This is a genomic window from Streptomyces sp. NPDC046303 (assembly GCF_055588085.1).
The window spans coordinates 1-172660 of sequence record NZ_JBVJFA010000018.1 but is presented as its reverse complement, the minus strand read 5'-3'; the positions used below and the strand labels follow the sequence as shown (position 1 = coordinate 172660).

The window sequence follows — 172660 nt, the reverse complement described above, 5'->3', positions numbered from 1 at the left end:
ACAGTGCTGTAGCGAGGGTTTCGAGATCTGTCGTCACAAACAGATCAACGAGACCCTCGCTTCATGCGCCCGAGACTTCGGACTTACTCGTCTAGGGGTGTCGCGACCGCAGGTGGCCCACCGGGCCCTGGTACTAGGAGCCGTCCACCGGCAGGCCGTACCGGCGCTTGGACCGGCCGGTGGCGCCGAGCCGGTCGTAGAAGCGGATCGCGCCCTCGTTCCAGTCGGGGGTCTGCCACTGCACCTCGGTGAGGCCGAGCTCGCGGGCCAGGCCCCGTACGCCGTCCATCAGGGCGGCGCCCAGCCCGTGGCCGCGGGCGGCCTCGGTCAGGTAGAGGCAGTCCATGTGCAGGTAGTGCCCGGCGTCCCAGAAGGAGAACTCGGCGGAGCAGGCGGCGTATCCGGCGGCCTCGCCGCCGGGGGTCTCGGCCAGCAGCACCCACAGCCGCGCGTCCTCGGCGAACAGCTGCGGCCCGAGCCGCTCGGCGAGACCGGGGGCCCGGGGCGCCGACTTCTCGTACGCGATGTGCTCCCGCATGAGCTCGACCAGACGGGGCAGGTCGCCGACGCGTGCGCGGCGCACGACAGGTGTGTGTTCCATGCCCGCCACCCTGCACCACGGCCCGCCGGGCCGGCCCGGCGGGCCGGTCGACCGGAAGGTTCAGCTCGAGGACAGCCGGAAGGTCATCTTCCCGAAGCCGACCTGGTCGCCGTCGCGGACCACGGCGGAGCCGGTCACGCGGCGCCCGTTGACGGTGGTCCCGTTGGTGGAGCCGAGGTCCTTGAGCACCCACACCCCTCCGTGCAGGCTGAGCTCCGCGTGCGCCCGGGAGACGGTCTCGTGGCTGAGCCGCAGCCCGTTGCCGGGGTCGCGGCCGATCCGCAGGCCGCCCGCCCCGGGGTGCGGCAGCAGCAGCTTGGGCAGCTTCTCCGCCGCCCAGGCGCGCCGGACGCCGACCGACACGGCGGACACCCGCCCCACCCAGCCGAACAGCCGACGGGTCCAGGGGCTTTCGGTGCCCTCCCGCGTCTGGAGGTCGGCGGTGAGGACGGCGAGGTCCTCGGAACGGCGCGCCACCAGGGCGAGTTCCATCCGGCGCAGGAACGTGTCGTGGGACAGCTTGCCGAGGGCAGCGCCCTCTCTGAGCTGGCCCAGCGCCCGGTCGCGCTCGGCGTCCGAGAGCCGCGGCACGGGGTAGGCGGGGAACTCAAAACTCGACGTCACAGGGTGATTGTCGGCCCGTCGGGGCCGGAGTGTCCAGAACACCCCCGCCGCGGCCGGAATGATGGGCAGGATACGCATGCTGAACAGCGCCGCAGACGAGGGGAACGTCCGTGCAGTTCGAGGTGTGGGCACCGCTGACAGGTCATGTCGCCATGCGACTCGACGACGCGACGTACGAGATGGCGCGCGACCCGGAGCGCGAGGGCTGGTGGACCGTGCAGGCCCCCGCCTCCGACGGGAGCCGGTACGGCTTCCTGCTGGACGGCGCGTCCGTCCCGCGGCCCGATCCGCGCGGCCGGCGACTGCCGGACGGCCCCGACGGCCTGTCCGCGGTGGTCGACTTCGAAACCCTCCCCGGACCGGGGGCCGTACGGGCCCCGGCGCCGCGCACCCCCCTCCAGGACGCGGTCCTCTACGAGCTGCACATCGGCACCTTCACCCCCGAGGGCACCTTCGACGCCGCCTCGGCCCGCCTGGGCCACCTCACCGGCCTCGGCGTCACACACGTGGAGCTGATGCCCGTCTGCCCCTTCCCCGGCCGGCACGGCTGGGGATACGACGGGGTCGCCCCCTGGGCGGTGCACGAGCCGTACGGCGGACCGGCCGGGCTGGCCCGGTTCGTGGAGGCGGCCCACGCCGCCGGGCTGGGCGTGGTCCTGGACGTGGTCCACAACCACCTCGGCCCCTCCGGCAACCACCTGCCCGCCTACGGCCCGTACTTCACCGACACCCACCACACCCCGTGGGGCGCGGCGGTGAACCTGGACGCACCCGGCTCCGACGAGGTGCGCGCGTACTTCCTGGGCAGCGCGCTGGCCTGGCTGCGCGACTACGGGATCGACGGGCTGCGCCTCGACGCCGTGCACGCGCTCGCCGACGACCGGGCCCTGACCTTCCTGGAGGAACTGGCCGCCGCCGTGGACGAGCTGGCGGCCGAGACCGGCCGGCCGCTGTTCCTGATCGCCGAGTCCGACCGGTGCGACCCGCGCACGATCACCCCGCGCGCCGACGGGGGCCTGGGGCTGCACGCCCAGTGGAACGACGACTTCCACCACGCCCTGCACTGTGCCCTGACCGGTGAATCCCAGGCGTACTACGCCGACTTCGCCCGGGCCCCGCTGGCCGCCCTGGGCAAGACCCTGACCCGCGGCTTCTTCCACGACGGGACCTGGTCCTCCTTCCGGGGCCGCACCCACGGCCGCCCGGTGGACCGCCGCCGGACACCGGCCCACCGCTTCCTCGGCTACACGCAGACCCACGACCAGATCGGCAACCGGGCGCTCGGCGACCGGCTCGCCGCCTCGCTCTCCCCCGGGCTGCTGGCGTGCGCCGCGACCGTCGCGCTCACCGGGCCGTTCGTACCGATGCTGTTCATGGGCGAGGAGTGGGGTGCGGGCACGCCGTGGCAGTACTTCACGGACCATCCCGACCCGGAGCTGGCCGAGGCCGTACGGGCGGGCCGGCGGCGGGAGTTCGCGGCGCACGGCTGGAAGGCCGAAGAGATCCCCGACCCGCAGGACCCGGCGACCCGCGACCGCTCCTGCCTCGACTGGGCGGAGCCGGAGCGGGCGGACCACGCCCGCCTGCTGGCCTGGTACCGCACCCTCGTCGCGCTGCGCCGCTCGCACCCGGACCTGCGCGACCCGGACCTGGCGGCGGTCCGGGTCGCCCACGACGAGGAGCGGCGCTGGCTCACCTTCCGGCGGGGTGACGTACGGGTGGCCGTGAACTTCTCCCCGGAACCGGTGACGATCGCGCTGGGGCGCAACGGGGTACGGGTGCTGGCCGCCTGGGAGCCCCTCGAACACCCGGGCCCGGACGGGCGGATCCGCGTACCGGGCGCATCGGCCGTCGTCCTCGGCCCCTGACCCGGCTACCCGGCTACCCGGCTACCCGCTACTCGACGACCGCGAGCTCGCGCGGGGCGTTGTTGAGGCGGCGCCCGCCGTCCCCGGTGACGGTCACGATGTCCTCGATGCGGACGCCGAACCGGCCGGGCAGGTAGATGCCCGGCTCCACGGAGAAGCACATGCCGGGGACCAGGGGCTGCTCCTCGCCCTCGACCATGTACGGGGGCTCGTGGGTGGTGACGCCGATGCCGTGGCCGGTGCGGTGGATGAAGCGGTCGCCGTAGCCGAACTCCATGATCACCGCGCGGGCCGCGCGGTCCACGTCCTGGCAGGTGGCCCCCGGCCGGACGGCGGCCACCCCGGCCTGCTGGGCCTCGCGGACGATGTCGTGGACGCGCTGCTCCTCGGCGGCCGGCTCGCCCACGTGGACGGTGCGGGAGATGTCGGAGCCGTAGCCGTACCGCAGGCCGCCGAAGTCGAGGACGACCATGTCGCCGTGCCGGATGACGCGTTCACCGGCTTCGTGGTGCGGGTTGGCCCCGTTGGGTCCGGAACCGACGACGGTGAAGTCGACCTGGGAGTGGCCGTGTGCGCGCAGCAGCCCGGCCAGGTCCTCGGCGACCTCGGTCTCCCGGCGGCCCGCGAAGGGGAGGTGGAGGATCTGCGCGTAGGCGGCGTCGGCCGCGGCGCCCGCCGCCGCGAGGCGCTCCAGCTCCCGGTCGTCCTTCACCGCGCGCAGCATGGGCAGCGCGTCGGTGAGCGGAGCGTAGGAGGTGGCGGGCAACTCCCGCTGCAGTCCGAGGAGGTGCAGGGCCCAGGTGTTGTCGCTGACCCCGAACCGTCCGGCCGCGTCCAGCAGCGGGGCGGTGACCGTGTACGGGTTCTTCCCGTCGGTCCAGTCGCGCAGGGTCAGCGCGGCGGCGCCGGGGGCCTTGGCGGCGTCGGGGGCCTCCAGCGCGGGCACCACGAGCACCGGCTCCTGTCCGGCGGCCAGCACCAGCAGGGTGAGCCGCTCGGTTTCGGCGGTGGGACGGTAGCCGGTGAGGTACGTCAGGTCGGGCCCGGGTGCGATCAGCAGCCCGGCCAGTCCGGCGTCGGCGGCGGTCTGCGCGGCGGCGGCCATCCGGGCGGCGTAGTCCTCGGCCGTGAAGGGTGCGGGTTCGTGGGTCATACGGGTGATCCTGCCGTGAGCCGTGCGGCGAGCGCAGCGGCCGCGCCGGTCGGAGTTCCCGGCGAGAGCAGCTCCGTACGGTGCACCAGGCGCGGGACGGACAGCGGTACGGCGACCCCCGCGCCGGCGGCCGCGGCGACCCGGCGCGGCAGCAGGACGAGGCCGTGCCCGGCGGCGGCGAGGGCGCACAGGGCGAGCAGGTCGGTGCCGTCGTAGCGCAGGGCGGAGCGGCCGGCGGTGAGCGGCAGCCCGAGGCCGGGGGCGTCGATCCACCGGGCGTCGGCGAGGTCCTCCAGCCGGACGGCGGCCCGCCCGGCGAAGGGGTGCCCGTCGGGCAGCAGGACGGCCAGGCCCTCCTCGGCCACGCCCGTCACGGTCAGCGGGGCCACGTCGGGCAGCCGCAGCGGGTCGCTGGGCGCGGCGAGGCCGTCGACGAGGCCGAGGTCGCAGCCCCCGGTGGCGACCGCGGCGGGCACCTCCGCCGGGGGCAGCACCCGCAGGGTGACCCCGGTGGCGGGCAGCGCCGCGAGCAGCGCGGGGCCGACGGCCAGCGGGGAGGCGGCGAGCGTGACCCGGCCGGGCGGCGCGGCGGCCAGCCGCAGTACATCGGCCCGCGCGGCATCGAGCCGCAGCAGCAGCGGTCCGGCGTGCTCGAGCAGGCGCGTCCCGGCCGGGGTCGGCGCGACGGGCCGGCGGCTGAGCAGCTCGGTGCGCAGGTCTCCTTCGAGGGCGGCGATGTGCTGGGAGACGGCGGACTGGGTGTAGCCGAGCTCGCGGGCGGCCGCGGAGAAGGACGAGAGCCGGGCCACGGTGACGAAGGTGCGGAGCAGGTGCGGATCCATGGTCATCAGGTTTGCTTATCGAGCAAGCAAGAACAATCGTTGGCGCTGAAGCCGGACCCGCCCCCAGGATGATCCACATGACGACCGCGCAGATCGCCCAAACGACGCAGACGACCCAGACCACCCTGATCCCCCGGACCGCCCGGATCGCACTCGTCGGCGACCGCTCCCCGCACGTGGAGTCCCACGCCCGGATCCCGCTCCTCCTCGACGCCCTGGCTTCCCGCGACGGGCTCGTCCTCGACGCGTACTGGGTCCCCACCGGCGAGGCCGAAGCCGAGGCCGCCGCCGGGACGCTGGCCCGCTTCGACGCCGTGTGGCTGCTGCCCGGAAGCCCGTACGCCAGCGAGGCCGGGGCGCTGGCCGCGGTCCGGGTGGCCCGCGAGGAGGGCATCCCCTTCCTCGGGACCTGCGGCGGCTTCCAGCACGCCCTGCTGGAGTACGCCCGGTCGGTCTGCGGACTGGCGGACGCCGCGCACGCCGAGAACGACCCGGGCGCCGAAGACCTGCTGATCGCGCCGCTCGCCTGCTCGCTCGTCGGACACGAGGGCCTCGTACGGGCCCGGCCCGGCTCGCTCGCCGAGTCCGCGCTCGGCGCCGAGCGGTCGATGGAGCGCTACCACTGCAGCTACGGGCCGGCCCCCCGGCACCTGCCGGAGCTGACCGCGCACGGCCTGCGGCTGTCGGGGCACGACGAGGACGGGCAGGTCCGCATCGCGGAGCTGCCCGGGCACCCCTTCTTCCTGGCGACGCTGTTCCAGCCCGAGCTGCACGGCGACGGGACGCGTCCGCACCCGATCCTCCGGGCGCTCGCCGCGGCCGCCGTCGCCCACGCCGCCCGGCGATAACGCGTCGCGGGACCACCCTTCTGATCGGCTATGCTGTGCTTGCACATCGAACGGGTGGTCCGCCGCCCGTCGTGGTGGGTGTAGCTCAGTTGGTAGAGCACCTGGTTGTGGTCCAGGTGGCCGCGGGTTCAAGTCCCGTCACTCACCCTGTTGGTCCCGTGAGGGGTACGAGGTTTCCTCGTACCCCTCACGGGCTTTTCCGGGGTTCCTACGCGCGCAGGAAGGCCTCGACCTCGGCCGCGAAGGCCACCGGGGTCTCGTGCGGCGGGTAGTGGCCGGCGCCGGGGAGGGGGTGGACGCGGCAGTTCGGGTACGAGACCTGCCAGGTGGCGCGCATCACATCGGCGGTGAGCGCGAGGTCGTACTCGCCGACCACGACCAGCACCGGGACGGTGTTGCCCTTCACGGCCGCGGACAGGTCGAGCGGCTGCCAGCTCGCGAGGTAGCCGGCGAAGGCCTCGGGGCGGGAGGTTTCCAGGGAGTGGGCGACCATCCGGTCCAGCCAGTGGCGGCCGGCCCGGTGACCGGTCACCAGGTCGAGGATGGTCCGGCGCTTGGCCGGGTCCTCCGCGGCGCCGTAGAAGAGGGCGTGGGTCGCGTCGTCCATCTCGTAGGGCCCGGCGGGGACCGGGTTGATCCCGACGAGCTTCTCGATCCGCTCGGGGGCCCGCACGAGCACCTGCTGAGCGGCCTTGCCCCCCATGGAGTGGCCGAGGAGGGAGAAGGTGTCCCAGCCGAGCTCGTCGGCGAGTTCCAGGACGTCGTCGGCGATCTCGGGCAGGCTGTGGCGGCCGGGCACGTCACGGCGCTCCCCGTAGCCTCGGTAGTCGAGGAAGGCGTACGAGAACTCCTCGGGGTCCAAGTAGTCCAGCACGGAGCCCCAGTTGGCGCAGGTGCCGAACCAGTCGTGCAGGACGATGACGCGGACGGGTCCGGTGCCGATCCTGCGGTGGGCGATGGCCATGCGTTCTCCCTCGGTGACGGGCCGTCGAAAACCGACGCCGTACCTCCTGCCCAGCGGGCCTGCCGTCACACCGCCGCCCGCAGGCGAGTCACGCCACGGTGTACTCCGTGTCCCCGAAGTCGGCCACCACCCGGAGCCGTCCGCCGAGCGCCTCGACGTACGAGCGCAGGGTGGCGACCTCCGTCCGGTCGGTCTCACCGTTCTCGATGGCCGACACCCTGGGGGCCGAGACGCCCATGGTTTCCGCGACGTCCTTCTGGGTCAGTGCCTGCTCCTGACGGATCTCGGCCGGCCGGTAGGCGCGCACCTCGGCCATGAGCCGGTCCATCGCGGCCTGCTTCTCCACCGGAGACCGCACCGGCAGTCCGGCCGCCAGTCGGCGCTCGTACACCTGGCGCTTGACTTCGTCCCAGCCTACGGCGCTCATTCGTACTCCCTGGTCTCGAGTTCGGCGACGTGGGCCTGGTAGCGCTTGAGCCATGCCCGCGAAGTTAACGCAAGCGTTAACTTCGCGGGCGGCGGGAGAGGGTGGATTCACCCGTACGGGACCGGGTCAGACGGTTTTGATCGCCGGGTCGGAGATGCCCGGGGCGCCCGTTTCCACGTGGCCGGCGAAGCGGCGCAGGAAGGTGGTGTCGGCGTCGGAGACCACCCGGACGTCGTACCAGCGGCCCGTCGTGCTCAGGTCCACCGTGTACGCGGCGGTGCCGCCGGCCGCGACCCGCAGGGTCTGGGACGCGCCGCCGTAGGCGTTGGTCACCGTGAGGTTGACCGCCGCCGCACCGGAGTTGGTCAGGGTCAGCCTGAGGTTTCCGGTGGTCCCGTCGTGGCGGGCGGTGACCTCGGGGCCGGCCTTCTTCGCCGGCCCCTTCCAGGTGCGCAGGAAGCCGTTGGGGCCCCACACCGAAAGGTTGATCTGGTTGCCGGTGGAGCTGCTGGTGCTCCAGGTGTCCGAGAGGGTCTTGCCCGCCTCGACCGTGTAGGGCCAGGGGCCGTCCGTGCGGTTGCCCGAGGTGCTGTGGAAGTGGGCGCCGAGGGTGGGGCCGGAGGCGAAGGTCAGGGTGAACTTGCCGGTGGAGGGCGTCGCCCGGCCGTCCACGTACGGGCTGTAGCCCAGCGCCCGGGTCGGCTTGGAGCCGGCCTCCTGCCGGGGCAGGGAGCCCGTGGCCGGCACGGTCGGGTAGAACGACGGGTGGCGGTTCTTGTCCGGCGGGACGTACCCGGCCGTGGAGGGCAGCGCGGCGGGCGCGGCGTCCGCCCGGGTGAAGTCGAACGCCGAGGTCAGGTCACCGCAGACGGCGCGGCGCCACGGCGAGATGTTGGGCTCCTGCACGCCGAAGCGCTTCTCCAGGAAGCGGATGATCGACGTGTGGTCGAAGGTCTCGGAGCAGACGTAGCCGCCCTTGCTCCAGGGCGAGACCACGATCATCGGGACGCGCGGGCCGAGCCCGTACGGTCCGGCCGCGTAGCCGCCCCCGCCGTTGTACAGGTCGCCGGTGACGCTCGCGGTGGACAGGCCCCACGCCGAGGAGGCGGGCGGGTACGGGGGCACCACGTGGTCGAAGAAGCCGTCGTTCTCGTCGTAGGTGACGAACAGGGCGGTCTTCGCCCACACCGCGGGGTTCGCGGTGAGCGCGTCCAGGACCTGCGAGATGTACCAGGCGCCGAAGTTCGTCGGCCAGTTGGAGTGCTCGCTGAACGCCTCGGGCGCGGTGATGTACGAGACCTTCGGCAGGGTGCCGTTCAGCACGTCGGCGCGCAGCCGGTCGAAGTACCCGTCGCCCGCCTTGACGTTGGTGCCGGTGCGGGCCTTCTCGTAGAGGGGGCTGCCGGGCTGGGCGTTGCGGTAGGTGTTGAAGTAGAGCAGCGAGTTGTCGCCGTAGTTGCCGCGGAAGGCGTCGTTGATCCAGCCCCAGTGGCCGTTCGCGTCGAGGCCGTCGCCGATGTCCTGGTAGACCTTCCAGGAGATCCCGGCCGCCTCCAGGCGCTCGGGGTAGGTCTTCCAGCCGTAGCCGAGCTCCTGGTTGCCGAGGACCGGGCCGCTGCCGGTTCCGTCGTTGCCCGTGTAGCCCGTCCACATGTAGTAGCGGTTGGGGTCCGTGGCGCCGATGAAGGAGCAGTGGTAGGCGTCGCACACGGTGAAGGCGTCGGCGAGGGCGTAGTGGAACGGAATGTCGTTCCGGGCCATGTACGACATGGTCGTGGCCGTCTTGGCCGGGACCCACTTGTCGTACTTGCCGTTGTTGTACGCCTGGTGGCCCCCGGCCCAGTCGTGGTCCAGGCCCGTCAGGAACTGCATCCCGAGGTCCTCGACCTCCGGGTGGAAGGGCAGGATGTCCTTCGTCCCGTTGGACTGGTGGAAGACGGACTTGCCGTTGTCCTGGAGGACGGGCCGCGGGTCACCGAAGCCCCGGACCCCCTTCATCGCGCCGAAGTAGTGGTCGAAGGACCGGTTCTCCTGCATCAGGACGACGACGTGCTCGATGTCCTGGATCGTGCCGGTGGAGCCCTGCGCCTGGATGGCGGCGGCCCGCGCGATGCTGTCGTTCAGCATCGTCAGCGCGGCGGTGCCGCCGGCTATCTGCAGGAACCTGCGGCGGTTGAGTTCAGCCATGGGGTGACGACCTCTGCGGGTGAGGGGCGGGAGTCGAGGGGCGCCCCAAGGACAGCGCCCCCGGTGTACCGGACGGAGATCCTTGTCTGACACCTGGCCGTACAGCCGGAGAACGGCAATGGTCGCTGCCGACGGCCCGCGCGTCTGGCGAAGACGGTAAGGGAGCCACCCGTCGCGCAACAGCCCCCTGAATCACTCCACTTCGGAGCCGGTGCGCCGGCCGGGGATACTCATCCGGCCTGTGCACGGATCTGAGCATCCCTACTCAGGCCCGGGAGATGGCGGCTTGTCATCATGTGGGCATGCCTTTTCAGCCATGTGACCAGCGGCCGCGCGCCGGTATAACCGCCGTCGGCAGCATGCTGCCCGCCGAGGTGCTCACTTCGGACTCCCTCCAGCAGGAGGTGGCCCGGCGCAGCGGCCTGACGCTGCCGCCGACGCTGCTCCGGCAGGCCACCGGGATCGTCTCCCGCCGCGTCGCGGACGCCCACGTGTACGCCTCCACCCTCGCCGTGGGCGCGGCCCGCCGGGCGCTGGACTCCGCCGGCCTGAGCCCGCTCGACATCGACCTGCTGCTCTTCGCCTCCGCCTCCCGCGACATGGTCGAGCCCGCCACCGCGCACATCGTGCAGGCGGAGCTGGGGTCGCGGGCCCACGCCGTCGACGTCACCAACGCGTGCAACAGCTTCGTGAACGGCATCGACCTCGCCCGGTCGATGATCCTGGCCGGGCGGGCGCGCCGGGCCCTGGTGGTCACCGGCGAGACCCCAAGCCGGGCGGTGCGCAAGGATCCCGCCGGCATCGCCGAGTTCCGCAGCGGCTTCGCCGGGTACACGTTCGGCGACGCGGGCGCCGCCGTCGTGGTGGAGGCCGTGGAACACGGCGGGATCCTCGACGTGGACACCGAGACCCACTCGGAGCACTGGGAGGTCGGGGGCATACCCGGCGGCGGTTCGCGCCACCCGCGCGGCGACGAGCACACCTACTTCCGCGGCGACGGCCACGAACTGCGCGGCGTCTTCGAGAAGGTGGGCACCGCCGTCATCGACCGGACGCTGCACCGGACGGGGATGGACTGGGACGGCTTCGCCAAGGTGCTGGTGCACCAGGTGACCGTGCCGTACCTGGAGCGGTTCGCGGAGCTGACCGGGGTACCGGCCGGGAAGCTCGTGGTGACCGTGCCGGAGCTCGGCAACGTGGCGAGCGCGAGCATCGGGGTCCAGCTGGACCGGGTCTTCGCCGAACTGGAACCGGGACAGAGGGTGTTGTTCGTCGGACTCGGCGGCGGCATCAGCATCATGACGATGGTCTGGGAGAAGTCGTGAGCCGGTCGCTGTGGGTGGTCGTCCCCGCGCACGAGGAGGAGGCGCGCCTCGCGCAGACCCTGCGGGCCCTCGCCGCGCAGCAGGACCGGGACTTCACCCTGCTGGTCGTCGACAACGCCTCGGCGGACCGGACGGCCGCGATCGCCCGGGAGTTCGCGGCGGGCGCGCCGTTCCCGGTCGAGGTGATCGAGGAGCCCGAGAAGGGCGTCGGCTCGGCCGTGGACACCGGATTCCGGTACGCGATCGGCCGCGGCGCGGCCCTGCTGGCCCGCACCGACGCCGACTGCCTGCCCCGGCCCGGCTGGACGCGCGCCGCGCGCGCCGCCCTCACGCAGCGGCCCGGCCTGGTGTGCGGGCGGATCACCGCCCGGCGCGACGAACACGGCCCGCTGGGCCGGGCCGGCTTCGCCGTCCTCGTGGCGCTCGCCGCGCTGTTCGGGCGGCTGCGGCCCGGGCACGCCCGCCGCAAGGGCTTCCGGGCCCCGTACCGCATGCACGCCGGAAACAACATGGCCATCACCGCCGACCTGTACCTGGCCGTCGGCGGCATGCCCCGGCGCCCCTCGCCCACCGACCGGCTCTTCCTCAACGCCGTACGCCGCCACACCGACCGGATATCGCACTGCCGGCAGATGGTCGTGGAGAACTCCACGCGGCGCCTGCGGGCCTACGGGATCGCGGGGACCGCCCGCTGGTACCTGGACCAGGGCAGCGGCACCCACGGAACGGATCCCCGCTGATGCTCGACCGCCTCGACCATGCGCTGCGCAGCCGCCCCGAGCAGCCGGCCGTCCTCACCGCCACCCGTACCGGCGCCGCCCGCGTCCGGGCCACCCGCGGGGAACTCGCCGAGCTGTCCGACGCGTTCGCCGCCGCCCTGCACGCGCGCGGACTGCGCGCCGGGGACACCGTCGGCGTCGCCGTACGACCCGGGCCGCGGGCCCTCGCCGTCCTGCTCGCCCTGTGGCGGCTCGGGCTGCGCGGTGCCGTCCTCGACCCGGGTGCCGGGCCGGACGTGCTGCGTGCCCGGCTGTCCCTGGCCCGGCCCTCGCTGGTGCTGGCCGACGCGGCCGCGCAGGCGGTGGCCGGCTGGGCCCGGCCGCTGGCCCGCCGGGCGCGGCTCGCGCTGCCCGACCTCGCCGAGCTGGGTCCGGTGGCCACCGTCGGGCGCCGGCTGCCCGGCTGCGGGCCCGCGCTGGACCTGTCGGCCCCCCGGGCGGGGGTCCCCGTGCACGGGGACCACGACGGGGACGCGGTGATCGTGTTCACCTCGGGGACCACCTCCCGGCCGCGCGCCGTGGTGCACACCCGGTCGAGCCTTGCCGCCGGCATGGCCACGGTCGCCTCCCTCTTCGACGCGGCCCCGGACCAGCCCGTGCTCGGCGGCACCTTCTTCGTCCTGGTCCCCTCGCTGACCCGCGGCGCCCCCGTCGCCCTCCCGGCCCGCGACCCGCGGGTGCTGGCCCGCCAGCTCCACCGGCTGCGCCCCCAGGACACCTATCTGACCCCGCCCGGGCTGCGGGACGCGCTGGACGCGGGCGCCCGCTTCCACGGCCGGGTCTGGACGGGCTCGGCCCCGGCCGACGCCGCCCTGCTGGAGCGGGTACGGGCCGCGGGCGCGGCCCGCGCGTGGGGGGTGTACGCGCTCACCGAACTCTTCCCGGCCGCCGCGGTCGAGGCACGGGAGAAGTCCGCCTTCGAGGGCCCCGGCGACCTGGTCGGCACCCCGCTGCCGGGCGTCCTGGCCGAAACCGACGCCGACGGCCAGCTGCTGCTGGCCGGAGCCGCCGCCCGCCACCGCTACCTCGGCGAGGAGCCCGACGCGTGGGTGCGCACGGGCGACCGGGCGCGGCTGGACGGCGCGGGCCGGATCGTCCTGGAGGGCAGGTGCAAGGACATGGTGCTGCGCCGGGCGGAGAACATCTATCCGGGGCTGTACGAGCCTGCCCTGCACGTGCCGGGCGTGGAACTGGCCGTCCTCGTCGGAGTCCCGGCGGGCGACGGCGACGAACAGCTCGTCGCCGTCGTGCAGCCGGGCCGCGGTGTGGACGAACCCGCCCTGCGCAGCGCCCTGTCCGGCCCGCTCCACCGGATGGGCGCGGCACGCCCCGACGCCCTCCTCTTCGCCCGCATCCCCCTGTCGGGGCGCTCGCGCAAGCCGGACCGGGCGGCGACCTCCGCCCTGGCGGCACGGCGTCTCGGCCCGACGGCCTGACCGCCGCGGGCGGCCCCGTTCCCCGGTCCCCTTTCCCCCTGGTCCCGATCCTCACGAAAGTACGTACCCGATGAGCCACACGTCCCACGCCCGGGCCCGGCGGCGCGACCGCAGGGTCTACCTAGGCAGCCATCCCGTGCTGTTCGGACTGCTCGCCGCGACGCGCGGCCGGCCCGTGCGCCGGCTCGGCGGCACCCTGCTGGTGCACGGGGCGGAGGCCTACCGGGAGGCGCTGACCCGGCTGCCGCTCGACCGTACGGCGGCCGGGACCACGGGCGCCGCCGCGCGGGCCGCCCTGCCGGGCGGCGCCGGCGGCGTCCTGTTCGACCAGGAGGGCGGAGCCCACCGGGCGGAGCGGCGGGGGCTCGCCGCCGGGCTCGGCGCGGCCGGGGTGCAGGAACTGCGCGCGGTGTGGCGGCCGTTGCTCGTACGAGGCCTCGCGCCGCTGTCACAGGGCGGCGAAGTGGACCTGGTCGGGCTGGCCCGGGAGCTGTCCGGGTCGGTGGTGTGCGCCCTGCTGGGCTCGCAGGCCGACCCGCGGGCCGTGGCGGAGGCCGCCGCCGAGGCCGCGGCCGCCTCCGTACGCAGCCACCTGCCGGGCCCGCGCCGCCCGCGCGCCGAGGCCGCCGCGGCCCGGGCGGCGGACCGCCTGCGCCTGCTGCTGGCCACCGACAGGGCCCCGGGGGCGGCCTCCGGTTCCGGCGTCGCCGAGGAGGGGCTGGCCGCGATGCTGGCGGTGGCCGCGGTCAACACCACCGTGGCCGCTCTGCCGCGGGCGGTGGCGTGGTGCGCCGACGCCGGCTTGTGGGACCAGGCCGCCGACGAGGCCCTGCGGCCGGTGCTGGCCGCCGAGTTGCTGCGGGTCACGGCCGCCTCGCCGCTGCTGCCGCGCGCGGCCGCCGCGGACGGCACGGTCGGCGGCTGCCCGGTGCGGGGCGGCGACCGGCTGCTGCTGGTCGCCCGGCACGCCGCCGAGGCGCACCGGCGCGATCCCGATGCCCGCCGGCCGGCCGGGCCGGGCACCGCCCGGCTGGTGTTCGGCGCCGGGCCGCACACCTGCCCGGGAGCCCGGCTGACCGAGGTGCAGCTGGCCGACGTACTGGCGGCGCTGGCCCCCGCGCGTCCGGTGGTGACGCGGGCCCGGGTGGACCGGCGGGCGGCCCTGCCGGGCTGGCGGACGCTGCTGGTGGAGGCCCGCGCATGAGCGTCCGTATCGCGGTCACCGGGGCGAGCGGCTTCTGCGGCGGACACGTGGCCCGGGCGGCTGCCACGGGCGGGGCCCAGGTGGTGTGCGTGGGCCGCAGGCCCGGCCCCCTGGGCGAGCACCGCTTCTGGGACGCCGCCCGGGCCGATCCGGACCTGACCGGGGTGGACCTGGTGGTGCACTGCGCCGCCGCGGTCGGCGATCCGGCGCCCGGTTCGGCGGCCGAGGCGCTGATGCACGCGGTCAACGTGGCCGGTACGGAGCGGCTGCTGAGGGCGGCGGGCGGGCGGCCCGTGGTCTGGGTGAGCAGTGCCAGCGTCTACGACCCGCGGGGCGACCGGAGCCTGGTCGCCGAGGACCATCCGCGCACGGGCCAGCTGAACGCCTACGGCCGTACCAAGGCGGCGGGCGAGGCCCTCGCGCTGGCCGGTGGTGCGGTCGTGCTGCGGCCGAGGGCGGTCTACGGCCCCGGCGACACCCAGCTGCTGCCCCGGCTGCTCTCCCGGGTCCGGGCCGGGACCCTGCTGCTGCCGGGCCCGGACGTCATGCTGAGCCTGACGGCGGTGGAGAACCTCGCCGAGGCCTGCCTGGCGGCGGCCGGCTGGCCCCCGGGCGCCTACAACGTGGCGGACGCCGAGCCGTACGCCCGCGACCTGGCGGTACGGGAGGTCCTGCGGGCCCATGGCGTCCGGGCCCGGATCCGGCACCTGCCGCTGCCGGTGGCGCGTGCGGCGGCCCGGTTCGCGGAGTCCCTGCCGACCGCCGAACCGGCGCTGAGCCGCTACGCGGTGGACCAGCTCGCCCACTCCGTGGTCCTGGACACGACCCGGGCCCGGTCCACCGGCTGGAAGCCGGGCCGGACCCTGGCGGACTACCTGGCCTCGGTGGCGCGGAACGGGCTCCTCAGACCGTCGTCGCCTCCGCTCCGGCCTCCGCGCCGGCCTCCGTTCCCGCCTCGGCGATGAGCCGGTCGAGGAGCGCGAGCAGGCAGCCGCGGACGTCCGTACGGGAGCGGGCGTCCAGCATGAGGACGGGCATGTTCGGGTCGCGCAGGTGCAGCGCCGCCCCGATCTCCTCGGCGGTGTAGGGCTGTTCGCCGTGGAAGCAGTTCGCGCCGATCACGAACGGAAGTCCGCGGCTCTCGAAGAAGTCGACGGCGGGGAAGCTGCGGTCCAGGCGGCGCGTGTCGACCAGCACGATCGCCCCGAGGGCCCCGTTCAGCAGGTCGTCCCACATGAACCAGAAGCGCTCCTGGCCCGGTGTGCCGAACAGGTAGAGGACGACCCCGGCGTCGGTGAGGGTGAGGCGGCCGAAGTCCATCGCCACGGTGGTCACCGTCTTGGACTCGATGCCGTCGAGGTCGTCGACGCCGACACCGGCGGCCGTCAGCCGCTCCTCCGTGCGCAGGGGCTCGATCTCGGAGATCGTCTCGACCAGGGTCGTCTTGCCGACTCCGAATCCCCCCGCGACGAGGATCTTGACGGGGGCCGCTTCCCGCGGGGCGGGACTGTCATATCCGGGCAAGGTTGTCCCTGATTCTCATGAGCAGGTGGACGTTGGTGGTTTCGGCCCCGTCCAGGGGCGACCGGTGGTGGATCAGCCCGCGGTCCGCGAGTTCGCCCAGGAGCAGCGTCATCGGGGTGAGGCGCATGTGCATCCGGGCCGCTATCTCGGCGACCGCCAGGCCGCCCGGCGGCGCGCACATGGCGAGGATGGCCCGCCACTCGGTGGGCAGGCCGCCCTGCGCGTCTCCGTCGACCGCCGCCGTGATCGTGGTGTCCATGGTGAGGACGGTGTGCGGCGCGGTCGTCCGTCCGTCCGTCAGGGCGTACAGCCGCGTACGGCGGCGGCGCGCGGACTGGGGCTGGTCCTCCGGCATTACGCGGTCGGCGCCTGGCCGCGCTCCGGGGTGCCCAGCCACTCGCCGAGCGCCTGGGCGGTGCGTACGGCCTCGCCGCCCAGCTCGCCGAGGCGCGCCTTGCGGGAGGTCACCACGATGAGCGTGCTGCCGTCCCCGCAGCCGACGATGCACAGGTAGCGGTCGTCCATCTCGACCAGCTGGCGGATGACGCGGCCGCCGTCCACCTCCCGGGATATCGCCTTCATGGTGGCCGCGATGCCGGAGGCCGCGGCCGCCATGCGCTCGGCCTGGGGCTCGTCCAGGAGGTACGCGCTGAGCTTGATGCCGTCGTTGGACAGCAGCACCGCTCCCTGGATGCCCGCGATCCTGTTCAGGTTGTTGTCCAGCACGCTGTAGATCGCGTCGTTGGATGCCGCTGTGTTTGCTGAGGTAGTCATGGCCGATCCCGTCGGAGCTCTTCTTCCACTGTCTGCGTCCCGCGTTCGTAGTCCGACCAGGCGTCGGCCACCTCTTCGGGTGTCGCCGTGTCCGGCCGGAGGGCTGTTTCCGGGGCCCGGGGCTCCCGTAGCTGCTCGGCGATGTGGGTCTGCGGGACGCGTTCGGGGAGCGCCGGCCGCGTGGGGACGGCCGCCAGGGCCGGGCGGGCCTCGGGCTCCGGCGCGGGCGCGGGCGCGGGCACTCGCGCGGGCATGCGCGCGGGCAGCTTCGTGGTGCGGCTCGGCAGCCCGGCGGCCGTGTGCTCGACCGGCTCGGGCACCCGTCCCCCGGAGGGGCGCAGCGCCGGTACGGCGGCGGACGGCTCCGGGGCCGGCGTCGCGGCGACGGGGACGACCGCGGCCACGGGCGCGGCAACGGGCGCGGCCGCGGTCTCGCGCGGTGCCTCCCCTTCGGTCGCCACCAGCAGGTCCCGGGGCAGGATCACCACGGCGGAGGTGCCTCCGTACACCGAGCGGCGCAGGGTGACGGTCGCGCGGAGCTGGTCGGCGAGGTGGCCGACCACGAAGAGCCCGAGCCGGTGCGCGTTCTGCGCCAGGACGGAGTACGGGGGTGCCTGGTGCAGGCGTCCGTTCATCTCCTCGTACCGCTCGGGCGTCACCCGCGGCCCCCGGTCCTCGATCTCGACCGACAGTCCGTCCGCGACCATTTCGGCCCGGATGACCACCTTCGACCGCGGCGGGGAGAACCGGGTGGCGTTGTCCAGGAGCTCCGCGAGCAGGTGGCTGATCTGGCTGATCGCCTGCGGTTCCACGCTGGTCTCGTCCAGGGCCTGGCGCTCGATGCGCCGGAAGTCCTCGACCTCCGCGGCGGCTTCGCGCAGCAGGTCCGCGATGCGCATGGGCTCGGTGTGCGGGTCGGGGACCTCGCCGCCCGCCAGGATGAGCAGGTTCTCGATCTGGCGCCGCATGCCCACCGTCAGCTGGTCGGAGCGCATCAACTGGGCGAGAAGCGCCTCGTCGTGGCCGAAGGTGTCCTGGAGGTCCTCGGTGAGGCTCAGCTGGCGGCTGACCAGGTTTCCGGTGCGCGAGGCGATGCCCGTGGCGAACAGACCGAACCCGTGGCGCTCGTCGGCGAGCTGCCGGTGCCCGTCGACGGACACGGCGACGGCCCGGGCGAAGGCGTCGCTGATGCGTCCGACCTCGTCCCGGTCCCCGCGGACCGCCGGCAGGACCCCGGCGTCGACGGACTGCCCTCGCTGGAGCCGGGCGACGACGTCGGGGAGGGTTTCCTCGGCGACGGTCACGGTGCGTTCGTGCAGGTCGTGCAGGCGGCGGAGCAGGGTTCGCGTGGTGGTCACCACGATGACCACGACGAACAGCAGCCCGGCGCCGCTTCCCCCGATCAGCCAGGCGACCTCGGTCTCCAGCTCCTCGGCCTTGGCCTCGCTGCGCGTGAGCACCTTCCGCGCCCGGTCGACGGTGAGCGTGGCCATCGGTACCGAGAAGTTCGCGTGGGCGGACCGCCAGCCGGCGGCCTCGGCGGGCAGCTTGATGCCGGACGCGGTGTCCGTGTGCTCGGAGACGATCGCGTTCTCGATGCGGGTCTTCGCCTGCCAGTCCGGGGAGGCGACGATCCGCTCGTAGAACCGCCGGTCGCCCTCGGGCAGGTAGGGCACCACCCACGTCTCGTACAGGTACCGGTGGGCTCCCACGGCGCTGATGAACTGCTCGTAGCCGGCGGTGCTCAGTTCCCTCGACGGTCCGGACAGGGCCAGCAGCGTGTCCTCGCGCGCCACCATCTCGGTGGCCGACAGCATGGACACCACGGGCCGGCTCTCCATGACGAGTTCGGCGTCGTCCGCGTGGCTGAACTCCCGCTGGTAGGCCTGGATGACCGCGCCGATCACCCCGGTGTAATAGGCGAGCGTGCTGTCGGCCCCACCGGTGCGGGCGTCCGCGCGCTGGCGGAACGCGGCCAGGCCGTCGAGCCGCCGGTTCACTTCCTGGAAGGAGGCGTTCGTGCCGGACGCCAGGCGGCGGAATTCGGCCGCGGCCAGGTCGGTGGCCCCCCGCCGGTTCCCGAGCTCCTCCTCCGCCCCGGCGGTGCCCGCCCACAGCGCGGCGGTCATCGTCCGTTCGGCCTGCATGTCGACCATGAGCGTGTACAGGGGTGCGCCGATCCGCTCGGCGGCCGCGACATCGTCCCGCAGGTGCTGCGACTGCGTCAGCAGCCGCTCCGCGGTCACCGCCACCTGGGCGCCCATCGCCACGGTGGGGACGACCGCCAGCCAGATGAGCAGGGTGCGCAGACGCACTTTGCGCCGCCGACGGGCCGTCGACCGCCCTCGTATGCCTTCGGGTTCTATGAGAGACATGGGACCTCGGGGACGGGGGCGGCGGAAGCAGCCCGACGGCCGGACCGGACACAGCCCGACCCGGCGTCGCCGGACGCAAGGGTGCCGATCATATCCAGCCACACCGAACATTCGGATAGGTGTATGACCACGGCTTTCTGCCGTTCCGGTTGGCGTGGTGGACCAGTCGGTGCCGTTCCCGTACCGCTCGCGGGTGTTCGGGCCAGGGGCCACTTACGGCCAGGGCCTCCGCCCGGTTTCCGGGGGAGGCCCTGACGGCGGAACGGTGGCGCAGGCGCGTCAGGTTGCGTCGGCGGCCGGGGTCAGGCGCAGCGAGATCGAGTTGATGCAGTAGCGCTGGTCGGTGGGGGTCGGGTAGCCCTCGCCCTCGAAGACGTGGCCCAGGTGGGAGCCGCACTTCGCGCAGCGGACCTCGGTGCGGACCATGCCGTGCGAGGTGTCGGCGACCAGCTCGACGGCGTCGGTGTCCTTCGGGTCGTAGAAGGACGGCCAGCCGCAGTGCGACTCGAACTTCTCCGTGGAGCGGAAGAGCTCGGCGCCGCAGCCGCGGCAGGAGTAGACGCCTTCCGTCTTGGTGTCGGTGTACTCACCGCGGAAGGCCGGCTCGGTGCCCGCGAGGCGCAGCACCTGGTACTCGGACGGGGTCAGCTCGGCCTGCCACTGCTCGTCCGTCTTCTCGACCTCGTACGACATGACTCTCCCGCTCCCTTAGTTCGACAGGCGGGCGAGGATGGCCGGACCGAGGTCCGTGACGTCGCCCGCGCCCATCGTGAGAACGAGATCACCGGGCTTGGCCATTCCCGCGATGACGTCGGCGACGGCGCCCTTGTCGTGTTCGGCGGTGACGTCGGCGCCCGCGGCGCGGGCCGCGGCGATGATCAGCTCGCTGGTGACGCCGGGCAGCGGGTCCTCGCGGGCCGGGTAGATGTCCAGGACCACGGAGGCGTCGGCGAGGGCCAGGGCCTGGCCCATCTCCTTGCCGAGCTCCTGGGTGCGGGAGAAGAGGTGCGGCTGGAAGACGACCAGGATGCGGGAGTCCCCCGCGGCTCCGCGGATGGCCTCCAGGTCGGCGGTCATCTCGGTGGGGTGGTGCGCGTAGGAGTCGATGACCTGGACGCCGGCCGCCTCGCCCTTGAGCTGGAGGCGGCGCTTGACCCCGGTGTACTTGCCGAGGGCGGAGGCGAGGTTGTGCGCGGGGATGCCGAGGGCGACACCGGCGGCGAGGGCCGCGACGGCGTTGTGCGCGTAGTGGCGGCCGGGCACGGAGACGGTGAAGGTGAGCATCCGGCCGTCGATGACCACGGTGACCTCGCTGGTCAGGCCGCGCGGGGTGATCTTGGTGATGCGGACGTCGGCCTCGGGCTCCTCACCGTACGTGACGACGTGGAGGCCCTCGCGGCCGGCGACCCGGCGGGCGATCTCGGCCGCGCCCTCCTGGCCGTGGGCGACGACCAGGGTGCCGCCGGGCACGATCTTGGAGACGAAGGTCTCGAAGGACTCGTAGATCTCCTCGATCGACGCGTAGTTCGCGTGGTGGTCGAGCTCGGCGTTGAGGATGATCGCGACCTGCGGGGTGTACTTGTGGAAGGTGCGGTCGCTTTCGTCCGCCTCGGCCACGAAGATGTCGCCCTCGCCGTGGTGGGCGTTGGAGCCGGGGGCGTCCAGGTCGCCGCCGATGGCGTACGAGGGGTCCAGGCCCAGGGCCGACAGGGACACCGCCAGCATGGAGGTGGTGGTGGTCTTGCCGTGCGTGCCGGCGACGGCGATCGGGCGCAGGCCGTCCATCAGGGCGGCGAGGGCGTCGGAGCGGTGCACGACGGGGATGCCCAGCTCGGCGGCGCGGGCCAGCTCCGGGTTGTCGGAGCGGATGGCGCTGGAGACGACCACGCAGGTGGAGTCGTCGGCGAGGTTGCCGGGGGCGTGGCCGCCGTGCACCGCGACGCCGTGGGCGCGCAGTGCCTGGGCGGTCTCGGAGTCCCCCCGGCTGTCGCTGCCGGCGACGTGCGCGCCGCGCTGGGCGAGGATCTTCGCGATGCCGGACATGCCGGCGCCGCCGATGCCGATGAAGTGGGGCCGTTCCATGGCGGTCGGCAGGCCGGGCTTCATTCAGGTCGCTCCAGGATCGAGGGTGGTGCGTCGAGCTCTGACCGCCCCAGCCTATTCGTTGTGGGCGAAGAGCTTGAGCACCGGAACGCCGACCTTGTGGCGGGCCCGGGAGGCCCAGTCCCGGTGGAAGAACTCCTCCACGAAGTGCGGGGCGGTCAGGACGATCACCTCGTCGGCGCCGGTCTCCTCGACGACGGCCTTCAGTTTGTCGAGCGGGTGGTCCTCGACGATGTGCCCGATGACGTTGGCGCCCTTCCTGCGCAGGGCCTGCATGGAGTGCTCCAGGGCCAGCTCGGCGGGGCCGCGGGCCGCCTCGCCCTCGGGTACGTCGGCCTCGCGGATGGCCTCGGGGAGCTCACCGAGCGCTACGTCGTCGATGGCGCGCAGCAGTCGGTCCTGGTCGCCGCGGGGTTGCATGAGGACGACGAAGGAGACCGAGTCGTCTCCGTGCAGGGTGGTGACGAAGTCCACGTCCACCGCGGTCAGGGGCTGCTCGATCATCAATACGCTCGTGAACACGGACGCCCTCTCCTTCATGGGCCGAGGCCGGCTGGCCGGCCCCCTGCGGAAACCATCCTGCCCCGCTCGCGCGCGGGACCTTGCGCAGATATGTGTGCCCAGGTTCGTGCCCGGCGGAAGCTAAGCGGAACGAGAAATTCCGCCTCCTGCTCAGATCCGACGGTAGCTGGTGAAGAGGAACCCGGCCTCTTCCAGTACGGAGGCCGGCGCGAGCCGGTGCGGAACCGTGACGGAGGGCCCGCCCGCGATCCGCTGGGCGTCACCGGCCGTGAGCACCGGCGAGATCGTCAGGCACAGCTCGTCCAGCGCGTCGGCGGCCACGATCTGGCCCAGCAGCCGGGGCCCGCCCTCGGTGAGCTGCCGGCGCAGTCCCCGCGCGGCGAGCTCCCGCAGGGCGCGGGCCGGGTCCACGGCGGCCCCCTCGCCCGCCACCACGACCTCGGCCCCGGCCGCGACGGCCTCGGCGACCTTGCCGGCGGGCGCTGCGGCCCCGGTGACCACCAGGGTCGGCACGAGCGGGGAGGTGAACAGGGGCAGGGTGAAGTCCAGGTCCAGGCTCGCCGTGACCACCGCGATGGCGGCGGCGGGGCCCTGTCCGGCCGCCTCCCGGCGGGCGGCGAAGACCTCCCGGGCCCGGGCCGGGCGGTACCCCTCCTGGCGAACCGTTTCCGCTCCGACGACCACCACATCGGCCAGGGCCCGCAGCGTGCCGAAGATCCGCATGTCGGTCTCGCCGGAGATGGGCTGGGAGCGGCCCTCGTGCTGGGCGGCGCCGTCCAGGGTGGAGACCATGTTGGCCCTCAGCCAGTGCTCCCCGTCCTCGAGTGCGGGGTACGCGTAGGCCTCCGCCAGCTCGTCCAGCGACCATTCCCGGTCGGTCGGGGCCTGGGACGGGGCGGGTGTCTGATCGGTCACAGGGAACAGGCGTCGCATCGGTGCAGTGTGCCACGACCCGTAGAGTTGAGTGCTGTGTCAACATCACTCTCCACCTCCGGTGCCACGTCCAGTCGGCCCCAGATAGCCGATGCGGGGCCCCAGGCCCTGTGCGCCCGCGAGCCCCGGGTACCCGCCGAACGGCTGGTGGCCGAGATGGTGCCGCCGCCGCGTTTCGACTCGGTGCGGTTCGACACGTACAACCCGGACCCGGCCCAGCCGAGCCAGTCCGAGGCGGTCACCGTCCTCAGCGGCTTCGCGGCCGGTCTGGGCGGGGCGCACGCGAGCGGCGCCGGCAAGCGGCGCTGGTTCAGCAAGAAGCCGGCCCCCGCGCCCGGCCCGCGCGGGGTCTACCTCGACGGCGGATACGGCGTCGGCAAGACCCACCTGCTGGCCTCCCTGTGGCACGCCACTCCGGCCGAGCCCGCGCTCAAGGCCTTCGGCACCTTCGTGGAGCTGACCAACCTGGTGGGCGCGCTCGGCTTCCAGCAGACCGTGCAGACCCTGGGCGGGCACCGGCTGCTGTGCATCGACGAGTTCGAACTGGACGACCCGGGCGACACCGTCCTGGTGTCCTCGCTGCTCAGCCGCCTGGTCGAGCAGGGCGTGGCGCTGGCCGCCACCTCCAACACGCTGCCCGGCAAGCTCGGCGAGGGCCGTTTCGCGGCCGCCGACTTCCTGCGGGAGATCCAGGGGCTGTCGGCGCACTTCCGGCCGCTGCGGATCGACGGGCAGGACTACCGCCACCGCGGGCTGCCGGAGGCTCCGGCTCCGTTCTCCGACGAGCAGGTCGCCAAGGCCGCGTACGCGACCGACGGCGCGAGCCTGGACGACTTCCCCGGTCTGCTGGAGCACCTGGCCCGGGTGCACCCGAGCCGCTACGGCGCGCTGACCGACGGGATCACGGCGGTCTGCCTGACCGACGTCGGCCCGGTGCCGGACCAGTCGACGGCCCTGCGGCTGGTGGTGCTCGCCGACCGGCTGTACGACCGCGAGGTCCCCGTCCTGGCGTCCGGGGTCCCCTTCGACAAGCTCTTCAGTGAAGAAATGCTCAACGGCGGCTATCGGAAGAAGTACTTCCGCGCCATATCGCGGCTCACCGCGCTCGCCCGCGACGCGAAGCCCCTGGTGTCGCAGTAGGTTTGGCAGCGCCGCGCCCCTCCGGGGGCCCGGCCGTTTCCACTTCTGCGAAGGGATCCCCCATGGCCGCCACACGCAACGCACACGCCGTCTGGGAAGGCGACCTGTTCGAGGGCAAGGGAGTCGTCACCCTCGACTCGTCCGGCCTCGGCAGCTACCCGGTCTCCTGGCCCGCGCGCACCGACGAGGAGGCGAACGGGCGGACCAGCCCGGAAGAGCTGATCGCCGCCGCGCACTCCAGCTGCTTCAACATGGCCTTCTCGAACGGACTGGCGAAGGCGGGCAACCCGCCCGCCAAGCTGACCACCTCGGCCGCCGTCACCTTCGTGCCCGGCAAGGGCATCACCGGCATCCACCTCACGGTGGAGGGCGAGGTCCCGGGTCTGGACAACGAGGCCTTCGTCGCCGCCGCCGAGGACGCGAAGAAGAACTGCCCCGTCAGCCAGGCCCTGACCGGCACGACGATCACCCTGAGCGCGAAGCTCGCCTGACGGCTCGCGCCGAGCTGAAAGACCCGGGGCTCAAACGCCGGCGGACGGCAGGAACCGAATCCAGCCCCGCCGGCGTTTGAGGCGCGGGGTGCGGGGCGGAGCCCCGGGGCGGCCGGCAGGCCGCTGCCCGGAGCCGGGCCCGCACAGGGCCGGTGGTGGGACCTCTGGCGCGGGACACCCACGGCAGGCGGCTCGGTGTGGTACCACGGGCCGATGTCCGTCACCCGACGCAGCATGCTCGCCGCAGGCGCGGTCGCCTTCAGCGGGGCGCTCGGCGCCCTGTTCACCGGCCGGGCCGGTGCCGCCCCGCCGACCCGCGGGTACGGGCCGCTCCTGCCCGACCCGCGCGGACTGCTCGATCTGCCCGCGGGCTTCTCGTACCGGGTGCTCTCGCGCGCGGGCGATCCGCTGCGCTCCGGTGAGGGCACCGTCCCGGCCAACTGCGACGGCATGGCCGCCTTCGGCGCGGGCGGCGGCCGCGTGCGGCTGGTCCGCAACCACGAGAACCGCGCCACGGCCGCCCTGCGCGTGCCCGCCGTCGCGGGGCTGACGTACGACCCCGGGGCCCTGGGCGGCTGCACGGCCCTGGAGCTCGGCCCGGACGGGCGGGTCACCGGTGAGCGGGTCGCCCTCGCCGGTACCGCCGTCAACTGCGCGGGCGGCCGGACCCCTTGGAACACCTGGCTGAGCTGCGAGGAGACCGAGGACCGGGCGGGCACCTCCGGTTACACGCGGGACCACGGCCACGTGTTCGAGGTGGACCCCGCGGACCCGCGGCGCTCGGGGGCGGTCCCGCTCACCGCGCTGGGCCGTTTCGCGCACGAGGCCGTCGCCGTGGACCCGTACAGCGGGATCGTCTACGAGACCGAGGACGCCTTCGACGAGCCGTTCGGGCTGTTCTACCGCTTCCTGCCCGCCCGGCCGCTCGGCGGCCCCGGCTCGCTGCGGGCCGGCGGCGTGCTGGAGGCGCTGCGCGTGCCGGGGCTGGCGGACCTGGCCGTGGTGGACCGGCCCGGGGCGGAGTTCCCGGTGGAGTGGGTGCGCGTACCCGACCCCTCGGCAGCCGGGACCGCGATCCGGTTCCAGGACTTCGGGCGCGGCGGGATCACCCACGCGCAGAAGCTCGAGGGCTGCTACTGGGGCGGCGCCGGCGTTCACTTCGTCTCCAGCTACGCCCGCCGCCGCGAGGGCGCGGGCGCCGACCACCACGGGCAGGTGTGGTTCTACGACCCGCTGCGCGCCCGGCTCCGGCTCGACGTGCTGTTCGGCCCGTCCGCCGGCATCGAGCTGCCCGGGGACTCCCCCGACAACATCTGCCTGGCCCCGGACGGCGGGCTGATGGTGTGCGAGGACGGCGGCGGGGCCCAGTACGTCTTCGGCGTGACGGCGGGCGGCGAGGTGTACCCGGTGGCCCGCAACGCCGAGGACATCGGCCGGCCGGGCGCACCGGAGTGGGGCGAGTTCGCCGGGGTCGCCTTCTCCCCCGACGGACGCACCATGTACGTCAACGCGTACGCACCCGGGACCACGTTCGCGGTGACGGGGCCCTGGCAGTGACCCTGGTACGACCGCTCCGCGAGCTGCTGCGGGTCCCCGCCGGCGAGCGGCTCGACCTCGGCCGCCACGACACCGCGGCGACCGTGGCCGGCCCCGCGGACAAGGCGGCCGGGCGCGCGGCCACCGCCGCGATGGCCCGGCCGCTCGGCTCGCTCCAGGAGCGGCTCTACGCGGCGAGCACCGCCGGCGACCGGCGCCGCCTGCTGCTCGTCCTGCAGGGGATGGACACCAGCGGCAAGGGCGGCACCGTCAAGCACGTGATCGGCCTGTTCAACCCGTCCGGCTGCCGCATCGAGGCCTTCAAGGCGCCCACCGCCGAGGAACGAAAACACCCCTTCCTGTGGCGCATCAGGAAGGCGCTCCCCGAGCCGGGCGAGATCGGCATCTTCGACCGTTCGCACTACGAGGACGTCCTCATCGCCCGCGTCCGCGAGCTGGCGCCGCCCGATCGGATCGAGCGGCGCTACGCGGAGATCAACCGGTTCGAGCAGTCCCTGGCGGACGACGGCGTGACCGTGGTGAAGGTCTTCCTCCACATCAGTTACGAGGAGCAGCGCGCGCGGCTCCTGGCGCGGCTCGACAACCCCGACAAGCACTGGAAGTTCAGCCCGGCCGACATCGACGAGCGCGCGCTGTGGCCCGCGTACCAGGAGGCGTACGAGCTGGCCCTGGAGCGCTGCTCCAGCGATGCCGCGCCCTGGTTCGTCGTCCCCGCGGACCGCAAGTGGTACCGCAACTGGGCGGTCAGCCGGCTGCTGCTGGAACACCTGGAGGAGATCGGTCCGAGGTATCCACCGGGTGACTTCGACGTCGGGGAGTGCCGCGCACGGCTACTGGCCACATAGTCATATAACTTGCCCATGTGACCATTTCCGTGCGCAAAGCGGTGTCCGCTGCCGTCCTCAGTGCCGCCCTCGGCGCCGCCCTCGCGGGATGCGGGGGCGGCGGCGCCCCGTCGGACACGGGCCGCGAGGCCCGCCTGGGGACCCCCGCGGCCTCGGGGTCCGCCTCCGGGTCCGCGTCCCCGTCCGCCGCCGGGTCCGGCCCCGCCGCCGCCCCGCAGGCCGGCGCCCCCGCCAAGCCCCCCACCCTGGCGCCCGGCCCGAACGGCCTGACCCCGGTCTTCGAGCGGGCGAAGCAGCACACCGACAAGACCGTGGCGCTGACCTTCGACGCGGACATGACCGCCGATCAGGGGCCGCGCGCCGCGGGCGGGGAGCGCTTCGACAACCCGCAGCTGATCGCGACCCTGCGCACCCTCCGGGTGCCGTCGACGATCTTCATGACCGGCCGCTGGGCCGAGGAGTACCCGGACCAGGCGAAGGCGATCGGCACCGACCCCACCTTCGAGATCGCGAACCACTCGTACAGCCACCACGCCTTCACCTCCCCCTGCTACGGGCTGCCCGCGCTCGACGCCGCCGCGGCCCGCGCCGACGTGGACCGGGCGTTCGCCGCCTTCCGCACGGCGGGCGCGGTCAACACCGTCCCCTACTTCCGCTTCCCCGGCGGCTGCTACGACGACCGGGCGCTGCGGGCCCTGTCCACGGCCAAGGTCACGGCCGTCCAGTGGGACGTGGTCAGCGGGGACGCCTTCGCCACGGACCCGGCCGCGGTGGCCGAGCAGGTGCTGGCGGGCGTGACACCCGGCTCGGTGGTGGTCCTGCACTGCACGCGCAGCGCGGCGCCGGTCACCGAGGAGGCCGTCCGCACGATCGTCCCGGAGCTGCGCAAGCGCGGCTACCGGTTCGTGAAGGTCTCCGAGCTCATCGGCACGTAACCGCCGAGCGGCCGAGCCGCCGAGCCGCCGGAATCAGCCCGAGCAGGCCGTGCGCTGCGCGTCCTGCCACTCGCACACCGGACAGAGCACCACGCCCGGCGTGGCGACCCCGTACTCGGTCGGCTTTCCGCACGCGAGGCAGTCGGCGAACGGCGGTCCCTCCACCCGCGCCGCCGGGTCGGCGGGAGCGGCGGGAGCGGGGCAGTACGACGGGTTCCGGTCCGGTTGGTCCATGCCTACGAGCCTACGAGATCGGCGCGCGCAACCACTGGTAGGAAAGTTTCCTTCCTGTTAGTCTCCCGGGCGGCGGCTTGGCGCGGTGCCCGGCCCCTCGGGCATGACGCGCTCAGCGAGAGCTCTGACCCGGCCGCCGTGGCACCGCCCCTGCCCGCCCGCGGGCCGGAGCGGGCCTCCGCGCCAGAGTCCAGCTCTCGCCGCCCTCAAGGCCAGGGAGTCCAGGTATGCGCCTGAACACTTCCGCTCCATCCCCCTCGTTCCGCGACGGACTGCGCACCCTGCTCCTCGCAGGCACCGCCGTCCTCGTCCTCGTCGGCGGGCTCCTGCTCGCCTGGCCCGAACGGGCCGGGGCCGCCGCCGACCCCCTCATATCGCGCGGGAAGCCGGCCACCGCCTCCTCCGTGGAAACCTCGTCCCTGACCGCGAAGAACGCCTTCGACGGTGATCCGGCCACCCGCTGGGCCAGCGCCGAAGGCCAGGACCCGCAGTGGATCCGGGTCGACCTCGGTGCCGTGGCCACCGTCTCGCGCGTACGGCTGACCTGGGAGGCGGCCTACGCCAAGGCGTACCGCATCGAGCTGTCCGCCGACGGCGCCTCCTGGACCCCGCTCGCCACCGAGACCGCGGGCGACGGCGGCGTCGACGACCGGACCGGCCTGTCGGGCAAGGGCCGGTACCTGCGCGTCTACGGAACCGTCCGCGGCACCACGTACGGCTACTCGCTGTTCGAGGCCGAGGTGTACGGCACGCTCGACGGCGGGCCGCCGCCCGGCGGCGCCTTCACGGTGGTCGCGGCCGGTGACATCGCCGCGCAGTGCACCGCCTCAGACAGCGGCTGCGCACACCCGAAGACGGCCGCACTCGCGCAGCGGATCGACCCGAAGTTCTACCTGACCATGGGCGACAACCAGTACGACGACGCCCGGCTCTCCGACTTCCGGAACTACTACGACAAGAGCTGGGGCGCCTTCAAGGCCAAGACCCGGCCGGTCCCGGGCAACCACGAGACCTACGACCCGGCCGGCTCCCTCGCCGGCTACAAGGCGTACTTCGGGAGCATCGCCTTCCCGCAGGGCAAGAGCTGGTACAGCTACGACGAGGGCAACTGGCACTTCATCGCCCTCGACTCCAACGCCTTCGACCAGGCCGCCCAGACCGACTGGCTGAAGGCCGATCTCGCCGCCAACACCAGGAAGTGCGTCGCCGCCTACTGGCACCACCCGCTGTTCTCGTCGGGCGGGCACGGCAACGACCCGGTCTCCAAGCCGGTCTGGAAGATCCTGTACGCCGCCAGGGCCGACCTCGTCCTGAACGGCCACGACCACCACTACGAGCGGTTCGCCCCGCAGGACCCCGACGGCCGGGCGACCGCCGACGGGATCGTGGAGGTCGTCGGCGGGATGGGCGGCGCCGAGCCCTACCCGATCGAACAGGTCCAGCCCAACAGCCAGAAGCGCGTCAGCGGCCCGTACGGCGTGGTGAAGCTGGAGTTCACCGACTCCGGCTACGGATGGACGTACGTGGCCACGGACGGCCAGGTCAAGGACACCAGCCCGAAGTACAGCTGCCACTGATGTACCTGGCCGCCAACGGCCGCCCGGACGCGCCGCCCCGCACCCCGGGGGCCGGGCGGCGCGTCCCCGCCACCGTCCTCGCGCTCGGTGCGGTCAGCCTGGTCACCGACGTCTCCTCGGAGATGGTCACGGCCGTGCTGCCGCTCTACCTCGTCCTGGGCCTCGGCCTGTCCCCCCTCCAGTTCGGCTTCGTCGACGGCCTGTTCCACGGCGCGACCGCCCTCGTACGGCTGCTCGGCGGACGCCTCGCCGACCGCGGGGGCCGCCACAAGCGCGTCGCCGGGACCGGCTACCTGCTGTCCGCGCTGTCCCGGCTCGGACTGCTCCTCGCCGGGGGCGCCACCGCCGGGATCGCGGCCGCGCTCGCCGCCGACCGGCTCGGCAAGGGTATCCGCACCGCCCCGCGGGACGCGCTGATCTCGCTCAGCGGACCGCCGGAGGCACTCGGCCGGTCCTTCGGCGTGCACCGCGCCATGGACACCACGGGCGCCCTGCTGGGGCCGCTCGCCGCGTTCGCCGTGCTGTGGGCCACCGCCGACGCCTACGACGCGGTGTTCGCCGTCAGCTTCTGCGTCGGCCTGCTCGGCGTGCTCCTGCTCGTCGTGTACGTCCCGGCCGCGCCCGCGGCCGGCCCCCGGCGGGCGGCTCCCGCCCCGACCACGGCTCCACCCCGGACCGCGACTCCGCCGGCGACCGCGACTCCGCCCCTGACCACGGCTCCCGCCCGGGCCGGGGCCCTGCGCGACCCCGCCTTCCGCCGCATCCTGTACGCCGCGGTCCTGCTCGGCGCCACCACCATCGGCGACGCCTTCCTCTACCTGCTGCTCCTGCGCGGCCTCGACCTGCCGCCCGTCCTGTTCACGCTGCTGCCGCTCGGTGCCGCCGCCGTCTACCTCCTGCTCGCCGTCCCGGCGGGCCGGCTCGCCGACCGGTCCGGGCGGCGGCCGGCCTTCCTGCTCGGGCACGCCGCCCTGCTCTGCGCGTACGCCGTGCTGCTCGCCCCCCTCTCCTGGCCGGCCGTCGTCGCCGTACTCGCCCTCCTGGGGGTCTTCTACGCCGGCACGGACGGAGTCCTGATGGCCCTGGCCGCGCCCGTGCTGCCCGCGCACGGCCGGGCGGGCGGACTCGCGGTGCTGCAGACCGGCCAGGCCCTGGCCCGGCTCCTGGGCGCCGCCGGGTTCGGGGCGGCGTGGACCCTGTGGGGACAGCGGCCCGCCCTGTGGGCGGCGGCCCTCGCGCTGGCCGCGGCCCTCGCGGTCGCCTGGCGCGTCCTGCCCGGACCCGATCCCTCCGTGGAGCCGTCATGAACCTGCGTCACCGGCGGCTCCGTCCCGCCCTCGTCATCGCCGCCGTACTCCTCCTCGCGGGCGGCTCGCTGGGCTACGTCCTGCACGCGAGGCACCGCGACCGGCCGGCCGGCGCGGCCCACCACGCCGGAGCGGACGCCTCGTTCGGCGTCACGGAGCCCGGCCTCTACTTCCGGGACACGGCCACCGGCCGGGTCGCACGCCTGCCCGGACCCGACGCGCCCCGCGTGGCCGGCGGCCCGTCCTGCGACCGCTTCCACGCCGCCGGGGGACACGCCCTGTGCCTGCGCATGCTGCCCGGCGCCCCGGCCCGCACCGAGGCCCTCGTACTCGACGGGCAGCTGCGCGAGATCCGCCGGGTCACCGTGCCCGGCATCCCCAACCGGGCCCGCGTCTCCGCCTCCGGCCGGCTCCTGTCCTGGACGACCTTCACGACCGGCGACTCGTACAACACCTCCGCGTTCTCGACCCGGACCTCGATCCTGGACCTGCGCACCGGCTATCTCGTCAAGTCGATGGAGCAGATCCCGCTGACCGTCGACGGGGAACGGCACCACGCTTCCGACGTCAACTACTGGGGCGTGAGCTTCGCCGGCGACGACAACCGCTTCTACGCCACCGTCTCCACCCGGGGCCGCACCCACCTCGTCGAGGGCGACATGCGGAACTGGTCGGCGAAGGCACTGCGCGAGAACACCGAATGCCCCTCGCTGTCACCGGACGGCACCCGCCTCGCCTTCAAGAAGAAGATCTCCGACGATCCCCGGGCACCGTGGCGGCTGTACGTCCTGGACCTGGCGACGATGCGGGAACACCCGCTGGCCGAGCCGCACAGCGTCGACGACCAGCCGGCCTGGCTGGACGACGCGACCGTCGGCTACGGCCTCGACGGCGACGTCCGGTCGGTCCCCGCGGACGGCACGGGACCGCCCCGCCTCCTGGCGGCCGGCGGCTCCTCGCCCGCGTACGTCCGCTGACGGTCAACCTCGCCGCGCGGCGGCCAGGCAGGCGGCCGAGCCCGCGCCGCCCGACAGCAGCAGCGCCCCCGCCAGGGCGGTCAGCGGCAGCGGTACGGCGCCCGAGCCCTCCCCCGTGACCAGGGCGGACAGCACACTGCGGGCCGGGGAGCCCACGAGGACCAGGGCCAGCAGGGAACCGAGGCCGCCCGCCGCCACGGCGTACCCGCGGCGCCGCACCAGCGGCCTGCTGCACAGCGCGCCCACGGCCGCGCCGGTCAGCGCGCACACCGCCACCGCCAGCGCCCCGGCCGACGCCGCCCCGGCCGGATCGAGTCCGGCCAGGTCACCGAGGAGCAGCGCCGCCACGGCGGCCGCCGCCCCGGGGAGGAGCGTCCCGGCCAGCGCGGTGAGCAGGGCCGCCGCGTGCACCCGTACGGGACCGGAGGCGGCGGCCGTGCAGTCGCGGGCGGCGCCGGGCTCGTTGGTCACACAGATCCGCACCAGCCAGGCGGCCACCGGGACCAGGCCGGCGGTCACGTAGCCGAAGGAGTCCAGCACCGGATCGCCGGGCCGGATCCCGATGGCCACGAAGGCGGCGTAACCGAGCAGGGGTGCGAGCCAGCGCTGGGAGCGCAGCAGCAGGGCGCTCTGGTAGCCGAGCAGTGCGGTCACGGCAGTTCCTCAACGGCGCGGATGTGCCAGGGGGGCCGGGCGGTGAGCAGGTCCCGCAGCACGGCGTCGGAGCGGGCCCCGTCCACGGTCAGCAGGACGCCGCCGTCGATGGCGGGCGCCGCGGCCAGGCCGGGGGGCGGTGTGCTGCCGGGCGGGCCGGACGCGTGGATCCGGACGCGGGGCCCGTCCGTCGCGGTCACCGGCAGCACGGCGGTGCCCTCGACCCGGTAGCGGGCGTCGGTCGCGGAGGCGAGCCTTCGCGGATCGTGGTCGACGAACACGACGACGGCTCCGGCGGCGGTGCGTTCGGCCACGGCGATGTCCAGCTCCGCGCGGGCGGCGGAATCCAGTCCGGTCCAGGCTTCGTCGAGGACCAGCAGACCCGGCTCGGCGAGCAGGGCCTGGGCCACGGCCACCTTCTGGCTGCTGCCCTTGGACAGTTCGGCGAGCGGGGTGCGCGCATACGCGGCGGCGCCGAACCGCTCCAGCCACACGGCCGCCCGGCGGGCGGCCTCGGCGCGCCGCAGTCCGTGGATCCGGCCCAGGTGGGTCAGGTAGGCCGCGGCGTCGAGCGGCAGCGCCGCAGGGAAGCGTTCGGGCACGTAGGCGGTGCGGCGCGGACGGCCGCCGACGCGGCCCTCCGTCGGGGTGTCGATGCCTGCGACGAGCCGCAGCAGCGTGGACTTTCCGCCGCCGTTGCCGCCCTCGATCCGGACCAGGGCGCCGGGCGGCAGGTGCAGGGTGACCCCGCGCAGGACCCAGGGCCGGCGCGGACCGTAGCGCCGGCCCACGCCGGTCAGGTTCAGTGGGCCGCCGCCGGTTCGGTGAGCTCGCTCGGGCGGACGATGACGAAGCCCTCGCCGCGCAGCATCAGCTGGACGGCCTCGCCGGAGCCGCCGCGGATCATCGAGCCGACCGACTGGGAGCGGTGCAGGCCGGTCTCCAGCTGGGCGCTCCAGCCCACGACCGCGTCCGTGTCCACGTAGACCGGGGTCTGGGCGGTGACCGGGATGATGATCGGGTTGCCGTCACAGACGACGGCGAGCTTGCCGGTGCCGGTGAAGAGGCTGTTGAAGAGGCCGCCGCCGGTCATTCCGGCGCCCTTGAGCATCTTGATCTCGTACGACAGGGTCGGGTCGAAGCACAGCACGTTGCGCCCGTTGATGGTCAGCGCGTCGCCGGGCTCGAACTCGATGATGAAGCAGTTTCCCGCCTGGTGGGCGAACCAGGCCTCGCCCTGGCCCCGTACGGACATCAGGGCCAGGCCCTCGCCCGTGACGGCGCGCTTGAGCATGCCGCCGATGCCCTGCCCCTTGCGCTCGAACTGAAGGTTGCCGCGGTAGGCGACCATCGAGCCCTGGCGGGCCAGCATCTCGCCGTTGACGGTGTACTTCACGGATTTCGGGTTCTGCAGGGTCATGCCGGGCGCGGCGGCCGCCTGGACCAGGTTCTCGGACGCGAAAAGGTCACTCTTCATGGCTTCGATCCTCGCCCGGCCGGCGCCCCCGCGGCATCATCCTGAAGGGGGACGCTGGCATCCTTGTCGGGATGAGCAGCCAGCAGACGAACGACACCAGAGACGTACCCGCGGTCGGCGCGGACAGCCCCTTCCGGCAGGAGCACGCGGTGCGCGACGAGGCCCCGCAGTTCGTCCTGCCGCTGGTGGTGCGGATCGAGAAGACCGCGCCGCCCGCCCGGACGGACGCCCTGGAGACCGCGGCCCGCGCCGTACTGGTCCTGCTGACCGACGAGCGGTCGCAGGACGGGGGCGAGTGGGCCGAGGCGGTGCGGGACTGGCAGGACGCGCGGATCCGCAAGGTGGTCCGGCGGGCGCGCGGGGCGGAGTGGCGCAAGGCCGGCACCCTGCCCGGAGTCACGGTGCACGGCGACACCTCGGAGGTACGGGTCTTCCCGCCGGTGCCCCTGGACGGCTGGCCCAAGGAGCTGGCCAAGCTCCAGGTGTCGGGCACCGACCTGGACGACCCGGAGCCGGTCGACGCGCTCACCGAGCCGGGTCTGCCCGTGCTGTGGCTCAACCCCGCCCTCGCCATGTCGGCCGGCAAGGCGATGGCCCAGGCCGGGCACGCGGCGCAGCTGGCGTGGTGGGAGCTGACGGACGCGGAGCGGGGCGTGTGGCAGGCCTGCGGTTTCCGGCTGGCCGTACGGACGGCACCGCGCGAGCGGTGGGCGGAGCTGAGCGGCAGCGGGCTTCCGGTGGTCCGCGACGCCGGGTTCACGGAGATCGCGCCCGGCAGCGCGACGGTGGTCGCCGACCACCCGGCGCTGCGCGCGCGGCTCTGACGGCCCCTCCTCGTCCAGGCGAAGGCCCGCGCGAAGGTCCGGACGGAACCTCAAATGTTGCTCTGAACGTCCCCCCTGCGCGGTTGGCCGGACTCCACCGGGGCCATCACATCGGCACACGGTGCGATGAACCGCGCTGAAAGGGGGGCGAGGGACATGAAACCCATGGCACACCTGGGGGTGGGCATCGGCTGGCGGCCGGAGATCGCGGACGCGGTCGAGCGGCTGCCCGGCCTGGACTGGGTGGAGGTGGTGGCCGAGAACGTCTGTCCGGGCCACCTGCCCGAGTCGCTGACGAGGCTGCGCGAGCGCGGCGTCCGCGTGGTCCCGCACGGGGTCTCGCTGGGCCTCGGCGGCGCCGACCGCCCCGACCCGGCGAAGCTGGCGGCGCTCGGGGAGCGGGCGGTGGCGCTGGGGGCGCCGCTGGTCACCGAGCACATCGCCTTCGTCCGCAGCTCCTCGCCCGCGCTCGAGGCCGGCCACCTGCTGCCCGTGCCGCGCACGCGCGACGCGCTGGACGTGCTGTGCGAGAACGTGCGCATCGCGCAGGACGCGCTGCCCGTGCCGCTGGCCCTGGAGAACATCGCCGCGCTGTTCTCCTGGCCGGGCGAGGAGCTGACGGAGGGGCAGTTCCTGACGGAGCTGGTCGAGCGGACCGGCGTACGGCTGCTCATCGACGTGGCCAACCTGCACACCAACCGGGTCAACCGGGGCGAGGACCCGGCGGCCGTGCTGGACGCGATCCCGCTGGAGGCGCTGGCGTACGTGCACGTGGCGGGCGGTGTCGAGCGGGGCGGTGTCTGGCACGACACGCACGCGCACCCGGTGCCGCCGGTGGTGCTCGAGCTGCTGGCCGCGGTCCGCGAGCGGGTGGACCCGCCGGGCGTCCTGCTGGAACGGGACGACGACTTCCCCCCGGAGCCGGAGCTGGCGGCCGAGGTGGCCGCGATCCGCGCGGTGGTGACGGCCGGACCCGCCGTTGCGGCGGACACCCGGCCCGCGGCCCCCGACACGGACACGGACCCGGACACCGGGCACGCGGCGCCGGACGAAGCGACGCGCACCCGGGTGGGGCTCGGGCAGGCGGCGCTGCTGTCGGCCCTGGTGGCCGGGACTCCGGTCCCCGAGGGCTTCGACCGGCAGCGGATCCGGGTGCAGGCCCGGGCCCTGGCCGCCAAGCGGTCCGAGGTGGTGGCCCGGCTGGCTCCCGAGCTGCCGGACATCCTGGGCGGCCGGGAGGCGTACCGCTCGGCCTTCCTCGCCTACGCCAAGGGCCGCCCGATGACGGCCGGATACCGCCGGGACGCGCTGGACTTCGCGGAGCACCTGCTGATCCAGGACCTGCCGGCCGACCCGGCCGCCCGGCGCCGGCTCACCGTGTGGTGGCGGGACCGCGCCGGGGCGCGGCCGCCCGGCCGGGTGGCGCGCTGGGCCCGGTCGCTCATGGGGAGGGCCGCGTGAACCTGCTCGCCCTGGCGATCTGGATCGCCGTCCTCACCTCCAGCGGCCTGCTGGTCCTCGGCCTGTACCGGGCCCGGCCCCGGTCGGCCGGTCCGGCGCCGGTCCTCCACGACCTCTCCGAGGCCGCGTTCATGGCGGGCGGGCCCGGCGCCGTCGTGGACACCGCCCTCGTCTCGATGCTGGGTGACGGCCGGCTGGTGGTCGGCGGCCCGGGCATCGTCCACGTACATCCCGGGGCGCGGGCGGGCGACCCCGCCGAGCGTGCCGTCCTCCAGGCCCACCGCGGTGCGCCCTCGGGCTGGCTCTACCAGGTGCGGTACGCGGCCATGCTCGACCCTGCCGTCCAGGAGACCGGGGACGGGCTGGCGGCCCGGGGGCTGCTCTCGCCGCCGGGCTGGGGGCGGGTGTGGCGGCGCTGGGGCCTGACCCAGGCCGCGGTGTGCGGGTTCCTGGTGCCTATGTCGCTGCCGCTGACCTTCGTCGCGTTCGTCGTGGACCCGGACGGGCAGGTGCCGTTCATCGCCAAGGTGCTTCCCGTGCTGCTCGGCGGCATCCTCGTGGGGGCGCTCTGCGCCGCGGCCGCCCGGCGGCGGATCACCCCTGCGGGGCGGCGGGCGCTGCGCGAGATCCGCTCCCACTACGTGAACGACCGGACCCCGCACGTGCAGACCGCGCTGTTCGGACTGCGCGGCCTGCGGGACCCGTTCCTGCGCGGGCAGCTGGTGCCGGCCGCCCGCGGCACCAGGCTGGCCGCGGCCCAGTCGGGTGTCCGCCCCGCGTCGCGCCGCTCCCACTCCTCGTCCGGATCCTCCGCCGAGCTCCTGCCGGTGCTGTGGTGCGCCGGGACCGACGGGGGCAGCTCGGGATCCTCCTGCGGAGGGGGGTCCGGCGGCGGGTGCGGCAGCGGCAGTTCCGGCTGTTCCGGCGGAAGTTCCGGCGGCTCCGGCTGCGGCGGTTCCTCCGGTTCCAGCTGCAGCAGTTCCTCCGGGTCGAGTTGCAGCAGCAGCTCGTCCGGTTCCAGCTGTTCCAGCAGCAGCAGCTCCTGACGGGCCCGCGCGGTCGCCGCTCCCGTGCCGGGGCGGCGCCGGGTGCGGCAACCGGGGGGGATCGCACGGCAACGGGGCCATTGAGGCCCGACACCCTCCGGTGATCCTTTACTTCCGTACGGCGCCCTGGTCATCTCATCGGACCATCCGCTGGGGGCACCTCCAGCCGACCGGGGGGAGAAGGGGCCGCCATGCGGAAGACACCCGCACGCCACGCGGCCGCCGCCCCGGCGTCGGTGGCCCTCGCCCTGCTGGCCACCGCTGTCTGCGCCGCCGCCCCGGCGGCAGCGGCCCCCGCCCCGGATGCCGAGTCGGCGGGCGCCGCGCTCGCCGCCCGCCGCGCCGCCGCCTCGCGCCTGGCCTTCGGGAAGTGCCCCGCCGTCGAGGAACTGCCCGACCCGGTGCGCTGCGCGAGCCTGCGCGTCCCGCTCGACTACGCCCGCCCCGACGGCCCGCAGATCTCCCTCACCGTCAGCCGGGTGCCGGCGAGCCGCGCCGGCGGCGCCGCCCGGCAGGGCGCCCTCGTCCACAACCCCGGCGGGCCCGGCGCCTCCGGCATGTACTTCCCGCTGCTCGCCCCGCTCCCCGCCTGGCAGCGGATCGCGGCCGCCTACGACCTCGTCGGCTACGCGCCGCGCGGCGTCGGCCGCTCCGCCCCGCTGTCCTGCCAGGACCCGGCCGCCCGCGCCGCGGGCCCCACCCAGGTCCCGGTCCACCCCTCCGCCGCGGACAAGGAGCGGCGGCGCGCGGCCGCCCGGGCGTACGGCCGGGGCTGCGCCGAGCGGGCCGGCGCCGCCCTGCCGCATCACACGACGCTGAACAACGTGCGCGACCTGCACGTGCTGCGCGCCGCGCTCGGCGAGGCGGAGCTGACGTTCTGGGGCGCCTCGTACGGCACCTACCTGGGCGCGGTCTACGCCACCCGGTACCCGGGCCACGTCCGCCGCATGGTGTTCGACTCGGCGGTCAACCCCGACCCGGCGCGCGTCTGGTACCGCAACAACCTCGACCAGGCCCCCGCGTTCGAGCGCCGCTGGTACGACTTCCGCGCCTGGGTGGCCCGCCACCACGCCGCGTACGGTCTCGGCAACACCCCGGCGGCCGTGCAGGCGAGCTGGGAACGGGTCCGGGACGCGGTGGCGCGTACCCCGGTGGGCGGCAGCATCGGCACGGGCGAGCTCCACGCGGCGTACCTCGACACCGCCTACCGCGACGAGGTCTGGCCGGACCGGGCGGCGGCGCTGGCGGCCTTCCTGCGCGGCGATCCCGAGCCGCTGGCCGGTCAGGCGGCCCCGGATCCGGCGGCGGCCACCGAGGCCGAGAACGCGACGGCCGTCTACACGGCGGTGCTCTGCAACGACGCCCCGTGGCCCGCGGGCTGGGAGACCTGGGACCGTGACCACACCGAACTGGCCCGCACGGCCCCCTTCGAGACCTGGTCCAACGCCTTCCTGAACCTGCCCTGCGCCTCCTGGCCCGTGCGGGTCCGGCAGCGGCCGGCGGCGGTGGGCGCCCCGCAGGCCCGGCTGCCCCGCACGCTGATCGTCGCGGCGGAACGGGACGGGGCGACCCCGTACCCGGGTGCGCTGGAGCTCCAGCGGCGGCTGGGCGCCCAGGCCGCGCTGGTCACGGAGAGGGGGGCCGGCAGCCACGGGGTCTTCGGCGGACGCAATGACTGCGTGGACCGTCACGTGGAGCGGTATCTGCTGACGGGTGACACCTCAGGGTGGCGTGTCACGTGTGCGCCGCATCCGGAGCCCGCACCGGTGTCGCTGGACGACCGGGCAGCACGTGCCCGCGGGGCTGTGCTGCCGCCTGTCGTCTGAACTTCCGGGCGGGATCTCCGGCTGCGTCGTTTCGGGGGCAGGGCCTCCCGATCCACCGGAGGCGGCTCTTGTGTCACGAGCAGTCCTCCGGCCCTTCCCCCCAGGGGAGGTATCAGGCGAGCCCGGCCACCAGATCGGCGACGGACTTGCGGCGTCCGGTGTAGAAGGGCACCTCTTCACGGACGTGCATACGGGCCTCGGAGGCACGCAGGTGACGCATGAGGTCGACGATGCGGTACAGCTCGTCGGCCTCGAAGGCCAGCAGCCACTCGTAGTCGCCCAGGGAGAACGAGGCGACGGTGTTGGCGCGCACGTCCGGGAAGCCGCGGGCCATCTTGCCGTGGTCGGCGAGCATGCGCCGACGGTCCTCGTCGGGCAGCAGGTACCAGTCGTAACTGCGCACGAAGGGGTACACGCTGACGTAGTCGCGGGCGACCTCGTCGGCCAGGAAGGCCGGGATGTGGGACTTGTTGAACTCGGCCGGGCGGTGCAGGGCCATGTTCGACCAGACCGGCTCCAGGGCGCGGCCCAGCTTGGTGCGGCGGAACAGGTTGTACGCGGTCTGCAGCTCGTCGGCGGTCTCCGCGTGCCACCAGATCATGATGTCCGCGTCGGCGCGCAGGCCGGAGACGTCATAGGTGCCGCGGACGGTGATGTCCTTGGCGGCCAGCTGGTCGAACAGCTCCTGGACCTCGTCGGCGTAGCCGGCGCGGTCCTCCGGGAGGACGTCCTTCAGCTTGAAGACGGACCACAGGGTGTAGCGGATGACCTCGTTGAGGTCCTTCGCCTTCTTCCCCGCGTTGGGAATCTTCTCTGGTGCAGTCATGTGCCTATTGTCCCGTGTGCTGATCAGTGGTCTGCGCCAGGGGTGCCGATCCCGGGCCGAGGGCGGCGAGCACCGCGTCCACGGCCTTGCCCGCGCCGGCGATGCACGCGGGGATGCCCACGCCCTCGTAGAGCGCGCCGCACACCGCGAGGCCCGGCAGGGCGGCGACGGCCGTGCGGATCCGGGCCACCCGGCCGAGGTGGCCTACGGGGTACTGGGGCAGCCCGCCGTCCCAGCGGGTGACGGTGGAGGCCACCGGCCGGGCCGCGAGGCCCACGGCCGTCCCGAGGTCGGCGAGGGAGACCTCGACCAGTTCCGCGTCGTCGCGCTCCAGGTCCTTCTCGTCGCCGTGCCGGCCGACGGAGGTGCGCAGCAGGAACAGCTCCGGATCGGCCCCGGCCCAGGCCCACTTGTTGCTGGAGAAGGTGGAGGCCTTGATGGTCCGCCCGTCGACGGGCGGTACGAGGAACCCGCTCGCGCCTCCGTCGGCGAGGGCGGCGGGCAGGTCCGAGCGGCGGAAGGCCATCGTGACCAGGGCCATGGAGGCGTACTCGACCCCGCGCAGCTCGGCCGCGGCGGCCGGTGCGAGCCCGTCGAGCAGCCGGGCGGCGGGCCCGGCGGGGGTCGCCAGGATCACCCCGTCGGCCTCGATGACCTCGGTGCCGGCCGCGACCCGCCAGCCGTCGGGGGTACGGACGACCTCGCGGACCGGGGTGCCGGTGGCGATCCGCGCCCCGGCCGAGCGGCAGGCCTCGGCCACGGCGAGCGGGAGCCGTCCGATGCCGCCCTCGATGCCGGCGAAGACCGGGCCGGCGGGCTGGGGCTGGGCCTCCGCCCGGCGCTGCAGTGCGCGTACCCCGTCGCCCAGCAGGGCGTGCGTACGGGCGGCCTCGAAGAGCTGGGGAACGGCCGCCCGCATGGAGATGCGGTAGGCGTTGCCCGCGTACACCCCGCCGAGCAGCGGTTCCACGAGCCGGTCGACGACCTCGGGGCCCAGCCGGGCGGCGACGTACTCGCCGACGGCGACGTCCTCGCCGATCTCGGCGGGCGGCAGCGCGTGCTCGGCCTCGATCCGGGCGAGGCCCTCGGCGGAGAGCACCCCGGAGGCGGCGAGCGGCCCGAGGTCGCCGGGGACGCCCATGACGTGCCCGCGCGGCATCGGCCGCAGCGCGCCGCGGGTCCACAGGTGGGCGGTGGCGGTGGCGGGCGGCTGGAGGGCCGCGCCGAGGCCCACGGCCTTGGCCAGGTCCACGGCTTCGGGTCGGCGGGCCAGCACGGATTCGGCGCCGAGGTCGACCGGGGCGCCGGCGAGCTCACCGGCCCGCAGCTTGCCGCCGAGGCGCGGCCCGGCCTCCAGGAGCGTGACGCGGACGCCCTCGGCGAGCAGCTTGTGGGCCGCCGCGAGGCCCGCGATGCCGCCGCCGACGACGACGACGTGCCGGGTCCGGCCGGGGCGATCCGTACGCATGTCCGCTTCGTGCATGGACACATCGTCTCAGACCGATCACCGGCCGCGCACCGAGGCCGGACCGTGACCGCATCGGGATCGGGCCGGGACCGCCGGAGTGAAACCCGCGGCGGGACTCTGTACGTCGAAGCGGCAACAGCAGCCGAAACTCGGGGGTTTGACACGATGCATCGCTCTGCGGCGGCCCTGGCGGGCGCCCTCTCCCTGGCCGGGGCGCTCGCGCTCACCGGCTGCGGCGCTTCCGGCGGGAGCATGGACAGCGCGCACGACAAGGCGGCGGTCGCACCCGCCCAGGACAACAAGGCCCCGGAAGGCGCGAAGGGAGCGGCGGCGGCCCCCGCCCCGGCGGCGTCAGGCGCCGGGTCTCCCGCCGCGAGCGGACAGCAGCCGGTCGCCGTCCGCCCCAACGTCATCCGCACGGCGACGCTCGGCATCGAGACGGAGGACGTCCAGAAGACCCTCGCCGCGGCCCGCACCGCGGCCGGCGGCGCCGGCGGCTACGTCGGCAACGAGTCCACCAAACGCGGCGGGGACGGCCGGATGACCTCCACGCTCACCCTGCGGGTGCCGGGCGAGCGTTACGACGCGGTGCTCGGCGCGATGGAGGGCAGCGGCAAGCTCCTGCACCGCAAGGTCGACGCCCAGGACGTCACGGAGAAGGTCGCCGACATCGGCAGCCGGGTGGCGTCGCAGCAGGCCAGCGTGGCCCGGGTGCGGGAGATGATGGGCAAGGCCTCGGCCCTGAGCGAGGTGGTGATGCTCGAGAGCGAGCTCAGCCGCCGCCAGTCCGACCTGGAGTCGCTGCTGGCGCAGCAGACGGCCCTGAAGGACCAGACCTCCCTGGGGACGATCACGCTGGAGGTGTCGGAGCCGCCCGCGAAGCCGGTGGCGCAGGAGAAGAAGAAGGAGCAGGACCCGACCTTCCTGGGCGCCCTGCGCGGCGGCTGGGAGGTCTTCACGAAGATCGTGCGCTACCTGACGGTGGCGGTCGGCGCGCTGCTGCCGTTCGCGCTGGCGGCCGCGCTGGCGGGGCTGGGGTACCGGCTGTACCGGAGGTTCCGACCGGCGAAGCCGAAGGCGGGCCCGGGCCCGGAGGCGGGCCGGGCCCCGGAGGCGGGCCCGGCCCCGGAGGGGGTCGCGGCCCCGGAGGGGGTCGCGGTGCCGTCGGCCCGGCCGGCGCCTTCCGCCTCGCCTTCCGGTGACGCCGCCGGGGCCGGCGTGCAGGACTGAACGCGCGTGCGCCCGTAGCGTGTTCACCATCCGGTGAGCGGCGGCGAAGGGGCGGTGCGGACGATGGCGGCGGCAAGGGAACGACTGGTGGTGGTCGGGGGTGACGCGGCGGGCATGTCCGCCGCGTCACAGGCCCGGCGGCTCAAGGGCGCGGCGGAGCTGGAGATCGTCGCCTTCGAGCGCGGGCACTTCACCTCGTACTCCGCGTGCGGGATCCCGTACTGGGTCGGCGGCCTGGTGCCCGAGCGCGACGACCTGATCGCCCGCACCCCCGAGGAGCACCGGGCCCGGGACATCGACCTGCGCACCCGGACCGAGGTCGTGGAGCTCGATCTGCCCGGATCGCGGGTGCGCGCCCGCGATCTGGACACCGGCTCCGAATCCTGGACGGGTTACGACAAGCTCGTCCTGGCCACGGGCGCCCGGCCGGTCCGGCCGAGGCTGCCCGGCATCGGCGCGCACGGGGTCCATGGCATCCAGACCCTGGACGACGGCCAGCGCCTGATGACGACTCTGGAACTCCAGGGCGGCCCCGCGCGGAGCGAGGGCCGCCGGGCGGTCGTCGTCGGCGCGGGCTACATCGGCGTGGAGATGGCGGAGGCCCTGGTCGGGCGGGGCTACGAGGTCACCGTCCTGCACCGGGGGGAGCAGCCGATGGCCACCCTGGACCCGGACATGGGCGGTCTGGTGCACAGCGCGATGAACCGCATGGGGATCCGTACGGTCTCCCGCGCCGAGGTGACGAAGATCCTCACCGACGAGGAGGGCCGGGCCCGGGCGGTGGCCACGGCGGCGGGCGGGGAGTACCCGGCGGACGTGGTCGTGCTCGGCATCGGCGTGGAGCCGCGCACGTCCCTGGCCCGGGCCGCGGGCCTTCCCCTCGGCTCCTCGGGCGGCATCCTCACCGACCTCTCGATGCGGGTCCGGGGCCACGAGAACATCTGGTCGGGCGGCGACTGCGTGGAGGTCCTGGACCTGGTCGCGGGACGCACCCGGCACATCCCGCTGGGCACGCACGCCAACAAGCACGGCCAGGTCATCGGCTCGGGCGTGGGCGGCGGCTACGCGACGTTCCCCGGGGTCGTCGGCACGGCGGTCAGCAAGGTCTGCGAGCTGGAGATCGCCCGTACGGGCCTGCGCGAGCGGGACGCGCTGGAGGCGGGCCTGCGGTTCGTGACGGCCACCATCACCTCCACCACCGCCGCGGGCTACTACCCGGGCGCGGCGGAGATGACGGTCAAGATGCTGGCGGAGCGCCGCACGGGCCGCCTGCTGGGGGTCCAGATCGTGGGCGGCGCGGGCTCCGCGAAGCGGGTGGACATCGCGGCGGTCGCGCTGACGGCGGGCATGACGGTGGAGCAGGTCGTCTCCCTGGACCTGGGCTACGCACCGCCGTTCTCCCCGGTCTGGGACCCCATCCTGGTGGCGGCCCGCAAGGCGGTCTCCATGGTGCGCTCGGCCGGGGTGTGACGCAGCGGCCGCTACACCCCGGCTCACCCGCGTTCCCGTTCAGGCGGAGCCGTTGGTCAGCAGCAGCTGATCGGCGAAGCCGCGTACCAGGGGTGCGGCATCCGCGGGGGCGTGGTGCAGGTCGTAGGGGCTGGGCGCCCCGCAGAGCATCCACTCCAGCCGGGCCGTGAACCCCGCGCGGTCCAGCGGGCCGAGCTGTTGCTGCTCATCGACCGGTCCACGGCCGACAGGAACGCGTCCACGGCGGGGTGCCGCAGATCGCCGGCCTGGCTGGCGAAGTTCACCGGTCTGTGCGCCGGTATGCCAAACGCCGGCCCGTGCCCTGCTGTCACGCAGGGCACGGTACCGGCGCTTCGATCGTGGCCGGGCCGGGTTTCCGGCTCAGCGGGCCGTCTTGGTGTGGACGTAGTCCACCAGGCGGGTGAGGGCGTCCGGGTCCGTCGTCGGGAGGACGCCGTGGCCCAGGTTGAAGACGTGGCCCTCCAGGCCGGCGGCGGCCGCCAGGACCTCGTCCGCCTTGGCCTCGACGGCCTCGGGGGTGGAGAAGAGCACGGCCGGGTCCAGGTTGCCCTGGAGCGCCTTGCCCGGGCCGACCCGGCGGGCGGCCTCGTCGAGCGCGACCCGGTAGTCGACGCCGACGACGTCCGCGCCGGCCTCGCCCATCAGGCCGAGGAGCTCTCCCGTGCCCACGCCGAAGTGGATCCGCGGGACCCCGTACGAGGCGACGGACTCCAGGACCTTCGCCGAGGCCGGCATCACCGAGCGGCGGTAGTCCGCCGGGGCGAGCGCGCCGACCCAGGAGTCGAAGAGCTGGACCGCGGAGGCGCCGGCCTCGATCTGGACCTTCAGGAAGGCGGAGGTGATCTCCGCGAGGCGGTCCAGCAGGTCCGCCCACAGCTCCGGGTCCCCGTACATGAGGGCCTTGGTGTGCTCGTGGTTCTTCGAGGGGCCGCCCTCGACCAGGTAGCTCGCAAGGGTGAAAGGCGCACCCGCGAATCCGATCAACGGCGTGGAGCCCAGTTCACCCGTGAGCATGCCGATCGCCTCGGTGACGTACGAGACGTCCTCAGGGGTGAGGTCGCGCAACTGTGCGAGGTCCTCGCGGCGGCGGATCGGCTGGGCGACGACCGGGCCGACGCCCGGCTTGATGTCCAGGTCGACGCCGATGGCCTTCAGCGGGACCACGATGTCGGAGAAGAAGATCGCCGCGTCCACCTTGTGGCGGCGCACCGGCTGCAGCGTGATCTCGGTGACCAGGTCGGGCCGCATGCACGACTCCAGCATCTGGGTCCCCTCGCGCACCTTGCGGTACTCGGGGAGCGAGCGCCCGGCCTGCCGCATGAACCACACCGGGGTGTGCGGCACCGGCTCCCGCCGGCACGCCTTCAGGAAGGCGGAATCGTACGTCTGACTCGGCTGGCCCGTGGGGCGGTCGTTGGCACTCACGACCCAAATCTTCGCACGTATGAAGAGTTGCCCGGCCCGGTGCGGGTGTCCCTGCGCCGCACGGGCCCCCGTTCCGCCTAGTCTTCCCCGCATGGCTGCGGCTCAGGGACGATTTTCAGATGGCGCTGACGGTATGGACAGCGCGGAGGAGAGCTCCGTCCCGCTCCCGTTCCGGCGGGCGGTCGACGGCTTGAAGAAGGCGCGGCTGCGTCCGGGGATCGAGATCGACCCCGCCAAACCGCCCCAGAGACTTGCGCCGTACGCCTACGCCCTGGAGGCGACCGTCGTCGAGGGCGAGGACGACCTGGCCGACGGCCGGCTCATCCTGCTCCACGATCCGGCCGGGCACGAGGCCTGGCACGGGACCTTCCGGCTGGTGACGCTCGTACGGGCGGAACTCGAGCCGGAGATGGCCGCGGACCCGCTCCTGCCCGAGGTGTGCTGGTCGTGGCTGACGGGGGCGCTTGAGGCGCGCGGGCTGGGGTACGGGGAGGCGAGCGGGACCGTCACCATGGCGAGCTCGCACTACTTCGGCGGGCTCGCCGAGCGGCGCCCGGCGACGCAGATCGAGATCAGAGCCTCGTGGACGCCGCGCGAGGGCGTGGGCGGGGTGCCGGACACCTCGGCACACCTGTCGGCGTGGTGCGAGCTGCTGTGCCAGATCGCGGGGCTGCCGCCGGTGGGGCCGACCGACAGCGTCACGGGCGTGGTCTCCCTGCCACAGCGGCGCGGTCCGCACCACCCGTAGCGGCGGGTCCGTACGGACGCGCGAGGGGTGGGGGAACACCCGGTCGAAGCCGGCGGGCGGGGTGTCGCAACGCGGCGTCCGTTGTGGGCTTCTGATCACCCTATGATCGATCGTGCGTCCGAATTGCCCGAATTGTTACTCACCAAATCGTGATCATTCCCTAAAGCCGGGCGGGTGACGTGCCGAAGGAGTCAGTGACCATCCGCACGGTTCGCACCGGCTTCCTTCCCCGAGCCGGCCGTCCCGCCACTCCCCCAGGAGGCCTAGGTGTCCGTTCTTCTCGAGCAGCCCGCAAGCCTGGTCGCCTACCGCCCGAACAAGCCGACGGCCATGGTCGTCGTGGCCGACCCGCGCGTCCGTTCCACCGTGACCCGCCATCTGTGGGCCCTCGGAGTACGTGACGTGATCGAGGCGTCGTCCATCGCGGAGGCCCGCCCCCGCGTCGGCAGCCCGCGCGACATCTGCGTGGCCGACGTACACCTGCCCGACGGTTCCGGTCTGACCCTGCTCTCCGAGACCCGCGCCGCGGGCTGGCCCAACGGCCTGGCCCTGTCCGCCGCCGACGACATCGGCGCCGTACGCAACGCCCTCGCGGGCGGCGTGAAGGGTTACGTCGTCACCGGCACGCGGACCAACATCGGGCTCCCCAGCCGGCCCGGCGCCGCCCCCATCGGCGCTGCCGCCGCCCGTATGCACCGCCGCCCCCCGGGTGCCCCGAGCCACCCGGGCGGCTACCGGGAGCTCTCCGGCCGCGAGGTCGAGGTCCTGCGCCTCGTCGCGGAGGGCCAGTCCAACAAGGCCATCGGCGTCTCGATGGGCCTGTCCGCCCTGACCGTCAAGTCCCACCTCGCCCGGATCGCCCGCAAGCTGGGCACCGGCGACCGGGCCGGGATGGTCGCCGTAGCCCTGCGGACCGGGATCATCCACTAGGACGGGTCCCCTCCCGCCGATCCCCTCCCGCCGATCCCCCCGCTGACCCCTTCCTGCTGATCCCCTTCCGCTGGTCCCCACCCGCCCGAGGTTCCCGCCCGAGGTTCCCGCCCCGAGGCTCCCGCCCCGAGGCTCCCGGACGAATGCCGGGGAAACCCCGGGAAACGTCCGCCTTCCCCTCCCGCGCCCGTCGACGGATCGTTCCGGCGACGGGCGCATCGCATCCACGGATACCCTTGACCGGTGACCGACGCCCAAGAGACCGCAGCAGACCTGCGCACCACCACCGGGGGCGGCCCCCCGGACGATGTCGTCAGTTCGTCCGATGGGCCGCCGATTCCGTTGCTCGAACCCCGTGAGGGGATCCCCCCGGTCGTCGCCGACGCCGACGCCCTCGCCCGAGTGGTCGCGGCCTTCGCCGCGGGTACCGGGCCCGTGGCCGTCGATGCCGAGCGCGCCTCCGGATACCGCTACGGCCAGCGCGCCTACCTGGTGCAGCTGCGCCGCGAGGGCGCCGGCTCCGCGCTCATCGACCCGGTGGGCTGCCCCGACCTCTCCGCACTCGGCGAGGCCCTGTCCGGCACCGAGTGGATCCTGCACGCCGCCACCCAGGACCTGCCGTGCCTGCGCGAAATAGGCATGGTGCCCACCTCCCTGTTCGACACCGAGCTGGCCGGCCGCCTCGCCGGCTTCCCGCGGGTCGGACTGGGCGCGATGGTCGAGAGCGTGCTCGGCTACGCGCTGGAGAAGGGCCACTCCGCCGTCGACTGGTCGACCCGCCCGCTCCCCGAGCCCTGGCTGCGCTACGCCGCCCTGGACGTGGAGCTGCTCGTCGACCTGCGGGACGCACTGGAGAAGGAGCTGGACCGGCAGGGCAAGCTGGAATGGGCCCGCCAGGAGTTCGAGGCGATCGCCGCCGCGCCGCCCGCGCCGCCGCGCAAGGACCCGTGGCGCCGTACGTCCGGCATGCACAAGGTGCGCCGCCGCCGGCAGATGGCGGTCGTCCGGGAGCTGTGGGAGTCCAGGGACCGGATCGCGCAGCGGCGTGACGTGTCACCCGGCAAGGTCCTGGGCGACGCCGCGATCGTCGAGGCCGCCCTGGCACTGCCGGCGAACGTGCAGACCCTGTCCGCCCTGCCCGGATACGGGCAGCGCATGGGCCGGCGCCAGCTGGAGCAGTGGATGGCGGCCGTGGACCGGGCGAGGGCGCTGCCGGAGAACGAGCTGCCGCAGCCCGGAGCGACCCCGGCCGGCCCCCCGCCGCCGCGGTCCTGGGCGGACAAGGACCCGGCCGCCGCGGCCCGGCTCTCGGCGGCCCGCGCGGCCGTCTCGGCGCTCGCGGAGGGGCTGTGCCTGCCCCAGGAGAACCTGATCACCCCGGACACGGTCCGCCGGCTGTGCTGGGAGCCGCCGCAGCGGCTCGAGGCGGATGCGGTGGCGCAGGCCCTGGCCGGCTACGGCGCCCGCCCGTGGCAGATCGAGCAGGTCACCGCGGCCCTGGTGACCGCCCTGGCCGCCACGGCCTGAGAGCACGAGCGGGGTCCTCATTCCAACGGAGTGAGGACCCCGTCCTCGTCCCTGCGGCAATCCCGGAGGCCGCGCCCTCAACCCTGCCGTGCCTGAGCCAGTGCTCGGACATGGTGTGCAGGTCGTTCGCCACGCGCTCCCAGGGCGCGGCCGCCTCCGGCTTGGACACGGGCAGCGACACCGGCGCGCCGAAGTCGGTCGCGCTCGCCCTGCCCTGGCGCGGGAGGAGCGGTGCCGGCAGGAAGAGGCTGCGCCGCTTGACCAGCTCACCGTCGTTCGCGGGGATGTTCGATGTCTGGTCCAGTGGAGGCGTGAGGGGGCTGGTGCCGTCCGGGGCGGTGTGACCTTCGCCGCTGTTCGGGGAGGGGGTGTGCACGAGGGTTACCCGCAAGTAGCATGGGCCGGGTGAGCGGGCGCTCAGCACTGCGTGCCGAGCCGCCCCCGCGCAGCAGTGCACATCCGCACCTGGAGGAGAGCCAACGTGCCTCGTACCGTCAGGGACGTCGTCTTCGTCGACGGCGTCCGCACCCCGTTCGGCAAGGCGGGCCCGAAGGGCATCTACCACGAGACCCGCGCCGACGACCTCGTCGTGAAGGCGATCCGGGAGCTGCTGCGCCGCAACCCGGACCTGGACCCCGCGAAGATCGACGAGGTCGCCATCGCCGCGACCACGCAGATCGGCGACCAGGGCCTCACACTGGGCCGTACCGCAGGCATCCTCGCGGGCCTCCCCCAGTCCGTCCCGGGCTACTCGATCGACCGCATGTGCGCCGGCGCGCTGACCGCCGTGACCGCCGTCGCGGGCGGCGTGGCCTTCGGTGCGTACGACGTCGCCCTCGCCGGCGGTGTCGAGCACATGGGCCGCCACCCCATGGGCGAGGGCGTGGACCCGAACCCGCGCTTCGTCTCCGAGAAGCTGGTCGACGAGTCCGCCCTGTTCATGGGCATGACCGCCGAGAACCTGCACGACCGGTACCCGACGATCACCAAGCTCCGCGCCGACGAGTACGCCGTGCGCTCGCAGGAGAAGGCCGCCAAGGCGTACGCCGACGGCAAGATCCAGCAGGACCTGGTGCCGATCTCGGTGCGCAACACCAACGCGGCCGCGGGTGAGACGGGCTGGGGCCTGGTCACCACCGACGAGCCGATGCGCCCGGGCACCACCCTGGAGAACCTGGCCGGCCTGAAGACCCCGTTCCGTACCCACGGCCGGGTCACCGCGGGCAACGCCGCCGGTCTCAACGACGGTGCCACCGCCGCGATCATCGCGTCCGAGGACTTCGCCCGGGAGAACAACCTCCCGGTCAAGATGCGCCTCGTCTCGTATTCCTTCGCGGGTGTCGAGCCGGAGGTCATGGGCTACGGCCCGATCCCGGCCACCGAGAAGGCCCTCGCCCAGGCCGGCCTGTCCATCGAGGACATCGGCCTGTTCGAGATCAACGAGGCCTTCGCGGTCCAGGTCCTCGCCTTCCTGGAGCACTACGGCATCGCCGACGACGACGCCCGCGTGAACCAGTACGGCGGCGCCATCGCGTTCGGCCACCCGCTGGCCTCCTCCGGCGTGCGTCTGATGACGCAGCTGGCCCGCCAGTTCGAGGAGCAGCCGCACGTCCGCTACGGCCTGACCACCATGTGCGTCGGCTTCGGCATGGGCGCCACGGTCATCTGGGAGAACCCGAACTTCAACGCCGAGGGAGACTCCAAGTGAGCACCACCGCTGAGCTCCTGAAGGGCGCGGCCGAGCTGTTCCCGGACGAGGTCGTCACGTCCGCGCACGTCCGCCACCTGGACCTGCCGTTCGGCGCCGGGCGCTTCGCGCTCATCACGCTGGACAACGGCTTCGACCACACCAAGCCGACCACCTTCGGCCCGCAGTCGCTCGCCAACCTGAACGCGGCGATCGACCAGGTCGAGCAGGAGGCCCTCGCCGGCTCCATCGTCGGCGCGGGCATCACCGGCAAGCCGTTCATCTTCGCGGTCGGCGCCGACCTCAAGGGCGTCGAGCTGCTGAAGAAGCACGACGAGGCGCTCGCCATCGGCAAGGGCGGCCACGACGTCTTCAAGCGTCTCGCCGCGCTCGCCGTCCCCACCTTCGCGTACTACAACGGCGCGGCCATGGGCGGCGGTGTCGAGGTCGGTCTGCACTGCACCTACCGCACCGTCTCCAAGGCCATCCCCGCCTTCTCGCTGCCCGAGGTCTTCCTCGGCCTGGTCCCGGGCTGGGGCGGCTGCGCCATCCTCCCGAACCTGATCGGTGCGGAGCGCGCGGTTTCGGTCATCATCGAGAACTCGCTGAACCAGAACCGCCAGCTCAAGGGCAAGCAGGTCTTCGAGCTCGGCATCGCCGACGCGATCTTCGAGGGCGCGGACTTCCTGGAGCAGTCGCTCCTGTGGACCGCGAACGTCCTGAACGGCACCACCGAGGTCGTCCGCGCCGAGATCGACCGCGGCGAGGCCTGGGACGCGGCCGTCGCCAAGGGCCGCTTCATCGCGGACTCCAAGGTGCACGGCGCCGCTCCGGCCGCCTACCGTGCGCTGGACATCATCGCCGCGGCCAAGGACGGCGACCTGCAGGCCGGCTTCGACGCCGAGGACACGGCCCTGGCCGACCTCATCATGGGCGGCGAGCTGCGCTCGGGCATCTACGCCTTCAACCTGGTCCAGAAGCGCGGCAAGCGCCCGGCCGGTGCCCCGGACAAGTCCCTGGCCCGTCCGGTCACCAAGGTCGGCGTCGTCGGGGCGGGTCTGATGGCCTCGCAGCTGGCGCTGCTCTTCCTGCGCCGCCTGGAGGTGCCGGTGGTCCTCACCGACATCGACCAGGAGCGCGTGGACAAGGGTGTGGGCTACGTCCACGCCGAGATCCAGAAGCTGCTCGGCAAGGGCCGTATCAACCAGGACAAGGCCAACCGCCTGACCGCCCTGGTGACCGGTGTCCTGGACAAGGCCGAGGGCTTCGCGGACGCGGACTTCATCATCGAGGCCGTGTTCGAGGAGATGTCCGTCAAGCAGAAGGTGTTCGCGGAGGTCGAGGCGGTCGCTCCGGCGCACGCGATCCTCGCCACCAACACCTCCTCGCTGTCGGTGTCGGAGATGGCCTCCAAGCTCCAGCACCCGGAGCGCGTGGTCGGCTTCCACTTCTTCAACCCGGTCGCGATCCTCCCCCTGCTGGAGATCGTCCGCGGTGAGCAGACGGACGAGGCCTCGCTGGCCACGGCCTTCGGTGTCGCCAAGAAGCTGAAGAAGACCGCGGTCCTCACCAAGGATGCCCCGGCGTTCGTCGTGAACCGCATCCTGACCCGCTTCATGGGCGAGATCCAGAACGTCATCGACGAGGGCACCCCGGTGGCCACCGCCGAGAAGGCCATCGAGCCGCTCGGCCTGCCGATGTCCCCGCTGGTGCTGCTGGAGCTCGTCGGCCCGGCGATCGGTCTGCACGTCTCCGAGACCCTGAACCGCGCCTTCCCGGAGCGCTTCACCGTCTCCCCGAACCTGGCTGCCGTCGTCAAGGCCGGCAAGCGCGGCTTCTACGTCTACGACTCCGGCAAGCCGGAGCTGGACCCCGAGGTCGCCGCCCTCCTGGTGCAGGGCGACTCGGTCCTGACGGAGGAGCAGGTCCGCGACCGCGTCCTGGACGCGGTGGCGCAGGAGATCGGCCTGATGCTGGAGGAGGGTGTCGTGGCCGAGGCCCAGGACATCGACCTCTGCCTCATCACGGGCGCCGGCTGGCCCTTCCACCTGGGCGGCATCACGCCGTACCTGGACCGTGAAGGCGTCTCGGAGCGCGTGAACGGCAAGAAGTTCCTCGCCCCCGGCGTCGCGAGCGTCCCGGCCTAGTCCGGGTCGCGGACGGGTCATCCACGGCCTGGCCCGCCCCCTTCCGGGGGCGGGCCTCGGTCATTCGAATATCTGTCTAAGATTCACCCCCATGACGGACACGCACGCGCGGCCCAGGCGCCGCCGACGCCGCATTCTGCGGATCACCCTGCTGCTGGTCGCCGTACTGATCCTGGGCGCTGCCGGGGCCGGCTGGTGGGCGTACAGCCACCTCGACGGCAACATCTCCAGCGTCGACCTGGACCAGGCGATCGGCGACAACCGGCCGCCGAAGGTGGCCGCGAACGCGCAGAACATCCTGGTGCTCGGCTCCGACTCGCGGGCCGGCGCCAACGGCGACCTCGACCACGGCGACGTCAGCGGAGCCCGCTCGGACACCGCGATGCTGGTGCACATACCCGAGGGCCGGACCAAGGCCACCGCGGTGAGCATCCCCCGCGACACCCTGGTCACCCGGCCCGAGTGCAAGACCAAGGACGGCAAGACCCTGCCGTCGGCGAAGCGGGTCATGTTCAACTCCGTCTACACGCTGGCCGGTCCGGCCTGTGTGGTCAACACCGTCGAGCAGCTGTCCGGGGTCCGCGTGGACCACTTCGTCGAGGTGGACTTCGCCGGCTTCAAGGGGCTGGTCGACGCGCTGGGCGGGGTCACCGTCACCCTGGACAAGCCGATGAGCGGCGCCAAGGGCGGCCTGAAGCTGGACGCCGGCACGCACCGGCTGAACGGCACCGACTCGCTCAGGTTCGTCCGTACCCGCTACGGCTACGGGGACGGCAGCGACCTCGGACGCATCGGACTCCAGCAGCAGTTCATGATGGCGATGCTGTCCGAGATAAAGAAGCAGGACGCCTTCGGCAACCCGGCACGCCTGTACAAGCTCGCCGATGCCGCGACCAAATCGCTGACCACCGACCGCGAACTGGCCTCGCTCACCGCGCTCTCCGACTTCGCCCAGAGCATGAAGGGCGTGGACCCGGAGACGATGGAGACCATCATGCTGCCGGTCGCCTACGACAAGGTGGACCCCAACCGCGTGGTCGTGGCCGAGCCGCAGGCGACCCAGCTGTGGGAAGCCCTCCGCAAGGACCAGAAGATCCCGGCCTCCGCGAAGGACTCCCCCGCCAAGGGCTGATGCCCTCACCGGCCACCATCGCCTGCCGCGGCACTAGTACTTCGCGTCGGGGCCCAGGCGGCCCAGCCGGCTGTGGCTGCGGCCGTACGCGTAGTAGACGACGATGCCGACCGCCATCCAGATGCCGAAGCGCACCCAGGTCTCGGCCGGCAGGTTGAGCATCAGCCAGACCGAGGCGGCGATCGACAGGATCGGCACCAGGGGCACCCACGGGGTCCGGAAGGACCGGTGCAGGTCGGGGCGGGTGCGGCGCAGGATGATCACGCCGAGCGCCACGACCACGAAGGCGAAGAGCGTGCCGATGTTCACCAGCGTCGCCAGCTCGTTGATGCTGGTGAACCCGGCGACGATCGCGATGATCACACCGAGCAGGATCGTCGGCCGGTACGGCGTACGGAACTTCGGGTGGGTCACCGAGAAGAAGCGCGGCAGCAGGCCGTCGCGGCTCATCGCGAAGAACACCCGGGTCTGGCCGAGCAGCAGGATCATGCAGACCGTGGTCAGGCCCACCGCGGCGCCGAAGCTGATGATGCCTCCGTACACGGGATGCCCGGCGGATTTGAAGGCGTCGGCCAGCGGTGCGCTCACCGACAGCTCGCTGTAGTGCTGCATGCCGGTCACCACGAGCGAGACCGCCACGTACAGCACGGTGCAGATCAGCAGCGAGCCGAGGATGCCGCGCGGCATGTCCCGCTGCGGCAGCTTGGTCTCCTCTGCGGCCGTGGCGACCACGTCGAAGCCGATGAAGGCGAAGAACACGACGGAGGCCGCGGTGAAGATGCCCATGATGCCGAAGTTCGTGGGCTCGTAGCCGAAGATGAGCTGGACCAGCGGAGCGTCGAGCCCCGCGCCGCCCTCCTGTTTCACCGCGTCCGGGATGAAGGGCTTGTAGTTGCTGCCCTTGATGAAGAACAGGCCCGCGATGATCACGATGAGCACCACCGTGACCTTGATCGCGACGACGAGCGCCGTGATCCGCGCGGACAGCTTCACGCCGACCACCAGGATCGCCGTGAGCACCAGCACCAGGATGAAGGCCAGCAGGTCGAAGGTGCCGCCCTCGATGTCCGGCCCTTGGAGCGCGAGGGGCAGATGGATCCCGGCGTTGTCCATCAGCGAGCGGACGTAGCCCGACCAGCCGACGGCGACGACCGCGGTGCCGAGGGCGAATTCCAGTACGAGGTCCCAGCCGATGATCCAGGCCGGGAGTTCGCCGATCGAGGCGTACGAGAAGGTGTACGCCGAACCGGCGACGGGGACGGTCGACGCGAACTCGGCGTAGCAGAGAGCGGCGAGCGCGCACACCACGCCCGCGGCCACGAAGGCCAGCGCGGTGGCGGGGCCGGCGGTCTCCTTGGCGACCTTGCCGGTGAGGACGAAGATGCCGGTGCCGATGATGACGCCGACGCCGAAGATGGTCAGGTCCCAGGCCGAGAGCGACTTCTTGAGCGCATGTTCCGGCTCTTCGGTGTCGCGAATGGACTGCTCGACCGACTTGGTGCGGAAAGGACTGTTCAAATCCGTACTCACCAACGCACCTCCGAACAAGGTGACGCACGCGAACGGGCCGGGAGGCCCACCCCTTCAAGGGTGATCTCCCGGCCCGTGACGTGCAACCGCGCGTGAATCCGGTGGCCGGTACGCGTCCTAGTCGACGGCGGCGGCCGGCTCGCTGTCGTAGCGCCCGTCGAGCTTGGCCACCAGGCCGGTGACCTGCCGGGCGATGTCCGGAGCGGTCAGCCCGATCTCGGCCATGACCTCCTTGCGGGAGGCGTGGTCGAGGAACCGCTGCGGGATGCCGAAGTCGCGCAGCGGTACGTCGACGCCCGCGTCCCGCAGGGCCTGGGAGACGGCGGAACCGACGCCGCCGGCGCGGCCGTTGTCCTCGACGGTGACGACCACGCGGTGGCGCTCGGCGAGCGGGGCCAGCGCCTCGTCGACCGGCTTGACCCAACGGGGGTCCACCACGGTGGTGGTGATGCCCTGTTTGTCCAGCAGGTCGGCGATCTCCAGGCACATCGGGGCGAGGGCGCCGACCGAGACGAGCAGTACGTCCGGGAGGGTGACCTCGGGGGCCGGGGTGCGCAGGACGTCCATGCCGCCGATGCGGCCGACGGCCGGGACGGCCGGGCCGACGACGCCCTTGGAGAAGCGCACCACGGTCGGCGCGTCCTTGACGAGGACGGCCTCGTTCAGCTGGGCGCGCAGCTGCTCCGCGTCGCGCGGGGCGGCCAGGCGCAGGCCGGGGACGACCTGCAGGATGGACATGTCCCACATGCCGTTGTGGGAGGCGCCGTCGGTGCCGGTGACACCGGCGCGGTCCAGGACGAAGGTGACCCCGCACTTGTGCAGGGCCACGTCCATCAGGACCTGGTCGAAGGCGCGGTTGAGGAAGGTGGCGTACACCGCGAAGACCGGGTGGGCGCCGCCGGTCGCCAGGCCCGCCGCCGAGGTGGCGCCGTGCTGCTCGGCGATGCCGACGTCGAAGATGCGGTCGGGGTAGGCGTCCGCGAACTTCTTCAGGCCGACCGGCTGGAGCATGGCCGCGGTGATCGCGACGATGTCCTCGCGCTCCTTGCCGAGCTTGACCATCTCGTCGGCGAAGACGGAGGTCCAGCTGGCGGCGTCGGTGGAGACGGGCAGGCCGGTGTCCGGGTGGATCGGGCCGATGCCGTGGAAACGGTCCGCCTCGTCCTGCTCCGCATGGGTGTAGCCCCGGCCCTTCTGGGTGAGGCAGTGCACGATGACCGGACCGCTGAAGCGCTTGGCGCGCTGCAGGGCCGACTCCAGGGCCTCGATGTCGTGGCCGTCGATGGGGCCGATGTACTTCAGGCCCAGGTCCTCGAACATGCCCTGCGGGGCGATGAAGTCCTTGAGGCCCTTCTTGGCGCCGTGCAGGGTCTCGTAGAGGGGCTTGCCGACGACCGGCGTGCGCTCCAGGAGGTCCTTGCCGCGGGCGAGGAAGCGCTCGTAGCCGTCCGTGGTGCGCAGGGTCGCCAGGTGGTTGGCGAGGCCGCCGATGGTGGGGCCGTACGAGCGCTCGTTGTCGTTGACGACGATGACCAGCGGGCGGTCCTTGGCGGCGGCGATGTTGTTCAGCGCCTCCCAGGCCATGCCGCCGGTCAGCGCGCCGTCGCCGATGACGGCGGCGACGTGGTGGTCCTCGCGGCCGAGCACCTCGTTGGCCTTGGCGATGCCGTCGGCCCAGCCCAGCACGGTGGAGGCGTGCGAGTTCTCGATCACGTCGTGCTCGGACTCGGCGCGCGAGGGGTAGCCGGACAGGCCCCCCTTGGTGCGCAGGCCCGCGAAGTCCTGGCGGCCCGTGAGCAGCTTGTGGACGTAGGCCTGGTGGCCGGTGTCGAAGAGGACCTTGTCCTTGGGCGAGTCGAAGACCCGGTGCAGGGCGATCGTCAGTTCGACCACCCCGAGGTTGGGGCCGAGGTGCCCGCCGGTCTTGGAGACGGCGTCGACGAGGAAGGACCTGATCTCGGCGGCGAGCTGGTCGAGCTCCTCCTGGCTGAGCCGGTCCAGATCGCGCGGTCCCTTGATGCGGGTCAGCAGCACCCGTGCCTCCTTGCAGTTGCTTGCTGGTCTGTCGAGTCTAATGTTCCGTCGGCGGGCGCGGTCATCGGGCCGCCCCGGGAGGGTCACACCTTTGTCATACATGTACGCACCACCCCGGGGTCACACCTCACAAACGGGCGTATACCCGCACAGGCGTACGCGGCTCGCACCCCGCCTTGTACGCACGGGTGCCCGGCGCCACACGAAGTGGCACCGGGCACTGTGACGGGTCTTACCGGCGACCCGGGCGACCGGGCGGGGGTCAGACCCGTCCGGCCGTCTTCTGTGTCTTGCGCGTGACCGAGTCGATCACCACGGTGGCCAGCAGTACGGCACCCGTGATCATGTACTGGATCGGAGTCGCGATGCCCTCCAGGGCCAGACCGTACTGGATCGAGGTGATGACCATGACGCCGAGGAGGGCGTTCCAGGTCCGGCCCCGGCCGCCGAAGAGGCTGGTGCCGCCGATGACGGCCGCCGCGATCACGTTCATCAGCAGGTCGCCGGCGCCGGCGCTCTGGTTGGCGGCCGCGATCTTGGAGGCCCAGAAGAGCCCGCCGATGGCGGCGAAGGTGCCGGCGATGGCGAAGACCGTGATGCGGATCCGGGTGACGCTGATGCCCGCGCGGCGGGAGGCCTCGACGCTGCCGCCGAGTGCGAAAACGTTTCGGCCGAAGGTCGTGCGGCGCAGGACGAAGTCCGTGGCGACCAGGGCCAGCACGAACAGCACCACCGCGAGCGGCAGGCCCTTGTACTGGTTGAACACGATCGCGGGACCGAAGGTGAACACCGCGAGCAGGCCGGTGCGCAGCAGGATCTCGCCGAGCGGCCGGGAGGGCACGCCCGCGGCCTCACGGCGGCGGTTGTCGAAGAAGGTGGCGAGGAAGTATCCGGCCACCGCGACCGCCGCCAGGCCGTAGCCGACGGCCACCTCCGAGAAGAAGTACGTGGTCAGCTGCCCGACCACGCCCTCGGAGTCGAGGTTGATCGTGCCGTTGCTGCCGAGGATCTGCAGCATGGCGCCGGACCAGAAGAGCAGGCCCGACAGGGTGACCGCGAAGGCCGGGGCGCCGATTCTGGCGAAGAAGAAGCCGTGGATGGAGCCGATCAGGGCGCCGCCGGCGATGGCCGCGAGGATGGCCAGCCATTCGTTCACGCCGTTGGTGACGGCGAGGACGGCAACGATCGCGCCCGAGACGCCGCTGACCGAGCCGACCGAGAGGTCGATCTCGCCGAGCAGCAGCACGAAGATGATGCCGACGGCCATCATGCCGGTGGCGACCATCGTGATCGCGATGTTGGTCAGGTTCTCCGGGGAGAGGAAGTTCGAGTTCAGGCCCTGGAAGATGGACCAGATGATGATCAGGCCGAGGACGACCGGTACGGAGCCCAGGTCGCCGGCCTTCAGCTTGCGGCCGAACTCGGTCACGTAGCCGCCGAAGCCCTGCTCGCGCACCAGGAGGCGGGGGTCCACCGCGGGAATGGCGTCCGCCGGGGCGGCGGGGTTGGCCAGGTCCGCGACCGCTTCGGCGTGCGCGTGGTGCTTGTCGGTGGCTGGATTCTCGGTGCTCACTTGCCGGCCTCCCCGGTGCGGGCCGCCCGGCGGGTCACGGCGTTGTCCGTGGCTCCGGTGATGGCGGAGATGATCTCTTCCTGCGAGGTTTCGGCGACCTTGAAGACGCCGTTGTTGCGGCCCAGCCGCAGGACCGCCACCTTGTCGGCGACGGCCTTCACATCGGCCATGTTGTGGCTGATGAGGATGACGGCGTGGCCGCGCTCGCGCAGCCGTTCCACGAGGTCGAGAACCTGTGCGGTCTGCTCGACGCCGAGGGCGGCGGTGGGCTCGTCGAGGATGACGAGCTGGGGCTCGCCCAGCATCGACCGGGCGATGGCCACGGTCTGGCGCTGACCGCCGGAGAGCGAGGCGATAGGGATCCGGACACTGGGGATCCGGATGGACAGCGTGGTCAGCAGCTCGCGGGCACGGCGCTCCATCTCGACCTCGTCCAGGACACCGCGGCGCTTGAGCTCACGGCCGAGGAAGAGGTTGCCGACGACATCGATGTTGTCGCACAGGGCGAGGTCCTGGTAGACCGTCGCGATGCCCAGGTTCTGGGCGTCGTGGGGCTTGCTGATGGAGACCGGGCGGCCCTCCCACTCGATGACGCCGTCATCGATGGGGTGCACGCCGGCGATCGTCTTGACCAGCGTGGACTTGCCGGCGCCGTTGTCGCCGACGAGGGCGACCACTTCACCGGAGTGGATCTCGAGTTCTACGTCGGTCAGGGCCTGAACGGCGCCGAACCGCTTCGAGACCCCTCGCAACGCCAGCACGGGCGCAGCGGACACATGAACCATCTCCTTCGCCGCCTGACCGGCGGGGATGTCGTGCAAAAGAGCAGGAGCGGGGCGAATGGGGGAAATAAAGACTTAGGGGGAACGTTTCTGCCCGGCGCCCCGCGGTGGCGGGGAAGAAGGTGCGGGGCGCCGGTCAGGCACGGGGGCCGCCTCGTGGGCGGCAGGGGGCCTTACTTCAGGCCGAGGGTGGCGCAGGCGGCCGCGTACTTGTCGGTGCAGATCTCGTCGACCGTGTAGACGCCGTCCTTGACGACGGTGTCCTTGATGTTGTTCTTGGTGAGCGAGACGACCGGGATCAGCACGGCGGGGACGCCCTTGGTGGTCGGGCTGTCGACCGTGGAGGTGGTGACGCCGGTGACCTTCTCGCCCTTGGCGAGGGCGACGGCCATCTTCGCCGCGGCCTCGGCCTCGGGGGCGTACGGCTTGTAGACGCTCATGAACTGCTCGCCCGCGACGATGCGCTGGACTCCGGCGAGTTCGGCGTCCTGGCCGGTGACCGGGGGCAGGGTGGACAGGCCGGCGGCCTTGAGGGCGGTGATGATGCCGCCCGCCATGCCGTCGTTGGCGGAGTAGACGCCGATGACGTTCTCCTTGCCGAGCGCCGAGAGGGCGGCCGCCATGTTGGTGTTGGCGTTCTCCGGCTTCCATTCGACGGTGTCGTACTCCTTGCCGATGTTCACCTTGCCGTCGAGGACGGAGTGCGCGCCGGACTTGAAGAGCTTGGCGTTCGGGTCGGTGACCGAGCCGTTCATCATGACGATCTGGCCGTCCTTGGCCTTGTCGCCCAGCGCCTCCAGCAGCGCCTTGCCCTGGACCTTGCCGACCTCTTCGTTGTCGAAGGAGGTGTAGGCGTCGATCGGGCCCTCGGCCAGGCGGTCGTAGGCCACGACCGGGATGCCGGCGTCCTTGGCCTTCTTGACCGAGCCGGCGATGGCCTTGGAGTCCACCGCGTCGACGATGAGGACGTTCACCTTGTTGGTGATCATCGTGTCGACCTGGGAGTTCTGGGTGGTCGCGTCCTGCTTGGCGTTGGCGTAGACGACCTGGCCCTTGCCGCCGGTGAGCTCCTTGACCGTCTTCTCGATGAGCGGCTTGTCGAACTTCTCGTAGCGCGCGGTCTGGTTCTCCGGGAGCAGGAGACCGACCTTGATCGCATCACCCGCCGCGGCGCCGGTCTCCTTGGTCTTGTCTCCGGCTTCCTTGGCGCTGCCACAGGCGGCGAGCGAGACGGCCATGGCACCGGCGGCGACGGCTACAGCGGTTCTGCGCATACGCGTGTTCATTACTTGAACCTCCCTGACGAGGCCGCAACACTGCGGCCGAGGTGGATGTGAGTCAACCCCGGCCGCAAGTTTGCCGTCAAGGAGTGAATCCTTAACGAGATGACAACGGTGCCATCCGTTATCTAACTGAAGACATGGCGGCTGGAGTTCGCACTCCACTTCCATGATCTGACAAAAGCGTCGAATCGCCCATTTCGCTGAGCACGAGGGCCAGTGCGCCCAGCACCTCGGCCCGACCGCCCAAAGAGCCCGTGAGCACCGAAAGCTGGCGGGCCGCGCTGGGAATCGCGTACCTTCCGACTGATTCACGGATGGGAGCCAGGACCAGTTCACCCGCCTCCGCGAGGGAGCCGCCGAGCACCACCCGGCTCGGGTTCAGGAGGTTGCAGAGGCTGGCCACGCCGCTGCCCACGTGGCGGCCCACGTCGGCGATGACCCGGCGGCATCCCGGGTCCCCTTCGCGGGCCAGCTCGACCACCCGTTCCATCGTCAACTCCGGTCCGTGGCTGCTCTGCAGGAGCGGGAGCACGTACCGGGCCGCGGCGAAGGTCTCCAGGCAGCCGCGGTTCCCGCAGCGGCAGACCGGGCCGGATTCGTCGAGGGTGATGTGCCCGATCTCGCCCGCCGTGCCGCCCGGGCCGCGGTAGATCTGACCGTTGATCACCAGCCCGGCGCCGACGCCGCTGGCCACCTTGATGTAGGCGAGGTCTTTTACTCCCCGCCCGCTCCCCCATACGAGTTCACCGAGGGCCCCGAGGTTCGCGTCGTTGTCCACGTACACGGGCACGCCGAGGCGCCGCGCGAGCTCCTCGCGCGGGTTGATCCCGGCCCAGCCCGGCAGGATCGCGGTGGACCCGAGGGTTCCGGACTCCACGTCGATGGGGCCGGGGACGCCGAGGCCGACGCCGATCGCTTTGCCCAGGCTCACCCCGATGCCCGCGATCAGCCGTCCGACCAGCGCTTCCGCCCGGTCGAAGCCCTCCACCCAGGAGGCGTCCACGTCCAGTGGCTCGGCCTCCTCGGCCAGCACCTGGTGGGCGAGGTTGCCGACGGCCACCCGCAGGTGGTTGTGGCCGAAGTCCACGCCGATCACGATGCCCGCGTCGCCGCTGAGCGACACGCTGCGGGCCCGCCGGCCGCCCGCCGAGGTGTCGGTGACCTCGACGGTCCCGCCCTCCTTGAGCTCACGGACGATGTTGGAGACCGTGGCCGCCGACAGTCCGGTGGTGCGGGCGATCTCCGCCTGGGTCAGCGAACCCGCGAGCCGCACCGCTCGCACGACCCGTTCGAGATTCGCGCGATGCAGCGAGGACTGCGATCCGGGAGTCTGCACGACTCATCCACTCCTGCCCATAAGCGACGGCCAGCCGTCGCCCCCCGGCCGGGGAACCGCTTCACGCTCCGAGACCCCGACGTCTCTCCAACTTGTGAACCTTAAGTCGAGCCTTTGCGCATCCAGACGTCAAGAGGCTGACACAGCACCAAAACGTCACTATCGGCCACAAGAGGGAGAGAACGGTCGTCGCGATCGTGCTACGGTCGCTGAGGCGCCGGTCCTCTGCGGCCTCTCGGCCGGACCGCGCCCGTACGTGACAGCGCTATGCGAGGAGGTGTTCGGGATGAGTCCCGATCGAAGTCCTTGCCGCGCTCTCGCCCTCGCGGGCTGATCCGTCGATCCGCCGATCCGCCGATCAGCCGGCCCTTTCCTGAGCGCCCACGGCCGCGGTGATCCACCGCACCTCCGTGTGTCCGCTTTTTCCGGCTTCCCCCTTTCTTTCCGCATGTCCTGATCCTTCTGTCAGGCATACGTCATCCATGCCCTCGGCGCATCCCGTGGACCCTCCGCGGCACCGTGCGCCGCCCCATGATCACTCCGCGTGACCGTGCGGCTTCGCGCTGCCCGGATGCCGTGGAGGGAGGTATTCGTCATGACCATGCTCACCCCGCGCACTCCCGTGAAGCTCGCGCCGCCGGGCCGGACCCGCCGCGAGCGCAAGGCCGCCGAGCTGGAGTCCCGTACCCGCCTCGTCGGCGAGCGCCTCACCGTTCTCAGCGCCCGTCCGGCCACCCACGCCCTGCAGTCCGTGGACACCTCGCCGGACGGCCTCACCCACGCCGAGGCGGCGCTGCGCCTGGAGCGGCACGGCCGCAACGCCGTCGCCCAGGAGCGCACCCCGCTCTGGTTCGTCCAGCTGGGCAAGGCGTACGTGAACCCCTTCATCGGCGTCCTGGTCTTCCTGGCCGCCGTCATGTACTGGCAGGACCCCGCGGACCCGGGCGTCGTCATCCTCTCCGTGATGGTGGCCGTCAGCGGTCTGCTGCGCTTCTGGCAGGAGTACCGCTCGGGCCGCGCCGCCGACGCGCTGAAGAAGCTCGTGACGACCACCTGCGCGGTGCAGCGCCGGGCCGGCAGCGGCTCCGCGCCCACCACCTTCGAAGTGCCCATGGACCAGGTGGTCCCGGGTGACGTGGTCAAGCTGGCGGCCGGCGACCTGATCCCGGCCGACCTGCGGCTGATCACCTCCAAGGACCTGATGGTCGGGCAGGCCGCGCTGTCGGGCGAGTCCCTGCCGGTCGCCAAGGCCGACACGCGCGCCGAGGACCAGGGGCGCCCCGGGGTCTCCGCCACGGAGCGAGGGGCAGACGCCACCGACCCGGTGGAGGCCGACAACCTGTGCCTGATGGGCACCTCGGTCACCTCGGGCACCGCCACCGGAGTCGTCGTCGCCACCGGCGCCGACACCTACTTCGGCTCGATGGCCGGCTCGCTGGTCGGCGAGCGCCCGCAGACCAACTTCGACAACGGCGTGCGCAAGGTCAGCTTCCTGCTGATCCGCTTCATGCTGGTCATGGTCCCGGTGGTCTTCCTCGTCAACGGGCTCACCAAAGGCGACTGGGACCAGGCCTTCCTCTTCGGTATCGCCGTCGCGGTCGGCCTGACCCCCGAGATGCTCCCGATGGTGGTCTCCGCCAACCTGGCGCGCGGGGCGGTCGCCATGTCCCAGCGCAAGGTGGTCGTCAAGCGGCTGGACGCCATCCAGAACCTGGGCGCCATGGACGTGCTCTGCACGGACAAGACCGGCACCCTCACCGAGGACCGGATCGTCCTGGACCGCTACCTCGACGTGCACGGCGACGAGGACGACGAGGTGCTGGAGTACGCCTACCTCAACGCGCACTTCCAGACCGGTCTGAAGAACCTGATGGACCAGGCGGTCATCGACCGCGTGGGCGAGGCCGAGGAGGTTGTCGTCGACGCACGGTTCTCGATGGTCGACGAGATCCCCTTCGACTTCGCCCGGCGCCGGATGTCCGTCGTGCTCAACCGCAACGGGATCGTGGGCGGTCCCGGCCGCTGCGACCACGTCATGATCACCAAAGGTGCGGTCGAGGAGGTCCTGGACCTCTGCACGCACATGACCGACCGCGGCGAGCGGGTCGAGCTGACGGAGCGGCTGCGCCGGAACGTCACCCGCATCGCCGAGGACGACAACCGCAAGGGGCTCCGGGTCCTGGCCGTCGCCACCCGCACGATCGCCGTGGCGCGCCCCGCCTACACGGTCGCCGACGAGGAGGGGCTGACGCTGATCGGCTTCCTCGCCTTCCTCGACCCGCCGAAGGCCGACGCCGCCCGGGCCCTGCGGGGCCTGGCCGGCAAGGGCATCGCGGTCAAGGTCGTCACCGGCGACAACGACCTGGTGGCCGCCCGGGTCTGCGCCGACGTCGGCATCGACGTGGGCCACGTGGTGCTCGGCTCCGAGACCGACGGCCTCGACGAGCCGGCGCTGCGCGCGCTGGCCGCCCGTACGACGGTCTTCGCCAAGGTCAACCCGGTCCAGAAGGCGCGGATCGTGCGGGCCCTGCAGGCCGAAGGACACACCGTCGGATTCCTCGGCGACGGCATCAACGACGCGGCGGCGCTGCGCGAGTCCGACGTCGGCATCTCGGTCGACACCGCCGTCGACATCGCCAAGGAGTCGGCCGACATCATCCTGCTGGAGAAGGACCTGACCGTCCTGGAGCAGGGCGTGGAACAGGGCCGGACCACCTTCGGCAACACGATCAAGTACATCAAGATGACGGCGTCGTCGAACTTCGGCAATGTCTTCTCGGTGCTGGTGGCGAGCGCCTTCATCCCCTTCCAGCCGATGCTGCCGATCATGCTGCTGATGCAGAACCTGGTCTACGACATCGCGCAGCTGGCGACCCCGTGGGACCGGATGGACAAGGAATACCTGCGCAGGCCCCGCAACTGGGACGCCAAGGGCATCCTCCGCTTCATGGTCACCATCGGCCCCGTCAGCTCCGTCTTCGACATCTCGATGTTCCTGATCATGTGGAACGTCTTCGCCGCCAACACGGAGGCGACCCAGTCGCTCTTCCAGTCCGGCTGGTTCATCGAGGGCCTGCTCTCGCAGACCCTGGTCGTCCACATGATCCGTACCCGGAAGATCCCCTTCGTCCAGTCCCGCGCCTCCCGGCCGGTGATGGTGATGACGGTCCTCGCGGTGCTGACCGGGCTCTGGCTGCCCTTCTCGCCGCTGGCCTCCGCACTGGGCTTCGTCGCCCTGCCGGCGAGCTACTTCCCATGGCTGATCGGCGTGCTGCTCGCCTACTGCACGCTCACCCAGCTCGTGAAGACCTGGTACATCCGCCGGTTCAACACCTGGCTGTAATTCATCGGCGAGGTCTCCGAGGTCCCGTACGACGGCTCGCGCGTCGCCGCCCAGGGGGCCCCGCACCCTGTGGTGTTCGGCGGCCGTGGGCTGCCTGGCCGGGGCCGGGATGTTCGTCGCGACGGGCCGGACCCCGGCAAGGTGACCGTTTCCGCACTGCTGACCGCCGAGGGCGAGAAGGGCAGGGCGCTCGAGGAAGCCGTCGGCAACCTCTCGCTGGATCCTTCGGTCTCGGCGGTCGGCTGGGCGGTCGTCCCTACTTGAGGGTGGCCGAGGTCAGCCCGGCCTGGATCTGGCGCTGGAAGGACAGGTAGACCGCCAGCATCGGGATGATCGCGATGGTGGCTCCGGCGAACAGCACCGGCAGGTCGGTCTCGTAGCCCATCTGGTACTGGAGCTGGACGAGGCCCTGCGTGAGCATGTAGCGCTCGGGCTCGCCGCTCGTCTGCGGCTGCATCAGCACGGCGGGCAGGATGTACTGGTTCCACTGGCCCAGCACATTGAAGATCCCGACGCTGATCAGGCCGGGCTTGGCCATCGGCAGCATCACCTGGAAGAAGATCCGGGTGTCGGAGGCCCCGTCGATGACCGCCGCCTCGTGGATCGCCGTGGGCAGCGTCCGGAAGAAGGAGTGCATGAAGAAGACGGTGAACGGCATCGAGTAGGCGACGTACACCAGGATCAGACCCTGGTAGGTGTTCAGCATGTCGAAGCGCTTGACCATGAAGAACAGCGGCACGAGCGCCAGGAACACGGGGAACATCGCCCCGCTGACGAAGAAGTAGTAGACGACCCGGTTGCCCGTGAAGGGGTAGCGGGCCAGTACGTACGCGGCCATCGAGCCGAACAGCATGGTCAGCGGCACCGAGAACACCAGCACGATCAGGGTGTTGGCGAAGTAGCCGCCGATGCCCTTGTCCCAGGCCCGGCCGAAGGCGTCGAAGTGCCAGTTGGCGGGCCAGCTGAGCGCCGAGCCGCCGATCTGCGCGTCGGTCTTGAAGGCGCCGAGCGCGAGCCAGATCAGCGGAAGCACGATCATTATCGCCCAGAGGACGAGGAAACCGTGCGAGAAGACGTTGAGGACCACGCCCTCCGAACGGCGCCCGCCCCCCTCCCCCGCCCGGCCGGGCTTCCCGGACCGCTCCGCGGCCCGTTCGCCCGGAGCTTTGACCACTGTGGGCTGTGCAGTCATCGTGGAACTCCGCTCAGAACTCGATGCGCTCGCGGCGGGTGGCACGCAGCGTGATGACGGAGAGGATCATGGTCAGGACGAGCATGACCACACCCATGGCGCAGGCGTAACCGCTCTTGCCGAAGTACAGGAAGTTGCGCATCAGGACCGTCGCCATGACCTCGCTGTGGTGGTCGGGTCCGCCGCCGAACTGGCCCGAGGTCATGGTCGACACGAGGACGAACATGTCCATCGCGGCGATGCCCAGGTAGACCGCGGAGGTCTGCACAGAATCCCACAGGAGGGGCAGCGTGACCTTGAAGAAGGTCTGGGCGCGCCCGGCGCCGTCGAGCAGGGCGGCCTCGTAGATGTCCTTGGGGACGGACTGCATGGCCGCCGAGAACAGCACGAGGTAGAAGCCGACGCCGTGCCAGACGACCACGAACAGCAGGCACCAGAGCACGAAATTGGGCTCGTTGAGCCACTCGACGGGGTGTTGCGCGGAGATCAGGCCGAGCTTGATGAGGAAGCCGTTGAGCAGGCCGCCCTCGTCGCTGCGGTAGATCGCGCCGAACAGGACGGCGAGGATGGCGAGGGAGAGGACCTGCGGGAAGAAGTAGACGACCTTGTAGAAGCGCGAGCCGCCGACGCCCTGGACTCCGCCCGCCCCGCTGCGCCCTCCCGCGTTCACCATGAAGGCGAAGAAGAGGGCGAGCAGGATGGTGATCACCGGGACGAACACCAGGAGCAGCAGGTTGTGCCAGAGCGCGTCGCGGAAGACCTCGTCCTTCAGCAACGTCGCGTAGTTGTCCAGGCCGACGAAGTCGAACGTCGGGGACTGCCCCGTCCAGTTGGTGAAGGAATAGCCGAACGTCTGCACGTACGGCCAGATGACGAACGTCAGGTACAGCGCGAGGGGCGCGAAGAGGAAGCCGGTGATGAAACCGGCCCTCCCCCTGCTCTGGGCTACGTGGCTCATGGTGTCCGTCCCTGCGGTGTCAGCTGCGGCGGTTGTTCTTGGCGTTCGGGTCCTTGGCCGCCTTGTCTACCGCAGCCTGGGCCCGCTTGATCCACTCCTTCGGCTGGATCCGCTGCGCCATCAGCTCATTGGACGCGTTCTGGATCTCGGTGTCCATTTCGCTGTACCAGTCGGGGTAGCGGTAGCTGAAGGTGTGGGTGCCGGCGGCCTTGAGGGCGTCCACGGCGGACTGGGTGCCCGGCCGCAGCTTGACGCTGGGGTCGACGCCGTCCTTGACGACGGTGAGCGAGTTGGCCTGCTGGGCGAAGATCGTGGACCATTCGCGAGACAGCATCGAGCGGAGGAACTCCAGGCCCCCGGCCTTGTTGGCGGCCTTCTCGGGGACGATGAAGGGCTCGTCGACGCCGGCCCGGATGGCCTCGAAGGGCAGCTTGCTGTCAGCGAGCAGGGGCACCGGCAGGAACTTCATGTCGAAGTCCTCCGGGGTCTGCTTCAGCTGCTCGTTCTCCAGCCAGGAGCCGGAGGGGATGAAGGCGGCTTTGTACTGGTTCCAGGCGGTCTGGGACTCCGTGTGGGTGAGGCCGTTGGTGCCGGGCATCAGCAGGCCCTTCTCCACCACCTCGTAGACCGCCTCGACCGCGGCGAGGGCGGCCGGGTTGCCCTCGAAGGCGTTCGGCTCGAGGTGGTCGATCGCCTTCATGGCGTCCAGACCGCCCTTCTTGGCGATCAGGTCCATGATGACCACGTTGATGTAGTATGGGTACTTGCCCTGGTGGGCGAGGCCGCCGATGCCCGCCTCCTTGGCCTTGGTGCAGACGGCCAGGAACTCGTCCCAGGTCTTCGGCGGCGTCCAGCCCTTCTCCTTGAAGAGCTTGCCGGAGTACCAGAAGCCGAAGACGGCGTACACGTACTTCAGGGTCACGAACTTGCCGCCCAGCATGCCCTGTTCGACGGCTCCGGCGACCAGGGTGTCGCGCACCTTCTTGCTCGGGTCGTCGAGGGAGGGGGCGTCGAGCACGGCGGTGAGGTCGGCGAGCTGGTTGCCCTTGGCGAGGACGTCCAGCTTGATCTGCTGGGCGCCGGAGTCGTCGACGACGTCCGGCGGGTTGCCGCCGTTGAAGCGCGGCTGGAGCTTGGCGGTGATCTCCTGGGTTCCCAGGTGGGAGCTGGTGGTGCCCCACTTCTTGTCGAAGGCGGCCTCCCAGGCCTTGGCGTAGTCGTCGCCGAACCCGCCCTTGAAGACGACGACGTCCAGCTTGCTGCCCTTGGCGACGCCGAAGGGGTTCTCCTTGGAGACGACGCCCTTGTCCGGGCCCTTCGTGCTCTGCTCGCCGCCGGAGGCGCAGGCGGACAGGAAGCTCATCGTCGGCACCGTGATCAGTCCGAGTGCTGCGGAGCGCTTGATCAGATCGCGGCGCCCGAGGCCCTCACCAGTGGATCCCATGCTCATGTCCTCGCCTTCGTCAGAAGTGTGAAGGAGGCCGGGACGGCACGGCGGTTGCCGTGCATGCGGGCATCACCGCAGGTCCCCGCCCATCCCCCCGGCCCGGGCCGCTCGTCGCGCGGTGATCCGGACGCGCACAGGTATAGTCCACTTCCGCTCACGTGAGCAAGATCATGCACACGTATGGCGGCCAGCTTTTCCGAGTTGAGACCTGGCCGTCACCTGCGCCGGCCGCCAGAAGAACGGAAGGGCCGCATCCCCTTGATGGGGATGCGGCCCTCAGGCGCCGTCGGACCGGCCCGCGGTGGTGCTTAGCCGCGGATCAGGTTGCGGAGCACGTACTGCATGATGCCGCCGTTGCGGTAGTAGTCCGCCTCACCCGGCGTGTCGATGCGGACGACCGCGTCGAACTCCACGCCCGTGTCGGTGGTGACCTTGACGGTCCGCGGGGTGGTGCCGTTGTTCAGCTCCTCCACACCGGTGAAGGCGAAGGTCTCCTCGCCGGTGAGGCCCAGGGAGGCCGCCGTGGCGCCCTCGGGGAACTGCAGGGGCAGGACGCCCATGCCGATCAGGTTGGAGCGGTGGATGCGCTCGTAGGACTCGGCGATGACGGCCTTGACGCCGAGCAGCGCGGTGCCCTTGGCCGCCCAGTCGCGGGAGGAGCCGGAGCCGTACTCCTTGCCCGCCAGGATGACCAGCGGGATGCCGGCGGCCTGGTAGTTCTGCGAGGCGTCGTAGATGAAGGAGACGGGCGCGCCCTCGACGGTGAAGTCGCGGGTGAAGCCGCCCTCGGTGCCCGGCGCGATCTGGTTGCGCAGGCGGATGTTGGCGAACGTACCGCGGATCATGACCTCGTGGTTGCCGCGGCGGGAACCGTACGAGTTGAAGTCGCGGCGCTCGACGCCGTGCTCCGTGAGGTACTTGCCGGCCGGGGTGTCGGCCTTGATCGCACCGGCCGGGGAGATGTGGTCGGTGGTGACCGAGTCGCCCAGCTTCGCCAGCACGCGGGCGCCGGCGATGTCGGAGACCGGGGTGGTCTCCATCGTCATGCCCTCGAAGTAGGGGGGCTTGCGGACGTAGGTGGACTGCGGGTCCCACTCGAACGTGTTGCCGGTGGGGATCGACAGCGCCTGCCACTGGGCGTCGCCCGCGAAGACGTCCTGGTAGGACTTGCTGAACATGTCCTCGCCGATGGCGTTCGCCACGACGTCGTTGACCTCGGCCTCGGAGGGCCAGATGTCCTTGAGGAAGACCGGGTTGCCCTCGGTGTCGGTGCCGATGGCCTCGGTGGTGATGTCCACCTTCATGGAGCCCGCGATGGCGTACGCGACGACCAGCGGCGGGGAGGCCAGGTAGTTCATCTTGACGTCGGGGTTGATGCGGCCCTCGAAGTTGCGGTTGCCGGAGAGCACCGAGGTGACCGCGAGGTCGTGCTCGTTGATCGCCTTCGAGATCTCCTCGTCCAGCGGACCGGAGTTGCCGATGCAGGTGGTGCAGCCGTACCCGACGAGGTTGAAGCCCATCTTGTCGAGGTACGGGGTCAGGCCGGCCTTGTCGAAGTAGTCGGTGACGACCTTCGAGCCCGGGGCCAGGGTGGTCTTGACCCACGGCTTGCGGGACAGGCCCTTCTCGACCGCCTTCTTCGCCACGAGCGCCGCGGCGACCATGACGTAGGGGTTCGAGGTGTTGGTGCAGGAGGTGATCGCGGCGACGGTGACGGCGCCGTGGTCGATCTCGAAGGAGGAGCCGTCGGCCAGGGTGACCAGGGTCGGGCGGGTCGGCACGCCGTTGACGGTGGCCGGGGCGTCGGAGGCCGGGAAGGACTCCTTGCCCGCCTCGTCGTCGTCCTCGACGTAGTTGCGCACGTCGAGCGCGAACTGCTCGGCGGCGTTGGCCAGGACGATGCGGTCCTGCGGGCGCTTCGGGCCGGCGATGGAGGGGACGACCGTGGAGAGGTCGAGCTCCAGCTTCTCGGAGAAGTCCGGCTCGGCGGCCGGGTCCAGCCACAGACCCTGCTCCTTGGCGTACGCCTCGACGAGCGCGACCTGCTGGGCGTCGCGGCCGGTCAGGCGCAGGTACTTCAGCGTCTCGTCGTCGATCGGGAAGATCGCGGCGGTGGAGCCGAACTCCGGCGACATGTTGCCGATGGTGGCGCGGTTCGCGAGGGAGGTCGCGGCGACGCCCTCACCGTAGAACTCGACGAACTTGCCGACGACACCGTGCTTGCGCAGCATCTCGGTGATGGTCAGCACCAGGTCGGTGGCGGTGGTGCCGGTGGGCAGCTCGCCGGTCAGCTTGAAGCCCACGACGCGCGGGATCAGCATGGAGACCGGCTGGCCGAGCATCGCGGCCTCGGCCTCGATGCCGCCGACGCCCCAGCCCAGCACGCCCAGGCCGTTGACCATGGTGGTGTGCGAGTCGGTGCCGACGAGGGTGTCGGGGTAGGCCTGGCCGCCCCGGACCATGACCGTGCGGGCCAGGTGCTCGATGTTGACCTGGTGGACGATGCCGGTGCCCGGGGGGACGACCTTGAAGTCGTCGAAGGCGGTCTGGCCCCAGCGCAGGAACTGGTAGCGCTCCTTGTTGCGGCCGTACTCCAGCTCGACGTTCTGCGCGAAGGCGTCCTTCGTGCCGAACTTGTCGGCGATGACCGAGTGGTCGATGACCATCTCGGCGGGCGAGAGCGGGTTGATCTTCGCCGGGTCGCCGCCGAGGGCCTTCACGGCCTCGCGCATGGTGGCGAGGTCCACGACGCAGGGAACGCCGGTGAAGTCCTGCATGATCACGCGGGCCGGCGTGAACTGGATCTCCTCGCTGGGCTGGGCCTGCGAGTCCCAGTTGCCGAGCGACCGGATGTGGTCGGCGGTGATGTTGGCGCCGTCCTCGGTACGGAGCAGGTTCTCCAGCAGGACCTTCAGGCTGTAGGGAAGGCGCGCGGCGCCCTCGACCTTGTCCAGCCGGAAGATCTCGTACGACTCGTCGCCCACCTGCAGCGTGCTGCGGGCGTCGAAGCTGTTCGCCGACACGACAGTCTCCTTCATGCATGAATTTCGCGCGTATGACCGCATCCTGCCGCCACGCCCCTTGGCCAATCCGCTAAGGTAAGGCTAAGTTAGGTAACCCTTACCAGCGGGGGCGGCTGCGGTTCGCCTTCGGCAGATATCTCGATGTCGAGATAACTCTAGTACATGTCCGGGGCCAGGGACGAGGCACGCACCCGCAGGCATGCGGGGACCGTGCGCTGTCCCGGCCATTCCGCATGCCCGGATTCGACCAGCGCCACCAGCGCGGACACCGCCGCCTCGGCAATCCGTTCGGGGTTGAGGGTGACGGTGGTCACGGCGGGCTCGAGCGCCTCGTACGCCGGGTCCTCACTCGCGCAGACCAGCAAGAGGTCCCCGGGCGTACGGATTCCGTGGCGCTCGGCGGCGGCCAGCACCTGGTGGCCGCCCGGATCGTAGAGGCTGTAGACGGCGTCGGGGCGGCCGGGCGCGGGCGCGGCGAAGGCACGGTCGAAGGCGCGGCCCTGGACGTCCTCGGGACGGAAGGGGATCACGAGCGGGCGTTGACCGCGCTGCGAGCACCAGCGCGTGTAGGCGGCGGTGACGGCGGCCGTGTAGGACTCCCGCCCGAAGGCGGAATGCAGGGCTGTGCGGCGGGCCCCGGAGGCGGCCAGGTGGTCGAGCACCTCGCGGGTGGTGGCCTCGTGGTCGTTGTCCACCCACACGTCGCCGGGCCGCGGGTCGGCGGGCCGCCCGTCGAAGACCACGGGCAGGCCGCGCGCCCGCAGGGCCCGGAGCACCGGATCGCCCTCCGGGCTGTCGAGCAGCAGCATCCCGTCGACCGCGAGGGTGTGCCACAGGGGCTCGGCCGCGCGGTCGGCGGGCAGGCTGGTCAGGGCGTAGCCGTGGGAGTGGGCGGCGGAGGTGGCGGCGGTGAGCAGCCGGGAGAAGTAGGCCACGCCCGCGAAGTCCCAGGCCCAGTCCGCGTAGGTGGTGACGGCGAGGCCGAGGGTGCGGGTGCGGGGGCCGCGGTGGGTGCCGTAGCCGAGGGCGGCGGCCACCTCCCGGACCCGGCGGCGGGTGCCGTCGCCGAGGCGGCCGGTGCCGTTGAGGGCGTGCGACACGGTCGCGGTGGAGACCTCCGCGGCGCGCGCGATGTCGGCGATGGTCGGTCCGGGCACGCGGGCCATCGTACGGATTCCGTCGTTCGGGGTGGGTTCTGGTTACGGGGTTAATCACCGAGTGTCCTGGCCACACCGACGATCGGATGGGTCATGACGTCTCCTTCCCTGCCTTCTTCTCCGTCTCCGTCTTCTCCGTCTCCGTCTTCTCCGTCTCCTTCCTCCCTGTCCCGGCGGGGGCTGCTCGTGGCCGCCGGGGCCGCCGGGGCCGCGGGCCTGCTCGGCGCGGCGGCCGGCAGCGCCTCGGCCGCGTCGCCTGCGGGGCGCGGCCCGGCCGCCCTGGTCATCCACAACGCGCGGGTGTTCAGCGGGGTCGCTCCGGGCGGCCGGCCGGCCGACGCGGTGGCCGTCGGGCGGGACGGGAGGATCCTGGCCACCGGGGAGGGCTCGGCGCTGCGCCGGTTCACGGGCCGGGACACCGAGGTGGTGGACGCGGGCGGCAACACCGTGATGAGCGGCATCCACGACGGGCACGTGCACCCGCTGGGCGCCGGGGACCGCTCGCTGCGGCCCTCGCTGGAGGGGGCGCAGACCACCGAGGCCGAACTGCGGGAGATCCTGGCCGGGTTCCTGGCCGACAGCGGGACCGGGGGCGCGGGGGCGGAGCCGGACCGCTGGCTGGTGGTGGAGGACTGGAATCCGGTCGGGCTGCTGCCGACCGGCACCGTCCCGCACCACTCGATGCTCGACGCGCTGGCGACCCGCCGCCCGATCGCCCTGGTCGGCGGTGACGGGCACAACCTGTGGGCCAACCAGCGGGCGCTGGACATCGCCGGGATCACGGCGGCCACCCCCGACCCGGTGGGCGGCCAGATCGTGAAGGGGCCCGACGGCCGGCCGACGGGTGTGCTCAAGGACGACGCACAGGGCCTGGTCACGCGGCACGTCCCCGAGCCCTCCCGGGCCGAACTGGTCGCGGCCTGCGCCCGCGTACTGGACCTGGCCGCCGCCTCCGGGATCACCACGATGATGGACGCCCTGGTCGGGCGGCACGAACTGGAGCTCTACCAGGCGCTGTCGCAGGCCGGGAAGCTGCCGCAGCGGATCGTGCCCGCGATCCGGCTGGACGCCGGGCAGGCCAAGGACCCGGCGGCGGCGCTGGAGTACGCGCGCGGGCTGCGGAGGGAGTTCGAGGGGGTCGGCGGACTGCGCTTCGGGATGATCAAGGTGTTCCTGGACGGGGTGATCGAGTACCCGGCACAGACGGCCGCGCTGCTGGAACCGTACCTGGACGGAAACGGCAAACCCACCCAGAACCGCGGGGAGCTGTACACCTCGGCGGCCGAATACGGCGGGCTGACCGCGGCCTTCAACCGGGCGGGCTGGCAGATGCACGCGCACGGGCTGGGCGACCGGGCGGTACGCGCGGCCCTCGACGGGTACGCGTACGCACGCCGGGCCACCGGACAGCGCGACCCGCGCAACGCCGTCGCCCACCTGCAACTGGTGGACCCGGCCGATCTGCGGCGGTTCGCGCAGCTGGGGGTGACGGCCTGCATGCAACTCCAGTGGGCGGCGAAGGACACCTGGACGATGGAGGCACTGCTGCCGTACATCGGGCCCGAGCGGCACCGCTGGATGTACCCGGCGCGGAGTCTGGAGAAGGCGGGGGCGCGGCTGGCGGGAGGCTCCGACTGGCCGGTGGACGCGCTCCAGGTGTGGAACCAGATCCGTACGGCGATCGACCGGCAGGGCGCCGGGGGCGAGGGCGAGCTGTACCGGGAACTGGAGGGCCTGAGCCGTACGTCGGCCCTGCGGATGCACACCGCCGGCACGGCCTGGCAGCTGCGGCAGGAGGGGCTGACGGGCACGGTGGAGCAGGGCAAGGCGGCGGATCTGGTGGTATTGGACCGGGACGTGACGCGCTGCCCGGTGGCCGACATCAGCGGCACGGAGGTACGGATGACGCTGGTCGGCGGGCGGGTGGTGCACGACGCGCAGTCCGCGACCGGCCGGGCGGCCGCGGCGCGCCTGGCCCGCGCGGGATCCGGGCCGCGCCCGGCCTCGTACACGGCGGTGCACGGCGGCCGGCACCGTGCGTGCGGATGCGGCGGCGGGTCCTGACCGGCAGGCCTGCCAAATGGGGCAGACAACTGCAAATGGCGCAACGTGACCACCGGCCGCACCATGGCATCTGACGGTCGGTAACACCCGTTCGGCGTACCCCACGCGATCAACATCTCATATCTGAGATACGGTGCAGCCATGGCAGACGACTACCTCGTACGCATCGGCAAGCTCATCCGTGACGCACGGCAGCACCGCGGCTGGACACAGAGCCAGCTCGCGGACGCGCTCGGCACCAGCCAGAGCGCCGTGAACCGGATCGAGCGCGGCAACCAGAACATCAGCCTTGAGATGATCGCCCGCATCGGCGAAGCGCTCGACAGCGAAATCGTCTCTCTCGGCTACGCCGGCCCGATGCACCTGCGCGTCGTCGGCGGCCGTCGGCTGTCCGGTGCCATCGACGTCAAGACGAGCAAGAACGCCTGCGTCGCACTGCTGTGCGCCTCGCTGCTCAACAAGGGCCGCACGGTGCTGCGGCGCGTCGCCCGCATCGAGGAGGTCTACCGCCTCCTCGAGGTCCTGGGCTCCATCGGCGTGCGCACCCGCTGGATCAACGACGGCGTGGACCTGGAGCTGATCCCGCCGGCGCGCCTCGACATGGAGGCCATCGACGCGGACGCGGCGCGCCGGACCCGGAGCATCATCATGTTCCTGGGACCCCTGCTGCACCGCATGGACCGGTTCCGCCTCCCGTACGCGGGCGGCTGCGACCTCGGCACCCGCACCATCGAGCCGCACATGATCGCCCTGCGCCGCTTCGGCCTGGACATCACCGCGACCGAGGGCATCTACCACGCACGGGTCGCGACCGGGGTCTCGCCGGACCGCCCGATCGTGCTGACCGAGCGCGGGGACACGGTCACCGAGAACGCGCTGCTCGCCGCGGCCCGGCACGACGGCGTCACGGTCATCCGCAACGCCTCCTCCAACTACATGGTCCAGGACCTGTGTTTCTTCCTGGAGGCCCTGGGCGTCAAGGTCGAGGGCATCGGCACCACGACCCTGACCGTCCACGGCATCCCGAACATCGACGTGGACGTGGACTACTCCCCCTCCGAGGACCCGGTCGAGGCGATGAGCCTGCTCGCCGCCGCGGTGGTCACGGAGTCGGAGCTGACGATCCGCCGGGTCCCGATCGAGTTCATGGAGATCGAGCTCGCGGTCCTGGAGGAGATGGGCCTGGACCACGACCGCTCCGCGGAGTACAGCGCCGACAACGGCCGCACCCGGCTGGTCGACCTCACGGTCCGCCCGTCCAAGCTCGAGGCCCCGATCGACAAGATCCACCCGATGCCGTTCCCCGGGCTGAACATCGACAACGTCCCGTTCTTCGCGGCCATCGCCGCCGCGGCCCAGGGCCAGACCCTGATCCACGACTGGGTCTACGACAACCGCGCCATCTACCTCACCGACCTCAACCGCCTCGGCGGCCGCCTCCAACTCCTGGACCCCCACCGCGTCCTGGTCGAGGGCCCCACCCGCTGGCGCGCGGCAGAGATGATGTGCCCGCCGGCCCTGCGCCCGGCGGTGGTGGTCCTCCTCGCGATGATGGCAGCGGAGGGCACCTCGGTGCTCCGCAACGTCTACGTCATCAACCGCGGCTACGAGGAACTGGCCGAGCGCCTCAACTCGGTGGGCGCCCAGATCGAAATCTTCCGCGACATCTAGAACACCTGGCCAAGGACCCCGCCCACCCCGGGCGGGGTCCTTGGCGTAAAACCATCTGGACCATCCGGGCAGAACAGGCATCCTTCACAGAGGCACTGACGGTGCCTCAGAGCTGAAGGGGTGGGGATGGGCCTTCCGGAGCCGGTGGGACGGCAGTCGGACGTGGCGTACTTGCCAGCGGCCGGCCATCACGTGGTTCTCGGTACAGCGGGAACCGGCAAGACCGTGATGGCCATGCTGCGGGCGCTGTACCTGTCGGATCCAGATGTGGCGGGATCCGGCAAGACGCTGCTCGTGACCTACAACAACGCACTCGTCGCCTACCTCAAGCATCTCGGCGCCGAAACCGACCGGCTCGACATTCGCACCTATGCCCTGTTCGCCCGCGGCTTCCTGAATCACCACGGGGCGATGAAGGGACAGGCGATCGTCCAGTCCGACAAGCGCCGCGAGCTGATCCAGTCCGCGCTCAAGACGGTGGCCTCGAAGTACAAGACACACAAGTTCTTCGAGAGGGATCCGGGATGGTTCGAGGACGAGATCATCTGGATCTCGGGGATGGGCCTGCGCACTTGGGAGGCCTATGAGGCCGTTGACCGCTTGGGGCGCCGAACCCCGCTCAATATCTCGCTGCGCAAGGTCGTCTGGGAGATCGCCGAGGAATACCAGCTGCGGCGGGCTGCGGCGGGCCATTCGTACGACTGGCACGACCTGGCTGCCTCCGTCCGCGACCACCAGGCTGCGGACGACGGCCCGCGCATGTACAGGCACGTGATCATCGACGAAGGCCAGGACCTTTCGCCGGAGGAGATCCGCTCGCTCGCGGAGGTCGTTGACCCCGAGGGCTCCGTGACCTTCTTCGGAGACTACGCCCAGCAGATCTACGGGCAGGGGATGTCGTGGCGGGCCTGCGGCCTGAAGGTGGCCCGTGTCGAGATGTTCAAGGACAACTATCGCAACTCGACCGCAATTGCCGAATTCGCCATCGCCCTTGGCGAGATGCCCTTCTTCGGCAGGACCGACGAGCTCGTGCCGCCGGTCGCGCCCCGCTCCAAGGGCTCGCTGCCCACGCTGGTCGCGTGCGCTGACCGCGCGCAGGAGGTGGCGGTGATCCAGTCGATCGCCAAGCAGCGGGGCCAGGTGGGAACGGTGGCCGTGATCGGCCGCACCTGGGCCGATGCCCAAGAGGCCTGCGCGGGTATGGCGGTCCAGCGGATCAGGAAGGACGCGCGGTTCGTCTGGCGGGACGCGCCGGGGGTGTACTGCACCACGTACCACTCCGCGAAGGGGCTTGAGTTCGACACGGTCCTGATGCCCTTCTGCTCCGAGGACACCGTGCCGCTCCCGGAGGTGGTCAAGGCCCTGGGCGTGGACGACGCGGACGAGCGGGAGTCGAAGCTGCTCTACGTCGGTATCACCCGCGCCAAGTCGGACCTGGTCATCACCTACAGCGGGACGAAATCGCACCTGTTGCCCGAAGGCGCCGACCTGTACGCGGAGGTTCAGCCGTGACCCGCACCGGCGGCCTCACCCTGGCGGAGGCCCTGCGGCGGAGCAAGGCCACCCGGCTCGCCCACTTCACCCCTGCCCGCAGCTTCCCGCACATACTGCGCGACGGGGCTATCCGCAGCAGCAAGGACCTCGCGGAGATGGCACCTGAGCAGTTCACTCCCACCGATCGCGACCGGTTCGACCGCCAGCCCGACAAGGTCTGCTGCACCTTCCAATTCCCCAACGGCTACTACCTGGCGGAGGCCCGGAAGAAGCCCGACCACCAGAGCTACCCGGACTGGATCTGCCTGTTCCTGGACGTGAGGCTGGCCCTGCGCGAAGGCACGCTCTTCGCCCCGTGCAACGCCGCGAAACAGAACGGCGCGCGGCTGCGCCCGGGCCCGGAGGCACTGCTGGAACTCTTCGCCGCGACGAGCGACAACTGGCCTCGCGGAGCGGGCCATCTCCAGGGGGCCGCCACCAACTTGCAAGCGGAGGTACTCGTACCGGGCCCCATCGAGTTGAAGCACGTGCTTGCCGTTGCCATGCCAAGCCATGTAGCGGTGAACAACGAGCTGGCGCGGCTACGCGTGCTCAAGGCACAAGTACCGCCATTGACCTGGCTCGTGGAGCCGGTGCTGTTTGATAGGAACCGACTGAGCAGCCGCGTGCGCCACGGACCTCCCCTCACCGAGTCCGTTTGGATGCCGCCACAAAACAATGGGGAGAACCGGTGACCGGACAGAAGCCGGCAGACCTGTTGAACCGCACCCGCGGCCTGCTGTTCGGGGCAGCCGTTGGTGACGCCCTGGGCTGGCCACAGGAGCAGCGCAGCGGCATCGTCGGAGGCCAGGCCTCGCGCAGCACGGCGCCCGCTCTCGCCTTCCGCCCGTGGCTGCGCTGGGCTGGCGGCCAGTACGCCCGCTACCGGGACCCGGTGGGTGCGGGCGAGTACAGCGACGACACCCAGCTGCTGCTCGCCACGGCTCGTGCCTGTCTGCGCGGAGACAACTGGCTGAGTCGGCTCACCGACGTCGAGCTCCCGGCATGGCCGCTCTACCAGCGCGGTGGCGGCCGGGCCGTGCTCAGCGCGTGCCGCAGCTGGCAGGCCGGCACCCCTCCTTGGCAAGGGCAGGGCACCAAGGCTGGCGCCTACTTCAACGCCGGCGCCAATGGCGTGGCCATGAGAATCTCTCCCCACGCCGTCCACACGCTGGACGACCCCTCGCCCGAGCGGCTCGTGTCGCGCGTGGTCGCCGACGGGGTACTGACCCACGGGCATCCGCGCGCGCTGCTCGGCGCGGTGGTCTACGCCCTGGCCGTCCGGCACACGCTCCGGCAGCAGGGCGCCGGCGAGTACGGGGACGTCGTGCTCGCCGTGGCCGGCATGCCGCAGTGGCGCGACCCCGTTCTCGCGCGCGCCGCCCTCCCCGAGGGCTGGGCGACCGCCTTCGCGGACGCCACCGGTGGTGAGTTCGACGCGGCGTGGACCGACACCGTTCGGGAGATGGACGAGCTGCTCGCCATGGCACGGGCATCACTGGAGCGGGCTGCCCTTGCCGACGACGCGCAGACGCTCGCGGCACTCGGCTGCTTCGACAAGAAGCGCAACGGCGCGGGAACCGTCTCGGCGGCCGCCGCATGCTACCTGGCCGCGCGTTCCTCCGTACGCCCGACCATGGGGCTTCTCCGGGCTGCGTTCCTGGACCGTGCCGACACCGACACGCTCGCCTCGATGACCGCCGCGCTGCTCGGCGCCCTGCACGGCACGGACTGGATCGCGCCGCTCATGCGCGAGGTGCAGGACGAGGCCTGTCTCTCGCGCACCGCCGCCGCTTTGGTCGAGCCGCTCCCTGCACCGGGCGCGACTGGGCAGGAGCTTCCGGAAGTGGAACAGGCCCAGTGGCTCGGCTCGCTTGCGGAGAACAGGAGCACGGAGCGGTTCGTTGACGGCCGCGCTGTCACGCAGGTGCGGCACTACAGCCTGGAAAGCAAGAGCCAGGACGTCACGCGCTTCGCACTGACCCTGGACGACGGCCAGTCGCTGTACGTTGACCGCGCAGTGAAGCGAGGGGAGGCTCCGGCCCCCGCACGTCAGGAGCCGCCCGGCGCGACTGCCGCGACGGTGACCCGTATGGCCATCCACGTACGCAGCCTCGCGGAGACCCGGAAGTTCTACGGCGAGGTGCTCGGTCTTCCAGTGCAGGACAGAGGGTCGGTGCTCTATGTGACGCCGTGGCTGGCCCTGTTGGAGATGTCGGGCCCCCTGGACACTCCGACGGCGGGACCGTTGCAGTTCACCGTGCAGACCTCGGACCCGGCGCGCATCACGGCGATGGTGGAGAAGTACAACGTGCCGGTCACCCCCCGGGGCCCCCGCGACATCCTCGGGTCCCTGCGGGTGATCGACCCGGATGGCCATGAGGTCCTGGTCTGGCCGGTGGAAGGGCGGCCCGGGGCCTAGGGGCCGGTGGCCGGTATTCGGCCTCCTCGGGTGGGGCGCCTCGCCAGGTGCGGCGGTGGGCACGCAGAATCAGGCGACGGGTACGGGAGCGAGGGGCGTGGACAGCATGGCGGTGGGCACGGGCGCGGGGGCGGAGGTCCCGGCTCTGGCGGGGGTGCCGTTGGTGGGGTCGCTCTTCGAGCTGAAGTCGGACTCCCTGGGGACCTATCTGCGGGCCCGGCACGAGCACGGGGACGTCGTACGGATCGTCGCCGGGCCGCCCGGGCTGCGGGCCGAGCTGTACTGCGTGTTCTCCGCGGAGGGGGCTCAGCAGGTGCTCGCCTCGGAGTCGGCCAACTTCCGCAAGGACAACCCCTTCTACCAGGAGATCCGGGACTCTTTCGGCAACGGGCTGCTGACCAGTCAGGACGAGGACTACCTGCGCCAGCGCCGGCTGGTGCAGCCGCTGTTCACCCGGCGCCGGGTGGACGGGTACGCGGGGGCCGTCGCCGCCGAGACGGCGGCGGTCGTCGCCTCCTGGGAGCAGGCCCCGGACGGCGTGGTCGACGTCTCCGAACAGATGATGCACCTGGCGCTGCGCGCGGTCGCCCGGATCCTGTTCGGCACCGACGTGGAGGCCACCGTCGACGTCGTGGACCGGTGTTTTCCGGTCATCACGGACTACGTGCTGCGCCGCGGCTACTCCCCCGCCAACGTCCCGCGCAGCTGGCCGACACCGGCCAACAGGCGGGCGGCCGCGGCGATGGACGAGCTCTACGCCGTCTGCGACAAGATCATCGGCGAGCGGCGCCGCACCGACCCCGCCTCTGCGGACGGTTCAGGCGCCCCCGGCGAGGACCTGCTGACGCTGCTCGCCGCCGCCAAGAGCTCGGACGACGGCGCGTTCGCGGCCTCCGAACTGCGCGACCAGGTGCTGATCTTCCTGCTCGCCGGGCACGAGACGACCGCCACCTCCCTCGCCTTCGCCCTGCACCTGCTGGCCCGTCACCCCGGGGAACAGGCCAGGGCCCGCGAGGAGATCACCCGGGTCCTGGGCGACCGTACGCCCGAGGCCGCCGACCTGGACCGGCTCCCGTACCTCAACCAGGTCCTGAAGGAGACAATGCGGCTCTACCCGGCGGCCCCGGTGATCGGCCGCAACGCCGTCGCCGCCACCGAGATCGACGGCCACGCCATCCCCGCCGGCGCGAACGTGATCCTGGCGCCGTGGGTGACGCACCGCCATCCGCTGCACTGGCCCGACCCGGAGCGCTTCGACCCGGAGCGCTTCGCCCCGGAGGCGGAGGCCGGCCGGCCGCGCTACGCGTGGTTCCCGTTCGGCGGCGGGCCGCGCGCCTGCATCGGGCAGCACTTCTCGATGCTGGAGTCGGTGATCGCGCTGGCGGTGATCCTGCGGGCGTACGAGTTCGAGGCCGTGGACACCGAGATCCCGGTCAGCGCCGGCATCACCCTGAGGCCGAACGGTCCGGCGCGCTGCCGGGTACGCCGCCTGGGCGGCTAGCCGGGGTTGGCCGCGGTTGGCCGGGTTGGCCGGGGGCGTCGGCCATCATGGCCGGATGGACGAGGAGCTTCCGGGAAGACTGTCCCCTTGCGTGCGGCGGCCCCCGCGGTCGCACCTGCCCGGATCGCCCGCCCCGGAGCGGCTCGTCCACCGGATCGGCGGCTTCTTCCTCTTCCGCTTCCTGACGGCCCTGCCCGACGACCTGGCCGACGCGGTGTCCGCGCTCGCCGACCCGTTCGAGCGGGCCGCCCGGCTGGTCGGCCGGCTCTTCCACGGCCCGGCCCTGCGGGGCGGCTGGGAGGGCGAGGCCGGCCGCCTCGCCCTGGCCCTGCACGGCTTCCACTGGACGCACTGGCGCACCGAGACCGTGGGCCCGTACGGCACCTTCGCCGCGGCGGCGGGGAAGGTCGTGGTCCGGCCGCCCTGGGGCCGCGGCGACCCCGCCCGCGAGTCGTACACCGCCGCCTGTGCGGTGCGCCGGGTGCCGCGGCTGCGCCGGCGGCCGTGCCGGGTGGACCTGGTCTTCGCGGACGGCTCCTGGGTGGCCCTGCGGATGAACACCCGCGCGGACGCGGCCCGGCTGCGCGACGCCCTGCGGGAAAGCCCTTAGAGCCTGTTTCCGATCCTGGGGCACAAGGTGGCGAGGAGCCCCTCCTCGCCAACGGCCGGGACCGACCAGTCGGATGAATGCTCCCACTGATGCCGGGGCGAACGGGTGAAGCGGCCACCGCACGCCGTGATCCCGCCGCCCGGAGGGCGTTGCCGTACTGCAGGTAGTCCCACGCGAACCACCGACAGGAGACTGACGATGTCCATGCACACGCTGAGGCGGCGGTTGTCCGCCCTCGGGGCCGTCCTCGGGCTGAGCATCGCCCTGCCGTTCACCACCGGGGCCACGCCGGCGTTCGCCCAGCCCAACATCACCGTCACGAAGACCCACGAGGGGAACTTCGTCCGCGGTGGGCAGGGGGTCTACCACGTCGTGATCACCAACAACGGCGACGCGGGAACCACCGGCCCGGTGCGCATCACGGACAACTATCCGCAGGGACTCACGTTCCGTAGCGTTCTCGTCATCGACTCCCCGCCCGGCAGCGTCATTCCCAGTGGTGACTGCCCCGTCGATCTGATCAACGAGACGGGATTCGTCTGCGACTTCACCTTCCCCGCCGGCTCCTCCCTCACGCTCGACATCACCCTGGATGTCGCTCCTGACGCTCCCTGCACCGTCGTGACCAACACCATCACCGCCAGCGGAGCCGAGGACGGAATCCTGACCTCGGCGAGCGACCCCACCCGCATCACGGGCGACACCTGCCCCAACGGGAACGGCAACGGCAACGGCAACGGCAACGGAGGCGGCGGGTCGGTCCTCCCCATCAACATCAACGGGGTCCTCACGGCCTTCAACAACATCAGCACGAACAACAACCTGCACAGCCCCGGGGCGACGAACAACACCAACCAGACCCTCGGGATCAACGCGCCCTGACAGAAGTGGGGTGACGAGGTGTGGTGCTGACGTTGTGCAGGCGGGGGCCGAACGCCTGGGTGCCTGGTCAGAGCAGGGCCGCAGTGCAGTCAGACCGCGGTCTCACCACTCGCCGGCCGGCCGTCAGTCGACGTACGACTCGAGCGTGCCGCGGCGCCGGACGTCGAGGGTGGCGCAGTGGAACGAGCCCGCGAACGGCGCGTAGTGCAGCATGTCGCACGGGATCGGTTCGAATCCCCACCTCTCGAGTGCGCGCAGCATCCCGGTGTGGTGCCGCTCCGCGATCACCCGGTGTTCGTCGATCATGAGGACGTTCATGCTGAGCCATTTGCCGCACATGGACGTGATCTTCAGCAGGCGCTCGCCGATCGGGTCGGGCTCGGGTGCGATCAGGACGTCCCACGAGCTCACGGCCTCGGGCAGGCGGTCGACGTCGATGTATTCGGGGTTGACCAGGACCTTGCCGGGTGCGAGGGGGACGAACGTCGTGTCGATGTGCATCGGTGTGCGGCAGCGGCTCTCGATCTCGTGGATGCGGTAGCCGGGTCCGAGGTGGCGGCGCAGCCAGTCGATGCCCATGCCGTTGGTGACGTTGCTCCGCGTCACGAACAGGTCGCGTCCCGCCCGCACGAAATCCGCCGCGTCGAAGACCGGTTCGAATTCGGTGAGGATGTAGCGCATCGGCTCGCCGGCCGCGGGGGTGCGGTACTCCGCCTCGAACAGTTCGTCCGTGAGCTGTGGTTTGGGCGCCGCCGTCCAGCGTGCGCCGCGCCGGAAGTAGTCCTTGAGGACCGTGCGGTAGGCGTGGGTTTCGAAGTAGCGGCACGGCCACGCCATCGGGGTTTCGATGATCTCGTCGCCGATCACGAGCATGCTGTCGCGCGGACACGTGCAGGTGAATCCGCGCGAGGACCAGTCGGGAGTGCCGAAGCGCCGCCCCTGGTCGAGGGCGTCCGGGCGGGTGACGGTGACGCCGAGGTCCTGGAGCAGGGTGACGAACTGATCGAGCTCGCGCTGCGCCGGCTCGAGCAGCATGCGCGGATATTTCGCGCCGGCGGCGAGCCCCTGCAGCCGCGCCCCCCAGGGCGGGATGTTGCAGGCCACGACCGGGTGTTTGGAGGGGATCCGCGCGCCGTCGAGCCGCCCGACGAGTACCTCCTCGAGGGGGTCCCACTCGTTGTGCGAGCTGACGGGCGACACGAGGGGTTCCGTCGGTCGCCCCGGTTCCGCCGGGTCGGCGGGTTTCATGAGTTCGGTGGCCATGGCTAGACCTTGCTCGGGGTGTGGTTGCCCTGCAGACGTTCGACGTCGGAGGGCCGGACCTGGATGACGAACAGCGCGATGGCCGCCCCCACGAGGGTGAACACGGCCGCGACGACGAAGGCCGCACTGATGCCCGAGGTGAGCACCTGGTCGCTCCAGGGTTTCGGGAACTGACCGGTGCGCTCGAAGTACGCCTTCTGGCCGGGGTCGGCCGTACGCAGGAAGCCCGGCACCTGGTCCTTGGCCTCGTTGCGGCTGGCCGTGCCGAAGACGGTGACCAGGATCGACAGGCCGAGCGAACCGCCCACCTGCTGCATGGTGTTGAGCAGGCCGGATGCCGCGCCGGATTCCCGGTCGGGGACGTTGGACAGGGCCATCAGCGTCAGCGAGACGAACTGGAGTCCCATGCCGAGGCCGAAGATCAGCAGCGGGCCCAGGATGCTGCCCGGGTACGTCGAGTGGACGTCGGTCTGCGTCAGCCAGGCGAGTCCGACCGCCGAGCACAGCGCGCCCCCGACCATGAACGGCTTGGGGCCGTACTTGGGCAGCAGTTGCGAGGTGATGCCGGCGCCGACCGCGACCACCGCGCTCACCGGCAGGAAGGCGAGGCCCGCCCGCAGCGGGCTGAAGCCGAGCACGATCTGCACGAAGAGCGTCAGGAAGAAGAACATGCCGAAGATCGCGCAGGCGAGGAACAGCATGATCCCGTACGTACCGGCCCGGTTGCGGTCGGCGAACATGTGCAGCGGGGTGATCGGCTGGGGCGAGAGCCGCTCGTTGAGGACGAACAGGGTCAGCAGGACCACCGCGGCGCCGAAAGAGGCGAGGGTCCACGGGTCGCGCCAGCCGTCCTGGGCCGCACGGATGAACCCGTAGACGAGCGCGACCATGCCGAGGGTGGACAGCAGCGCGCCGGCGAAGTCGAAGTGTCCAGGGTGGCGTTCGGATTCGCGGATCACCTTCGCCGCCAGCACGACGATGAGCAGGGCGATCGGGACGTTGACGAACAGCACCCAGCGCCAGTCGAGCCAGGTGACCAGCATGCCGCCCGCGAGGAGCCCGATCGCGCCGCCCCCGGCCGAGACCCCCGCGAACACGCCGAACGCCCGGTTGCGGGCGGGGCCTTCGCGGAAGGTGGTGGTGATCAGCGCGAGGGAGGTCGGGGAGGCGATGGCGCCGCCGACGCCCTGGAGGGCCCGGGCGGCCATCAACTGGCCTGCGTTCTGGGCGAGTCCGCCGAGGAGGGAGGCGAGACCGAAGAGCAGGATGCCGGAGATGAAGACCCGCTTGCGGCCGAGGATGTCGCCGGCGCGCCCACCGAGCAGCAGCAGACCGCCGAAGGTGAGCGTGTAGGCGTTGACCACCCAGGAGAGGCTCTCGGTGGAGAAGTCGAGCGCGGTCTGGATGTGCGGCAGGGCGATGTTCACGATGGTGATGTCGAGGACCACCATCAGCTGGCAGGAGGCGATGACGAACAGGGCGAGTCCGTTCCCGCTCCCTCGGACCTTGCCGTCGGTCCCGGTGCTGGTCGGCGTTGCGTTCGGGTCCACCCTGTCGACGCTAAGCCCGCATGCGGAGGGTCACCACTCGAACAGCCTAGGCGATGTGATATTTCACATGTCACACTACGATCATGGATGACTTCCTCAGGCTCTCCGCGACCACCGCCCGATTCACGTACGGCGCCCCGCGCGCCTTCGCCTTCGGGGACGACGGACGGCTCCTCTGGTTCCTGCGGTCCACCGGCGCCACCGACCCCCTCGACAGCCTCTGGGTGCTCGACACGGCCACCGGCACCGAGTCCTGCCGTGCCGATCCCCGCGATCTGTGCCCCGAGCCGGGCGAGCTCCCCGCCGCCGAGCGCCGGCTCCGCGAACGGATACGCCTCGTCGCCGCCGGCATCGGCTCGTACGCGCTCTCCGGCGACGGCCGGCGCGCCGTCTTCGCGCTCTACGGACGGCTGTACGAGGTCTCCGCCGACGGGACCGGACGGCCCGCGCCGGTCCCGGCCGCCGGACCCGCCCTGGACCCCCGCCCCAACGCCGACGGCTCCCGCACCGCGTACGTCAGCGGCGACGCCCTGTACGTCGCCCCGGGCGGCCGGGTCAGCCCCGACGACGGCGCCCGCTGGGGCGTCGCCGAGTTCGCGGCCGCCGAGGAACTGGGCCGCGCGCGCGGACACTGGTGGTCCCCCGACGGGGTCACCCTGCTGGCCGCCCGCGTCGACGAATCCGCCCTCCAGCGGCGGTACTTCGCCGACCCCGCGCATCCGGAGCTCCCGCCCGAGGACTTCGCGTACCCGCAGGCGGGCGGGCCCAACGCCGACGTCCAGCTCTGGGTGCTGGGCCCGGACGGGAACCGGGTACGGCTCGACTGGGACGCCGAGACCTACCCGTACGTCTCCGACGCGGGCTGGGACTCCCCCGAGGAGATCCTGCTGACGGTCCAGGACCGGCTCCAGCAGAACGTGCTGCTGCTGTCCGCCGACCCGGCGACCGGCCGTACCCGGGAGCTGTCGCGCACCACGCACCCGCAGTGGGTGGACCCCCTGGTTCCGGGCACCCCGGCGCGCCTGCCCGACGGGCGGATGCTGACCGCCGCCGACACTCCCCCGGCCACCGCTGGGGGTGCCCCCACCGGCGGCGGGGCCCGCGCCCTCGCGGTGGACGGGAAGCTGCTCACCGGCGACGGGCTGCAGGTCCGCCGCGTGGCCGGGGTCCACGAGGGCAGGCTGCTGGTCGAGGCCGGGATGCGCGACCCCGCCGAACAGCAGGTCCTGCTGCTCGACCTCGCGACCGGGGAGGCGAACCCGCTCGCCGACGGGCCCGGGGTGCACAGCGTGTCCGCCTCGGCCGGGACCCTGCTGCTGACCTCCGCCGACGCCGACGGCGTCCGCCGTACCGTACGCACCGCCGACGGGCGGGAGTTCACCCCCGGCGACCTGTCCCAGCCGCTGCCGTACCGGGTGGTTCCGGTTCTGGAGCGGGTCACCGAGCACGGCGTCCCCACCGCCCTGGTCCTCCCCCGCGACCACGTCCCCGGGCGGCGGCTGCCCGTCCTGATGGACAGCTACGGCGGCCCGGGCTTCCAGGACGTGTCCGCCGAGCCGCGCCGCTGGCAGGCCCGGCAGTGGTGGGCCGACCAGGGCTTCGCCGTGATGACCGTCGACAACCGCGGCACCCCGTACGTCTCCCCCGCCTTCACGCACGCCATGTACCGCGGGTTCTCGGAGGTCACCCTGGAGGACCAGGTCGCGGCGCTCCACGCGCTCGGCGCCCGCCACCCCGACCTCGACCTCGGCCGGGTCGGCATCCGCGGCTGGTCCTACGGCGGCTACCTGTCGGCCATGGCGGTACTGCGCCGCCCCGACGTCTTCCACGCGGCGGCCGCGGGCGCGGCACCGACCGACTTCCGGCAGTACGACACGGCGTACACGGAGCGGTACCTGGGCCTGCCCCAGGACAACCCCGAGGTCTACGAACGGGACTCCCTCCTGCCCGACGCCCCGAAACTGACCCGCCCCCTCCTCCTGGTCACGGGCCTGGCCGACGACAACGTCCACCCGTCCCACACCCTGCGCCTGTCCCAGGCCCTCACGACAGCGGGCCGCCCCCACCAGCTCCTGGCCCTGCCCGGCGTCACGCACATGACCCCGGGCGGGACGAGGGAGCGGGTGATGGCCCTGGAACTGGAGTTCTTCAAGCGCGAACTGGCCTGACCTCGACGCACGGGGCCCCGGAGCCGTCCTTGGCTCCGGGGCCTAAGCTGCCCGCATGACGATTCGCGCTGTGGTTTTCGACGTCGGCGAATGCCTCGTGGACGAGACGCGGGAGTACGGCACGTGGGCCGACTGGCTCGGCGTCCCGCGTCATACGTTCGCCTCGATGTTCGGTGCCGTCATCGCCCAAGGCCGCGACTACCGTGAGGTGTTCCAGGAGTTCCAGCCCCACTTCGACCTGTACGAGCAGAGAGACGCACGGGCCGCAGCCGGTCAGCCGGAACACTTCGACGAGTCGGACCTCTACGCCGACGTCCGGCCGGCGCTCGCCAAGCTGCGTGCCGACGGGCTGTGGCTCGGCATCGCCGGGAATCAGACCGTGCGCGCGGGCGGCATTCTGCGGGATCTCTTCAGTGACGACGTGGACCTGATCGGCACCTCGGACGACTGGGGCGCCAGCAAGCCCGACCCGGAGTTCTTCGTCCGGGTGGCCGCCGCGGTGCCGTTCGCGCCGCAGGAGATCCTTTACGTGGGGGACCGCGTCGACAACGACCTCCGCCCCGGCAAACAGGCCGGAATGCACACCGCGCTCATCCACCGCGGCCCGTGGGCCACGATTCAGTGGACCTCCGAGGAGGCCCTCACGCTGCCCACGTTCCGCGTGGAAAGCCTGGCGGAACTGCCGGGCCTCATCTCGGAGTTCAACGCGCGAGAGCGCTGACCACCGCGCCCCACCCGTACAGCCGGTCGTCGAGGTCGCGGACGCTCTGCTGGTGCTGCCACGGCACCAGCGCGCGCCGCACCTCCCGCACCCGCTCCAGGCCAGTGGCGTACCAGTGTGTTTCCAGGAGTTCCAGAGCGCGCAGTGCGTACTCGACGGCTGCCTCCGGAGCGCGGGCCGCGGCCTCGACTGCGGCGAGATCACCGAGCACCACGGTGCGCTGCTTGTCGGCGTCCGCCGGGAGCTCTTCCAGGACGTGCAGAAGGGTCTCTCGCGCCTGCGGCAGATGCCCGGCACGCAGCTGCGTGTTCCCCTTGAACGCCTGGAGCCTGACCGGGCTGAACCAGTCCATCCATTCAGGGTTCGGGTGCTCACTTCCGGCCGCGAGGAGATCCTCCCCGTGCGCGATGAGGTTCAGTGCGGTCCTGGTGTCGCCGCAGCGGGTCTCACACTCGGCCTCGACCGCATCGAGCCAAGCCAGGAACTCTGCAGAAGCCGGGCCGCGCCGGGCGTACGTGCGCGCGGCCACCATGCGCTCAGCCGCGGCCTGCTGGTTCCCGGCCCATCCGGGGATGAACGCCATATGAGCAAGGGTGGCGGCGCCGAGCAGTGTGTCATCTGCTTCCCCGGCGGCCTGGAGCGCGCGCACCCACGTGTCCCCCGCGCGATCGGGCTCGCGGAGGTCGAAAAACTCGATCCGGCCCGCGAGGAGCCAGGACTCCGCGAGGGCCGCACCCAGAGTCAGTCGCGTACGGCCTGCGGTGGCTTCCAGCAGAGCTGCCCCGAGCGCCGCGTGAGCACTGACGGCAGGGTGAAGCGTGGCGGGAGCAACGGTCCAGTACAGGCGTCGGTGAGCCCGGGTGACAGCTAGGCAGTCCACTGCGGAACTGGCCGGCTGGAGCGCATTCGGGGTCCGGACGGGCCCACGGTTCGGGGGCGGTAGCGCGCTTGCGGCCGTGCGGCGGCCGGGTGCTGCCCCGCTCGGCAGCATGAATCCAAGCTGTGCCAGGTCCTGGCCGAGGAGTTCGGTAAGGGCCTGACGGACCTCGGGGTACGGCAGGGGCGGGTTATCGGACTCCCAGCGGCGGACCTGCCGGATTCCGACGGTGACGCCATGGGCGGCGAGGGCGTCCACGAGGTCCTGCTGGGAGCGGTAGCCAGCAGCCATTCGAGCGGCTCGCAGCCGGGTGTTGCCGGTCGGCCGGGTCATTCCAACCTCCATAGCGCTATGGGTAGATGACCACTGTCCCAGGAAGACCTCCGGGGGGCCACGATTCACCGGTTCGGCTGTAGAGAAGTCCTCTTATACAGCGACAGAAGTCCGCATGAAAGCCCTCGCAACCGGACTTCTAGCCCGTCATGGTGTCTCCATCATCCGCTGACCACGGTAGGGAGTGACCCCGGTGGCCCACCACGACATTCACAGTCGCGCTCGCAGAGTGCTCTGCATCGACACCCCGGACGGTCCTTGGACAGGCCTGGCCACCGCGCGCGAGCCCAGCGCCGAGCTTCTGGATCGGGCGCTCGTCGGCTGGGAGCGGTTCATCGGCGGTCTCGACGGGCCGTCCGATGACTGAGCGGTACGAGTACGTGCCGCATCGGCTGCTGCGTCGGCGGGTCCGCGACGTGGCGTCCGGTGTCGAGGGCGTGCTGATGGCCGTGGTGAACGAGAACGTGTCCGCCACCGGGGTCGAGCACTGGGTCGAACTCGCCTATGTTCGTGGCCCGTCCGGGCGGGAGTTCACGACCGCCGTCGGGAACATCGAGCCGGCGTGAGGGCCCCGGAGGCGTCGTTGGCTCCGGGGCCCTGCCCTTCCCGTGCTCCCCGTCAGTCACCCGGGAAGTGACAGGCCACCTCGCGGGAGGCGGCGAGCTGCAGGAGCGGGCGCTCCGTGCGGCAGAGGTCCTGGGCCTTGGGGCAGCGGGGGTGGAAGGTGCAGCCGGGGGGCGGGGCGGCCGGGCTCGGGGGGTCGCCGAGGAGGACGATCCGCTCGCGGCGGCGTTCCGCTGCCGGGTCGGGAAGCGGGACGGCGGACAACAGGGCCCGGGTGTAGGGGTGTTGGGGGTTTTCGTAGAGGGAGTGCTTGTCGCCGATTTCGACGATCCTGCCGAGGTACATGACCGCCACGCGGTCGCTGACCCGTTTGACGACGGAGAGGTCGTGCGCGATGAACACGTAGGCGAGACCCAGTTCGGCGCGCAGCCGTTCCATCAGGTTGACGATCTGGGCCTGCACGGAGACATCGAGGGCGGAGACCGGCTCGTCGGCGATGACGAGGCGGGGGCTGGTGGCCAGCGAGCGGGCGATGCCGATGCGCTGTGCCTGGCCGCCGGAGAACTCGTGCGGGTAGCGGTCGATGTGCTCGGGGATCAGGCCCACCAGGTCCATCAGGTCGCCCGCGCGGCGGCGGGCGTCGCCCGCGCTCCAGCCCTGGACCAGGAGCGGGTCGGAGATGATGCGGGCCACCGTCTGGCGGGGGTTGAGGGAGGAGTGGGGGTCCTGGAAGACCATCTGGATGTTCTTCCGTAGCGGGCGCATGGCGGACGGGGAGAGGCGGCTGATGTCCTTTCCGTCGAAGGTGACGCTGCCCGCGGTGGGTTCGAGGAGCCGGACCAGCATGCGGCCGGTGGTGGACTTCCCGCAGCCCGACTCACCCACCAGGCCCAGGGTCTGACCGGCCGCCAGGTCGAAGGAGACCCCGTCGACGGCGCGCACGGGCGCCCCCCGGCGCCCGGTCACGGACCGCTTCCCGGGGAAGGTCATGGTGAGGTCCCGTACGGACAGGAGCGGGTCGGTCTTCGCGGTCATCGGGCCGCCTCCTCAGCGGTACGGGCGCCGGCGAAGTGGCAGGCCACCGTCCGCGCCGGGGTGGCGGCCTCCCCGTACGGCTCCGGTTCGGGGCGTTCGCTGCTGCACCGGGCGGCGGCGCGCGGACAGCGCGGGGCGAAGGCGCAGCCCGGGCCCGGGGCGAGCAGGGAGGGCGGGGAGCCGGGGATGGAGGGCAGCGGTGCGTCGTCGTCGGTGTCGAGGCGGGGCAGCGAATCGAGCAGGCCCCGGGTGTAGGGGTGCGCGGGCTCGGCGAACAGTTCGTCGACCGGGGCCTGTTCGGCGGCCCGGCCGCCGTACATGACCAGCACCTCGTGGGCGACGCGGGCGACCACACCCAGGTCATGGGTGATCATCACCACGCCGAGCCCGCGCTCCTGCTGGAGCCTGGCGATCAGCTCCAGGATCTGTGCCTGGACGGTGACGTCCAGGGCGGTGGTGGGTTCGTCGGCGATGAGCAGGTCGGGCTCGCAGGCCAGGGCCATGGCGATCATCGCGCGCTGGCGCATGCCGCCGGAGAACTGGTGCGGGTACTCCCCCGCGCGCCGGGCCGGCTCCGGGATGCCGACCTCGCCGAGCATGTCGACGGCGCGTTTGCGCGCGGCGGCCCGCCCGGCCTTGAAGTGCACCCGGACGTGCTCGGCGATCTGCTCGCCGACCGTGTAGTAGGGGTGGAGGCTGGACAGCGGGTCCTGGAAGATCATCGCCATTTTGCGGCCGCGGATCGCGGACAGCTCCCGCCCGGACAGGCCGGTCAGTTCTCGCCCGGAGAGGGCCACGGAGCCGGTGACCTCGACCGCGCCCCGGTGCAGGCCCATGACGGCCAGCGAGGTGACGGACTTGCCGGAGCCGGATTCGCCGACGATGCCCAGCGTTCGGCCCGCCTCGACGGTGAAGCCGAGCGAGTCCACGGCCCGTACGGTGCCGTGCGGGGTGGTGAAGGTGACGCCCAGATCGCGGACTTCGAGGAGCGGGGCGGTGGTGTGCTCGGCCATCAGTACCTCACCCTCGGGTCGACGACGGCGTACAGGAGGTCGACGACGAGGTTGGCGACGACGATGAAGAAGGCGGCGAGCAGGGTGACCCCGAGGACCACGGGCTGGTCCGAGCTGACCAGCGCCCCGTAGAACAGCCGCCCGATGCCGGGCAGTCCGAAGATGGACTCGGTGATGACCGCTCCGGCGAGCAGCCCTCCCAGGTCCATGCCGAAGATCGTGAGGATCGGGGTCATCCCGGAGCGCAGGCCGTGTTTGACGACGACGGTCCGCTCGGGCATGCCCTTGGCGCGGGCGGTACGGATGTACGGCTCGGCCATCGCCTCGATCATCGAACCCCGGCTCTGGCGCGCGTACATGGCGGCGTAGAGCAGCGCGAGTGCGGTCCAGGGCAGCAGCAGGTTCGAGGCCCAGGCGAGCGGGTTGTCGGTGAAGGCCTGGTAGGTGGGGTAGGGCAGGAGGCCGGCGATGCGGATGACGCCGTAGATGAGCATCACGGAGGTGAAGTAGACGGGCAGCGAGGCGGCGGCGACGGCCCCGACCATCAGGGCCTTGTCGGTGGCGGTGTCCTTGCGCAGGGCGGCGGTGACCCCGGCGCCGAGGCCGAGGACCAGCCACAGCGCGGCGGCGCCGACGGCGAGGGAGGCGGAGACGGGGAGCCGGTCCATCAGCAGGTCCCAGACGGGCAGGGAGTTCTCGTACGAGTAGCCCAGGCAGGGGAAGTCGCACTGGACGGCGTACTGGCCGGTGCCCAGGGTGCGGCCGGTGAAGATGCCGGTCAGGAAGTCGGTGAACTGCCGCCACAGGGGCTGGTCGAGGCCCAGGTACGCGCGTACGTCGGCGAGGCGTTCGGCGCTGCAGGTCTTGCCGCAGGCGGCGGCGGCCGGGTCGGAGGGCAGGACGTAGAAGATGAGGAAGGTGACGGCGGCGATGGCGAGGAGCACACCGGCCAGGGCGAGGAGCCGGCGGGCGAGGTAGAGGATCAACTGCGGCCGCCCCTCGGGTCGAGGATGTCGCGCAGGGCGTCGCCGAGCAGGGTGAAGGCGAGCACGGCGAGGAAGAGGAAGACGCTCGGGATGACGAAGTACATGGGGTCGGTCTCGTAGAAGGCGACGGACTCGGCGATCATCTGGCCCCAGGAGGGGGTGGGCGGGCGGACTCCCACGCCGAGGTAGCTGAGCGCGGCCTCGGTGCTGATCATGCCGGGGATGAGCAGGGTGGTGTAGGCGATGACCGGGCCCGAGACTCCGGGGAGGATGTCGCGGGTCAGGATGCGCCAGGAGCTCGAACCGCCGACGCGGGCGGCGTCCACGTACTCGCGGTGTTTGAGGGAGAGGGTCTGGCCGCGGACGACGCGGGCGACGCCGGGCCAGCCGAAGACCCCGATGACGGCGGTCATGAGGACGATGCGGTTGACGTCCTTGGCCACGGACAGCATCGCGATCATGAAGATGAGGGACGGGAAGGACATGGTCAGGTCCATCAGCCGGGACAGGACGGCGTCGGTGCGGCCGCCGAAGTAGCCGGCGGCGATTCCGGCGGCGGTGCCCGCGAGGACCACGATGGCGGTGGCGGCGAAGGCGATGAGCAGGGAGACCTGCGCGCCGTGGACCACGCGGGCGAAGAGGTCCCGGCCGGTGACGGGTTCGACGCCGAGCCAGTGCTCGGCGCTGATCCCGCCGAGGGAGCCGAGCGGCAGGCCCCCCAGGTACGGGTCGACGGCGGTCTTGTCGAACTCTTCCGGGGACCAGCCGCCGAGCGCGCCCAGCCAGGGGGCGGTGACGGCCATGAGGACGAAGAGCAGGACGACGCAGAGGCTGACGCGGACGGCGGGGCGGCGGCGCAGTTCCCGCCGGGCGAGCTGCCAGGGGCTGCTGCCGGGGGCCGCCGCGGTGGGCGGGCCCTTGCCGGCGTCGGGGGTCGGACCGGCGTCGGGGGTCGGACCGGCGCCGGGGGTCGGACCGGCGCCGGGGGTCGGACCGGCGCCGGGGGTCGGTGCGGTGGTGGTCATGGTGTCGGTCGCTCCGGATTCCTCAACCCTGGCTCTTCGAGGGGTCCTTGAGGCCGACGGTGGCGTAGTCGATGGTGCCGGTCCACACCGGGTGGCCGTAGGCGCCCGCGATGTTGGGGCCGACGAGCAGCGGCTTGCGCTCCAGCAGGAGGGGGATCGCCGGGGACTTCTTCATGATCTCGGCGTCGAGGTCGATCCAGGCCTGGTTGGCCTGCTTGGCGTCGGCCATGGCGTTGATCTCGTCGATCCTCTTCATGGTCGCCTCGTCGCGGAACTGGGCGTTGTTGCCCTGGTTGCCCTTCTCCTTGATGGTGCGCCCGTCGAAGACGAAGGGGATCCACGTGGAGCCGGAGGGGTAGTCGGGGCACCAGCCGCTGAGCGTCATGTCGGGGGTGGTGGAGAGGTCGCCGATGACGTCGTAGTACGCGCCCGGGTCGATGGTGTCGACGACCACCTCGACGCCGACGCGGGACAGGCCCTGCTGGATGGCCTCCGCCTTGCCCTTGTCCCCGGTGGAGACGGCGAGGGAGACCTTCAGGGTCTCCTTGCCCGCGGCCTTGAGCAGTTCCTTGGCCTTGGCCGGGTCGCCCGCCGGGGCGATCTTGAGGGTGTCGGCCTGCTTTCCGCCGGAGAGGGCCGGGGGCAGGTAGGCGGTGGCGACCTCGTTGAGCGCCGGGCCGCCGCCCGCGGTGACCACGGCCTCCTTGTCGACGGCGTACTGCATGGCCTCGCGGACCTTGGGGTCGTCGAAGGGCGCCCGGGAGTTGTTCAGGTGGAGCATCTCGGTGCAGCCCTGGGACTCGGCGAGCAGCCGCGCCTTGACCTCCGGCTTGGGGAGCACCTTCGGCGCGCTCTCGGGCCGCATGTCGGCGTACTGGACGGCGGAGGCGTCGGCGCCCTCGCCGGCGATGATCCGGTCGTCGATCTGGCCGCCCTTGAGCCCCATGACGACCACGAACTTGTCCGGGTAGGCCTTGCGCACGGTGTCGGTCGCGGCGTCCCAGTGCTCGTTGCGGACCAGGACCAGCTTCTTGTCCCGGTCGTACGACTCGATCTTGTACGGGCCGGAGGAGAACGGGCGGGCATCGTACTGGGTGCCCTTCTCCTGGGACTGGGGCACGGGCGCGAAGGTCGGCAGGGTGGCGGTCGCGGAGAACTCGGCGACGGGCCGCTTGAGTTCGAAGACGATCGTGCGGTCGTCGGGGGTCTTGACCGAGTCGAGGTGCCGGCCCTGGAGCGGGCCCTTGTAGCCCTCGGTGCCGGCCAGGTACTGGGCGGCGTAGTCGGGGCCTCCGGTGAGGTCGGGGGCGAAGGAGCGCTCGACGTTGTACTTGATGTCCTGGGCCTTGATGGGTGAGCCGTCCTCGTACTTGACGCCCTCCTTGAGGGTGAACGTCCAGGTGCGGCCGCCGTTGGAGGGGGTGCCCAGGTCGGTGGCGAGGTCGGGGACGAGCTCGCTGCCGCCCTTGCCCGGCTCGGCCTTGAAGGTCACGAGGGTGCGGTAGAGCAGCCGGGTGCCGAAGTCCATGGCCGGCATGACCCAGTTGCGGGCGGGGTCGAGGTGGGCGAAGTCCTGGTTGGACAGGACGGTGAGGGTGCCGCCCTTGACCGGGGTGCCGCCGAGGACCTTGCCGTCGTTGGCGGCGGCGGGGTTGGAGGCGCCGCCGCCCGCGGAGCCCTTCTTGGTGTCGGAGCAGCCCGAGGCACCGAGTGCGAGAGCGGCCACCAGGGCGGTGGCGAGGACGAGTTGGGTGCGCTTGGTCATGGGTCACTCCAGTGAAGGGCCGCGCTCTATGATGTGACGGGTAACATAGTAATGTGAAATTGTACTGACAAGGGGTTGAGCGACCCGTTATCCAGCCGTGTCCAAATCCCGGTGCCGGCTTGGGTGTTGGGGGCGGCGCCCCAGGCCGGCGCGGCCCCGGTGACCGGCCGGGGCGGGCCGTCCTGGACGCGGCGGTTACACCGCCTGCCCTGGCCGGCCGGACCTTTGCCGCACACCCCCCGCCAGGGCAAAGCCTCTTTAGGGCGTGACTCCCGAGCCGAGTCCGCCCGGGGTGCGGCCCACCGGCTCGTCGCGGCCCTGGGCCCAGAGGGAGCGGACGTGGCCGAGGTGGCGGACCATGCAGGCCTCGGCCGCCGCCGCGTCACCGGAGAGCATCAGGTCGAGCAGCTCGAGGTGCTCCTCCGCCGAGGACACCAGCTTGCCCGCCTCGTCCAGGCCGGTCAGCCCGTACAGCCGGGAGCGCTTGCGCAGGTCGCCGACCGTCTCCACGAGGCGGTCGTTGCCCGCGAGGCCGAGGAGCGTGAGGTGGAAGCGGCGGTCCGCTTCCAGGTAGCCGATGAGGTTGTGCTCGCGCGCGCTGGTGACGATCTCCTCGGCGATGGGGCGCAGCGCCTCCAGCTGCTCGACCGTGGCGATCTTCGTGATCCGGCCGATGGTCGGCACCTCGATCATCGTGCGCAGCTCGGTGTACTGGTCGAGGTCGCGCTCGCTGACCTCGGTGATCCGGAACCCCTTGTTGCGGACCGGCTCGACGAGGCCCTCGCGGGCGAGGTCGAGCATCGCCTCGCGCACCGGGGTGGCCGAAACGCCGAGTTCGGCGGCGAGGCCGGGGGCCGAGTAGACACTGCCGGGGCGCAGCTCGCCCGCTATCAGCGCTGCTCGCAGGGCGTGGCCGACCTGGTCGCGGAGCCGCTCCTGGGCCTTGATGAGACTGTGCTGCTTCAGGTCACCCATTGCTCTTCCTCCGAGACGCCCGACACCGCTGATGGGCAGAGGAACAGCGTACAATGTCACGTTTCTCTGCTCGCCCCGGCGGCCCGGAACAACGCGACCGCCACGGCAAGATCCTCCCAGGCCATGCCCACGCTCTTGAAGAGCTGTGGACAACCCTGCGGCCCGCCCGCGGGCAGCCGGCCCGTGACGAGGTCGGCGAGGGTGCCGGTGATGTGGCCGGGCCCGATCGCCCCCTCGGCCTCCGGAACCAGCAGGTCCCCCGCCTCGCGCAGGGCTGCCGCCCGCGACTCCACGTACACCGCCGCACGTCGCACGAGCGCGGTGTCCGTCTCCCGTGCCGTCGGCTCGTGCGACCCGACGGCGACGACCGTGGCGGCCGGGCCGACGAGGCGCCCGTCGAAGAGGGGTTCGCGGGCCGTGGTGCAGCAGATGACCAGATCGGCGCCGGCCACGTCCGCGGGGGTGCCCGTACGGGCGTCCGGGCCCAGGGTGCGGGCGTACGCGGCGAGCCGCTCCGCGCCCTCGGGACGCCGGGCGACCACCACCACCTCGGCCAGCTCCCGCACCGCGAGCGTCGCTTCCAGGTGTCCGTACGCCTGCGGCCCCGACCCGAAGAGCACCAGCCGCAACGGCCGCCCGGCCGGGGCCAGTCGGCGCAGCGCGAGCGCGGAGACCGCCGGAGTGCGCAGGGCGGTCAGCGCGGCGCCGTCGAGCAGGGCGAGCGGACGCAGGGTGGGCCCGTCCAGCAGGAGGTAGGACCCGGTGATCCGGGGCAGCCCGCGGGCCGGGTTCCCGGGCGCGACCCCGGCGATCTTCACCCCGGCGTACGTGCCGGACGCGGCCGGCATCAGCAGCAGTTCACCCCCGCCGGGTACGGGGAGGGCGGTGCGCTGCGGGCAGGCCTCGGGGTCGAGGCCGCCGAGCAGGGCGTCCGCCAGGGCGTCGGCGGCCGCGGCCGGGGTCAGGAGCCCGGCCAGGTCGGCGGCGCCCAGCTGCGCCATCACAGGGTGAACCCGCACGGGGTGACTCCTCACAGGGTGAACCCGGCGCCGAGCGGGTCGTACGGGTCCGCCGTGAAGGCGTGTTCGCCGGTGCGGTAGGCGGTGCCGGTGACCTCGGTGACGCCACCGGGAAGGATCCGCCCGGTGAACACCGTGCCCGTGACCGACTCGTGCAGCAGGTCCTCGCCGGGGCCGAGCCGTCCGTCCTCGGCGAGCAGCGCGAGCCTCGCCGAGGTGCCGGAGCCGCAGGGCGAGCGGTCGATCTGCCCGTCGGCGAAGACGGTGACGTTGCGCTGGTGCGGCCCGAAGGGAGTGTCGGGGAGCTCCTCGTGGAGGATCACCCCGTAGACCCCGGAGAGGAGCGGGCTGCCGGGGTGCCAGGTGGCGGGGTGGGTGGCCAGCGCGGCCCGGATCTCCCGCCCGGCCCGTACCAGGTCGGGCAGGGCGGCCCGGGTGACGTCCAGGCCGAGGTCCCGGGCGCGGACCGAGGCGTAACAGGCCCCGGCGTGTGCGATGTCCACCTCCGCCATGCCGAGGGTGGTCGCCACCGGCACCTTGCGGGCGCCCACCCGCGCCGCGACGTTGCGGAAGGTGACGCCGGTGGTGCGGCCGCCGTCCCGGTGCACGGTCGCGGCGACCCGCCCGGACGGTACGTCGATGCGCACCTGGGCGGACCCGTCGTCGGGGGCCGGGACCCGGCCGGTGTCCACCGCCCAGACGCCGAGGGCCATGGTGCCGTGGCCGCACGCGGTGGAGTAGCCGTCCTTGTGCCAGAACAGCACCCCGAAGTGGGCCCCGTCGTCGTCGGCCGGAACGACGAAGCCCCCGTACATGCCGGCGTGCCCGCGCGGCTCCTGCACGAGCATGCGGCGTACGTCGTCCAGCGCGCCCCGGCGCGGAGCGGTCCCGGAGCCTCCGGGACCGATGGCGGTGGCGCAGCGCTCGGCGACGGTGTCCCCGGGCACGGCCGGGATCCCTTCGGCGGCGGTGTCGACGATGCGGAAGGGCTCGCCGGCGGTGTGGTAGTCCGTGGTGCGGACGGTGATCACAGGCGGAAGCCTCCGGGGAAGGGGTCGGTCGGGTCGAGGAAGTACTGGGCGGTGCCGGTGATCCACGCCCGGCCCGTGACGGTGGGGACCACGGCGGGAAGCCCGCCGACGGTGGTCTCGCCGACCAGCCGGCCGGTGAACTCGGTGCCGATGAAGGACTCGTTGACGAAGTCGGCGCCGAGGCCGAGCCGGCCGCGGGCGTGCAGCTGGGCCATGCGCGCGCTGGTGCCCGTACCGCAGGGCGAGCGGTCGAACCAGCCGGGGTGGATGGCCATGGCGTGCCGGGAGCGGCGGGCGTCGGAGCCGGGGGCGGCGAGGTAGACGTGCTTGACCCCGGCGATGGAGGGGTCCTCGGGATGCACGGGGCGGTCGCCGCTCCCGTTGACGGCGTCCATGAGCGCGAGGCCCGCGGCGAGCAGGTCGTCCTTGCGGTCCCGGTCGAAGGGCAGTCCGAGCGCGTCGAGTTCGACGAAGGCGTAGAAGTTGCCGCCGTAGGCGAGGTCGTAGGTGACCGTGCCGAAGCCGGGTACCTCCGCCTTCAGGTCGAGGCCGGCGCAGAAGGACGGCACGTTGGTGAGGGTGACGGCGGTGGCCGCCCCGTCCTCCACGCGGACGTCGACGCCCACCAGTCCGGCCGGGGTGTCGAGCCGGACGGTGGTGACCGGCTCGACGACCGGGACCATGCCGGTTTCCACCAGGACGGTGGCGACGCCGATGGTGCCGTGCCCGCACATGGGCAGCAGGCCCGACACCTCGATGTAGAGGACGCCGAAGTCGGCGTCGGGCCGGGTGGGGGGCTGGAGGATGGCGCCGCTCATCGCGGCGTGCCCGCGCGGCTCGTACATGAGCAGGGTCCGCACGTGGTCCATGTGCTCGATGAAGTGGAGCCGCTTCTCCGCCATGGTGGCGCCGGGGATCACCCCGATGCCTCCGGTGATGACGCGGGTCGGCATGCCCTCGGTGTGCGAGTCCACCGCGTGGTAGACGTGGCGCGTACGCATGGGTTCCCCCCGGTCTGCTTAGTTGAGGCCCTCGGCGAGGGCCTTTTCGGTGGCGGCGCGGACGGCGGCTTCGGTCTCGCCGGTGAGCGGGAAGCGCGGCGGGCGGGTGGCCCCGCCGGGCCGGCCGGCCAGGTCCATGGAGACCTTGATGGCCTGCACGAACTCGGTCTTGGAGTCCCAGCGCAGCAGCGAGTGCAGGGACTTGTAAAGCGGCAGGGCGGTGGCGAGGTCACCGGCGACGGCGGCCCGGTAGAGGGTGGCGCAGGACCGCGGGAGGGCGTTGGGGTAGCCGGCGATCCAGCCGACCGCGCCGGCGAGGGCGAGTTCGAGGAGCACGTCGTCGGCCCCGATGAGCAGGTCCAGGCCGGGGGCGAGTTCGGCGATCTCGTAGGCGCGGCGCACGTCCCCGCTGAACTCCTTGACGGCGACGATGGATCCGTCGGCGTGCAGCCGGGCCAGCAGGGCGGGGACCAGGTCCACCTTGGTGTCGTACGGGTTGTTGTACGCGACGACGGGCAGCCCGGCGCCGGCGACCTCCGCGTAGTGGGCGCGCACGGTCTGCTCGTCGGCCCGGAAGGCGTTGGGCGGCAGCAGGAGGACGGAGCCGGCCCCGGCCTCGGCGGCCTGCTCGGCCCAGCGGCGGGCTTCGGCGCTGCCGTAGGCGGCGACGCCGGGCATGACGCGGGCGCCGTCGCCCGCCGCTTCGACGGCGGTACGGACGACGCGGGCCCGCTCCTCGTCGGTGAGGGTCTGGTACTCGCCGAGGGAGCCGTTGGGGACCACGCCGTCGCAGCCGTTGGCGATCAGCCAGGACACGTGTGCGGCGTAGGCGTCGTAGTCGACGCTGAGGTCCTCGCGCAGCGGGAGGGTGGTGGCGACCATGATGCCGTGCCAGGGGCGGGGGCGGGTGTCCGGGCCGGCGGGGGTGCCGGGCGTCGTGACGGTGGTCGTGCCCGCGGGCATGCCGGCGGGGGTGCCGGTCGTCGTGCGGGGCGCGGGGGTGGGCGCGTCGGTCATGAGATGACTCCCTAGTGTGGTGTGTGACATTTTACTAGCGGGTGCGAGTCGGCCACAAGGGCCGGGGCAGGTCGGATCAGCGCCCGTCCGGGGGAAGTTCGGCGAGCCGGCGCAGCGGGACCGGGCAGGACAGCGGCCGCCGGTCGGGGGCGGGGTCCTCGCCGGCGAGGGCGGCCACGGCCGGGCCGCACATCCGGCCCTGGCACCAGCCCATGCCCGCGCGGGTGAGGAGTTTGACGGTACGGGCGTCCCGCGCGCCGAGTTCCCCCGCGGCCTCGCGGATCCGGCCGGCCGGCACCTCCTCGCAGCGGCACACGACGGCGTCGTCCCGGAGCCAGCCGGTCCAGCCGCTGCCGGGGCGGTGCGCGGCGGCCATCGCGCCGGCGAAGGCGCGCAGCCGCGAGCGGGTGCGGGTGAGCGCGGCGGGAACGGGGCATCCGGCGATCGCGTGCGCCGCGATCTCCCCCTCGGTGAGGGCGAGTCCGGCGCCGCCGATGCCGCCCGTCTCCCCCGCCGACCAGATGCCGGGGACCGAGGTCCGCTGGGCGTCGTCCAGGTCCAGGGCGACCGTGCCGTCCGGGCTGCGGCGGGTGGCGCAGCCGAGGCCGGTGGCGAGTTCCAGCTGGGGGACGAGCCCGTGTCCCACGGCGAGCGCGTCGCACGGGATCCGGCGGGCGGTACCGGGCAGCGGGCGCCAGTCGCGGTCGAGGCGGGTGACGGTGACGGCCTCGACCCGGTCGGTGCCGTGGGCCTCGGTGACGGCGTGCCGGGTGAGGAGCCGGACGTGGTGCCGGGCGAGCGCGGCGCCGTAGACCGCGGCCTCGGCGAGCTTGCCGGGGTTGCGCAGCAGGACCGGGGTGCGGGCGGCGTACGCGGTGTAGGCGGCGGCCTCGACGACGGCGGGGACGGTGGCTCCGGCGGCGGCGAGGGATCCGGCCACGGCGAGCAGCAGCGGGCCGCTGCCGGCGACCACCACGCGCCGGCCGGGCAGCACCAGCCCGGCCTTGAGCATGGCCTGGGCGCCGCCGGCGCCGATCACTCCGGGCAAGGTCCAGCCGGGGAAGGGCAGTTGGCGTTCGTAGGCGCCGGTGGCCAGGAGTACGGCGGCGGCCCGTACGGTTGCGGCGCGCTCCTCGGCTCCGCCCAGGGCGTGCAGGGTCCAGGTTCCGTCGCCGCCTGGGACCACCGTCCACACGTGGTGGAGCGGGAGGTACGTGATCCGGCCCGCCGATGCGTGGGCGCGCAGGGCGGCTTCGCGGGTGGCGAAGTCGGGCCAGGCGTGGTGGAGGGCCTCGGGGCGGGCGGCGCCGAGGGCGGGCGCGGGGTGCCGGTAGAACTGGCCGCCGGGGCGCTCCCCCGCGTCGAGGACGGTGACGCGCAGGCCCAGGTCGGCGGCGGTGACGGCCGCGGCGAGGCCGGCGGGGCCGGCGCCGACGATGGCCAGGTCGGCGGGGTGCTCGGCGTCGGGCAGGGCCGCGAGGTCCGCGGGGGCCGCGGAGTCAGACGGCGAGGTCGGCATGGCCTGTTCCCTCCTGGGTGGTGACGGTGTCGCCCTCGCGGGCGGGGACCAGGCAGGCCCGCTGGTTCGGGCGGCCGTTGACGGTGACGAGGCAGTCGTAGCAGCTGCCGATCCCGCAGAAGGCGCCGCGGGGGGCGCCGCCGTCGCGGGTGGTGCGCCAGGCGAGGATCCCGGCGGCCCAGAGGACGGCGGCGATGGACTGGCCCGCCTGCGCGGGGAGTTCGCGGCCGTCGAACGCGAGGGTGTGGGTGGCCGAAGGGGTGCCGCCGACCAGGGAGCGGGGGCTGCGTCGCATCAGGGGTCCTCCTCGGGGTGGTGCGTGGGGGCCGGGTCCGGGGCCGGGCCGGGGTGATGTCCGGGACTCATGATGTATGGCGCCCCGACGGGGCTTCGTTGGGTGCGGGCTCGCAAGAGCGCCACACATCACGTTTTACGTCCCGGACATCACCCCGGCCCGTCCCCGGCCCCGGCGGGTGGTCCCCCGAAGCGGTCCGGCCGGAACGGGTGCATGTCGAGTTCTGGTGCGCCGCCCGTCAGAGTCGCCGCGATGAGGAGGCCCGTTGCCGGGGCCAGGCCGATGCCTGCGCCCTCGTGGCCGCAGGCGTGGAGCAGGCCGGGGCGGCGGGGGTCCGGGCCGATCGCCGGGAGGTGGTCCGGGAGGTAGGGGCGGAAGCCGTGGTAGGTGCGCAGGATCCGGGTGTCCGCGAGGAACGGGAAGAGGGCTGCCGCCTGGGTGGCGAGGCGGCGCAGGGCCTCGGTGGACAGGGTGCGGTCGAAGCCGACGCGTTCGCGGGTGGCGCCGATCAGGACCGGGCCGGACGGGGTGCCCTCCACGACCGCCGAGGACTGGAGCGCAGCGGAGCCGCTGGCCACGTCCGCGATGTAGTCGGCGGCGTAGACCTTGTGCCGGACCACTCGGGGCAGCGGCTCGGTCACCAGGACGAAGCCGCGGCGCGGCAGGACGGGCAGGCTCACGCCCGCGAGTTCCGCGACGGCGCCGGCCCAGGTGCCCGCCGCGTTCACCACGGCGGGGGCCAGGAGTTCGCGGCGTGCGGTGCGGACCCCGGCGATCGCCTCCCCGGAGCGCACGAAGCCCGTCACCTCCTCGCCGAGGTGGAGTTCGGCGCCCGAGGCGGCCAGCAGCCGGGCCGCTGCCTGGGCGGGCTGGACCTGGGCGTCCTGCGGGTAGAGGAAGCCGCCCGCGAGGCCTCGTGCCAGATGGGGTTCCAGGCCGCGCAGGTCTTCGGGGTCCGCCTCGAGCGCCTCGACCCCGGCTTTGCGCTGGCCTTCGGCGAAGGCGCGCAGGGCATCGAGCGAAGCCCGGTCCGGGGCGACGACGAGGCCGCCCTTGGCCTCGTACTCGATCTCCTGCGGGAGGACCGCCGCGAGTTCGTGCCAGAGCCCGGTGGAGAGGAGGGCCAGGTCGAGTTCGGGGCCGGCCTCCTTGTCGGAGACGAGCAGGTTGCCTTCGCCGGAGCCGGTGGTGCCGCCCGCCACGGGGCCGCGGTCGACCACGGCCACGGAGAGTCCGGCGCGGGACGCGTAGTAGGCGCAGGCCGCTCCGACGACGCCGGCGCCGATGATGACGGCGTCCAAGGGGTGTCTGATGAGCACGGCAGTAATATGTCACATTCTTTAGGAGCTGCCCAGACCGGTCCCGGGGTGCGGGACCGGTCCGGAACGGATCAGCTGCGGAGCGGGCCCTCACAGCTGTAGTCGGAGGATCCGGCCACCTTGTTGGTCCAGATCTCCACCGGGCCGAAGGAGCAGTTCATGTCGGCCAGGTTGTTGGAGGCCGCGCCGGCGCGGTCCAGGATGAAGTAGTCGACCGTCTCGGACATGTCCTTGAAGTTCTGGTCGTCGCTGCGCCAGTTCTTCAGGTTCGCGGTGATGCGTCCGGTGCAGGTGAAGCGGCGCTTGCCGGGGTCGCCGTTCTCCACGCAGTCCGGCGTGTTGTACGTGGCCGTCGCGAAGGAGGACTTCACCGACGCGAGCGCGGAATCGCGCAGCTGGTCGTTGGGGGTGTAGGTGGTGTTCGGCACGAAGAGCTGGTCGACCTTGGCGATCTGCGCGTCCAGGAAGCGGTCGTAGTCGCGCTGGAGGTAGGTGTCGGAACTCAGGCGGTGGCGCCAGGCGTCGTAGGCCGCCACGTCGTCGGCCCGCAGGTGCGTGTACATCTCGCGCAGCAGGCTGGGCTTCTCGGTCCACAGGAACTCGAAGAAGGTGCCGGCGTAGCTGTAGAAGCGGAAGCCGTCGCCGTCGTACGTGGCGTTCAGCAGCTGCTCGACGGACATGCGCGGGCCGCCGCCGGCAGTGTCGTTGATGATGCTCTTGACCAGCGACTTGCGGACGGCGATGCCGTTGTCGCGGGTGGCGCCGTCGAAGAACTCGGCCGTGCCCTCGTCCATGGCGGTCGTCCGGTCGCCCTCGTACCAGGGGCCTTCGCCGAAGAAGCCGGGGACGGCGAAGCGGCCGTTGAGGTAGTGGGTGTACTCGTGGCGGAAGAGCTCCTCGAGGGTGAGGGAGGAGTCCTGCGGGACGCGGCGCTGGTAGGTGTAGAAGGTGGCGCCGTTCTCGATGTAGATGCCGCCGTTGTTGGTGTCGTAGCCCGTCAGGATCGGGTGGTAGTTCTCGTAGTCGGCGCGGGAGGCGTACAGCACGATGTTCAGCGTGGTGTTGGGGTCGCCGGCCAGCGGCTGGTCGGTGCCGAGGACCCGGTGGTACTGCGTCTTGACCTGCTTGCTGGCGTAGTAGAGCTGGTCGACGGTGGCCCGGTCGAGGCCGGTGCGGACCTTGATGGCGCCGTTGTCGTAGACGAAGGTGTTCGGGAAGATCTGCTTCTCGATGTCCTCCTTGCACACCCCGTACGGCTTGCACGCCTCGTAGAAGTTGAGCCAGGAGACGACCTTGGCCCACGGCTCGGTGCCGAGCGCGGCCTTGACCGGCTCGAGCATGGCGCCGAGGTCGGCGACGACCTGGTCCCGCAGGCCCTCGACCTGGCCGAAGCGGCCGTACTCGCCGAGGGCGTCGCGCGCCACCCAGGCGTTGCCCGTGCCCTTGAGGTGGGTGTGGTGCGCGAAGGCCTTGAAGGCGGCGCGGTAGGAGGCGTCGGCGGCCACGGCGGCGTGGAAGGCCGTGTCCTGGTTGCCCGGGTAGACGCCCAGGTAGTTGACGGAGAGGGCGGCGAGGGCGGCACCCGCCCAGCCGGCGTCGAGGTGGGTGGCCGGGTGGGCCGCGTCCATGGTGGCCAGGACCTTTTTGATGAGGCCGAGCTGGTGCTGGCGCAGGCCGGGCGCGCTGGCCGCGTACAGGGCTTCGCGCAGGGTGCGGGCGTTGGAGGCGGTCACGTCGAAGGTACGGGCGGCGTTGCCGAAGTCGGCGACGGCCTGGCGCATGGCGTTCACGGTCGGCGCGTCGGTGACGTCGATCTCGGAGCGCGAGTGGTCGTGGTAGGCGACCGCGTGCAGGTAGGTGAACATCTCCTCCAGGTGGGAGGAGTTGCGGCCGTCGTGGGCGGCGGCCAGGCCGGATATCCGGCGCGAGACGGCCTGGACGTGCGCGTCCGACATCACCGGGACGAGGCGCGTGTCCCAGGTCCAGATGAGGCCGCGCAGGCAGCCGTCGGCGGTGACCGCCTGGTCGGCGAGGAAGTCGGCGAACTGCTCCGGGCCGAGGTTCTTGATCCCGTCGAGGGTGCAGGGGACGCCCGCCGCGACACTGCGGGCGACGGGGGCCGCCTGTTCGGCCGCCTTGCGGCTCTTCTCGGTGCGCTCGGCGGGCGCGGCGGCGGCCGTGGCCGCGCCGGGGACCTGTCCGGTGATGGCCTGCCCGCCGGGCGCCGGGGCGGGGGCGGGGGTCGCCTCGGACGCGTTGGCCAGGTGGTCGACCTCGTCGAACGGGTTCGGTGCGGGCGCCGGGTCCGCCTGGGGGCCGGCGAAGGTCGCCGGGACCGGGGCGCCGGCGGCCTGCGTGGTGGCCTGCCCGGCCGAGGCGAGGAGCGTCACAGCGACGGCGGAGGCAAGGAGGGACGAGCGCACAGCTCTGTGCTTGAACACCGGAACTCCTGGTGGAGAGGCTGAAGTGGGGGGTGGTGCGGTGAACGGCCCTGCGTCACGCGGCGTTTGACGGGGATTCACGTGCCGCGGTGTGAGCTGTAACATAGTAATGTGAAATTGCACTGACAAGACCTGTGCGCCCACCAGTTCGCGCCTTCTTGAGGGAGACCCCGTGACCGACGCTCCGTCCCGCCTCCACACGGGCAGCCATGACCTGCCGGTATCCCCGGAGTTGTCCCGTTTCATGGCGGGCCAGTGGGCCGCCTCCCCGCTGCCCGGCTCCGACCGGGTCCCCGGCCATGCCGTCACCCCGGCCCGCCGGGCACGGCTCTCGGCCCGCTTCCCGGGCGAGCGGCTGATCATCCCGGCGGGCGGGCTGAAGGTCCGCTCCAACGACTGCGACTACCGCTTCCGCCCGCACAGCGCGTACGCCTGGCTCACGGGCCTGACGGGCGAGGACCAGGCGGGCCACGTCCTGGTCATGGAACCGTCGGGCCCGCACGCGCACGAGGCGGTGCTGTACCTGCGGCCGCGGTCGCCGCGCGGCGACGGCAACGAGGAGTTCTTCCGCGACCGCCGCTACGGGGAGTTCTGGGTGGGCCGCCGCCCGGACCTGGCGGAGGCGGAGCGCCTCACCGGCATCCGCTGCGCCCACCTGGACCTGCTGGGCTCCCCGGCCGGCCGCGACGCGTCCGCCGACGCGGAACTGGCCGCCGCTCTGTCGGAGCTGCGCCTGGTGAAGGACGCCTGGGAGGTCGAGCAGCTCCAGCTGGCGGTCGACCACACCGCGGCCGGCTTCGAAGACGTCGTACGGGCCCTGCCGCGCGCCCTGGCGCACCCGCGCGGCGAGCGGTGGATCGAGGGGGTCTTCGACCTGCGCGCCCGCGCCGAGGGCAACGGCACCGGGTACGAGACGATCGCGGCGGCGGGCGCGCACGCGTGCACGCTGCACTGGATCCGCAACGACGGACGGCTGAACGGGGACGAACTGCTGCTCCTGGACGCGGGCGTGGAGACGGACACCCTGTACACGGCGGACATCACCCGCACCCTGCCCCTCTCGGGCCGCTTCACCTCCGTCCAGCGGCAGGTGTACGAACTGGTCCTGGCGGCCCAGGAGGCGGGCATGGCCGCGCTGCGCCCCGGCGCGCGCTTCGGGGACTTCCACCGGGCCGGGATGCGGGTGATCGCGGAGGGCCTGGCGGAGTGGGGCGTCCTGAAGGACGCGCGGGGCGACCTGCACCGGCGGTACACGCTGTGCAGCAGCGGGCACATGCTGGGCCTGGACGTCCACGACTGCGCGAAGGCCCGCGCGGAGGCCTACCTGGAAGGGGTCCTGGAGGAGGGCCAGGTCCTGACGGTGGAACCGGGCCTGTACCTCCAGCCGGACGACGAGACCCTCCCGCCGGAGCTGCGCGGCATCGGGGTGCGCGTCGAGGACGACCTGGTCATCACGGCGGACGGCGCCCGCCTGATGTCGGGCGCCCTGCCGCGCACGGTGGCGGGCATCGAGGAGTGGATGGGCCGCCTGCTGGAGGGCTGAGCGGAGCGCGCCGCACGGCGCCCGGTCCGTCAGTGCGTGGCGGCGTTGCGGAGGGCGAGGGTGGTCTTGGCGGCCTCGGCGAGGTCGGCTTCTTGCACGAACCGCACGGCACCGAAGGTGGTTGCGTCACTCCAGGCACACACGGACCGGTCGCCGTCCACACCCCGTGAGAGCCCACAGCTGAGGCTCCCGCCGTAGGGCCCTGCGTCGAAGCCGGTCACTTCGCCGGCCTTGGCGGCGGAGAAGAAGTTGCGGAACTCCTGCGAGATCGACGTGGTCGCCTTCTCGTCATACAACCCGGGGTCCCATTCCGCGCTCCGGACGAGGACGAAGAGCTCAAGGTTCTCATCTCCGTCCCTGTCGTAGTACCCGGCCTTCGCCCCCTCGGGCAGCTTGCGGCCGGCCATCACCTGGGCTCCGGTCCGTTCTTCGGCCGCACCCGTCATCAGTCGGAAGTCCGCGAAGCTGCCCGGCAAGGCGATGGAGCGCGGTACGTCGGCATTCGCGTGGGGCGGATCAGCAGCTCCGGCCTCGGAGGCTCGGGGCTCGGGGTTGTACGAGACCGTGGCCTTCACTCCGGCGACGGCGGCAATGAGTACGGTGGCTCCGATAACGATCAGACGGCGCTGAGATTCCGTCCGGGCGGTTTCGGCAGGGTCGCCGCCGGGCGGGGTTGAAGGAGCGCGCCAGGAGCTGCTCAGCTTCCAGAGCAGCACGATGCCGATGAGAGCGACGGACAGGAGTCCGGTCATCTCGCCGAGGGCGAAGCTTTGCGAGGTTGTGTCCACGGACAAGGCCATCATGTCGAGCATCGTACGTGCGATCGAAAATGGTGTGGATCACGATGTCGACAGGCTCCGCACGTCAGCATGCCCGCCCCTGCGGCGACTGCACCGACCGGCCGTCAGCCCCCTGCGACATCACGAGTTCAGCCTCGGTTAACCGCTGATCGGGGCGGTGAGGTGAGTGGTGAGTTCCTCGACGAAGGCCTCGATGTGGGGCGGGCGGGGGCCGGTCCGGGTGGCGCAGAACCAGGTGCGGGTCAGCGGCTCCTCGCCGATGCGGACCAGTGCCAGGCCGTGGGAGGACGTGTACGGGGCGGCCACCCAGTTGGGGAGCACGGTCGCGCCCTGGCCGCCCGCCACCATCTCGATCACCAGGTCGGTCACCACCGGCATGATGGTGATCCGGCCGGGCCGGGCCCCGGCCGGGATCGGCAGCGGCATCGACGGGATGCGGTTCTGGTCGTAGCCGTCGTACAGGACCAGGTCGGCGCCGTCGAAGTCCCGCGCGGTCAGGTGCGCGAGGGAGGCCCACGGGTGTGCGGCGGGTACCACGGCCATCATCTCGTCGTCGAACAGCTTGGTCAGGGACACCCGGTCCATCTGCAGGTCCGGCTTGGTGACGAGCGCGACGTCGACCAGGTCGGCGAGCAGCGCCGGGATCGGGGCGTCGTCGGCGACGGCCTCGATGCGCACGTCGATGTCCGGCTCCCGCTCGCGGAAGGCGCGCAGCACGGGCGGCAGCCACGGGAAGGTGGTGCTGCACTGCGCGGTGAAGCGGACCCGGCGGCCGCGCCCGTCGCGGATCTCCCGCAGGTCACGGGAGGCCGATGCCAGTTCCCCGAGGATCTGGCGGGCGGCGACCAGCAGCCGGCGGCCCGCCGCGTTGGGCACCAGGCGGCGGCCCTTGCGGTCGAACAGCTGCATGCCGAGGCGGGCCTCCAGGCGGGTGAGCCGCTGGCTGAGGGCCGGCTGGCTGACGTAGAGCCGCTCGGCGGCGGCGGTCAGGGAGCCAGCCTCGGCGGTGGCGTCGAGGAGCTCCAGGTCACGCAGATCCACATCCATAACCCTGGATTATCACACGCTCCAATCTACGTCGTGGTGTTATGGGTTGAGGGTCCATAGGTTCATGGGTGTCAGCCGGACGGACCAGTCCGGCGATCCACCCCGAAGGGCACCCACCATGACCACTGCTCTCATCACCGGATCCTCCAGCGGCATCGGCCTCGACATCGCCCGGGCCTTCCTGGCGAGCGGCGCCGACGTCGTGCTGAACGGCCGCGACGCCGACCGCCTCGCCAAGGCCGCCGCCGGCCTCGGCCATCCGGAGCGGACCGCGTGGGTCGCGGGCAGCATCGCCGACCGGGAGACCGGCGAGGCCCTCGTCCGTACGGCGATGGACCGCTTCGGCCGCATCGACGTCCTGGTCAACAACGCCGGCACCTTCGCCCCCAAGCCCTTCACCGAGGTCACCGAGGCCGAACTCGACGGCTTCCTGACGGGCAACCTCAAGGGCACCTACCTCACCACCCAGGCCGTGGTGCGGGCGCTGCGCGCGCAGGGCCAGGGCGGCAGCATCGTCAACATCGGCACCGTCCTGGTCGACCACGGGCTGGCCGGCTTCCCGGCCAGCGCGCCGGTGGTCAGCAAGGCCGGTGTGCACGGGCTGACCACCAGCCTGGCGGCGGAGCTGGCGGCCGACGGCATCCGCGTCAACCTCGTCTCGCCCGGCATCATCCGCACGCCGCTGCACGAGGGCTCCGACGTGGACGGCTTCGGCGGGCTCGCCCTCCTCGACCGGGTCGGGGAGGCCTCCGAGATCGCCGAGGCGGTGCTGTACCTCGCGGGCGCGGACTTCGTGACCGGCCACGCCCTGCGCGTGGACGGCGGCCACGTCACCGGCCGCACGGTCTGAGCCGCCGCCATGCCATACGTCAACGTCAAGATCACCCGTGAGGGCGCGACCCCGGCCCAGAAGGCCGAGATCATCGCCAGGATCACCGACCTCCTGGTCGAAGTCCTCGACAAGGACCCGGCCACCACCTTCGTCCTGATCGACGAAGTCGCGCTGGAGGACTGGGGCGTGGGCGGCGTCCCCACGGACGAGTACCGCCGCCGGCAGGCCCGCCGCTGACGGCCTACGCCAGGACCGCGACCCCGTCGAGTTCGACCAGGGCCTGCTCGTCCCAGAGGCGGGCCACGCCGATGACGGCCATCGCCGGATAGTCGCGGCCCGCCAACCTCCGCCAGATCCGGCCGAGTTCCCCGGCGCAGCCCCGGTACGCCGCCACGTCCACCGCGTAGACGGTGACGCGGGCCAGGTCCCCCGGGGCTCCGCCGGACTCGGCGAGCGCCGTCAGCAAGTTGGCCAGGGCCCGCTCGAACTGCTCCGGCAGGGTCTCCCCCACCACCTTCCCCGACCCGTCCAGCGCCGTCTGGCCGGCCAGGAACACCAGCCTGGAACCGGTCGCCGCCACCGCGTGCGAGAAGCCCGTCGGCGGCGACAGCTCCGCCGGGTTGATCCGCTCGAGGCTCATCGTGCGCCCACCCCCCGGTACAGCTCCTTCGCGATGATGGTGCGCTGCACCTCGCTCGCCCCCTCGTAGATCCTTGGCGCCCGCACCTCCCGGTAGAGGTGCTCCAGCAGGTGCCCCCGGCGCAGCGCGACCGCGCCGTGCAGCTGGACCGCGTGGTCCACCACGTACTGGGCGGTCTCCGTGGCCAGGAGCTTGGCCATGGCCGCGCGGCGCGGGACGTCCGCCGATCCCCCGTCATAGGCGCCGGCCGCCGCGTACACCAGCAGCCGCGCGGCCTCGGTACGGGTGGCCATCTCGGCCACCCGGTGCGCCACCGCCTGGAGGTCGCTCAGCCGCCCCCCGAACGCGGCCCGGTCCGCGGTGTGCGCGAGCGTCGCGTCGAGCGCGGCGCGGGCCATGCCCACCGCGAACGCCCCGACGCTGGGCCGGAACAGGTTCAGCGTGTCCATCGCCACCCGGAAGCCCTGCCCGGGCTCACCGAGCAGGTCCTCGCGGCCGACCGGGACGCCGTCGAAGGCCAGCGAGCCGATGGGGTGCGGGGACAGCATGTCGAGCGGTTCGCCGGTGAGCCCGGGGCGGTCCGCCGGGACCAGGAAGGCCGACACCCCCTTGGCTCCCGGCCCTTCGCCCGTCCGGGCGAACACGGTGTAGAAGTCCGCCTCGGGGGCGTTGGAGATCCAGCACTTCTCGCCGCTGAGCCGCCAGCCCCCACCGGAGACGCCCGAGGCGGCGGAGGCGCCGGAATCGGGGGCCGCCGCCAGCGCCAGAGCCGCCGCGTCGGAGCCCGCCCCCGGCTCGCTCAGCGCGAAGGCCGCCACCGCCCGCCCGGCGCGTACCTGCGGCAGCCAGCGCTCGCGCTGGGCTCCGCTGCCCGCCCGCAGCACCGGGTACGCCCCCAGCCCTTGGAGGGCGAGCGCCGTTTCGGCTTCCGTGCAGCCGTAGGCGAGCGACTCCCGCAGCAGGCACAGCTCCAGCGCGCCCGACGTGAACACCCGTTCCAGCAGGCCCAGCTCCCCCAGCTCCGCGAGCAGCGGCCGGTTGACCCGGCCCGGCTCCCCCTTCTCGGCGAGCGGCCTCAGCCGCTGCGCCGCCAGTGCGCGCAACTGCCCGCACCACTCCTCCTGGTCCGCCCCGAGCGCGAATCCGTTCATCCGAACATCCCCGCTTCTATCGCGTCCTGTTGACTGCCGTCACCATCACGATACGCTGCGAGGGGGGTAGCTCCCCAGCGGTGGCCGGGGGAGACCGCCCGGCCGGCTCCACCCCGTCCGGGACCGTCACAAGGGGGCGAACCCGCCTTGGATCTCAAGCCTTCCGCTCACGCCGACACTTTCGCGCGCGACCATCTGCCACCCCCGGACACCTGGCCGCACCTCCTCTTCGAACTCCCCGAACTGGCCTATCCGGACTGCCTGAACTGCGCGGCCGAGCTCCTCGACGCCACCATCGCCCGGTTCGGGGACCGGGGCGGCGACCGGCCGGCCTTCCGCAGCGCCGCGGGCGAGGTGTGGACGTACGGCGCACTGCGCGAACGCGTGGACCGCATCGCCCACGTGCTCACGGCCGATCTGGGCGTCGTCCCGGGCAACCGGGTGCTCCTGCGCGGCCCCACCGGCCCCTGGCTCGCCGCCTGCTGGCTCGCGGTGGTCAAGGCGGGCGCGGTGGCGGTCACCGTACTGCCGCAGCAGCGCGCCCAGGAGCTCGCCACGGTCTGCGCGATGGCCCGGGTCGGCCACGCACTGTGCCACGTGGGCGTGCTGGACGACCTGGCCAAGGCCGAGGTGCCGGGGCTGCGGATCACCGCGTACGGGGGCGAGGCCCCGGACGATCTGCTGCGCCTGGCCGAAGGCCACGCCGGCCGGCCGTTCCCCGCCGTGGCGACCTCCGCCGACGACGTCGCCCTGATCGCCTTCACCTCCGGAACCACCGGACGGCCCAAGGGGTGCATGCATTTCCACCGCGACGTGCTCTCCGTCGCCGACACCTTCTCCCGCAGCGTGCTGCGCCCCCGCCCCGACGACGTCTTCGCGGGCAGCCCGCCGCTCGGGTTCACCTTCGGTCTGGGCGGGCTGGTGGTCTTCCCGCTGCGGGCCGGGGCGTCCGCGCTGCTGCTGGAGGAGGCGGGCCCGCGCCACCTGCTGCCGGCGCTCGCCGAGCACCGGGTGACGGTGCTGTTCACGGCGCCGACCGCCTACCGGACGATGCTGGACGCGCTGGGCCCGTACGACGTGGGCGCGTACGACCTCTCCGCGCTGCGCCGCTGCGTCTCGGCCGGGGAGAACCTGCCCGCCGCGACCTGGCGGGCCTGGTACGAGCGCACCGGCCTGCGGATCATCAACGGCATCGGGGCCACGGAACTGCTGCACATCTTCATCTCCGCCGCCGACGAGGACATCCGGCCGGGTACCACCGGCCGGGTGGTCCCGGGCTGGCAGGCGCGGGTCGTGGACCGATCCGGCCGCCCGGTCCCCGACAACGAGCCGGGCCTGCTGGCCGTGCGCGGCCCCGTCGGCTGCCGCTATCTGGCCGATCCGCGGCAGGCAGAGTACGTACGGGACGGCTGGAACCTGACCGGCGACACCTACGTACGCGATCCGGAGGGCTACTTCCGCTACGTCGCCCGCGCCGACGACATGATCGTCTCTGCTGGGTACAACATCGCGGGCCCCGAGGTGGAGGAGGCCCTGCTGCGCCACCCGGACGTGGTCGAGGCCGCGGTGGTGGGCCGCCCGGACGAGCGACGCGGGCAGGTCGTCGTGGCGTACACCGTCACGCGTGAGGGCGTGGTGCTCACGGAGGAGGAGCTGCGCACCTTCATGCGGGCCGAACTGGCCCCCCACAAGTGCCCGCGCTCCTTCGTCTTCCTGCCCGCCCTCCCCCGGACGGCCACGGGCAAGCTGCAACGGTTCAGGCTGCGGGATCTAGAGTGAAACCGTGGTCGAGCACACTCCGCGATCTCTGATCGTCACGTTCTACGGAGCCTACGGGCGGGCCTTCGAGGGGCCGGTCCCGGTGTCCGCGCTGATCCGGCTGCTGGGCGCGGCCGGCACGGACGCCCCGTCGGTCCGCTCGTCGGTCTCCCGGCTGAAGCGGCGCGGCTTCCTGCTGCCCGCGCGCACGGCGGACGGTTCGGCGGCGTACGAGCTCTCCGCGGAGGCGCGGCAGCTGCTGGAGGACGGCGACCGCAGGATCTACGGGCGGACCGCCGAAGGAGCAGCCGGGGAAGCCGAGGCAGCTGCGGCCGGGGACTGGCTGGTGGCCGTGTTCTCCGTCCCGGAGCAGGAGCGGCACAAGCGGCACCTGCTGCGCTCCCGGCTGTCCCGGCTCGGCTTCGGCTCGGTGGCGCCCGGCGTGTGGATCGCTCCGGCCCGGCTGTACGGGGAGACCGAGCACACGCTGGCGCGGCTGCACCTGACCCCGTACGTGGAACTCTTCCGCGGCGCGCACCTCGGCTTCGCGCCGACCGCCGAGGCCGTGGCCCGCTGGTGGGACCTGACGGCCCTGGCCAAGCAGCACGAGGAGTTCCTGGACCTCCACGAACCCGCCCTGCGCGCCCTCCAGTCGGGCCCCGAGCCGACGCCGGAGGAGGCCTACCGCGGCTACCTCCTGGCCCTGGACAGCTGGCGCCGCCTGCCGTACGCCGACCCGGGGCTGCCGAGCGAACTGCTCCCGGCGGACTGGCCGGGCGACCGCGCGGCGGCCGTGTTCGCCGAGCTCCACGCCCGGCTGCGGGATGCGGGCGCCCGCTTCGCGCAGCCGTGACCGGCCCGGGCGACGGCCCCTGAAAACCGGGATGCGCGGCGACCCGGCGCCGCGCCAGGATGGGCCATGACCTGGACCTTCACTGCAGACCTGGCGGCCTTCCTGGCCGCGGCGCGCCCCTCCGTGGCTGCGCAGCCCGTGTCGAACACCGTCCTGCTGACGACGGCGGACGCCCTGGAGCGGCGCGGGCTCCACGCCTTCGGCTCCGCCGATCCCTTCTTCGGCTGGTGGACCGGCGCCGACGGCTCCGTCGCCGGGGGCATCCTGTGCACCCCGCCCTACCCGCTGCTGGTCGGGGCGCTGCCCGCGCAGGCGGTCCGGGCGCTGGCGTCCGCGCTCGCCACCGAGCCGCTGCTGGCCGGGATCCGCGGGTTCAACGCCCGCCGGCCGGACGCGGAGGTGCTGGCGGAAGCCTGGGGGCGGCCCAGCCGGGTCGCGGAGGAGATACGCCTCTACCGGCTGGCCGGGCTGGTCGCCCCGGATCCCGCCCCGGCCGGGCGGGCCCGGCCCGCCGCCGAGGCGGACCTCCCGCTGCTGCTGGAGTGGATCACGGCCTTCAACGAGGAGGTGGGCGAACCGGGCCACGCTTCCGAGGCCGTGCTGCGCGACCGGATCTCCTACGGCGGCATCCTGCTCTGGGAGCACGCCGGGGCCCCCGTGTCGCTGGCGTCCTTCTCCCGCACGATCGGTGCGGCCGCCCGCGTCGGCCCGGTCTACACCCCGCCGGAGCTCCGCGGCCGCGGCTACGCCGCCGGGGTCACGCACGCGGCGAGCGGAGCGGCGTACGCGGCGGGCGCCCGCGAGGTGCTGCTCTTCACGGACCTGGCCAACCCGACGAGCAACGGCATCTACCTGCGCCTGGGCTACACCCCGGTCGAGGACCGGGCCGAGTTCGTGCGGGCGTGAGCGGCCTTCGGCCTCAGCCGCGGCCCGTCGGGGGTGTGCGGCTGCCCGCCCGGTAGGGCAGGGGCCAGGGCGCGGCCGGGCCCTCGTAGGACTGGTCGGCGGCCGCGTGCAGGGTCCAGTGGGGGTCGTAGAGGTGGGGCCGGCCGACGGCGCACAGGTCCGCGCGGCCGGCCAGGAGCAGGGAGTTCACGTCGTCCCAGGAGGAGATGGCGCCGACGGCGATGACGGGGACGCCCAGCGCGTTGCGGATCCGGTCGGCGTACGGGGTCTGGTACGAGCGCCCGTACTCCGGGGCCTCGTCGGCGACGACCTGGCCGGTCGAGACGTCGATGGCGTCCGCGCCGCGGGCGGCGAAGGCGGCCGCGATCCGCACCGCCTCCTCGGGGGAGGTGCCGCCCGGTGCCCAGTCGGTGGCGGAGAGGCGGACCGTCATCGGCCGGTCCTCGGGCCATACGGCGCGGACCGCGTCGAAGACCTCCAGCGGGAAGCGCAGCCGGTTCTCCAGGCTGCCGCCGTAGGCGTCCGTGCGGTGGTTGGTCAGCGGTGAGAGGAACCCGGAGAGCAGGTAGCCGTGGGCGCAGTGCAGTTCGAGCAGGTCGAAGCCGCTGTCGGCGGCGCGGACGGCGGCGGCCGCGAACTCCGAGCGGATGCCGGCCATCTCCGCCGGCGTCAGGGCGTGCGGGACCGCGGAGACGCCCGGCCGGTAGGGCAGTGCGGAGGCGGCCACGAGCGGCCAGTTCCCCTCGGGGAGGGGGTCGTCCATCCCCTCCCACATCACGCGGGTGGATCCCTTGCGGCCCGAGTGCCCCAGCTGGACGCCGACCGCGGTGCCGGGCGCCGAGGTGTGGACGAACTCGGTGATCCGCTGCCAGGCAGCGGCCTGTTCCCGGGTGTAGAGGCCGGTGCAGCCGGGGGTGATCCGGCCCTCGGCGCTGACACACACCATCTCCGTCATGACCAGGGCGGCTCCGCCGAGGGCCCGCGAGCCCAGGTGCACGAGGTGGAAGTCGCCGGGGACCCCGTCCCGCGCCGAGTACATGTCCATGGGTGAGACGACGACCCGGTTGCGCAGGGTCAGGCCCCGCAGGGTGAAGGGGGTGAACATCGGCGGGGTCCGCTCGTCGGGACAGCCGAAGTCCCGTTCCACGGACCGGGTGAACCGCTCGTCGCGCAGGCGCAGGTTGTCGTGGGTGACCCGGCGGCTGCGCGTGAGCAGGTTGAAGGCGAACTGCCGGGCGGGCTGGCCGGTGTAGCCGGCGATCTCCTCGAACCAGCGCATGCTGGCGGCCGCGGCGCGCTGGGTGCTGGCGACCGCCGGCCGGCGCGCCGCCTCGTACGCGGCGAGCGCCGCCGGTACGTCCGGCTCGGTGCGGACCGCCTCGGCGAGGGCGAGGGCGTTCTCGACGGCCAGTTTGGTGCCGGACCCGATGGAGAAGTGCGCGGTGTGGGCGGCGTCGCCGAGCAGGACCACGTTGCCGTGCGACCACCGCTCGTTGACGACGGTACGGAACTGCGTCCAGGCCGAGCGGTTGCCGCGCAGCGGGCGCCCGTGCAGGGCCTCGCTGAAGATCTTGGCGCAGCGGGCTGCCGACTCCTCCTCGTCGCACAGGTCGAAGCCGGCCGCCCGCCACACCTCCTCGCGCATTTCGACGATGACGGTGGAGGCGCACGGCGCATAGGGGTAGGCGTGCAACTGCATCACGCCGTGCTCGGTTTCCGCGATCTCGAAGCGGAAGGCGTCGAAGGCGAAGTCGGCGGCGAGCCAGACGTAGCGGCAGCGCCCGCCGGTCACGGTCGGCGCGAAGTGGTCGGCTCCGGCCTCCCGGGTCGCGCTGTGCACCCCGTCCGCCGCCACCACCAGGTCGTGGGAGGCGGCCAGGGCGAAGGCGTCGGGGGCCTCGGCGCGGAAGCGGAGGCGGACGCCCAGCCCGGCGCAGCGCTCGTGCAGGATCTCCAGGAGCCGGCGCCGCCCGAGGGCGGCGAAACCGTGGCCGCCGGAGGTCAGCAGCCGTCCGCGGTGCACGATGTCCACGTCGTCCCAGCGCACGAACTCCGCGCTCAGGGCCGCGTACACCACGGAATCGGCCTGCTCGATCCCGCCGAGGGTCTCGTCGGAGAGGACCACGCCGAAGCCGAAGGTGTCGTCCGGCGCGTTCCGTTCCCAGACCTCGACGCGGTGGCCCTGGCGGGCCAGCAGCGAAGCGGCGTACAGCCCGCCCGGTCCGCCGCCGACGACGGCGACCCGCATGGCGTCGGAGGACATGTGGCGCGTCGTCATCCTCCTACCTGCCCTTCCACTCCGGCGGCCGCTTCCCGGTGAAGGCCGCGTGGAACTCCGCGTAGTCCTGCCCGGTCATCAGCAGGGCCTGGGTGCTGGCGTCGAGCTCCACGGACGCGGCCAGCGGCATGTCGAGCTCGGCGGTGAGCAGAGCCTTGGTCTGGGCGTAGGCCAGGGCGGGTCCGGCGGCGAGGTGCGCGGCGAGTTCGGCGGCCCGTACGTGGGCCTTGCCCTCCTCGGTGACCTCGCTGAGCAGGCCGATGCGCTCGGCCTCGGGTGCCCGTACGGGCTCTCCGAGCATCAGCAGCCGGGTGGCGTGACCGAGGCCGACGACGCGGGGCAGCAGGTAGGCGGCCCCCATGTCCCCGCCGGAGAGGCCGACGCGGGTGAAGAGGAACGCGAAGCGGGCGGTGGGGTCGGCGATGCGGAAGTCGGCGGCGAGCGCGAGGACGGCTCCGGCTCCGGCGGCCACTCCGTGCACGGCGGCGACCACCGGGAAGGGGCATTCGCGGAGGGCGCGGACGACCTGGCCGGTCATCCGGTTGAAGTCGAGGAGCTGGGCGGTGTCCATGGCGAGGGTGGCGCCGATGATCTCGTCGACGTCGCCGCCGGAGCAGAAGCCGCGGCCCTCGCCGCCGAGCACGAGGGCGCGGACGGACCGCTCACGGGACAGTTCGGCCAGCAGGTCGCGCAGGTCGGCGTAGGCGCCGAAGGTCAGTGCGTTGAGTTTTTCGGGGCGGTCGAGGGTGACGGTGGCCACGCCGTCCTGCCGGGTCACCCGCAGGTGGCGCCACCGTTCGGTCGCTTCTGTGGAACCGGTGAAGGGGCTCACACGACCGACGGTATCACCTGATCGTGACTGCCGTCACAGAAGCGCGACATGTCGTCCCGGCCGTCCGCCACACGAGGCGAAGGACCTCTCCCCCGGGCGCCGCGGTCCCTGGCGGGTTCGGCCGGGGTGCCCTACGGGGCCGCAAGGGGGGCTTCGTATGGTTGAAACCGGGATTTCCCGCTGCGTCCACCTCCCCGCCCCCTCGCGCCCCAGGAACGGAGGGTCCTGCCGTGCCCGACGCCTCCGCCTGGCGGATCGCCCTGCCCCATACGCCGGCCGCCGTTCCCCTGGCCCGCGCCCTCGTGCGTACCGCGCTGGCCGAGGGCGCCGCGCCCGCCGACAGCGACACGGCGGAGCTGCTGACCGCGGAACTCGTCGCGAACGCCGTCGAGCACACCCGCCCGGGCGCCCCGATCGAGCTGGTCGTGGAGTTGCTGGCGGGCGGCTGCCAGGTGGAGGTCCACGACGGCGATCCGCAGCCGCCCGGCAATCTGACGGCCCGCGCGGATGAGCCCCACCCCGACCCCTGGCAGGAGCACGGCCGCGGACTGCTGCTGATCCGCTCCCTGAGCTCCGCCTGCGGCCACCGGCCCACCCCGCGGGGCAAGGCGGTGTGGTTCACCCTCCCGGCGCGCGTATGACTATGCGCCAGATTCCGCGCCGGGCATCGCTCCGGACTCCGCCCCGGACTCCGCGCCGGGCATCGCGCCGGGCTTCGCGAGCGTCGCGACGAGCACGGCCTTGATGGTGTGCAGCCGGTTCTCCGCCTCGTCGAAGACGACGGAGTGCGCGGACTCGAACACCTCGTCCGTCACCTCCAGCGATTCCAGCCCGTGCCGCTCGTGGATCTCCCGGGCCACCTTGGTGCCGAGGTCGTGGAAGGCCGGCAGGCAGTGCATGAACTTCACGTCCGGATTGCCGGTGGCCCGCAGCACGTCCATGGTCACCGCGTACCCGGACAGCGCGGCGATCCGCTCGTCCCAGACCTCCTTGGGCTCGCCCATGGACACCCAGATGTCGGTCACCACGAAGTCGGCCTGGGCCACGCCCTCGGCGATCTCCTCGGTCAGGGTGATCCGGGCGCCGCTCCGCGCCGCGAGCTCGCGGGCCGCCGCCACCACGGGCTCGGCCGGCCAGTAGGCCTTCGGCGCGACGATCCGCACGTCCATGCCGAGCAGCGCGCCGGTCACCAGGTAGGAGTTGCCCATGTTGAAGCGGGCGTCGCCGAGGTAGGCGAAGGAGATCCGGTCCAGCGGCTTGGCGCAGTGCTCGGTCATGGTGAGGACGTCGGCGAGCATCTGGGTGGGGTGCCAGTCGTCGGTCAGCCCGTTGAAGACGGGGACCCCGGCGTGGGCCGCGAGCTCTTCGACGGCGTCCTGGCTGTCGCCCCGGTACTCGATCCCGTCGAACATCCGGCCCAGCACCCGCGCGGTGTCCTTGACCGACTCCTTGTGGCCCATCTGCGAGCCGGAGGGGTCCAGGTAGGTCGTACGGGCGCCCTGGTCGGCGGCGGCCACCTCGAAGGCGCAGCGGGTGCGCGTGGAGGTCTTCTCGAAGATCAGCGCGATGTTCAGGCCCTGGAGCAGGGGCCGCTCGGTCCCGGCCTTCTTGGCCGCCTTGAGTGCGGCGGCGAGCTCGATCAGGCCGCGGAACTCGGCGGCGGTGAAGTCGAGCTCCTTGAGAAAACTGCGGCCGACGAGGTCGGTGGCCATGGGATCGCTCCAGCGTCACGGTGACAGGGGATGGTGATTGGAAGTCTATACGATCCCTTGCATTCATATGCGGATGGTGAGCAGGGCCTCACGCATCCGCCGCCCACCCCCGGTCACCCCACCGGACCCGCCTCCGCCGCCCACCCCCGGTCACCCCACCGGACCCGCCTCCGCCGCACGGGCCGGGTCAGGCCACCGCATCACGCTCCACCGGGCAGCTCATGCAGCGCGGCCCGCCCCGGCCCCGGCCCAGTTCGCTGCCCGGGATCTCGATGACCTCGATGCCCTCCTTGCGCAGGTGGGTGTTGGTCGTCACGTTCCGCTCGTACGCGACCACCACCCCCGGCTCGACGGCCAGCACGTTGCACCCGTCGTCCCACTGCTCGCGCTCCGCCGAGTGCACGTCCTGCGTCGCGGTCAGCACCCGGATCGCGTCCAGCCCGAGCGCCGCCGCGATGGCCCGGTGCATGTGCTCCGGCGCGTGGTCGGTCACCTTCAGCTCGTGCGCCCCGGCGCCCGGCTCGATCGTGTAGGAGCGGAGCATGCCGAGTCCCGCGTACTGAGTGAACGTATCTCCGTCGACCATCGTCATCACCGTGTCCAGGTGCATGAACGCCCGCCGCTTCGGCATGTCGAGGGCCACGATGCTCGTCGCCGACCCGGCGGCGAACAGCCCCCGCGCCAGCATCTCCACCGCCTGCGGGGTGGTCCGCTCGCTCATCCCGATCAGCACCGCGCCGTTCCCGATGACCAGCACGTCACCGCCCTCGATGGTCGAGGGGTAGTCGGCCTGCCCCTGCGACCAGTAGTGGAAGGCGCCCGAGGAGGTGAAGAGCGGGTGGTGCTTGTAGATCGCCTCGAAGTGGACGGTCTCGCGCTGCCGCGCCGGCCAGCGCATCGCGTTGATGGAGACCCCGTCGTAGATCCAGGCGGAGGTGTCCCGGGTGAACAGGTGGTTGGGCAGCGGCCCGAGCAGGAAGTCGTCCAGTTCCATGGCGTGGAAGCGCACCGACACCGGCTCGGCGTGCCGCTCCAGGAACTCCCGCTTGGTCATCCCGCCGACCAGCGCCTCCGCCAGCTCGGCCGAGCCCAGCCCGTCGAAGACCGCCCTGAGGTGGTCGGTGGCGAGCGGCCCGTACTCCTTCTCGTCGAACACCCGGTCCAGCACGAGGTGCCTCGCCTCGGGGATGTCGAGCGCCTCGCACAGCAGGTCGCCGAAGAGGTGGACCGCCACGCCCCGGTCGCGCAGCACGTCCGCGAAGCCGTCGTGCTCCTGGCGGGCCCGGCGCACCCACAGCACGTCGTCGAAGAGGAGCGCGTCCTTGTTGCTCGGGGTGAGCCGCTTCAGCTCCAGGTCGGGCCGGTGGAGGATGACGCGGCGAAGCCGCCCGGTCTCGGAGTCGACATGGAATCCCATGGCGTACACGTTCCCAGACCGGACGGCTTTTTGACGTGGCGTCCGCTCAGCGAGGGGTACCGAGGCCGAGAAGTGCCGACGGGGCACCGACGAGCTCGGGGCCCACCAGGCCCAGCTTGGGCAGGGTCAGGTTCGGCACCCCCGAGTTGGAGGCGTCCGGCATCGTCAGCGGAAGGCCGAGGGTCGCGCCGGGGGTACGGGCGCGCATGGTGGTCGCGGGCGCGTCCAGGGAGCCCTCGCCGTCCGTCGACGGCTCGCCCAGCAGGTTCGGCACCGGCGAGGTGATGAGGGTGTTGCCGACCTCCGTGACGATCGGGACCGCGGGGAGCAGTGGGGTCGGGAGCAGCTCCCCCGAGTGGAAGCGGGGCGCCTCGGGCGCTCCGACGACCGGCACCGGCACCCCGGTGGCCACGCGGGGGGCGTCGACGCCCAGCGTGGTCTCCACGGCCTCCAGCGGGACTCCGACCGGGACCGAGTCGGCCGCGGCCGGGGTGGCCGCTCCGGCCGCCGCCATACAGGTCAAGAGCGCCGCAAAGCTTCCGCGCGCGGTCATCTTCATAGGTGATGTTCCGTCCTTCCAGGGTCGCGGACAGTCCGCTGCCCTGGATGAACGATCCCGCCGGTGGTTTTCCCGGCGTTCTCCGCGAAAGTTCCCCCATACGACCTAATTCGCGGCCGTACGGGGGCCTCCGCTTTACGCGCGTGCACCTTCCCGGGGCGCCCCGGGGGGGGGTCAGAGCCGCGGGTCGACGGGCTCCGACTCGAGGGCGAGCACCGCGAAGACGGCCTCGTGGACGCGCCACAGCGGCTCGTCGGCCGCCAGCCGGTCCAGCCCCTCCAGCCCGAGCGCGTACTCGCGCAGGGCCAGCGAGCGCTTGTGGCCGAGGGAGCGCTCGCGCAGCCGCTCCAGGTGGTCGGGGCGGGTGTACTCCGGACCGTAGATGATCCGCAGGTACTCGCGTCCGCGGACCTTGACCCCGGGCTGGACCAGGCGGCCCTTGCCGTCCCGGGCGTACGCCTGGAGCGGCTTGACGACCATGCCCTCGCCGCCGGCCGCCGTCAGCTCCAGCCACCAGTCGGTGCCCGCCCGTACGGAGTCCTCGTCCGCGGTGTCCACCAGGATCCGGCCGGTCCGGCGCAGCAGCCCGGTGCCCGCCGCCTCGTCGGCGGCGACCAGCCGGTCCAGCCAGAACAGCTGCTCGTCGTGGGGGACGGCGGCCAGCGACCGCCCGGCCGCGGCCAGCAGCTGGAACGGCGCGAACCGTACGCCGTCCAGCCCGTCCGTGGTCCAGCAGTAGCGCCGGTACGCCTCGGTGAAGGCGGCCGCGTCGGCGGCCCGGCCGCGCTGGCGCTCCAGCAGCTCGCCGGTGTCGACGCCCCGGGCGGCGGCCGCCTCCAGGGCGGCGATCGCGTCCGGGAAGACGGCGCCCGAGGCCGCGCCCACGGCGGCGTACTGGTTGCGCAGCAGGCCGCCGGACTTCAGGGACCAGGGCAGCAGTTCGCCGTCGATCAGCAGCCAGTCGGTGGCCAGTTCCTCCCACAGCCCGGCGTCGGTGACGGCCGTGCGCAGCCGGGCCAGGACCTCCTCGGTGACCTCGGGGTCCTTGAAGAACGGCCGCCCGGTGCGGGTGTAGACGGAACCGGTGGGCCCTGCCCCGCTTCCCTCGGCGCGGGAGGCTCCCCCCACGCCGAAGCGCTCGCGGGCCGCGCCGGCGTCCTTGCAGAGCAGGACGGTGGCGCGGGAGCCCATGTGCTTCTCCTCGCACACCACCTGCGCGATGCCGTCCTTGCGGTACTGGGCGAAGGCCTCGGCCGGGTGCTCCAGGTAGCCGTCCTCCCGCGAGGTCGCGGTCGGCGCCATGGTCGGCGGCAGGTAGGGGACCAGCCGCGGGTCGACCGCGAAGCGGCTCATGACCTCCAGGGCCGCCGCCGCGTTCTCCTCGCGGACGGTGACGTTGCCCAGGTGGCGGGTCTCCACGATCCGGCGCCCGTGCACGTCGGCCAGGTCCAGCGGCCGGCCGTCGAGTCCTCCCGGCGCCTCGGCGGCGAGCGGCTTGACCGGCTCGTACCAGACCTTCTCGGCGGGTACGTCGACCAGTTCGCGCTCGGGCCAGCGCAGGGCGGTCATCTTCCCGCCGAAGACGGCCCCGGTGTCGAGGCAGATGGTGTTGTTGATCCAGGCGGTGTTCGGGACCGGGGTGTGGCCGTAGACCACGGCGGCCTTGCCGCGGTAGTCCTCGGCCCACGGGTAGCGCACGGGCAGGCCGAACTCGTCGGTCTCGCCGGTGGTGTCCCCGTACAGGGCGTGCGAGCGGACCCGGCCGGAGGTGCGGCCGTGGTACTTCTCGGGCAGCCCGGCGTGGCAGACCACGAGCCTGCCGCCGTCGAGCACGTAGTGGCTGACGAGGCCGCGGATGAACTCCCGTACCTCCTGGACGAACTCCGCCGGCTCCCGCTCCAGCTGCTCGATCGTCTCGGCGAGGCCGTGGGCCGTGCGGACCTTGGAGCCCTTCAGGTAACGGCCGAGCTTGTTCTCGTGGTTCCCGGGGACGCACAGCGCGTTGCCCGACGCGACCATGCCCATGACACGGCGCAGGACGCCGGGACTGTCCGGGCCGCGGTCGACGAGGTCGCCGACGAAGACCGCGGTGCGCCCCTCGGGGTGCACCCCGTCCTCGTAGCCGAGCTTGGCGAGCAGGGTTTCCAGCTCGGAGGAACAGCCGTGGACGTCACCGACGATGTCGAAGGGGCCGGTGAGGTGGGTGAGGTCGTTGAAGCGCTTCTCCAGGACGACCTCGGCGGCCTCCACCTCTTCCACGGACCGCAGCACGTGCACCTTGCGGAAGCCCTCGCGTTCCAGTCCGCGCAGCGAACGCCGCAGATCGCGGCGGTGGCGCTGGATGACCGCCCGCGGCAGCCCGGACCGGTCGGGGCGTGCCGCGTTGCGCTCGGCGCAGACCTCCTCGGGCAGGTCGAGGACGATGGCGATGGGCAGGACGTCGTGCTCGCGGGCGAGCTGGACCAGGCCGCGGCGGGCTTCGGCCTGGACGCTGGTCGCGTCGACGACGGTGAGCCGGCCCGCGGCCAGCCTCTTGCCGGCGATGAAGTGCAGGACCTCGAAGGCGTCCCGGCTGACGCTCTGGTCGTTCTCGTCGTCGGAGACGAGCCCGCGGCAGTAGTCGGAGGAAATGACCTCGGTCGGCTTGAAGTGCTTGCGGGCGAAGGTGGACTTGCCCGATCCGGTGGCCCCGATCAGGACGACGAGGGACAGGTCCGTGACGGGAAGTACGCGGTGGGTCTCGGTCTCGACGGTCATGCTGCCTCGCCCTCCTTCGGGGTGTCGGTGGTGCTGTCGGTGATGGTGTCGGTGGTGGTGTCGGTCTGGGTGAAGACGGCCATCTGGGTCGGCGGCCCGACCTCGGGGTCGTCGTCCCCGACGGGCAGGAACCCGACGCCGTACCCGTGCCGTTCGGCGACGGCGCCGGCCCAGGCGCGGAACTCCTCGCGGGTCCACTCGAAGCGGTGGTCGCCGTGCCGGACGTGCCCGGCGGGCAGGGACTCCCAGCGGACGTTGTACTCGACGTTCGGCGTGGTGACGAGGACGGTCCGCGGTCGGGCCGAACCGAACACCGCGTACTCCAGCGCGGGCAGCCGCTCCGGGTCCAGGTGCTCGATGACCTCGCTGAGCACGGCCGCGTCGTAGCCCGCCAGCCGCTTGTCGGTGTAGGCGAGCGAACCCTGGAGCAGGCGGACGCGCGAGCTCTGCCGCTCCCCCATCCGCTCCAGCCGCAGCCGCTTGGCCGCGAGGTTCAGCGCCCGCACGGACACGTCCATGCCGACGATCTCGGAGTACGCCGGATCCTTGAGCAGCGCCTGCACCAACTGCCCCTGCCCGCAGCCGAGGTCGAGGACCCGCTGGGCGCCCGCGGCGCGCAGGGCGGCGAGGATCGCGTCCCGCCGCTGTACGGCGAGCGGTACCGGCCGCTCCTCCGTGTCCCGCGACTCGTCGACGGCGTTGTCGAGCTCCTCGACCTCGCTGCCGTCGGCCTCGGCGAGGCGGACCAGCTCCAGGCGCTCAAGGGCGTCCTGGGTCAGCCGCTTGTGGCGGGCGAGGTAGCGGGAGCTGATCAGACCGTTCTCGGGGTGCGCGGCCAGCCAGCCGTCTCCGGCGCGCAGCAGCTTGTCCACCTCGTCGGGGGCGATCCAGTAGTGCTTGGCGTCGTCGAGCACGGGCAGCAGGACGTACAGCTGGCGCAGGGCGTCGGCGAGCCGTACCTCGCCCTCCAGGACGAGCCGTACGTACCGGGAGTCCCCCCATGCGGGGAACCGCTCGTCGAGCGGTACCGGCTCGGCCCGTACGAGGTCCCAGCCGAGCGGGTCGAACAGCCGGTGCACGAGCTCCGTCCCGCCGCGCGCGGGCAGCGCCGGGATCTCCACGCGCAGCGTCCGCGCCTGCTCCGGGAGCTCCGGGCGGGCGGTGCACTGGCCCGCCAGCGCACTGCGGAACACCTTGCCGAGCGCGACGGCGAGCAGCGAGGACGCCGCGTACGGGCGGTCGTTGACGTACTGGGCGAGCGCGGCGTCGGGCGCTCCGCCCCGGCCCTTGCCCTGTCCGCGCCGCACGAGCGCGACGGGATCCACCTCCAGCATCAGTGCCGCCGTGCACCGCTGCGCGGTGGCCTCGGGGTAGAACACGTGGGCGGTGCCGTGGGAGGTGGAGAAGGCCTGCGTCTTCCCGGGATGCTTGTGCAGCAGATAGCCCAGGTCGGTCGCGGGTCGTTCAGGGGAGCCGGTGGTGGAGATCGTCAGGAACACACGTCCGAGTATGTGTCGACCCTGCTCCCGAACCAACGCGTTTTCCGCACCCCCGACGCCGACCTGGCATCCGCCATCAGCCATATGCGATCTTCACGTTTCCCCTACACAAGCCGTCGCGTTTTGACACGCTGCTCTGGTTTGAACGCCACTGTTCCCCTGTGCGCTTTGGAGCCCCGTGTACCCTCCGCCTCACTCCCGCACGCCCTGGCAGCCGATGCGACGCTGGTGGCAGCACCCGGCGCTGATCATCGCCGCTCTCTTCCTGCTTCCCCCGGCGGGCATCGCACTGGTCTGGGTGAGCCAGTGGAACCAGAAGAAGAAGATCATCGCCACGGTGCTGTCGGGCGTCTGGTTCCTGGTGGTCTTCCTGACCCCGGATGCGCCGGAGAAGACGGACGAGGACTCCAAGTCCCCGCCCGCCGCCGCGGCGACGGTCACGCCCCAGCCCTCGGCGCCGGCGGCCGCGGCGACGTCACCGACCCCCGCCCCCGTGATGCCCCAGGTCGTCGGCACTGCCTTCGCGCCGGCGGAGCGGGCGGTGGAAGCCGTGCTCGACACCGAGTTGACCGCGCGCAGCGCGTACGAGGACGTGCCGCTGGCGGCCGACCACACGCAGTGGGTCGTGTGCTTCCAGGAGCCCGAGGCGGGCACCGCGCTGGCGTCGAAGGCCGTTTCGGCGAGCGTCCATCTCGTCGCGGCCGGTACGACGTGCCCGGCCGGGAAGGGAACCGCCTTGCGCCCGAAGCCGACGCCCACGCCCACCCCCACGCCAGAGCCCGAGCCCGAGCCGACCGAGGACGACGACTCGGGTGGCACCTCGGGCGGGTCGGGTGGGGTCGGCACGATCAGGCCCGGCGCGTTCTGCTCCCCCGCCGGGGCCACCGGCACGTACAACGGTCGCGTGTACACCTGCAGGGACAAGCACTGGCGTCAGTAGCCGACGACCTCGGCGCCCAGCTCGGCGATGCGGGCCGGGCCGATGCGGCAGCAGCCGCCGATGAGGCGGGCGCCGGTCCGGTGCCAGGCGGCGCAGGGCCAGCGCGCCTCGGTGGCGGGCGGGTGCCAGGTGCCGGTGGCGGCTTCCCAGACGGAGCCGTCGTTGGGGTAGGCCAGGAGCGGTGTGGCGGTGGTGCCGGCCGCGGCTTCCAGGGCGGGCAGGACCTGCGCCGGGTCGCAGCAGTTGACGCCGACCGCGATGACCTGCGGGGCGGCCGCCGCGAGGGCGAAGGCCTCGGGGAGGGGGGCGCCGGAGCGGGTGCGGCCGTCGGCGACGGTGTAGCTCAGCCAGGCCGGGGCGTCCGTTTCCGCGAGGACGGTGAGCAGGGCCTCCGCCTCGTCCGGGTCGGGGACGGTCTCCAGGGCGAGCACGTCGGGGCGGGCGGCGAGCAGGGCCTCGATGCGGGGGCGGTGGAAGGCGGCGAGTTCGCGCACGCTCAGGCCGTACCGGCCGCGGTACTCGGAGCCGTCCGCGAGCACCGCCCCGTACGGGCCCACGGAGGCGGCCACCCACACCTCGTGGTCGGCGGCGTCGGCGACGCGGGCGGCGAGGGAGACGCTGCGGTGCAGCAGGTCGGCGGCGCGGGGGTGGCCGGGGCCGATCTGATAGCTCGCGGTGATCAGCACCTCGGCGCCGGCCCGTGCGTACGCCGTGTGGGCGGCCTCCACCTGGTCGGGCCGTTCGGCGAGCACCCGGCCCGTCCACAGGCCGCCGGACAGGTCGCAGCCCTGGGCGGCGAGCTGGTTGCTCAGCCCGCCGTCCAGGAGCACGGTCCGCCGGGCCAGGGCTTCGGCGAGCGGGCCGGACGCGCGTGGCATCGCTGCTGGTCCCCGTCAGCCGAGCTGGGCGAGGACCTGGGAGGAGATCAGCTCCAGGTGGTCCAGGTCGTCGAGGTCGAGCAGCTGGAGGTAGACGCGGGAGGAGCCGATGGCGCCGTAGGTGCCGATCTTCTCCACGACCTCGTCGGGAGAGCCGGCCAGGCCGTTGGCCTTGAGTTCCTCCACGTCCCGTCCGATGGCGGCGGCCCGGCGGGCGACCTCGGCGTCGTCCTTGCCGACGCAGACCACGAGGGCGTTGGAGTAGACGAGGTCGTCGGCCTTGCGCCCGGCCTCCTCGGCGGCCTCCCGGACCCGCCGGAACTGCCGCTCGCTGTCGGCGAGGGAGGCGAAGGGCATGTTGAACTCGTCGGCGTACCGGGCGGCGAGGCGCGGGGTGCGCCGAGCGCCGTGGCCGCCGATGAGCACGGGCACCTTGGCCTGGGCGGGCTTGGGCAGCGCCGGCGAGTTCTCCACCTGGTAGTGGGTGCCCGCGTAGTCGAAGGTGGCGCCGGTCTCGGTGGCCCACAGGCCGGTCACGATGGCCAGCTGCTCCTCCAGCCGGGCCATCCGCTCGGCCGGGAAGGGGATCCCGTACGCCTTGTGCTCCTCCTCGAACCAGCCGGCGCCCAGGCCCAGTTCGATCCGGCCGCCGGACATCTGGTCGACCTGGGCGACCTGGATGGCGAGCACGCCGGGCAGCCGGAAGGTGCCGGCCGTCATCAGGGTGCCCAGCCGGATCCGGCGGGTCTCGCGGGCCAGGCCGGCGAGGGTGATCCACGCGTCGGTCGGCCCGGGCAGGCCGTCGGACGCGCCCATCTTGAGATAGTGGTCGGAGCGGAAGAACGCATCGAAGCCCAGGTCCTCGGTGGCCTTGGCGACGGTCAGGAGCGTGTCGTAGCTCGCGCCCTGCTGGGGTTCGGTGAAAATGCGAAGATCCATGCCCCCCATCCTGCCCCTCCCGCCCCTGCAGGGTGAATCTGCGTCAACCGGACGGTCCACCGCGGACGCCGCCAGTGACCACCCCGGAAAGGGATCGTTGGCTCGGACGGAGCCGGACCGCCCGGCCCGCGCGCCGGCGGCAGCATCGCCGGTGCGTCCACCGCGCCCTTCCGCCCCGGAAGGGCCAGGGCCGAGGAGGCCGCCATGTCCCACGAGGTCGTGCCGGAGACCCACCGACAGACCGGACAGTCCGGACAGGAGTCCGCGGTTCCCGCCGGGGGCGGCGCACCGAAGGGCCTGCTGCAGCAGATGGAAGAGCTGATGGCGGCACTGAACGCCGACCTGTCGCAGCTCGACGCCGACCTCCAGGCCTCCACCGACCGAGCCCCGGGCACGCCGGCCCCCGGCACCCCCGCTCCCGCTCCCGCTCCCGCTCCCGCTCCCGAGGGTGAGCGGCCGCCCTACCGTTCGTAGACCCCGCGGGTCCCGTCGCGCGCGGCGGGACCCGGGTGACGTCCCGCCACCTTGCGGCCTGGCCGCCTCAGGCCACGCCCGAGGCGGACCCCCGCTCGCGGACCGCCATGCGGCGCAGGATCGCCCGTACCCGGTCGCTCGACTCGTCAGCCGCGTCGATCGACTCTATGCACTGCCAGTACAGGGTCTCCTCATCCGTCCCGCAGGCCACCCCGACCAGGGCTATGCCCACTTCGCCGAGCAGCGCCTGAAGCCCGAGCAGCGCCTGCCGGACGTCCGACACCTGCGTCAACTGTGCTGCCCGCGCCGGATATTCGGGCGCACTGCCCTCTCCGCGCAGGGCCGCCCGGTCGATCACCCCGCAGCCTCTGCCTCCCGCTTCACCCAGCCCCCGTGCCTCCGCTCTCATCTCCGGCGGCCCGGTGACCGCCAGATAGCTCCCCACTCCCTGTGCGAGCGCCTGGGCCTGCCAGGCCTCGCCCACGATGTCCCAAGCAGCCCCACTGTGTGCCAGCGCGTGCCGGCCGGCCGCGATGAGCCGTACCGCATCCATATGCCGTCCCCCGTCCGCACGACATCCCACCTTCTCACCACTACCCAGAGTGAGGGCAATGAGTCAGTAAAGCCAGGGGTATTCGGAAAATGTGGACACAAATGTGATTGTGGGGGAGTCCATCACTCCGAAGAGTGACGATCCGAGGGAGATGCACCCGCCACGGGGAAGCGGAGTTCGTTCCTCTCGATCTTCGCGGCGAGCGCATCCAGCACATCCACCCCCAGAACCTCACAGAACTGCAGCAGATACGCGAGTACGTCGGCCACCTCATCGGCCACGCGGTGGGCCGTCTCCGGCTTCTCCATGACCTTCTCCGACTGTTCCGGCGTCAGCCACTGGAAGATCTCGACCAGTTCGGCCGCCTCCACGCTCAGCGCCACCGCCAGGTTCTTGGGCGTGTGGTACGGCTCCCAGCCGCGCGCCGCGGCGAATGCGGCGAGCCTGCGCTGCAGCAGCTCCAGCCGCTCGGCGTGTGGTGCGCCGGCCTCGCCCGTACGGTTCGCGTCGTCCCCTCCGTCCGCTCCGTCCGGGTCGGTCGTGTCGGTCGGGTCGGTCGGGTCGGTCGTGTCATTCGTGTCGGCCATGGATCACCGGTTTTCTCCCAGGAGGCCCCCGCCTCCAGGCGGGGAGGTCTCAAAGGTCTACCACCGTGACACCCGGCAGGAGCCGCGCGGCCTCCGCGGTCTCCTCCCCGGCCGACGCCACCAGCCGCACGTGGCCCCGCCCGCCCGACATCAGCGCCAGGCGGAGCAGTTCGGCGCTCTGGCGCCGGTCCAGGCCGCGGTCGAAGCCGTCGGCCAGCACCGTCAGGGCCTGCTGCGCGGAGAGCAGTTCGGCGGCGGGGTCCATGGCGAGTACGCCGGGGCCGGTCAGCAGGACCAGCGCCAGCGCGAGGAAGCGCAGTTCGCCCGCGCCGAGGCGGGCCAGTTCCGTGGCGGGCCGGTCGGGGCCGCGGTCCAGTACCGCCGTGACCGGGCCGCCGGTGGAAGCCCGTACGTCCAGACCGGTGACGGGTCCCGCGCAGCCGGTACGGGCGGCCTCGGCCAGCAGCGCGTGCCGGGTGCCGCATTCATGGCGGGTCCGGCGCAGTACGTCGGCCAGGTTGGCGCAGTCGCCGAGCAGTCGGCCCTCCCCCGGCGGGACCGGTGCGCGCATCCGCCCGGGCCGGGGGTCGCAGGGGAACACCGAGCGCAGCGCCACCACCACCTGCTCGGCGGCGGCCAGGACCTGGCGCTGGCCGGCCGTGGCACCGGCCACGCGGAGCGGGAGCAGGGCGGTGCCGAGCCGGTCGTCCGGCAGCGGGGCCCGGGTGACGCCGACGGCGCCGCCGGTCAGCCAGGCGCCCTGCACGGAGCGCCTGCCGGGGTCGCGCAGCGCGGTGGCGAGCAGGATCTGCCCCGGCTGCGAGAGCCGTTCGCCGACGACGCGCAGGGTGGGCTCGGCCTGCACGGCGAGGTCGAGGCGGACCGGTCCGGCGGGGCCGTCGACCGTGCAGCCGATTCGGAAGCCTCGCCGCCGGTCGGCGTCGGGGACGGCCCGGTCGGGGATGCGGGCGCCCGCGTCGGGGAAGGCCTCGTCGAGGGTGGCTCCGGAACCGAGCGCGGCGAGGGCCTCGTAGGCGGCCAGGGCCTGCGATTTGCCACTGCCGCTCGGCCCGGCGAACAGGGTGACGGGTCCGAGGGCGAAGGCGGCGCCGCGGTGCGGCCCGAAGGCGGACAGCCGCAGCTCGGTGACGCCGGGCCGGTGCAGTCGCACGGCCTGCGGCGGCACGGCCTGCCCGGCCACGACGGTCTGCCCGGGCACGACCGCCTGCGCGGGCACGGCCGCCTGCCCGCCCCCGGCTAACGCGACGCCGCCCTCCCCGACGGGGGCGGTCGCGGGCAAAGCGGGGAGGGCGGCCGGGGCCGCGGTGCGCGGGGCGGGGAGCGCGGCGGGGGCGGCTACGGGAGGGAGGGTGGCGTCCATGCGGCGGACGGTACGGGCCGCCGGGCCCCACGGGAGCCCGGCGAACCGTTACCTCGTGGCGACCTTCCTACGATCGGGGGACGGCCGCGGCCGCGATCCCCTCGACCTCGGTGCCGACGGGCGCCAGCAGGAAGACGTTCCGGTCCACGCGGTGCATTCCGCTGCCGAGTCCGAAGACCACGCCACTGCTGAAGTCCAGGATCCGCTTGGCCACTTCACTGTCGGCCCCGGTGAGGTCGAGCAGCACCGGGATCTGCGCGATCAGGTACTCCGCCACCTCCCGCGCGTCCGCGAAGATCTGAACCCGGATCACCACGAAGCGCCGCTGCTCCGCCGCCGACGCGCCGGGCGCGGTGGGGATGGTGCGGTGGTCCACCCGGGAGGGCCATTCGTTGCGGCTGCGCAGGGGGACCACCTGCGCGAGCCCCTCCCACTGTTCGTCGGTGACGTCGTACCTGCTCACCGGGCCGCCTCGGCCGCGTGCTTCATGTGCATCCCCCCATCCTCTCGCGTTTCACCCGTTCAGCCCAACACCGACACGAGCCGGTACGGCTACTCACCGCGAAGGAATTAGGTTAGGTTAGGCATACCTAACTTCTTGGGACGATGGAGAGATCCAGATGCGCATGTCCGGTGCCCCGGCCACCCCGGCCACCCTGCCCACCGACGCCGAGCGGGTGCGGTCGATCCTGGCCGCCGCCCACTCCATGACCGCGGTCACCGACGGGCTGCGCACCGAGGTCCGCCACCTGGACGGCGGCGACCCGATGGGCCGGCTGCACCTGCACCCCGCCGAACCGGGCGGGCACGCCGAGCACCGGCCCGCGATCCGGCTGGAGTTCACCGACGTCGCCCCGACCCCGGTACGCGACCGGGTACGGGCCCGGGTGACCCTCGTGGGCCGCCTGCTCACCCCGTACACGGGCGGCGACAGCACCGGCCTCGGAGACGAGAGCACCTGCATGGAGTTCGGCCGGGCCGTCCTCGAGACGGCGGACGGCGGCTGCTCGTACATCGGGCTCGACGAGCTGGACGCGGCCCGCCCCGACCCGCTGGCCCCGTACGAGGCGGGCATGCTCACGCACCTCGTCGACGACCACCCCGACCTCGTCACCCTGCTGCTGCGCCTGGTCCAGCCGCTGCCCACCGCCCCGGTGCTCCGCGCGCTGCCCGTCGCCATGGACCGGTACGGGATCACCCTGCGGCTCGAGGAGCGGCGCGGCCACCGCGACGTACGGCTGCCCTTCCCCTCGCCGCTCGACGACGTGGAGCAGTCGGGCGCCCAGATCCAGGCCCTGTTCAGCGCGGCCCGCCGGCGCTCGCACCGCAACACCCTGCCCGCCTGAGCCCCTGGCCGCCCCACCCGCCCTACCTGCCCTGCACGCCCTGCACGCCCCGCGAGGCCCCGCCGCTCGCGTAGCGGTTGGCCGGGCGCGGCAGACCGTAGTTCTCGCGCAGCGTGCGGCCGGTGTACTCGGTGCGGAAGAGTCCGCGGCGCTGGAGGATCGGCACGACCTGGTCGACGAAGTCGGTCAGGCCGGTGGGCAGGACCGGCGCCATGATGTTGAATCCGTCGGCGGCGCCCCGGACGAACCACTCCTCCAGCTGGTCGGCGATCTGCTCGGGAGTGCCGGCGAAGACCCGGTGGCCCCGGCCCGCCCCGAGGCGGGCGATCAGCTCCCGCAGGGTGAGGCCGTCACGGCGGGCCAGTTCGGCGACGAGGGTGAAACGGCTCTTGTTGCCGTTGATGTCCCGCTCCTCCGGGAGCTCGGGCAGGGTGCCGTCGAGTGGGTGTCCGGTGAGGTCCACGCCGAGCATCTGGGAGAGCTGAGCGAGGCCGTACTCCGGCACCTGGAGGTCGGTGAGCTGCTGCTCCAGGGCTTTGGCCTCGGCCTCGGTGGAGCCGATGACGGGTGCGATGCCGGGCAGGACCAGCAGGTCCCCCTCGGCGCGGCCGTACCTCGCCAGGCGGGACTTGAGGTCCTTGTAGAAGGTCTGGCCGTCGGCGAGGGTCTGCTGGGCGGTGAACACGGCCTCGGCGTACCGGGCGGCGAACTCCTTGCCGTCCTCGGAGGAACCGGCCTGCACCAGCAGCGGATGGCCCTGCGGCGAGCGGGGCACGTTGAGCGGGCCGGCCACGCCGAAGTGCTCACCGCGATGGGCGGCGGGGTGGAGCTTGTCGGTGTCGGCGTAGATGCCGCGTTCCTTGTCGAGGACGATCGCGTCGTCTTCCCAGCTGTCCCAGAGCTTGGTGGCGACCTCGAGGAACTCGTGGGCCCGGTCGTAGCGGCGGCCGTGCTCCAGGTGCTCGTCCCGGTTGAAGTTGCGGGCCTCGTCGGCGCTGCCGGAGGTGACGATGTTCCAGCCGGCGCGGCCGCCGCTGATGTGGTCGAGGGAGGCGAACTTACGGGCCAGGTTGTAGGGCTCGTTGAAGGTGGTGGAGACGGTGGCGATCAGCCCGATGTGCTCGGTGACGGCGGCGATGGCGGAGAGCAGGGTGAGGGGTTCGAATCCGCCGACGGCGTTGTAGCGGGCTTTGCCCCAGAGGGCGACCCCGTCGGCGAAGAAGATCGAGTCGAGCCGTCCGCGCTCGGCGGTGCGGGCCAGTTCCTGGAAGTACCGCAGGTCGGTGACGCGTTCGGGGGTGCTGTCGGGGTGGCGCCAGGCGGCGTCGTGGTGCCCGGCGTTCATCAGGAAGGCGTTGAGGTGGAGGGTCCGGGGCGTCTGGTCGGTCATGTGGGTTTCCCTAGGAAGAGGCGGGGACGCGCCAGAGGCTGAGGCGGCGTTCGACGGTGACGAGGAGCTGGTTGAAGGCCACGCCGATGGCGGAGATGGTGACGATGCCCGCGTACATCTGCGGGATCGCGAAGTTGAACTGCGAGGCGTTGATCAGGTAGCCGAGCCCCGCCTTCGCGCCGATCATCTCGGCGGCCACGAGAACGAGGATGGAGACGGCTCCGGCGAGCCGGATGCCCGTGAAGACGGCCGGCACGGAGGCGGGGAGGATGACCTTCTGGAACAGGCGCGGCGTGGAGAGGTCCATCGACCGCGCGAGCCGGACCAGGGTGGGGTCGGCGTTGCGGACGGCGCTGATGGTGTTGAGCAGCACCGGCCAGAGGCAGGCGTAGACGACGATCGACACCTTCGAGGTCTCGCCGATGCCGAGGAGCAGCACGAAGACGGGGAGCAGCGCGAGGGCGGCGGTGTTGCGGAAGACCTCCAGCAGCGGTCCGAGGAAGTCGGCGAGGGGCCGGTACCAGCCGATGAGCAGGCCGAGCGGGACGGCGACGGCCACCGCGATCCCGAAGCCGCCGAAGGAGCGGATCAGGCTGGCCCGGGTGTGCTCGGCGAGCCGGCCGTCGCCCGCCAGTTCCCACCAGGCGGCCGCCACCTCGCTGATGGGAGGCAGGAAGGTGGCGTCGACCAGTCCGGCCCGTGGGGCGATCTCCCAGAGGGCGATCAGGGCGAGGATCGCCGCGGACCGGACGGCGACGGCCTGCACAGCGCGTACGACGGCCAGTGCGCCGGACTTCGTACGGGCTGCGGCCGGTCCGGAGGCCGCCACCGGGGCCGGGGCCCCGCCTGGGCCGCCGCTGGGTACGCCGGCGGGTCCGGACCCGTCCGGGGCCTTGCGGAGCGGGGCGTCCGCCGGAGGCACGGGCGCGGGTACGGGCGCGGATACGGGCGCGGGAGGGGTCGTGGCGCCCGCCGCGGCCAGGGCGGTGGTGTCGGTTCCGGTGCTCATGCCGCTGCCGCCTCCTTCTCCAGTTGCCGGGCTCGGGCCACCTCGTCGTGGAGGAGGTTCCAGATCTCGTGCCGGTAGCGGGCGAACTCCGGGCTGGACCGCAGCGCCTCCCCCAGCAGTCCGCCGCTGTCGGTGAAGGAGACCGGGACGACTTCCTTCACCCGGCCGGGCCGCGAGGTCATGACGGCCACCCGCTGCCCCAGGTACACGGCCTCCTCGATGCCGTGCGTGATGAACACGACCGTCTTGCCGGTGCGCTGCCAGATCTGGCGCAGCTCGTCCTGGAGGGACTCGCGGGTCTGTGCGTCGAGCGCGGCGAACGGCTCGTCCATCAGCAGTACGTCGGGGTCGTAGGCCAGCGCGCGGGCGATCGCGACCCGCTGGCGCATGCCCCCGGACAGCTGGTGCGGGTGCCGGTCCTCGAAGCCGGTCAGCCCGACCAGGCCGAGGAACTCCCGGGCGCGGGCGGCGCGCTGCCGGCGCGGCACCCCGGTGGCCTCCAGGCCGAACTCGACGTTCCCCTGGGCGGTCCGCCACGGCAGCAGCGCGTACTGCTGGAAGACGATGCCCCGGTCCAGGCCCGGACCGGTGACCGGCTTCCCGTCGAGCAGGATCCGTCCCCCCGTCGGGCTCGACAGTCCGCCGAGCAGGTCCAGGAGGGTGGACTTGCCGCAGCCGCTGGGGCCCACCACCACGAGGAACTCGCCGCTGCCGATCTCCAGGTCGATGCCGTCGAGGGCGGTGAAGTCCCCGAAGGTCTTGCGCACTCCGTCGAAAACGATCTCTGCCATGTCGGCCGTCAGCCCTTTCCGTAGCCGTTGAACTCGTTGGTGTAGAGGTCGGACGGCTTGAACTGGCCCTTCTTGATCTCGCCGCGCTCCCCGAGCCAGTCGAGCCAGAGCTGGAACTCCTTGTCGGGTATCCGGCCTCCCGTCTCGGCGATCCCGTAGGAGCGCCAGTACTGCAGGGCGGTGGTGTCCTCGTTGCGGCCGCGCTTCTTGACGATCTCCGTCATTCGGGCGACGGCCTCCTCGCGCGGGGTGGTGCGGGACCACTCGATGGCCTTGGCCACGCCGGTCGTGAAGGTCCGTACGGTGTCCGGGTTCTGCTTGATGAAGCGCTCGGTCATGATGTAGGTGCCCGCGCTGAACGGGCCGAGCAGCTCCACATCGGTGAACAGGGGGCGGATGCCGCCGGACGCGACGGCCTTGTCGCGCAGGATGCCGGTGAGCACTCCGACCTCGATTTGCCGGGCGCGCAGGGCCTGTTCGGTGTTGACGGGCGGTACGACCAGGGCCTCGACCTTGGCCGCGTCCGCCTTGGAGAGGCCGTTACGGCTGAGGTAGGTGTCGAGCAGCGCCTGATAGTGGGCGCCCAGGGTGTTCATCCCGACCTTCTTGCCGATCAGGTCCCGGGCGGAGCGGATCGGGCTGTCCTCCAGGACGAAGTAGCCGGCGTAGGAGTATTGGTCCGAGCCGTAGGAGGAGATGACGGCCTTGATCGGCGCCTTGCCGGCGGCGAGCTTGATGACCGCGCCGTTGAAGGCGCTGCCGAAGTGGGTCTGGCCGGTGGCGGCGGACTGGATGTCCTGCGGGCCGCTGGTGGTGTTGCCGATCCATTCGAGTGTGACGTCCTCGAAGTAGCCGAGGTCCGCGGCGAGTTCGGGGAGCGTGACCGCGCCGACCGACCCCTGGTACTTCAAGGTCTTGACCTGCGAGCCGGAGCCGGATCCGCCGCCGGTGGCGGTGGCCGTGCCGCAGCTCACCGCGGCCGCCGAGATGCCGAGCAGGGTGAGGAACTGGCGTCGGGAGGTGGAGGTCGAGGCGAGGGCTGCGGGCATGACGGGTCCTTGTGGGTACTGGTCGCGGGCGGGCTGTATTACGGGGCGGCGGTGAGCGCCGTGGCGTCCGCGGCGCGCAGGGCGTCCGCGAACTCGTCGACGGCCTGGAAGAGGTCCAGCTCGGCCTCGGGCCGCAGCCGGTCGGGGCCGGAGCCGCGCTCGACGGAGGAGTCCAGGACGAACCGTCCGGCGGTGACGTGCCGGGCGCCGAGGGCGCAGAGCACGGGGCGCAGGGCGTAGTCGATGGTCAGGACGTGGGCGAGGCTGCCGCCGGTGACGAGCGGGAGCACCGTCTTGCCGGCGAGGCCGTCCTGGGGAAGCAGGTCGAGGAAGGCCTTGAGCAGGCCGGTGTACGAGGCCTTGTAGACGGGGGTCGCGATGACGATGCCGTCGGCTTCGGCGACGGCCGCCAGGGCGCGGCGGATCTCGGGCTCGCCGCGGCGGGCGGACAGCAGGTCGGCGGCGGGCAGTTCGCGTACGGAGAGGTGGGCGGTGGCGAAGCCGGCGTGGGCGAGGCGGCGCAGCACGTGGTCGGCGACGACGGCGGTACGGGAGTGGGCGGAGGGGCTGCCGGTGAGGGCGAGCAGCTGGGGCACGGGGGCTCCTTGGGCGTCGTACGGGAGCGGACGGTCAGGCGACGGTGCTTGCGGCGGTGCCCGCGGCAAGGGCCGAGGCGCCGGAGGCGATGCCGAAGGCCGGGTCCGGGACGCTCGAAGGGCTGAGCAGGCGGGAGGGCTCGCCGTCGGGGCCGACCGGGACGTCGCCGTCGACGGTGACGCGGCGCAGGGTGCGCTCGTGGTCGTCGGAGTCGTCCACTCCGTAGTGCTGGGTGGCGCGGTTGTCCCAGATCGCGACGTCGCCGGCCTGCCACTGCCAGCGCACGATGTTCTCGGGGCTCTCGATGTGGGCCTGGAAGAGTTCTTGGAGGAGGCGGGAGTCGCGGCCGGTGAGGCCCTTGATGCGCTGGACGAAGTTGCCGAGCAGCAGGGTGCGTTCACCGGTCTCGGGGTGGACGCGGACCACCGGGTGCTCGGTACGGAACGTCGTGGAGGTGAAGACCTCGCGGTACTGGGCCAGGGCCTCGGGCAGGGCGTCGGGCTTCAGCGCGGCGTAGTCGTACTCGTTGGAGTGGACGGCGCGCAGACTGTCGGCGAGGGCGCGCAGCGGTTCCGGGAGGTGGGCGTAGGCGGTGGCGGTGTTGGCCCACAGGGTGTTGCCGCCGTACGGGGGGACGGTCACGGCGCGCAGGATGGAGAAGGCCGGGTAGGCGGGGACGAAGGTGACGTCGGTGTGCCACTGGTTGGCGCGGGCACCGTGGTGGGAGTCGATGCCCAGGGCGTAACGGCCGTCCGCGGACGGGACGGTGGGGTGCGCGACCGGGGTACCGAGCAGCCGGGCGAAGGCCTCGTGGCCGACTTCGTCGAGGTGGTCCTGGCCGCGGAAGAAGACGACCTTGTGGGCGAGGAGCGCGGCGCGGATCTCGGCGACGGTGGCGGCGGGCAGATCACCGCCGAGCCGTACGCCGCTGAGCTCGGCCCCGATGCGGCCGCCGATCTTCGTGAGGGTGACGGTGACGGAGGTGGTGGCAGTAGCCATGAGGACTCCCTGGTCGGGGCGCGGACGAGAGGTTTCGGCAGACACGCGCCGCCCCCGGCGGGCAGGAGGCAGCGCAGTACGAGTACGAGTACGAGTACGAGTACGAGTACGAGGCAATGCGGGGCAGTACGGCCGCCAAGGCCCTGGCCCGGGGCTTCGGGAGAGCGGGGGCCGTGGGACCGGGGCCGGGGGCTGCGGGGCGGGACCCGCGCCTCACCCGCCGGCGAGGCTGGGGGGCGCCCTCCCGCCGGGCAGCGGCTCGCGAGGTGGCCGGGTTCCGGGCCTGTGGACCGAGTCCCGCCGGACGGTCGCCGCCACGCCGTGGGCCGCGGGGCCGGGCGATCGGGCTCCAGCCGTCAGGCCGTCAGGCCGTCAGGCCCGGCCGCTCGGGCTCAGGTGCGGCGGGGGGCCGGACAGCGGCCCGGACACGCGCCGGGCTCGGTACAGAGGCCGGTGGTGTGGAGCCGCGGGACGAGGAGTGCGTTCGCGGTCATGGCTCGGAGCCTGGCAGCGCACGCGCAGCCGGTCAATCACGCCGGACACCCCCGGCGGCGCCTCGGCCGAAACCCTCGCAGGCCCCGGCACACCCTCGATGACCTGGGATTTCCTCCTCACCGGGCCCGGTGCGCCATCCCGCCCCGACGGCCGAAAACCGTGGCCGGATTTCACGGCCCCGCAACGCGGCCGCCACGTCAGCCGCCACGTCGGCCGCCACGCCCCCGCCGCGGCCCTTCTGTCGGATGTCTGCAATCCGGCCGGCACGCACTCCCGCGCCCGCGTCGGGGCCGTACTCCCGGGGTGCGACCGCAACGGTGCTGCTCAGCCAGGTGTTCCAAGATCCCGGCCGCTCACATGAGAGGGGGAGATCACACTCGTCGGTATAGTGCCGCTTGAGCGTCCTCCCCTACATTCGAGGCCATGACGGTCCTGCCTGACGACGGGCTCTCCCTGGCCGCCGAGTTCCCTGACGCGACGCATGAGCAGTGGCAGCGCCTTGTAGAGGGCGTACTGCGCAAGTCGGGCAAGGAAGCCTCCGGCGAGGGTGCTGAACAAGCGTTGTCCACACCACTCGAGGACGGGCTCACCACCCGCCCGCTGTACACCGCGCCGCCCGACGGGACGGCCCCCGACACCGGTCTGCCCGGGTTCGCCCCCTTCGTACGGGGCGGCAAGCCGGAGGGCACCACCGCGAACGGCTGGGACGTACGCCAGCGCCTGGTGGGCACCGATCCGGCGCGCGTCAACGAGGCGGCCCTCGCCGACCTCGAGAACGGGGTCACCTCCCTCTGGCTGACCGCGGGCCGCGGCGGCATCCCCGTCGACGGTCTCGCCCGCGCACTGGACGGGGTCTACCTGGACCTCGCCCCGGTCGTCCTGGACGCCGGAGCCGACTACGCCGCGGCCGCCCGTGCGCTGCTGGCCCTGTACGCCGAGCGCGGCGTGTCCCCCGAGGCCGCCCGCGCCTCCCTCGGCGCCGACCCGCTGGGCCACGAGGCCCGGACCGGTGAGGCCCTGGACCCGGCGGACGCCGTGGAGCTGGCCCGGGAGGCCGCCGCCGGCCGGCCCGGGATCCGCGCCCTGACCGTGGACGCGCTGCCCTACCACGAGGCCGGCGGCAGCGCCGCCGAGGAGCTGGCCCTGTCGCTGGCCACCGGTGTCGCGTATCTGCGCGCCCTGACCGGGGCCGGGCTGAGCACCGAAGAGGCCCTGGGACAGCTGGAGTTCCGCTACGCGGCCACGGCCGACCAGTTCCTCACCATCGCCAAGCTGCGCGCAGCGCGCCGTCTGTGGTCCCGCGTCGCCGAGGCCTCGGGGGCCCCGGCGGCCGGCGCCCAGCTCCAGCACGCGGTGACCTCGCCGGTGATGATGACCCGCCGCGACCCGTGGGTGAACATGCTGCGCACCACCGTGGCCTGCATGGCCGCGGGCGTCGGCGGCGCCGACTCGGTCACCGTGCTCCCCTTCGACCACGAGCTGGGCCTGCCGGACGCCTTCGCCCGCCGGATCGCCCGCAACACCTCCACCATCCTGCTGGAGGAGTCGCACCTGGCCCGCGTGATCGACCCGGCCGGAGGCTCGTACTACGTCGAGCAGCTGACGGACGAACTCGCCCACGCCGCCTGGGAGTTCTTCCGGACCCTGGAGAAGGCCGGCGGCCAGGCCGCGGCCCTGCGCTCCGGGCTGGTCGCCGAGCGGCTCGCCGCCACCTGGGCCGCCCGCTCGAAGAAGCTGGCCAAGCGCCGCGAACCGATCACCGGGGTCAGCGAGTTCCCGCTGCTGTCGGAGAAGCCGGTCGTACGCGAGAGCGCGCCCCCGGCGCCCACCGGCGGCCTGCCGCGCGTCCGGCGCGACGAGGCGTACGAGGCGCTGCGCGCCCGCAGCGACGCGCACCTGGCGGCGACCGGCGCCCGTCCGAGGATCTTCCTCGCGGCGCTGGGCTCCGCGGCCGCGCACACCGCCCGCGCCACCTTCACCTCCAACCTGTTCCAGGCGGGCGGTATCGAGCCCGTGCACGACCCGGTTTCGGTGGATCCGGAGACGGCCGCCGCCGCCTATGCCGCGAGCGGCGCGGACGGCATGGCCGTGCTCTGCTCCAGTGACGCGCTGTACGAGGAGCAGGCCGGGGCGGTGGCCGCGGCCCTGCGTGCGGCGGGCGCCACGACCGTGTTCCTCGCGGGCAGGCCCGGCACCGCAGAGGCTTCCGTGGACGAGTACGTCTTCGCCGGCTGTGACGCCGTCGCCGTGCTGTCCTCCGTACTCGACCGGATGGGAGTGCCCGCATGAGCATCCCCGATTTCTCCGAGCTGGCGCTCGGCCCCACCGCCGCCGCCGGAGTCACCGAGGACCAGTGGCGCTCCGCGGTGAAGGAGTCCACCGGCACCGCGGCCGCCGACCTGCTGTGGGAGACCCCCGAGGGCATCGGCGTCAAGCCGCTGTACACGGGCCGGGACGTGGAGGGCCTGGACTTCCTGCGGACGTACCCGGGCGTGGCCCCGTACCTGCGCGGCCCGTACCCGACGATGTACGTCAACCAGCCCTGGACGATCCGGCAGTACGCCGGCTTCTCCACGGCCGAGGAGTCGAACGCCTTCTACCGGCGCAACCTGGCCGCCGGCCAGAAGGGCCTGTCGGTGGCCTTCGACCTGCCGACGCACCGCGGCTACGACAGCGACCACCCGCGCGTGACCGGCGACGTCGGCATGGCGGGCGTGGCCATCGACTCGATCTATGACATGCGGCAGCTGTTCGACGGGATCCCGCTGGACAAGATGTCGGTGTCGATGACGATGAACGGCGCGGTGCTGCCCGTTCTCGCCCTCTACATCGTGGCGGCGGAGGAGCAGGGCGTCTCCCCCGACAAGCTCGCCGGGACCATCCAGAACGACATCCTCAAAGAGTTCATGGTCCGCAACACCTACATCTACCCGCCCAAGCCATCGATGCGGATCATCTCCGACATCTTCTCGTTCACCTCGCAGAAGATGCCGCGGTACAACTCGATCTCCATCTCCGGCTACCACATCCAGGAGGCCGGGGCCACGGCCGACCTGGAGCTCGCGTACACCCTCGCCGACGGCGTGGAGTACCTGCGCGCCGGCCAGGCGGTCGGGCTGAACGTGGACGCCTTCGCGCCGCGCCTGTCCTTCTTCTGGGCGATCGGCATGAACTTCTTCATGGAGGTCGCGAAGCTGCGCGCCGCCCGCCTGCTGTGGGCGCGCCTGGTCAAGCAGTTCGATCCGCAGAACGCCAAGTCGCTGTCGCTGCGCACCCATTCGCAGACCTCGGGCTGGTCGCTGACCGCGCAGGACGTCTTCAACAACGTGACGCGCACGTGCATCGAGGCGATGGCCGCGACCCAGGGCCACACCCAGTCGCTGCACACCAACGCCCTCGACGAGGCGCTCGCGCTGCCGACGGACTTCTCGGCGCGCATCGCCCGCAACACCCAGCTGCTGCTGCAGCAGGAGTCCGGCACCTGCCGGTCCATCGACCCGTGGGGCGGCAGCGCGTACGTCGAGAAGCTGACGTACGACCTGGCGCGGCGGGCCTGGCAGCACATCGAGGAGGTCGAGGCGGCCGGCGGCATGGCCCAGGCCATCGACGCGGGCATCCCGAAGCTCCGTGTCGAGGAGGCCGCGGCGCGCACGCAGGCCCGTATCGACTCGGGCAGGCAGCCGGTCATCGGCGTCAACAAGTACCGCGTGGAGAGCGACGAGGCGATCGAGGTCCTCAAGGTCGACAACTCCTCGGTGCGCGCCCAGCAGATCGCCAAGCTGCGGCGCCTGCGCGAGGAGCGCGACGAGGCCGTCACGCAGGACGCGCTGCGGGCGCTGACGAACGCGGCGGAGCGGGGCTCGGCCGGCCAGGGCCTGGAGGGCAACCTCCTCGCGCTGGCGGTGGACGCGGCGCGCGCCAAGGCCACCGTGGGCGAGATCTCGGACGCACTGGAGAAGGTGTACGGCCGGCACGCGAGCCAGATCCGTACGATCTCGGGTGTGTACCGCACCGAAGCAGGCGAGTCCCCGTCCGTGGAGCGCACCCGTGCGCTCGTCGACCGGTTCGAGGAGGCGGAAGGCCGCCGTCCGCGCATCCTGGTCGCCAAGATGGGTCAGGACGGGCACGACCGCGGCCAGAAGGTGATCGCGACCGCCTTCGCCGACCTGGGCTTCGACGTGGACGTCGGCCCGCTGTTCCAGACCCCGGCGGAGGTGGCCCGCCAGGCCGTGGAGGCCGACGTCCACGTCGTGGGCGTCTCCTCCCTCGCGGCCGGCCACCTGACCCTCGTCCCGGCGCTGCGCGAGCAGTTGGCGGAGGAGGGCCGCGAGGACATCATGATCGTGGTGGGCGGTGTCATCCCGCCGGCCGACGTGCCGACGCTCCTGGAGATGGGCGCGACGGCGGTGTTCCCGCCCGGAACGGTGATCCCGGACGCGGCCCACGACCTGGTGACGCGGCTGGCCGCGGACCTGGGCCACGAGCTGTAGGCGGCCGCCGGTGCCGAAGATCGACATCGAGGCGTACGCGAAGGGCGTGCTCGACGGGAAACGCGCGTCCATCGCGCGGGCGATCACCCTCGTCGAGTCCACCCTGCCCGCCCACCGGGCGCTGGCACAGGCGCTGTTGACGGAGCTCCTGCCCCATGCGGGGAAGGCGCGCCGGATCGGGATCAGCGGGGTGCCGGGGGTCGGCAAGTCCACCTTCATCGACGCGTTCGGCACGATGCTGACCGGGCTGGGCCACCGGGTCGCGGTCCTCGCCGTCGACCCGTCGTCGAAGCGCACGGGCGGCTCCATCCTCGGCGACAAGACGCGGATGGAGCGGCTCGCCGTGGATCCGGCGGCGTTCGTCCGTCCGTCGCCGTCGGCCGGGACCCTGGGCGGTGTCGCGAAGGCCACCCGCGAGTCGATGATCGTCATGGAGGCGGCGGGCTACGACGTGGTCCTCGTCGAGACGGTGGGCGTCGGCCAGTCCGAGACCACGGTCGCAGGCATGGTCGACTCCTTCCTCCTGCTCTCCCTGGCCCGTACGGGCGACCAGTTGCAGGGCATCAAGAAGGGCGTCCTGGAACTGGCGGACGTCCTGGCGGTGAACAAGGCGGACGGCCCGCACGAGCGCGACGCGAAGGCCGCCGCGCGCGAACTGTCGGGCGCGCTGCGGCTGATGCACCCGGCGGACGCGGCGTGGACCCCGCCGGTGCTGACGTGCAGCGCGCGGGAGTCGGCGGGCCTCGACGAGGTCTGGAACCGCCTCGAACAGCACCGCCGGCTGCTGGACGCGAACGGCCGCCTGGCCGCGAAGCGGGCGGCCCAGCAGGTGGAGTGGACCTGGTCGATGGTCCGCGACGAACTCCTGGACCGCCTGCGCTCCGACCCGGCGGTGCGGGACCTGGCCCCCGCCCTGGAGGCCTCGGTCCGGGCCGGCACGGTGACCCCGACGTCGGCGGCGGACCGGATCCTGGCGGCGTTCGGCCGGGGCTGAGCGGGGGCGCTCCCGTCAGTCGGTGTGCAGTTGTACGTCCGGCGGGAGCAGGTGGGCGCCGGGGACCTGCTCGTGTCCCGAGGCGAGCCAGACGTGCCGCAATCGGGGCAGACCGGCCAGGGGTGCCAGGTCGATGTCCCCTTCCGCGGCGACGTCACCGGTGAACCGGCAGCGAGCAAGCCCGGGGAAGACCGCGGGCAGGCGACGGGCGGCCGACTGCAGCACCCGTTCCCCGCCGCCACCCATGAGGGTCAGGTTGACAATGCCCGGGAACGTGACTCCGGCCGGGAGGAAGTCGAACGACCCTGCGGACAGCGTCAGTTGCTCCAGCGCGGTCAGCGCGCCGAATTCCTGCCAGTCGGCCTCCGATGCGGGACTCGAAGCGGGGCAGAGCTCCAGGAAGCGCAGCTGCGCCGCCGCGCCGAGCCCCTTGAGGCCGCGCTCGGGGCTGATACCGCCGGCGACGGTCAGGAGCTCCAGCCGCGCGTCCGCGGGCAGTTCCTGCGGGTACCAGACCAGGCCGGCCGGACCCTGAAGGTCCAGGGACCGCAGCCCCGGAAGGCCGCAGACCGGCCTCAGGTCGAGGTCCGGCCGGTCGGTGGTGATGTCCAGCCGCCGGATCGGCAGGCCGCGGATGCCGGAGATGTCCGTCAGGTCCGGGCACCGGTCGACGGCGAGGGCGTCCAGGGCGGACTGCCCTTCCAGGAAGCCCAGATGGCTCACCGCGGCGTTCGACAGCCTGAGCTGCGTGAGGAGGGACGGACGGATGTGCGCCCCCAGGGCGTCCGGTGACGTCCCGCCCCTGATGTCCAGCCGGTCCGGCCGCAGCCCGAGCCGGGCCAGTTGGCGGAGCTGCTCGTCCGACTGCACGGTGTAGTGCAGGTCGGCCGGGTCCAGGCGGGCGATGACCTGGTCCGCGTAACTCGCGCAGTCGAACCGCGACCAGGCCCACACCAGCTGGGAACGGACCGGCAGGAGCGGGTTCTCGGCGAAGTGGGCGAGGAAGGAGACGGCGGCCTCGGATGTGACGTGGGAGGCCGCGATCACCACCTGGTAGGCGTCCGCCCCGTCCTCGAAGTCCTGTGTGGGGAGGAGGCCGAGGATCAGCGGGCCGACCTCCGCCAGCGCACGCGCCTGGTCCTCGTTCTTCGGGGGGATCAGCGTGGCGGTACGGCTCTCCACGGCCTCGCGGACCTCGGGGGCGAGGCTGGTGGCGTGGTCGAGGCAGGCGGCGGCGAGCAGGTAGACACGGGTCCTGGCGCGCTGGTCGGCGGTGCCGTCTCCCAGGGCGATCAGATCGTTGATGATCCTGACGCGTTCGCCGGGCCTGGCCTGGGCGACCGCCATCCGGATGACGTCCTCCCACTGGTCGTCGGCCGCGTGCTTGGTGAGCAGACCGAAGTCGCCCTCCTCGACGGCGGCCCGGGCGCCCAGGAAGTCCTGGAAGGTGCGGTGGACGAAGTGCACGGTGTCGGGCGCCGGTTCCCGCAGGAGTCCGCTGCGCTGGAGGAAGTGCTCGAAGACCACGGGTGGACCGCCCAGCGCGGCCGCCTCGGGGACGGAGGGCAGGGCCCGGGCGATGATGTCCTCGGCCTGCGAACGGTCCATCTCCGTACGGCCGTTCTTGATGAGCCAGTACGCGAGCCGCTGGAGCAGGTCGAGCTGCGGCTCCTCCCGCAAGTCCGGTACTTTCATGTCCCGTTCGCGGTCGCGGCGGCTGAGCAGCATGGACAGCGCGGCCTCGTAGAGGTCCTTGCGGCCGAGCGGGAGAAAGCCGCGCCGGTCACGGTGGAGGGCGCAGATCAGCCCGCACATCAGGGGGTTGGTCGCGAGCCGTCCCAGATCGGGCTTGGTGCGGACGGCCGTCAGGAGCTGGGCCTCGTACTTCCGGAGATCCGCGTCGTCGCCCGTGCCCGTCCGGGCGGCCCGGTGCCACCGCTTGACGAACGTGGCGATGCCGGCGGGGCTCATCGCGGACAGGGTCAACTCGGTGAACCCGTCCTCGGCCAGCCAGTCCGCGCCCACGGCGGAGGGGCGCGAGGTGACGAGCCAGCGGTTGTCGCCGCCGTACACGGCCATGAGGTTGCGCAGCCAGTCGCGGACCCGCTCCCGCTCCCGGTCGGGGATCTCGTCGATGCCGTCGACGAGGACCAGTCCGCGCCCCGCGGCGAGCACCCGGTGCGCCCAGCCCTCCGGCTGGAGACCCCCGATCGGGCAGCCCGCGGCGGTCAGGAAGCCCTGGGGCTCGGGGAGCCGGTCGCCGTGGCGTGTCAGCGTGCGCAGGGGCAGGACGAACGGGACGCGGTCGGAGAGGTACTCCATCTGCGGGGTGAGCTCCTGGCGGGCGGCCGTGACGGCCAGCCACTGCACGAGGGTGCTCTTGCCGGAGCCGGCCTCGCCCCGGAGCAGGACCCGGTGACTGCCGGCCAGCGCCCGGTCGGCGGGCCGGGGACCGTACACCTCGGGGAAGAGTTCGGGGAGGGAGCCCTCCGGCAGGGCGGCGTCGCCGTGCACGCGCTCGGCGAAGGGATCCCACCGCCGCTCCTCCTGCCCACGGCGCGCGAAGCTCAGCCGCCCCCCGGATCGCGGCAGCGAAGACGCCTCCAGGCTCAGGTACGCGGCGTCCAGCGGCCACCGCGCCGGCGAGTTGCCGAGGTCGATGCCGTAGATCGTCAACTGGCCGTGCCTCTTTTCCACGTACGGCAGGTAGTCCCGCTCGAACGCGGCGTCCCGGATGCCGGGAAGGGGGTCACGGCGGATCAACTCATCGACCTTGGCGGTCAGTTCCGCGACGGACCGGGTCTGCTCCACCAGCGCGTGAGCGACGAACGTCGAGCGCTGCGTGAAGAAGTGCAGGATGTGGACGCAGGCCGTTTCGAGCAGCCGCTCGTAGAAGTACGCCGCGTCGGCGCTCAGTTGCCGCTCGGGCCGGCCTCCCGCGCGGCGCAGCTCACGGGCGAAGGCGGCCCCGCCGAGCCGGACGGCGTCCAGGTCGCTCATGTCGATGTCGCCGAGGGCGTACAGGGTCGTCGCGAGGGCGTCGGCCACCGCCTGGTGTTCGTCGGCGGGGACGGGCCGCTCGCCCGCCCGCAGGGCCTGCTTGACCAACTGGGCCGACAGGTACCGGAGATCGGACCGGGTGAGCGAGCGCTTCTCGCCCTTGAAGGACACGTAGCCGGAGATCCGCACCGGTTTGTCGACGAGGCCGGCCCCGGAGCCTTCCGAGACGAAGAGCTTCTTGACGAGCGGGCCGATGGCCGCCGAGGCGAGCCGGACGGCAGTCACGGGTTCCATGCGTCCCCCTGTAGCGCAATGACCGATGCCCGTGATCCTAATTGGGCAGAAGTCCGCGCGGCGCAATCCGGGTAACCCCTGATGGCGTGGGACGCAGCCGAGCCACATCCAGCCCCGCCGGCGTTTGAGGCGCGGGGTCCGGGGCGGAGCCCCGGCAACGGCGCCGCAGCGCTACGCGTCGACCAGTACCGACCCGGGCGCGCCCAGCACCTCCCGCAGGATGCGGTTCTGCTCGGCCGCCTCACCGGAGGCGAGCAGCGCCGACAGGACGGCGATCCGCGCCTGACCGGCCCGCAGGGTCCCCGTCGGCACCGCGCCCGCCGCCACCAGGTCCACGGCCCCGCCGTGCGTGTAGATCTCGGTGACCGGCCCCGCCATCACCCGCGTGGTCAGCGCGACCAGCACGCCCCGCTCGACGGCGGCCTGGACCGCTTCCACGATCTCGGGGGTCGCGTTGCCCGCGCCCGTCCCGACGAGGACCAGACCTCGCGCACCGGCCGCGACCGCGGCGTTCAGGAGCACGGCGTCCCCGTCGGCGTGGTGCACGACCACGTCCACGCGCGGGGGCAGCTCCGGCATGGCCGGGAGCGCCAGCGGCGCGGGCCGCTGCGGCGTCCGCAGGATGGCGACCTTGCCGAAGCCGATCTTCCCGAGCAGTTCCTCCGAGGGGTCGGCGAACGCGTCCAGCGCCACGGCCTGCGTCTTCACCGTGCCCCGCGCGGCGTGCACCCGCCCCGCGAAGGCGATCAGCACGCCCAGCCCGCGCGTGGTGGCGGCCGTGAGCAGCGCGTCGTACAGGTTCTCCGGCCCGTCCCCGTCCGCGGTGCCCATGGGCCGCTGCGATCCGGTGAACACCACGGAGCGCGCGTCGTGGTGGTGCAGGTCGACGAGGAACGCCGACTCCTCCAGGGTGTCCGTGCCGTGGGTGACGACGATGCCGTCGACGCCGGGGTCGGCGAGGACCTCGTGCACGGTGCGCAGCAGGGTCAGCTGGTGGGCGGTGGTCAGCCGCGGGCTGTTCACGCTGAACAGGTCCACGACCTCGACGGTGATGCCCTCGGGCAGCGGCGCGGTCGCCATGACCTCGCTGCCGCCGGCGTCGGCCGCGAAGCCGGAGCCCTGCCAGCGGCTGGCTATCGTCCCGCCGGTGCTGATGACGACGATCCGCCCCATGGCCGCGGCCACCTCTCCCTCGCACGTATGTACTGAATGGGCAATGATAGAGCGATCTACGCGCAATGTGATTGCTTCTTCCGCCGCCGCTGCGGGCAAAACGGGGGTGATAATTGCTCCATGGACGCCATTGACCGAGATATCTTGCGCGAGCTCCAGGCGGACGGCCGCCTGAGCAACCAGGAACTCGCCCAACGGGTCGGACTGACCCCCTCCCCCTGTATGCGCCGGGTGCGCCAGCTCGAGCAGGACGGCGTGATTCAGGGCTACCGCGCCGTGATCTCCCCCGAGGCGGTGGGCCGCGGCTTCGAGGTGCTCGTCTCGGTGGAGGTCCGCCGCGACCGCGAGGCGGTCGAGGCCTTCGAGGCGGCCCTCCAGGACATCCCCGACGTCATCGAGGCCTACCGCCTCTTCGGCAGCCCGGGCTGCCTGCTGCGCATCGCGGTCGCGGACCTGCGCGCGTACGAGCGCCTCTGGATCGAAAAGCTGACGGCCCTCTCCGGGGTCACGGAGGTCAACTCCCAGATCATCATGAAGCGCATCAAGGAACCCACGGGCCTCCCGGTGGCCCGCTGACCTGGGCTCCCGGTCACGCGGGCGAGCGCGCCGCCGGTTTCCGGAGTGCGGGCAGGAGCAGTCAGGCGGCGCCCCGCCGCCCTGATAGCGTCGAAGAAGTGTGCTGATCGGTGACGGCACACGGACGACGGGCGACGGGGGAGACAGGCCACCATGGGGTTCGAAGAGGACTGGGGCAGGGCGAGGTCCACCGCGGCGGATCAGGCGGCGATGCGGCTGAACTCCGGCCCGCCCCTTGGTCCGGTGCTCCCCGGCACCGGGGACTTCGGATCCAGCCCCGCGGAGAAGAAGGCCGCGGCGAACACCATCGAGAACGACCTGGAGCCGAGCACCAAGAAGGCCGCGGAGCATGCGGACGAGGCTTCGGCCGGCGCGGTCAAGTCCTTCGACGGCTGGAGCACGTCGGCCGGGCTGAAGAAGGCGCAGGAGACCTGGGACCGGCAGGTGACCGGGTTGATGGGCCGGCTGGCCTCGGAGAAGACCGCGCTGCGCGGGACCTCCAACATGTTCCTGCGCAACGACATCGCGACGCGCGAGGGCTTCGGCATCCTGAAGCCGTCCCCGGACTCGAAACTGCACGGAATCTAGGGGACGGGCGAGAACGATGCTGACGTACCACGAGGTCATGACGACCGACTTCGGACAGCTGGCAACGGCTGCGGCCAAGTGGGATGAGATGGCCGGGGAGTTCAAGAAGGTCGAGGACCGCTACCGGGACAGCGTCCAGAAGATCACCCTGGGCGGTCAGGCCTGGACGGGCGTGAGCTTGAACGCGGCCCAGACCAACTTCGCCGGCACCCGCTACGAGTACTCCGCCGCGCAGACGCAGGCGAAGGCGATCGCCAGCCTGCTGCGTGACGCGCACGAGCAGTTCACCGACCTGAAGAAGAAGGTCGAGTCCGCCCGCGACGACGCGGTGAAGGCCGGCATGAAGGTGTCCGACCAGGGCCGGTGCACCTTCGACTTCTCCAAGGCGGACGCGGGAACGGCCAATGCCGCCCGGCACGACCCGGATCTGAAGAACGTCGAAAACTCCTGGTCGCAGCACATAGAGAGCGCGGTCAAGGCCCTCGACGACGCCGACCAGGGCGTGAAGATCGCGCTGGAGGCGGCCTGCGCGGACGGCTACGGCGAAAAGAACGACACGACCTTCGGCACCGGCTTCAACGGCACGGCGCAGGGCGACGTCGAGGTGTATGAGGCACGGAACGCGGAGAGCATCGCGACCCGTCTGGCGGGAGGCGAGAAGATCCCGGCGGCCGAGATGGCGGAGCTTCAGCGCTCCTTCCGCGACAACTCGGGCAAGCCCGAGTTCAGCCAGGTGTTCATCAACGGGCTGGGCGCGAAGGGCACGATCGAGCTGACGAACCGGCTCAACGATCAGATCCACGTGAAGAACCCGTCGAACAAGGCGGACTACACGGATCTGCAGAAGGGCCTGGGGGCCACGCTCGCCTCGGCGACCCAGGACCCGAAGTCGGAGGTATACAAGAAGTTCCGGGCGGACATGCAGAAGGAGGGCCTCGAGCGCCGCAACACCTCCTTCACGGACCTGCGGCTGGAGAAGGCGTACGGCTACCAGTCGCTGGTCACGCTGATGAGCCAGGGCGGCGGGGACTACTCGAAGCAGTTCCTGCACGACATGGGCGACGACATCATGAAGGCGGAGAAGGACCGCGACGACATCTGGGTCATGAAGGGCGGCGAGTACAGCGGCGAGCGGACCGGATGGTTCGCCAACGACCCGATGGACGGCCTGCTCGGCGTGATGAGCCACGACCCGGAGGCCTCGGCGTCCTACCTCAAGGACGAGGACCGGATGAAGCACCTCATGGAGCGCAACTGGGAGGTGGTGCTGGAGGCCCACGAGCACGGCAACTCCACCCACTACTCCGCCGGCCTCGACAAGGACGACCGGGCGGGCTTCGCCGCCGCGCTGCAGGCCGGCGCCACGGGCATCGACCCCTCGGCGGAGAACCCGAAGTTCGTCGAGCACACGGCGGACAACAAGGCCGTCTTCAAGAACACGATCGACCAGTTCGCGAAGGCCGGTGACGACCTTCCCGAATCGCTGCGCGAGCCGATGGCGAACGTCCTCGTCAACCATGCCGGCACGGTGCACGAGGTCACCAGCAGCGTGGACATGCGCTCCCTGCCGGTGCCGCAGAACGACATGTACGAGGTCATCAAGCAGGTCTCGAAGGACCAGGAGGCCTACGGGAACCTGAACTACGGGATCAACCAGGCCATGGTCGCCGACATCCACGAGGCGGGCCAGAAACACCCGGAGGAGTCACTGCTGCGGGCCGGGCGCACGGTGGGCTTCCTGGAGGAGGCCCGCACCGCCGCGGTCGGACCGGCCGAGACGGCCGCCTGGGACGAGAAGTGGATGTTCGACACGGCGATCGGCTACCTGCCCGCCTATGACGCGGAGGTCCAGGCCGGCTTCGACTACGTGGTCGACAAGTGGCTGGCGGACGAGCAGAAGACGATCGATCAGGAGTATGCGGACAAGGACTACGAGGCCTTCCAAAAGCGGAATGGCCAGCTGATGGCGCTCACCGACGAGTGGATGAAGCAGCACGACAGGGACACCGCCCCGCTCGTGCACCAGTCCAAGATGGACGAGGCCGCCGGGGCCGGGGCGGCCCGCGCCAAGGGCGTCGCCACGCCGGAGAGCGGGGCGGCCGGATGAAGCGGGCCCTCGCCACGGTGGCTGCGGCCGCCGTCCTCCTGCCCCTGGCTGCGTGCACCGTCTCCGACGAGGCCCTGCCGGGGACGATCTGCGGCACACCCGTCTCCCCGGAGGTGTCCGGTCCCCTGCTGGCGCCGTACGGGAAAGTCAGGGAGACGAGCAAGGTGGACCGGAACGATCCACAGATGTCCGTGCCCTGCGTCGTCGTCGTGGACGACGAACGTGCGCTCAGTTTCCGGTTCAGCTGGCACGAGGGCACCCCGGGAGACCTGTTGGCCCTCTCCCGTGAGAACCAGGTCTACGGACTGGCAGAGCCCGCCGTGGCCGATCTCGGCTTCGAGCAGGCGGTGGTCGGCAACGACGGTGCCACGGCCACGGCTCCGTGCAAGACCGCGGGCGGCGACCACTTCACCCTGACGGTGCAGGCGAAGCGGGCCTACAAGGAGAACCCGGACCTACGGCCCGCCGTCGAGGCGTTCATGCGCACCTACATGGCGGAGACCCTGAAGACCCTGAACTGCGGCTGACAGGCGCGCCGCGGCCCCGCCGATCCGGATCGACCGAGCCCACCCCCGTGAAGCTCGATCCGACCCGGACGGCGCCGCCGCCACCTCCCCCTCGACACTTCAGTGGCGACGAAGCATTGGTAACGTACACCAGAGTGACTATCCGGCGTCAACCAAAGTGTCGTCGGCGCCAGCCCCGAGGGGTTCGAGGAACACTGTGGTGGGCCTGGGCCCGGCATCACGCAAGGAGGTCGTGTACGTGGAGGATGACCAGTCACCCACCTTCGCCCAACTCCTGGACCACCTCTTCCGCGTGGTGCACCCCCCCTCCCGGGGGCCGTACACCTACGCGGAGGTCGCCGAGGGCATCCGCCAGGCCGCGACCGGGGAGGGGCGCGGGGTGACGGCGAGTGCCATCCAGCAGCTGCGCACCGGCGCCAAACGCAACCCGACGCGGCACACCATCAAGGCCCTGGCGGACTTCTTCGGCGTACCGGCGGGCTACTTCGTCGACAGCGCGGCAGCCGAACGCACCCGGGCGGAGATCGAGCTCCTCGCCGCCATGCGCGATCAGGACGTCCGCAAGGTGGCCCTGCGCGCCAACGGGCTGAGCGTCGACAGCCTGAAGATGCTGTCCACCGTGATCGAACAGGCCCGGAAGCTCGAAGGACTCACCACCGACGACCCCGCGCAGGACCTCAACCTGGACGACTGAACCGCCACCCGGCCGCGCACACCCGGCCCCCGCCCCGCCCCGCCTGCGCGCCCCCCCACCACACCCCCTCCGATCGCTCATCGGCAGGGGGCATCAGGCGTTCCCCGGCAGCGGCCCGCCATCCCGGCCCGCACGACCCGCCCGCACGACCCGCCCGCGGCGCCACCCCGCCCTCAAAACAGAGTCGCGGACATGTCAGCATGGGGTCGCGTGAACGGGCTTCCAGGGAGAGGTCCGATCCGGCCGACCACCCCCGATCGGCGTCACAGAGTGAGGACATGGACCTTGAGCAGCTTCGCGCCACATGTGAGGCGCGCATCGAGGCACTTGGGCTCCCGCACCGCTTCAGCACCCGCGACCTCCGCGACGCGGTCGCCGAACACCGCGGGCGCCCCATCATCCTGCGCCCCCTGAGCACCCTGGGCGCCATGGATGCCCCGTGCGGCATCCGCCTGGAAACCCCGGACGCCGACCTGTTGTTCTACGAGGAGGCCACCTCCCCCCTCCACCAGAACCACATCCTCGCCCACGAGATCAGCCACATCATCTGCGACCACCCCGGCAGCCTGGAACTGGACCAGGACGCCCTGCGCGCGATCGGGTTCAACCCCACCCTCGTCCAGCGCATGTCCGGCCGGACGAGCTACACCAGCGAGGACGAACGCGAGGCCGAGGTGATGGCCAGCGTGATCCGACAACTCATGTACCGGGGACGCGAAGGCCCGTCGAGCCGGCCCGCCAGCGGCACCGAGAGCTGGGACGCGCTGTTCGCCAAGCCACACAGGAAGAAACGCCACCGGAAATGATCAACATCCTGTTCACGGGCACGGCCGTCGTGCTGCTGTGCTTCGCCGCCTACTGGGTGGCGAGAGGACGCGGCGGCCACCGCCCCACCGGAACCTGGGCGATGGCGGCGCTGCTGACCTCGTTCGCCCTCGCCTTCGCCTCCTACGCCCCCGCCGTGGAGCGCGCGGTCGAATCGGTGGTCCCCCACGTCGCCCGGCTGCTCAGCAACACCTTCACCCTGACGGCGGCCACCTCCGTCCTCGCCTTCCTCTTCCAGCTCAACCTGGACCGCGAACGGGCCCACCGGCAGATCCGACTGCGCGTCATCGCCCTCGCGATCGCCGTCGCCGGGATGACCGTCTTCTTCGCCGCCGAACAACTCACCGGCCGCAACCCCGCGTTGTACGCCTGCTACGTACTCATCTACATCTCCTACCTGGGGTACACGGCCAAGGACTTCCTGCTGCAGACCTGGGCCCAGTCCAAGCGCTCCACCCGCCGCAGTCAGCGCTGGGGCCTGCGCACGACGTCGGTCGGCTGTGGCTTCGCCCTCGTGTACGCCGCGTACAAGCTCTTCGCCCTGGTCTCCATCGGCCTCGGCCTCGGGCTCGTACCCGACGGCGCCCGGTGCTCGACGCCGCTGACCCCCTTCCGCTGCACGTTCAGCGTGACCGCGCCCGCCGTCGCCGTCCTCCTCATCACCATCGGACTGACCCTCCCCGCCCTGCTGTGGCCGCTGAGCCAACTGCGCCGCCGCCGCTGGGAACGGAACTCGTTCGCCGCGCTGGAACCGCTGTGGCGGGAGGTCACCGCGGCCGTCCCCGAGGTCGTACTCGACCCGGACAGCACCGAGGCCGACACCCACGACCTCGACTTCCACCTCCACCGCCGGGTCATCGAGATCAACGACTGCGTGCTGGCCCTGCGCCGGTACCGTCAAGCGTCGGTACGGGACGCCGCGGCCGCCGAGGTCGCCCGCCGGGGCACGGCCGACACCCCCGAGGGCGACGCCGAGGTGGAGGCGGCGGTCATCGCCGCGGCCGTCCACGCGAAGCGCACCGGGCTCCCCCTCGACGGCGAGGAGGCCCCGCCCGCCGCCGGAACCCGCTCCCGCAAGGGCGACCTCCCGGCGGAGACCGCGTGGCTGCTGCTCGTCGCGGCCGCCTACGCGCGGCGCCCGGCGCCCGAGCACGCGGGAACGGCCTCGTGACCGCCCCCCGGCAGGACCCGCTGCGCGACCCGCGCTTCTTCACCGACCCCTACCCCACCTACGACCGGCTGCGCGCGGGCTGCCCGGTCCAGCGCATCCCCACCGGATCCGGCGGACACCACGCGTACCTGGTCACCGGCCACGCCGAGGCCCGCGAGGCGTTCACCCACCCCGGCCTGTCCAAGGACACGGCCCGCTTCTTCGCCGACCGGCCCTCGAACCGCGACCTGCACCCGGCCATCGCCCGCAACATGCTGGCGAGCGACCCGCCCGCGCACACCCGCCACCGGCGGGTGGCGACCCGGCTGTTCACCACCGGCCGCGTCCGGGAGCTGCGCCCGTTCATCACCCGGGTCGTGGACGGCCTGATGGCCGGGTGGCGACCCGGCACGGACATCGACCTGGTGGCGGACCTGGCGATCCCCCTGCCGGTCACCGTCGTCTGCGAACTGCTCGGCGTGCCGGAAGCCGACCGCACCACCCTCGCCGGCTGGTCCCACGACCTCTTCGACGCGACCGACACCGCTCGCATCGACGCCGCGTCGCACCGCATCGGCGACTACCTCACCGACATGATCGACAGCTTCCCCCACCACTCCTTCGTCCGTGACTGCGCAGCGGGCGGCCTGGACCGGGACGAGACGATCTCCCTGGCCGCCCTCCTCCTGGTGGCCGGCCACGAAACCACGACCCACTTCATCGGCAACGCCGTCCTGGCCCTCTTCCGCCACCCGGAGGCCCACGACCGCCTGCGCCGCAACCCGGACCTGATCCCCGCCGCCCTGGACGAACTGCTCCGCTTCGACTCCCCGATCAGCGTGGCCACCTTCCGCCACAGCACGCAGGACCTGCGCGTCGGCGGCATCGACATCCCGGCCGGCTATCCGGTCCTGATCGCCCCCGGAGCCGCGAACCGCGACCCCTCGGCCTTCCCCGACCCGAACCGCCTGGACCTCGACCGCGACGCCACCGCCCACCTGTCCTTCGGCCACGGCATCCACCGCTGCCCGGGCGCCCCCCTCGCCCGAGCCGAAGCGGAAACCGCCCTCCACACCCTCCTGACCCGTTTCCCGAACACCCGCCTGGCCGTCCCCGCGGACTCCCTCCCCTGGCGCCAAACCCGCCTGACCCGAGGCCTGTCCACCCTCCCCGTCACGTTGGCCTGACCCCCCGCGACACACAGAACGCCCGCCGCGGCGACCGGCCGGCTGTCACGAAACGGTCATCCTCCGGTCCCATTCCGACATTAATGGTCGGGAAGCATTCCGCTGGAGAACGTCAGTCCAGCAAAGGACCCACCGATGCTCCGCTCCCGACGCGCGACAGCCAGGGCGCCGCGCGCGTGACCCACCGCAAACCGAGGCCGAAGCCGCGAGGGGTGTCACGCCGCACCGCAATGGTCTGCACCAGCAGCGGACTCGTCGCCACTGCGCTCGGCGTCGTCGGCTTCCGCGGGGACTCCGGGCCCGGCGACCGAACGGAGGCGCAGGACGAGGCCGCGGCAGTGCCACCCCCGGCGGCACCGTTCGAACCCGGGCAGGCGTGGATGCCGGACGCCACCCGCAAGCCGCTGGCGGTGAACTTCACTCCGGGCGGGATCAGCGAGATGCGGGGTCTGGTCCTGCACGTACAGCAGGGCGAGAACTCGCTCCACGACCACTTCAGCGACCCGGCGGTGAAGTCCTCCTCGCACTTCTGGGTCTCGCAGTCCGGTGAGATCGAACAGTACGTCGCCGCCCACGACCGGGCCTGGGCGCAGGGTGCCGGCAACCCGTCGTGGCTCTCGGTGGAGACCTCGGGGTTCGCGAGTCGGCCGCTCACCGCACGGCAGGTGGACTCCGTCGCCCGGATCTACGCCTGGGGCATGGCACACCACGGGTGGCCCCTCGAGCCCGCGTCCACACCGCTGGGCCGGGGGTTCGGCATCCACAGCATGGGCGGCCGAGCCTGGGGCGGCCACGCGTGCCCGGGCCCCCTCCGCTCCGCTCAGACCGGGGAGATACTCAGCGTGGCCCGCGGGAGGTATCAAGCCTCAAGGTGATCCGTCCTCGAACTCGCGCCGGCCGATGTTCAGTCGGACCGGGCGGGGGCTCGTAGTTCGATGGTGTAGCCGCCTTCGGGGGTGGGTTCGGCGGTGAGGGTGCCGTCGAGGAGTTCGGCGCGTTCTTTCAGGCCGATGAGGCCGTGGCGGGCGCTGGGGAGGGCGACGGTCGGGCGGGTGGGGGCGGTGTTGGTGACGGTGACGCCGAAGTGGTGTGCGTCGTGCCACAGGTGGACGTCGGCGCGGGCTCCGGGGGCGTGTTTGCGCACGTTGGTGAGGGCTTCCTGGACCGTGCGGTAGATGGTGCGCTGGGCAGTGGTGCTGATGCCGGGAGGAAGCTCTCCGGTCAGGGTGGTCTTGATGCCGCTGTTGGCGATGAGCTGCTGGAGGTCGGCGAGGGTGGGCTGGGGGGTGAGTTCGGTTGTCTTGCCGCCGGAGGCGCGGAGGAGGGTGACCATGTGGCGGAGTTCGTCGAGGGTGTTCGCGCTCAGGGTGCGGATGGTGCGGGCGGCCTCGCGGGCCTCGGGGTCCTTCGCGGCCATCTGCAGGGCTCCGGCCTGGACGGCGATCAGACTGACCTGGTGGGAGACGACGTCGTGCATCTCCCGGGCCAGCTGGGCACGTTCGCGGGCGAGAACGGTCTGGGCGTACAGGGCGCGTTCGTGCTCCCGGGCCTCCTTGACCTCTTCGAGCCGGCGGGCCACGTCGTGCCCGGCCTGCACGAGCTGGCCGAACAGTACGGGGGCGAAGGCCGTGGCCAGCGTGTAGACGAACTGGACGAGTGTCCAGGTCCGGTCGCCGTCGAACGCGTCGGACAGCGGCCAGACGAGGGTGGCCGCGGTGGCGTTCAGCAGGGCGCAGCCGGCGAGCAGCGGGCGGTTGCGGGTGGACGCGGCGAGTGTGTACAGGGCGGCGATCGGCGCGACCGCCACGTCCATGAACAGGGTCATGGGCAGGGTCAGCAGGAAGACGGCCAGCGGGAAGCGCCTGCGCAGGAGCAGGCTGGCGGAGCCTGCGGCAGCGCAGGCCCACATCACAGGGGTGCCCTCGCCCAGGAGGTTGATCCAGGCGTCGAGCGCGGCCAGCACCACGAGCCCCGTGTCGACGGCCCAGGGCGGCAGCCGCCGCCACACTGCCCGGCCCGTGCTCATCGTCCGTTGTCCCGTGCCGTGTCGTCGTTGTGAGTGAGCAGTCCGGCGCGCTCGGCGAGGAGTGCGGCCTGGACACGGCTGGTGACCCGCAGTTTGGTCAGGATCGAGCTGACGTGGTCCTTGACGGTGCCCTGGCTCAGGTGGATGCGGGTGCCGATGTCGGTGTTGGAGAGTCCTTCGGCGATCAGGACGAGGACGTCGCGTTCCCGGTCGCTGAGCAGGCCGACGCGCGAGACGTCCGCGTCCTGGGGTGCTCCGGCCCCCGGGTGGCTGCGGAGCAGCGCGCGTGATGCCTTCGGCGACATGACGACGCCGCCCGCGGCCAGGGTGCGGACCAGCTGGGCGAGCTGTTCGGGCTCGGTGTCCTTGAGCAGGAAGCCGGAGGCTCCCGAGCGCAGCGCGGTGAGGATGTACTCGTCGGTGTCGAAGGTGGTCAGCATGGCCACGTGCGGTGGCTCGGGCAGTTCCTGGACCTGCCGCAGGACGGTCAGGCCGTCCACGTCCGGCATGCGGATGTCGAGGAGCACGACGTCCGGCCGCTCGCGCCGGATCACGTCGGCCGCCCGCCCGCCTTCGGCGGTCGCCACGACCTCGATGCCGTCGGACGCGTTCAGGATCATCTGGAAACCGGACCGCACCAGGGCCTCGTCGTCCACCACCACTACCCGGATCACCGGCGTCCCGCCTCACACTCTCGTCTGCGCTGTCCCGCTGCTCGGCGACCCGTGTATCCGGGGGCCCGCGTGCTCGTACGGGTTCGCCTGACGTCGACCGTACGCCGGGCAGAGTACGCGGTGACGTGATCGCCCACCGACTGTGGACACCTGGGGGGTCGGCTCCAGCCGTTCGGGGGGTGCGCTCCGGCCGGTCGGCAGGCCGGCGGGCGCGGTGTGGCGTGAGCAGCAGCCCGCTGCGGGCCAGGACGGTGCGCCATCCGCGCCGGGCGAGCCTCGGCCAGAGCACGATCGTGACGAGGAACGGCGCCACGCCGCCACAACGGCAAGCGCCAGAACCTTGTTACCGGTGAGACCCATGGGAGCGAGGCGCCGCACGTCAGGCGGACCGCGATCGCCGTCGGAAGAGGGCGGGCAGGCCCGGCGTCGCGACGAAGCCCTCCGCGCGGCCGGCGGCCAGGGCGATCCGCGGCAGTTCGCAGCTCTTCTGGAAGAGGACGAAGCGGGGTTCCCAGACCGGTCGGTACTTGGCGTTCGCCCGGTACAGCGATTCGATCTGCCACCAGCGGGAGAAGAACCCCAGGGTGGTGCGCCACAGCCGCAGGACGGGTCCGGCGCCCAGGCGGTCTCCGCGCGCGAACACCGACCGGAACATCGCGAAGTTCAGCGAGACCCGGGCCAGTCCCACGTCGTCCGCCTGCCGCAGCAGTTCGATCACCATGAACTCCACCAGGCCGTTGTCGCTGTCGCGGTCCCGGCGCATCAGGTCGAGCGAGAGCCCCTTGCTCCCCCAGGGAACGAAGCTGAGCAGCGCGCGCAGTTCGCCGTGGGCGTCGTGGCACTCGACCATCACGCAGCGTCCGTCGTCGGGCGAACCGAGCCTGCCGAGCGCCATCGAGAAGCCGCGTTCGGTCGCCCCGTCGCGCCAGCGGTCGGCGTCGGCCACCAGACGGGCCATCTCCGGCTCGGGTATGTCCTCGTGGCGGCGTACCCGAACGCTGTAGCCGGCGCGCCGCACTCGGTTGTGCGCCTGCCGGACCCCGCGCATCGCGCGTCCTTCCAGGGTGAAGTCCGCGACCTCCACGACGGCTTCGTCGCCCAGTTCGAGGGCGCTCAGACCGTGTCGTCCGTAGATCACTCCCGCTTCCTCGGACGCCCCCATCACGGCCGGGACCCAGGCGTGCGCCCGTGCCTCGGCGAGCCAGGCGTCGATGGCGCCCGGCCACGCCTCGGGGTCTCCGACGGGGTCGCCGGAGGCCAGGGAGACACCGTTGACCACGCGGTAGGTCACGGCCGCCTTGCCGCTCGGGGAGAAGACGGCCGCCTTGTCGCGGCGCAGGGCGAAGTAGCCCAGGGAGTCCCGCTCGCCGTGCCGGTCGAGGAGGGTGCGCAGCCGGGCCTCGTCGTCCTCGGTCAGCACCACCCGGCCACGGGGGCTGCGGAACGCCACGTACAGCACGCTCAGGAAGACCAGCGCCGCCGTCACGTTGAGCGTCCCGTCGACCCAGCCGGGCACCTGGATGAGGCGGGCGGCCCTCTCGGACGGGTCCAGGGTGACGAAGCGGGACAGGACGTAGCCGAGGCGATCGGACAGGCCCGCTCCCGCACCGGTGCCGGTCGCCTGCACCAGCGCCACCCCCAGCGCGCTGCCGAGGACCATGCCGCCGGCCAGGGTGGCGAGCGCGGTCCGCGGGTTGGAGCGGTCGCCCTTCGACGTGAACTCCGTACGCCCCACGAGCAGGGCCAGCAGGAAGAGGGCGGTGAGCGCGGCGGAGGCCCAGTTGACCCAGTGCTGACGGAAGCCGGGTTCCTCGCCGGGCAGGAGCAGCCAGAGGATCATGACCGACAGGGTCAGTGCGGCGAGGACCGTGTTGAAGATCCAGGCCGCGCGCTTGCGCCTGCCCATGGCCACGGCCAGGCCCAGGGCGAGGATCGCGGACACCAGGCCGGCGGTGAGCAGGTACGGGGTGAAGTGCTCGCCCTCGTTGTGTTCCCGGACCCCGTCGCGCAGGGGAACGGACACCACCGCCAGCACATTGAGCAGCGCCATGACACGCAGGTACCAGACGCTCGCTGTGGCCGCCGCGCGACGGCACCGCGGTGTCACCACGGTCGGGTGAGGCTTCACGGCGGAGGTCGGCGGAGTCGTTGATGCAGTCACGTCTACGACATTCGTGAGGATCCGGAGGACCCACCACCCGGCAACCGGCCACACGTACCCCGCCAGGTGGCGGGGGTGGCGGAGCGGCGGCGGTCCCGGTCTGTGACCGCCGCCGAGCGGCGGATGATCCTCCCGCCGCATGGCGGGGGGCGACCGGTCACCCGTCGGATACCGCCAGTCCCAAGCATCGACGAGGTTGGGGGACATGCAAGCCGGGACGCCGTGAGCGTCGGCCCTGTCCGACGGACACCCCCTGGACCGCTGCCACGCCTCATCGCATCCGGTCCGGACGGGACCATGCGGTCCTTCTTCGAGTGCACCCACGTCAGGAGAGAACGTCATGAGTGTTTCGCTGTCCAAGGGCCCTCACCGGGGAAGGCGACGGCGACGACGAGGTCATCAAGGTGAAGCTCGCCACCGTACCCGCCGACGTGGCGAAGATCGTCTTCCCGGTCTCCATCCACGATGCCGCGGCCCGCGCCCACAGCTTCGGCCAGGTGCGCCACGCCTACATCCGGGTCGTGAACCAGGCCGACGGGGTCGAGATCGCCCGCTACGACCTCAGCGAGGACGCCGCCACCGAGACCGCGATGGTCTTCGGCGAGCTCTACCGCAACGGTGCGGAGTGGAAGTTCCGGGCCGTCGGCCAAGGCCATGCCTCCGGGCTCGCCGGTATCGCCCAGGACTTCGGCGTCAGCCTCTGACCCGCAGGACACCCGTCCAGCCGCCCGCCTGTCCTCGCGGGGACATCCCCTCCCCGTGCGGGCGGCGGGCCCTCCCCGCCGGCCGCCGTTCGGGCCCGGCCACATCCTTCGCCTCGACCCACCCCGGGAGTTCCGCATGTCCATCAACCTCACCAAGGGCCAAAGGATCAGCCTGACCACGTCCGACACGACCCCCCTCAGCCACGTACGGATGGGGCTGGGCTGGCAGGCGAGGACGCGCACGGGCCTCCTCGGCAGGCTGATGGGCCCCGCGGCGATCGACCTCGACGCTTCAGCGGTCCTGTACGCGGGCCGGCGGGTCGTGGAGGTCGTCTACTTCCAGCACCTGACCGGCATCTTCGGTGCCGTGAAGCACTCCGGCGACAACCGCACCGGCGGCGACGGGCCGGGGGACGACGAGGCCATCACGGTCGACTTCACCCGGATGCCGGCGGAAGTGGACCAGATCGTCTTCACCGTGAACTCCTTCACCGGCGCGACCTTCGGCGAGGCCGAGAACGCCTACTGCCGCCTGGTGGACGAATCGACGGGGGCCGAACTCGCCCGGTACACCCTGCCCGGCGGCGGCTCCCACACCGCCCAGATCATGGCCAAGATCTCCCGGATCAGCGGGGCGTGGCAGCTGACCGCCATCGGCGAACCCGCCTGCGGGGCCACTTTCCAAGACCTCCTGCCCGCCATCGACCGCCACCTCTGAGCCCGTCCGCCCCGGCCCGCCGGTCGGCGGGGTGGTCCCGGCCGGTCGGCGGGGGTGCCACCGAAGCCTGCCGGATGGTCCGCCTCCCCAGCCCACCGGGAGATTCTCCGTATGACACAGATGCAGCCGCCGCAGGCGACGTCAGCTCCGCGGGAGAACGCCTCTCCCGTGCCCGCAGCCTCGCCCGGCTCCGCGAAACGTTCGGGCGGCCCCTCGATGGGACGCCTGGTCGGCGTGGACCTGGCCCGCGCGCTGGCGGTGTTCGGCATGTACATCGTCCACATCGGCCCCGTCCTGTCCTCCACGCACGGCGTCGGCACCTGGGTCCGGTATCTGTCCGACGGGCACTCGTCGGTCCTGTTCGCCACCCTCGCCGGTTTCTCGCTGATGCTGATCGCCGGCCGTCGTGAGCCGAAGACCGGCCTGGCGGGCCGCCAGGCGAAGGCCCGGATCGCGATCCGCGCCGTGGTCCTGCTGGCCCTGGGCAGCGTGCTGGCGATCGAGCACGGGGGAGTGATCATCCTCGGCTTCTACGGTGTCTACTTCCTCCTCGCGCTGCCCCTGCTGCGGCTGTCCGCCAAAGCCCTGGCGATCACCGCGGCCGGGCTCGCGCTCGTCACACCGCAGCTGGCGTTCGTCCTGAACTCGCGGCTCAGCGAGTCCGTCCAGCAGACCGTCAACGCCTACGACCCGCTCAAGAAGATCAGCGAGGTCGGCGTGCTCGACCTGCTGCTCACCGGCTTCTACCCGACGATCACGTGGATGTCGTTCGTCGTCGCCGGTATGGCGCTGGCCCGCCTGGACCTGTCGGCCGTCTCCGTTCAGCGTCGCCTGGCCGCGCTCGGCGCCGCCCTGACCGCCGGCGCGTACGGCCTGTCCCTGCTCCTGGCGGGCAAGGACGCTCTGCGCAGCATGGCGGAGGACGGGAAGTCGTCCGCCGGGTTCGAGAAGGCGTCGTCCTTCGACAGCGGATCCTTCGACGCCCCCCAGCGGGCGGCCGCGGACCTGCTGTCCGCCGGACCGCACAGCGGCACCACGTTCGACATCATCGGCAGCGTCGGCGTGGCCATCCTCGTGATCGTCGGTGCGACGGTGCTCATGGACCGCCTGCCGCGCCTGCGCAGCCTCGCGAAACCCGTCATCGCCGTGGGCACCATGTCCCTGACGGCCTACGTCGGCCACTTCCTCGCCCAGTCCATGCTCGGCGTATCGGCCGGCGAGAGCACCCAGACGTCCTGGGTCCCGGTGCTCACGTTCATCCTCGGGGCGATCGTGTTCGCCGCGGTCTGGTCCCGCTTCTTCCGACGCGGACCGCTGGAGGCGCTGCTCAACGCCACCACCAAGCCGGCGAAGTACGTGCGATGACACCGGCCGGGGCGGGTGGTCCTTCACCGCCCGCCCCGTCTCCGACGGCCCTCGCGCGTGCTTCTCGCGCGGCAGGGCCCGGCTCCTCTTGCTTCGTACGTGTTGTCGCCCCGGAACCGGAATCCACATGACCTTCGTCCTGATCGTGATCACCGCAGTGGCAGCCGGGTGGGCGCTCGTCGCCCGAGGGCTTGAGCGCGGGCACGTCAGAGCCCCTGTGGTGCTGGTCCTCGCGGGCGTCGTCACCGGGGTGTTCACGCACAGCCAGCTCGCGGTCACCCTCAACTCCGAGATCGCCCAGCACGTGGCCGAGGTCATCCTGGCGGTCCTGCTGTTCGTCGACGCGACGGAACTTCCGGGCGGCCGGCTGTTCGGCAATGATCCCGGCGCGGCCGTGCGCACCCTGCTGGTGGCGTTGCCCCTGAGCCTGGCCGCCGTCGTCCTGCTCGGCTCGCTGATGCTCCCCGACCTGCCCGTGGTGATCCTCCTGATCATCGCGTGCATCATCGTCCCCACCGACTTCGCCCCGGCCGAGACCCTCGTACGGGACACCCGCATCGCGGCGCGCGTCCGCGATGTCCTCAACGTGGAGAGCGGCTACAACGACGGCATCATCTCGCCCGTCTTCCTCTTCGCCCTCATCCTGGCGGGCTCGACCGCGCAGGCACAGACCCCCGCGCAGGCACTGGGCACGGCCGTGCCCTTCGCCGTGAAGGCACTGGCCGTGGGCGTGGCCCTCGGCTCCCTGCTCGCATGGCTGATGACCACGGCCGACCGCAGGCAGTGGATGACCGGACAGTCCCGCCGCATCCTCGTCCTGGTCACACCGCTACTCGTCTACACCGTGACGGTGGCGGTCGGCGGCAACGGCTTCGTCGCCGCGTTCGTCTGCGGCATCGCCTTCCGGTACGTCCGGCAGACCCCGGCCCGGCGACACGAATTCCGTGCCCCCGACGCTGCGGACTTCCGCCTCGTCGAGGACACCAGCTCGATCATGACCATGTGCATGTGGTTCTTCTTCGGCAACGCCACCGTGCTCGCCCTGAGCGAGGGCGTCGACGTGCCGACCGTGCTGCTCTGCCTGGCCGCGCTCACCGTCGTACGCGTCGGTCCGATCCTGTTCGCCTTCCTCGGCTCGGACTTCACGCGGCGCGAACGGCTCATGATCGGAGCCCTCGGCCCACGCGGCACCACATCGATCGTGTTCGGCCTGCTCGCCTTCAACGCGCTCCCCGACGGTCCCTCCGCGGACACCGCCCTGTACGCCATGACCATCACCGTACTCGGCAGCGTCCTGCTCCACGGCCTCGGCTCGACGCCCCTCGCCCGCCTGCTCACCGCCCCCGTCCCCGCCTCCCCGGTCAGCCCGGAGAAGGTCCGCTGAGTACCTGGGCCGACCGGGTCACGCCTCGGCTGCCCGGAGGAGGTCGGCGAAGGCGGTGCACGCCACCGGCTCACCAAGGGCCTTCATGCGCCTTCATGGCCCAGGCGCCGCCGGCGCGGGTCACCTCCGCCATGAGCAACGAGCGAGCAGTGTGCGCTCCAGCAGCGCTGCCCCCGCCATGCGGCGGGGGCAGCGCTCGGGCCACTCCTGTCACCCGGCGGGGCGCCCCGCCGGGGTCAGGAGCTGGGTCGTGGCGAGCCGTGCGTACAGCTCGTCCCGGTGCACCAGCTCCTCGTGGGTGCCGATCGCTCGGACCGTGCCGGCGTCCATGACGACGATGCGGTCGGCGTCCGTCACCGTCGACAGGCGGTGGGCCACGACCAGGACGGTGGTCTCGCGTGCCGTCTCGGCGATGACGTCCCGCAGCGCCAGCTCGTTGACCGCGTCGAGCTGCGAGGTCGCCTCGTCCAGGAGCAGCAGCCGGGGCCTGCGCAGCAGTGCGCGGGCGATCGCGACGCGCTGGCGCTCGCCGCCGGACAGCTTCGAGCCGCGGTGCCCGACCAGCGTGTCCAGTCCGTGCGGGAGACGCTCGACGAGCGTGTCGAGCCTGGTCCGGGCGAGGACGGCACGGATGTCGTCATCCGTCGCGCCGGGCGCGCTGAAGACGAGGTTCTCCCGCAGCGTGCCGGCCAGAACCGGTGCGTCCTGCTCGACGTACCCGATGACGGACCGCAGTTCGGACAGCGGCCACTGCCGTACGTCCTGGCCGTCGACCAGGATGCGCCCGCCGGTCGTCTCGTAGAACCGCTCGATGAGCGAGAAGACCGTCGACTTGCCCGCGCCCGAAGGCCCGACGAAAGCGGTCATCCCGGCGCCCGGCACCTCGAAGTCCACGTGCTGGTGGATGGACGGCAGGCCGGGCCCGTAGCGGAAGGACACGTCCTCGAAGCGGACCGACGCCGGACGCACCTCGGTCCGCACCGGCTTGTACGTGGCCGGCGGTTCCGCAGCCAGACGGTCCACCTCCTTGATCCGGGAGATCGCGGCCGCGCCTTCCTGGTACGCGGAGGCGGCCTCGACCAGCTTGTACACCGGCTCCATCAGGTAGAAGAGGTACAGCAGGAAGGCGATCAGCGTGGAGACGGGGATGTCCCCGGCGGCCACCCGTGCCCCGCCCACCGCGAGCACCGCGAGGAACGCCAGCTCGACGGCGAGGTTGTCCGCCGTTCCGAGCAGGGCTTCCCATTTCGCGCCGCGCACGCCGTGCCGCCACGCCCGCCGGGCCGACGCCTCGATGCGGGCGGTCTCCCGCTCCTCGGCGCCGGACGCCTTCACCGTACGGAACGCGCCGAATGCCCGCTCCAGGCCGGTGGACATCTCCCCGACCGCGGCCTGGGAGCGCTCGGCGGCCTGCCCGATCTTCGGCATCACCAGGGCGGCGCCCGCGCCGACGACCGTGACCACGACGAGGGTGACGCCGAGCAGGACGGCGTCCAGGAAGGCCATCACCACGACCGCCGCGATCAGCGTCAGCGCCCCGGTCGCGGCGTTGACCACCGCCTGGGTGCTCACCGCCCGCAGCAGCGTGGTGTCGGAAGTGACGCGGGACATCAGATCGCCCGGCTGCATCCGGTCCACCGCCGAGAGCCGCAGCCGCAGCAGCCGGCCGATCAGGCTGCGGCGCGCGGCCAGAACCACCGACTCCGCAGTCCGCTCCAGCACATAGGCGCCGAACGCCTCGGCCACCGTGCTCAGCAGCACCAGCACGGTCAGGGCCAGCAGGATGGCGGCGAGCGTGCCGCCGGACGAGAGCCGGTCGACCAGCACCTTCGTGGCCAGCGGCTGCAGCAGCCCGCCGGCGGCGCCCACCAGCGCCAGCAGCAGACCGAGTACGACGGTCCACCGGTGCGGACGGACGTACCCGTACAGCGCCTTGAGCGTCTCGCGGACGCGCAGGGACTCGGCACCCGTCGCCTCGGGGGCGGATGCGGTGTTCACAAGATTCCTTTCCCTGGTCTGCCCCGCACATGGTCAGCGGTGGGGCGGCACCGGCCCGCGGAGTACGACGGGTCATGCCCCAGCCTGGAACCTCGGGCGCTCCGTCGGCCATCCGGCGATCGACGGGTGGACCCCCGCCAAGTGGCTGCAGAAGCGGGCCCATGGTCTGACCAGAGGAACACAGCGCCGACGGGGTCGTCCGTCCAGGCCGGCAGCTCAGCGATCCGAGCGTCCGGCTGCGCGGCTGGCGGCCCGCCCGGGAGGGTGCGCCAGGACGGCCGGCCCATGCACCGTGAACGGTGCCGTCCGCTCCCGTGGCGGCGTCAGGACCGGTGATGACGCCGACGCCTCCGATGGCGCCCCACTGGTGAGCTTCGTCGTTGACGCCAGGTGGCACCCTTGTCGGTGGAGCGCGAAACGCCGGTTGGGCCCTTGACGGTCGATCAGGTAGCGGGCCCGGCAGGAAACACCGGGCGCGGCCTTGCCGAAGCCGAACACGGATGCGGACCGCACCCGACGCGCCCGCGTTCGACCATCTCGCCCGGCCTCCCCGCTCCACGAGCCGAGGATCTCAGGCGCTTTCTCGAGCGCCGAAACCCACCTCAAGGTGCCTACGACCACAGAGCTGAGAGCTCCCCTCGGCGGTCGCCGAGCACGCACGCCGACCCATCACACACGTAACGCACACTCACCAAAGCCGCAGATCAGCGGCCCTTTTCGGTCGGCTCCAGGATCGCGACGCACTCCATGTGGTGGGTCATCGGAAAGAAGTAGTGACGCACCTGCAGGACAAAACAGCAGGTCAGAGGGCCGCACCACTCTAGCGACGGGACCCGTGCGTCAAACCAGCGTCACAACGGAATATGGAATGGCGCGCGATGCTCCCAGCACAAGGCTCTGCAACCGCTGGCGAGCGCTTGCGCGGCGGCATACAGCCGCCGCCAACTTACTCTGCAAGAGCGCAACGACCACTGATGCGGTGCACATCCTGCCGACCCAGAGTCCGTCCCCTTCTGCATCTTCATGGGGACCTGGCAGCTCGGCCGCTTCGAGGACCGCGTCGACAGCCACCGGGACGCGGCGGCCCCGCTGTCGGCCGCCGAGCGCACGGCCGCCCCGCTGGAATCCTTGCTGCCCGTGGACAAGAGCACCTCGGGGCGGACGGCGACGGTCACCGGGACATACGCCGACCAACACCCGTAACGCCGCCGCCTCGTTCGACCTGCTCGTGATGGTCGACGGGGACACCGTCTTCGAGCCGGACGTGGTCCGGCTGATCGTGCAGCCCTTCGCCGATCCCCGGGTCGGCGCGGTTCCGGGCAACGCGAAGGTAGTCAACCGCATCCGGCTGCTGGGGCGTTGGCAGCACATCGAGTACGTGGTCGGCTTCAACCTCGACAGGCGGCTCTTCGACCTCGCCGAGTGCATGCCGACCGTGCGCGGCGCGGTGGGCGCGTTCCGGCGCGAGGCTCTGATGCGGGTGGGCGGGGTGAGCGGCACCACCCTTGCCGAGGACACCGACCTCACGATGGCGCCGTGCCGGGACGGCTGGCGGGTGGTCTACGAGGAGCGGGCCAAGGCCTGGACCGAGGCCCCGGCCTCGCTGGGCGCCCTGTGGAAGCAGCGCTACCGGTGGTGCTACGGCACCTCCCAGGCCATGTGGAAGCACCGCGGGGCCCTCGTGCAGCGCGGCCAGGCCGGCAAGTTCGGCCGCCGGGGCCACCTCCACCTGCTGATGTTCTGATGTTCCAGGTGCTGCTGCCACTGCTGGCGCCGATCGTGGACGTGTTCGCCGTCTACGGGCTGATCTTCCTCGACCCGGTGCGGATCGTCGGCCTGTGGCTGGCCTTCCTCGGCGTCCAGGTCCTGATGGGCCTGTACTCCTTCCAGCTCGACGGGGAGAAGGCCGGCCCGCTGTGGAGCCTGCCGCTCCAGCAGCTCGTCTACCGCCAGCTGATGTACCTGGTGGTCATCCAGTCCGTCTGCACGGCGGTCGCCGGCTCCTGGCTGCGCTGGCAGCATATGGAGCAGTACGGCAGCCTGCAGGTCTCGGTCGCCTCAGGCGACTCCCGCTGACCGGCCCGGCCGTACCTGACCGGGCCTGGTCAGGTACGGCCGGGCCCGCCCGGCTCACACTAAGCCGCAGTCGCTCAGTCAGTCACTCGGGTGGTCACCTAGGTGGATCTGACCTGCCACTACGAAGTTGGGATGGCGGGATTTGAACCCACGACCTCTTCGTCCCGAAGCATTCCGGGTCGACGGGCGAGCTGCCCATTCTACGGTGCTGACCTGGGGGGCAAGGCT

At 72.3% G+C, this 172660-nt stretch carries 145 protein-coding genes, 1 tRNA gene and 3 pseudogenes; 70 read left to right on the top strand and 79 right to left on the bottom strand.

Annotation, left to right across the window (positions count from 1 at the left end):
* Positions 1 to 133: 133 nt before the first annotated feature.
* Together ACZ6I1_RS20710 and ACZ6I1_RS20705 are read right to left on the bottom strand one after the other, a co-directional pair.
* Complete coding sequence (locus tag ACZ6I1_RS20710) at positions 134 to 601, bottom strand: GNAT family N-acetyltransferase (protein WP_469289159.1); 468 nt, start codon at positions 599 to 601, stop codon at positions 134 to 136.
* 60 nt (positions 602 to 661) lie between these two features.
* Positions 662 to 1225 carry an FHA domain-containing protein gene (locus ACZ6I1_RS20705; RefSeq protein ID WP_469289157.1) on the bottom strand — a complete coding sequence of 188 codons (564 nt, stop codon included), beginning with the start codon at positions 1223 to 1225 and terminating at the stop codon, positions 662 to 664.
* 110 nt (positions 1226 to 1335) lie between these two features.
* On the opposite strand from ACZ6I1_RS20705, the gene treZ reads away from it, so the two are divergent.
* A complete protein-coding gene (gene treZ / locus ACZ6I1_RS20700; protein ID WP_469289155.1) occupies positions 1336 to 3093 on the top strand; it encodes a malto-oligosyltrehalose trehalohydrolase in 1758 nt (585 codons plus the stop codon).
* A gap of 28 nt (positions 3094 to 3121) precedes the next feature.
* Here treZ and ACZ6I1_RS20695 read toward each other — a convergent pair whose 3' ends face one another.
* Complete coding sequence (locus tag ACZ6I1_RS20695; RefSeq protein ID WP_469289153.1) at positions 3122 to 4246, bottom strand: M24 family metallopeptidase; 1125 nt, start codon at positions 4244 to 4246, stop codon at positions 3122 to 3124.
* Positions 4243 to 5088 (bottom strand): LysR family transcriptional regulator, encoded by an 846-nt coding sequence (locus ACZ6I1_RS20690; RefSeq protein WP_469289176.1) that lies wholly within the window; start codon positions 5086 to 5088, stop codon positions 4243 to 4245. Before ACZ6I1_RS20690 ends, ACZ6I1_RS20695 begins: the two co-directional genes overlap by 4 nt.
* Before the next feature lie 77 nt (positions 5089 to 5165).
* Between ACZ6I1_RS20690 and ACZ6I1_RS20685 the strand changes: the two genes are divergently transcribed.
* On the top strand, positions 5166 to 5936 hold the full coding sequence (locus ACZ6I1_RS20685) for a CTP synthase C-terminal region-related (seleno)protein (protein WP_469289151.1): 771 nt from the start codon (positions 5166 to 5168) through the stop codon (positions 5934 to 5936).
* Positions 5937 to 6010: 74 nt separating this feature from the next.
* Positions 6011 to 6083: transfer RNA gene (locus ACZ6I1_RS20680), tRNA-His, on the top strand.
* Positions 6084 to 6144: 61 nt separating this feature from the next.
* Here the strand turns inward: ACZ6I1_RS20680 and ACZ6I1_RS20675 are convergent.
* The 3 genes from ACZ6I1_RS20675 to ACZ6I1_RS20665 form a co-directional block, all read right to left on the bottom strand.
* The gene (locus ACZ6I1_RS20675) at positions 6145 to 6900 is read right to left on the bottom strand and encodes an alpha/beta fold hydrolase (protein ID WP_469289149.1); all 756 of its coding nucleotides are present in this window, start codon (positions 6898 to 6900) and stop codon (positions 6145 to 6147) included.
* 88 nt (positions 6901 to 6988) lie between these two features.
* Entirely contained in the window at positions 6989 to 7327 is a 339-nt protein-coding gene (locus tag ACZ6I1_RS20670; RefSeq protein ID WP_469289147.1) for an XRE family transcriptional regulator, read from the bottom strand.
* 126 nt (positions 7328 to 7453) lie between these two features.
* On the bottom strand, positions 7454 to 9514 hold the full coding sequence (locus ACZ6I1_RS20665) for a phosphocholine-specific phospholipase C (protein ID WP_469289145.1): 2061 nt from the start codon (positions 9512 to 9514) through the stop codon (positions 7454 to 7456).
* Positions 9515 to 9816: 302 nt separating this feature from the next.
* Between ACZ6I1_RS20665 and ACZ6I1_RS20660 the strand changes: the two genes are divergently transcribed.
* From ACZ6I1_RS20660 to ACZ6I1_RS20640, 5 genes are all read left to right on the top strand, one after another.
* Positions 9817 to 10839, top strand: coding sequence for a 3-oxoacyl-ACP synthase III family protein (locus ACZ6I1_RS20660; RefSeq protein ID WP_469289143.1), 1023 nt, complete (start codon positions 9817 to 9819; stop codon positions 10837 to 10839).
* Positions 10836 to 11579, top strand: coding sequence for a glycosyltransferase family 2 protein (locus tag ACZ6I1_RS20655; protein WP_469289141.1), 744 nt, complete (start codon positions 10836 to 10838; stop codon positions 11577 to 11579). Before ACZ6I1_RS20660 ends, ACZ6I1_RS20655 begins: the two co-directional genes overlap by 4 nt.
* Positions 11579 to 13054 carry a class I adenylate-forming enzyme family protein gene (locus ACZ6I1_RS20650; RefSeq protein WP_469289139.1) on the top strand — a complete coding sequence of 492 codons (1476 nt, stop codon included), beginning with the start codon at positions 11579 to 11581 and terminating at the stop codon, positions 13052 to 13054. Before ACZ6I1_RS20655 ends, ACZ6I1_RS20650 begins: the two co-directional genes overlap by 1 nt.
* A gap of 70 nt (positions 13055 to 13124) precedes the next feature.
* Positions 13125 to 14258 carry a cytochrome P450 family protein gene (locus ACZ6I1_RS20645; protein ID WP_469289137.1) on the top strand — a complete coding sequence of 378 codons (1134 nt, stop codon included), beginning with the start codon at positions 13125 to 13127 and terminating at the stop codon, positions 14256 to 14258.
* Positions 14255 to 15223, top strand: a complete 969-nt coding sequence (locus ACZ6I1_RS20640) for an NAD-dependent epimerase/dehydratase family protein (RefSeq protein ID WP_469289135.1) — start codon at positions 14255 to 14257, stop codon at positions 15221 to 15223. The genes ACZ6I1_RS20645 and ACZ6I1_RS20640 overlap by 4 nt, the downstream gene beginning before the upstream one ends.
* On the opposite strand, the gene ACZ6I1_RS20635 is transcribed toward ACZ6I1_RS20640, so the two are convergent.
* From ACZ6I1_RS20635 to ACZ6I1_RS20600, 8 genes are all read right to left on the bottom strand, one after another.
* Positions 15162 to 15782 carry a GTP-binding protein gene (locus tag ACZ6I1_RS20635; RefSeq protein ID WP_469289133.1) on the bottom strand — a complete coding sequence of 207 codons (621 nt, stop codon included), beginning with the start codon at positions 15780 to 15782 and terminating at the stop codon, positions 15162 to 15164. The genes ACZ6I1_RS20640 and ACZ6I1_RS20635 overlap by 62 nt on opposite strands.
* On the bottom strand, positions 15769 to 16137 hold the full coding sequence (locus ACZ6I1_RS20630; RefSeq protein ID WP_469289131.1) for a DUF742 domain-containing protein: 369 nt from the start codon (positions 16135 to 16137) through the stop codon (positions 15769 to 15771). Before ACZ6I1_RS20630 ends, ACZ6I1_RS20635 begins: the two co-directional genes overlap by 14 nt.
* The gene (locus tag ACZ6I1_RS20625) at positions 16137 to 16556 is read right to left on the bottom strand and encodes a roadblock/LC7 domain-containing protein (protein WP_469289129.1); all 420 of its coding nucleotides are present in this window, start codon (positions 16554 to 16556) and stop codon (positions 16137 to 16139) included. The genes ACZ6I1_RS20630 and ACZ6I1_RS20625 overlap by 1 nt, the downstream gene beginning before the upstream one ends.
* Complete coding sequence (locus ACZ6I1_RS20620) at positions 16553 to 18871, bottom strand: sensor histidine kinase (RefSeq protein WP_469289127.1); 2319 nt, start codon at positions 18869 to 18871, stop codon at positions 16553 to 16555. The genes ACZ6I1_RS20625 and ACZ6I1_RS20620 overlap by 4 nt, the downstream gene beginning before the upstream one ends.
* 339 nt (positions 18872 to 19210) lie before the next feature.
* Positions 19211 to 19624 (bottom strand): peptide-methionine (R)-S-oxide reductase MsrB, encoded by a 414-nt coding sequence (gene msrB / locus ACZ6I1_RS20615; protein WP_469289125.1) that lies wholly within the window; start codon positions 19622 to 19624, stop codon positions 19211 to 19213.
* Between the two features lie 15 nt (positions 19625 to 19639).
* The gene (gene murC, locus ACZ6I1_RS20610; protein WP_469289123.1) at positions 19640 to 21037 is read right to left on the bottom strand and encodes a UDP-N-acetylmuramate--L-alanine ligase; all 1398 of its coding nucleotides are present in this window, start codon (positions 21035 to 21037) and stop codon (positions 19640 to 19642) included.
* A 51-nt stretch (positions 21038 to 21088) separates the two neighbouring features.
* Positions 21089 to 21556, bottom strand: coding sequence for an indole-3-glycerol phosphate synthase (locus tag ACZ6I1_RS20605; RefSeq protein WP_469289121.1), 468 nt, complete (start codon positions 21554 to 21556; stop codon positions 21089 to 21091).
* 150 nt (positions 21557 to 21706) lie between these two features.
* The gene (locus ACZ6I1_RS20600) at positions 21707 to 22489 is read right to left on the bottom strand and encodes a pyrimidine reductase family protein (protein WP_469289119.1); all 783 of its coding nucleotides are present in this window, start codon (positions 22487 to 22489) and stop codon (positions 21707 to 21709) included.
* Between the two features lie 84 nt (positions 22490 to 22573).
* Here ACZ6I1_RS20600 and zapE point away from each other — a divergent pair, with 84 nt between their 5' ends.
* The 5 genes from zapE (at position 22574) to ACZ6I1_RS20575 (ending at position 27457) form a co-directional block, all read left to right on the top strand.
* Positions 22574 to 23629, top strand: a complete 1056-nt coding sequence (gene zapE, locus ACZ6I1_RS20595; RefSeq protein WP_469289175.1) for a cell division protein ZapE — start codon at positions 22574 to 22576, stop codon at positions 23627 to 23629.
* Between the two features lie 62 nt (positions 23630 to 23691).
* The gene (locus ACZ6I1_RS20590) at positions 23692 to 24120 is read left to right on the top strand and encodes an OsmC family protein (protein WP_469289117.1); all 429 of its coding nucleotides are present in this window, start codon (positions 23692 to 23694) and stop codon (positions 24118 to 24120) included.
* Between the two features lie 213 nt (positions 24121 to 24333).
* On the top strand, positions 24334 to 25677 hold the full coding sequence (locus ACZ6I1_RS20585) for an alkaline phosphatase PhoX (protein ID WP_469289115.1): 1344 nt from the start codon (positions 24334 to 24336) through the stop codon (positions 25675 to 25677).
* Positions 25674 to 26522, top strand: a complete 849-nt coding sequence (locus ACZ6I1_RS20580) for a PPK2 family polyphosphate kinase (protein WP_469289113.1) — start codon at positions 25674 to 25676, stop codon at positions 26520 to 26522. The genes ACZ6I1_RS20585 and ACZ6I1_RS20580 overlap by 4 nt, the downstream gene beginning before the upstream one ends.
* A 17-nt stretch (positions 26523 to 26539) precedes the next feature.
* Positions 26540 to 27457 carry a polysaccharide deacetylase family protein gene (locus tag ACZ6I1_RS20575; protein WP_469289111.1) on the top strand — a complete coding sequence of 306 codons (918 nt, stop codon included), beginning with the start codon at positions 26540 to 26542 and terminating at the stop codon, positions 27455 to 27457.
* A gap of 33 nt (positions 27458 to 27490) precedes the next feature.
* Here the strand turns inward: ACZ6I1_RS20575 and ACZ6I1_RS20570 are convergent, their stop codons facing one another.
* Positions 27491 to 27691, bottom strand: a complete 201-nt coding sequence (locus tag ACZ6I1_RS20570) for a hypothetical protein (protein WP_469289109.1) — start codon at positions 27689 to 27691, stop codon at positions 27491 to 27493.
* Between the two features lie 227 nt (positions 27692 to 27918).
* Here ACZ6I1_RS20570 and ACZ6I1_RS20565 point away from each other — a divergent pair, with 227 nt between their 5' ends.
* Genes ACZ6I1_RS20565 through ACZ6I1_RS20555 form a run of 3 tightly spaced genes read left to right on the top strand, consistent with a single transcriptional unit; the run spans position 27919 to position 31552 of the window.
* Positions 27919 to 29268: a discoidin domain-containing protein gene (locus tag ACZ6I1_RS20565; protein WP_469289108.1), complete on the top strand. Its 1350-nt coding sequence runs from the start codon at positions 27919 to 27921 to the stop codon at positions 29266 to 29268.
* Positions 29268 to 30575: an MFS transporter gene (locus ACZ6I1_RS20560; RefSeq protein WP_469289106.1), complete on the top strand. Its 1308-nt coding sequence runs from the start codon at positions 29268 to 29270 to the stop codon at positions 30573 to 30575. Before ACZ6I1_RS20565 ends, ACZ6I1_RS20560 begins: the two co-directional genes overlap by 1 nt.
* Positions 30572 to 31552, top strand: a complete 981-nt coding sequence (locus ACZ6I1_RS20555) for a TolB-like translocation protein (protein WP_469289105.1) — start codon at positions 30572 to 30574, stop codon at positions 31550 to 31552. Before ACZ6I1_RS20560 ends, ACZ6I1_RS20555 begins: the two co-directional genes overlap by 4 nt.
* A gap of 3 nt (positions 31553 to 31555) precedes the next feature.
* Here the strand turns inward: ACZ6I1_RS20555 and ACZ6I1_RS20550 are convergent, their stop codons facing one another.
* From ACZ6I1_RS20550 to ACZ6I1_RS20540, 3 genes are read right to left on the bottom strand one after another with little or no spacing between them, the layout of a single operon-like run.
* Complete coding sequence (locus ACZ6I1_RS20550; protein ID WP_469289103.1) at positions 31556 to 32206, bottom strand: ABC transporter; 651 nt, start codon at positions 32204 to 32206, stop codon at positions 31556 to 31558.
* Positions 32203 to 33012: an ABC transporter ATP-binding protein gene (locus ACZ6I1_RS20545; RefSeq protein WP_469289173.1), complete on the bottom strand. Its 810-nt coding sequence runs from the start codon at positions 33010 to 33012 to the stop codon at positions 32203 to 32205. Before ACZ6I1_RS20545 ends, ACZ6I1_RS20550 begins: the two co-directional genes overlap by 4 nt.
* Positions 33009 to 33683, bottom strand: coding sequence for an AIM24 family protein (locus tag ACZ6I1_RS20540; protein ID WP_469289101.1), 675 nt, complete (start codon positions 33681 to 33683; stop codon positions 33009 to 33011). Before ACZ6I1_RS20540 ends, ACZ6I1_RS20545 begins: the two co-directional genes overlap by 4 nt.
* 71 nt (positions 33684 to 33754) lie before the next feature.
* On the opposite strand from ACZ6I1_RS20540, the gene ACZ6I1_RS20535 reads away from it, so the two are divergent.
* The 4 genes from ACZ6I1_RS20535 to ACZ6I1_RS20520 all read left to right on the top strand — a co-directional run bounded on the left by ACZ6I1_RS20535 (position 33755) and on the right by ACZ6I1_RS20520 (position 38840).
* Complete coding sequence (locus tag ACZ6I1_RS20535; protein ID WP_469289099.1) at positions 33755 to 34507, top strand: aminoacyl-tRNA hydrolase; 753 nt, start codon at positions 33755 to 33757, stop codon at positions 34505 to 34507.
* Positions 34508 to 34663: 156 nt separating this feature from the next.
* Positions 34664 to 35968, top strand: coding sequence for an MbnB/TglH/ChrH family RiPP precursor modification enzyme (locus ACZ6I1_RS20530; RefSeq protein WP_469289097.1), 1305 nt, complete (start codon positions 34664 to 34666; stop codon positions 35966 to 35968).
* Positions 35965 to 37014 carry a TIGR04222 domain-containing membrane protein gene (locus tag ACZ6I1_RS20525; RefSeq protein WP_469289095.1) on the top strand — a complete coding sequence of 350 codons (1050 nt, stop codon included), beginning with the start codon at positions 35965 to 35967 and terminating at the stop codon, positions 37012 to 37014. Before ACZ6I1_RS20530 ends, ACZ6I1_RS20525 begins: the two co-directional genes overlap by 4 nt.
* Before the next feature lie 191 nt (positions 37015 to 37205).
* Positions 37206 to 38840: an alpha/beta hydrolase gene (locus ACZ6I1_RS20520; protein ID WP_469289093.1), complete on the top strand. Its 1635-nt coding sequence runs from the start codon at positions 37206 to 37208 to the stop codon at positions 38838 to 38840.
* Positions 38841 to 38952: 112 nt separating this feature from the next.
* On the opposite strand, the gene hemQ is transcribed toward ACZ6I1_RS20520, so the two are convergent.
* Together hemQ and hemG are read right to left on the bottom strand one after the other, a co-directional pair.
* Positions 38953 to 39666: a hydrogen peroxide-dependent heme synthase gene (gene hemQ, locus ACZ6I1_RS20515; protein ID WP_362588796.1), complete on the bottom strand. Its 714-nt coding sequence runs from the start codon at positions 39664 to 39666 to the stop codon at positions 38953 to 38955.
* Between the two features lie 4 nt (positions 39667 to 39670).
* On the bottom strand, positions 39671 to 41134 hold the full coding sequence (gene hemG / locus ACZ6I1_RS20510; protein WP_469289091.1) for a protoporphyrinogen oxidase: 1464 nt from the start codon (positions 41132 to 41134) through the stop codon (positions 39671 to 39673).
* Between the two features lie 165 nt (positions 41135 to 41299).
* On the opposite strand from hemG, the gene ACZ6I1_RS20505 reads away from it, so the two are divergent.
* Both ACZ6I1_RS20505 and ACZ6I1_RS20500 read left to right on the top strand, forming a co-directional pair.
* Positions 41300 to 42364 carry a DUF4349 domain-containing protein gene (locus ACZ6I1_RS20505; RefSeq protein WP_469289089.1) on the top strand — a complete coding sequence of 355 codons (1065 nt, stop codon included), beginning with the start codon at positions 41300 to 41302 and terminating at the stop codon, positions 42362 to 42364.
* Between the two features lie 63 nt (positions 42365 to 42427).
* On the top strand, positions 42428 to 43834 hold the full coding sequence (locus tag ACZ6I1_RS20500) for an FAD-dependent oxidoreductase (protein WP_469289087.1): 1407 nt from the start codon (positions 42428 to 42430) through the stop codon (positions 43832 to 43834).
* 381 nt (positions 43835 to 44215) lie between these two features.
* Here the strand turns inward: ACZ6I1_RS20500 and hemE are convergent, their stop codons facing one another.
* A complete protein-coding gene (gene hemE, locus ACZ6I1_RS20495) occupies positions 44216 to 45280 on the bottom strand; it encodes a uroporphyrinogen decarboxylase (protein ID WP_469289085.1) in 1065 nt (354 codons plus the stop codon).
* A gap of 91 nt (positions 45281 to 45371) precedes the next feature.
* Between hemE and ACZ6I1_RS20490 the strand changes: the two genes are divergently transcribed.
* The 6 genes from ACZ6I1_RS20490 (at position 45372) to ACZ6I1_RS20465 (ending at position 53451) form a co-directional block, all read left to right on the top strand.
* Positions 45372 to 46028 carry a DUF3000 domain-containing protein gene (locus tag ACZ6I1_RS20490; protein WP_469289084.1) on the top strand — a complete coding sequence of 219 codons (657 nt, stop codon included), beginning with the start codon at positions 45372 to 45374 and terminating at the stop codon, positions 46026 to 46028.
* 267 nt (positions 46029 to 46295) lie between these two features.
* On the top strand, positions 46296 to 46958 hold the full coding sequence (locus tag ACZ6I1_RS20485; protein ID WP_069922445.1) for a helix-turn-helix transcriptional regulator: 663 nt from the start codon (positions 46296 to 46298) through the stop codon (positions 46956 to 46958).
* A gap of 243 nt (positions 46959 to 47201) precedes the next feature.
* On the top strand, positions 47202 to 48485 hold the full coding sequence (locus ACZ6I1_RS20480) for an HRDC domain-containing protein (protein ID WP_469289082.1): 1284 nt from the start codon (positions 47202 to 47204) through the stop codon (positions 48483 to 48485).
* 481 nt (positions 48486 to 48966) lie between these two features.
* Positions 48967 to 50193, top strand: coding sequence for a thiolase family protein (locus ACZ6I1_RS20475; RefSeq protein ID WP_469289080.1), 1227 nt, complete (start codon positions 48967 to 48969; stop codon positions 50191 to 50193).
* Positions 50190 to 52319 carry a 3-hydroxyacyl-CoA dehydrogenase NAD-binding domain-containing protein gene (locus ACZ6I1_RS20470; RefSeq protein WP_469289078.1) on the top strand — a complete coding sequence of 710 codons (2130 nt, stop codon included), beginning with the start codon at positions 50190 to 50192 and terminating at the stop codon, positions 52317 to 52319. Before ACZ6I1_RS20475 ends, ACZ6I1_RS20470 begins: the two co-directional genes overlap by 4 nt.
* A gap of 91 nt (positions 52320 to 52410) precedes the next feature.
* Positions 52411 to 53451, top strand: a complete 1041-nt coding sequence (locus ACZ6I1_RS20465) for an LCP family protein (RefSeq protein ID WP_469289076.1) — start codon at positions 52411 to 52413, stop codon at positions 53449 to 53451.
* Positions 53452 to 53484: 33 nt separating this feature from the next.
* Here ACZ6I1_RS20465 and ACZ6I1_RS20460 read toward each other — a convergent pair whose 3' ends face one another.
* The 6 genes from ACZ6I1_RS20460 to ACZ6I1_RS20435 form a co-directional block, all read right to left on the bottom strand.
* The gene (locus tag ACZ6I1_RS20460; protein WP_469289075.1) at positions 53485 to 54981 is read right to left on the bottom strand and encodes an amino acid permease; all 1497 of its coding nucleotides are present in this window, start codon (positions 54979 to 54981) and stop codon (positions 53485 to 53487) included.
* Positions 54982 to 55098: 117 nt separating this feature from the next.
* Positions 55099 to 57015: a 1-deoxy-D-xylulose-5-phosphate synthase gene (dxs, locus tag ACZ6I1_RS20455; RefSeq protein ID WP_469289073.1), complete on the bottom strand. Its 1917-nt coding sequence runs from the start codon at positions 57013 to 57015 to the stop codon at positions 55099 to 55101.
* A 262-nt stretch (positions 57016 to 57277) separates the two neighbouring features.
* Positions 57278 to 58588: a sugar ABC transporter permease gene (locus ACZ6I1_RS20450; RefSeq protein WP_469289071.1), complete on the bottom strand. Its 1311-nt coding sequence runs from the start codon at positions 58586 to 58588 to the stop codon at positions 57278 to 57280.
* Positions 58585 to 59373, bottom strand: a complete 789-nt coding sequence (locus ACZ6I1_RS20445; RefSeq protein WP_446592077.1) for an ATP-binding cassette domain-containing protein — start codon at positions 59371 to 59373, stop codon at positions 58585 to 58587. Before ACZ6I1_RS20445 ends, ACZ6I1_RS20450 begins: the two co-directional genes overlap by 4 nt.
* A 170-nt stretch (positions 59374 to 59543) precedes the next feature.
* Complete coding sequence (locus tag ACZ6I1_RS20440) at positions 59544 to 60656, bottom strand: sugar ABC transporter substrate-binding protein (RefSeq protein ID WP_469289069.1); 1113 nt, start codon at positions 60654 to 60656, stop codon at positions 59544 to 59546.
* Positions 60657 to 60774: 118 nt separating this feature from the next.
* A complete protein-coding gene (locus tag ACZ6I1_RS20435; protein ID WP_469289067.1) occupies positions 60775 to 61989 on the bottom strand; it encodes an ROK family transcriptional regulator in 1215 nt (404 codons plus the stop codon).
* A gap of 595 nt (positions 61990 to 62584) precedes the next feature.
* Here ACZ6I1_RS20435 and mgtA point away from each other — a divergent pair.
* Together mgtA and ACZ6I1_RS20425 are read left to right on the top strand one after the other, a co-directional pair.
* Positions 62585 to 65332, top strand: coding sequence for a magnesium-translocating P-type ATPase (gene mgtA, locus ACZ6I1_RS20430; RefSeq protein WP_469289065.1), 2748 nt, complete (start codon positions 62585 to 62587; stop codon positions 65330 to 65332).
* A gap of 141 nt (positions 65333 to 65473) precedes the next feature.
* A complete protein-coding gene (locus ACZ6I1_RS20425; RefSeq protein ID WP_469289063.1) occupies positions 65474 to 65596 on the top strand; it encodes a hypothetical protein in 123 nt (40 codons plus the stop codon).
* Here ACZ6I1_RS20425 and ACZ6I1_RS20420 read toward each other — a convergent pair.
* From ACZ6I1_RS20420 to ACZ6I1_RS20400, 5 genes are all read right to left on the bottom strand, one after another.
* The gene (locus tag ACZ6I1_RS20420) at positions 65589 to 66524 is read right to left on the bottom strand and encodes a carbohydrate ABC transporter permease (protein ID WP_469289061.1); all 936 of its coding nucleotides are present in this window, start codon (positions 66522 to 66524) and stop codon (positions 65589 to 65591) included. The genes ACZ6I1_RS20425 and ACZ6I1_RS20420 overlap by 8 nt on opposite strands.
* Before the next feature lie 13 nt (positions 66525 to 66537).
* Complete coding sequence (locus tag ACZ6I1_RS20415; protein WP_469289059.1) at positions 66538 to 67482, bottom strand: carbohydrate ABC transporter permease; 945 nt, start codon at positions 67480 to 67482, stop codon at positions 66538 to 66540.
* Positions 67483 to 67501: 19 nt separating this feature from the next.
* Entirely contained in the window at positions 67502 to 68926 is a 1425-nt protein-coding gene (gene ngcE / locus ACZ6I1_RS20410; protein WP_469289171.1) for an N-acetylglucosamine/diacetylchitobiose ABC transporter substrate-binding protein, read from the bottom strand.
* Positions 68927 to 69237: 311 nt separating this feature from the next.
* Complete coding sequence (acnA, locus tag ACZ6I1_RS20405) at positions 69238 to 71952, bottom strand: aconitate hydratase AcnA (RefSeq protein ID WP_469289057.1); 2715 nt, start codon at positions 71950 to 71952, stop codon at positions 69238 to 69240.
* A gap of 155 nt (positions 71953 to 72107) precedes the next feature.
* A complete protein-coding gene (locus tag ACZ6I1_RS20400) occupies positions 72108 to 73118 on the bottom strand; it encodes a LacI family DNA-binding transcriptional regulator (protein WP_469289055.1) in 1011 nt (336 codons plus the stop codon).
* Positions 73119 to 73295: 177 nt separating this feature from the next.
* Here ACZ6I1_RS20400 and ACZ6I1_RS20395 point away from each other — a divergent pair, with 177 nt between their 5' ends.
* The 8 genes from ACZ6I1_RS20395 (at position 73296) to ACZ6I1_RS20360 (ending at position 83792) form a co-directional block, all read left to right on the top strand.
* Positions 73296 to 75173 carry an amidohydrolase gene (locus ACZ6I1_RS20395; RefSeq protein ID WP_469289053.1) on the top strand — a complete coding sequence of 626 codons (1878 nt, stop codon included), beginning with the start codon at positions 73296 to 73298 and terminating at the stop codon, positions 75171 to 75173.
* 141 nt (positions 75174 to 75314) lie between these two features.
* Positions 75315 to 76844, top strand: coding sequence for a helix-turn-helix domain-containing protein (locus ACZ6I1_RS20390; RefSeq protein WP_469289051.1), 1530 nt, complete (start codon positions 75315 to 75317; stop codon positions 76842 to 76844).
* 126 nt (positions 76845 to 76970) lie between these two features.
* A complete protein-coding gene (locus ACZ6I1_RS20385) occupies positions 76971 to 78356 on the top strand; it encodes a 3'-5' exonuclease (protein ID WP_469289049.1) in 1386 nt (461 codons plus the stop codon).
* Complete coding sequence (locus tag ACZ6I1_RS20380; RefSeq protein WP_469289047.1) at positions 78353 to 79072, top strand: DarT ssDNA thymidine ADP-ribosyltransferase family protein; 720 nt, start codon at positions 78353 to 78355, stop codon at positions 79070 to 79072. Before ACZ6I1_RS20385 ends, ACZ6I1_RS20380 begins: the two co-directional genes overlap by 4 nt.
* Positions 79069 to 80799: an ADP-ribosylglycohydrolase family protein gene (locus tag ACZ6I1_RS20375; protein ID WP_469289045.1), complete on the top strand. Its 1731-nt coding sequence runs from the start codon at positions 79069 to 79071 to the stop codon at positions 80797 to 80799. Before ACZ6I1_RS20380 ends, ACZ6I1_RS20375 begins: the two co-directional genes overlap by 4 nt.
* 106 nt (positions 80800 to 80905) lie before the next feature.
* The gene (locus tag ACZ6I1_RS20370) at positions 80906 to 82300 is read left to right on the top strand and encodes a cytochrome P450 (protein ID WP_469289169.1); all 1395 of its coding nucleotides are present in this window, start codon (positions 80906 to 80908) and stop codon (positions 82298 to 82300) included.
* 55 nt (positions 82301 to 82355) lie between these two features.
* Positions 82356 to 82910: a hypothetical protein gene (locus ACZ6I1_RS20365; protein ID WP_469289043.1), complete on the top strand. Its 555-nt coding sequence runs from the start codon at positions 82356 to 82358 to the stop codon at positions 82908 to 82910.
* A 198-nt stretch (positions 82911 to 83108) separates the two neighbouring features.
* Positions 83109 to 83792 (top strand): hypothetical protein, encoded by a 684-nt coding sequence (locus ACZ6I1_RS20360; protein WP_469289041.1) that lies wholly within the window; start codon positions 83109 to 83111, stop codon positions 83790 to 83792.
* A gap of 123 nt (positions 83793 to 83915) precedes the next feature.
* Here the strand turns inward: ACZ6I1_RS20360 and ACZ6I1_RS20355 are convergent, their stop codons facing one another.
* Positions 83916 to 85055 (bottom strand): amidinotransferase, encoded by a 1140-nt coding sequence (locus ACZ6I1_RS20355; protein ID WP_469289039.1) that lies wholly within the window; start codon positions 85053 to 85055, stop codon positions 83916 to 83918.
* A 2-nt stretch (positions 85056 to 85057) separates the two neighbouring features.
* The gene (locus ACZ6I1_RS20350; RefSeq protein WP_469289037.1) at positions 85058 to 86605 is read right to left on the bottom strand and encodes an MFS transporter; all 1548 of its coding nucleotides are present in this window, start codon (positions 86603 to 86605) and stop codon (positions 85058 to 85060) included.
* A gap of 83 nt (positions 86606 to 86688) precedes the next feature.
* Between ACZ6I1_RS20350 and ACZ6I1_RS20345 the strand changes: the two genes are divergently transcribed.
* Both ACZ6I1_RS20345 and ACZ6I1_RS20340 read left to right on the top strand, forming a co-directional pair.
* On the top strand, positions 86689 to 88773 hold the full coding sequence (locus ACZ6I1_RS20345) for a S9 family peptidase (RefSeq protein WP_469289035.1): 2085 nt from the start codon (positions 86689 to 86691) through the stop codon (positions 88771 to 88773).
* Positions 88774 to 88828: 55 nt separating this feature from the next.
* On the top strand, positions 88829 to 89494 hold the full coding sequence (locus tag ACZ6I1_RS20340) for an HAD family hydrolase (RefSeq protein ID WP_469289033.1): 666 nt from the start codon (positions 88829 to 88831) through the stop codon (positions 89492 to 89494).
* Here ACZ6I1_RS20340 and ACZ6I1_RS20335 read toward each other — a convergent pair.
* Positions 89475 to 90704, bottom strand: coding sequence for a transcriptional regulator (locus ACZ6I1_RS20335; protein WP_469289031.1), 1230 nt, complete (start codon positions 90702 to 90704; stop codon positions 89475 to 89477). The two genes, ACZ6I1_RS20340 and ACZ6I1_RS20335, sit on opposite strands and share 20 nt — an antisense overlap.
* A 193-nt stretch (positions 90705 to 90897) precedes the next feature.
* Here ACZ6I1_RS20335 and ACZ6I1_RS20330 point away from each other — a divergent pair, with 193 nt between their 5' ends.
* Both ACZ6I1_RS20330 and ACZ6I1_RS20325 read left to right on the top strand, forming a co-directional pair.
* A complete protein-coding gene (locus ACZ6I1_RS20330) occupies positions 90898 to 91071 on the top strand; it encodes a hypothetical protein (protein WP_469289029.1) in 174 nt (57 codons plus the stop codon).
* On the top strand, positions 91064 to 91270 hold the full coding sequence (locus ACZ6I1_RS20325) for a hypothetical protein (RefSeq protein WP_469289027.1): 207 nt from the start codon (positions 91064 to 91066) through the stop codon (positions 91268 to 91270). Before ACZ6I1_RS20330 ends, ACZ6I1_RS20325 begins: the two co-directional genes overlap by 8 nt.
* A gap of 52 nt (positions 91271 to 91322) precedes the next feature.
* Here the strand turns inward: ACZ6I1_RS20325 and ACZ6I1_RS20320 are convergent, their stop codons facing one another.
* The 14 genes from ACZ6I1_RS20320 to ACZ6I1_RS20255 all read right to left on the bottom strand — a co-directional run bounded on the left by ACZ6I1_RS20320 (position 91323) and on the right by ACZ6I1_RS20255 (position 107709).
* The gene (locus ACZ6I1_RS20320) at positions 91323 to 92303 is read right to left on the bottom strand and encodes an ABC transporter ATP-binding protein (RefSeq protein ID WP_469289025.1); all 981 of its coding nucleotides are present in this window, start codon (positions 92301 to 92303) and stop codon (positions 91323 to 91325) included.
* Positions 92300 to 93316: an ABC transporter ATP-binding protein gene (locus ACZ6I1_RS20315; protein ID WP_469289023.1), complete on the bottom strand. Its 1017-nt coding sequence runs from the start codon at positions 93314 to 93316 to the stop codon at positions 92300 to 92302. Before ACZ6I1_RS20315 ends, ACZ6I1_RS20320 begins: the two co-directional genes overlap by 4 nt.
* Positions 93316 to 94302, bottom strand: coding sequence for an ABC transporter permease (locus tag ACZ6I1_RS20310; RefSeq protein WP_469289021.1), 987 nt, complete (start codon positions 94300 to 94302; stop codon positions 93316 to 93318). Before ACZ6I1_RS20310 ends, ACZ6I1_RS20315 begins: the two co-directional genes overlap by 1 nt.
* A complete protein-coding gene (locus ACZ6I1_RS20305; RefSeq protein ID WP_469289020.1) occupies positions 94299 to 95327 on the bottom strand; it encodes an ABC transporter permease in 1029 nt (342 codons plus the stop codon). The genes ACZ6I1_RS20310 and ACZ6I1_RS20305 overlap by 4 nt, the downstream gene beginning before the upstream one ends.
* Positions 95328 to 95349: 22 nt before the next feature.
* Positions 95350 to 97092 (bottom strand): ABC transporter substrate-binding protein, encoded by a 1743-nt coding sequence (locus ACZ6I1_RS20300; RefSeq protein ID WP_469289019.1) that lies wholly within the window; start codon positions 97090 to 97092, stop codon positions 95350 to 95352.
* Positions 97093 to 97350: 258 nt separating this feature from the next.
* On the bottom strand, positions 97351 to 98067 hold the full coding sequence (locus ACZ6I1_RS20295; protein ID WP_469289017.1) for a GntR family transcriptional regulator: 717 nt from the start codon (positions 98065 to 98067) through the stop codon (positions 97351 to 97353).
* Between the two features lie 56 nt (positions 98068 to 98123).
* Positions 98124 to 99068 (bottom strand): ornithine cyclodeaminase family protein, encoded by a 945-nt coding sequence (locus ACZ6I1_RS20290; RefSeq protein ID WP_469289167.1) that lies wholly within the window; start codon positions 99066 to 99068, stop codon positions 98124 to 98126.
* Between the two features lie 29 nt (positions 99069 to 99097).
* Positions 99098 to 100117, bottom strand: a complete 1020-nt coding sequence (locus ACZ6I1_RS20285) for a proline racemase family protein (RefSeq protein ID WP_469289015.1) — start codon at positions 100115 to 100117, stop codon at positions 99098 to 99100.
* Positions 100114 to 101118: a proline racemase family protein gene (locus ACZ6I1_RS20280; protein WP_469289014.1), complete on the bottom strand. Its 1005-nt coding sequence runs from the start codon at positions 101116 to 101118 to the stop codon at positions 100114 to 100116. The genes ACZ6I1_RS20285 and ACZ6I1_RS20280 overlap by 4 nt, the downstream gene beginning before the upstream one ends.
* 18 nt (positions 101119 to 101136) lie before the next feature.
* Complete coding sequence (locus ACZ6I1_RS20275) at positions 101137 to 102000, bottom strand: dihydrodipicolinate synthase family protein (protein ID WP_469289165.1); 864 nt, start codon at positions 101998 to 102000, stop codon at positions 101137 to 101139.
* Between the two features lie 211 nt (positions 102001 to 102211).
* Entirely contained in the window at positions 102212 to 103654 is a 1443-nt protein-coding gene (locus ACZ6I1_RS20270; RefSeq protein ID WP_469289012.1) for an FAD/NAD(P)-dependent oxidoreductase, read from the bottom strand.
* Positions 103635 to 103949 (bottom strand): (2Fe-2S)-binding protein, encoded by a 315-nt coding sequence (locus ACZ6I1_RS20265; RefSeq protein ID WP_469289010.1) that lies wholly within the window; start codon positions 103947 to 103949, stop codon positions 103635 to 103637. Before ACZ6I1_RS20265 ends, ACZ6I1_RS20270 begins: the two co-directional genes overlap by 20 nt.
* A gap of 149 nt (positions 103950 to 104098) precedes the next feature.
* Complete coding sequence (locus tag ACZ6I1_RS20260; protein ID WP_469289008.1) at positions 104099 to 105268, bottom strand: NAD(P)/FAD-dependent oxidoreductase; 1170 nt, start codon at positions 105266 to 105268, stop codon at positions 104099 to 104101.
* A 71-nt stretch (positions 105269 to 105339) separates the two neighbouring features.
* On the bottom strand, positions 105340 to 107709 hold the full coding sequence (locus tag ACZ6I1_RS20255) for a collagenase (protein ID WP_469289006.1): 2370 nt from the start codon (positions 107707 to 107709) through the stop codon (positions 105340 to 105342).
* Positions 107710 to 107881: 172 nt separating this feature from the next.
* On the opposite strand from ACZ6I1_RS20255, the gene ACZ6I1_RS20250 reads away from it, so the two are divergent.
* Positions 107882 to 109252 (top strand): aminopeptidase P family protein, encoded by a 1371-nt coding sequence (locus tag ACZ6I1_RS20250; RefSeq protein ID WP_469289004.1) that lies wholly within the window; start codon positions 107882 to 107884, stop codon positions 109250 to 109252.
* Positions 109253 to 109281: 29 nt separating this feature from the next.
* Here ACZ6I1_RS20250 and ACZ6I1_RS20245 read toward each other — a convergent pair whose 3' ends face one another.
* The gene (locus tag ACZ6I1_RS20245; protein WP_469289002.1) at positions 109282 to 110055 is read right to left on the bottom strand and encodes a hypothetical protein; all 774 of its coding nucleotides are present in this window, start codon (positions 110053 to 110055) and stop codon (positions 109282 to 109284) included.
* A 135-nt stretch (positions 110056 to 110190) separates the two neighbouring features.
* Entirely contained in the window at positions 110191 to 111099 is a 909-nt protein-coding gene (locus ACZ6I1_RS20240) for a LysR family transcriptional regulator (protein ID WP_469289001.1), read from the bottom strand.
* Positions 111100 to 111217: 118 nt separating this feature from the next.
* Between ACZ6I1_RS20240 and ACZ6I1_RS20235 the strand changes: the two genes are divergently transcribed.
* Complete coding sequence (locus ACZ6I1_RS20235) at positions 111218 to 111949, top strand: SDR family NAD(P)-dependent oxidoreductase (protein ID WP_469288999.1); 732 nt, start codon at positions 111218 to 111220, stop codon at positions 111947 to 111949.
* Between the two features lie 9 nt (positions 111950 to 111958).
* Positions 111959 to 112168 carry a tautomerase family protein gene (locus tag ACZ6I1_RS20230; protein ID WP_469288997.1) on the top strand — a complete coding sequence of 70 codons (210 nt, stop codon included), beginning with the start codon at positions 111959 to 111961 and terminating at the stop codon, positions 112166 to 112168.
* A gap of 4 nt (positions 112169 to 112172) precedes the next feature.
* Here the strand turns inward: ACZ6I1_RS20230 and ACZ6I1_RS20225 are convergent, their stop codons facing one another.
* Both ACZ6I1_RS20225 and ACZ6I1_RS20220 read right to left on the bottom strand, forming a co-directional pair.
* Positions 112173 to 112571 carry a RidA family protein gene (locus tag ACZ6I1_RS20225; RefSeq protein WP_469288996.1) on the bottom strand — a complete coding sequence of 133 codons (399 nt, stop codon included), beginning with the start codon at positions 112569 to 112571 and terminating at the stop codon, positions 112173 to 112175.
* Positions 112568 to 113722, bottom strand: coding sequence for an acyl-CoA dehydrogenase family protein (locus ACZ6I1_RS20220; RefSeq protein WP_469288994.1), 1155 nt, complete (start codon positions 113720 to 113722; stop codon positions 112568 to 112570). The genes ACZ6I1_RS20225 and ACZ6I1_RS20220 overlap by 4 nt, the downstream gene beginning before the upstream one ends.
* Before the next feature lie 147 nt (positions 113723 to 113869).
* Between ACZ6I1_RS20220 and ACZ6I1_RS20215 the strand changes: the two genes are divergently transcribed.
* The 3 genes from ACZ6I1_RS20215 to ACZ6I1_RS20205 all read left to right on the top strand — a co-directional run bounded on the left by ACZ6I1_RS20215 (position 113870) and on the right by ACZ6I1_RS20205 (position 117239).
* Positions 113870 to 115501: an AMP-binding protein gene (locus ACZ6I1_RS20215; RefSeq protein WP_469288992.1), complete on the top strand. Its 1632-nt coding sequence runs from the start codon at positions 113870 to 113872 to the stop codon at positions 115499 to 115501.
* Positions 115502 to 115505: 4 nt separating this feature from the next.
* The gene (locus tag ACZ6I1_RS20210; protein WP_469288990.1) at positions 115506 to 116333 is read left to right on the top strand and encodes a PaaX family transcriptional regulator; all 828 of its coding nucleotides are present in this window, start codon (positions 115506 to 115508) and stop codon (positions 116331 to 116333) included.
* Between the two features lie 66 nt (positions 116334 to 116399).
* Positions 116400 to 117239, top strand: coding sequence for a GNAT family N-acetyltransferase (locus ACZ6I1_RS20205; RefSeq protein ID WP_469288988.1), 840 nt, complete (start codon positions 116400 to 116402; stop codon positions 117237 to 117239).
* Positions 117240 to 117252: 13 nt separating this feature from the next.
* Here ACZ6I1_RS20205 and ACZ6I1_RS20200 read toward each other — a convergent pair whose 3' ends face one another.
* Together ACZ6I1_RS20200 and ACZ6I1_RS20195 are read right to left on the bottom strand one after the other, a co-directional pair.
* On the bottom strand, positions 117253 to 119517 hold the full coding sequence (locus tag ACZ6I1_RS20200; protein ID WP_469288986.1) for a bifunctional salicylyl-CoA 5-hydroxylase/oxidoreductase: 2265 nt from the start codon (positions 119515 to 119517) through the stop codon (positions 117253 to 117255).
* A 4-nt stretch (positions 119518 to 119521) separates the two neighbouring features.
* Positions 119522 to 120349, bottom strand: coding sequence for an enoyl-CoA hydratase family protein (locus ACZ6I1_RS20195; protein ID WP_469288984.1), 828 nt, complete (start codon positions 120347 to 120349; stop codon positions 119522 to 119524).
* Positions 120350 to 120579: 230 nt separating this feature from the next.
* Between ACZ6I1_RS20195 and ACZ6I1_RS20190 the strand changes: the two genes are divergently transcribed.
* Positions 120580 to 120990: an ATP-binding protein gene (locus tag ACZ6I1_RS20190; protein ID WP_469288982.1), complete on the top strand. Its 411-nt coding sequence runs from the start codon at positions 120580 to 120582 to the stop codon at positions 120988 to 120990.
* Here the strand turns inward: ACZ6I1_RS20190 and argF are convergent, their stop codons facing one another.
* From argF to ACZ6I1_RS20165, 5 genes are all read right to left on the bottom strand, one after another.
* Positions 120991 to 122061 (bottom strand): ornithine carbamoyltransferase, encoded by a 1071-nt coding sequence (gene argF, locus ACZ6I1_RS20185; protein ID WP_469288980.1) that lies wholly within the window; start codon positions 122059 to 122061, stop codon positions 120991 to 120993.
* A 187-nt stretch (positions 122062 to 122248) separates the two neighbouring features.
* Entirely contained in the window at positions 122249 to 123478 is a 1230-nt protein-coding gene (locus ACZ6I1_RS20180) for an arginine deiminase (protein WP_469288978.1), read from the bottom strand.
* Between the two features lie 46 nt (positions 123479 to 123524).
* Positions 123525 to 124037 carry a hypothetical protein gene (locus tag ACZ6I1_RS20175; RefSeq protein WP_469288976.1) on the bottom strand — a complete coding sequence of 171 codons (513 nt, stop codon included), beginning with the start codon at positions 124035 to 124037 and terminating at the stop codon, positions 123525 to 123527.
* 174 nt (positions 124038 to 124211) lie between these two features.
* A complete protein-coding gene (locus tag ACZ6I1_RS20170) occupies positions 124212 to 126794 on the bottom strand; it encodes a polynucleotide kinase-phosphatase (protein WP_469288975.1) in 2583 nt (860 codons plus the stop codon).
* On the bottom strand, positions 126791 to 128293 hold the full coding sequence (locus tag ACZ6I1_RS20165; RefSeq protein WP_469288973.1) for a 3' terminal RNA ribose 2'-O-methyltransferase Hen1: 1503 nt from the start codon (positions 128291 to 128293) through the stop codon (positions 126791 to 126793). The genes ACZ6I1_RS20170 and ACZ6I1_RS20165 overlap by 4 nt, the downstream gene beginning before the upstream one ends.
* Before the next feature lie 217 nt (positions 128294 to 128510).
* Between ACZ6I1_RS20165 and ACZ6I1_RS20160 the strand changes: the two genes are divergently transcribed.
* The gene (locus tag ACZ6I1_RS20160) at positions 128511 to 129233 is read left to right on the top strand and encodes a hypothetical protein (protein ID WP_469288971.1); all 723 of its coding nucleotides are present in this window, start codon (positions 128511 to 128513) and stop codon (positions 129231 to 129233) included.
* Here the strand turns inward: ACZ6I1_RS20160 and mmuM are convergent.
* Complete coding sequence (gene mmuM, locus ACZ6I1_RS20155) at positions 129227 to 130111, bottom strand: homocysteine S-methyltransferase (protein ID WP_469288969.1); 885 nt, start codon at positions 130109 to 130111, stop codon at positions 129227 to 129229. The genes ACZ6I1_RS20160 and mmuM overlap by 7 nt on opposite strands.
* Positions 130112 to 130126: 15 nt before the next feature.
* A complete protein-coding gene (locus ACZ6I1_RS20150; protein ID WP_469288967.1) occupies positions 130127 to 131050 on the bottom strand; it encodes an LLM class F420-dependent oxidoreductase in 924 nt (307 codons plus the stop codon).
* A 204-nt stretch (positions 131051 to 131254) separates the two neighbouring features.
* Between ACZ6I1_RS20150 and ACZ6I1_RS20145 the strand changes: the two genes are divergently transcribed.
* Positions 131255 to 131524 carry a hypothetical protein gene (locus tag ACZ6I1_RS20145; RefSeq protein WP_469288965.1) on the top strand — a complete coding sequence of 90 codons (270 nt, stop codon included), beginning with the start codon at positions 131255 to 131257 and terminating at the stop codon, positions 131522 to 131524.
* Between the two features lie 67 nt (positions 131525 to 131591).
* Here the strand turns inward: ACZ6I1_RS20145 and ACZ6I1_RS20140 are convergent, their stop codons facing one another.
* The 4 genes from ACZ6I1_RS20140 to ACZ6I1_RS20125 form a co-directional block, all read right to left on the bottom strand.
* Positions 131592 to 132077: a DUF6099 family protein gene (locus ACZ6I1_RS20140; protein WP_469288963.1), complete on the bottom strand. Its 486-nt coding sequence runs from the start codon at positions 132075 to 132077 to the stop codon at positions 131592 to 131594.
* 122 nt (positions 132078 to 132199) lie between these two features.
* Positions 132200 to 132541, bottom strand: a complete 342-nt coding sequence (locus ACZ6I1_RS20135) for a nucleotide pyrophosphohydrolase (RefSeq protein WP_469289163.1) — start codon at positions 132539 to 132541, stop codon at positions 132200 to 132202.
* A gap of 172 nt (positions 132542 to 132713) precedes the next feature.
* Complete coding sequence (locus ACZ6I1_RS20130; RefSeq protein WP_469288961.1) at positions 132714 to 134045, bottom strand: AAA family ATPase; 1332 nt, start codon at positions 134043 to 134045, stop codon at positions 132714 to 132716.
* Between the two features lie 67 nt (positions 134046 to 134112).
* Positions 134113 to 134508, bottom strand: coding sequence for a cell division protein SepF (locus ACZ6I1_RS20125; RefSeq protein WP_030012729.1), 396 nt, complete (start codon positions 134506 to 134508; stop codon positions 134113 to 134115).
* A 157-nt stretch (positions 134509 to 134665) separates the two neighbouring features.
* On the opposite strand from ACZ6I1_RS20125, the gene ACZ6I1_RS20120 reads away from it, so the two are divergent.
* Positions 134666 to 135391 carry a DUF2470 domain-containing protein gene (locus ACZ6I1_RS20120; RefSeq protein WP_469288959.1) on the top strand — a complete coding sequence of 242 codons (726 nt, stop codon included), beginning with the start codon at positions 134666 to 134668 and terminating at the stop codon, positions 135389 to 135391.
* A 22-nt stretch (positions 135392 to 135413) separates the two neighbouring features.
* On the opposite strand, the gene ACZ6I1_RS20115 is transcribed toward ACZ6I1_RS20120, so the two are convergent.
* Genes ACZ6I1_RS20115 through ACZ6I1_RS20090 form a run of 6 tightly spaced genes read right to left on the bottom strand, consistent with a single transcriptional unit; the run spans position 135414 to position 141226 of the window.
* The gene (locus tag ACZ6I1_RS20115) at positions 135414 to 136781 is read right to left on the bottom strand and encodes an LLM class flavin-dependent oxidoreductase (protein WP_469288957.1); all 1368 of its coding nucleotides are present in this window, start codon (positions 136779 to 136781) and stop codon (positions 135414 to 135416) included.
* A 10-nt stretch (positions 136782 to 136791) separates the two neighbouring features.
* Complete coding sequence (locus ACZ6I1_RS20110; RefSeq protein ID WP_469288956.1) at positions 136792 to 137790, bottom strand: ABC transporter permease; 999 nt, start codon at positions 137788 to 137790, stop codon at positions 136792 to 136794.
* On the bottom strand, positions 137787 to 138581 hold the full coding sequence (locus ACZ6I1_RS20105; RefSeq protein ID WP_469288954.1) for an ABC transporter ATP-binding protein: 795 nt from the start codon (positions 138579 to 138581) through the stop codon (positions 137787 to 137789). The genes ACZ6I1_RS20110 and ACZ6I1_RS20105 overlap by 4 nt, the downstream gene beginning before the upstream one ends.
* An 8-nt stretch (positions 138582 to 138589) precedes the next feature.
* Positions 138590 to 139630: an ABC transporter substrate-binding protein gene (locus ACZ6I1_RS20100; RefSeq protein WP_469288953.1), complete on the bottom strand. Its 1041-nt coding sequence runs from the start codon at positions 139628 to 139630 to the stop codon at positions 138590 to 138592.
* Between the two features lie 38 nt (positions 139631 to 139668).
* Positions 139669 to 140226, bottom strand: a complete 558-nt coding sequence (ssuE, locus tag ACZ6I1_RS20095; protein WP_469288951.1) for an NADPH-dependent FMN reductase — start codon at positions 140224 to 140226, stop codon at positions 139669 to 139671.
* Positions 140227 to 140260: 34 nt separating this feature from the next.
* Entirely contained in the window at positions 140261 to 141226 is a 966-nt protein-coding gene (locus ACZ6I1_RS20090; RefSeq protein ID WP_469288949.1) for a TauD/TfdA dioxygenase family protein, read from the bottom strand.
* A gap of 918 nt (positions 141227 to 142144) precedes the next feature.
* Between ACZ6I1_RS20090 and ACZ6I1_RS20085 the strand changes: the two genes are divergently transcribed.
* Genes ACZ6I1_RS20085 through meaB form a run of 3 tightly spaced genes read left to right on the top strand, consistent with a single transcriptional unit; the run spans position 142145 to position 147205 of the window.
* The gene (locus ACZ6I1_RS20085; RefSeq protein WP_469288947.1) at positions 142145 to 144010 is read left to right on the top strand and encodes a methylmalonyl-CoA mutase family protein; all 1866 of its coding nucleotides are present in this window, start codon (positions 142145 to 142147) and stop codon (positions 144008 to 144010) included.
* Entirely contained in the window at positions 144007 to 146211 is a 2205-nt protein-coding gene (scpA, locus tag ACZ6I1_RS20080) for a methylmalonyl-CoA mutase (RefSeq protein WP_469288945.1), read from the top strand. Before ACZ6I1_RS20085 ends, scpA begins: the two co-directional genes overlap by 4 nt.
* 10 nt (positions 146212 to 146221) lie before the next feature.
* A complete protein-coding gene (gene meaB / locus ACZ6I1_RS20075; protein WP_469288943.1) occupies positions 146222 to 147205 on the top strand; it encodes a methylmalonyl Co-A mutase-associated GTPase MeaB in 984 nt (327 codons plus the stop codon).
* A 15-nt stretch (positions 147206 to 147220) separates the two neighbouring features.
* On the opposite strand, the gene ACZ6I1_RS20070 is transcribed toward meaB, so the two are convergent.
* Both ACZ6I1_RS20070 and ACZ6I1_RS20065 read right to left on the bottom strand, forming a co-directional pair.
* Positions 147221 to 150499 (bottom strand): NACHT domain-containing protein, encoded by a 3279-nt coding sequence (locus ACZ6I1_RS20070; RefSeq protein ID WP_469288941.1) that lies wholly within the window; start codon positions 150497 to 150499, stop codon positions 147221 to 147223.
* A gap of 171 nt (positions 150500 to 150670) precedes the next feature.
* Entirely contained in the window at positions 150671 to 151672 is a 1002-nt protein-coding gene (locus tag ACZ6I1_RS20065; protein ID WP_469289161.1) for an asparaginase, read from the bottom strand.
* 120 nt (positions 151673 to 151792) lie between these two features.
* Here ACZ6I1_RS20065 and ACZ6I1_RS20060 point away from each other — a divergent pair, with 120 nt between their 5' ends.
* From ACZ6I1_RS20060 to ACZ6I1_RS20020, 9 genes are all read left to right on the top strand, one after another.
* Positions 151793 to 152248, top strand: a complete 456-nt coding sequence (locus tag ACZ6I1_RS20060) for an Lrp/AsnC family transcriptional regulator (RefSeq protein WP_469288939.1) — start codon at positions 151793 to 151795, stop codon at positions 152246 to 152248.
* Positions 152249 to 152401: 153 nt separating this feature from the next.
* Positions 152402 to 152836 carry a hypothetical protein gene (locus ACZ6I1_RS20055; RefSeq protein ID WP_469288937.1) on the top strand — a complete coding sequence of 145 codons (435 nt, stop codon included), beginning with the start codon at positions 152402 to 152404 and terminating at the stop codon, positions 152834 to 152836.
* A gap of 37 nt (positions 152837 to 152873) precedes the next feature.
* Positions 152874 to 154943 carry a hypothetical protein gene (locus ACZ6I1_RS20050; protein WP_469288936.1) on the top strand — a complete coding sequence of 690 codons (2070 nt, stop codon included), beginning with the start codon at positions 152874 to 152876 and terminating at the stop codon, positions 154941 to 154943.
* The gene (locus ACZ6I1_RS20045) at positions 154940 to 155470 is read left to right on the top strand and encodes a hypothetical protein (RefSeq protein ID WP_469288934.1); all 531 of its coding nucleotides are present in this window, start codon (positions 154940 to 154942) and stop codon (positions 155468 to 155470) included. The genes ACZ6I1_RS20050 and ACZ6I1_RS20045 overlap by 4 nt, the downstream gene beginning before the upstream one ends.
* A gap of 238 nt (positions 155471 to 155708) precedes the next feature.
* Positions 155709 to 156164 carry a helix-turn-helix domain-containing protein gene (locus ACZ6I1_RS20040; protein WP_469288933.1) on the top strand — a complete coding sequence of 152 codons (456 nt, stop codon included), beginning with the start codon at positions 155709 to 155711 and terminating at the stop codon, positions 156162 to 156164.
* 278 nt (positions 156165 to 156442) lie between these two features.
* Positions 156443 to 156970 (top strand): regulator component, encoded by a 528-nt coding sequence (locus ACZ6I1_RS20035; RefSeq protein ID WP_469288931.1) that lies wholly within the window; start codon positions 156443 to 156445, stop codon positions 156968 to 156970.
* On the top strand, positions 156967 to 158160 hold the full coding sequence (locus ACZ6I1_RS20030) for an MAB_1171c family putative transporter (protein ID WP_469288929.1): 1194 nt from the start codon (positions 156967 to 156969) through the stop codon (positions 158158 to 158160). Before ACZ6I1_RS20035 ends, ACZ6I1_RS20030 begins: the two co-directional genes overlap by 4 nt.
* Entirely contained in the window at positions 158157 to 159326 is a 1170-nt protein-coding gene (locus ACZ6I1_RS20025) for a cytochrome P450 family protein (RefSeq protein ID WP_469288927.1), read from the top strand. The genes ACZ6I1_RS20030 and ACZ6I1_RS20025 overlap by 4 nt, the downstream gene beginning before the upstream one ends.
* A gap of 230 nt (positions 159327 to 159556) precedes the next feature.
* On the top strand, positions 159557 to 160201 hold the full coding sequence (locus ACZ6I1_RS20020) for a peptidoglycan recognition protein family protein (protein ID WP_469288925.1): 645 nt from the start codon (positions 159557 to 159559) through the stop codon (positions 160199 to 160201).
* Between the two features lie 29 nt (positions 160202 to 160230).
* On the opposite strand, the gene ACZ6I1_RS20015 is transcribed toward ACZ6I1_RS20020, so the two are convergent.
* From ACZ6I1_RS20015 to ACZ6I1_RS20005, 3 genes are all read right to left on the bottom strand, one after another.
* A complete protein-coding gene (locus tag ACZ6I1_RS20015; protein WP_469288923.1) occupies positions 160231 to 161352 on the bottom strand; it encodes a sensor histidine kinase in 1122 nt (373 codons plus the stop codon).
* Complete coding sequence (locus tag ACZ6I1_RS20010; RefSeq protein WP_469288921.1) at positions 161349 to 162026, bottom strand: response regulator; 678 nt, start codon at positions 162024 to 162026, stop codon at positions 161349 to 161351. The genes ACZ6I1_RS20015 and ACZ6I1_RS20010 overlap by 4 nt, the downstream gene beginning before the upstream one ends.
* A gap of 379 nt (positions 162027 to 162405) precedes the next feature.
* Entirely contained in the window at positions 162406 to 164076 is a 1671-nt protein-coding gene (locus tag ACZ6I1_RS20005) for a phosphatidylglycerol lysyltransferase domain-containing protein (RefSeq protein ID WP_469288919.1), read from the bottom strand.
* Positions 164077 to 164552: 476 nt separating this feature from the next.
* Between ACZ6I1_RS20005 and ACZ6I1_RS20000 the strand changes: the two are divergent.
* From ACZ6I1_RS20000 to ACZ6I1_RS19985, 4 genes and pseudogenes are all read left to right on the top strand, one after another.
* Positions 164553 to 164891 (top strand): annotated as a pseudogene (locus ACZ6I1_RS20000) (TerD family protein); the annotation flags it as partial.
* A gap of 136 nt (positions 164892 to 165027) precedes the next feature.
* Positions 165028 to 165609, top strand: a complete 582-nt coding sequence (locus tag ACZ6I1_RS19995) for a TerD family protein (RefSeq protein WP_469288918.1) — start codon at positions 165028 to 165030, stop codon at positions 165607 to 165609.
* 111 nt (positions 165610 to 165720) lie between these two features.
* Entirely contained in the window at positions 165721 to 166974 is a 1254-nt protein-coding gene (locus tag ACZ6I1_RS19990; RefSeq protein WP_469288916.1) for a DUF418 domain-containing protein, read from the top strand.
* 127 nt (positions 166975 to 167101) lie between these two features.
* Positions 167102 to 168358, top strand: coding sequence for a cation:proton antiporter (locus ACZ6I1_RS19985; protein WP_469288915.1), 1257 nt, complete (start codon positions 167102 to 167104; stop codon positions 168356 to 168358).
* Between the two features lie 210 nt (positions 168359 to 168568).
* Here the strand turns inward: ACZ6I1_RS19985 and ACZ6I1_RS19980 are convergent, their stop codons facing one another.
* Positions 168569 to 170356 carry an ABC transporter ATP-binding protein gene (locus ACZ6I1_RS19980; RefSeq protein WP_469288912.1) on the bottom strand — a complete coding sequence of 596 codons (1788 nt, stop codon included), beginning with the start codon at positions 170354 to 170356 and terminating at the stop codon, positions 168569 to 168571.
* Positions 170357 to 171358: 1002 nt separating this feature from the next.
* Here ACZ6I1_RS19980 and ACZ6I1_RS19975 point away from each other — a divergent pair.
* Both ACZ6I1_RS19975 and ACZ6I1_RS19970 read left to right on the top strand, forming a co-directional pair.
* A pseudogene (locus ACZ6I1_RS19975) lies at positions 171359 to 171550 on the top strand (SURF1 family cytochrome oxidase biogenesis protein); the annotation flags it as partial.
* Positions 171549 to 172432 (top strand): annotated as a pseudogene (locus ACZ6I1_RS19970) (glycosyltransferase family 2 protein); the annotation flags it as partial. The pseudogenes ACZ6I1_RS19975 and ACZ6I1_RS19970, both read left to right, overlap by 2 nt.
* Between the last annotated feature and the right edge of the window lie 228 nt (positions 172433 to 172660).

Coding starts and splice junctions, on each gene's coding strand:
- ACZ6I1_RS20710 (WP_469289159.1), bottom strand. CDS start 601: ATGGAACACACACCTGTCGTGCGCCGCGCACGCGTCGGCGACCTGCCC.
- ACZ6I1_RS20695 (WP_469289153.1), bottom strand. CDS start 4,246: ATGACCCACGAACCCGCACCCTTCACGGCCGAGGACTACGCCGCCCGG.
- ACZ6I1_RS20690 (WP_469289176.1), bottom strand. CDS start 5,088: ATGGATCCGCACCTGCTCCGCACCTTCGTCACCGTGGCCCGGCTCTCG.
- ACZ6I1_RS20685 (WP_469289151.1), top strand. CDS start 5,166: ATGACGACCGCGCAGATCGCCCAAACGACGCAGACGACCCAGACCACC.
- ACZ6I1_RS20675 (WP_469289149.1), bottom strand. CDS start 6,900: ATGGCCATCGCCCACCGCAGGATCGGCACCGGACCCGTCCGCGTCATC.
- ACZ6I1_RS20670 (WP_469289147.1), bottom strand. CDS start 7,327: ATGAGCGCCGTAGGCTGGGACGAAGTCAAGCGCCAGGTGTACGAGCGC.
- ACZ6I1_RS20665 (WP_469289145.1), bottom strand. CDS start 9,514: ATGGCTGAACTCAACCGCCGCAGGTTCCTGCAGATAGCCGGCGGCACC.
- ACZ6I1_RS20660 (WP_469289143.1), top strand. CDS start 9,817: ATGCCTTTTCAGCCATGTGACCAGCGGCCGCGCGCCGGTATAACCGCC.
- ACZ6I1_RS20650 (WP_469289139.1), top strand. CDS start 11,579: ATGCTCGACCGCCTCGACCATGCGCTGCGCAGCCGCCCCGAGCAGCCG.
- ACZ6I1_RS20645 (WP_469289137.1), top strand. CDS start 13,125: ATGAGCCACACGTCCCACGCCCGGGCCCGGCGGCGCGACCGCAGGGTC.
- ACZ6I1_RS20640 (WP_469289135.1), top strand. CDS start 14,255: ATGAGCGTCCGTATCGCGGTCACCGGGGCGAGCGGCTTCTGCGGCGGA.
- ACZ6I1_RS20630 (WP_469289131.1), bottom strand. CDS start 16,137: ATGCCGGAGGACCAGCCCCAGTCCGCGCGCCGCCGCCGTACGCGGCTG.
- ACZ6I1_RS20625 (WP_469289129.1), bottom strand. CDS start 16,556: ATGACTACCTCAGCAAACACAGCGGCATCCAACGACGCGATCTACAGC.
- msrB (WP_469289125.1), bottom strand. CDS start 19,624: ATGTCGTACGAGGTCGAGAAGACGGACGAGCAGTGGCAGGCCGAGCTG.
- murC (WP_469289123.1), bottom strand. CDS start 21,037: ATGAAGCCCGGCCTGCCGACCGCCATGGAACGGCCCCACTTCATCGGC.
- ACZ6I1_RS20600 (WP_469289119.1), bottom strand. CDS start 22,489: ATGCGACGCCTGTTCCCTGTGACCGATCAGACACCCGCCCCGTCCCAG.
- ACZ6I1_RS20590 (WP_469289117.1), top strand. CDS start 23,692: ATGGCCGCCACACGCAACGCACACGCCGTCTGGGAAGGCGACCTGTTC.
- ACZ6I1_RS20585 (WP_469289115.1), top strand. CDS start 24,334: ATGTCCGTCACCCGACGCAGCATGCTCGCCGCAGGCGCGGTCGCCTTC.
- ACZ6I1_RS20570 (WP_469289109.1), bottom strand. CDS start 27,691: ATGGACCAACCGGACCGGAACCCGTCGTACTGCCCCGCTCCCGCCGCT.
- ACZ6I1_RS20565 (WP_469289108.1), top strand. CDS start 27,919: ATGCGCCTGAACACTTCCGCTCCATCCCCCTCGTTCCGCGACGGACTG.
- ACZ6I1_RS20560 (WP_469289106.1), top strand. CDS start 29,268: ATGTACCTGGCCGCCAACGGCCGCCCGGACGCGCCGCCCCGCACCCCG.
- ACZ6I1_RS20555 (WP_469289105.1), top strand. CDS start 30,572: ATGAACCTGCGTCACCGGCGGCTCCGTCCCGCCCTCGTCATCGCCGCC.
- ACZ6I1_RS20540 (WP_469289101.1), bottom strand. CDS start 33,683: ATGAAGAGTGACCTTTTCGCGTCCGAGAACCTGGTCCAGGCGGCCGCC.
- ACZ6I1_RS20535 (WP_469289099.1), top strand. CDS start 33,755: ATGAGCAGCCAGCAGACGAACGACACCAGAGACGTACCCGCGGTCGGC.
- ACZ6I1_RS20530 (WP_469289097.1), top strand. CDS start 34,664: ATGAAACCCATGGCACACCTGGGGGTGGGCATCGGCTGGCGGCCGGAG.
- ACZ6I1_RS20520 (WP_469289093.1), top strand. CDS start 37,206: ATGCGGAAGACACCCGCACGCCACGCGGCCGCCGCCCCGGCGTCGGTG.
- hemQ (WP_362588796.1), bottom strand. CDS start 39,666: ATGACTGCACCAGAGAAGATTCCCAACGCGGGGAAGAAGGCGAAGGAC.
- hemG (WP_469289091.1), bottom strand. CDS start 41,134: ATGCGTACGGATCGCCCCGGCCGGACCCGGCACGTCGTCGTCGTCGGC.
- ACZ6I1_RS20505 (WP_469289089.1), top strand. CDS start 41,300: ATGCATCGCTCTGCGGCGGCCCTGGCGGGCGCCCTCTCCCTGGCCGGG.
- ACZ6I1_RS20500 (WP_469289087.1), top strand. CDS start 42,428: ATGGCGGCGGCAAGGGAACGACTGGTGGTGGTCGGGGGTGACGCGGCG.
- ACZ6I1_RS20490 (WP_469289084.1), top strand. CDS start 45,372: ATGGCTGCGGCTCAGGGACGATTTTCAGATGGCGCTGACGGTATGGAC.
- ACZ6I1_RS20465 (WP_469289076.1), top strand. CDS start 52,411: ATGACGGACACGCACGCGCGGCCCAGGCGCCGCCGACGCCGCATTCTG.
- ACZ6I1_RS20445 (WP_446592077.1), bottom strand. CDS start 59,373: ATGGTTCATGTGTCCGCTGCGCCCGTGCTGGCGTTGCGAGGGGTCTCG.
- ACZ6I1_RS20440 (WP_469289069.1), bottom strand. CDS start 60,656: ATGAACACGCGTATGCGCAGAACCGCTGTAGCCGTCGCCGCCGGTGCC.
- mgtA (WP_469289065.1), top strand. CDS start 62,585: ATGACCATGCTCACCCCGCGCACTCCCGTGAAGCTCGCGCCGCCGGGC.
- ACZ6I1_RS20420 (WP_469289061.1), bottom strand. CDS start 66,524: ATGACTGCACAGCCCACAGTGGTCAAAGCTCCGGGCGAACGGGCCGCG.
- ACZ6I1_RS20415 (WP_469289059.1), bottom strand. CDS start 67,482: ATGAGCCACGTAGCCCAGAGCAGGGGGAGGGCCGGTTTCATCACCGGC.
- ngcE (WP_469289171.1), bottom strand. CDS start 68,926: ATGGGATCCACTGGTGAGGGCCTCGGGCGCCGCGATCTGATCAAGCGC.
- ACZ6I1_RS20400 (WP_469289055.1), bottom strand. CDS start 73,118: ATGGCCCGCGTGCCCGGACCGACCATCGCCGACATCGCGCGCGCCGCG.
- ACZ6I1_RS20390 (WP_469289051.1), top strand. CDS start 75,315: ATGGCAGACGACTACCTCGTACGCATCGGCAAGCTCATCCGTGACGCA.
- ACZ6I1_RS20385 (WP_469289049.1), top strand. CDS start 76,971: ATGGGCCTTCCGGAGCCGGTGGGACGGCAGTCGGACGTGGCGTACTTG.
- ACZ6I1_RS20370 (WP_469289169.1), top strand. CDS start 80,906: ATGGCGGTGGGCACGGGCGCGGGGGCGGAGGTCCCGGCTCTGGCGGGG.
- ACZ6I1_RS20365 (WP_469289043.1), top strand. CDS start 82,356: ATGGACGAGGAGCTTCCGGGAAGACTGTCCCCTTGCGTGCGGCGGCCC.
- ACZ6I1_RS20360 (WP_469289041.1), top strand. CDS start 83,109: ATGTCCATGCACACGCTGAGGCGGCGGTTGTCCGCCCTCGGGGCCGTC.
- ACZ6I1_RS20355 (WP_469289039.1), bottom strand. CDS start 85,055: ATGGCCACCGAACTCATGAAACCCGCCGACCCGGCGGAACCGGGGCGA.
- ACZ6I1_RS20345 (WP_469289035.1), top strand. CDS start 86,689: ATGGATGACTTCCTCAGGCTCTCCGCGACCACCGCCCGATTCACGTAC.
- ACZ6I1_RS20340 (WP_469289033.1), top strand. CDS start 88,829: ATGACGATTCGCGCTGTGGTTTTCGACGTCGGCGAATGCCTCGTGGAC.
- ACZ6I1_RS20335 (WP_469289031.1), bottom strand. CDS start 90,704: ATGACCCGGCCGACCGGCAACACCCGGCTGCGAGCCGCTCGAATGGCT.
- ACZ6I1_RS20325 (WP_469289027.1), top strand. CDS start 91,064: ATGACTGAGCGGTACGAGTACGTGCCGCATCGGCTGCTGCGTCGGCGG.
- ACZ6I1_RS20320 (WP_469289025.1), bottom strand. CDS start 92,303: ATGACCGCGAAGACCGACCCGCTCCTGTCCGTACGGGACCTCACCATG.
- ACZ6I1_RS20315 (WP_469289023.1), bottom strand. CDS start 93,316: ATGGCCGAGCACACCACCGCCCCGCTCCTCGAAGTCCGCGATCTGGGC.
- ACZ6I1_RS20305 (WP_469289020.1), bottom strand. CDS start 95,327: ATGACCACCACCGCACCGACCCCCGGCGCCGGTCCGACCCCCGGCGCC.
- ACZ6I1_RS20300 (WP_469289019.1), bottom strand. CDS start 97,092: ATGACCAAGCGCACCCAACTCGTCCTCGCCACCGCCCTGGTGGCCGCT.
- ACZ6I1_RS20295 (WP_469289017.1), bottom strand. CDS start 98,067: ATGGGTGACCTGAAGCAGCACAGTCTCATCAAGGCCCAGGAGCGGCTC.
- ACZ6I1_RS20290 (WP_469289167.1), bottom strand. CDS start 99,068: ATGGCGCAGCTGGGCGCCGCCGACCTGGCCGGGCTCCTGACCCCGGCC.
- ACZ6I1_RS20280 (WP_469289014.1), bottom strand. CDS start 101,118: ATGCGTACGCGCCACGTCTACCACGCGGTGGACTCGCACACCGAGGGC.
- ACZ6I1_RS20275 (WP_469289165.1), bottom strand. CDS start 102,000: ATGGTCGCCACCACCCTCCCGCTGCGCGAGGACCTCAGCGTCGACTAC.
- ACZ6I1_RS20270 (WP_469289012.1), bottom strand. CDS start 103,654: ATGCCGACCTCGCCGTCTGACTCCGCGGCCCCCGCGGACCTCGCGGCC.
- ACZ6I1_RS20265 (WP_469289010.1), bottom strand. CDS start 103,949: ATGCGACGCAGCCCCCGCTCCCTGGTCGGCGGCACCCCTTCGGCCACC.
- ACZ6I1_RS20245 (WP_469289002.1), bottom strand. CDS start 110,055: ATGATGGCCTTGTCCGTGGACACAACCTCGCAAAGCTTCGCCCTCGGC.
- ACZ6I1_RS20240 (WP_469289001.1), bottom strand. CDS start 111,099: ATGGATGTGGATCTGCGTGACCTGGAGCTCCTCGACGCCACCGCCGAG.
- ACZ6I1_RS20235 (WP_469288999.1), top strand. CDS start 111,218: ATGACCACTGCTCTCATCACCGGATCCTCCAGCGGCATCGGCCTCGAC.
- ACZ6I1_RS20230 (WP_469288997.1), top strand. CDS start 111,959: ATGCCATACGTCAACGTCAAGATCACCCGTGAGGGCGCGACCCCGGCC.
- ACZ6I1_RS20225 (WP_469288996.1), bottom strand. CDS start 112,571: ATGAGCCTCGAGCGGATCAACCCGGCGGAGCTGTCGCCGCCGACGGGC.
- ACZ6I1_RS20220 (WP_469288994.1), bottom strand. CDS start 113,722: ATGAACGGATTCGCGCTCGGGGCGGACCAGGAGGAGTGGTGCGGGCAG.
- ACZ6I1_RS20205 (WP_469288988.1), top strand. CDS start 116,400: ATGACCTGGACCTTCACTGCAGACCTGGCGGCCTTCCTGGCCGCGGCG.
- ACZ6I1_RS20200 (WP_469288986.1), bottom strand. CDS start 119,517: ATGACGACGCGCCACATGTCCTCCGACGCCATGCGGGTCGCCGTCGTC.
- argF (WP_469288980.1), bottom strand. CDS start 122,061: ATGGCCACCGACCTCGTCGGCCGCAGTTTTCTCAAGGAGCTCGACTTC.
- ACZ6I1_RS20180 (WP_469288978.1), bottom strand. CDS start 123,478: ATGGGATTCCATGTCGACTCCGAGACCGGGCGGCTTCGCCGCGTCATC.
- ACZ6I1_RS20175 (WP_469288976.1), bottom strand. CDS start 124,037: ATGAAGATGACCGCGCGCGGAAGCTTTGCGGCGCTCTTGACCTGTATG.
- ACZ6I1_RS20170 (WP_469288975.1), bottom strand. CDS start 126,794: ATGACCGTCGAGACCGAGACCCACCGCGTACTTCCCGTCACGGACCTG.
- ACZ6I1_RS20160 (WP_469288971.1), top strand. CDS start 128,511: ATGCGACGCTGGTGGCAGCACCCGGCGCTGATCATCGCCGCTCTCTTC.
- mmuM (WP_469288969.1), bottom strand. CDS start 130,111: ATGCCACGCGCGTCCGGCCCGCTCGCCGAAGCCCTGGCCCGGCGGACC.
- ACZ6I1_RS20150 (WP_469288967.1), bottom strand. CDS start 131,050: ATGGATCTTCGCATTTTCACCGAACCCCAGCAGGGCGCGAGCTACGAC.
- ACZ6I1_RS20145 (WP_469288965.1), top strand. CDS start 131,255: ATGTCCCACGAGGTCGTGCCGGAGACCCACCGACAGACCGGACAGTCC.
- ACZ6I1_RS20140 (WP_469288963.1), bottom strand. CDS start 132,077: ATGGATGCGGTACGGCTCATCGCGGCCGGCCGGCACGCGCTGGCACAC.
- ACZ6I1_RS20130 (WP_469288961.1), bottom strand. CDS start 134,045: ATGGACGCCACCCTCCCTCCCGTAGCCGCCCCCGCCGCGCTCCCCGCC.
- ACZ6I1_RS20120 (WP_469288959.1), top strand. CDS start 134,666: ATGCGCATGTCCGGTGCCCCGGCCACCCCGGCCACCCTGCCCACCGAC.
- ACZ6I1_RS20115 (WP_469288957.1), bottom strand. CDS start 136,781: ATGACCGACCAGACGCCCCGGACCCTCCACCTCAACGCCTTCCTGATG.
- ACZ6I1_RS20110 (WP_469288956.1), bottom strand. CDS start 137,790: ATGAGCACCGGAACCGACACCACCGCCCTGGCCGCGGCGGGCGCCACG.
- ACZ6I1_RS20105 (WP_469288954.1), bottom strand. CDS start 138,581: ATGGCAGAGATCGTTTTCGACGGAGTGCGCAAGACCTTCGGGGACTTC.
- ACZ6I1_RS20100 (WP_469288953.1), bottom strand. CDS start 139,630: ATGCCCGCAGCCCTCGCCTCGACCTCCACCTCCCGACGCCAGTTCCTC.
- ACZ6I1_RS20090 (WP_469288949.1), bottom strand. CDS start 141,226: ATGGCTACTGCCACCACCTCCGTCACCGTCACCCTCACGAAGATCGGC.
- ACZ6I1_RS20085 (WP_469288947.1), top strand. CDS start 142,145: ATGACGGTCCTGCCTGACGACGGGCTCTCCCTGGCCGCCGAGTTCCCT.
- scpA (WP_469288945.1), top strand. CDS start 144,007: ATGAGCATCCCCGATTTCTCCGAGCTGGCGCTCGGCCCCACCGCCGCC.
- ACZ6I1_RS20070 (WP_469288941.1), bottom strand. CDS start 150,499: ATGGAACCCGTGACTGCCGTCCGGCTCGCCTCGGCGGCCATCGGCCCG.
- ACZ6I1_RS20065 (WP_469289161.1), bottom strand. CDS start 151,672: ATGGGGCGGATCGTCGTCATCAGCACCGGCGGGACGATAGCCAGCCGC.
- ACZ6I1_RS20060 (WP_469288939.1), top strand. CDS start 151,793: ATGGACGCCATTGACCGAGATATCTTGCGCGAGCTCCAGGCGGACGGC.
- ACZ6I1_RS20055 (WP_469288937.1), top strand. CDS start 152,402: ATGGGGTTCGAAGAGGACTGGGGCAGGGCGAGGTCCACCGCGGCGGAT.
- ACZ6I1_RS20050 (WP_469288936.1), top strand. CDS start 152,874: ATGACGACCGACTTCGGACAGCTGGCAACGGCTGCGGCCAAGTGGGAT.
- ACZ6I1_RS20045 (WP_469288934.1), top strand. CDS start 154,940: ATGAAGCGGGCCCTCGCCACGGTGGCTGCGGCCGCCGTCCTCCTGCCC.
- ACZ6I1_RS20035 (WP_469288931.1), top strand. CDS start 156,443: ATGGACCTTGAGCAGCTTCGCGCCACATGTGAGGCGCGCATCGAGGCA.
- ACZ6I1_RS20030 (WP_469288929.1), top strand. CDS start 156,967: ATGATCAACATCCTGTTCACGGGCACGGCCGTCGTGCTGCTGTGCTTC.
- ACZ6I1_RS20020 (WP_469288925.1), top strand. CDS start 159,557: ATGGTCTGCACCAGCAGCGGACTCGTCGCCACTGCGCTCGGCGTCGTC.
- ACZ6I1_RS20015 (WP_469288923.1), bottom strand. CDS start 161,352: ATGAGCACGGGCCGGGCAGTGTGGCGGCGGCTGCCGCCCTGGGCCGTC.
- ACZ6I1_RS20005 (WP_469288919.1), bottom strand. CDS start 164,076: ATGGCGCTGCTCAATGTGCTGGCGGTGGTGTCCGTTCCCCTGCGCGAC.
- ACZ6I1_RS19995 (WP_469288918.1), top strand. CDS start 165,028: ATGTCCATCAACCTCACCAAGGGCCAAAGGATCAGCCTGACCACGTCC.
- ACZ6I1_RS19990 (WP_469288916.1), top strand. CDS start 165,721: ATGACACAGATGCAGCCGCCGCAGGCGACGTCAGCTCCGCGGGAGAAC.
- ACZ6I1_RS19985 (WP_469288915.1), top strand. CDS start 167,102: ATGACCTTCGTCCTGATCGTGATCACCGCAGTGGCAGCCGGGTGGGCG.